This is a genomic window from Duganella sp., from assembly GCF_039595735.1.
Lineage (GTDB): Bacteria > Pseudomonadota > Gammaproteobacteria > Burkholderiales > Burkholderiaceae_D > Rugamonas.
In genome coordinates, this window is sequence record NZ_JBCNLB010000001.1 from 560364 (window position 1) to 788796 (window position 228433).

The window sequence follows — 228433 nt, forward strand, 5'->3', positions numbered from 1 at the left end:
GACCTGCGTCCATCCCTGCATAAGCCGCCGGGCGCGCAAACGTCGCCCCAGTTCCACGCAGATCTCCGGCGTGGTTGCCATCATAAAGTCAAACATATTACCTCCAAACGAAGGTACTGAAGCTTAATAGCTAATATCTTATCCCTAATTTCAGCTGCATCCAAGCCGTAGCGGGAGCGTGGAAGACTAAGGCAGAGCTACTAATATAAGCAGCCAGCGTGGGACTGTGCTCGTCGTGCGTGAGGGTGGCGAGGTCGCCGTCGGGCGCAGCAGGGTGATGTCGCCGGCCGCGAAACCGTGGGCGCTGCGCAGATGGCCTGCATGGTCGCGCAGTTCGGCGTGCGCGCCGATGTCGATGATGGGCAGGCCGCAGCGCGGCACGATCGCTGGCGGGTTCATAGCGCAGCATAATCCCATCCTCCGATTCCAATAGCGAAAACAAACGACGCGGCTGACCGCTTGCGCGTTAGCCGGCGCGCAGCGAGCGTCGTCCTCGTCTTCACAGGTATCGAGCCGTGCGTCAGCGGCGAGGAATACGCGGCCCCTCGATAGCGCTCTGCTAGCCGCGCGTTCATCGCATAGTCGGAGCGCCAGTGCACCGCGTGCACCTGTATGTCATCGCGTCCGGTGTGCGCGGCGACGGCGGCGGCGATCCGCATAAGCTAATTTGCTCACCGCCTTTGCCCCAGCGATGCCATACCTCGCGCGTCAGTCCGCGCAGCGTCAGATCCGCACCACCGACCGCGCATGCAGCGACTCATCCTGCATGCCGCCGAACGGCTCACGCGTTTCCTCTGCTACGGGCGACAAGCGTGTGCGCGAAGCGGAGGTGACGGAGTTGGGGCGCGAGATGGCGGATGCCATCGACCGCATGCGCGAAGAGCTGGTTGGCGAATTGATGGCCGATTGGACCAACGCCGAGCGCATGGCCGCCGACATGAACGAGTGGGTGGTCCGCCGCAAACTGGAAGACGCCGAGTAAGACCATCCCCATTTCAAACGCCGCCTGTCGCGGCATGCCTTAACGTCGATTTACACCATCGCTCAGGCTCGCGATCGCGTTCGATCACGCGCGCCAAAGCGCAGGCACGATGCGGTGCACCGCTGTATTCCGCTTGCTATTCGTCTTACTCTGTCTCATAATCGCGACGAATTAAAAACAGCGAGTAGCGGCGGTGCGAAGTGCAGGCGCAAGCGCTCTCGGATTCGGAAGCGGGTCACGCGATTGTCGAGCGGATTTTGGCGGCGTCGAAGAAACCCAGGTGGCATAAGGCTTACTTTGAAGTGCGATTTTTGCGGCGCGATGCGCGTGGCACTTCCCGAACCCGATTGAGCGCGCGTGAAGAGCGCGCGACCACGCAAGCGAGCAGGCCGAATCGGTATGCCTACGTTAGTTAGCGCGCGTTGAACGTAAAAAAAGCGCGCGAATATCTATCGTGCTGGTTGCGCACCGACAAGGTTTTCGTGTACTTTACGAACTTGAAAATGCGTGATTTAAAAAGTGCGAAAAATTTGAAGGCGCACCGCGCAGAGATGACCGAGATACGGGATACTGATTCACACGATATGCACAAGACCACGTCGTTTTTGTTCAACCGTCTTGCCTGATCAGATTCAGGCCGGGCGGTTTTTTGTTTGAAAACGAAAACCGCGACGTGGCTGCGACGCAGGTTCCAGGAGCTGAGGACACGCCCGGACCACCGCAAAACGTCGCCACAAGATTTGTATCTGCACGCCGCTCCGGCCTCGGACGGCGGGTGGATCGATGGCTGAAGCGCTGCACTTGTGAGGAGATGCAGCAGTTCAGCTAGTGCCGAATTCATTAGCGCAAACGGATGAAGGTTTGCGCCGATGAATAATTCGCCTGGCCCAATCCCGGGTTGGACGGGTTTAAATCTTGTAAACGAATTTTTCCCATCCCCGATGAAGGAGAACTAAACATGGCAACCGCCGCAAAGAAACCAGCAGCCAAAAAAGCTGCCGCTCCAGCAAAAAAACCAGCAGCCGCTAAAGCCGCCGCTAAACCAGCAGCGAAAGCTGCCGCCAAACCAGCTGTGAAAAAAGCCGCTGCCAAGCCAGCCGCTAAACCAGCAGTGAAGAAAGCCGCTGCCAAGCCAGCAGCGAAACCAGCAGCGAAGAAAGCCGCCGCTAAACCAGCAGCTAAGCCGGCAGTGAAAAAAGCAGCCGCCAAACCAGCAGCGAAGAAGACCGTCGCCAAAGCAGCAGCTAAACCAGCAGTGAAAAAAGCCGCCGCTAAACCAGCAGCCAAGAAAACCACCGCGAAAGCAGCAGCCAAACCAGCAGCGAAAAAAGTAGCCGCCAAGCCAGCAGCGAAGAAAGCCGCTCCTAAAGCAGCCGCTAAACCAGCAGCGAAAAAAGCCGCCGCCAAGCCAGCAGCGAAAAAAGTAGCTGCTAAACCAGCAGCGAAAAAAGCCGCTCCTAAAGCAGCCGCCAAACCAGCTGCCAAGAAAACCGCCGCCAAGCCAGCAGCCAAGAAAGCTGCAGCCAAGCCAGCCGCCAAGAAAGCAGCTGCCAAGAAACCAGCAGCGAAAACGGCAGCCAAACCGGCTGCAAAGGTAGCGGCTAAGCCAGCAGCAAAAAAGCCGGTTAAAGCAGCTGCGCCAAAGGCAGCTGCTAAACCAGCCGCAAAAAAGCCAGCAGCAAAAAAAGCCGCTAAGCCAGCCGCCAAGCCAGCGGCCGCTCCAGCAGCAGCACCGGTAGCCGCCGCCGCGCCAGCAGCCGCGCCAGCCGCCAAGCCAGCCGCCAAGCCAGCAGCGAAAAAAGCCGCTCCTAAAAAAGCAGCTCCGAAGAAGGAAGCCGCTAAGCCAGCAGCTCCAGCCGCCGCCGCTCCTGCAGCGCCGGCCGCGCCAGCCGCCGCGCCAGCAGCAAAAACCGTACTGGCGCCGGCTGCCGCATGGCCGTTCCCAACCAGCACCCGTCCTTCCTAAGCCTTAAACGCTTAAAAGCCTGCTGAGGCAATGGCCGCTGTGTGAGACAATCACACAGCGGCTTTTTTATTGGAGGGAATTCGTGCTCAGTATTCTTAAGTTGATAGTCGACGCCATCGCCGTCTTGTTGGGCAGCGCCTTGCTGCTGCGTTTCTGGATGCAGGCGATCCGCGTGCGGCCGCCGTCGTCGGTGGCGCAGTTCACTTTCCAATTGTCGGACTGGCTGGTGCGGCCCTTGCGCCGGATCGTGCCGGGCGTGGGCGGTTATGACTGGGCCAGTTTGATCGGCGCCTTCCTGATCGTGCTGGCAGCCACCTCGATCCTGTTCTTTGCCGGCTGGCCGTGGCCGGCGGTGGCGCTGATGGCGTTCCAGCGCTTCCTGGAGTGGATCCTGTACGGCTTCATGGCCTTGCTGGTGATCGAGGCGATCTTCAGCTGGGTGAATCCGCATGCGCCGCTGGCGCCCTTCGTGCGGGCGCTGAACGAGCCGCTGCTGCGGCCGATCCGCCGCGTGGTGCCGCTGGTGGGGAATCTGGATCTGTCGCTGCTGGTGGCGCTGATCCTGCTGCAGATAGCGCAGCTGTTGTTAGGCATGGCCTTCGCCGGCCGATAAAAAAGCCCCGCAAGGGGCTTTTTCATTTTCAGAAGCGGTAGCCGAAGGCTGCTTCAAACTGGTCCGCAATGCCGGCGGCGGTGAAGTGGTGGTTCTGCGCACCCTTGTGGGCAATCTTGATCGCGCCCAGCAGACTGGCCAGGCGGCCGGTGGTTTCCCAGTTCCAGCCGTTGGTGATACCGAACAGCAGGCCGGCGCGATAGGCGTCGCCGCAGCCGGTCGGGTCCAGCGCCGCCGCCACCGGCACCGCCGGGATGTCGATGCGCTGACCCTTGGTGTAAATCTCCGAACCCTGCTCGCCACGGGTGACGATCAGCGCTTCCACGCGGCCGGCAATCGCCTCCAGCGACAGGCCGGTACGCTCGATCAGCAGTTCGATTTCGTAATCGTTGGTGGTGACGTAGGTGGCTTGGTCGATGAACTCGATCAGTTCCTCGCCGTTGAACATCGGCAGTTGCTGGCCCGGGTCGAAGATGAACGGGATCTGCAGGCTGGCCAGGTCGGCGGCGTGCTTCTTCATGCCCAGGTGGCCGTCCGGCGAGATGATGGCGATGCGCGCGGGACCGGCCTTGGCGATCTCGTTCTCGTGCGCGTACGACATGGCGCCCGGGTGGAAGGCGTTGATCTGATTGTTGTCCTGGTCGGCGGTGACGAAGCACTGGGCGTTGTAGGCGTCTTCCTTGATCAGGATGTTGTCGGTGGCCAGGCCCAGTTTGCGGAAGCGCGCCATGTAGGCGGCGTTATCCTGGCCCATCACGCCGACGATGCGCGGCGAACCGCCCAGCAGCAGCAGGTTGTAGGCGATATTCGGCGCGCAGCCGCCGAATTCCGTGCGCATGGTCGGCGCCAGGAAGGACACGTTCACCTTGTGCAGCTGGTCGGGCAGCAGGATGCTGTCGAAACGGTTGGGGAATTGCAGGATGGTGTCGATCGCGATCGAACCGCAAATCAGGGAGGTCTGGGTCATGATAGTTCTTTATGGGTAGAAGACTGCGATGTGATAGCCGGATGCTTTCAGATCGTGAAGCTCGAAGTACAGTTTAACGGCTTGTTCGGTGTGCGGGGCAAATCCTTTGTCGATCGCGACGTCGGCGCCGAGATAGTCGCGCGGGGTGAACACGCGGCGCAGGATGCGCTTGTCGTTGGCGTCGTCCAGCACCAGCTCGATCGATGGCCAGGCCTGCGCGGTGGCGCTCTGGTTGCGCAGCAGGGTGGTGAAGGAGAAGGTGGTGTCGCTCAGGGTTTGCAGTTCGCCCTGTTCGATGGTGAGGTCGTCGATCTGCGTCGGCAGTTCGATTTTGCAGCCCAGCGACTGGCAGGCGGCGCTCAGGGCCGGCTTCAGCGCCGGCACGGTGGCGGCGATGCTGTTGCGGAAGGTGGTCACCGCTTGCGCCAGCAGGGCGGCCACCAGCAGCACCGAGCCGAGGCTCATGGCGATGGTGGCGGCCTGGCCGAATTTCTGGCGCTGGCGGTCGCGTTTGACGAAGCCCGGTTCTTCCGGCGCGGCTTGTTCTTCGTTGGCCGGCGCCAGGTCGTCCATGCTGTGCGCGTGCAGGTAGGCGTGGCCGCGCGCGGCCTGCGCTTCGGCCAGGCCGTTGCTGGAGAGCTGGACCAGGGCTTCTTCGTCGACTTCATCGAGTTCGTCGTCGCGCAGCGGGCGCGCTGGTGCCGGAGCGGGGCGCTGGCTGTCGTCATCGGCGGCGCCGGTTGCCGCGGCGTCTTCCGCCTCGGCGGCGAAGACGGCATCGGCGGCGGCGGCCAGGGCGGTGTTCAGGCCCGGGCCGGCGCCGGCTTGCGGTTCGTCGTCCAGCGACGGCTCGCCCCAGGTGGGTTCGACCCGGCCGCCGGCCATGTCGGCGTAGGCGTCTTCAGCGATGGGCTGGCCGTCGGCGTCGTGCTGGACGTCGGCCAGGGTTTGTTCCATCGCTTGCAGCTCGGCTTCCAGGGCGGCTTCCAGCTCGTCTTCGCTCATGCTTTCGACGTTCAGGACTTCGTCCAGCGGCGCGGCGCTGACGTCGGGCTCGCTGCTGGCTTCCAGGTCGGGCTCGGATTCGATGTCCAGATCGAGGTCGAACAGGGCCTCGGTGCTGGCGGGCAGAATGGCCGGTTCGGCCGGCAGCGGGATCGGCGCCGGCGGGGCGGCGGCAATCGGCTCGTCGTCCATGTCCAGCTCCGGCGCGGCGTCGTTGGCGAGGTCCAGCAGCAGCGCGGGTTCCGGCTCGGCGGCCACGGAGGTGCCGTCAAGGTCGGCCGCTGGCGATGGCTCGGCGGCCGGTGGGAGGTCATCGAAGGCCAGCGCCGGCGAGGGCGCGGCCGCTGGCGGCACCGCGTCTGCGTCTGCGGCGTCGGAGGGGGCGTCAGCGGCGGCGGCCTGATCGTCGAGATCGAGTTCCAGCGTGGGCGGCGCTGCTTCGGCGCCCAGCACTTCGGCTGCGCGCGTATCGAGCGCGGCCATTTTCTGATCGAGGGGAATGCTTGCAGGGAGGGCGGCAGGCGGCTCCAGCAGGGCCGCGTTGCCGTCAAAGACTTCATTACAGGAGCCACAGCGCACTATGCCCCCACGTAATTTCAACTGGTCATGAGCGACCCGAAATACCGTGTTGCAGTGGGGGCATTTGGTGGCGAGCGCCATTGCCGGGCTTAACGCGCAGCCGGAATGGTGTCGCTACCGAGGCGGCCATGCAGCGCCACCCAACCGTCTTGCTCAGCCCAGACGCCCAGCTTGATGAACGGCGCGTAAGCGGCCGCCACTTCCTCGGCCTGGCGCGCCAGCACGCCCGACAGGATCAAAGAACCGCCATCGGCCACACGGCCCGACAGCATCGGCGCCATCAGCTTCAGCGGGCTGGACAGAATATTGGCGACCACGATGTCAAAGCGCTGCGCGGCATGCCTGGACTCGGCAAAGGTATCCGGCAGGAAGTAGGCAATCTCGCAGTTGTTGCGGGTGGCATTGTCGGCCGCCGACTCGATCGCCTGCGGGTCGATGTCCACGCCCACCACTTCGCCGGCGCCAAGCTTCTTGGCCACCATGGCCAGGATGCCGGAACCGCAGCCGTAGTCCAGCACGGTCTTGCCCGGCGCCGGATGGGCTTCCAGCCACTCCATGCACAGGCGGGTGGTCGGATGGCTGCCGGTGCCGAAGGCCAGGCCCGGGTCCAGTTCCAGAATCAGTGCGTCCGGATTTGGCGCCTCGTGCCACGACGGCACCACCCAGATGTTCTTGCCGATCTGAATCGGCGCGAACTGCGACTGCGTCAGGCGCACCCAGTCCTGCTCCTCCACCTTGCGGGTGGTGAACTTCGGCAGGGTGGTCAGGCCGATCTGGCCGGCGGCGGCGGCCACGATCACGGCCTGATCGTCATCTTCATCGGTCAGGGCCACCACGCGGCTGTGATCCCAGGCCGCTTCGGTCGGCTCCATGCCCGGCTCGCCAAACAGCGGTTTTTCCGCGTCCGTGCCTTCATCCGCGTCTTCCACGGACACCGACAGGGCGCCCACATCCATCAGCGCCTCGGAGAGGGCCTCGGCGTGGTCACGCGCGATTTCGATGACGATTTCAGTCCAGCTCATGTCTTACCCTTTGTTGCTCAAGCTCAGTTTGTGCAGGTCCGGCATATCGGCCAGCTTCTGCTCAAGATAGTGAATATTGGTGCCGCCTTCGATGAAGCGGGCGTCCACCATCAGCTCGCGGTGCAGCGGGATGTTGGTCTGGATGCCTTCGACCACCATTTCCGACAGCGCGATCTGCATGCGGCGGATCGCCTGCTCGCGGGTGGCGCCGTAGGAAATGACCTTGCCGATCATCGAATCATAGTGCGGTGGCACATAATAACCCGCATACGAGTGCGAGTCGACGCGCACGCCCGGACCGCCCGGCACGTGCCAGGAGGTGATGCGGCCTGGCGACGGCGTGAACTTGAACGGATCTTCCGCATTGATGCGGCACTCGATGGCGTGGCCGGACAGCATGACGTCGCGCTGGCGGAAGCGCAGCTTCTCGCCGGCGGCGATGCGGATCTGCTCCTGCACGATGTCGATGCCGGTGATCATTTCGGTGACCGGGTGTTCCACCTGCACGCGGGTGTTCATTTCAATGAAGTAGAACTCGCCGTTCTCATACAGGAATTCAAAGGTGCCGGCGCCACGGTAGCCGATCTTGCGGCAAGCCTCGGCGCAGCGCTCGCCGACCTTTTCGATCAGCTTGCGCGGAATGCCGGGCGCCGGCGCTTCCTCGATCACCTTCTGGTGGCGGCGCTGCATCGAGCAGTCGCGTTCGCCCAGCCAGACGGCGTTCTTGTGCTCGTCGGCCAGCACCTGGATTTCCACGTGGCGCGGGTTTTCCAGGAACTTCTCCATATACACTTCCGGATTGCCGAACGCGGCGCCGGCTTCCGACTTGGTCATCTGCACCGCGTTGATCAGTGCTGCCTCGGTATGCACCACGCGCATGCCGCGACCGCCGCCGCCGCCGGCGGCTTTAATGATGACCGGGTAGCCGACCTTGCGGGCGATCTGCACGATGGCTTTCGGATCGTCTGGCAACGCGCCTTCCGAGCCCGGCACGCACGGCACGCCGGCCTTGATCATGGCTTGCTTGGCGGTGACCTTGTCGCCCATCAGGCGGATCGATTCCGAGCGCGGGCCGATGAAGACGAAGCCGGACTTTTCCACGCGCTCGGCAAAGTCGGCGTTTTCCGACAGGAAGCCGTAGCCTGGGTGGATCGCTTCCGCGTCGGTGACTTCGGCCGCGCTGATGATGGCTGGCATGTTCAGGTAGCTCAGCGACGACGGCGCCGGGCCGATGCACACCGATTCATCTGCCAACTTCACGTATTTGGCGTCTTTGTCTGCTTCCGAGTGGACTACGACCGTCTTGATGCCCAGTTCGCGGCAGGCGCGCTGAATACGGAGGGCGATTTCGCCACGGTTGGCAATAAGGATTTTTTCAAACATGATAGGTTCGCTATGTCTGTGAGCGCCGATTGGCTGCGTCAGGTGAGGAGGGATTGCGGACCAGGACGGCGCGCCCGTGCCGCCGGGGCAGGGCGCTGGCCGTTCTTAGCCGATCACAAACAGCGGTTGTCCGTACTCGACCGGCTGGCCGTTCTCGACCAGGATCTGGGTGATGGTGCCGGCCTTGTCGGCGTCGATTTCGTTCAGCAGCTTCATCGCTTCGATGATGCACAGGGTGTCGCCTTCTTTCACGGTCTGGCCGACTTCCACAAATGCTGCCGCGCCTGGCGCCGACGAGCGGTAGAAGGTGCCAACCATTGGCGACTTGACCACGTGGCCGGTAGGCTCGGCGGCCGCGGCCGCAGGTGCAGCGGCGGCGGCCGCTGGCGCGGCGGCTGGTGCAGCGGCGGTCGGAGCGGCGTGGTATTGCGGGATGGCCTGCGGCTGCATCATCACCATCTGGTTTTGCGCGATGGCGGACGACTTGACGATGCGAACTTTGCTCTCGCCTTCGGTCACTTCGAGCTCGGCGATGTCCGATTCTGCGACCAAATCAATCAAGGTCTTCAGCTTGCGTAGATCCATGTAACCCCCAGGAATGTCTTATGTGTATAAAAATGCGCGCAGATCGCGTAGGTTATCGCTTTTTAAGGGCGAAGTCGATGGCAAACCGATATCCTTCGATACCCAGTCCGCAGATGGTTCCTATTGCAATCGCGCTAAGGAATGAGTGGTGGCGAAACGACTCGCGCTGGTAAATATTCGAAATATGCACTTCCACAAACGGGATGGCCACCCCTGCCAGGGCGTCGCGCAAGGCCACGCTGGTGTGGGTCAGGCCGCCCGGATTGATGACGATGGCGTCCACGCCTTCCGCTTTGGCGGCATGGATGCGGTCGATCAGCGCACCTTCGTGATTGCTCTGGAAGCAAGACAAGCTCGCACCCGCTGCCTGGGCCTGTGCCTGGGCAGCGTGTTCGATGTCGGCCAAAGTGCTTGCGCCGTAGACCTCAGGCTCGCGCGTACCCAGCAAATTGAGGTTGGGTCCGTTGAGCAGTAGGAGGTTTTTTGCCATGATTCTTGAGCCTTCTCCGCGAAAGATCCGCATTTTGACGCCAACTGCAGACATTTGGCAAGAGAAAAAAACTTATGAATTTCTTTAGAGAGTAGCCAAATCTTTGCGCAACTCGTCGAATTTCAGCCGGCCAAGGTAGGTCTTCTTGACCTGGCCATCGGCGCCGATCAGGACTGTGAAGGGCAGGCCGCCCTGGGCGTTGCCGAACTGGCGCGACAGCTCGGTGCCGCTCATGCCGGCCACCAGCACCGGGTAGGTAATCTTGTATTTGTCGTTAAATTCCGCGATATTTGTCGGCGAATCAATACCAATGCCGATAACTTGCAGCTTCTTGCCTTCTTCTCCGCTGGCCAGGGCCGACAGTTCCGGCATCTCCTGCACGCAGGGGCCGCACCAGGGCGCCCAGAAATTCACCAGCATGGCCTTGCCCTTGTATTGGGCCAGCGGGGTGGCGACGCCTTTGGCGTCCGGCAGCGTCTGTTTATATAGCGCGGCCACCGGCTCGGTGACGCCCGGCGGCGGCACGGCGGTCAGCGGCGGCGCCGGATTGTTCTTGTTCATGCCGACATAGGCGCCGGAAGCGGCAAAGAGCACAGCGACAATGGCGTAGGCCGCCAGGTGTTTTTTATTCATGGTGTAGGTGGATGAGTACTGTTAACTAATAGGGCGCGCACGGCGGCAATATCGGCCCGGGCCAATTTGCCGTCGCCGCGGGTTTTCACGGCGCCGCGCAAATCGTCCAGCTCATATAAAGCGGCGTGCACGCCTTCCTTGTGCCACATGAAGCTGACCGTCTCGACCATGCCATAGCGCGGCCCCTTGAAATGCGGCGTTTCCGAGATGTCGATTTGCAAATTCCGGTTGAGCAGGAAGATTTCCACTTCCTTGGCGCTGTCGGCAAACAGTTGCAGGTGGATATCGTCGTGCGGGCCGGCCGTGCCATTTAATACGGCGCCGGTTAAATAAGGCTGAAAGCGCTCCAGGCCTTCCATGATGTCCACCGCCAGCGTGCGCAGGCGAAACAGGCGGGCGGGCTGGGTGTCGGCGTGGAATAGCGACTGGTAGATGCGGACTTCCGCCTCGATCTGCGCATTGTCGGGCAGCAGGTTGAGCGGCGGCTGGGTATCCCCGAGGATTTGCCGGGCTGCCTTGCGTTTGGCCGTGTTGTAGTCGGCGCCATCCTCTGCGATCAGGCGCGCGGCGGCCGCCGCGATCTCGGCACGCAGGAGTTGGAGTTCTTCGTTCACATTGGCAGTCATGGACGAGATAATACTCTGAACCGCGAAAAGCGCGGCGGCGTCGGGTAAAATCCCGTATTCACACGTCGTCTTGATTACTATGCACATTCACATCCTCGGTATTTGCGGCACCTTCATGGGCGGCCTGGCCGTGCTGGCCAAAGAAGCGGGCCACCGCGTCACCGGCTGCGACGCCAACGTCTATCCACCGATGAGCACCCAGCTGGAAGCCCAGGGCATCGAACTGATCACCGGCTTCGGCCCGGAGCAGACCGCGCTCAATCCGGATCTGTACGTGATCGGCAACGTGGTCACGCGTGGCAATCCGCTGATCGAGGAAATCATGAACCGCGGCCTGCCGTATGTGTCCGGCCCGCAGTGGATCGGCGACCATATATTAAGAGACAAGTGGGTGCTGGCCGTGGCCGGCACGCACGGCAAGACCACCACCTCGGCCATGCTGACCTGGATCCTGGAAGACGCCGGCTACGCGCCCGGCTTCCTGATCGGCGGCGTGCCGATGAACTTCGGCGTTTCGGCGCGGATGCAGGGCGATAAGGACTCGATCTTCTTCGTGATCGAAGCGGACGAGTACGACACCGCCTTCTTCGACAAGCGCAGCAAGTTCGTGCACTACCATGCCAAGACCGCCATCCTGAACAATCTGGAATACGATCACGCCGACATCTTCCCCGATCTGGGCGCGATCGAAACTCAGTTTCACCACCTGGTACGCACCGTGCCGGGCATTGGCCGGGTCATCTATAACGGCGATGAGGCATCCCTGCAGCGCGTGCTCAAGCGCGGCTGCTGGAGCGAGAAAGAAAGCTTTGGCCGCAACGACGGCACGGATTGGGCGCTGAACGAGCACGATGACGGCACGTTCGACGTCACTTTCAACGGCGAAGTGGCTGGCCGCGTCGACTGGCAACTGACCGGCAAGCACAACCGCGCCAACGCGCTGGCCGCGATTGCCGCCGCCCGCCATGTCGGCGTGCCGGTCGCGCAGGCGGCCAGGTCGCTGGCCACGTTTGAAAGCGTGAAGCGCCGCATGGAAGTGCGCGGCGTGGTCAACAACATCACGGTGTACGACGACTTTGCCCACCATCCAACCGCCATTGAAACCACTGTTGGCGGCCTGCGCCAGAAGGTCGGCAAAGACACCCGCATCCTGGCCGTGCTGGAGCCGCGCTCCAACACCATGAAGCTGGGCGCGATGAAAGATGCGCTGCCGGGCAGCCTGCACGATGCCGACCTGGTATTCGGCTACGGCGTGGAAAAATCGCTGGGCTGGAGCGTGGGCGCGGCGCTGTCGCCGCTGGGCGATCTCGCCAGCGCCTACGAAGACATCGACGCCCTGGTGGCCGCCATCGCCAAGGCCGCGCAGCCGGGCGACCATATTATTGTGATGAGCAACGGCGGCTTTGGCGGCATCCACGACAAGATCCTGAAGGCGCTGGCGTCATGATTTTGTACCTGCACGGCTTCCGCTCCTCGCCGCAATCCATGAAAGCCCGCCTGGTCGGCGCGCGCATGGCGGCGCTGGGCCTGGCCGACCAAGTGATCTCGCCGCAGCTGCCGGCGTCGCCCAGGCTGGCGATGGAACTGGCGCAGTCCCTGATAGCAGGCATCCCGGCCGAAGAACTGAGCGTCATCGGCTCCTCGCTGGGCGGCTATTACGCCACCTGGCTGGCCGAGCGTATCGGCTGCCGCGCGGTGTTGCTGAACCCGGCCGTGGTGCCGAGCCTGGATCTGGACAAGCACGTTGGCGTGACCACGCAATACCATTCCGACCAGCCGTTTGAATTCAAGCGCGAATATATCGACGAACTGCGCGCGCTGGCAGTGCCAAAGATTAGCAAGCCGGAACGTTATTTCCTGATCGCCGCCACCGGCGACGAAGTGCTGGATTACCGCGACATGGTGGCCCACTACCAGGGCGCGCGCCAGCACATCATCGACGGCAGCGATCATGCGATCTCGGAATTCCCGCAGTATCTGGATGAGGTGCTGGGCTTTTGCGGCGTCGGGGCACGGGCTTGAGCGCGCCGCCGCGCGGCGCCTCGCTGCGGCAGGCGCAATGGCAGCCGCACGTGCTGGCGCTGAACGCGCCGGCGGGCTACGTGCCGTGGCTGACGGCAGGCGGTTCGCTGACCGCGCGCCTGAAGGCGCACAGCGACAGCTTCCGCGTGCAATGCCTGCACCAGCGCGTGGAGCGCTGCCTGAGCGACGAGGCGGTGGCCATCGGCATGCACCGGCCCGGCCGCGTGTGGGAAAGGGAAGTGCTGCTGAGGTGTGATAATACGCCTGCGGTGTTCGCGCACACGGTGGTGCCGATGTCGGCCACGGCGGCCGACTGGCCGCTGTTCAGCGCGCTGGGCGAACGCTCGCTGGGCACCACGCTGTTTGGCGATCCGCTGGTGCGGCGTGGCGTGTTGGAATTTGCAAGATTGCGGGAAGGGCATCCTCTGGCGCAGCGTGCGCGCGCCGCACTGGCGCCGGCTGCCCTCGATGCGCACATATTATATGCACGGCGCTGCCTGTATCAGCGCCGCCAAGGTACCCTGCTGGTGACGGAAGTGTTTCTGCCTTCTGTCCTGGAACTGATTAAAACGAGTAAAAACAAACGATGAATGTATTTTTTGAAGAGTCCGGCGATTTCAAGGTCGGCACCGTGATGACGCAAGCCGGCGAGGCCTATCAAGTCGAGATGGCCAGCGGCAAGCGCACCAAGGTCAAGGCCAAGGACGTGCTGCTGCAGTTCGAGAAGCCGTCGCCGGCCGAGCTGATGGAGCAGGCCAAGGCCATCTGCGCCGAGATCGACCTGGAATTCCTGTGGGAAGTCGCCGGCGAGGAGGAGTTCGGCTTTGCCGAGCTGGGTGCCGAGTATTTCGGCCACGCGCCGCAACCCGCGGAAGCGGCCGGCCTGATCCTCAGCCTGCATTCGTCGCCAATCTACTTCTATAAAAAAGGCCGTGGCCGCTACAAGGCCGCGCCGGAGCAGTCGCTGCGCGCGGCGCTGGCCGGCATCGAGAAAAAGAAACAGCAGGCGCTGGTGCAAGCCGCCTATGTGGAAGAGCTGAAGGCCAACAAGCTGCCGGCCGCCATGCAGAACATCGTCATGCAGCTGCTGTTCAAGCCGGACAAGAACGGCATCGAATACAAGGCGCTGGAAGCGGCCTGCAACGAACTGCACACCAACCCGCAGCGCCTGATGCTGGCGGTGGGCGGCGTGCCGTCGGCCAAGGCGCTGCACATGGCCAAGTTCCTGTTTGAGAACTTCCCGAAAGGTGCGGGCTTCCCGGAGGTGCCGGTGCCGGCCACGCCGTCGGGCCTGCCGCTGGCCGACGTCAAGGCGTTCTCCATCGACGACGTCACCACCACCGAGATCGACGATGCCTTCTCGGTCACCCAACTGGCGGACGGCAACGTCAGGATCGGCATTCACATTGCCGCACCGGGCCTGGGCATCAAGCCGGACGACGCGGTCGACAAGATGGCGCGCACTCGCATGTCCACCGTCTACATGCCAGGCGATAAGATCACCATGCTGCCGGACGCCATTGTTGACGCCTTCACCCTGGCCGAGGGCAAGACCTGCCCGGCGCTGTCGCTGTACGCCACCCTGAACCCGACCGACTGGTCGGTGCTGTCCACCGAAACCCGGGCCGAGATGGTGCCGATCGCGCACAATCTGCGTCACAACGATCTGGACGATCTGGTCAACGAGGAAACCCTGGCCAGCGGCGCCGGCGACTATCCGCACAAGGACGACCTGTGCCTGATCTGGAAATGGGCGCAGGTGCTGGAGGCGGCGCGCATGGTCAAGCGCGAGGGCTTTGGCCTCAAGCCGGAGCAGAACAACCGCGTCGACTACAACTTCTACGTGGAAGACGATGTGGTCACCGTCACCCGCCGCAAGCGCGGCGCGCCGCTGGACAAGATCGTGGCCGAGCTGATGATCTTCGCCAACAGCACCTGGGGCAAGCTGATGCATGACAGCGGCGTGCCCGGCATCTACCGCAGCCAGGGCCGCGGCGTCGGCGGCTGGAACGCCAAGATGCAAGTGCGCATGCTGACCCACGCCGCGCCGCACGAAGGCCTGGGCGTGGACCAGTACGCCTGGAGCACCTCGCCGCTGCGCCGCTATACCGACCTGGTCAACCAGTGGCAGATTCTGGCCTGCGCCAACAAGGGCGTGATGGCGCCGCTGGTCGCGCACTTCAAGCACAAGGATGCCGAGCTGTTCGCGATTGTGTCGCAGTTTGACGCCGCCTATGGCGCTTATGCCGATCACCAGGCCAATATGGAACGCTACTGGTGCCTGCGCTGGCTGGGCCAGGAAAACGCGCGCCAGGTGGAAGCCGTGGTGCTCAAGGACGAGGTGCTGCGCCTGACCGATATTCCGCTGATCATCCGCCTGCCGGGCATGCCGTCGGTGGCGCGCGGCGCGCAGGTCAAGCTGGACATCCTGCGCTGGGATGAAGTCGATCTGACGGTGGAAGCGCGCATCCTGGAAATCCCGACCGACGTGGTTGCCACCGATGTCGACTTCGAGGACGACGTCGACGATGCGCCGGAAGAAGCGGTCGATGCACCGGAAGTGGTGGTGGAGGCCGCCGCCGAGCAACCAGCGGCGGAATGACGTGTAGAATCTGACTCATGTCTTTCAGAGAAAATCGCTTGCTCTACACCGCCCTCGCCATCTCGCTGATGGCGCATGGTGCTTTGCTGGCGATGCGCTTTGTGGCGCCCACGCCGGCGCCGGTGCAGGCCACCGATCCGGGGCTGGAAGTCATTCTCGTCAACGCCAAGCACAACAAGGCGCCGCTGAAGGCCGACGCCGTGGCCCAGGCCAATCTCGACGGCGGCGGCACGGTGGACCAGGGGCGCTCCAGGTCGCCGATGCCGGACATGCGCAAGACCGAGATGGGCGACAGCGTCAAAGCCAACAAGCGCCGCATCGCGGAACTGGAAGAGCGCCAGAAAAACCTACTGACGCAGGTGCATTCGTCGTCCGACGTGGCGGCGCCGCCGATCACGGAAAAGGCCAAACCCGATCCGACGCCGACCGGTGCCGACCTGCTGGAATCGAGCAAGGCCATCGCCCGACGGGTGGCGGAAATCAGCGAAACCATCGAGGACCAGAACAAGCGTCCGAAGAAAACCATGATCACGCCCAGCACGCGCGAGGCGGGTTATGCGACCTACTACAAAACCATGCAGAAGCGCATCGAGGATTTCGGCACGCTGAACTTCCCGAACGTGAACGGGCGCAAGCTGTATGGCCAGCTGATGCTGTCCATCCCGGTGTTCCAGGACGGCACCATCTACGAAAAAGAAGGCGGCATCAAGGTCGAACGCAGCTCCGGCAACCCGGCGCTGGACGAGGCGGCGATGCGCATCGTGCGGCGCTCGGCGCCGTTCGGCAAATTCCCGCCGAACATGCTGTCGAGCGACAAGGATGATTTGTGGGTGATCATCACCACCTTCAAATTCACGCGAGAAGACAAACTGCAAGCCGATATGAGCGGCGGAGGAAGATAACCAGATGGACCGCTACTGCGTGTTCGGCAACCCGATTGCCCATAGCAAATCCCCTGAAATCCACGCCGCCTTTGCGGCGCAAACGGGGCAAGACCTGCAATACGAGCGCCGGCTGGCACCGCTGGACGGGTTTGCCGATGCCGTGCGCGCCTTCATGGCCGAGGGCGGCAAGGGCGCCAACGTCACGGTGCCGTTCAAGCTGGAGGCGGTCAAGCTGGCGCAGGCGCTGACCATCCGCGCGCGCGCGGCCGGCGCGGTCAACACGCTGGTGTTCAGCGACGAGGGCATCATAGGCGACAACACCGACGGCGCGGGTTTGGTGGCAGACATCGTCAACAATGCCGGCGTGCCGATTACCGGCAAGCGCGTGTTGCTGCTGGGCGCCGGCGGCGCGGTGCGCGGCGTGGTACTGCCGATCCTGGAACATCGTCCGGCCAGGCTGGTGATTGCCAACCGCACCGTTGCCAAGGCGGAGGAACTGGTTGATCAGTTTGCCGCGCTGGGCGGCGCGGGCGTGGTGTCGGCGTGCGGCTTTGCCGATATCGCAGGCGCCTACGACATCATCATCAACGGCACGGCGGCCAGCCTGAGCGCGGAAGTGCCGCCGGTGCCGCCATCGATCTTCGCGCCGGGATGTTTGGCGTTGGACATGATGTACGGAGCCTCCCCCACGGTATTCTTGCAGTTCGCCGCCCGGCACGGCGCACAGTTGCGCGACGGCCTGGGCATGCTGGTCGAACAGGCGGCGGAAGCCTTCCAGCTGTGGCGCGGCGTGCAGCCGGCCACCGGCGACGTGCTGCACACCCTGCGCGCCAAGCTATGAGCAAATCCGCTGGAAAATGGCGCTGGGTGAAGTGGATCTTCATCGTCCCGGTCCTGCTGTTCCTGGCGGTGCAGCTGTACTTTTTCCTGCAGATCTGGTGGTGGGTGGACCACAACCCCTCCATGACCAGCTTCATGCGCCAGCAGCAATCGGCGCTGCGCGAGAAAAATCCCAAGGCCAATATCCAGCAAATGTGGGTGCCGTACAACCGCATCTCGAATAACCTGAAGCGCGCCATCATCGCCTCCGAGGACGCCAACTTCTCCGAGCACGAGGGCGTGGACTGGGACGCCCTGCAAAAAGCCTACGAGAAGAACAACAAGAAGAAAAAAGTGGTGTCGGGCGGTTCGACCATCACCCAGCAGCTGGCCAAGAATTTGTTCCTGTCCGGCTCGCGCAGCTATCTGCGCAAGGGGCAGGAGCTGATCATCACCTACATGCTGGAAACCCTGATGGACAAGGAGCGCATCTTTGAAATCTACCTGAACGTGGTGGAATTCGGCACCGGCACCTTTGGGGCGGAGGCGGCGGCGCGCCATTATTACGGCGTCAGCGCGGCCAGCCTGAGCGCGCTGCAGGCGGCGAAATTGGCGGTGATGCTGCCGAATCCCCGTTATTTCGACAAACATCGCGACTCCAACTACCTGGCTCGCCGCACCGGCGTGATTTTGCGCCGCATGGGCTCCGCCGAGCTACCGTAACTCCGGGGTCAGGTCCGCCATTTCTACACGACCTCAGCTGTAGCGGGACGCTACAGCTGAGGTCGTGTAGAAATGGCGGACCTGACCCCGGACTGGCCTCAACTGGGCTTTGCGGGTACACTTGCGCTGTTTCCAGAAGGCGCGTGACTCCATGATTAATGTTTTCGTTCTCCAGAATGGCCGGCTCAACCAGGTTCCTATCGACACGCGCGAAGATCTGGAGAAGGTGGAGCCGGTCTGGGTCGACCTGACCGACCCGACGGATGCGGAACGCGCCTGGGTACGCACCATCTACGGCGTGATCCTGCCCGGCGAGGACGAAGTCAAGGACATCGAAGCCTCGGCCCGTTACTACGAGGCGGAAAACGGCGACCTGCACCTGCGCACCGACTTCCTGCTGGAAGAAGAGGACGGCCCGTCGCGCATCGTCACCGTGGCCTTCATCCTGGCGCGCAAGATCCTGTTCTCGGTCCACACCGACGACCTGCCGGTATTCCGCCTGGTGCGCATGCGCGCCCGTTCGCGCCCCGGCTCGATTGCCGACTACATGGACGTGCTGCTGGACCTGTACGCCACCGACGCCGAATACTCGGCCGACGCGCTGGAAGGCATCTACCAGAATCTGGAAGAAGTCAGCGGCCGCGTGCTGCAGAAAGAATTCACCGACCAGGACGCCGCCGCCGCCCTGAACGCCATCGCCCACGAGGAAGACTTGAACGGCCGCATCCGCCGCAACATGATGGATACCCGCCGCGCAGTCAGCTTCCTGATGCGCGGCCGCTTATTGAATTCGGAACAGTTCGAGGAAGCGCGCCAGATCCTGCGCGACATCGAATCGCTGGACGGCCACACGTCCTTCCTGTTCGATAAGATCAACTTCCTGATGGACGCCACGGTCGGTTTCATCAACATTAACCAGAACAAGATCATCAAGATCTTCTCCGTGGCCAGCGTGGCCTTCCTGCCGCCGACGCTGATCGCGTCCATCTACGGCATGAACTTCAAATGGCTGCCGGAACTGGAGTGGGACATGGGCTATCCCTTCGCCATCGGCCTGATGCTGGCCAGCGCGATCGCGCCGTTCCTGTACTTCCGCCACCGCGGCTGGCTCAAATAACCGGGCTGAAGTCCAGCGACAGCGTGCTGTAGTAAGGCGCGCTGCTCCATTGCTGATTCAGGGCCAGGGCGCGGTCGTACAGCGCGGTCTTGAGATCGAGCGCCAGCGCGGCGAAATCGAAAGGCGGCTTGTTGCGGGCGCTGCAGGCCGCAGCGGCGCCGGCCAGGAAGGCTTCCTGGTCAAAGGCGCCGGACCAGAGCTGCGCCTGCAAGCCCTCGACGATGGCTTCCGCCTGCACCGCTTCCGTCTCGACGTTGGGATTGCTCTTGTCGTGCACTTCTTCCATCACGAACTGCGCATCGGCGCCGCGCGCCAGCAGGCTGAGGAAGCCGTGCCGCAAGGGCAGGGCCGATTCCACCACGTAGTGCACCAGGTCGTGCGGCAGGATGCCCTGGCGCGGCATCAGCGCATCGGTGCAGCTGCCGTTGTTGCGCACAAAGCGCAGCACATCGTACTTGTCGGTCTTCGACCGTTTTTCCGCAATCAGTTTCATAACTGGCAATTATATATTAAGTAACTTTCACGACCGTAATAAAATCGGGGGAGTGAATCTATTAGAATGGCGGCCAGCGGTAACGCTCCCTCCCTTCGCTCCCCGCGGCCATCTCCTTGCCGCGCCAGAGAAAGTAATAAGATGAACAAGAAACGGCAATTTTTCCCCCGCCAGGTGGTGGAGGCCGGCGGCAATCGCTGGGACTGGGCCCTGCTGCCCATCGTGCTGGCGGTTTTCGTGTTGATGGCCTATGGCAGCCAGCAGATGGCGCGTCCGTATGAACTCGGCCAGACCTTGCCGATGACGCTGGACCCGACCTATCTGCCCTACTATCTGCTGCGCACCACGCTGCGCATGTTCATTGCCATGGGCGCCTCGGTCATCTTCAGCTGCGTGTTTGCGGCGCTGACCACCAAGTACCGCATCGCCGAAAAAGTGATGGTGCCGATGCTCGACATCCTGCAGTCGATCCCTATCCTCGGTTTCCTGTCGATTACCGTGACGGCGTTTATCGCGCTCTTCCCCGGCAACCTGCTGGGCGTGGAATGCGCGGCCATCTTCGCGATCTTTACCTCGCAGGCGTGGAATATGGCGTTCTCGGCCTACCAGGGCTTCCGCTCGGTGCCGGCGGAATTGTCGGAGGCGGCGCAGGTGTTCCAGCTGTCGGGCTGGCAGCGCTTCTGGCGGCTGGAGCTGCCGTTCGCCATGCCCGGACTGCTGTGGAATATGATGATGTCCATGTCCGGCGGCTGGTTCTTCGTGGTGGCGTCGGAGGCCATCATGGTGTCCAACCAGACCATCAAGCTGCCCGGCATGGGTTCCTATATCGCGCTGGCGATCGAGCAGAGTAATCTGCAAGCCATCGGCTGGGCCATCTTTGCCATGTTGATCGCGGTGCTGCTGTATGACCAGCTGTTCTTCCGCCCCTTGCTGGCCTGGGCCGACAAATTCCGCTTCGAGGAAACCGGCGGCGATAGCGCGCAGTCCTCCTGGCTGCTGACCTGGCTGCGCCGCACCGAACGCACGCAGCAGATCGTGGCCTGGTTCGCGCAGCAGCTGGAGCGCTCGATCGCCGTGTTCCGCCTGTCGCACGACGGCACCTCGATCCGTGCCCGCAAGGACCGGCCGTCACTGGTGCCGCAGCGCGTGTGGGATGCGGTGGTTGCCGCCGTGGTGTTTTACGCGCTCTGGAGCCTGGTGCACTTCATCCGCACCGAAGTCGGTTGGAGCGAGGTAGGGCATGTGGTGCTGCTGGGCGTCTACACCATGCTGCGCGTGGTGGTGCTGCTGGCGCTGGCGGCCTTGATCTGGGTGCCGGTCGGGATCTGGATCGGCATGAATCCGCGCTGGGCTTCGCGCACGCAGGCGGTGGCGCAGTTCTTGGCGGCCTTCCCGGCCAACCTGGTGTTCCCGGTGGCGGTGATCATCATCGTACGCTACCACCTGAATCCGGACATCTGGCTGTCGCCGCTGATGATCCTGGGGACGCAGTGGTACTTGCTGTTTAACGTGATCGCCGGCGCCTCGACCATCCCGACCGAGTTGCGTCACGCGGCCAGGAACTTCGGCCTGACCGGCTGGCTGAAATGGCGGCGCTACCTGCTGCCGGCCATCTTCCCCAGCTTCGTGACGGGCGCGATCACCGCCTCGGGCGGCTCGTGGAATGCCGCCATCGTGGCGGAATTCGTCAGTTGGGGGCCGACCACGCTGAAGGCGCACGGCATCGGCAGCTATATCCAGGAGATGACCGTGGCCGGCGACTTCCCGCGCATCGCGCTGGGCATCGGCATCATGTGCATTTTCGTGATGGGCTTTAACCACTTCGTCTGGCGCCGTTTGTACACCATGGCCGAAAGCCGGCTGCATTTCTAGGAACAGAATCATGAGCACTCCTATCGTTGAACTGAAAGCCGTCGGCAAACACTTCCGCGCAGCCGATGGCTCCGCGCGCGCGGTGCTGGAAGGCGTGGACTTCACCCTGCGCGAAGGCGAGATCGTGGCGTTGCTGGGCCAATCCGGCTCCGGCAAATCGACCATGCTGCGCATCATGGCAGGCCTGATCCAGGCCGATGAAGGGCAGGTGCTGTATCGCGGCATGCCGTTGTACGGCACGGCGCGCGGCATCCGCATGGTGTTTCAGTCGTTCGCGTTGTTCCCGTGGCTGACGGTGCAGAAGAATGTTGAACTGGGGCTGGAAGCGCAGGGCATGGCGCCGGAAGAACGCGCGCGCCGCGCGGAGAAGGTGATCGACCTGATCGGCCTGTCCGGTTTTGAAGGCGCGCTGCCGCGCGAGCTGTCGGGCGGCATGCGCCAGCGCGTCGGCATCGCCCGCGCGCTGGTGATGGAGCCGGAAGTGCTGCTGATGGACGAAGCCTTTTCCGCGCTGGACGTGCTGACCGGCGAGCGCCTGCGCGAAGAGATCCTGGAGCTGTGGCAGTCCGGCCAGATCCCGACCAAGGCGATCCTGGTGGTGTCGCACAACATCGAGGAAGCGGTGATGATGGCCGACCGGGTGCTGATCTTCGCCAGCGATCCGGGCCGCGTGCGCGCCGAGCTGCCGATATCGCTGCAGCAGCCGCGCAAGGCGGAAAGCGCCGAAGTGCGCCAACTGATCGACAAGGTATATGAATTGATGACCGCCAGCTCCGGGCGCCGTGGCGCTGGCGGCGGCTTGATCAGCGAGCGCGAAGTCAAGCTGCAGCTGGGCGATCGTCTGCCGCAGGCCGACATCGCGCACATGGAGGGTATTCTGGAGCTGCTGGCCGAGGAGCCGTTCCACGGCCGCGCCGACCTGCCGAAGATCGCGGAAGAGACGGAACTGACCGACGCCGAGCTGCTGGAGGTGCTGAACGCCCTGATCCTGCTGGGCTTTGCCTACCTGACCAACGGCGACATCCTGCTGACGGAACTGGGCGGGCGCTATGTGAAGGCGGACAACGCCGAGCGGCAGGTCATGTTCGGCAAGCAGCTGCTGGAGCATGTGCCGCTGATCGCCTACATCTGTCACGGTCTGGAACAGGACAAGTCCGGCGACCTGCCGGAAGACCTGTTCCTCAAACTGCTGCGCTTCACGCTCAGCGCAGAAGAAGCCGAGCGCGCACTGCGCGTGGCCATCGAGTGGGGCCGCTACGGCGACCTGTTCGAATACAACTTCAACACCGGCGTGATCCAGCGCTCCGAGGAGGACGAACAGGAGCCCGACTAGCCGTCATTCCGGCGCAAGCCGGAATCCATGCTGAGCATGTGTTCCAAGAGCTCCGGCCTTCGCCGGTCAGAGTCTGGCGAACACGCGGCGGGCGGCCGCGATGGTGTCGTCGATGACGTCGTCGCTGTGCCGGGCCGAGACGAAGCCCGCCTCGAACGCCGCCGGCGCAAAGTACACGCCTTCGTCCAGCATGTGGTGGAAGAACACGTTGAAGCGCTCGCGGTTCCCGGCCATCATTTCAGCGTAGTTGTTCGGCGGCGTCTCACTGAAGTACAGACCGAACATGCCGCCCACCGAATCGGCGCAGAACGGAATGCCGGCGTCTTTCGCCGCCGCAGTCAGGCCATCGGCCAGGCGCTTGGCCGATGCGGCCAGCTTGTCATAGAAGCCCGGCTGCTGGATCAGCTTCAACGTGGTCATGCCCGCCGCCACCGCCACCGGATTGCCCGACAGCGTACCGGCCTGGTACACCGCGCCCACCGGCGACATCTTGCTCATCAACTCAGTGCTGCCGCCGAACGCCGCCACCGGCAGGCCGCCGCCTATCACCTTGCCCAGCGCGGTCAGGTCCGGCTTGATGCCGTACAGTTCCTGTGCGCCGCCCATCGCCACGCGGAAGCCGCACATCACTTCGTCGAAGATCAGCAATGCGCCGTGCCGGGTGCACAGGTCGCGCAGCGCTTGCAGGAATGCGCGCGTGCCCTTGATCAGGTTCATATTGCCGGCCACCGGCTCCACGATCACGCAGGCGATCTCGCTGCCGAAGTTGGCAAAGGCCTCTTCGATCTGCGCCACATTGTTATAGTCCAGCACCAGCGTGTGCTTGACGAAGTCCTCCGGCACGCCGGCCGACGTCGGATTGCCGAAGGTGAGCAGGCCGCTGCCCGCTTTTACCAGCAGCGAATCGGCGTGGCCGTGGTAGCAGCCTTCGAACTTGACGATCTTGTCGCGGCCCGTGGCGCCGCGCGCCAGGCGCAGGGCGCTCATGGTCGCTTCCGTGCCCGACGACACCAGGCGCACCTGCTCCAGCGACGGCACCAGCTTGACGATTTCTTCCGCCATCTCGATTTCCGCTTCGGTCGGCGCGCCGAACGACAGGCCGCGCGTGGCCGCGTCCTGCACCGCTTTCACCACTTCCGGATGCGCGTGGCCGACGATCGCCGGCCCCCAGGAGCCGATGTAATCGATGTAACGCTTGCCGTCCGCATCCCAGAAGTACGGGCCTTCGGCGCGGGTGATGAAACGCGGCGTGCCGCCCACCGAACGGAAGGCGCGCACCGGAGAATTGACGCCGCCCGGCGTGGTTTTCTGGGCGCGTGCAAACAGCTGGTCGTTCTTGGAAGTAGTCATGATGGCATCTTCAATATTTTTATTGCATGTCCTGCGCGGACTGCAGATGGAAAAATCGGTTCGGCACGAACTTGCCCATGCCGTAGCGCTGCGCATGGGCCAGCGCGCCGACAGTGTACTCCTGCGCCGCCGCCACCGCTTCCGGCACGTCGGCGCCGCGCGCCATGAAGGCCGTCAGCGCCGCCGACAGGGTGTTGCCGGCGCCGATGAACGGCCCGGCCAGATGCTGCCAGGCGTCGTGGCTGATGACGCCATCGCCGCCGTACAGGGTGTTGGCCAGCGCGCCGCCGGAGGAGGCGGTGCCGGTCACCAGCACGAACTCGCAGCCCAGGGCCAGCAGGTGCTCGACATCCGATTGCAGCATGTCCTCGCCCTCGCTGCCATCGCCGCTTTCGCGCCAGGTCTCGGCCATGCGACCCAGCTCCACCTGCGATAACATCAGCAGCGTGGCCTGCGGCACCAGCAGCTGGCGGATCGCGGTCATCAGTTCTTCGGCGTCGTCATCCGACAGCGCGGGCAGGCGGGAACTGAAGGGATCGAGGATCAGCGGCGCATCCGGGTAGTCGGACAGGATTTCGGCCACCGCCGCCACCTGCTCAAGATTGGTGATGGCGCCGACCTTGAAGGCTGACATGGTCATGTCTTCGAGGATCACGCGGGCCTGGTCGGCCACCCAGTCCGGGTCGATGTCCTGCAGGTCTTCCACGCGGGCGCTGTCGCTGATCAGCAACGCGGTGGTGACGGCCAGCCCGGTACAGGACAGGGCCGAAAAAGCCGCCAGGTCGGCCTGGACGCCGGTGGCGCCAGCCGGATCGGCAGCGCCGAAGCTCAATATAAGAGGAGAAGTTTGGTTTTGCACGGCGGGTAGATTAAGATACCTAATTCGGCATTTTACTAGATTGAGGGTGGCAAAACGTGAGTAGCAACGAAACAACGCAGGAGTTCCAGACCTGGATGTGCCTGATCTGCGGCTGGATTTACGATGAAGAAGCCGGTCTGCCGGACGAAGGCATCGCTCCGGGCACGCGCTGGGCCGACGTCCCGATGAACTGGAGCTGCCCGGAATGCGGCGCCCGCAAGGACGATTTCGAGATGGTAGCGATTTAAATCAGGCGCCAAACCGGCCAGCGACTATGACGACAACTGCTCTGAAAATCATGGTGATCGACGACAGCAGCACCATACGTCGCTCGGCCGAGATCTTTTTGTCCCAGGCCGGCTACCAGGTGGTGCTGGCCGAAGACGGCTTCGACGCGCTCGCCAAGATCAACGATCATCATCCGGCCCTGATCTTCTGCGACATCCTGATGCCGCGCCTCGATGGCTACCAGACCTGCGCACTGATTAAAAAAAGCGCAAAATTCCATGCCACGCCGGTGTTGATGCTGTCCTCCAAGGACGGCCTGTTCGACCGCGCGCGCGGCAGCATGGTGGGCGCCGTTGCCTATCTGACCAAACCTTTTACCAAAGACAGCCTGTTGGCCGCGGTTCGCGAGCACACCGGCGGCGCTGTCGCTACACCAGAATAAGAGAGCCGCAGGGGGAAATATGGCCATACAGAGAATTCTCATCGTCGACGATTCGGCCACGGAGCGCTACTTTTTGAGCGACATCCTGACCCGCAGCGGCTATAGCGTGTCGGTGGCCGTCAACGGCGAGGAAGCGCTGCTCAAGCTCAAGGAAGAAAAGCCGGAACTGATCCTGATGGATGTGGTGATGCCCGGCGCGAACGGCTTCCAGGTGACGCGCTCGATCGCCCGCGATCCGGAACTGAAGGACGTCCCGGTCATCATCTGCTCCAGCAAAAGCCAGGAAACGGACCGCATCTGGGCGCTGCGCCAGGGCGCGAAAGACTATCTGGTCAAGCCGGTTGATCCGGCCGAACTGCTGGCCAAGATTGCGGCCCTCGGCTGATGAGCGGCCCGGCGCCCACCGAACGCCGCAGCCGCCTGCGCCAGTATCAGGTGCAGCTGCTGGAGCGCATGCAGGCCGCCAAGAGCGGCGCCACTGAAGGCGGACGTGAACTGGGCGTGTCGATCGGCGGGCGTCTGTGCCTGCTGGACCTGACCCAGATCAGCGAGATTGTGCCGCTGCAGCCGGTGACGCCGGTGCCGCTCACCCATGACTGGTATCTGGGCCTGGCCAATATCCGCGGCCAACTGACCGGTATTGTCGATCTGGCGCGCTATCGGCAGCAGGCGGCCGGCGACGCCGCGCCGTCCGAGCGCCGGCTGATCACTTTTGCGCCGGGACTGGGCTTTAACTGCGCGCTGCAGGTGGAGCGCGTGCTGGGGCTGCGCAAGCTGGCCGACATGCAGCTTGTGGCGGGCGACGAATTCCGCGACGACGAAGGACAATCATGGCTGCGCATCGACCTGGCGCAGCTGGTGCAGGAAACACGTTTTGTGCAGGTAGGGCTGGTATAGCAAACACTTAATCCGGAGAGGGTGTATGGCTTTTAAGATTTTCTCGCGCGGCAGCCGGAATGCCGCACAAGAGGCAGCAGCCAATTCAGAATTTGGCGACTCGCAGTTTCTACATACCACCGCCGGCGGCACGCCAGCCGCTGCGCCATCGCCGTCGCCGTCGCCCGCCATTGATGATGCCGATGCCGCCCCGCTGCGCCTGCGCGATGCGCTCGGCCGCCGCCGCAGCGCCACCGAGGCTTCCGCCGATACCGGCCCCGGTTTCAAACTGCCCCTGATCGGCCACCTGCCGGCCCAGCGTCAACTGAGCGTGTTGTCGACCGCGCTGGCGGTCAGCATCGGCATGAGCGTGGTGTTTGTGGCGCTGAATAACATCCACAGCGCCAATCGCTCGGCGCAGACCCAGGTAGCCAGCGATGCGCTGATGCACTCGCAGCGCATCGGCAAGGCCGCGCCCAACGCGGTGCAGGGCAGCGCGGAAGGCTTCCGCCAGCTGGAGGAAAGCCGCAAGGAACTCAATCACGACATCAAGCTGATGACCAGCGGCGGCCAGTATCAGGGCCGCGCGATAGGCGAGCCGCGTTCGGACATCGCCACCGTGGTGGCGGCGGCGCGCAAGCAGTGGACCGCGACCGACCTCGCGGCCGGCACCATCCTGCAGCTGAAGGCGGACCTGAGCGGCATGGACAAGACGCTGCAAAAACTGAATGAGATGTCGCCCGACCTGCTGGTCCGCACCGAGGACATCATCGGCCTGAAGGTGCAGCGCGGCGCCTCGGCGCGCGAGATCGCGGCGCTGGGCAAGCTGACCATGCTGACCCAGCGCATGAACCGCAGCGCCGGCGAATTCCTCACCGCCGGCGGCATCAGCGCGGAAACCGCGTTCCAGCTGGGACGTGATACCACGGTCTTCCGCAATACCATCGAGGGCTTCCTCAACGGCAGTCCGCAGCAAGGCATTGCCGCGGTGCGCGAGCCGGACCTGCGCGCCAAGTTCACCGAGCTGCAGGCGGCTTTCGAGGCGTATCAGAAGCTGGTGTCGGTGGTGCTGGAAAAGCTGGACAAGTTCAATGCCGCCAAGGCGGCGGAACAGCTGATCTTCAACGACAACGAGGCGCTGCGCCAGCGCCTGTCGGTGCTGCAGCAGGCCTACCGCGAGAATCAGGATTCGCTCGATATCACTTTCTGGCTGATGGTGGTGGGCGGCATGCTGACGCTGATGACGGCGGCCGCCATCGGCCGCGTGCTGCTGATGGATTCGCACAACCGCACGCGCGGCGCGGAACGCCGCCGCCAGGAGGCGGACGCCATGCGTCAGCAGGCGCAGCAGAAGGAAGAGGAAGCCAAGTCGATGAATGACCAGAATCAGGCGGCGATTCTGCGCCTGATGAACGAGCTGCAGGAAGTGGCGGATGGCGACCTGACGGTGCAGGCCACCGTGTCCGAGGACATCACCGGCGCGATTGCCGATTCGGTCAACTACACGGTGGAGGAGCTGCGCGGCCTGGTGGGGCGGGTGACGGCGACGGCGGAGCAGGTGACCAAGGCGTCCACCCATGCGCAGAGTATTTCTACCGATCTGCTGCAGGCGTCGCAGCAGCAGTCGCGCGAGATTCAGGATGCCTCGGCCACGGTGGTGAAGATGGCCAACGAGATTACCGATGTGTCGCGCTCCGCCAGCGAGTCGGCTGATGTGGCGCGGCAGTCGGTGGCGGCCGCGCAGCAAGGTTCGACGGCGGTGGAAAACGCCATCAAGGGCATGCACGAGATCCGCGAGCAGATTCAGGATACCTCCAAGCGCATCAAGCGGCTGGGCGAGTCGTCGCAGGAGATTGGCGAGATCACCGAGCTGATTTCGGACATTACGGAGCAGACCAATGTGCTGGCGCTGAATGCGGCGATCCAGGCCGCATCGGCCGGCGAGGCGGGGCGCGGCTTCTCGGTGGTGGCGGAAGAGGTGCAGCGGCTGGCGGAGCGTTCGGCGGAAGCGGCCAAGCAGATCGGCGCGCTGGTGCGCACGATTCAGACCGATACCCACGATGCGGTGGCGGCGATGGAGAAATCGACCCAGGGCGTGGTGGAAGGTGCGCGCCTGTCCGATGCGGCAGGCGCGGCGCTGCATGATATTTCACAGGTGTCCAACCGCCTGGCGGAGCTGATCTCCGGTATCGCGCAGGCGACCGGACAGCAGGCCACGTCCGCGTCCGGCGTGGCGCAGAACATTCAGCATATTCTGGCGGTGACCGAGCAGACGCAGGACGGTACGCAGCAAACCGCGCAATCGATTCACAAGTTATCGGTGCTGGCGCAGGAGTTGAAGAACTCCGTGGCGCGCTTCCGCATAACTTAATGAAAGGCCCAGACAAGCATGAGCAAGACTGATTTTTCGATTCCACGGCAACCGCAATTGGACACCGGCCCGCTGTCGTGGGTGATGGTGGAAATCCGCGAGTCGCTGGCACGTTCGCGCACCGCCTTGTTTGAGGCGGGCGGACGGGAGCCGGAAGATCAGGCCACTCAGCTGCAGCACGCCAAGTCGCATTTGCATCAGGCGCATGGGGCGTTGCAGATGGTGGATGTGGATGGCGTCAGTCTGATGACCGAGGTGGCCGAGGCGGCGCTGGACCGCTTCAAGGCTGGCACGCTGAAGTGCAGCACCGACCATGCGCAAGCGGTGGCGCAGTTGTATCAGGCCTTGGTGGAGTATCTGGAGGAACTGCTGGAAGGCGCGCCCTCGCAGCCTGCCAGGCTGTTCCCGTACTATCGCGCGGTGCAGGAGATGATGGGCGCGGAGCGCGTCCATCCGGCCGATTTGTTCTATCCTGATTTGTCGCAGCCGGCAAGCCTGCCGCTTGCCGCCGGCGCCGCTGAGGGCGAGGGTGTGCCGGACTACGCAGCGTTCCGCCAGCGCTTCGAGCGCGCGCTGCTGCCTTACATGAAGGGCACCGGCGATGCCGGCGCGCTGCTGGAGGCCATCAAGCTGGTGGCTGACGCCCAGCAGGACGGCCAGGCGCGCACCTTCTGGCTGGCCATGCAGGCCTTCGCTGAACTGGTGGCCGATGGCGCGCTCCCCGGCGGTTTGTACGTCAAGCAGCTGTTTGGCCTGATCAATCTGCAAATCCGCCGTCTGAGCCAGGGCACGGCCGCGCAGCCGGAGGCCATGCTGCGCGACGCCCTGTTCTTCATTGCTAGCGCCGGCGCGGAATCCGCCTCGCCCACCGTGCAGCAGCTGCGCGCCGCGTATGCGCTGGACGGCCTGGCGCCGGCCGACTATGAAAGCCGCCGCTACGGTCAGATCGACACGCAGGCACTGGAACGCGCCAAGGCCGGCATGGTGCAGGCCAAGGCCAACTGGGACCGCCTGGCCAACGCCGAAATCGATCCCGATCTGGACGCCGCATTTGACGCAGCCCTACAAGATGTTGCCGCTGAATGCGAGAAACTCAACCTGCCGGCGCTGAGTGCTTTGCTGCGCCAATTGGCCGACGTCGCGCGCAAGGCCGTTTCCGCCGGCCGCAGCGAAGAGCTGGCGCTGGAGATGGCGACCGCTTTGCTGTTTGCCGAACATGGCCTGCAGCACATCCGCCATCTGCCGGACGATTTCGCCGCACATGCAGACACCATCGGCGCGCGCCTGCTGGCGCTGGTCTCCGGCGAGATTCCGCCAGAACCGGCGCAATGGCAGAGCGGCCTGGCACACCAGATGCAGCAGGACGACACCGTGGCCGCGCTGGCGGTGGAGATGAAGACCGGCTTGCGCCAGGTCGAGAAAGTGCTGGACGATTACTATGCCGATCCCTCCAAACGTTCATCGCTGCTGGAGCTGGACCCGGTGCTGCATCAGCTGCAGGGGGCTTTGGCGGTGCTGGATCAGGATGATGCAATGCACGCCGCGCAGCATGTGAAATCGGCGGTGCAGGCGCTGGCGCGCGGTGAGGGCGATCCAGCGCACGAGCCGAAGGCGCTGGACGACATTGCGCAGAATGTCGGTGCACTGGGCTTCTTCGTCGACATGCTGGCGCAGAATGCGGCCGGGGCGCGCGAGCGTTTTGCGTTTGATGCGGTGCAGGGCAGTTTCCGGTCCGTGCCGTTCAAGAAGATGGCGGCGTCGGAGTCGATACCGGTGCTGGATGAGCAGGTGCCGGCGCCGGCGCCGGTGGCGATGCCGGTCGAAGCGCCACCGCCTGCCGCCAGCGATGCGGCGGTGGAGGCGGAGCTGCTGGATATCTTCATCTCCGAGGCACAGGAAGTGCTGGCGTTTGTTGGCGAAACCTTGCCGCTGCCTCGCACGGAAGAGAATCTCACCATGCTGCGGCGGTCGTTCCACACCTTGAAGGGCAGTGGGCGCATGGTCGGCTTGAACCAGTTTGCCGATGCGGCGTATGCCATCGAGAAGGTGATGAACGTATGGCTGGCAGAAGCGCGTCCGGCCACGGATGCACTGTATGATTTGTTGAGCAGCGCTGCGCAAGAAATGAGCGCGTGGGTAGCAGAACTGATTGCCAACGGCGTCTCCGCCCGCAACGCCGACGCCCTGATCGCCGCCGCCACGCGCGTCCAGGAAGGCGGCCAGCCAGACTTCGCCTCTCCGCCACCCGCCGCGCCCGCGCCGGCCGACGACCTCAGCGCGCCCCCTCCGGCCGGCGATACCGCCAGGCCGGCAGTGCCCGCGTCAGCCGCCGATCTCTCCGAGTTTGACACGTCGGCTCCGGCCGGCGATATCGCCACGCCGGCGGTGGACGATGATCTCGCAGCTGACAGCGATGCCGCCGACACGCTTACACCGGAAGCTACAGCTGACGACGAGCCGCCCGCGCCCGAACCGGCGCTGCCGCCGCTAGTCACCCACGGCAACGTCATCGAGTTCCCCACCATCGCGCCGCCCACCCCGCCGCGCGACGACAACGTCAAGCACATCGGCGGCATGGAAATCCCTCTGCCGCTGTACAACATCTACCTGCACGAATCCGATGACCTGGTCCGCAAGCTGGAGCAGGACTTCGGTGAATGGCGTCACGAACCGCGCCGCCCGGTGAACCCGGACGCGCTGGCCGCCGCACACACGCTGGCCGGCACCTCGGGCACCGTCGGCTTCAAAGCCCTGCGCGAACTGGCGCTGGCGCTGGAAAGCACGCTGCAAGTGCTGCTGCCGCCGGCCCCGCATCTCGACCAGGCGCAGCACGACCTGCTGGACTTCACCATGCAGCGCATCCGCCAGATGCTGCAAAGCTTTGCCGCCGGCGAGCTGCCGCCAGCGCAGCCGGAGCTGATCAGCGCACTGCAAGGCCTGCGCGATGAACTGGCCAGCACGCCGCCAGCAGCCAGCAACGAAATCGAATCGCGGCTGGATGACCTGGTGGCGGAGACCATGGATGGCCTGAACGCACCGCCGGTCACGCAGGAGTCGCCGCTGGACCAGCTGTTCCGCGAGACTTACAACGCCATCAGCGGCACCGTGCCGGAGTCGGACGCGCCGATCGCGCCGCCGCTGAAGAAAAAGCCGGAAGTGCACGTTGATGATGGCATTGACGATTTGTTCAACGCAGCGTTTGACGATGCCTTCGCGGAGCCGCCGTTAAAGATCGCCGCCCCGCTGCCTCCCGAGCCGCCGCCAGCCGCCATCGAAGCCCCACCGCCGGCTGACGCGCCCGAAGCCAACGTTGACGACGCACCGCCGTCCACCGCCGAGCCGCTGCCGCGCACCGCCCCGGACGCCGACACGGAAGCGCAGCAGCCGTCCGCTAGCGCCACCGCCGAGCCGCTGCAGCCGTCCGCTGGCGCCACCGGCGAGTCGCAACAGCCGCCCGCTGCCGTCGTCGACGCGGCTACCGACGCCGAGCCGCCGCAGCCGTCCGCCGTAGCCGAGCCGGACGCCGAAGTCATCGCCCTGGCCCCGGCCGAGCCGGAAATCCTGCCCGCCGCTCCCGCCATCTTCCACGATGAACTGGACGCCGACCTGCTGCCGGTCTTCCTCGAAGAAGGCGCCGACCTGCTGCCGCAAGTCGGTGAAGCGCTGCGCGCCTGGCAGCACACCCCAACCGATACCGCGCATGCCCAAAGCCTGCTGCGCCTCCTGCACACCGTGAAGGGCAGCGCGCGCATGGCCGGCGCCATGCGCCTCGGCCAGCACTGCCACGAGATCGAAACCCACATCGAAAACATGGTGCACGCCGGCTCCGCCACGCCGCAGGCGTTCGAGGAACTGCTGGCCCACTACGACCATGCACTGCTGCTGTTCGAACAACTGCAAAACCCTGACGCCCTGCAACCAGCCGCCGTCGCCGGTCTGGCCGACAACATCGTCACCCTGATCGACGACGTCCCGGCCGCACCAGCACCACAAACCGCGCCAAGCGCCGCCGAAGACACCCAGGCCGGCGTCAAATCACCGCTGGTGCGCGTGCGCGCCGACATCCTCGACCGCCTGGTCAACCAGGCCGGCGAAGTCTCCATCTCGCGCTCCAAGCTGGAAAACGAAGTCGAAACCCTGCGCTCCTCGCTGGCCGACTTCTCCGACAACCTGGCCCGCCTGCGCCGCCAGCTGCGCGAAGTCGAAATGCAAGCCGAATCGCAAATCGCCTCGCGCATGGCCATCTCCAGCGAGCGCGAATTCGACCCGCTTGAATTCGACCGCTTCACGCGGCTGCAGGAACTCACCCGGATGATGGCCGAAAGCGTCAACGACGTCGCCAGCTTCCACGAAAGCCTGACCCGCAGCGTCGACAACGCCCACACCGACCTGACGCAGCAAGCCCGCCTTACGCGCGACCTGCAACGCGACCTGATGCGCGTGCGCATGGTGCCCTTCGCCAGCATCTCCGAGCGCCTGTTCCGCGTCGCCCGCCAAAGCGCCAAGGACATCGACAAGCGCGTCAACCTCGACATCCGAGGCAGCAACGTGGAACTGGACCGCAGCGTCCTCGAACGCATGTCGGCGCCATTTGAACACCTGCTGCGCAACGCCATCGCCCACGGCGTCGAATCTCGCGACGGCCGCGCCGCCGCCGGCAAGAACGAGACCGGCGAATTGCTGGTGCAGGTGGCGCAAGAGGGCAACGAAGTCGTGATTGACTTCAGCGACGACGGCGGCGGCCTCGATCTGGAACGCATCAAGGCAAAAGCCATCAGCGTCGGCCTGCTGGATGCAAACGAAGCAAGCACCGATGCCCAGATTGCCGACCTGATTTTCGAACCCGGCTTCTCCACCGCCGAAGCGCTGACCGAACTGTCTGGCCGCGGCGTCGGCATGGACGTGGTGCAGTCGGAAGCCCAGGCGCTGGGCGGCCGCGTCGACCTGTACTCGGTGCCAGGCAAGGGCACGCGCTTCACTATCCGCCTGCCGTTGACGCTGGCCGTCACCCAGGTGGTGCTGCTGGCCGCCGGCGGCAAAACCTACGCGCTGCCGGCCATTCTGGTCGAGCAGGTGCTGCAAATGAAAGAAGCGGCGCTGACGGAGGCCCGCACCAACGGCATGCAATACCTGCCTGCGCTGCTGGGCGACGCGGCGCAACCGCCGGCCCAACGCTCATCGCCGGTGATGATGCTCAAGAACGGCAACGAGCGCCTCGCCCTGCAAGTGGATCAAGTGCTGGGCAACCGCGAGGTGGTGATCAAGAACATCGGCCCGCAGCTGTCGCGCATGGTCGGCATTGCCGGCGCCACGGTGCTGGGCACCGGCGACATTGTGCTGATCCTGAACCCGGTGGCGCTGGCGCAGCACCTGGCCCACCATCCGGAAGTAAAAATCCAGTACGCGCAAGCGGCGGCCGACAGCCCGGCCGCGCGCACCGCATTGGGCCGCACCATCATGGTGGTGGATGATTCGCTGACCGTGCGCCGCGTCACCCAGCGCCTGCTGGAGCGTGAAGGCTATCGCGTGCTGCTGGCCAAGGACGGCGTGGACGCGCTGGAGCAGCTGCAGGAAACGCCGCCCGACCTGATGCTGGTCGATATCGAGATGCCGCGCATGGATGGCTTCGACCTGACGCGCAATGTGCGCGGCGACGAACGCACGCGCGGCATCCCCATCATCATGATCACCTCGCGCAGCGCGGACAAACACCGCAACGTCGCGCTGGAGCTGGGCGTGAACGCCTACTTCGGCAAGCCGTTCCAGGAAGACGTGCTGCTGAAAGCGATCAGCGGCTTGATCAGGCAGGCTTCTTGACCACCTCGTAGCGCTCAAGCGTACGCTTGCGCGCTTCGTCGTGCATCACCACCGGCGGCCAATAGTCCGGCGCCAGCATGCGCGGCGCCAGCCATGGCGCGTGGATTTCCTTGTTGTTCAATGCCTTGAGCTGCGGCAGATAGCGGCGGATGAATTTCCCTTCGCCGTCAAACTTCTCCGATTGCGTAATCGGGTTGAAGATGCGGAAGTAGGGCTGCGCATCGCATCCCGAGGACGAGGCCCACTGCCAGCCGCCGTTGTTGGACGCCAGATCGAAGTCGTTCAGATGCAGCGCAAAGTACTCCTCGCCGCGCCGCCAGTCGATGCCCAGGTCCTTGATCAGGAAGCAGGCCGTCACCATGCGCAGGCGGTTGTGCATATAGCCGGTCTGGTTCAGCTGCAGCATGGCCGCATCCACCAGCGGATAGCCGGTGCGGCCTTCGCACCATGCGGCAAACAGTTGGTCGGCCTCCGGCCCGGTTTCCCATGCAATCGCATCGTAGGCCGGCTTGAACGCGCCGCCCACCACATGCGGATTGTGGTACAGGATCATGGCGTAGAACTCGCGCCAGATCAGTTCCGACAGCCACACCGCCGCGCCTTCGCCGGCGGCGCCGCGCTCCTGCAGATCCAGCACCGTGCGCACCAGGTGCCGCACCGACAGCGTGCCGAAACGGAAATGCACCGACAGATACGACGGCCCCTTCACGGAAGGGAAATCGCGCGCCACGTTGTAATCGCTGATGCGCGACAGGAAATCGTCAAACAGCTGCGCCGCGCCCGACATGCCGGTCGGAATTTTCAGCTCGGCCAGATTGCTCGGCTCAAAGCCCAGCTCGGCCAGCGTCGGCAGCGCCGGCGCGGGCGAGGGCGGCGGCGCCAGCCGGGCTGCATGCGGTTCGATGTTGTACGGCGCCAGCACCGACGGGTCAGCCGCCAGTTTCTTCAGCCAGGCGTTTTTATACGGCGTAAACACCGAGAACATGCCGCCAGTCTGCGACAGCACCTCGCTTTTTTCAAAGATCACCTGATCCTTGTAACTATGGAACTGGCGGCCGGCCGCCTGCAGCGCGCGTTCCACCGTGGCGTCACGGGCCATGGCTTGCGGTTCATAATCGTGGTTGCAGAACACCGCGTCCACGCCCAGCTGCGCTGCCAGCGCCGGAATCTCATGCTCCGGGTCGCCGTGACGGACGATCAGGTGGCCGCCCAGCTGCTGCAACTCGGCCGCCACTTCGGCAATGCTGGCGTGGATGAAATCGACCCGGCGGTCGGGTCGCGGCAAGCTGCCCAGAATCGTGGTGTCATAGACAAAAACACAATACACCTTCTCACTGGACAGCAAGGCCTGGTGCAGGGCTACATGGTCGAACACGCGCAGGTCGCGGCGCAGCCATACGAGGGAAGAAGTCAGTTTCATTCGGTCTGTGTCAATCTTGTGAGGGACGCAATCGTGGCTGTGCCCCCAATTCAGTGTAAACTACGGTTTAAACAGAGTTGCTAGCCGCGCGATACTACAGTAATTGTCAGCAGCACAGAGAGAACACGCACCCAGCAGAGAGAGCAACTTGTATGAAGAAGAGCAAAATAGGCAAAACTCTACCTGTTCCCGGCCTGATGCCAGAAGCCGGCGACCCCCTGGAACCTGTCGGCGCGCCCATCAGCACGCTGAATCTGGCAAATCATTTCCTTATTGCAATGCCATCCATGCAAGATCCGGTCTTCGGCGGCACGGTGGTGTATGTTTGCGAACACAATGAAAACGGCGTGCTGGGCGTGGTGATCAACAAGCCCACCGACATGACCATGCACACCCTGTTTGAGCGCATCGACCTCAAGGTCGATCACGGCCTGGAAGGCCATGACGATGAACCGATCATGTTTGGCGGCCCGGTGCAGGACGACCGCGGCTTCGTGCTGCACACGCCCGGCCACCGCTATTCGTCCTCGCTGACGGTGACCAAGGATGTCGCCTTCACCACTTCGATTGACGTGCTGGAAGCGGTGGCGGCCGGCGAAGGCCCGCCGCGCATGCTGGTGTCGATCGGCTACTCGGGCTGGAGCCCGGGCCAGCTGGAAGAGGAAATCAGCCGCAACGGCTGGCTGACGGTGGGCGCCGATCCGGAAATCCTGTTCAACATGCCGATCGAAGACCGCTACACCGCCGCCATGCGCCTGCTGGGCATCGACCCGCTGATGCTCACGTCCGAGGCGGGCCACGCTTAAATGAGCAGTATCGACACCATTTTTGCGTTCGACTTCGGTGTGAAAAGAATCGGCGTGGCTATGGGCAACACCATGCTGCGCCAGGCGGAGCCCCTGAAAGTGATCAACGCGGTCGACAATGCGACCCGCTTTGCCGACATCCAGAAGCTGCTGGATGAGTGGAAGCCGACCCGGCTGGTGGTCGGCCTGCCCATGCACCCGGACGGCAATGAACATGAAATGACGGCGCGGGCGCGCCGTTTTGCCAATCAACTGAACGGCCGCTTCAACCTGCCGGTGGAACTGGTCGACGAGCGCTATTCCTCGGCCGTGATTTCGGCCAAGCGCGGCGAGGTGATCGATGACCGCGCCGCCGCCATCATCTTGCAACAATACTTCGATTCCCTATGACTCTCAATCCCAACCAACTCGATGCCGAAGCGCTGTACGCGACGCTGCTGGCCGATGTGAAAGCCGGCCTGGCCGGCGTGCCGGATGTTGCCATCGTCGGCATCCACTCCGGCGGCGCCTGGATCGCCGAACGTCTTGCGGCCGACCTCGGCCTGTCGGCCCGCTGCGGCGTGCTGGATGTGTCGTTCTACCGCGACGACTACGCCAGGAAGGGCCTGCCGGCGGAAGTCAAGCCGACCAACATCACCTTTGATGTGGCGGCCGCCAACATCCTGCTGGTCGATGACGTGCTGTACACCGGCCGCACCACGCGCGCCGCCATCAACGAGTTGTTCGATTACGGCCGTCCGGCACGCATCATGCTGGCCGCGCTGGTCGACCGCGGCGAACGCCAGCTGCCGGTGGCAGCGGACTTCGTGGCCGCTCACGTCGCCGTGCCGAAGGGGCAGGCGCTGGTGCTGCAACGCGCCGACGATGGAAAATTTACGCTAACCATAGAATAAGACCATGCTTAATCCGCAACTGAACAAACACGGCGAGCTGCAGCACTTGCTGTCGATCGAGGGCCTGCCGAAAGGCATCCTCAATCACATTCTGGATACCGCCTCGTCGTTCGTCGGCATCTCCGACCGCGACGTGAAGAAAGTGCCGCTGATGCGCGGCAAGTCGGTGTTCAATCTGTTCTTCGAGAACTCGACCCGCACCCGCACCACCTTTGAAATTGCCGCCAAGCGTTTGTCGGCCGACGTCATCAACCTGAACATCCAGGCCTCCTCGACCAGCAAGGGCGAATCGCTGCTGGACACCATCGACAACCTGGCCGCCATGCACGCCGACATGTTCGTGGTGCGCCACGCGCAATCGGGCGCGCCCTACCTGATCGCCAAGCACCTGATGGAGACCCGGCAGAACCACGTGCACGTGGTGAACGCCGGCGATGGCCGCCACGCGCACCCGACCCAGGGCCTGCTGGACATGTACACCATCCGCCACTACAAGAAGGACTTCACCAATCTGCGCGTGGCCATCGTTGGCGACATCCTGCACAGCCGTGTGGCCCGTTCCGACATCCACGCGCTGACCACCCTGGGCGTGCCGGAAGTGCGCGCCATCGGCCCGCACACCCTGCTGCCGGGCGGCCTGGAGCAGATGGGCGTGCGCACCTTCACCAACATGGATGAAGGCCTGAAGGACGTCGATGTGATCATCATGCTGCGCCTGCAAAACGAGCGCATGAGCGGCGCGCTGCTGCCGTCGGCCGGTGAATACTTCAAGAGCTACGGCCTGACGCCGGAGCGCCTGGCGCTGGCCAAGCCGGACGCCATCGTGATGCACCCGGGACCGATGAACCGCGGCGTGGAAATCGATTCCGCGGTGGCGGACGGCGCGCAGGCCGTGATCCTGCCGCAGGTGACGTTTGGTATCGCTGTACGCATGGCGGTGATGAGTATCGTGGCAGGAACGCAAGCATGAAGAAGAATATCCACATCAAGAACGGCCATGTGATCGATCCGGCCAACGGCATCGACGGCCTTAACGACGTATATCTGGCGGACGGCAAGGTGCTGGCCGTGGGCGCGGCGCCGGCCGGCTTCAGCGCCGATGACACCATCGACGCCATCGGCCTCATTGTGGCGCCCGGCTTTGTCGACCTGTCGGCGCGCCTGCGCGAACCGGGCTTTGAATACAAGGCCACGCTGGAATCGGAAATGCAGGCCGCCGTGCAAGGCGGCGTCACCTCGCTGGTATGCCCGCCGGACACCGATCCGGTGCTGGATGAGCCGGGCCTGGTGGAAATGCTGAAACACCGCGCGCAAAAGCTGAACCAGGCGCACGTGCACCCGCTGGGCGCGCTGACCACCGGCCTGAAAGGCCTGGCGCTGACCGAAATGGCGGCGCTGACCGCATCGGGCTGCATCGGCTTCTCGCATGCGGAACAGCCGATTGCCGACACCAACGTGCTGCTGCGCGCGCTGCAGTACGCCAAGACCTTCGGCTACACCGTGTGGCTGCGTCCGCAGGATGCGCACATCGGCCGTGGCGGTGTGGCCGCGTCCGGCCCGCTGGCGTCGCGCCTCGGCCTGTCCGGCGTGCCGGTGATGTCGGAAACCATCGCCCTGCACACGATTTTTGAACTGATGCGCGCGACCGGCGCGCGCGTGCACCTGTGCCGCATTTCGTCGGCGGCGGGCCTGGAGCTGATCCGCAAGGCCAAGGAAGAGGGCTTGCCGGTCACCTGCGACGTTGGCGCCCACCACGTGCACATGACCGACGCCGATATCGGCTTCTTCGATTCGAATGCGCGCATGGACCCGCCATTCCGCAGCCAGCGCGACCGCGATGCCATCCGCCTGGGCCTGCTGGACGGCACCATCGATGCGCTGTGCTCGGACCACACGCCGGTCGATGACGATGAAAAACTGCTGCCGTTCGGCGAAGCCTCGCCGGGCGCCACCGGCCTGGAACTGCTGCTGTCGCTGACTCTGAAGTGGGCCGAGGATTACGCCGGCTCGCAGGCCACCGGCGCCCAGCGTCCGCTGTCGCGCGCGCTGGCCCGCATCACTTCGGAAGCGGCGCGCGTGGCGGGGCTGGATGCCGGCACGCTGTCGGTGGGCGCGGTGGCGGACGTGGTCCTGTTCGACGCTGGTGCGCACTGGACGGTGGAAGCGTCGGCGCTGGCCAGCCAGGGCAAGCACACGCCGTTCCTCGGCTACAACCTGGCGGGACAGGTGAAAACCACCATCGTGGCCGGCCACGTTGCCTACCAACGCTGATACGCCCTGCATGAAACTGTCGACGATATTCCGCCTCGCGCGGGTGATGCTGCACGTATTCAAGGGCATGGCGATTTGCGCCACGGTGTTTCCGTGGATCGGTCAGGAGCAGCGTAACGGTCATATCCGCCGCTGGTCGACCCGGCTGCTGGCCATGTGCAATGTGACGGTGGAGCAGGCGCCCGGCAGCGTGCCGGCGCTGGCGCATTGCGTGGTGGTGGCCAATCACGTGTCGTGGCTGGACATCTTCGTGGTGCACAGCCTGTATCCGAGCCATTTTGTCGCCAAGGCCGAGATCCGCTCATGGCCGCTGGCCGGGTGGCTGGCGGAGAAGGCCGGCACCGTGTTCATCGCGCGCGGCAACCGGCGCGACCTGCGCCACATCTTCAAGGGGTTGGTGCACAGCCTGGAGAGGGGCGAGCGCGTGGCGTTCTTCCCGGAGGGCACCACGGCGGCGCAGGGGCAGTTGTTGCCGTTCCACGCCAACCTGTTCGAGGCGGCCATCGATGCCAAGGTGCCGGTGCAGCCGTTCGCGCTGACCTACAGGGATGCCAGCGGCGCTTCGCACCCGTCGGTGGACTTCATCGGCGAGACCAGTTTCGCGGAAAGCATTATGCTGATCCTGAACGGCCCGCCGGTGAAAGCGCGGCTGGCGATTTTGCCGGCGCTGGACAGCGTCGGCGCCCATCGCCGCGAACTGGCGGAAGCCTCGCACCAGGCGGTTGCCGCCGCACTGGGCGTGACGGTTTAAGCCTTGACGCCGGGTGTCTGGAATTCCGGGCACTGCACCTGCAGCAGGCTGCGGTCTTCCAGGCACACGGCGGACAGCTGCCCGCCCCAGACGCAGCCGCTATCGAGGCCGATCAGGTTCGGCTCCAGCTTCAGGCCCAGCGCCGACCAGTGGCCGAACACCACCGTCTCCTGCGCGCTGCGCCGTCCCGGCACCGCAAACCATGGCATCAGCCCGGTCGATGGATCGGCGGTGCCGCTTTCCTTCATCTTGAAATCCATCACGCCATCGGCGCTGCAGAAGCGCAGCCGCGTCATGGCGTTGATGATGCAGCGCAGCCGGTCGGCACCCTGTAAATCATCCGACCACTGGTCCGGCTGGTTGCCGTACATCTCCGCCAGGAATTCGGCTATGCCGTCGCTGCGCAGCATGGCCTGCACCTCGCCGGCCAGCGCCATCGCTTGCGCGCCGGTCCATTGCGGCAGCAGGCCGGCGTGCACCAACACATGCCCCTGCGCCTGGATGGCCAGCGGCCGCTGGCGCACCCAGTCGATCAAGTCCTCGCGGTCCGGCGCATGCAGGATTTCGGCCAGCGTGTCCGACTTGTGCTCGGGGCGGATGCCATAGGCCACCGCCAGCAAATGCAGGTCGTGATTGCCCAGCACGCTATCGATCAGGCCGCCGCTGGCCATGGCCAGCTTGCGCACGTGGCGCAAGGTGGCCAGCGAATCCGGGCCTCGGTTGATCAGGTCGCCTGCAAACAGGATGGCGGGCTCGGCCACGCCGGCCTCTGCCGCGTGTGCGCGTATGCGGTCGAGGAGGGCCAGCGCCTGCTCATGGCAGCCCTGCAAATCCCCGATTACATAGGTTTTCATATGGATACTCACTCGTTCGTTGCTTTGGGGGCTGAATTACCCTGATTTTTTGCCCTGATACGGGGCACATCACATAAAATCATGCTTACGACTAATTTAATGCTTGCTGCGGGATACTAAATGATTTTTGTAACAGGTGGTGCTGGTTTTATCGGCTCGAATTTTGTTCTCGACTGGCTGGCACAGTCGGATGAGCCTGTCCTCAACTACGACAAGCTGACTTACGCCGGCAATCTGAACAACCTGGCCTCGCTGAAGCAGGATGCGCGGCACATGTTCGTGCGCGGCGACATCTGTGACCAGGCCCAGGTGCTGGCGCTGTTCCAGCAGCATAAGCCGCGCGCGGTGGTGCACTTCGCGGCGGAGAGCCACGTCGACCGTTCGATTCTTGGTCCTGGCGAATTCATCAACACCAACATCAACGGCACCTTCAGCCTGCTGGAAGCCGCGCGCGCCTACTGGTCCGGCCTGCCGGACGACGAGAAAGCCGCCTTCCGCTTTCTGCACGTCTCCACCGACGAGGTGTACGGCACGCTGGGTCCCAACGATCCGCCGTTCAGCGAGACCACCGCGTTTGCGCCAAACAGCCCGTATTCGGCCTCAAAGGCGGCGTCGGACCACCTGGTACGTTCGTACTTCCATACCTACGGCTTGCCGGTGCTGACCACCAACTGCTCCAATAACTACGGTCCCTACCACTTCCCGGAAAAGCTGATCCCGCTGATCATCGCCAACGCGCAGGCCGGCAAGCCGCTGCCGATCTACGGCGACGGCCAGCAGGTGCGCGACTGGCTGTACGTCAGCGACCACTGCGCCGCCATCCGCCGCGTGCTGGAAGCCGGCCGCCTGGGTGAGACCTACAATGTCGGCGGCTGGAACGAGATGGCCAACCTGGACGTGGTGCATACCCTGTGCGACATGCTGGACCAGCTCAAGCCGAAAGCGGCCGGCAGCTACCGCGACCAGATCACCTTCGTGAAAGACCGTCCGGGCCACGACCGCCGCTACGCCATCGACGCGCGCAAGCTGGAACGCGAGCTCGGCTGGAAGCCGGCCGAAACCTTCCAGACCGGCATCGCCAAGACCGTGCAGTGGTATCTGGATAACCAGGACTGGGTCAAGGATGTGCAGTCCGGCAGCTACGCCAAGTGGGTGGAAACCAATTACTTCAATCGCGAGGGGCAGTAATGACCAGCAAACGCAAAGGCATTATCCTGGCCGGCGGTTCCGGCACGCGCCTGTATCCGGTGACCATGAGCGTCTCCAAGCAACTGCTGCCGATCTACGACAAGCCGATGATCTACCACCCGCTGACGGTGCTGATGTTGGCCGGCATGACCGATATCCTGCTGATCTCGACGCCGCAGGACACGCCGCGCTTCCAGGATCTGCTGGGTGATGGCAGCCAGTGGGGCATCAACATCAGCTATGCCGTGCAGCCCTCGCCGGACGGTCTGGCGCAAGCCTTCATCATCGGCAAGGACTTCGTGGGCGATTCGCCATCGGCGCTGATTTTGGGCGACAACATCTACTACGGTAACGACCTGGACGCGCTGCTGCGCCACGCCACCGAGCAGAGCGACGGCGCCACCGTATTCGCCTACCACGTGCAGGACCCCGAGCGTTATGGTGTGGTCGAGTTTGACGGCAAGCGTACCGCCGTGTCAATCGAGGAAAAGCCGAAGCAGCCGAAATCGAATTATGCCGTCACCGGCCTCTACTTCTACGACAACCAGGTGTGCGACATTGCCGCCAGCATCAAGCCATCCGCGCGCGGCGAGCTGGAAATCACCGACGTCAACAAGGTCTACTTGGACAAGGGACAACTGAACGTCGAAGTCATGGGGCGCGGCATGGCCTGGCTGGATACCGGCACCCACGAGTCGCTGCTGGAGGCGGGCCAGTTCATCGCCACCATCGAGAAACGCCAGGGCCTGAAAGTGGCCTGCCCGGAAGAGATCGCCTACCGCAAGGGTTACATCAACGCCGAACAGCTGCGCAAGCTGGCCGAGCCGCTGAAGAAAAACCAGTACGGACAGTATCTGCTGCAAATCCTGGAAGACAAGGTAGTCCCACGATGAACGTCATTACTACGCCGCTGGAAGGCTTGCTGGTGCTGGAGCCGCGCGTGTTTGGCGACGACCGCGGGTTTTTCTTCGAAAGCTATAACGCGCAGCGCTTTGCCGAGTTGACCGGCGTGAAAACCGAGTTCGTGCAGGATAATCATTCCCGCTCGTCCAAGGGCGTACTGCGCGGCTTGCACTATCAGATCCAGCAGGCACAAGGCAAGCTGGTGCGCGCCACCAGTGGTTCTGTGTTTGATGTGGCCGTGGATATTCGCAAGAGCTCGTCAACGTTCGGCCAGTGGTATGGCTGCGAGCTGTCGGCCGAGAACAAGCGCCAGATGTGGATACCGCCAGGCTTTGCGCACGGCTTCGTGGTCACTTCCGACACCGCCGACTTCCTGTACAAGACCACCGATTACTGGGCGCCGGCGCATGAGCGCGCCATCCTGTGGAATGACCCGGCGATCGGCATCCAGTGGCCGGCGCTGGACACGGCGCCGCTGCTGTCGGGCAAAGATCAGGCGGCGGTGCTGCTGGCCGATGCAGAGGTGTTCGCATGAAAGTGCTGCTGACTGGCAGCAGCGGCCAGGTGGGTTACGAACTTGCGCGCAGCCTGCAAGGTGTGGGCGAGGTGGTGGCGGTGGACCGCAACGTGATGGACCTGTCCGATCTGGATCAGGTCCGCGAGGTGATCCGCCGCGTCCAGCCGAAGCTGATCGTCAACCCGGCGGCCTATACCGCCGTCGACAAAGCCGAAAGCGAGCCGGAGCTGGCACACCGCATCAATGCCGAAGCACCGGGGGTGATGGCCGAGGAAGCCAGGCGGCTGGGCGCGGGCCTGGTGCATTACTCCACCGACTATGTATTTGACGGATCGCAGCCGGCGCCGCGGGTGGAAGACGACCCGGTCGGCCCGCTCAACGTCTACGGCGCCAGCAAGCTGGCCGGCGAGCAGGCGATCGCGGCGGCCGGCATCCCGCACCTGATCTTCCGCACCAGCTGGGTGTACGGCATGCGCGGCAAGAACTTCCTGCTGACCATGCTGCGCCTGGCAAAAGAGCGCGACGAACTGCGGGTGGTGGCCGACCAGCACGGCGCGCCGACCTGGAGCCGCACCATTGCCGACATCACGGCGCAGGTGCTGTCGCAGGCGCACGCCGGCGGGCGCGAATGGTGGGTGCAGAACAGCGGCGTCTATCACCTGAGCGCGCAGGGCCAGACCACCTGGCACGCGTTCACCGAGGCCATCATTGAAGAAGCCGGCTTGTCGTGCAAGGTGGTGCCGATCACCAGCGCCGACTACCCGACCCCGGCGCGCCGGCCGCAATACTCGGTGATGTCGTCCGAACGCCTGATGGCGCGCTTCTGCCACTTGCCAGATTGGAAAGAAGCACTCCACCTCTGCATGCGCTAACTCCGGGGTCAGGTCCGCCATTTCTACACGAGCCCTGCCGTAGCCTTGGCTACGGCAGGGCTCGTGTAGAAATGGCGGACCTGACCCCGGAGTTGTATCGATTGGTAAGCAGGCTCACTTGAGCAAGTCGCTACTGGTATCATGCCGGGGGCCTGATTTTCCGGGCCGCCGTGTTTAATCGGGTACAATCGGCAGTTGGCATGCTGATAATGATAATATGTTTTCCTTCTTACTGAGCTTTATCGCTTCCGCGCTGCTTACCCTGTTGGTGATTAAAGAAGCGAGATTGCACGGTCCGGCACTCGATTCCGATTTCAACGGCGTGCAAAAAGTGCACGCTCACAATGTGGCCCGCATCGGCGGTCTGTCCATTTTCCTGTCGGTCGCCCTCAGCTCGGCAATCTCCATCTGGCGCGTTCCGGTGATGAGTGAGTGGTTGCTCTCGCTGCTGGCCTGTTCGGCGGTGGCGTTTATCGGCGGCATCGTTGAAGACTATACCGGCCGCGTCAGCCCGCTGCGCCGCCTGCTGCTGACCATGGCCGCCGCCACGCTCGGCTATTTCCTGCTGGACGCCCGCATCGACCGCCTCGACTGGGCATTCTCGGCCTGGACCCTGCCGTATATGTGGGTGACGCTGCCGCTCACCGTGCTGGCGGTGGCCGGGATTGCCAATGCCGTCAATATCATTGACGGCTTTAACGGCCTGGCCAGCGTGGTGTGCATCTGCATGCTGCTGTCGCTCGGCTACGTGGCCTTGCAGGTCAACGATATGTTCGTGCTGATCGCCGCCCTGATGGTGGCCGGCGCCACGGCCGGCTTCCTGATCTGGAATTATCCGGTCGGCCTGATCTTCCTCGGCGATGGCGGCGCTTATTTCATCGGTTTCATGCTGGGCGAGTTGGCCCTGTTGCTGGTGATGCGCAATCCGCAGGTGTCGACCTGGTATGCCGCGCTGCTGCTGATTTATCCGGCATTTGAAACCCTGTTTTCTGTGTATCGTCGCATGTTCGTGCGCGGCAAGTCGCCGGCCATGCCGGATGGCATCCACCTGCACAGCCTGATCTTCCGCCGCGTGGTGCAGTGGGCGGTCGGCCGCAAGGAGGCGCGCGCGCTGATCCGCCGAAATTCGCTGACCTCGCCGTATCTGTGGCTGTTCTCGCTGATGGCGGTGATCCCGGCCACCGTGTTCTGGCGCCATACCTGGGTGCTGATGCTGTCCTGTATCATGTTTATCGGCAGCTACATCTGGATTTACGTGCGCATCGTGCGCTTCAAGGCGCCGCGCTGGATGATCAGGCACAAGAAACACTGATATACATTAACCCCACCGCTCTTACTCACTATGGTTACTTTATCCAAGACGATTTTCAAAGCTTACGACATCCGCGGCATCATCGATAAAACCCTGGACGCCGGCGTGGCGTACCAGATCGGCGCCGCGTTTGGCCGTGCCGCGCTGGCCAAGGGCGAGCGAAAGGTGGTGATCGGCCGTGACGGCCGCCTGTCCGGTCCAGCGCTGATCAAGGCGCTGGCGGAAGGCCTGCAATCGTCTGGCGTGGACGTGATCGACCTCGGCGTGGTGGCCACGCCGATGGTGTACTTCGGCACCAATGTGCTGGGCGCGGCGTCGGGCATCATGGTCACCGGCAGCCACAATCCACCGGACTACAACGGCTTCAAGATGGTGCTGGCCGGCGAGGCGATTCACGGCGAGGCAATTAGCGGCCTGTATGACAGCATCCTGGCGCACGACGGCTCCTCGGCGGCTACGCCCGGCGCCTACAGCACCCACGATATCCGCGCGCAGTACCTGCAACGCATCATCGGCGACGTCAAGATCGCGCGCCCGATCAAGATCGCCGTCGACTGCGGCAACGGTGTGGCCGGCGCATTTGCCGGCGACCTGTATCGCGGCATGGGCTGCGAAGTGATCGAACTGTTCTGCGAAGTGGATGGCAATTTCCCGAACCATCACCCGGACCCTGCGCATCCGGAAAACCTGCAGGACCTGATCCGCTGCCTGCAGGAGACCGACGCCGAGATTGGCCTGGCTTTCGACGGCGACGGCGATCGCCTCGGCCTGGTGACCAAGGATGGCCAGATCATTTATCCTGACCGCCAGATGATGCTGTTTGCCGGCGACGTGCTGTCGCGCAATCCGGGCGCGGAAATCCTGTACGACGTGAAGTGCACCCGCCACCTCGCGCCCTACATCGAAAAAGCCGGCGGCAAGCCACTGATGTACAAGACCGGCCACTCGCTGGTGAAGGCCAAGCTGAAGGAAACCGGTTCGCCGCTGGGCGGCGAGATGAGCGGCCATATCTTCTTCAAGGACCGCTGGTACGGCTTCGACGACGGCCTGTATGCCGGCGCCCGCATGCTGGAAATTCTGACCAAAGAAAAAAATCCGTCCGCGCTGCTGAACGCGCTGCCGCAGTCGGACAGCACGCCCGAGCTGCACCTGCACCTGAAGGAAGGCGAGAACTTCGCGCTGATGGACAAGCTGCGCGCCGACGCCACGTTCCCCGGCAATGAGCGCATCATCACCATCGACGGCCTGCGCGTGGAATACGCCGACGGTTTCGGCCTGGCGCGTTCGTCCAACACCACGCCGGTGATTGTGATGCGTTTTGAAGCTGAGACGCCGGCTGCGCTGGAGCGCATCCAAGGTCAGTTCCGCGACGTGATCCTGGCTGCCAAGCCGGACGCGGAACTGCCGTTCTAAGGTCATGACGCGGCCCCTGAACATCCTGCTGGTGCGCGTCTCCTCGCTGGGAGACGTGCTGCATAACATGCCCATGGTGGCCGACATCGCCCGCCACTTCCCGGACGCGAACATCGACTGGGTGGTGGAGGAGGGCTTTGTCAGCCTGGTGCGCCTGAACGCGCGCGTGCGCAATGTGATTCCGTTCGCGCTGCGGCGCTGGCGCAAGAGTCTCGGCAAGGCGGAAACGCGGGCCGAGATCAAGGCCTTCTTCCGCACCCTGCGCCAGCAGGAGTACGACTACGTGTTCGATACCCAGGGTCTGCTCAAGACCGGCATCATCATGGGCGCCGCGCGCGTGGTGAAGGGCGGCCGCAAGGTGGGGCTGGCGAATGGCAGCGAAGGTTCCGGTTACGAGGGCATCTCGCGCATCTTCCATAACCTGAGCATTCCAACCGATCCGCGCACGCACGCGGTGGCGCGCGGCCGCATCGTGGCCGGCGCGGCGCTGGGCTATGCGGCGGATACGCCGGCCGATTTCGGCCTGCCGGCGCTGCCGGAAGATACGCCGTGTCCGGAGTGGATGCCGGCATCCTATGTGGTGTTCTTCCACGGCACGGCGCGCGACGCCAAGAAGTGGTCGATTGAAAACTGGATCGCGCTGGGGCGCGAACTGGCGCCGCTGCCGGTGCTGCTGCCTTGGGGCTCGCCCAAGGAGAGGGCGGAAGCGGAACAGATCGCCGCCGGCCTGCAGAATGCGCGCGTGCTGCCGAAGCTGTCGATGGCCGACGCCATCATGGTGGCGCGCCGCGCGTCGCTGGTGATTGGCGTCGACACGGGGTTGGTGCACATCGCGGCGGCCTTCGTGCGGCCGACGGTGGAGATTTATGCCGATTCGCCGCGCTGGAAGACCGAGGGCAACTGGTCGCCGCGCATTATCAACCTGGGCGATCAGGGCACGCCGCCACCGGTGGCGGAAGTGCTGACGGCAGCCCGCAGTCTGCTGGGCTGATTTCATGCGCGTGCTTTATTCCCTGATGTGGTGGCTGGCCTTGCCGCTGGTGCTGACCCGCCTGTGGCTGCGCGGCCGGCAGGAGCCTGGCTACCGTCAGCATTGGGGCGAACGTCTCGGCTTCTACGGCCGCGCCACGCCCGCTGCCGGTCCGGTGTTGTGGGTGCACGCGGTGTCGGTGGGTGAAACGCGCGCCGCCGAACCGCTGATCGACGCGCTGCTGGCCGAGTATCCGCAAAGCCGCATCATCCTCACCCACATGACGCCGACCGGCCGCGCCACCGGCAAAGCTTTGTTTGCCAAACATGGCGAGCGCCTGCAGCAATCCTATCTGCCTTACGACACCGGCAGCATGGTCTCGCGCTTCATCCGCCATTTTCAGCCGCAGGTGTGCATCCTGATGGAGACTGAAGTCTGGCCCAACCTGATCGCCGTCTGCAATGCCCGGAGCGTGCCGGTGGTGCTGGCCAATGCCCGCTTGTCTGAACGCTCGCTGCGCAAAGCCAGCCGTCTTGGCGCGCTGCTGCTGAACGCCGCGCGCGGCATCTCGCTGGTGGCCGCGCAAACCGATGCCGATGCCCGGCGTATCCGCTCGCTCGGCGTCGAGCGGGTGGAAATCACCGGCAGCATCAAATTCGACGTGGTGGTGCCGGAAGCCGCCCTGGCCATCGGCGCCGCACTGCGCAGCGCCATCGGCCAACGCCCGGTGCTGCTGTGCGCCTCTACCCGCGAAGGGGAAGAAGAACTGATCCTGTCCGCGTTCACAGCCGCCCGCGCTGCGCTGCCTGCGGACATCCTGCTGCTGATCGTCCCGCGTCATCCGCAGCGCTTCGATGAAGTGGAAAAAATGATCGCCGCGCATGGCCTGCAGGTCCAGCGCCGCAGCCAGCTGGCGCTGGAGGGCGGCCAGCTGCAAGCCGACGTCCTGCTGGGCGACTCCATGGGCGAAATGTTCGCCTACTACGCGGCGTGCGATGTGGCTTTCGTGGGCGGCAGCCTGCAGCCGCTGGGCGGCCAGAACCTGATTGAACCGGCGGCATTGGGCAAGCCGGTCCTGATCGGGCAGCACACCTTTAATTTTGAGCTGGTGAGCGAAGATGCGCTGGCCGCCGGCGGTGCCCAACGCATCACCGACGCCGCCGATCTGATGAGCGCCGCCGCCCATCTGCTGAACGACAGCAGCGCCCGCGCCGCGATGGGCCAAAACGCCCTCAGCTTCGCCAACCAGCACCGCGGCGCCACCCGCCGCACGCTGGCGCTGCTGAAGGACCTGGTCTAAGCGGGGCGTCAGCCGCCGCCGATCCCCTCGGTAATCACGCCAGTGCCGCCGCAGTTGGGGCAAGGCGCGCCATCACCGTCGTCCTCATCAAGCAGACGTCCCGTCCCTTGGCAGACGGGACACACATCTTCCCCGGTACCCGGCGTGCCGGGTGGAGCGTCATCACCAGGATTCATGGCAACCTCACAAGACAAAAGTGAGCCACCATTCTGACACGCGTCCGCCGCCGCGGCGCGCGCGTTACGGCGAGGAATCAACTCTTACGGGAATAGAACCGGCAGTTCCTGCGAGCGCTTGCGCAAGAGGTTTTTGGCTTCCTCGTATTCAGGGTAGATCAGGCCGACGGTGTCCCAGAATTGCTGGCTGTGGTTCATTTCCAGGATGTGCGACAGTTCGTGCGCCACCACGTAATCGATCAGCGGCAGCGAGAAGTAGATCAGTTTCCAGTTGAGCCGGATTTTGCGGTCAACCGTGCACGAGCCCCAGCGGGTGCCGGCCGACGACAGGCCGAACGAGTGGTACTGCACGCCCAGCCGCCCGGCGTACAAATTCAGCCGCTCTTCGAACAGCGTTTTGGCCTGCTGCTGATACCACGTCTGCACGCGGTTTTTCAGCAGGTCTTCGCTGGCGCCCGGCACCAGGGTGATCCACAACTCGCGCGTGTTCGGGTTGTAGATGCTGCGATTGCGTCCGCCCACCAGCAGGCGCAGGGTGATGTCGGCGCCCAGATAGGGAATCTGCGCACCGTCGATCCATTCCACCGGCGGCTTTTCCAGCCGCGCTGCGCGGCATTCGCGCCGCTCTTTCAGTTTGCTCAGGATCCAGTGCTGTTTGGTGCGGATGGCGTCGTCGATTTCCGCGATGCTGACGCGCTTGGGCGCCGTCACGCGCAGGCCGTCGTCGTCGATCATGAAGCCTATCGAGCGGCGCGTCGAGCGCCGCAATTCGTATTCGATAATGAACTCGCCCACCATCAGCTGGCGGCGCGGCGGCTGCTCGGTGGGCGGCGCCACCAGGGGGCGGCGCTTGACCGGGACTGCCGTTTCAGGAGGGGAGACGTAAGGCGAGACAGGAGGTGGAGTTTGCGCTGCGGGTGGCACCGACCACACCGGTGTGGTGTACACCGGCCTGGGCGCCTGCGGCTCCGGCGACGCTGGTTTGACCGTGGTCGCCAGGTCGTCTAGCCAGCGTTGTAGGCGTGGGGCGAAATGACGCGCATTTCTGATTCGATCCAATTTTCCACCTGTTGCATCAAGCCGTCCGGCGTTTGGCCTTCTGGCGAAATTGGCTTACCTATCGATACTGTAACAAGACCGGGGCGTTTGATGAAAGAGTTTTTTGGCCAGCATTCGCCAGAATTGTGCGCGATTGGTACCACCACCGAGCCGGTCTCGATTGCCAGGCGTGTGCCGCCGCTTTTATACTTGCCGGTTTTGCCGACCGGGATGCGGGTCCCTTCCGGGAACATGATAATCCACAGGCCCTGCGCCAGCCGGCGCTTGCCGTGGCGGACCACTTCCTGGAAGGCGTTCTTGCCCTGCTTGCGGTCGATCGGAATCATGCGCAGCAGCGCCATCGCCCAGCCGAAGAAGGGAATGTACAGGATCTCTTTCTTAAACACGAACACCAATGGACGCGGCATGTTTGGCAGCAGGAAGATGGTCTCCCATGCCGACTGGTGCTTGGACAGCAGGATGGCCTGCGCGTCCGGCAGGTTTTCGCGGCCGCGCACTTCGTAGCGGATGCCGCAGATCACGCGCAGGCACCAGATGATGAACACATTCCAGCGCGAGGTGATGTAGAAGCGCTGGCGGTAAGGCAGCGGCGAGGCCGCGAAGCACACCAGCGACCAGAGAACGGTCGACACCACCATCACGATGGTGAAAATCAGGGAACGCAAGAACAAGATGGGATGACCCAAGAGCAGACTCCAAAAAACTGTTTAGCTGACGACGTGCAGCGCCGGCGGGGTGCTGGTTTTCAGCAGGTGGGTGACCATCGCCGCCAGATCCGGGAACACCATGGTGCCCGGCGGCAGACCGCCGGTGGCCTGGGTTTTTTCACCTTTGCCGGTCAGGACCAGATAGGGCACGCAGCCGCTCACATAGCCGGCCTGCAGGTCGCGCAGCGAATCGCCGACCACAGGCACGCCTTTCAGGCTGATTTTATAGCGTTGCGAGATTTCTGTGAACATGCCTGGTTTCGGCTTGCGGCAGTCGCAGTTGTCGGCCGCCGCGTGCGGGCAGAAGAACACCGCGTCGATGTCCGCGCCCACTTGCTGCGCCAGATTGTGCATCTTCTGGTGGATGGCGTTAAGGATGGTCATGTCGAAGAACTCGCGGGCGATGCCCGACTGGTTCGACGCCACCACCACCCGGTAGCCCGCCTGATTCAGGCGGGCGATGGCCTCCATCGAGCCAGGGATGGGGATCCACTCCGCCGGCGATTTGATGAAGTCCGGCGAATCGTGGTTGATCACGCCGTCCCGATCCAGGATGACCAGCTTCATGGACGGCGCGCCCATTTATACCGCCAGCTTGGAGATGTCGGCCACGCGGTTCATCATCCCGTGCAGGGAGGACAGCAGCGCCAGACGGTTGTTGCGCAGGGCGACATCTTCGGCCATGACCATGACGTCGTTGAAGAAGGCGTCGACTTCGTTCTTCAGCTGGGCCAGCGTTTTCAGCGTGCCGGCGAAGTCGCCCTGGTTGAAGGCGGCGTCGATTTCCGGCAGCACGCGCACCACGGCGGCGTTCAGGTTCACTTCCGCCGCATCCTTCAGCAGTGCCACGTTGACGCCATGCTCGCCTACGGCGGCCAGGGCTTCCTCGTTCTTCTTCAGGATGTTGGTGATGCGCTTGTTGGCAGCGGCCAGCGAAGCCGATTCCGGCAGCGCGGCAAAGGCTTGCACGGCTTCCAGGCGCTGGACGATGTCGTCCAGGCGATCCGGGTTCTGCGCCACCACGGCTTCGATCTCGTTGACCGAGAAGCCGCGCTCGCGCAGGATGCCGCGCAGGCGGTCAACCATAAAGGCTGCCACGTCGGCGCTCGGGTCCTTGAATCCGGCGACGGCGGTGAACTGTTTCGCGGCGTCGGCCAGCAAGCCGGAGATCGACAGCGACAGGCGCTTCTCGATCAGCATGCGCAGCACGCCCAGCGCGTGGCGGCGCAGCGCGAATGGGTCTTTGTCGCCGGTCGGCTGCAGGCCGATGGCCCAGATGCCGACCAGGGTTTCCAGCTTGTCGGCCAGCGCCACCGCGGTGCCGGTCACGGTCGACGGCAGGGCATCGCCGGCGAAGCGCGGCTGGTAGTGTTCCGAGGCGGCCAGCGCGACGTCTTCTTTCTCGCCGTCGTTGCGGGCGTAGTAGGTGCCCATGATGCCTTGCAGCTCAGGGAATTCGCCCACCATGTCGGTCAGCAAATCGGCTTTCGACAGCTTAGCTGCGCGTTCGGTCAGCGCAACATCAGCTTGTAACCCAGCGGCGCCCAGCTTGGCGGCGATGGCGCCGGCCAGCGCGGTCACGCGCTCGCTGCGTTCAGCCTGGGTGCCCAGCTTGTTGTGGTACACGACGTTCTTCAGCAGCGGCAGGCGCGATTCCAGCGTTTTCTTCTTGTCTTGCTCGAAGAAGAACTTGGCGTCGGACAGGCGCGGACGCACCACACGCTCGTTGCCGTCGATGATGGCGGCCGGGGTGTCGGTGGCGATGTTGGAGACGATCAGGAAGCGCGAACGCAGCTTGCCGTTGGTGTCGGTCAGCGCGAAGTATTTCTGGTTGGTCTGCATGGTCAGGATCAGGCATTCCTGCGGCACGGCCAGGAATTCTTCCTCGAACTTGCATTCGTAGACCACCGGCCATTCGACCAGCGCGGCCACTTCGTCCAGCAGGGCTTCCGGCATCAGCACCTGGTCGGCGCCGGCTTTGGCCAGCAGTTCGGCGCGGATTTGTTCTTTACGGTCTTCAACCGATGCCAGTACCTTGCCTTGCTCTTTCAGCGTGGCGGCGTAGGCGTCGGCGTTGGCGATGGTGACGGCGCGCTGGCCCGGCGCGGTCAGGAAGCGGTGGCCTTCGGTGACGTTGGTGCCGGTCAGGCCCAGCAGGGTCAGTGGCAGCACGGCGTCGCCATGCAGGGCGATCAGCGCGTGGGCCGGGCGCACGAACTGCACGGTGGCGCCGTCCGGACGCTGGTAGCTCATCACTTTCGGAATCGGCAGCTTGGCCACCGAGTCTTCCAGCGCGGCTTGCAGGCCGGCTTGCAGGGCGCTGCCGGCGGCGGTGTAGGTGTAGAAGAAGCTTTCGGCCTTGCCGTCCTGCGCGCGTTCCAGATCGGCCACGGTCAGGTTGGGGAAGCCCAGTGCGGCCAGCTTTTTGGCCAGCGGCGGCGTGCCGTTGCCGCTGGCGTCCAGCGCCACCGAGACCGGCAGCACTTTTTCGCGGATCGATTTGTCCGGCGAGGTGGCGCGTACCTTGGTGATGGACACGGCCAGGCGGCGCGGCGTGGCGTAGGCGGTGGCGACGCTGTCGGCTTCCAGGAAGTCGCGCGATTTCAGGCCGTTGACGATGCCGTCCGCGAAAGCCTTGCCCAGTTTGGCGAGCGCCTTCGGCGGCAGTTCTTCGGTCAGCAGTTCGATGAGCAGAGTTTGAGTCATATTATTTATATCGTTTATTCAGCGGCGACGGCGGCGGCAGGCAGCATCGGGAAACCGAGGCGCTCGCGCGAATCGTAGTAGGCTTGCGCCACCAGGCGCGACAGCGCGCGCACACGGCCGATGTAGGCGGCGCGCTCGGTCACGGAGATGGCGCCGCGCGCATCCAGCAGGTTGAAGCTGTGCGAGGCCTTCATGATCTGCTCATAGGCCGGCAGCGTCAGCTGCGCTTCGATCAGGCGCTTGGCTTCCGATTCGTGGTTGTTAAACTGCGAGAACAGCAGTTCGGTGTTGGAATGCTCGAAGTTGTAGGCCGACTGCTCCACCTCGTTCTGATGGAATACGTCACCGTACTTCAGCACTTTCTTCTCACCGTTTTCTTCCCACTCCGTCCACACCAGGTCGTACATATTCTCGACGCCCTGCAGGTACATGGCCAGACGCTCGACGCCGTAGGTGATCTCGCCCAGCACCGGCTTGCAATCCAGGCCGCCGACTTGCTGGAAGTAGGTGAACTGGGTCACCTCCATGCCGTTCAGCCAGACTTCCCAACCCAGGCCCCAGGCGCCCAGCGTTGGCGATTCCCAGTCGTCTTCCACGAAGCGGACGTCGTTTTGCTTCAGGTCCAGGCCCAGCGCCTCCAGCGACCCCAGATACAGGTCGAGGATGTTTTCCGGCGCCGGCTTCATCACCACCTGGTATTGGTAGTAGTGCTGGCCGCGGTTCGGGTTTTCGCCATAGCGGCCGTCTTTCGGGCGGCGCGACGGCTGGACGTAGGCGGCGCGCCACGGCTCAGGGCCGATCGCGCGCAGGAAAGTACCAGTGTGGAAGGTGCCGGCGCCGACTTCCATGTCGTAGGGCTGGAGCAGGGCGCAGCCTTGCTTGTCCCAGTAGGTTTGCAAGGTCAGGATAATTTGTTGAAATGTCAGCATCTTTTGTCAGTCGGTGGCACGCCCGGGCAGAGGCCGGCGGGCGCGCGGTTGCAGTTTCGCTAAAGCGATGATTTTAGCGGGTTAAGCGGCTTTTGGCTGGTTTTTTGAGCGCCGCGCCCAAAACCATGCACCCGCCAGCGATAGGGCGGTCAGGACCAGGAACAGCTTGTTGCCCCAGATGATGTAGGGCGTGCTGCCGGCCATGCCCTGCACCGTGGCGGCCAGGGTGCCGAAGGTGTTCACCGGCAGCTGCTGCACCACCTTGCCCTCGCCGTTGATGACGGCGGTGGCCCCGGTATTGGTCGCCCGCAGCATGGGGCGGCCGGTTTCCAGGCTGCGCATCTGCGAGATCTGCAAATGCTGCGGGATGGCGATGGTGTCGCCAAACCAGGCCAGGTTGGAGGTATTCAGCAGCATGGTGGCCGGCTTCTGGTCCATGGCCGGGTGGTTCAGCTGGGCGGCGATTTCCTCGCCAAACAAGTCTTCGTAGCAGATATTCGGCAGCACGCGCTGGTCCTTGATGGGGAACGCCGGCTGGATCTCGCGGCCGCTGGTCATGTCGCCCAGCGGGATCGACATCAGGTTGACGAACCAGCGGAAGCCGTAGGGGATGAATTCGCCGTACGGCACCAGGTGGTGCTTGTCATACCGGTAGTAGCCCGAGCCCAGCTTGGCCGGGATGCCGATCACACTGTTGAAGTAGGCGGTCTGGCTGTCGGCGGTGAAGATGCCGAGGATCAGGTTGCTGTTGGTTTTGTTCAGGAACTGCGCGATGCCGGGCAGGTAGTCCGGCGGCAGTTGCTGCGGCAGCGTGATGATGGCGGTTTCCGGAGTGGCAATCAGGTCGGCCGGGGCGGCGGTGATGGCATCCTGGTACAGCTTCATGGTGGTCAGCACCTTGGCGCCGTCGAACTTTTCGTTCTGCGGGACATTGCCCTGCAGCAGGCGCACCGAGATCGGCTTGCCTTCCGGGTAGGTCCATTGCAGGAAGCTGAGGCCGGCGCCGGCCAGGCCGATGGCCACCGCCAGCACGGCCGCGCGCACGCGCGAGCGGTGCAGCAGCAACAGCAGGGCGCCGGCAATCACCGCCGCCAGCCAGCCCAGCCCGTACACGCCGATCACCGGGGCAAAGCCGGCCAGCGGGCTGTGATTGTGGGCATAGCCGGACGACAGCCACGGGAAGCCGGTGAACAGCCAGCCGCGCACCCATTCAAACAGTGCCCACACGGCCGGGAGCACCAGCAGATTGGCGGCCGGCAGCGGCAGCGTCCAGCGCTGGCGCAGCCACCAGGCGCTGCCCATGGCCAGCGCGCCATAGACGCCCATGGCGGCGCCCAGCAGCAGCACGGCGGCAGCGGCCAGCGGCGCCGGCATGCCGCCGTAGGTGTGCATCGAAACGTACAGCCAGTGCACGCCGGCCGAGGTCCAGCCGGCCACGAAGGCCCAGCCGATCAGCGCGGCGGCTTTGACGCTGGTGCTGCGCAGGACCTGGTAGAACAGCGTGGCAAGACCGAGAATCTCCAGCGGCCACCAGCCGAACGGCGCGAAGGCGAACACGCACAGCGCACCGGCCAGGCCGGTGATGAGCATGCGTCCTCGGGTCGAGCGTTGCGGCTTGGGTGGATCGTTCGGGTTGGCGCGGCGAAAACGCATTATGCGTCGTCGCCGTGGTCGGGAGCGGGCGGCAGTTTTTCCACCGTCAGCACGTGGATCTGGCGGGCGTCGGCGCGCAACACCTCAAAGCGCAGGCCTTCGTAGTCGAACACGTCGCCCTTGTGGGCCATGCGGCCCAGGTGCTTGGCGACCAGGCCGCCGATGGTGTCGGCCTCGTCTTCCGGCAGGGCGGTGTCCAGCTCTTCGTTGAATTGCTCGATCTCGGTCAGCGCCTTGATGCGCCAGCGCGGGCCGTGCTGGCCTTCGCGGATGGACAGGATGTTGTCTTCTTCCTCGTCGAAATCGTACTCGTCCTCGATGTCGCCGACGATTTGTTCCAGCACGTCTTCGATGGTGATCAGGCCGGCCACGCCGGAATATTCATCCACGACGATGGCCATGTGGTTGTGGTTGGCGCGGAAATCGCGCAGCAGCACGTTCAGGCGCTTGGATTCCGGGATGAAGATGGCCGGGCGCAGCATGTCGCGCACGTCGAACGATTCCTCGGCGTAGTAGCGCAGCAGGTCCTTGGCCAGCAGGATGCCGATCACCTTGTCGCGTTCGCCCTCGATGGCGGGAAAGCGCGAGTGGGCGGTGGCCAGCACCAGCGGCAGCCAGTCCTCGATCGGCTTGGAAATGTCGATCACGTCCATCTGCGAGCGCGGGATCATGATGTCGCGGGCGGACAGATCGGATACCTGGAACACGCCCTCGATCATCGACAGGGCGTCGGCATCGATCAGATTGCGTTCGTGGGCGTCGTGCAGAACTTCGAGCAGCTCCGAGCGGTTCTCGGGCTCTGGGGAAATCAGGGCGGTCAGTCGTTCAAACAATGACCTGTGGGGTTTAGCGTCAGTCTTGACGCTACTAGAGTGCTCTTGCATAGCAGGCGTAAAGCCGTTGTTTCGAAGGGGTATAGCATACACCAAATGGGAAGGCGGGGCCGTTTTTGTCAAAAAAACACCGAGTTTGCGCCTGATCAGTGCCTGCGGTCATGCTGCCTGGTGGTGAATCATGGGTAGACCGGGTGGCAAGCATGCCATCCCGTCAGCAGGCTGAACCGCGACAAGATTGCTAGGCATAGGGATCGGCGTAGCCGAGTTCGCCCAGGATTTCAGTTTCGATGCCTTCCATTTCGGCCGCTTCCTCGTCGTCCTCGTGGTCGTAGCCCTGGGCGTGCAGCACGCCGTGGACGATCAGGTGGGCGGTGTGTTCTTCCACCGTTTTCTTTTGCTCGGCGGCTTCTTTCTCCAGCACGTCGGTGCAGAGGATGATGTCGGCCTGGGTCGGCGCGTCTGCCGGCAGTTCCTCCGCGCCGTCGTTGTAGGCGAAGGTGAGGACGTTGGTGGCGTAGTCCTTGCCGCGGTATTCGCGGTTCAGGGTCTGGCCTTCCGCGGCGTCGACAAAGCGGATGGTCAGCTCGGCCGGCGCGAACAGGGCGGCTTGCACCCACTTGCGGATTTTGGGCCGGGTAATCGTTTCTTGCAGGCGTGGATCGGCGTACTGCACCGACAGCGTCAATTTATTTTTTGCGGACATTTTTGAGAGCCGTGGCTTTGAGGAGGGGAGCGATTTCCGCTTCGTGGTTGTGGGCGGTTTCGTAGGCGTCGACAATGCGCGCCACCAGCGGATGGCGCACCACGTCTTCGCTGGTGAAGTGGCTAAAGGCGATGCCGCGCACGTCTTTCAGCACCTGGATGGCGTCCAGCAGGCCGCTTTTCTGGCTCTTGTGCAGGTCGACCTGGGTGACGTCGCCGGTGACCACGGCCTTGCTGCCGAAGCCGATGCGGGTCAGGAACATTTTCATCTGTTCGACCGTGGTGTTTTGCGCCTCGTCCAGGATCACGAAGGCGTGGTTCAGCGTGCGGCCGCGCATATAGGCCAGCGGGGCGATTTCAATCACTTGCTTCTCGAACATTTTCTGCGTGCGGTCAAAGCCCAGCAGGTCGTACAGGGCGTCGTACAGCGGGCGCAGATAGGGATCGACCTTTTGCGACAGATCGCCGGGCAGGAAGCCGAGGCGCTCGCCGGCTTCCACCGCCGGACGGGTCAGGATGATGCGCTTGACGGCGTCGCGCTCCAGCGCGTCGACCGCGCAGGCCACCGCCAGGTAGGTCTTGCCGGTGCCGGCCGGACCGACGCCAAAGCTGATGTCATGCTCCAGAATGTTGCGCAGGTAGCGGATCTGGTGCGGCGTGCGGCCGCGCAGGTCGGCGCGGCGGGTCTTCAGCACCGGGCTGTTGATGTCGATCTCGACCGCCGGCGCGGTTTCCACCTTGCGCGGCCTGGCCGCGCGCGCGGCCGGCGCGCCATCGTCAGCGCCGGCCGGCGCCGGCGTCAGCGCGGCGATGTTGCCGGCATGCATGCTGGCGCGCTGCTCGACCAGCGCCAGTTGCACCTCTTCGATCGGCACGATCTTGTTGGCGATGGCGTAGAAGTGGTCGAGGATCTCGACCGCGCGTTCGGCGTTGTGGCCGCTGACGATGAACTTCTCGCCGCGGCGGAAAATGGTGACGTCCAGCGCGGCGGAAATCTGGCGCAGGTTTTCGTCGAGCGGGCCGCACAAATGGGCCAGGCGCGCGTTATCGAGCGGCTCGGGGACGAAGTAGTGCGGCTGGACTGGCGTTTTGGTTTTCAATGGAATGCTTTTAGGAGAGAGGGCCGGCGACCGGCACAGGCGATAGTTTATCGTAATTTGCCCTGCCTGGCCCCTTTGCTCTACAGTAGAGGTATGGCGATCAATGTGACCAACGCACCGCGGCCCGACCCGGTGCAACTCAATCTGCGCGAAACCCGCGCCAACCGTGCCGAGCAGCGTAGCGAGCAGGCGGCGGAGAGCCGTCGCGCCCAGCAGGACAACCGCACCGGGAAGGATGAAGCCGCCACCCGGCGGCGCGTCGAGCAAAACAACGAAGCCACCCGCAGCCAGGCGCGCGCCAACGACGAGGCGGCCGCCGCCGACCGCCGTGCCGCCCAGCAGGCCGACAAAAAAGCCGATACCCAGCGCCGCGACAGCCAGAAAACGCTGGGCCGCAACATCGACACCACCGCCTGACATCTCCCATTTGCTGGCAATAGTTTCTTGCGTGCGACACCCTCCGGTCCCATGTGATGAAATAGCATTGTTGCTAAGGTTTCTAGCTTCTGCTTGATGCCGAACAATCTTAGCGCGGTGCGCGCTGGTATCTTGCACGAACAGCAAGGCTTCCATCTAAGTTTTGCTTAAGTTCAGACCAGCACTATCTGTTCACCCAACCAACGAGGAAAATCATGGCACATCATGCTCTCGCATCTCAGGAAAGCTACAACCCCAACCATCTGCTGGACATCTTGCTGGGCAAGATGCAGCTGAAGAACGATGCCGCGCTGTCGCGTCTGCTGGAAGTCGCGCCGCCGGTCATCAGCAAGATCCGCCACCACCGTCTGCCGGTCGGCGCCTCGCTGCTGATCCGCATGCATGAAGTGACCGGCATGAGCATCCGCGACCTGCGCGACCTGATGGGCGACCGCCGCACCAAGTACCGCCTGTCGGACGCGCAAGGCCGCCCAAAGCCGGAAGATCGCCCAACCACCGACAAGGCCCAGGCCGGAAACGCGGCGCATCATTGATGCGCGCGCAGCGCGAGCGCCTGCCGTGCCGGGCATGACCCCGGACCGGCAGGCCGCCACTTCAGGTTAGCAGCACCATCGAGATTTCTTCATATTGCAGTTCCGTCTCGCGGAACAGCTGCAGATACACTTGCTCATCGAGGCCGAGCGCAGTCCAGGCCACGGTCGAGACCGGTGGGACCAGATCGTCCTTCACCTGCGCCAGATCGAGCGCATGCACGATGGCGTCGGCCACATGAATGATGGCCGCCAAAAAGCCCGCCCCCGGCGCTTCCGGGTCGTGGTGGCCGCCGATGGCCAGCCGCATGGTGTCTGAAAAATTCCAGTGTTCCGCCAACGCCAGGCCGGCTTCGACGTGATCGACGCCCAGCACCGCCCGTTCCGCTTCCAGCAGGTAGCAGTCGCGTTCCGCGCGGTAGGCGATGGTGTGCGCGTACTGTTCCGGGAAGCACGACACCAGCACCAGGCGGCCGATATCATGCAGCAGCCCGGCCGTGAAGGCGTAATCCTGATTGAAGCGCATCTGCCGCGCCAGCACCTTGGCGCAGGCGGCAGTGGCGATCGAGTGGCGCCAGAAAGCCTTGTGGTCAAAGCCGGGGCAGTGGCCCTCGGCAAAGCAGCCGGTCACGGCCGCCGCCGTGATCAGGTTGCGGGTGGTCTGGAAACCAAGGAAGGTGATGGCCTGCTGGATGGTGGTGACCTTGACCTGCAGGCCGTACAGCGAGGAGTTGGCCAGACGCAGGGTCTTGGCGGTCAGCGCCTGGTCGTGCGAGACCTTTTTGGCCAGCACCGAGATATCGACGTCGTCCTGGTCAATGCTGTTGAGCAGCTCCATCACCACCGCCGGCAGCGACGGCAGATCGTCCAGCGTGCGCACCACGTCGTCGTAGCTGAGGGTATTACTCATGTTCCGGCATCTCCTCTACACCCAGGCGGAAGTCGGTCACAAAACGGCGCAGGGTGGCGGTGGCCCAGTCGCTGCCGCTGTCCGGGTCGTTCTTGCGGAACAGCTGGGCCAGGCGCGCCTCGTGATGGTGCAGCGTGGCCGCCACCACTTCCGGCGTCACTTCTTCCTTCACGATGGGCAGCATGGCAATGCCGTGGCGCGGCATCAGCGCCAGCATGGCGTCGGTCAGCACCGTGCCCTGCGGCAGCAGCACATTGCCCTGCACGTCCAGCAGCACGTCGGACAGGACCATGCCCGGCCGCACCTCCGCCAGTGCCAGATGATGATAATTGCCCGTCATACCGCCTCCTGCTTGCTTCCTGATCTATATTTCCTGATATTACCATTGTCTTGCCAAGATGCAGCCCATACCGTACATTGGGGCGTTGCCGTCAAATCCATGTTGTCGGGAGATTGCTGAATGTTTGGGATTCAAGGCCGCTTGACGCTGCTGTTCGTGGTCATCGTGACGCTGGTGCTGGGGATTTCCGGCACCTACGCGCAGTACAGTCTCGGCCATGAACTGGAGGTCAGCAGCCAACGCCTGCGCCAGGGTGTGCTGACGCGCCTGCAAACCAGCCTGCCGTCGGCGCTGTGGGATCTCGACAAGGCCAAGGTGGACAACATCGTGGCGGCCGAGATGATGCCGCCCGAGCTGGTCTCGATCCGCGTCTACGACACCTCGGTCGGCCTGTTCTCCGGCAAGCTGCGCAACGAGAACGGCACCATTACCTCGATTGAAAACGACGCTGCCGTGGGCGGCACGCCGGTGGTGGCCGACCTGGCCTACCGCGATTCCGGCGCGGCTGGCGCCTCGCTCAAGCCGGTGATTGTCGGCCGCGTGGTGGTCAACTTCAGCCGCGCGCAAATCGACGCCACCCTGGCCGCCGAAGTGCGGCGCAAGGTGACCGAGGTGCTGTTGCTGGACCTGATCCTGGTGGCGGCGCTGGCGCTGTCGCTGCGGATTGTGTTTGATCCGCTCAAGCGCCTGCGCGACGGCCTGTTCGACCTGGCCACACGCGGCAGTGACGAAGTGGAAGAGTTGCCGGACAATCGCCACGACGAGCTGGGCGAGGTGATCCGCGGCTTCAACGCCATCCAGCGCAAGATCAAGTCGAATATCCAGCGCATCCGCGAGGCCGAGGACGAGGCGCGCAAATCGGCCCAGGCCACCGCCAAGGCCATGGATGATTTGCGCCGCACCCAGGAATCGCTGCTGCAGGCCGAGCGCCTGGCCTCGCTGGGCGGGCTGGTGGCCGGCGTCGCGCACGAGATCAACACCCCGGTCGGCATCGCCCTGACCAGCGCCTCGGTGCTGATGGAGGCCACCGAGAAGGTGCAGGCCTCGGTCGAGGGCGGCAACATCAAGAAATCCGACATCACGCGCTATCTGGAGACGGCGTCCGAAAGCACGCGCCTGATCATGAACAATGCCTACCGCGCGGCGCACCTGATCCACAGCTTCAAGCAAATCGCGGTCGACCAGGTCAGCGAGGCGCGCCGCCGCTTCGAATTGCGCGATTATATTAACGAGGTGGTGTCCAGCCTGCAGCCCAAGCTGAAGAAGACGCGCATCACGGTCAGCATCGCCTGCCCGCCGGATATCATGCTCGACAGCTACCCCGGCGCGCTGGCGCAGGTGATCACCAACCTGACCCTGAATTGCGTCGAGCACGCGTTTGACCCGGACGACGAGGGCCGCATCATCATCGGCGTGGCGCAGCAGGGCGACTGGATAGAAATGCAGGTGACCGACAACGGCAAGGGCATCCCGCCGGACATGCTGGACAAGGTGTTCGACCCGTTCGTCACCACCCGGCGCGGCCAGGGCGGCACCGGGCTGGGGCTGAATATTGTGTTCAACCTGATTGCCAAGCAGTTTGGCGGCAGCATCACCGTGTCCAGCGTGCTGGGGCAGGGCGCCAGTTTCGTGCTGCGCATGCCATGCGTGACGCCGACCGACGACAACAGCCTGCACGCCGACAGCCGCCTGCACGCTTAAACCACATCAGAGGAGGGGAGCATGCCCACCATTAGCGGAGAATTCACTGTTGCCATGCAGCCGGAGGCCATGTCCGCCGTGGCGGCCGATAGCGGCATCGGCCGCATGTCGCTGGACAAGCATTACCAGGGCGCCCTGCAGGCCGAGGGCAGGGGCGAGATGCTGGCGTATAGGGATACGGCGCTCGGCTCCGGCGCCTACGTGGCGATGGAGCGGGTGACCGGTCAGGTGGACGGGCGCGGCGGCAGCTTCCTGCTGCATCACAACGGCGTCATGACGCGCGGCGTCCCCAGCCTGCAGGTGGCGGTGGTGCCGGATTCCGGCACCGATCAGTTGGCCGGCCTCAGCGGCAAACTGAACATCCGTATCGAGGGCGGCAAGCACTACTACGATTTCGATTACACGCTGCCCGCAGGGAATGAATAAAGAGACCATCAAGGGCGCGCTGATCTTGCTGGGCGTGGCGCTGGCGGTGGCCTTGTTTTGCGTGGTTGCCACCGACAATGGCTGGCAAAAGCTGTGGTGCGTGCTGCGCGCGCTGGCGCATGGTGTGGCGCTCAGCAATATCCGCGCCGTGTGCCTGTAAAAAAAAATCCAGCACGAGGCTGGATTTTTTATGGGCCGGGTTTGCTGCTCAGTCCGAGAATTTTTCTGAACCCTGGCGGCGGCGCGAGGCAAAGCCGAGTACGACCAGGCCCAGCATCAGCATGACAAAGGTTTGTGGTTCCGGCACCGGCGTGGCCGGTTCGGTTTGCGGCTGTTGTTTCGGGTCTGCCGGCGGCAAGGTGTTTGGTTCGGCTTCGTTCGGCTTGGCGGCAGGCGCAGAGATGCCACACGGCGCAGGGTCGTTGGCTTCGCAATGTGCGAGTACAATTGTTGCAGGTGCAACATTGTCTTGGGTTGCTGGTGCTGCAGGCTGGGCCTGTACGGCGCCGGCAAGGCTGAGAGCGAGTAATGCTGTCGAGATCAAGGACAAAACTTTCACGATTACACTCCTGGCGTTGTTTTGAACAGAAGTTAAGGTCGGTTTAATGCACTAACTGTAAAATCGCGGCGCACGTATCTTAACACTTGCTACCGTTCTGATATTAAACCATATCCCATAACATATTGCCATCTCTTTTTCTCCCGGAACAACGGATTTTTGCGTCGCAACAACACCTGCCGGCGGCTTGCCAGTGGCGCAGACGATGTATAACTTTTCAACAAATAAATTCTATGCACACGCGCGCTTATCAGATGATTTCCACATATACAGTGAAAATTCGATTGACTTTGGGCTTGTGCGCAGTCGTGCTGGCGGCTGGTTGCGCCAGCGCGGGCAAGCCGGCCGCCAGCTTGTCTCCCGGACTGCTGAACGCGGACAACCCGCAAGTCCTGCTGCTGGGCGAGGTGCACGACAACGCCCAGGGCCACAAGCTGCGCTACGAATTGCTGCAGCAGCGCGTGGCGGCCGGCTGGCGCCCGTCGCTGGTGCTGGAGCAGTTTGACCGCGAAAACCAGGACTTGCTCAACAAGGCGCAAAAAGGCTGCCTGGACGCCCAGTGCGTGATCCGGGTGGCCGGCGGTGCGCGCTGGGATTGGCAACTGTATTATCCTGTGATCCAGCTGGCCCTGACTTACCAGTTGCCGTTGGTGGCTGGCAATCTGTCGCGCGCCGATGCCTCGCGCGTGGTGCGCGACGGCGTGGCCTCCAGCTTTGATCCGCAAAGCGTCAAGGATTACCGGCTGGACCAGCCGCTGCCGGCGGCCGTGGCCAGCGCGCAGCAACAGGAAATCATCGCCGGGCATTGCAATATGCTGCCGGAGATGATGGTGGGCGGCATGGTCCATGCCCAGGTGGCGCGTGACATCTGGATGGCCAAGATCATCCGCGACCAGCTGCCGCGCGACGTCGTGCTCATCGCCGGCAACGGCCATGTGCGCAAGGACATCGGCGTCGGCTACTGGCTGCATGAGGCGGCGCCAGCGCTCAAGGTGCGCAGCGTCGGCTTTATCGAAAGCGGCGACAACGGCGGCCGTTATGACAGTATCCAGACCGTGGCGCCGCAGACGCGCGACGATCCGTGCAAACAGGTTAAGAAATGAAGACACGTTACATTCCCGAGGCGCCGCAGCGCGCCGAGATCGACGCCCTGCCGGGCGCGGTGCTGCTGGAGTTCGGCGCCAACTGGTGCGGCCACTGCATGGCCGCGCAGGCGCCGCTGGCGCAGGCCTTCCACGGCCATGAGCAGGTCGCCCACTACAAGGTGGAGGACGGCCCCGGCCGGCCGCTGGGGCGCTCCTTCCGCGTCAAACTGTGGCCGACGCTGATCTTCCTGCGCGACGGCCAGGAAGTGGCGCGCGTGGTGCGGCCGTTGAAAGCAGACGACATCTCTGCGGCGTTTGCGCAAATCGACGCTTAGACAAGCTTGGCAATCCTGCAATGTGGTGTGTATGATGGCCCGCACACCACCATCAGCAGGAGCGTTTAGCATGCGTCAGCCCAAGACCAATTCGGCGGCCACGGTATTGTTTGCCAGCCTGATCGGCACCACCATCGAGTTCTTCGACTTCTACATCTACGCCACCGCTGCCGTGCTGGTGTTCCCCAAGCTATTCTTCCCCGCCAGCGATCCCGCTGCCGCCACCCTGCAATCGCTGGCCACCTTCGCCATCGCCTTCTTTGCGCGCCCGGTCGGTTCGGCCGTATTCGGCCACTTTGGCGACCGCATCGGCCGCAAGGCCACACTGGTGGCGGCGCTGCTGACCATGGGCATTTCCACCGTGGTGATCGGCCTGCTGCCGACCTATGCCTCGATCGGCACGCTGGCGCCGGCGCTGCTGGCGCTGTGCCGCTTCGGCCAGGGCCTGGGGCTGGGCGGCGAGTGGGGCGGGGCGGTGCTGCTGGCCACCGAGAACGCGCCGCCGGGCAAGCGCGCCTGGTACGGCATGTTCCCGCAGCTGGGCGCGCCGATTGGCTTCTTCCTGTCGGGCGGCATCTTCCTGCTGCTGAGCCAGGTGCTGAGCGATGCCGAGTTCTTCAGCTACGGCTGGCGCATTCCCTTCCTGGCCAGCTCGCTGCTGGTGATTGTCGGCCTGTACATCCGCCTGAAAATCCATGAAACGCCGGACTTCCAGAAGGTGCTGGACAAGAACGAGCGCGTCAAGGTGCCGGTGCTGACGGTGTGGCACGAGCACGGCCGCGCGCTGCTGCTTGGCACGCTGATCGCGTTGGCCACCTTTGTGCTGTTCTACCTGATGACGGTGTTTGCGCTGAGCTGGGGCACCAGCGCGCTGAAATTCTCGCGCCAGAACTTCCTGATCCTGCAGCTGTTCGCAGTGCTGTTCTTTGCGCTGACAATTCCGTTCTCGGCCATCTGGGCCGACCGCAAGGGCCGCCGCAGCACCCTGATCTGGGTCTCGGCCGCGATTGCCGTGTTCGGCCTGGCGATGGCGCCGATGTTCGGTTCCGGCGACGCCACCCAGGTGACCATCTTCCTGTCGGTCGGCCTCGGCCTGATGGGCCTGACCTATGGCCCGCTGGGCACCATCCTGTCCGAGCTGTTCCCGGCCGAGGTGCGGTATACCGGCGCCTCGCTGACCTTCAACCTGGCCGGCATTCTGGGCGCGTCGCTGGCGCCGTACGCCGCCACCTGGCTGGCGACCAACCTCGGTTTGCAGTATGTGGGCTACTATCTGTCGGGCGCCGCGCTGATCAGCCTGATTGCGTTGCTTCTGGTAAAAATAAAGTAAGGCTTAACCCAGTCATCATACAACAGTCGCTTGCAAGCACATGATTATGCTTGCCTCGGTGGTTTTATGGTTGTACGATGACATACGACTAGAGCATGATCTCGTGGAGACCGAGAGATCATCACCATAAACACACAATAAGTGATGCCATGAACCTGAGCGAGCCTGTAAATGCGCAAGCGGTGGGACTTTCCGTCGGTAAATACCGCTGGACCATCTGCGCCCTGTTGTTTTTTGCCACCACCGTCAACTATCTGGACCGTCAGGTCCTGAGTCTGCTGGCGCCGGCGCTGTCGGTCGAATTTGGCTGGAGTAATACCGACTATGCCAATATTGCCGCCGCCTTCCAGTTTGTCTACGCCATTTCCATGCTGTTTGCCGGCCGCGTGGTCGACAAGATCGGCACCAAGGCCGCCTACGTGGTGGCGATCACCGTCTGGTCGCTGGGCGCGCTGCTGCACGCGGCCTCGGTGCCGGTGGGCCAGGTGACGGTTGCCCTGTTTGGCCTGGCGGTGGCGCCGTCCATCGTCGGCTTCATGATTTCGCGCGCGGTGCTGGCGGTGGGCGAGGCCGGCAACTTCCCGGCCGCCATCAAGGCCACCGCTGAATACTTCCCGAAAAAAGAACGCTCTTTCGCCACCGGCATCTTCAACTCCGGCGCCAACGTCGGCGCCATCCTGGCGCCGATCACGGTGCCGGTGCTGGCCGCGATCTGGGGCTGGCAGGCGGCCTTCATCATGATCGGCATGCTGGGCTTCATCTGGATGGCCGTGTGGCTGTGGCTGTACGACAAGCCGGAACAGCAGACCCGCCTGTCGGCCGCCGAACTGGCCTACATCCGCAGCGATGCGCCGGTGCAGGCGGTGTCTGCTGACGCGCCGGCAAAGAAGGTGTCCTGGTTCCAGCTGCTGAAATACCGCCAGACCTGGGCCTTCGCCTTCGGCAAATTCATGACCGATGGCGTGTGGTGGTTCTTCCTGTTCTGGCTGCCAACCTATCTGTCGGCGCAGTACGGCATGAAGGGCGAAGCCATCGTGATTCCGCTGGCCGTGTTGTACAGCATGACCATGATCGGCTCCATCGGCGGCGGCTGGTTCCCGAGCTACTTCATGTCGCGCGGCTATGCGCCGTACGACGGCCGCATGAAAGCCATGCTGATGATCGCCTTCTTCCCGCTGGTGGTGCTGCTGGCGCAGCCGCTGGGCGCGATCAGCTACTGGATTCCGGTGCTGCTGATCGGCGTCGGCGCCTCGGCGCACCAGGCCTGGTCGGCCAACATCTTCACCACCGTGTCGGACATGTTCCCGCAAAAGTCGGTGGCGTCGGTGATCGGCATAGGCGGCATGGCCGGCGGCATTGGCGGCGTGCTGCTGACCAAGCTGGGCGGCTGGGTGTTTGACTACTACAAATCGGTCAACGACATCCACACCGGCTACATGATCATGTTCGGCATCTGCGCCCTGGCTTACCTGGCCGCCTGGCTGGTGATGAAAGCGCTGGTGCCGCGCCACAAGGAAATCACCGACCTGTGAAGCGCCTGACCCTGACCGCCGCGCTGCTCGCGGCCTGCGTTCCCGCCTTCGCCGGCATCCGGGTGGAGGCCTATGGCGTCACGCAAGGCGGGCAGCCGGTGCAGAAGGTGACGCTGGAAAATGCGCGCGGCATGCGGCTGGCCTACATCGACTATGGCGCCACGCTGATCCAGGCCGAGGTGGCCGACCGCCAGGGCAAACGCCGCAATGTGATTCTGAGCCTGCCGGACCTGGCCGCGTTCGAGCGCACGCGCGGCCGCTACGGCGCCATCATAGGCCGCTATGCCGGCCGCATCGCCAACGCCCGCTACACGCTGGAGGGCAAGACGGTGCAGCTGGTGCCCAACAACCGCGGCATGGCCATCCACGGCGACCCGGCCCCGTACGACAAGCGCGTGTGGCTGCGCGAGGATTTCAACGAGGCCGAGTCGCTCGGCTCGGTCTACCGCCTGCACAGCCCGGACGGCGACCAGAACTTCCCCGGCGCGATGGACATCAGCGTCACTTACCGCCTGCTGCGCAACCGCGACGAATTCCGCATCGAGTACGAGGTGCGCACCACGGCGCCGACGGTGCACAATCTGACCAACCACCTGTACCTGAATCTGGCCGGCGCCGCCGCCAACACGCTGGAAGACCACAGCTTCCAGATCGCCGCCGACCGCTATCTGGATACCGATGCCATGCGCATTCCCTCGGGCGTGATGCTGGACGTGGCCGGCACGCCGTTCGATTTTCGCCAGGCCGCCAGCGTGCATGCGCGCCTGCCGTCGGTCCGCGGCGGTTATGACCACAGCTTGATCTTCTCCAAACCGGCCGGCGCCTATGCCCAGGTGGCAACCGTGCGCGGCGGCGGCATCCGCATGGAGGTCAGCACCAGCGAGCCGTCGGTGCAGCTGTACACCGTCAACGGCTTTGACGGCAAGGAGGTCGGCAGCGAGGGCGTGGGCTACCAGCGCTACGGCGCCTTCGCCTTTGAAACCCAGCATTTGCCGGACAGTCCGAACCACGCCAATTTCCCCAGCACGGCGTTGTATCCGGGACAGGTGTACCGTTCACGCACCAGTTTCAGCTTTGCCGCCGACTAGCTTGCTCATGCCGTCATGATAAGATTGTCGCTTTGGCGCAGCTGCCGCCACGCATTCCGACCGTCTCAACATGAAAAAAAACGTAGCAACCATTCGTGACGTGGCCGCCGCCGCCGGGGTTTCGACTGCCACCGTGTCCAAGTTCGTCAACGGCGCGCAGCGGTTCTCGCCGGCGGTGGAAGCGACCATCACGGAAGTGATTGCAAAGCTGGGCTACCGTTCCAACCCGCTGGCCGCCTCCATGATCACCGGCCGCACCAAGAGCATCGGGCTGTCGGTGCTGGACGTGAGCAATCCGCACTTCACCAGCATCGTCAAGGGCGCCAACCGGGTCGCGCTGGCGCATGGCTACACGCTGCTGCTGGTCGATACGGAAGAGAACCCGGGACGCGAACGCCCGCTGCTGGAGGCGCTGAGCCGCCGGGTGGACGGCATGATCGTGTTCTCGCGCATGCTGGAAGCGGAAATGGACTGGATGACGGAGCTGGGCAAGCCGCTGGTGTTCTTCGGCCGCCTGAACCGGCTGGAGATTCCATGGGTGATCAGCGACGACCACCGCGGCGCCTACATGCTGACGCGCCACCTGGTGTCGCTGGGCCACAAGCGCATCGCCTACCTGAGCTTCCCGCGCTCGCGCCGCGACGAGGAACGGCTGGGCGGCATCCGCGAATGCCTGGCGGCGCACGGGCTGGAGCTGACCATCCATGAGGGCGAGGCGCCGACGTCGGCCGAGGGCGAGCGTGTCTGTTCGTCGATCATGCTGGGCGCCGAGCATCCGGATGCGCTGATCTGCTACAACGACCTGATCGCGCTGGGCTTCATGAAGGCGGCGCAGACGCTGGGCTTCAAGCTGCCGGAAGACATGTCGGTGGCCGGCTTTGATAATATTCAATACGGTTTATACACTTCGCCGCCCTTGACCACGGTCGATCTGCAGAGTGAGCGCATGGGCGCCGCCGCGATGGAAAAGCTGATCGCCACCATCGACGGCAAGGCGCCGTCCACCACCACCATGATCGAGCCGCAGCTGATCCTGCGCGGCTCCACCCTCAAACGCAATTAATCAATGATGCTGGAAATGCGCGTCGGCGAAATCGGCAGGCGTACCGCGTCCGGACGCCAGCCGTAAAGAATTTCGGTGGCGCCGCCGCAGATGCGGCCCTGGCATGGCCCCATGCCGCAGCGCGTCTGCAGCTTGGCGCTGCGCCAGCCGGTATGCGTGCGCAGGTCGGCGTGGCAGACATCCTCGCAGCGGCAGACGATGGTGTCGTCGCCGGCCAGGGTGCGCAGTTCTTCCCGCAGCACAAAGGCGCGTGCCAGACGGGCGGCAAACTTCTGCCAGCGCGCGCGACTGGCCAGGCTTTCCCGCACCAGGTCTTGCTGGCCGCAGGCGGCCAGGCCGGCGATGCGGCCCTCGGCCAGCGACAGGTCGACGCCGCCGATGCCCGTGCCTTCGCCGGCGCAGTAGACATCGGCCAGCGAGGTGCGCTGCCATTGGTCGACCTTGACCGCGATCTGGCCGTTGACGGTGGCGGTGGTGCAGCCCAGCGCCTGCGCCAGCTCGACATTGGGCAGCAGCCCGTAGCCGCAGGCCAGGAAGTCGCATTGCAGGGTTTCCTGATCGCGCTCATGGCCGCGCTGGATCTGCACCGACTGCAGCGTGCCGTCGCCGTGCGCGGAATGCACGTAGCTGTTGCGCAGGTAAGGCACGCCGCTCAGTTGCGAGGCCAGTTGCATGGCCTGGGTGAGCTTGGACGGCGTCGCCAGCAGGCCGAGGCCGAAGCGCAGCAGCGCCGGGGTGCCGGCTTGTTCGACGATGGCGACGATGTGCGCGCCCTTGCTTTTCAGTGTGGCGGCGGCAGCCAGCAGCAGCGGGCCTGTGCCTGCCACCACCACGCGCTTGTCCTGCAGGGGATAGCCGCCCTTGGACAGCGCCTGCAGGCCGCCGGCGCCGGTCACGCCGGGCAGCGTCCAGCCGGGGAAGGGCAGCAGGCGCTCGCGCGCGCCGGTGGCCAGCACCAGTTTCTTGTAATACAGCGTGAGCGCCGCATCGGCGGTTTGCACCAGCAGGTGGTTGGGCTGCGGCGCATACATCACGCGCGTGCGCGGCATGAACTCGACGTTCCCGGCGTCGCGCAGGCTGCGCCACAGATAGGACGCGCGCGGATCGGCCTGCAGGTCCGGGCCGCCGCGCCAGATCTGGCCGCCGGCCAGCGGATTGTCGTCGATGACGCCCACTTGCGCGCCTTGCGCCGCCGCCGCATGCGCGGCCGCCAAACCGGCGGGGCCGGCGCCAACGATCAGGACATCGTAGTGTTTCATGCCAGGCCCTCGCTGGCGGTGACCACGTGCATGCCGTCGGCGCACAGGGTCTGGCACGAGAGCTGGTGCGCGCGGCCGTCGATGGTGACGCGGCATTCCTGGCAGATGCCCATGCCGCACAAGGGCGCGCGCGCGGCGCCGCTGACCGAGCGGCGGGTGACAGTGCTGCCGGCCATGGCAATCGCGGCGGCCACGGTGACGCCGGCCTCCACGCTGATGCTGCGGGCGTCGATGCTGAGTGTGATCAGGGCGTCAGTCATGGAAGCGTCCCGGTAAATAAGGCGCAAACGGAATGCGCGTGTTTTCGCGCTGGATCTGGCCCGCCAGCAGCTGCGCCGTCGCCAGCGAGGTGGTGATGCCCAGCCCCTCGTGGCCGGTGGCCAGCCACAGGCCGCGCCGCGCGCCGCAGGGGCCGATCAGCGGCAGGCCGTCCGGCGTGGCGGCGCGGAAGCCGGTCCAGGTGCGGATGATGTTCAGCTCCGCCAGCTGGGGTGTGAAGCTGGCTGCATGGCGCAGCATACGCTGCAGCATGGCCGGCTCCACCGCCGGATCGATTGTGTCGAACTGGCGGGAGGAGCCGATCAATATTTGCCCGGTAGGGCGGGGCTGCAAATTGAAGGCCACCGAGTCGCCGCTGGCGGCGTGCGCGCTTTTGATGTAGCCCAGCTCCACCAGCTGGTGCTTGACGAAGCCGGGGTAGCGGTCGGTGATGGCCAGGTGTCCTTTTTTCGGCTGGATCGGCAGTTCGGGCAGCAGCGCGCTGGAACGCGCGCCGGCCGCCAGCACGATGTGCTGCGCCTGATGGCGGCTGCCGTCGCTCAGCACCACCGCATGATCTTCAATGGCGGTGACGGTGGCGCGCTTGGTGAGGGCGCCGCGGCGCATGGCGCGGTCCAGCAGGATGCGGGTGGTCTTGGGCGGATACACCAGGCCGTCGCCGCGCACCAGCAGGCCGCCCGCCAGGCCGGCGCGCAGTTGCGGCTCGCGCGCGTACAGCGCGGCCGGCGTCAGCACTTCGCACAGCAGGCCGTGGCCGGACAGGGTTTGCGCCTTTGCCAGCGCTGCCTGCATTTCTTCTTCATCGGCGGCGACCCAGATGGTGCCGCAGCCGCTGTATTCGTGCCGTTGCGGGCGGTCGCCCACCAGATCCTTCCACAACGACAGCGAGTAGGCCGACAGCGCCAGTTCGGCCGCATTGTCGTCCATCACCACCAGGTGGCCCATGCCGGCCGCGGTGGCGCCGCCGCCGGCGATATCGCGCTCGATGACCGCCACGCGCAGCCCGCGCTCGCTGAGCGCGTCCGCACACGCGGCGCCGACGATGCCGGCGCCAATGACGATCACGTCGGCATTGATCAACGTATGCCCCAGACGAATGGATCGGTCGGATCGAGGATCAGTTGCGCCTGCGCGTTGACCCAGGCCTTGCCGCGGATGCTGGGCAGCAGCTGGCCGTCGCGCACGCGGTACGAACCTTCGAACACGCTGCCGATCACGCTTTCCTGCTTCCACAGTTGGCCCTCGGCCAGCTTGCCGTCGGCGGCCAGGCAGGCCAGTTTGGCGCTGGTGCCGGTGCCGCATGGCGAACGGTCGTAGGCCTTGCCGGGGCACAGCACGAAGCTCTGGCTGTCGGCGCCGGTGCGCGAATCGGCAAACAGTTCGATGTGGTCGATCACCGCGCCGTGGTCGCCGGTGATGCCCTGATCGGCCAGCGCCTGCGCCACCGCCACCGTGTAGCTGGTCAGCGCTTCGATGTTATGCACGCCCAGCGCCAGGCCATGGCCGGCCACCAGGAAGAACCAGTTGCCGCCGTAAGCGATGTCGCCGGTGACCGGGCCGTATCCCGGCACCTCGACGGTGACGCCGGCGCGGCTGCGCCAGGAGGCCACGTTATCAACGGTGACGCTGCCATCCGCGTGCAGTTCCGCCTCCACCACGCCCACCGGGGTGTCGATGCGGTGACGGCCGGCCGCAATGCGGCCCATGAAGGCCAGCGAAGCCACCAGGCCGATGGTGCCGTGGCCGCACATGCCCAGATAGCCGACGTTGTTAAAGAAGATCACCCCGGCCACGCAATCGGGCGCGTGCGGTTCGCACAGCAGGGCGCCCACCAGCACATCCGAGCCGCGTGGTTCGCACACCACGGCGGAACGGAAGGTGTCGTGCGCGGCGCGCAGCACGGCCACGCGCTCGCTGAGCGGGCCGTTGCCCAGTTCCGGGCCGCCGTCTATCACCAGGCGGGTCGGTTCGCCGCCGGTGTGGGAGTCGATGATGGAGATGGTTTTCATGCCATGAATCTTAGGCTGGCGGCGCCGCCGTGTCTTGCACCGGCTGCGCACGATGGGTGACGAAATCTGCATAATGGTGCACAATGGCCCGCATGCATAAAGACACTGACAGCATGCGCCATGCGCTCGGCGCACAAATCGCCAACCCCTTCTTTGCCGAGGGACTGTTCGACGCCTTGCCGGACGTGGTGTTTTTCGTCAAGGACCTCGAAGGGCGCTATGTGGTGGTCAACCAGACCCTGGTGCAGCGGTGCGGCCAGCGGCACAAATCAGCGCTGATCGGCCGCACGCCGGCGGAAGTGTTTGCCCATCCTTTCGGCCAGACCTACCAGGCGCAGGACATGGCGGTGCTGGCCGGCGATGCCGATATTGAAGACCAGCTGGAACTGCATCTGTATCCCAACCGCGATCCCGGCTGGTGCCTGACGCGCAAGACCGCGCTGCGCGATGCGCAAGGCCGCATCATCGGCCTGACCGGCATCTCGCGCGACCTGGCGATGGCGGATAAAAAGAATCCCGCCTACCGCAAGGTGGCGGCAGCGGTGCATGTGATTCACGAACAGTACGGCCAGCCCTTGCAGCTGCCGGAACTGGCGCGCATCGCGAATATGTCGGTGGCGCAGATCGAGCGCTACTTCCTGCGCATTTTCCACCTGACGCCGCGCCAGATGATCATCCAGACGCGGGTAGACGCCGCCTCGCGCCTGCTGAACGGCGGCGCCAGCGTGGCTGAAATCGCCCAGGCCTGCGGCTACGGCGACCACTCCGCCTTCACCCGCCAGTTCAAGGCCACCACCGGCCTCACGCCCAGCCAGTACCGTCAGATGCTACCGAATCGAAAATAACGATAGCTATGCTAACTGCTCCAGTTTTTCGATCCACTTGTTAAAGCGCGGGCACTTGGCCCGGATGGCTGCGAGCCCTGCCAGTTCGACGATTTCAGGGCCATGAAGCTTTTTATCGTAGTCGGAAAACAGAACTTTAATGCGGTGGGATGGACTCGTTTCTAAGCGGTCATTAACGCGTTCCGCCGACCCTGCCCGCTGCACCGCTTCCTGCATCGCCTTCAACGCGGTCTGTTCTGCTTGCATCCATTCTACAGTTTGCTCTGGTACCGCAAACAATAAGGTCTCGAACTCATACAGCTGAATGTAAGGGATCAATCGTCTTTGCTGATCCGGGCTGATTAAGCCGCTGATAGCGGCTTCAAGCTGCTCTGCCGTGCGCTGCTCCCTTCCTTTAAAGCCGTAAAAATCGTAGAGGGTACTAACGCGATCGCAGCTTCCGAGGAGTGCAGGCAGCACGCCACGAATCTTGTCCAGGCTCACATTGCCGCGCATGTCGATTGCGGTGGCGGTCACATTGTATTGGATCAGGTGCGGACGAAGCACTCTATTAATGAACTCTCGCTCGGTGGCGCCTTCGGCACTGATTCCGAGCCGTATCATTCTGGTGTCCCTCCAAGCGCATTCATTTCCCATACCTCGCCCAGTTTGTATTCATTGAGCCAATGCACAATCTCAGCTTCTTCAAGGCGACGGAAGTGTGAGGCATTATCGACCTGATCAACGACCACGATATCTTGCCAACCGAACTGATTGGCTAAGGTAACGGACTGTGTTGAAGCAATGATTTGTGTGTGTTGGCTGACTGAGCGCATCATCGCTGCCAGTAGTTGCATGGCAAATGGGTGCAAGCCTAATTCTGGCTCGTCCAGAAGAATCATGGTTGGCAGGTTAGGCTGCAATAGCAAAGTGGTCATGCAGATGAAGCGTAAGGTGCCATCCGACAGCATGTTGGCGTCAAAATAATCCTCGCTGCCTTTGTGTTTCCAGCGTAGGCGTATCAGATCATTTGCCTCAGGCTGAAACACGAAGTCACTAAAGAATGGCGCAACACGCTGTATGGTCTGGACGATGCGTTGATAGTTATCGGTTTCCCGGATATCGTACAGGAAGGCTGCCAGGTTTTCCCCCTGAGGTAGCAGCCTCCGGTTCTCATGGATGCTATAAGCAGACTTGACTTTGGCCGTATCGCTGGTGTCATGAAAATGATAGACCTTCCAGTCTTGCAGATACGTCGCGACATATTGGGATGGAGAAGCCCGTCCAGGTTTCGGTAGACCCGATTCCAGTGCGCCTGGCGTGCTGAGAGAGCGAACTTTAGTGCCGCCGAGGTAGTTGTACTGATCACCGTGAAATTGAGCTTCCTCGCTGGCGAATACCAAGCTGTCCTCATTGGTAGGAACGAGCGTGGCGCAATAGCTGTTCGGTCTGAAGTGCAGCTCAATTTTTAAGTGGCTGGTGGTTTTACGGCCGAAATACAGTGTTCGGTTGGCACCGTTTAATTTAGTGCGCACATGAAGTTGCAATTCCTTTTCCAGGAGCTTGTTCATGAATTTGAAGAAGCTGATGAAATTGGATTTGCCAGCGCCATTGGCGCCAATCAAAACATTCAACGGCGCAAGGTCCAACGTCAACTCTCTAATTGAGCGAAAGCCGGTGAGCTTTATTTGCTGTAAATGTCCTAGCTTAGCCATCCTGTGCGATCTATAAAATACTGTTTTCCTATCTTAGCGCATTCATATCGCATCGTCAGGAAAACAGTATTTGGCTCGCTTAACTGCCTTTCACCAGCTTCTCGCCAACGTAGGCGCGGTAGTGCCGGATGCGGCCGGTGACGCCTTCCGGTCCCTGGCGCGGCGTGTAGCGCATGCCGGCCACCACGTCTTCGCGGCCGAGGTCGATGATGATGCGGTGCGGATGCTTGCTGCCCGGCGCGGTGGCGGCCTTGCCGCTGTAGGCGGTGTGCCAGTGGTCGGTGGCCTGGCCATTGATGGCGTTGAGAGCGCCGCCGTCTTCCTTGGTGGCTTCCTCGCTGCTGACGTAGGCGATGGTCCAATTGGACTGGTTGAGCGGCTTGCCGTCAGTGCCCAGCAGCGCCAGTTCGGCCACGGCGGCGTACTGCTTGCCGTCGAAGGCGTCCAGCGCTTCAAGGCAGAACTGGCGGCCTTTCACCGGCTGCGCAAACATCACGTCCTGCACCGCGGCGCCGCGCGCGAACTCGCCTTCGTGCGCCGGCTTGACGCCGTCCAGCGCCGGCTTCACTTTGCTCGGTGGACGCGCCAGATCCAGCTCCGGACGCAGCTTGTCGAGGACAGGCGCTTTCAGCCCCTCGATGCGGGCGGTGCGCGGGCCGGTCAGGTCCAGCACCACCACTTCGTTGCGGCCCTGCTTGATCCAGGGACCGGGCAGGTACATGGTTTGCGTCGGGCCGATGCTCCAGTAGCGTCCCAGGCAGCGGCCATTGATCCAGACCACGCCCTGGCCCCAGCCGGACATGTCGAGGAAGGTGTCGCCGCTTTGCGTCACGTCGAAAGCGCCGCGCCAGAAGGCGGCGCCCTGGGTGCGGCCGGTTTTCCAGGTCAGCGGCGGCAGCACGCCATCGGCGTCGAAATCGATGGCGCGGATTTCCCAGTTCTCCAGCGGCTGGCCATTGAAGCGCACCGGCCCGTGCAGGCCTTTGCGGTCGTGGATCTCGACCCCAAAGTTCACGCGGGCGATGGTGTACAGCAGGATCTCCAGCGTCACCGGTTTGCTGCGCGCCGGGAGGTCGACATTGAAGCGGCGGTAGCGCGTGTCCATGGTGCCGATCTGCTTGCCGTCGATGCTGACCCAGGCCAGGTCACGCACCTTGCCCGCTTCCAGCGTGCCGGCCGGTCCGGCGGGCAGGGTGACGCGGTACGAGACCACGCCGCGGCTGATGTCGTATTGTTCGATCGGTTGCGGCGATACCGCGCGGATGGCCTGCGCCGGCAAGGCGGCGCTCACGGCGCACGACTCCTTCAATGCGAACGGCGCGATGGCGATGACCGGATTCGGCGCCGGCGCCGGCGGCAGCGTTTCGCCGGCCAGCAGGTAGGGCTTGATGCCGTCGCGGTAAGCGGCGAATTTTTCTCCGGTCCATCCGGCTTCGCTGATCGGCGCATCGTAGTCGTAGCTGCTGGTGTCCGGGCGGAAGGGACGGTCGCAGCCGCCCCACAGGCCAAAGCTGGTGCCGCCGTGCGCCATGTACAGGCTGAACGAGCCGTTGGCCTTCAACATGGCCTGGATGTCCGCCACCGCGCCTGCTGCGGAGCCGCGGCGGTGCGGCGCGCCCCAGGTGTCAAACCAGCCGGAGTAGTATTCGCCGCACATGCGCGGGCCTTTCTGCACCTGGTCCAGCACCTTGAAGCCGGCCATCGGATCGCTGCCGAAGTTGGCCACGTTGAACAAGCCGTCGATATGCGACTTCACCACCGCGTTGGTCGGGTTGCACTGGAATAGCGGCACATCAAAGCCGGCATCCAGCAGCATGCGCTTCATGTCGCGCATGTAGTCCAGGTCCTCGCCGAAGAAGCCATATTCATTTTCAACCTGCACCATCAGGATAGGGCCGCCGTGGGTGATCTGCAGTGGTCCCAGCACGCGGCCGACTTCCTTCATGTAGCGGCTGGCCGGCCTGACGAAGTTGGGATCGCGCGTGCGCAGGAAGGCGTCGCCGGGCTGCTTCAGCAGCCACCATGGCAGGCCGCCCATTTCCCACTCGGCGCAGGCATACGGACCCGGACGCAGGATGACCCACAGGCCTTCCTGCTGCGCGAGCTTGCAGAATTCCGCCGCGTCGCGCTGGCCCTGCCAGTCGAAGCGGCCTTCGCGCCACTCGTGGTAGTTCCAGAACAGGTAGGCGCACACCGTGTTCAGGCCCATGGCCTTGATGGCTTTCAGGCGGTGCTGCCAGTATTCGCGCGGCACGCGGGCGAAGTGCATTTCGCCGCAGCGGATTTGCAGGCGCTGGCCGTCCAGCAGGAAGTCGGTATCGCTGATGGTAAAGCGCGCGGCCGCCTGGGCCGACAGCGGCAGCATCAGGCTGCCGACGCTTGCCGCGGCTGCGGCGCCGGCGCCGCGCAGGATGCGGCGGCGTGATGGGGAAGTCATCGTCATTAGTAGTTCACCGGGTAGTCTTTAGGGAAGCGGGCGCCGGCAAAGGCTTTCTTCTGGGTCCAGTCCTGTGCCGCTGCGGTCCAGTAGCTGTCGCTGGCCGGCAGGCCAAGCGGCAGCAGGCTGGCGGAGGCGATGTACATGCTGCCATTGTTGGAGTACCAGTCGCCCAGCTCCGGCTGATGGCCGACGAAGCCGATGGTCAGGTAGCCGTCCCTGGTAAAGTTGGATGGCGCATCCCACACGGCCTTATGCACAGCGTGCATGGCGGCGCGGATCTGGCCTTCGGGCAGGCTTTGCGGCAGCTGCTTGCGCAGTGCCAGCAAGGCCAGCGGCTGGAAGGCGGCGGTGCGGTAGGTGAGCGAACGGCCGATCGGCGGGAAGCTGCCGTCGGTGGCGATGAAACGCTCCAGGTGCTCGCTGTAGCGCTGCATGCGCTTGATGGCTTGCGCGCGCAGTTCTTCCGGCTTGCCGTTCCAGAACGCGCCTTTTTTTGCATCCAGCACGTCGAGGATCTCCACCATCATCGGATGCATGACGAAGGCGTTGTAGTAGTCGAAGTGGAAGGATTCGCCATCCTTGATCCAGCCGTCGCCCACGTACCATTCGTTGATTTTGCGGATGGCGACGTTCATGCGCAGCGGGTCGAATTCCTCACCGATGGACATCAGCCACGCTTCGTTCATGGCGGCGAACAGCATCCAGTTGATGTAAGGCGGTTCGATGCGGCGCAGGGATTTGATCTCAGCGATGATGCGCTGCTTGGTTTTGGCGTCCAGCGGTTCCCACAGCGCCTGCGGCGCGCGTATCAGCGCGTTGGTGAAGTAGGCGGAATCGACCAGGGTCTGGCCATGCACTTTCCAGGACAGATAGTCGGGATTGGCCGGGTCCACCGAGTTGGTGTAGCTTTGCAGCGCCAGTTGGTGCAGGCGCTTGCGGGTGCGGCCTTCGGGCGTGCCATCGTCGGGCAGGGCCAGCCAGGGCGCGATGCCGGCGATCAGGCGGCCGAAGCATTCCAGGTAGGCCACGCCTTTGTCGCGGCCATCCCAGGTCGGGCTGACTTCCAGCGCGAAGTTTTTTTTCAGCGTGCCGGCGGCCATATTGGTCAACACCGGGTCGGACATTTTTTGCGCCAGCGCGGCCAGCTGGGCGCGGGCTTCGGCGCCGCTGACGCCAGCCGATGCAGCGGCGGTTGCGGCAGCAGCGCCTGGCGCCGCCGCGATACCGCCGGCTGCGGCGCCGGTGGCAAGTGCCTGGATAAAGTGTCGTCGTTCCATTCAGTCTCCGTTGTTATTGACGCAGCAGGCGTACCAGCTCGGAGGACGCCAGCAAATAGGCGCCCACGCCGAACGCCGTGGTCGAATTCTGATCCACCACCTGTCCCGGTATGGCGCGGTCGCCAATCGGCTGCACGTAGCCGATCTTGCCGTCCGGCTGCAGCGCGGTCTGGCTCAGGTAGCGCCAGCCTTTGCGCACCACCGGCAGGTATTCAGTGCGGTCCAGCAAGCCATGATTGATGCCCCACAGGTAGCCGTAGACGAAGAAGGCGGTGCCGCTGGTCTCCGGTCCCGGCGCGTGCTGCGGGTCGAGCAGGCTGCGGGTCCAGTAGCCTTCTTCGGTTTGCGCCTTCTTCAGGGCTTGCGCCATCTGCTGGTACTTGACCAGGAAATCGGTACGGTGGGGATCATCCAGCGGCAGGTCTTGCAGCACCTTGGCCAGGCCGGCAAACACCCAGCCGTCGCCGCGCGACCAGAAGTCCTTCTTGCCGTTCACGCTCTGGTGCTTGGGATAGACGTAGCGCGCATCGCGGTAGTACAGCTGCGCATCCTTGTCCCACATGATGCTGTTTGAATAGTCGAAGTATTCGTACAGCTTGGCGAGGTATTGCTTGTTGCCGGTGATCTTGTACATCTTGGTCATCACCGGCATCACCATGTACAAGCCATCCGACCACCACCAGTAATCCTTGTTCGGAGTGCTCATCTGGTACTCCATCACCTCGCGCGCGCGGGCGATTTTTTTCGGATCCTTATCGAGCTGATACAAGTCGGCGTAGGTCTGGAAGCAGATCTGCCAGTCGCCGAACAGCACATGTTCGTCGGTCTCGCCGTATTGGTACTTCCATTTGGTCTTGTCGGTCGATTTGGCGCCTTGCCAGTCGTTGTGGGCGGCCCAGTCCTGCGAGTATTTCAGCCAGGTCTGGTTGCCGGTGATGCGGTAGGCTTCGATGTTGCCGGTGTGGTAGGCGGCGATGTCCCAGAACGCCCACTTCTGTGCCGGCTCGCGCTGCTGCCAGTAGTTATTGACCTTGTTGATAATGCCGACCACCTCCTGTTCGGAGGTGTCGACTGCCGGCGGCGCCGAAGCGCAGCCGGCCAGGCTAGCCACCACCAAGGTGGCGGCGTAGAGTCGTTTCATCATGGTTTACAGTTTTCCCCGGATGCCGATTTTGATCGTGCGGCCATCATACTTCGCATAGTCCATGCGGGTCTTCTTGCCGCTGCCGTATTTGCCGCTGGCGTCTTCGAAGTAATCATACGCCAGCGTGTTGCTCAGGTTAAGCGCATCCAGACGCAGCTCCAGCTTGTCGCTGATCTTGTAGCTGATGTTGGCGTCCAGGTAGCCGCGCCCTGCGCGCCAGCGGATCAAATCATCCCCGAGGTTGCGCGGGCTGTCCGGATGCAGCGACTTGTCCTTGTAGTTGTAGGACATGCGCGCCGCCCAAGGGCCCTGCTCGAAGTAGATGGTGGTGCTGTAGGCGTACTTCGGCACCGAATTCACATCGATCACCTTGCCGGCATTGGTTACCCAAGGCACGCTGTTGAATGGATTGATGTGGGTGTAGCTGGCCAGTGCGCCGAGGCCATTCCATGGCGCCGGCAGGAAGCTGAAGGCCTGCTGGTAAGCCAGCTCGTAGCCTTTCAGCGTTTGCTCGCCGGCGTTGGTGTAGCTGCGCAGCGTCATGGCCAGATTCGGATCGACGCGGCCGTTGGCATCCTGGAACAGCGGGCCCAGGGCGGTGTCCGGCAGACCGAGCGAACCGAAGGTCACCACCCGGGTATTGGCCACGGTGGCGTCGGTCAGCTTTTTCTGGAACACGGCGGCCGACAGCATGCTGCCCGGCTGGAAGTACCATTCCAGGCTGGTGTCCAGGTTCTTCGACTGCTGCGGACGCAGGTTGGGATTGCCCGACGTCGCGGTGGTGTCGAACTGGTTCGGAATCACGGTCTGCGCGGCGATGATGGAAAGCGAAGCGCGGGTGATGGTCTTGCCCCACGACGCGCGCCACATCAGGTTATCCGTGACGTCAAAGGCGCTGCTGATGGCCGGCAGCACATTGCTGTAGGAACCTTGCTCGTGATTGGGCGAGTAGACCAGGCTGGTGCCCTTCTGCTTGAAGTTGTCGATCTTGGTCTCGGTCCTGGAGAAGCGCACGCCGGCGTTGATGCGCAATTCATGGCCGGCGATCTCGCCCTTGAAGTCGGACTGGGCAAACGCCGTCTTCACATCCTCTTCCGCCGCAAAGCTTTGCGAAGGCGTGAAGGTCGAATCCGGGTTGTACACGTTCGGATCGAACTGCGAGTAGAAGTAGCTGCTGTTCCAGGTGGCCCAGCTGTGCGGCCAGCCGGCGCCGAAGTCCAGGTTATCGATCGGCAGTTGCGAGGTCATGGCGCTGCGCAGGCCGGCCGCGCCGATGCTGTTCAACTTGGCCGTGGCCAGCGCGGTGCCGTTACGCTTGTCCACGCCCTTGATGGTGGCCACATAGGACAGGCCGGTCTTCAGGTGGCCGGTCCAGCCGCCAGGCAGGTCGTAGTCGTAATCGGCGGCGACGCGCGCCTGCTTGCCCTTGTCGGTTTCCTTGGTGCGGCCGCTGCTGATGGTGAAGCCGCTCCAGCTGTTTGGATCGGTATAGCTGGTCGGCGAGGAGATCGACGGGTAGACGTGGTCGTCGCCGTAGTCGATGGTCGAGGTGGCGCCATAGATGTAGCCGGACAGCTGGCCGGTGGCGCTGGTGGCGGTGCTCTGGTTCAGGCTGGCCTGGCCGCTCAGCGTCAGTTTCGGGCTGGCTTTCCAGCTGGCGTTCAGGGCGCCGTAGCCGAACTGGGTTTCGTCCTTGGTGTAGCCGGCGCCGGCGTTGTAGGTGGTGTTGCCGAAGGTGCCGGTCAGCAGATTGGTGGCCGGGTCGATCTTCACGTTCAGCGGGATCAGACCGTTGTTGCCGGACGCGCCCACCGGGGCGTTGCGGTTGGTGGTGGCGGTGCTGCGGATCAGGATGCCGAACAGCTGCTCCTTGCGGGTGTTCTCCAGCTTGGAGTACATGGTGTCGAAGCTGACGTTCAGGGTCGCGGTTTTCCACTGCACCGACGACACCAGGCCATCACGCGTACGCTCGTTTTCCGAACCGTAGAAGCGGTAGATACGCGGCAGGAAGGCATTGGCCACCTGGGCGCGGGTATAGCCGCCGAGGTTGGCCAGCGGGCTGTCGAAGTCCAGCGCCAGGGCGAAGTTGCCCTTGACCGGGCTGGCGCTGCCGTTGGCGGAGCTGTTGTAGCCGCCGGTCGCCTCAAAGCCGGACCGGGTGTTGACGTTGCCCGAGTGCGAAGCGCCGATCAGGAAGCCCAGGTTGTCCCAGGTGTTCGAGTACAGCACAAAGCCGTTCGGGTCGTTGTGCTTGGAAGCGGTGTTGTAGGTATCGGTCAGGCCGTAGCGGATGGTGCGCTTCGGATTGTCGAACGGGCGCGGGGTTTGCAGGTCGACCACGCCGCCCAGGCCGCCTTCGGTCAGCTCAGCCAATGGCGACTTGTAGAAGTCCACGCGGCCGAACAGTTCGGAGGCAAACACGTCGTAGTTGAAACCGCGCGCGGCCGAGCCGATGGTGGCGGTGGAGGTGGTGTTGACCGGGGCGCCGTTCAGGGTGGTGACCGAGTATTCGGTCGGCAGGCCGCGGATCGAGATGCGCTGGCCTTCGCCGGACGATTCGTCGCGGTTCAGGATCACGCCCGGCACGCGCTGCAGCGATTCGGCCACGTTGGCCTCGGGGAATTTACCGATGTCTTCCGCCACGATGGAATCGCGCACGCCGATGGCCTGCTGCTTGAGGTTCAGGGCCTTCTGCAGGCTGGAGCGGAAGCCGGTCACCACCACGGTGGTGGTGGCGGCATCGTCGGCGGCGGCAGGGGCGGGGGGCTGTTCCTTGGTGGTGTCCTGCGCCAGCGTCGCAGGTGCGTACATGGCCGCCAGTGCGAGCGGTACCAAAGTCTCCAGTATCTTCTTTTTCATGTCTTCCTCAGTGATTAGTTCTGGGATGGTGCAGGTTGTCTGATGACCTGTCAGAAGCAAGACTAAACACTTCGCGTATCGTGAGCAATACGGTTGGAAAACGTTTTATGGCCATGGCGCGACGGCGCCAGATCTGCGGCAAGGCCCGGTTTATCTATGAGGGAGGGTTTTTTGTCTATGTGGTGCAAGTGCAAACGCTCAACATCCTGATTATTTAAGCGCTCTGGTATGCCGACATCGTATAGACCAACACAAAATTTCTATACGAATTGTGGAAAAAAACCTACGTGGGCAGCGGACGGTTGAGCCAAAACGAAAAAGCCGTAAATCATTGGGCATGATTTACGGCTTTCGTAAGCTTGGTGGTGATAGGTGGACTTGAACCACCGACCCTAGCATTATGAATGCTATGCTCTAACCAACTGAGCTATATCACCGAAACTGGCGCTGAAACAAAATGGCCTGCGCCGTTGCCGGTCAGGCCATTTGTTGTGGAATTCTGTGGTGGTGATAGGTGGACTTGAACCACCGACCCTAGCATTATGAATGCTATGCTCTAACCAACTGAGCTATATCACCTGCAACGCCCAGCATTATCGGGGTTGAGGCCCGCACTGTCAAGGAACCCGCCCCACTTTTTTCAAAAAAGTGACCCCTATCGTGCCGCTGTCGTCAAAACCTTGGCATATTGGTATTCTGCCGTGTGAGCAGAATTTTAACGGGGGCGTCATGGCAACGAATATCTTTGTGAACCTGCCGGTGCGCGACTTGCAGAAGTCGGTCAAGTTCTTCACGCATCTGGGCTACAGCTTCAACCAGCATTACACGGATGAGACGGCTACGTGCATGATCGTGTCCGAGAATATTTACGTGATGCTGCTGACCGAAACCCGCTTCAAGGAGTTTACGCCGAAACCGGTGAGCGACGCGCGCGCTTCGACCGAGGTGCTGGTGTGCCTGCAGCTGGAATCGCGCCAGGCGGTGATGGAGATGGTGGCCAAGGCGGTGGAAGCCGGCGGCCGCGCTTACAAGGACCCGCAAGACCACGGCTTCATGTACGGCCACGGCTACGAAGACCCGGACGGCCACTTGTGGGAACTGGTGCACATGAGCGGCGAGCCGCCCAGGCATTGACGCTGCAGCAGACTAAGCGATGCGCCCGGCAATCTGCGCCAGCATGGCGCCGGCCGGGTTGGCGCCGAGGCAGTCCAGCATCACGCGCCCGGGCATGGAGCGCAGCCAGGTCAGCTGCCGCTTGGCCAACTGGCGGGTGGCGATGATGCCGGTCTCGCGCATGGTTGGATAGTCGATGCTGCCGTCCAGGTATTCCCACGCCTGCCGATAGCCCACGCAGCGGATCGACGGCAGGCCGAGGTGCAGATCGCCGCGCCTGCGCAAGGCTTCCACTTCGGTGATCAGGTTGCCCTGCGGGCTATCTTTCAGCATGAGGTCGAAACGGCGTGCGATACGCTCGTGCAGCACGGCGCGGTCGGACGGCTCCAGCGCGAACGACAGCAGCTCGAACGGCAGTTCGGTTTGCTCGCGCTGGGCCAGCAGTTCGGACATCGGTTTGCCGCTCAGCGTATAGATTTCCAGCGCGCGCTGGATGCGTTGTGCATCGGCCGGCGCCAGGCGCGCGGCGGTTTCCGGATCGACGGCGGCCAGACGCGCGTGCATGGCGGGCCAGCCGAGACGGGCCGCTTCCTCATCCAGCGCGGCACGCACCTCGGGATCGGCGCCGGGCAAATCATCCAGCCCATCAGCCAGCCCTTTGAAGTACAGCATGGTGCCGCCGACCAGCAGCGGCAGCTTGCCGCGCGCCTTGATCTCATCGACCAGGCGCAGCGTGTCCTTGCGAAACTGCGCGACCGAGTAGGAATCCAGCGGGTCGAGGATGTCGATCAGGTGGTGCGGCACGGCGGCCAGTTCCTCGCTGGTCGGCTTGGCGGTGCCGATGTCCATGCCGCGATACACCAGCGCGGAATCGACCGAGATGATTTCAGATGGGATGCGTTCCGCGATCGCCAGGGCGGAGGCGGTTTTGCCCGATGCCGTCGGACCCATGATGGCGACGGCCAGTGGTTTGGTGCTCATGATTATTGGCCGCGCAGGAAAAGCTTGTCGAGGGCGTTGATTTCCACCTGCACCCAGGTCGGGCGGCCGTGGTTGCACTGGTCGGCGCGCTCGGTGGTTTCCATCTGGCGCAGCAGGGCGTTCATTTCCTGCAGCGACAGGATGCGGTTGGCGCGCACGGCGGTGTGGCAGGCCAGGGTGCCGAGCAGTTCGTTCTGGCGTTCGATCAGCACGCGCGAGCCGCCGAATTCGCGCACATCGCGCAGGACGTCGCGCGCCAGCGTCTGGGCATCGGCGTTTTTCAGCAGGACCGGGACCGAACGCACCGCCAGTGTGGTCGGCGACAGCACGGCAATGTCGAAGCCCAGTGCCTGCAGGGTGTCCTGATGTTCTTCGGCGGTGCCGACTTCCACCGCGTCGGCATAGAAGGTGACCGGGATCAGCAGCGGCTGGACTTGCATTTCCTCGCCGGCCACGCGGCTGTTCAGGGCATTTTTCAGTTGTTCGTACAGGATGCGCTCGTGGGCGGCGTGCATGTCGACCAGCACCAGGCCCTTGGCGTTCTGCGCCAGGATGTAGATGCCGTGCAGCTGCGCCAGCGCGAAGCCGAGCGGGAATTCTTCCTGCGCCATGGCGGCGGCCGAAACGCTGAAGCTGCTGGCTTGCGGCAGGGCCATGTCGGCCGCCGCACGCTCGCTGCCGGTGCGCTCGGCGTCGCGGAACATGGCGCCGTATTTTTCGGTACTTTGTGCGACGCCACCTTCAGCGGTGAAGCGCGGGCCGGCGTAGCTGCTGCCCGCGCCGCCGAATCCTGCGCCGTTGCCGAAGCCGCCGGCAGCGCCCGCGCCGCCGCGGCTGGCGCCGTCAAAGCCGTCCGCCGCATCACGCGCGGCGAATGGCGATGGCGAGAAGGTCGGGGCGTAGTCCGGCGCCAGCAGGGAGCCAAACGAGGTTTGCTCGCCGCGCCATGCCGGCGTGGCGTTCAGGCTGTCGGCGGCGGGCAGCGGGGAGGGCACGCTGCCGTGCGCGGTGGCCGAGGTCTGCGCCAGCGCGCGCTGCACGGCGTGGAATACGCACTGGTGCACCGCGCGTCCATCGCGGAAGCGCACTTCAATTTTCGACGGGTGGACATTGACGTCCACCAGCGCCGGGTCCATATCCAGCGACAGCACGTACGACGGGAAGCGGTCTCCATGCAGCACGTCCTGGTAAGCCGCCTTCACGGCGTGCACCAGCACCTTGTCGCGCACAAAGCGCCCGTTCACGTAGAAGAACTGTCCGTCCGCACGCGCCTTGGAGGCGGTCGGCAAGCCGATGTAGCCGTGCAGGCGCAGTGGCCCGATCGTCTCGTCCACCGGCAGACGCGCCTCGGCAAAGCCATCGCCCAGAATCTGCGCGCTGCGCCTGGCGATTTCGCTGGTATTCCAGTGATCGACCGTGCGGCCGTTGTGGGTCAGCGAGAAGGAAACGTCCGGGCGCGCCAATGCGATGCGGCGCACCACCTCCGCGCAGTGGCCATATTCGGTCTGCTCGGACTTCAGGAATTTGCGGCGCGCCGGCGTGTTGTAGTACAGATCCTTGACATCGATGGTGGTGCCCAGCGCGCCCGAGGAGGGCGTCGGCGTCGCGTTATGCGAACCTTCGATTTCCCACGCGTGGGCGGCATCGGCGGTGCGCGAGGTGATGGTCACCTGCGCCACGGAGGCGATGGACGCCAGCGCCTCGCCGCGGAAGCCCAGCGTGCCGACATTTTCCAGATCATGCAGCGAAGCGATCTTGGACGTGGCGTGGCGCGCCAGGGCAAGCGGCATCTGCTCATGCGGGATGCCGCGGCCGTTGTCGGTGATGCAAATGCGTTTGACGCCGCCTTCCTCCAGCCGCACCGTGATCTGGGTGGCGCCGGCGTCCAGCGCGTTCTCCAGCAACTCCTTCACCACGGCGGACGGCCGCTCCACCACCTCGCCGGCGGCGATCTGGGAAATCAGCTGGTCAGGCAGGGCCTGGATAGGGCGTGGGGCGTGGGCGGAGGTGTCTGGCGCGTTCATCCCGGGATTATAACTTGCCCGCTTCCCGCACCGGGATGGCGGTATTGCACAGCTCAACGTAGTTGGCCGCATACTTATTCCACGGACCGCCGCGATTGCGCTGCGCCTCGATCACTTTCTGATAGATCGGCGCCTCGCTGCGCATCACCTCCAGCTGGCTGCGCTCCGCCTCCGGCACATCGGCCGCCAGCCGCACCGAGATGATCGGCGTACGCGCCTCCTTCGGGCCGTAGAAGCCCATGGTCTCGCCGCCGCGCGGCAGGGTGGCCAGCAGCGGCATGCCCGATACCACCCGGCCCACCACCGTGATGTTGCGGTCCAGGTGGCGCGGCGCATGGCCGTTCACCGCATACAGCTCGGCGCCGGTGCCGCTGTCGGTCTGGTTGTCGCGGCCGACGCCCACCATGCCGTAGCAATGCGCCAGCCAGGTGGTGCCGGCTTTCGGATCGCGCCCGACCGGGAACCCGTTGGAATGGCCGATCTGCGGCGCATAGCCGTCAACATCCTTCTGCCGCACGAAGCGCTTGTCATTCGACATCGGCACCGTGAACTCGGCCGGCACCTTGGTCTTTGCCGAACCGAGGGACTTGGGTTTGGTTTCCGCATTCGGATCGCCCCACTGCGCCACGTAGTTATCCTGCGAGCGGTTTACCGCCAGGCCGTCGAAATAGCGCTCCTTGACCAGCGTCTTGATATTGGCGATGGTCTGCGGCGCGAAATCCGGCGCCAGCTCGATCACCACGCGTCCACCCGGCAGCTCCATGTACAGCGTGTTCTGCGGGTCCAGCGGGCGCCAGTCCGACGGCCGCGAACTCTTGACGATCTCGCCGGCGCTCGGACGCACAGGCAGGTCGGCGGCGGTGGCGGTCAGGCTCAGGGCCAGCGCCGGCAGGGATAAAACACGTAAGCGACGAGATAAATTCATCCAAACTCTCCTAGGTGGGGCCAACCATTGTAAACTACCTCCACCGGAACACAGGTGGTGTATGATTCCGGCGCTCACTTTATGGGAAGAATATGGATTTTATGCAATTTTTTGACATGATTCTTCATGTCGACAAAACACTGGAAGTGCTGATCCAGCAATACGGAACGCTGATCTACGTCGTACTGTTTGCCATCATCTTTGCCGAGACCGGCTTGGTCGTTCTGTTCTTCTTCCCGGGCGACACGCTGCTGTTCATCGCCGGCGCCCTGTGCGCGGTGGGCGAGATGAACCTGCCGTTGCTGATGTTCCTGCTGACCACGGCCGCCATCACCGGCAACACCGTCAATTACTGGATTGGCGAAAAGGTCGGGCAGAAGGTGTTTACCCACGACTACCGCTGGATCAACCGGGACGCCCTCAAGAAAACCCACGATTTCTTTGAAAAACACGGCGGCAAGACCATCGTGCTGGCGCGTTTCGTGCCGGTGGTGCGTACCTTTGCGCCGTTCGTGGCCGGCGTGTCGGACATGACGTTTGCCCGCTTCCAGCTGTATAACTTCACCGGCGCTATCCTGTGGGTAGTGCTGCTGACCACGGCCGGCTACTTCTTCGGCAACATTCCTATCGTGCGCGAGCACCTGACCGAGATCGTGCTGGTCGGCGTCGGCGTGGCGGTAGTGCCGATGGCCATCGGTGGCGTGTACAAGCTGTCGCGCCGCCTGCAAAGCCGCTGAAACCCGCATCAAGTCACGCTGCGCCGGCGCCGCAGCGTGACGTTTTGCTACTTTCCCCGCGCCTCACCCTCAAGTTTTTCCCTAAAGCATCCGTATACCAGACTGTAATTGTCATCTCTGGATACCCATGCGCTCTCTCGCCCTCACCCTGATTGCCTGCTGCTGCGTTGTCACCGCGGCCCGCGGCGCAAACGACCCGCTCATTTCGCCATCGACGAAATCGGCATTGGGCGGTGTGGCCGGCGCGCTGTCGTCGTCGGCCTCCGGCGCATCCTCCTCCTCTTCCTCTTCCTCCTCGTCCGCCCCGGCCCGCAAGCTGACCGAGCGCGAAAAGGAAGCCCAGGCCGAAGCCGACCTGTCGGCCCGCATTCAGGAGCGCCTGGCCATCATGCGCGCCAACCAGGCCGCCCGCGTGGCGGCCGCCAACAAGGCCAGGAAGGATGCCGCGGCCAAGGCGGCGGTGGCGGCGGCCAAGCCCAAGGTGTACAGCAACGAATGGTCGTACGAAGGCGAGAGCGGCCCTGCCAACTGGGGCAAGATCAATCCGGCGTGGGCCAAGTGCGGCAGCGGCAACCGCCAGTCGCCGATCGACATCCGCGACGGCATGAAGGTGGAGCTGGAGCAGATTGCGTTCGACTACCATCCATCCTCGTTCAATGTGACCGATAACGGCAAGACGGTGCAGGTGATGGTCGGCGGCGGCAACTTCATCACCGTCGGCAACCGCATGTATGAGCTGATCCAGTTCCATTTCCACCGTCCGTCGGAAGAGCGCATCAACGGCAAGGGGTACGAGATGGTGGTGCACCTGGTGCACAAGGACGGCGAGGGCCGCATCGCCATGCTGGCGCTGCTGCTGGAGCGCGGCAAGTCGCAGCCGGTGATCCAGACCGTGTGGAATAACCTGCCGCTGGAAAAATATGACACGGCCGCGCCGTCGACCGTGCTCGATCCGATGGAGTTGCTGCCGGGGCGCCGCGACTACTACACCTTCATGGGCTCCATGACCACGCCGCCATGCCAGGAAGGCGTGCTGTGGATCGTGATGAAAGAGCCGGTACAGGCGTCGCCGCAGCAGATGGCGCTGTTCAGCCGTCTCTATCCGCTGAATGCGCGGCCAGTGCAGCCGAGTTCCGGCCGCATCATCAAAGAGTCGAATTAAACGCTGATTTTGTGCTTGCCGGTCCAGCTGGCGCCGGCGTCCAGCGGCTGCTGGTCGATGCGTGCCGGCTCGATGCAGACAAAGCGCAGATACTCTTCATCCGCCAGGTCCACCAGGGCTTTGGCATCATCCTGCCCCGGATTCCACACCACCCACTCGCTGAAGCCCTGCTGCTCAAGGCGCAGGGTGGCGTCGGCCGTATTTAAAGTGACCGACGGCGTCGACTTGTACAGGCGGTCGTGCTTCTCGGTGAAGTGCAGCGCCGGGTATTCCTGCGTGCGCGTGTTGAGGTGATGGTCGGTGTACTGCTGGTGCTGCAGACCACTGATGCTGGTGGCGTCCAGATGGCCGACATCGTAGTAGGTGTGCAGCGCCACGCCAAACGGGAAGGCCTGCTGGCCGCTGTTATGCACCTTATAGTCGAATTCCAGCGCGTCGCCGTGCAGCGTGAAGCGCAAGCTCAGATCGAAAGCATGCGGCCATGCCTGCGCATGTTCCGGCGTCAGGTCGTGCTGATTCAGGCTGAATTCGAGGAAGGAACTGCCGCCATCGCCGCCGCTGTCGCGCAGGCGCCAGGTGCTGACGCGCGCGAAGCCGTGGCGCAGGCCGGGACCGCGCACGTTAAATTGCGGGAAGATCACCGGCACGCCGCCGCGGATCGCCTTGCTGCCGTCCAGCGGCGTTTGTGAACTGACGAATAAACGCTCCTTGCCGTCGGCGGTCTTCCACGACAGCAGGTGGGCGCCAAACAGCGATACGGTGATGTGCGCGCCATCGGCGGCGGTGAGTTGTACTGCCGGCAGGGCGCCGTATTCGGTCATCGTAACTACAGCCATATTGCTCTCTCAAGTCAGCCGGTTCTTTGCCAGCGGGGGATTCTTTGCGAAGTAACGGCGGATGCCGGTGACGATGGCATCGGCCAGCTTGTTCTGGTAGCCGTCGTCGAGCAGCTTGGCTTCTTCTTCCGGGTTGGAGATGAAGGCCGTTTCGATCAGGATGGAGGGAATGTCCGGCGCTTTGAGCACCGCAAAGCCGGCCTGCTCGACCGAGCCTTTGTGCAGGCGGTTGACGCCGCCGATTTCCCCCAGCACCGAGCGGCCCAGCTTCATGCTGTCGTTGATCTGCGCGGTGGTGGACAGATCAAACAGCACGCTGGCCAGTTGCTTGTCGTGGTTTTTGACGTTGACGCCGCCGATGGTGTCGGCCAGGTTTTCCTTGTCCGCCAGCCAGCGCGCCGCCGACGAGCTGGCGCCTTTTTCCGACAGCACGAACACCGACGAGCCGCGCGCGGTCGGCTGCACGAAGGCGTCGGCGTGGATCGAGACGAAGAGGTCAGCCTGCACCTTGCGGGCTTTTTCCACCCGTGTGCCGAGTGGCACGAAGTAGTCGCCGTCGCGCGTGAGCATCACGCGCATATTCGGCAGGTCTTCCAGCTTGGCCTTGAGTCGCTTGGCGATGGCCAGCACGATGTCTTTCTCGCGGCTGCCGTTCTTGCCGGAAGCGCCGGGGTCTTCGCCGCCGTGGCCCGGATCGAGCGCGATGGTAATCATGCGCACCATCTTGCCGGGCTTGTCGGCCGCCTTGGTTTGCGCCTCGGCGGTTTTCAGCTCGTTCTTGAGTTCCTCGCGCGGCTCGGCCTTGAGGTCGGGCTTGAGCTCCGCCAGCTGCTCTTTCGGCGTCGGCGCTGGCGCCGTGGCGGGCGCCGGATCGGACCAGTCGCCCTTTTCGATCATGGCCGCAATCGGGTCGGCCTGCCGGACCGGGTACAGGTCGAAGATCAAACGGTGCTTGTAGTTGCCGGCCGGCGGCAGGGTGAACACCTGCGGCGTGACTTCCTCTTTCAGGTCGAACACCAGCCGCACCACGTTGGGACGGTTCTGCCCCACCCGCACCTGCTTGATGTACGGGTCGTTCGACTGGATCTTGGCCACCAGCGACTTCAGCGTCGGATTCAGCTCCAGGCCTTCAATGTCGACCACCATGCGCTCGGGGTCCTTGACGATGAAGTGGGTGGCTTTGAGGTCGGTGTCGTTTTCCAGGGTGACGCGGGTGTAGTCCTCGGCCGGCCACACGCGCACGGCCAGGATTTGCGCGGCGTTGGCGCGCAGCGGCGCGGTCACGGACAGCAGCAGGGTGGCGCCGGCCTTCAGGACCGTGCGGCGGCTCACATGTTGGGCGCGAATTTGAGGCGTTGAAGGCATGAGTTACCCAAGGCGGTGGACGCCTGCAATTCTACATCACGACCGTGTCCGGCCACAGTCAAAAACACGTTCAGGTCAGGCGGCGGCAGCACGCCGTCGGCCTTTTCCGGCCATTCGACGATGCAGATGTTGTCGCCGTTGAAGTCCTCGCGGAAGCCGGCGTCGAGGAATTCCTCGGCGCTGGCCATGCGGTACAGGTCGAAGTGGATCACGCTGACGGCGCGGCCGTCGAGCTGGATGCGGTACGGTTCGGACAGGGTGTAGGTCGGGCTTTTCACCGTGCCGGTGTGGCCGGCCGCGTGCAGCAGGGCGCGGGTGAGGGCGGTTTTGCCGGCGCCAAGGTCGCCGTGCAGGTGGAGCGCCAGGCCGGGCGTGAGGGCGCGCGCCAGCGCCGCGCCCAGGGCGGCTGTACCTTCTTCGTCGTGGAGATGGGCTGTAAAGTGCTGCATCAATTAAAATGTCGTATGGTTGGAACGCCAGCCATTGTACCTTTTAGCCTGCGCCGATGTCCCTCAATCAAACCAATTTAGCCGAACTTGCCCTCAGCATCAAGCGCTGGGGCCAGGAGTTGGGCTTTGCCGAAATCCGCATCACCGACGTCGACCTCAGTCACGCCGAAGCCGGCCTGCAGGCCTGGCTGGACGCCGGCATGCACGGCGAAATGGAATACATGGCGGCCCACGGCATGAAGCGCGCGCGTCCCGCCGAGCTGGTGCCGGGCACCGTCCGGGTGGTCAGCGCCCGCATGAACTACCTGCCGAGGGACACGGAAAACGATTGGCGCGCGCGCGAACAGGCGCGTCTGGCCGATCCCGGCGCGGCCGTCATCTCGATCTACGCGCGCGGCCGCGACTATCACAAGGTGCTGCGCGCGCGCCTGCAGCAGCTGGCCGACAAGGTGAAGGCCGAAATCGGCGACTTCGGCTACCGCGTGTTCACCGATTCGGCGCCGGTGATGGAGCTGCCGCTGGCCGAAAAGGCCGGCCTCGGATGGCGCGGCAAGCACACCTTGCTGCTGTCGCGTACTGCCGGATCGATGTTCTTCATGGGCGAATTCCTGGTCGACCTGCCGCTGCCGGTGGACCAGCCGACCGGCGCCCACTGCGGCCAGTGCTCGTCCTGCATCACGGCTTGCCCGACCCAGGCCATCCTCGGGCCGGGGCGGCTGGATGCGCGCCGTTGCATCTCCTACCTCACCATCGAGCTGAAACACGCCATTCCAGTGGCGCTGCGGCCGCTGATCGGCAACCGCGTCTACGGCTGCGACGATTGCCAGACCGTCTGCCCATGGAACAAATTCGCCCAGCGCGCCGTGCTGCCGGACTTCGACCAGCGCCATGGCCTGGGCCATGCCTCGATGGTGGAGCTGTTCGCCTGGACTGAAGATGAGTTCAATCGCAAGATGGAAGGCAGTCCGATACGCCGCATCGGCCACCAGCGCTGGCTGCGCAATCTGGCGGTGGGGCTGGGCAATGCGGCAGCGGCGGGCGCCCGCGGCGACGCGGCCATCGTGGCGGCGCTGTTGGCGCGGCGCGACGACCCTTCGCCACTGGTGCGTGAACATGTGGAGTGGGCACTGGGCTGTCATTTCGTCCAGGACAATGGCGCTATATAATTGGCAAGACATCAAGGGGAAGATCTTGTCCAAGCCTGACGCGGAAGTGCAGCCATACCGGGAGTTATCGCCCTTGCGCTTGTGGCGCTGCGGCACCCGCCGCCAGCAAGCCTGCCTGTTCGGCGGCTGGCTGGCGTTGCTCGTCCTGTGCGTGGGGCTGGGCGTGGGCATGGTGATCTGGCGCTGGTCCGGCATCCCCTTCGAATTCGGCGGCGTGGCCGTCTACCTGACGATCTATCCCCCGCTATGGATTTGCCTGCTGCTGACGCTGACGCTGGGCTGGTGGTGGGGGTCGATTCCGGCCTACTGCGCCACGGTGTCGCTGGCGCTGTATGCCGGCATGCCGTGGTCGTGGGCGCTGCTGTTCGGATTGGCCAATCCGCTCGGCTTTGCGGTAATGGTGATCGGCTACGAGGCCATCGCCATGCGGCGCGACCTGCGCGGCCTGAACGCCTTGCTGTTCTATGTGCAGCAGTCCTTCGTGGCCAGCGTGTTCAGCTCCAGCGGGGCGCTGATCTGGAGCTACACCAACGACTATGACCGCACCGCGCTGCTGCCGGTGTGGCAGGGCTGGTGGCTGGGCGCCTTCCTGCAAAGCGTGTTTATCGTCGGTCCGCTGATGGCGATGCTGTGGCCGCGCACTGAACGCTGGCTGGCCGACCATGCGCATCTGATGCGCGATACGCAGACGCGTTCACGGGTGTCGCTGCTTGGCCTTCTGGGTTCCATCACGCTGGGCGTGGTGGTGTATGGCTACGCCACTTTCAGCCTGGCCGAGGCGCAGTTGAATCCGGAGGCGCTGCGCCAGACCATGTGGATCTTCTACTGGGTGTTCGTGGCGATCGTGCTGTTCATGGCGTTCTTTGGCTACCAGCTGTTCATGCACTGGCAGAAGTCGCAAAATATCCTGCTGGACGCGTTGCAAAAGCTGGCCACCACCGATGCCCTGACCGGTCTGCTCAACCGGCGCGAGGCCGACCGCCGTCTGGCTGCCGAATGGGAGCGCACGCGCCGCTCGGGACACAGCACGGCCATGGTGCTGCTCGATATCGACCACTTCAAGCAGATCAACGACCGCTATGGCCATCTGGCGGGCGACGCAGCTTTGCGCCATCTGGCCGGCGTGATGAAGTCGGTGATGCGCAAGGTGGACTTGGGCGCGCGTTACGGCGGCGAGGAGTTTCTGATCGTGCTGCCGGAAACCGGCGTGCGCGGCGCGCATGCGTTTGCCGAGCGTTTGCGGCAGGAGGTGGCGGAGGCCAAGGTGGTGCACGAGCAGCTCAGCTTCCAGATGCAGGTCAGCCTCGGCGTGGCCATCGTGCGTCCGGAAGAAGTCAGTTACGAACGCTGGTTCTCGCGCGCCGACCAGGCGCTGTACCGCGCCAAGGAGGGCGGGCGCAATCGCACCGAGCTTGATCAGACCGCGGTTGAGAAGCTGGCCTGAGTGGGCTACACTCGTTGGGTTCTTTCCTTACAAAGGCCCAAGTCAATGCAAACTTCAATTAGATTCATATCGCTGCTGGCCGGCGCGTCGATCACCCTCGCTGCGCATGCCGTTTCCTTCGACGATTGGGCCGACAAGGTCGCCAACGCCAAGGTGCGCAACGATCCGGAGCAGGCGACCCAGAAGCAGTACTTCGACGCCAAAGAGCAGGATGCGCTGGACCGCAAGCTGACGCCGAACACGGTGGTGTTCCGCGCCGCCGAAGTGGCCACCGCCAGGAAGTCGCTGGCGGAACTGGCGAAGATCGACCAGTCCAGACTGACGCCGCAGCAGCGTGCCAGCGCCGCCACCATCGCCTGGAGTTTGCAGGGCACGGTCGATGCCTATCCCTACCGCGACTATAACTTCGTGTTCAATCAGTTCACCGGCCTGCATGTGCAGATCGTGAACTTTCTGTCGCAGCAGCACCCGATCCGCAATCGCCGCGATATTGAAAACTACCTGGTGCGCCTGAAAGCGGTGGCCGGCAAGATGGATACCGGCATGGTGCAGGCGCGCGGCGCGGCGGCCAATGGCATCCTGATGCCGAGCTTTATCACCCAGGCTTCCATCGGCCAGCTCGATCGCTTCCTCGATGGCGCGCCGGAGAACAATGTGTTCGTGGCTTCGCTGGTGCAGCGCATGGCGAACGTGAAGGATGTGCCGGCGGAAGACCAGGCCAGGTTCGCGGCCGATGCGACCGCCATCGTCAAGCAGTCGATCATTCCGGTGTTCCAGCGTACCCGCACGCTGCTGCAGGAGCAACTGCCGCACACCAACAACGACGCCGGCTTGTGGCGTCTGCCGAATGGCGACAAGGCGTATGCCGTGGTGCTGCGCCAGATGACCTCCACCGATTACACGCCGCAGCAGATCCACGAGATCGGCCTGCAGGAAGTGGCGCGCATCGAGAAGGAAATGAATGGCCTGCTGGTGTCGATCGGCTACAGCGAGGGCAGCATCAAGGAGCGCATGGCCAAGCTGGAAAAGGATCAGCAGCCGAAGGAAGCCGACCCGCGTCCGCAACTGCTGGCGCGTTATGACGCCATCATGCGCGACGCCGAGGCGCGCGCGAAAACCTTGTTTGACGTCGTGCCGAAAGCGCCGGTGGAAGTGAAGCGCGAGCCGCTGTTCACCGAGAAGACCGCGGCGGCACATTACACTGGGCCGGCCAGGGATGGAACGCGTCCTGGCATCTTCTGGGCGCCGCTGCCGGGGCCTGATTTCCGCATTGTTGGCATGCGCACGCTGGTGTACCACGAGGCGGTGCCGGGCCACCACTTCCAGGTCGCGCTGCAGCAGGAGAATACCGGTCTGCCGCGTTATCGCCGTGATCGCGTGTTTGGTGTCGGTTCGGCGTATGGTGAAGGCTGGGCGTTGTATGCCGAGCAGCTGGCGGCGGAAAATGGCTGGTATGGCGATGACGTCGTCGGCCGTCTGGGCCAGCTGGACGCGGAGCTGTTCCGCGCACGCCGTCTGGTGGTGGACACCGGCCTGCATGCGATGAAGTGGACGCGCCAGCAAGGCATCGACTACGGCATTCCGCCGGCGGAAGTGGACCGTTATGTGGTGATGCCAGGGCAGGCCTGCGCCTACAAGATCGGCATGATCCGCATCCTCGACCTGCGCGCCAAGGCGCAGAAAGCGCTGGGCGACAAGTTCAACATCAAAGGCTTCCACAACACCGTCCTTGAAACCGGCAACGTGCCGCTGTCGGTGCTGGAAAAAGTGGTGGATGAGTGGATCGCCAAACAAAAAGGCTGAAGTGCCGCTGCGCTTTGAGCAGCTGTTGACTTCACACCGCGATGCGCTGGCGACGGTCTTGCCTGATCCGGCGTGATGCCGACGGGACGATGCTTGGATGTCTGGAGGCCACGGTCCATCATCAGGTGGCCGAGGTGGGTAACCGAGTCTGGGCTACCGCCACGCCAGCCAATCATCGCTCCCGGCGACCTGATTTTCACTCGTTGGTCGCTTTTCGAACGCCTTGTTGAAAGCGGTGTTCGCCCGGCATCACGCGTTTTGCTTTTGACCAGAAGGCCGTGACTTCTTCTTCATTGTTGGGATCGTAAGAATCGTCTGGGGCATACACATAGGTCGGTGCAGCTGCAACGACCGCTTCAATTTCCTCAGGGCTAAAAGGTGGCCCTTTGGGCGTAAATTCTCGCTTCATATCTGGTTGCCTCTCTACAGGAAATGATGCGTGTGAAATGCTCTTGTTCGATCCATATCATTACTACGGGACGGCCTTTAAGCCAGCACAAACTTTTCAGTCGGCAATCGTTGCCGAGGTCTGGTTCGGTATCCGTGAAGTGATCGAATACCTCTTCAAGTTCGGCAAAGTCAATGCCATGAGCTTTCAGATTCGTCGTGCGCTTGTTTTCGTCCCAGGTGAGCATGGGACGATGCTGTCACTTCATGGTAGGTCGTCGTTTGAGGGGAATCAAGCGGGCACAGGTTCGGTTGTCCAGCAGCCTTATTTCAGCAGCCCGGCCAGTTCCACCGCCGTCTTGACCTGCATTTTGTCGAAGATGTGGGCGCGGTGGACTTCCACCGTGCGCATGCTGATGCCCAGCTGGTCGGCCACCACCTTGTTCATTTTGCCGGCCAGGATCAGGTCCAGCACTTCACGCTCGCGCGTCGACAGCGTGGCCAGGCGGGCGTGCACCGCGGCCGTTGCGCCGGCGCGGCGCGAGGTGGCCAGCGCTTCCTGCACGCGGTCCATCAGCTGGTTGTCATTGAACGGTTTTTCACAGAAGTCGAAGGCGCCGCGCTTGAGGGTGTCCACCGCCATCGGCACGTCGCCGTGGCCGGTCAGGAAAATCACCGGCATGCGCTGCACCAGGCCGCGCGCCAGCAATTGGTCAAACACCGCCACGCCGTTCATGTCCGGCATGCGCACATCGAGCAGCACGCAGTCGCCGTCGGCGTCGAACACGCCGCTGCCGATCTGCGCCAGAAAGTGCACGCCCGATTCATAGGCGCGCGCTGGGATCGCCCGCGAGGTGGCCAGCCAGGTCAGTGCGTCGCGCACGACCGCTTCGTCGTCGACGATATGCAGCATTGCTAGGTCTCCTGTGCCGTTGCCGGCGGCCGGGCCGCTGGCACGTAACGTTAATATCGGTCCCGCCAAAGCGGGCCGGCGCGGAAGCACTCCGCGCCAGAGCGCATTTTAGCGCAGTCCGGCACAGGCCGAGATGGCGGGCCGCTTAGTCGCTGACTTCGAAGGCGGCCGGGTCAAGCTCGCTCAGGGTGACCGGCGCGCTGTCGCGGGCCGGCTGCAGGGCCTGCTGGCTGAGGCGTGCGCGTAGCTGGGCCAAGTAGTCGGCGCGGCAACGGCGCAACACATAGTCGCGGAAGTTGTCCTGTTCCAGGTCGCGCCAGGCCCGCTCGCGGCCGGCGTCCGAGCGCGCCACGGCCGCCTTGCGCTGCTCGGGCGAGAGGTCGGCGTCACCGCTGGCCAGGCGGGTGTAGCCATAGCGGTCCATGTAGTCGCCGCTCAGCGTTTCGATCACATTGATTTCATCGGCCGACAGCTGCTGGCGGAACTTGTCGATATTGGCCACGATCGGCGGGTAGCAGTTGGACGACCACAGCGCCGACAGCTGCGCAATCTGGCGCGCTTCCTGCGAGGCGCCGATGTCCAGCATCTGCGGCAGGAAGTCGATGTTCAGGAAGCTGCACAGCGCCTCCAGCGTGGCGCGCTGCTGCGACAGGAAGTCTTCGTAGCGGATGGTCAGCACCCGTTGCGGATAGCGCTGCATCACGTGGTCGGCGGCGCGCTGCGCGGCCAGCCAGGTTTCCGCGTTCAGACGGGTGTCGAAGTCGTGAATGATGGCGCGGTTCATCGAAGCCACCTGGGCGCGCGGGTCGCGCACCACATTGACGAACAACATGTCGGGCAACAGCTGCATCAGCTCGTCCGCGTAGTGGACATTGTCGAGCGACTTGTCCATCACCACGCGCGCGCCCTGGTGTTCGGCGGCGCGCAGCAGCAGCTCCCAGTGGATGCGGTGGATGCTGCGCGGCTGGTGGCGCAGGGCTTCAAAGATTTCCACCGGGTCGAACACCATGCCCGGCCACTTGACCATGCTGACTGCCTGCAGCCCGCACAGATCGGTCACCAGGCGGAAGTAGTGGCGGTCGTCGCGCAGGTCGCCATACAGCGGCAGCAGCGGCATGAAGTCGACGATGTGCAGTGGATACGGCGAATAGAATTGCGGCGCCATGTTCAGCCGCAGGCGCAGCGCGTGGCTGCCGCAGCGGCGCAGCGGAATCATCATCACGGGACGCGGGCGGGCGCCGGCGGCAGGGGTGGTCGGGGTCATGCTTGGTCTCCTTAGAAAAACAGCCAGCCGCCCAGCGCGGCGGCCAGCACAATGAGGGCGGCGTCCAGCCGCAGGCGTAACAGGGCAAACAGGGCCGCGGCGCACCACAGCACGGCCAGCGGTTCCAGCGGATGGGCGCCGCCGATGGTGAAGGCGGCCGCAAACACCATGCCGGCCAGGGCGGCGCGCATGCCGCTCAGCGCGGCCTGCACCGACACGCTGGCGCGCAGCCGCTGCATGGCGCCGCTGGCGGCAATCATCAGCACCGCGCTGGGCACGAACATGCCGATGCTGGCCGCCGCCGCGCCCGCCAGGCCGGCCACCTTGAGGCCGACCAGCGCCGAGCTGATCATGGCCGGGCCGGGACTGAGCTGGGTGATGGCCAGGGCATCGACAAATTCGCGCGGCGTCAGCCAGTGGTAGGCATCGACCACGGTGTGCTGCAACAGCGGGATGAATACATAGCCGCCGCCGAAGGCCAGCAGACTCATGCTGGAAAACACCCCCAGCAGCTGCAACAGGATGGGGGAGGCGCTGAGCACCGCCAGGGCGCCCAGCGGCAGCACCAGCAGGGCTGCCAGCCGCTGCGGCCAGCGCCGGCGCACGGCCGGCGGCACGGGAGCGGCCGCGGTAGCGGCGGCCGGCGCGCCGGCCGCGGCGACGCCGTAGCAGTGGTAGCCCACCGCGGCGGCGCTGGCCATCACCGCCAGCGTGGTGGCCAGTCCGGGCAACGCCGCCAGCACCACGGCGGCGGCCACGCCCAGCGCGGCCTGACGGCGGTCGCGCACGGCGCTTTGCCACAGGCGCCAGCCGGCCGCCAGCACGATGGCCACGATGGCCGGCGCAATGCCATGAAACACCGGCCGCAGCGTCTCCATGCTGCCGTAGCGCAGGTAAAGCGTGCCCAGCGCCACCATGCACAGGAAGGCGGGCAGCACAGCGCAGAAGATGGCGATGGCGGCGCCGGGGATGCCGCGCAGGCGGTAGCCGGCGTAGGCCGCCACGTTCACCGCCACCGGGCCGGGCAGCACCGATGCCAGCGCCAGGCCGTCCAGCAGCTCGGCCGGGGCCAGCAGGCGGCGCCGCTCGCACAGCACCTGCTGGGTGACCGAGACCATGGCCATGAAGCCGCCGACGCTGGTGCAGCCGATGCGCAGGAACAGCAGGGCCAGCACGGCAAGGCTGACCGGCGCGGCCGCCGCCTGAACGGACGGCGGCGCCTGCAGGGTAACGGGATCAGGCGGCATGATGGCGGGCCGCATCCGGCGCGAAATAGGCACTGAAGCGGTCGAGGAAGCGCGGCAGCTCGGCGGCCGGCAGGCGGTTGATGCCGGCCGCCGCCTTGCGGCCGCCGCCGCTGGGGAATTGCTGGCACAAGCTGCAGGCGCTGCGCGCCAGCGGCTGGCCGGAGCGCACGCTGATCAGGTAGTCGCCGTCGCTGCGGGTCAGCACCACGGCAAACGCGGCCTGCGGCGCGGCCGCCGCCAGGCGGTTGGCCAGCACGCCGCTGCCGCGCCGCGCCCAGGGCGCCGCCGGCAGCAGGTACACGGCGTTGCCGTGCTGCTGCCAATGCGGCTGCAGAGCCTGCAGGCGGGCGCAGTCGGCGCGGTAGGCCGCATGCAGGTCGCGGTACAGCGCAGTCTGCATGAAGTCGAACGGATCGGCATAGGCGTGCAGCGCCTGGTACAGCGCGGCCGGGGCGATGTGCAGGTCGGCTTCGGATTCGCCGTAGGCGTTGTAGTTGAGCGTCTGGCCCAGCTCGGCCAGCGCGCCGGTGCGGTCGGCATCCAGGTCCAGGCTGTCCGCCAGCGCCTGCGCCGCCGCGCCCAGGTTGTCGCCAAAGGCGGCCGCCACCGCCCACGGCCGGTAGCGGCCGTTCAGCTGGCGGTCCACCAGGATGCTGGTGCAGACGTCGGGCGCGCCGTCGCAATGCAGCCGCAGTTGCGGGTGCTGCGGGGCGCAGTCGGCGGCGTGGTGGTCGAACCAGGTGACGCGGGCGCCGCCGTCCAGCAGGCGCTGCAACCCGGCGGCGTTGGCGTCCAGCGAAATGTCCAGCACCAGCAGGTCGCTGCCGGGTGCGGCCGGCACATGGCGCAGCAGTTCGATGTCGCGCTTGACGCCGGTGATCAGCGTGCGCTGCGCCGGCGTGTGCAGGCGCAGCATGTGCAGCGCGCACAAGCCGTCGGCGTCGCCGTTGAAGATGTCGTAGTCCATGGGATCAGCGCAGGCGCGGCGCCAGGTGTTGCCGCAGCTGGGTGCAGGCCTGTTCGATGCTCAGTTGTTCCGTGTCCAGCGCCAGCGCCGGTTCCAGCGGTACTTCATAGGGCGCGGAAATGCCGGTGAATTCCGGTATCAGGCCGGCCCGCGCCTTCTGGTACAGGCCCTTGGGATCGCGCTCTTCGCAGACATTGCAGGCGGTGCTGACATAGGTTTCGATGAAGTTGTCGGCGCCGATGATGGTGCGCGCCAGTGCGCGGTCGCTGCGCAGCGGCGAGATGAAGGCGCAGATGACGATCAAACCGGCGTCGTTCAGCAGCCGCGCCACCTCGGCGCTGCGGCGGATGTTTTCGCGGCGGTCGCGGCTGGTGAAGCCGAGGTCGCTGTTCAGGTGGTGGCGCAGGTTGTCGCCGTCCAGCACGTAGGCCAGCCGGCCTTCGCTGCACAGGCGCCGTTCCAGCGCGTAGGCCAGGGTGGACTTGCCCGCGCCGCTGAGGCCGGTCAGCCAGACCGTGGCGGCCTGCTGGCCCAGTTGTTGCAGGCGCTCGTGGGCCGTGACGGCGCCGGTGTGCCAGAAGACTTGTGGTGCGGTCTGCAGTTGTTCGATGCTGCCCATGTGTGCTCCCGGAAAATCTCAGGCGTGTGAGAGGGCGTCGCGGCCTGGCGCGGCCGCGCGGTGCGTCAGGCGCGGCGGCTGGCGCCGGCCCAGCGGCGTGACCGTGGCCGCTGGCGCATGTTGCGTGACGCCGGCCAGGCGGAAGATGCTGACCACCTCGTTCAGGCTGTTGGCCTGCTCCTGCATGGCTTGCGCTGCCGCCGCCGCTTCCTCGACCAGCGCCGCGTTCTGCTGGGTGACGTCGTCCATCTGGGTTACGGCGTCGTTGATCTGCTCGATGCCGGCCGATTGTTCCTGGCTGGCCATCATGATTTCCGACATGATGTCGGTCACCCGTTTGACGCTGGACACCACCTCGTTCATGGTGGCGCCGGCCTGCTCGACCAGGCGGTTGCCGGTTTGGACCTTGTCCACCGAATCGCCGATCAGCTCCTTGATTTCCTTGGCGGCGGCGGCGCTGCGCTGGGCCAGCGTGCGCACTTCGCTGGCCACCACCGCGAAGCCGCGGCCCTGTTCGCCGGCGCGGGCCGCTTCCACGGCCGCGTTCAGCGCCAGGATGTTGGTCTGGAAAGCGATGCTGTCGATCACGGCAATGATGTCGACAATCTTGTGGGCCGAGCTGTCGATGGCGGCCATGGTGTCCACCACCTGGGCCACCACCGCGCCACCCTTGGCCGCCACGTCGGAGGCCGAGGCGGCCAGACCGTTGGCCTGGCGGGCGCGGTCGGTATTCAGGCGCACGGTGCTGGTCAGCTCTTCCATCGAGGACGCGGTTTCCTCCAGCGTGCTGGCCTGCTGCTCGGTGCGCGAGGACAGGTCGAGGTTGCCGTTGGCGATCTGGCCGGCGGCGCTGGCAATGGTGTCGCTGCTGGTGTAGACCTGGCCGACGATGCGGGTCAGGCCGTCGCGCATGGCTTGCATCGCGTGCAGCAGGCTGTGCTCGTCGCCGCGGCGCGGATGAATCGGCACGGTCAGGTTGCCGGCGGCGATTTCCGCTGCAATCGCGGCCGCCTGTTCCGGCTCGCAGCCCAGCTGGCGCACCACGCTGCGGGTGATCAGCCAGGCCGCCGCGATGCTGCACAGCAGGGCCAGGCCGCCGACCAGCAGCATCTGGTTGCGCGCCCTGTCATAGGCCGTTTCCGCCTGCGCCACCGCCTCGGTATTCTGTTTTTCTTCCAGCGCGATCAGCTCGCGGATCAGCTCCCACCATTTTTTCTGCACCGGACGGAACTTGTAGCGCAGCAGTTGATACGCCTGATCCTGCTGCTGGCCCAGCGCCAGTTCCTGCGCCTGCTGGTAGAACGGCGCCGCCAGCACGGCTTGCTGGCGGATTTGCTCCAGCAGGGTTTTTTCCTCGGCAGTGGTGACGCTGCCATCGCCAAACATGCGCGTCATGGTGCTCATGGCGTCGGCAAATTTCTTTTCCTGGTCGCCGATGCGCTTGATTTCAATCTGGATTTCCTTCTCTTCCTTGAGCAGGATCAGGTTGCGCAGCGCCAGCGCGCGCTCGGTGACGGTCAGGTCCATGGTCTGCGCCAACCGGGTTTCGACGTCGTTCACCTTGGTGATTTCGATCATGCGGGCCTGGATTTGCCGCATGCTGGTCAGCCCCAGCAAAATCACCACCGCCAGCAGGACCGACACCAGGCCGAAGCCCACACCCAGCCGTTTGGCCACCGTCATATTTCGCAACTTCATGTTTTTCCCCTAAATTCAAATGCTGCCGGCGCATACCGATATGCGCGATTCGCATAAGTCATGTTAGGGAACGTTTTCTACCGAATTATCTCCATTAATCACTTTCGGCATGGGCGCAACATGCAGAAAAAACTTGACGTTGCTGAAAGGAAATAGTCAATTGGGATTTGCGGGGCATGACAGGCCGGGGCGCGCCACGGTCACTTTCATTATTGAAGTATCGAAAAAAACCACAGCGGTGAGCGAGCCCAAACCCAATTGCCGCTAACCCCCACTCTGTCCAGAACAACTGTCCGGCGCGGCCGGCAGCTGGAAGCTGAAGATGGTGCCGCCTTGCGGATTGGGGCGGAAGGTCAGGGCGCCGCCGTGGAATTCGATGGCGGTGCGGCAGATGTTGAGCCCCATGCCCATGCCCTCGGCCTTGGTGGAGAAGAACGGCGAAAACAGGCGCTGCGCCACCTCGTCCGGAATGCCATGGCCCTGGTCGATGACCGCCACGCTGACCTGCGCGGTATCCGCGTCGTAGGACGCCACCACGTTGAGGATGCGCCGCTGCGGCGGCACATGCTGCATGGCCTCGATGCCGTTGCGTGTGAGGTTGAGCAGCACTTGTTCGATCATCACGCGGTCGGCCCGCACCGGCGGCAGATCGGGCGGGATCTCCGTTCGGTAGGATACATAACTCTGGCGCGCCTGCAGTTCGATCAGCGTGCGGATGCTGTCCAGCAGGGATGGAATCGCCACCTCCTGCCGCAGCGGTTCGCGCTTTTTCACGAACTGGTGCACGCTGCGGATGATCTGGCCGGCGCGCTGCGCTTGCGCGCTGGCCTGTTCCAGTGCCGGTTTCAGGATGGTGCAATCGACCGGGCCGGGGCCATCGCGCTCGATCACATTCAGCGCGCCGGTGGTGTAGCTGGAAATGGCGGCCAGCGGCTGGTTCAGCTCATGCGCCAGCATGGAGGCGATTTCGCCCATGGTGGCCAGGCGCGCCGAGGCTTGCAGCTTTTCCTGCTGCTGGCGGTTCAGCTCCTCGATGCGCTTGCGGTCGGAGATGTCGAGGATGGAGCCCATCCAGCCGGTCTGCCTGCCGTCGTTGTCGACCAGCGGCGCCTCAAAAATCAGCACCGGCACGCGCTCGCCGTCCGGGCGCTGGAAGAAGGTTTCGAACTGCGGCGTCACCTTGCCGGCCAGCACCGAGGCAAAGCGGGTCTGGTATTCCGCCATCGCTTCCGGCGCCCAATAGGGCATGGGCGGCAGCTTGCCGACGATGTCCTCGGCCGGATAGCCGACGATCTGGCAGAAGGCCGGATTCACGTAGGTGATGCGGCCTTCCAGGTCGCGCGCGCGCAAGCCGGTCACCAGCGAGTTTTCCATCGCCGTGCGGAACGACATCTGCTGGCGCAGCGCGCCTTCGGCCGCCAGCCGTTTCGAAATGTGACCCCACAGGGCCAGCAAGCTCCACAGCAATCCAAGCGACAGCACGATCACCGAGCCGACCAGCAGATTCGGCAGCAGCTGCGGTTCGCTCTTGACGCTGTCCGTCACCAGCGTGACCGAGGCGCCGGGCAGGTCCAGCGCGCGCTTGTGGGTGTAGACGCCGTGGCCCGGACCGGCCGCCGCGCGCCGCGCCAGCACCTTGTCGTCGCGGTCCACCAGCGACACCTGATTATCCTGCGCGAACCACCACGGCACCATCTCTTCCAGCATCACGCTGGTCTGGTAGGTGGCTACCAGGTCGCCAATGTATGCATCGCCGCGGAACAGCGGCACGTGGTAGTCCATCAGCACCGCCGAGGGCGCGGCGGTGGAGAGCTGGGTCTGCGCCTCCGGCTGGGTATACATCGGGCGGCGCGTCTTGCGCGTGATCTCGGCGGTGGCCTTGGAGGCGGCCGACAGTTCCACCGGCGTGGCTTGCGGATCGCTGCTGCCGCCCACCTGGCCGTCCGGCTTGATCCACACCACGCGCAGCAGCTCGTGGCCATTTTTCAGCAGGCGCGCCATGTGCTCGTGCAGCTGTTTCGGGCCGAGATGGCCGGCGCTGATCTCGCCGGCCAGGGTGCGCAGGCTTTCCTCGTCGCGCCCCAGCTGGAAGCGGATGGTTTGCTCCACCCACAGGGTGTCGGCAATCAGCTGTTCCTGGCGCTCGTTGCTCTCCATCTGGCGCGCCTGCCAGGGCAGCCAGATCAGGATGGCGAGAAAAAACAACACCAGCACGATGGGCAGCAGCCAGCGCAGCGGGGTGCTGGCATGCGGGCGGCGGCGCGCCACAGGCGGGTTGGCGGGGGGAGGGCTCATGGAGGCTGAGGTTAGCTTGCCTGAAAACTGCGGCCATTGTGGTTATCCACAGTTGTCAGAGTTGCTGTCATTTATAAGAATCGTTCAAAATAGAATAAGTTTAACTCGTTCCACTTCATCAGGAGACTTCATGAAACTGAAACACGCCCTGCTCGTCCTGAGCGCGGCGCTGAGCTTCAACGCCTATGCTCAAGCGCCGATCGTCATCAAATTCAGCCACGTGGTTGCTACCGATACGCCGAAAGGCCAGGCTGCAGAGCGCTTCAAACAGCTGGCGGAAAAAGCCACCAACGGCCGCGTGAAGGTCGAGGTGTATCCGAACAGCCAGCTGTACAAGGACAAGGAAGAGCTGGAAGCGCTGCAGCTGGGCGCGGTGCAGATGCTGGCGCCGTCGCTGGCCAAATTCGGCCCGCTGGGCGTGAAGGAGTTCGAAGCGTTCGACCTGCCGTACATCTTCCCGTCCAAGACCGCGCTGTACAACGTGACCGAAGGCGAGATCGGCAAATCGCTGCTGAAAAAGCTGGAGCCGAAGGGCATCACCGGCCTGGCGTTCTGGGATAACGGCTTCAAGATCATGTCGGCCAACAAGCCGTTGCGCGCGCCGGCCGACTTCAAAGGCCTGAAGATGCGCATCCAGTCGTCCAAGGTGCTGGACGCGCAGATGCGCGCGCTGGGCGCCAACCCGCAGGTGCTGGCCTTCTCCGAGGTGTACCAGGCGCTGCAGACCGGCGTGGTGGACGGCACCGAGAATCCGCCATCGAATATGTACACCCAGAAGATGCACGAGGTGCAGAAGTATGTGACCGTGTCCAACCACGGCTACCTGGGCTACGCGGTGATCGTCAACAAGAAATTCTGGGACGGCCTGCCAGCCGATATCCGCACCGCGCTGGATAAGGCCATGAAGGACGCCACCACCTTCGAGAAAGCGATTGCGCAGCGCGACAACGACATGGCGCTGGACGCCATCAAGAAGGCCGGCAAGACCGAGATCTACACGCTCAGCGTGAAAGAGCAGGCCGAGTGGCGCAAGGCCCTGCTGCCGGTGCAGCAGCAAATGGAAGGCCGGATCGGCAAGGATCTGATTTCCGCCATCAATAAAGAAGCGGCCAAGTAAGCATACCGCCGGCGGGACGGCCGCGCGCCGTTCCGCTCCCATCGTCCAGCTGGAGATACTCCATGAAATTCCTCGATAAACTCGAAGAATGGCTCATTGCGTCCCTCATGGGCGCAGCGACGCTGCTGATCTTCGCCGCGGTGCTGCACCGCTACCTGTCCGGATTACCGATACCCGGCCTGCAGGATTACCTGATCCAGCTGAATACCAGCTGGGCGCAGGAAGCCTGTATCTATATGTTCGTCTGGATGGCCAAGTTCGGCGCCGCTTACGGCGTGCGCACCGGCATCCACGTCGGCGTCGACGTGCTGATCAATCGCATGAGCACGCCGTGGCGCAATAAATTTATCATCTTTGGCCTGCTGGCCGGCGCCCTGTTCACCGGCATCGTCGGTACGCTGGGAGCCAGCTTTGTGTGGGAAATCGGCCACACCGATCAGACCTCGGCCGACCTGGAACTGCCGATGTGGATTGTGTACCTGGCGGTGCCCGCCGGTTCCTATCTGATGTGCTTCCGCTTCCTGCAGGTGATGGTGGCGTTCATCCGCACCGGCGCGCTGCCCAAGCATGACCATTCCCATGTCGATGGCCTCGACGATGAACTGTCGGCCCAGCAAAAAGGAGCGCATCCATGAACTCCCTGATTATTTTCGTCCTGCTGCTGGCGCTGATGCTGACCGGCATGCCGATTTCCATTTCGCTCGGCCTGACGGTGCTGACCTTCCTGTTCACCATGACGCAGGTGCCGATCGAGTCGGTGGCGCTGAAGCTGTTCACCGGCATCGAAAAGTTCGAGATCATGGCGATCCCGTTCTTCATCCTGGCCGGCAATTTCCTTACCCATGGCGGGGTGGCGCGGCGCATGATCAACTTCGCCAGCTCAATGGTCGGGCATTGGCATGGCGGCCTGGCGCTGGCCGGGGTGCTGGCCTGTGCGCTGTTTGCCGCGGTATCGGGCTCGTCGCCGGCCACGGTGGTGGCGATTGGTTCCATCATCCTGCCGGCCATGGTGCGCCAGGGCTATCCGAAGAGCTTTGGCGCCGGCGTGATTACCACGTCGGGCGCGCTGGGCATCCTGATTCCGCCATCGATCGTGATGGTGATGTACTCGGTCACCACCAACACCTCGGTCGGCAAGCTGTTCATGGCCGGCGTGGTGCCGGGCATCCTGCTGGCCTTCTTCCTGGGCCTGACCACCTGGTGGCTGGCGCGCAAGCATAACTATCCGCGCATGGCCAAGGCCAGCTGGGGCGAGCGCTGGCGCGCCTTCCGCAAGAGCGCCTGGGGCCTGGCCCTGATTCTGGTGGTGATGGGCGGTATTTACAGCGGCACCTTCACCCCGACCGAGGCGGCGGCGATGGCGGCGGTGTATGCCTTTGTGATCGCCGTATTCGTCTACAAGGACCTGAAGCTGAGCCAGGTGGGCAAGGTGCTGCTCGATTCCGCGGCGATGTCGGCCATGCTGCTGTACATCATCACCAATGCCGTGCTGTTCTCGTTCCTGATGACCAGTGAAAACATCCCGCAGGCGATGGCGGAATGGATCACCGGCCAGGGCCTGGGCGTGGTCACCTTCCTGCTGGTGGTGAACATCCTGCTGCTGTTGGCGGGCAACATCATGGAACCGTCGTCGATCGTGCTGATCATGGCGCCGATCCTGTTCCCGGTGGCGATGAAGCTGGGGATCGACCCGATCCACTTCGGCATCCTGATCGTGGTGAACATGGAAGTCGGCATGTGCCATCCACCGGTGGGCCTGAACCTGTACGTGGCGTCCGGCATCACCAAAATGGGCATCACCGAACTGACTGTGGCAGTGTGGCCATGGCTGCTGACCATGCTGTTGTTCCTGGTGGCGGTCACCTACATACCACAAATTTCCTTGTGGTTGCCAAATTTGATTTACTCTTAAAGTAATTAGTTTCGGGCTACAAAAAAATTTGCGAAAAAGCGTAATGGATACGTTATGATGGCGTCGCTCTCAGGGAAACGTGCATAACGATATGCAGCACGGTAGCAAGGAGCCCAGAATTGTAAGTGGGGAGTGTGTATAGAAACGGTAATCAAATACCGGCACTAGATCGAGGAGACACACGTTTTACAGAATGTCGCTGTTATAGGGTCTGCAGGCCGCCACAAGCGCGCTACGGAACCAGGCAAGCGACCGGGAACGTGAAGCAGGATTTGAAAACGCACCGCATGGTGCGTTTTTTTTTGCCCGCGCCAATTACAATAGCCACCGGTGTGGCTTTTCTGCTGTAGCAGGGATGCAACATAATGGTGCATACGAACAACTTTTTGGTGCAAGCAACTGTGATCAAAATACAACAAGGCAGCGCGCTGTTTTCCGCTGTGGCGGAACTCCCGTTTGGCAAGCTGGGGGTGCGCACGGCCAACGGCGTGATCGTCGAAATGAGTTACCTGCCGCCCCATTTTGAGGCGCAGGCGCCGCAGGACGCGGCGGCGGAACTGGCGCTCCACCAGCTGGAAAAATACTGCGCCGACGCCGACTACCGATTCACCCTGCCGCTCCAGCGCGCCGGCACGGCATTCCAGCAAAAAGTGTGGGACGCGCTGTGCTCGATCCCGCGCGGCAGCACCCGCACCTACGGCGAACTGGCCAAGTACCTGGGCTCGGCGCCGCGCGCGGTGGGGCAGGCCTGCGGCGCCAACTGGTTCCCGGTCGTGGTGCCCTGCCACCGCGTGACCGCCGCCAGCGGCCTGGGCGGTTTTTCCAACAGCGACGATCCCAACGGCTACCTGCTGGGCGTCAAGCGCTGGCTGCTGGCGCATGAAGGTTCCAGCGAATACGCATGGCAGCAGACAACCTTGCTCTGATCGACGAGTTCTGCGACAGCCTGTGGCTGGAGGACGGGCTGTCCAAGAACACGCTGGAAGCCTACCGGCGCGACATGCGGCTGTTTGTGCAGTGGCTGGAGAGCAAACGCGCGCAAGTGGACGGCCTGCTGGCGGTGCAGGGCCACGATATCGCAAGCTATATCGCCGCCCGCCACGGCCAAGGCAAGCCGACCTCGTCCAATCGGCGGCTGTCGGTCATCAAGCGTTTTTACCAGATGATGCTGCGGCAGCGCCGCATCACGGAAGATCCCAGCCTGAAGCTGGCCTCGGCCAAACAGCCGCAGCGCGCGGTCCACACCCTGAGCGAGGCGCAGGTGGAAGCCCTGCTGGCCGCGCCGGATGTCAATACGCCGCTCGGCCTGCGCGAACGCACTATGCTGGAGCTGATGTATGCCAGCGGCTTGCGGGTATCCGAGCTGGTGGGACTGAAGCTGCTGGAGCTGAGCCTGAACGATGGCGTGCTGCGCATCACCGGCAAGGGCGCCAAGACGCGGCTGGTGCCGTTCGGCCAGCAGGCGCGCAGCTGGCTGGAGCGCTACCTGAAGCAGGCGCGTGGCGTCATCCTCAATGGCCAGCAGGACGATGCCCTGTTCGTCACCGGGCGCGGCGCCGGCATGACGCGCCAGATGTTCTGGGTCTTGATTAAAAAACATGCGCTGAAGGCCGGCATCACCGCGCCGCTGTCGCCGCACACCCTGCGCCACGCGTTTGCCACCCACTTGCTCAACCACGGCGCCGACCTGCGTGTTGTGCAATTGTTATTAGGTCATTCCGATATCTCAACCACGCAGATTTACACCCATGTGGCAAGGGAACGTTTGAAGCATTTGCATGCGCAACATCATCCTCGTGGCTGATGAACTTGGTTCATAATGAAGGCTGCGCAACGCAACCCTTTAATCAAGAGGTAGCACATGGCCAAGACGAACTTCGCGTATGAGAAGCGGCAGCGGGAATTGGAAAAGAAGCGTAAGCAGGAAGAGAAAGCCCGGCGCAAGGCCGAGCTGAAGAACAATCCCGGCCTGGCCCAGGAAAGCGAGGCCGACATCGCGGAAGGCGAAGCCTCCGGCCTCGCCCCCGACGACGAAGACTGATTACGCCACTTCGCGCAGCGCGTGCTCCTCGTCGGCGTGCCGGCCCTTGAACCAGCGCGCGCAACGTTTGCCGAAGTTGTCCAGGTAGGTGTAGGCCACCGGCACCACCACCAGCGTCAGCAGGGTCGAGGTCAGCACGCCGCCGATCACCGCGCGCCCCATCGGCGCCTGCGTTTCGCCGCCTTCGCCCATGCCGATCGCCATCGGCAGCATGCCGAACACCATGGCCAGCGTGGTCATCAGGATGGGGCGCAGGCGCACCTGGCCGGCCGTCATCAGCGCCTCGTACTGGCTCTGGCCTTCCTTCTGCGCGTGGTTGGTGAAGTCCACCAGCAGGATGGCGTTCTTGGTCACCAGACCCATCAGCATGATGAAGCCGATCACCGAGAAGATGTTGAGCGTGGTGTGGGTCACCAGCAGCGCCACCAGCACGCCGATCAGCGACAGCGGCAGCGACATCATGATGGCAATCGGCTGCAGGAAGCTGCCGAACTGCGATGCCAGCACCAGGTAGATGAAGATCACCGCGATGCCCAGCGCGATCATGGCCGAGGTCATCGACTGTTCCATCTCCTGCGCATTGCCGCCGACGTCGAAGCGCACGCCGGACGGCAGCTCGATTTCCTTCATGGCCTTCTTGACGTCGCTGTCGACGTCGCCGCCAGGACGGCCCTCGGTGCTGGCATACACCGCCACGCGGCGCTGCAGCGCCTGGCGCTTCAGCACCTGCGGGCTGAAGGCCGGCACGAAGTCCACCACCTGGCGCAGCGGCACCATCACCGGACGGCCGTCCGGGCCCTGTTTGCTCGACGCCAGCGACAGGTCGGCCAGGTCGGTCACTTTCTGGCGGCCCGATTTCGGCAGCTGCACATTGACCTCGTAGTTCTGGCCATCGGCGGCCAGGAAGTGCGAGGTGGTGTCGCCGGCCACGAAGGGACGCAGCGCGCTGCCGATCTGCTGGGTGGTCAGGCCGAGGTCACTGGCCAGTTCGTTGTTGATCTTGATGTTGGTCGACGGGTTGGCGCCTTCCTGGCTGTATTCCAGATCGACCAGACCCTTGATCTTGCGCATCTTGTCCATCAGGCGGTGGGCGACGTCATCCAGCTTGGCTTCGTCGGTGCCGAGGATGGCGATGAAGATCGGCTTCATGCCGGCGGTCAGCGTGATGCCGGCAATCTGGTTCAGGCGCGCGCGGATCGCCGCCTCCATCTGCTGCTGCGAGCGGCGGTGGTGGAACTTGCGGTCCTTCAGCTTGATGTCGATCTGTGCCGTGTTGCGGCCATCCCAGGTGCCGACCACGGCGATCACGCTCTCGATCTCAGGGAAGGCCTTGAGCGCCGCTTCCACCTGGTGCACCTTGTTGTCGGTGTAGTCCAGGCTGGAGCCGACCGGGGTCTTGACCAGGAAATTGACCCAGCCGTTATCCTGCTCCGGCATCATCTCGCCGCCGATCTTCGGCACCAGCAGGATGCTGCCGGCGAACAGCGCGAAGGCCAGCAGCAGCGTCGACTTCTTCCAGCGCAGCGCCAGCGCCAGCACCTTGCCGTACACCTGGTGCAGCCATTCCACGCCGCCTTCCAGCCAGTGCATGAAGCGGCCCAGCCACGGCAGGTATTTGAAGCGGTCCTGCACCGGGTCCGGCCACACCGACGACAGCATCGGGTCCAGCGTGAACGAAACGAACAGGGACACCAGCACCGCCACCGCCACCGTGATGCCGAACTGCAGGAAGAAGCGGCCGATGATGCCGTCCATGAAGGCCACCGGAATGAACACCGCCACGATGGCAAAGGTGGTGGCCATCACCGCCAGGCCGATTTCGTTGGTGCCGTCTTCGGCCGCCTTGCGGTGGTTCTTGCCCATGCCGAGGTGGCGCACGATGTTTTCGCGCACCACGATGGCGTCATCGATCAGCAGGCCGATGCACAGCGACAGCGCCATCAGCGTCAGGAAGTTGAGCGTGAAGCCGAACGCCTTCATGGCGATAAAGCTGGCCAGCACCGAAATCGGCAGCGTCAGGCCGGTGATGATGGTGGAGCGCCACGAGTGCAGGAACAAGAACACGATCACCATGGTCAGCACCGCGCCTTCGATGATGGTCTTCTTGACGTTGTCCAGCTGCGCCTGCACCTTCAGCGATTCATCGTTCAGCACCGCCACCTTGATGTCGGCCGGCAGGGATTTCTGCAGGTCGGCGGCGACCTGCTGGATGCGGCGGCCCACTTCCACCACGTTGGCGTCCTGCACCTTGGTGATGTCAAGCGTGACGGCGCGCTGGCCGTCGATGCGCGAGATCGACAGTTCTTCCTGCGCGCCATCTTCCACCGTGGCCACCTGCTCCAGATAGACCGGGCCGTTGGCGCGGCGCGCAACAATGATCTTGTTGAAGTCGCGCGGGTCCTTCATCTTGCCTTCCACCCGCACCAGCCGTTCGCTGGCGCCATAGCTGATGAAACCGGCCGGCAGGTTGGTGTTGGTGTTCTGGATGGCGTTCAGCACCTCGTCCACGCCGACCGCCTGCGCGGTCAGGTCGTTGGGACGCAGCTGGATCAGGATCTGGCGCGCGGTCATGCCGTTGACGCGCACCTGGCCGACCCCGGCCACGCCCTGGAAGCGCTTGGCGATGATCTGGTCGGCCATGGTGGACAGCTCGCGCAGCGTATGGTCGCTGGCGGTCAGGCCGATCTGCGCAATCGGGCGCGCGTTCTCGCCCTCGAAGCGGACGATGAACGGGTCCTTGGCTTCACGCGGGAAGCGCGGACGCACTTGCGCCACCTTGTCGCGCAGGTCCTGCATGGCGCGGTCCATGTCGGTCGACAGTTCAAAGTCGACGTAGACGCCGGCCCGGCCTTCCCACGAGTTCGAGCGCAGCGTCTTGATGCCGCTGACGGTGTTGACCGCTTCCTCGATCGGGCGGGTGATGTCGTTTTCCACCGCTTCCGGCGAGGCGCCCGGATACTGCACCTCGATGGCGGCGCCGGGGATGTCGACATTGGGCATGGCCTCCAGCCCGAGGCCGCGGTAGGAGAACAGGCCCAGCACCATCAAGCCCACCATCACCATGGTGGCAAACACCGGATTCTGAATGCTGACTTTGGTAATCCACATGATCAGCCCTTCGACGCTTCAGCGCCCTTGGCTTGCGCCGCCGGCGGCAGCTTGACCGCGGCGCCGGGCTTCAGGCTGTCCAGGCGCGAGACGATCACGTGCGCGCCCTGCGCCAGCCCTTCGTGCACTTCGGCGTAGCCTTCTTCCTCGTTGCGCAGGCCGATCTTGACCGGCTGCGCCAGCAGCTTGCCCTGTTCCACCTTGTAGACGATCTGCTGGCCGTCCTTGTCGCTGCGGATGGCGGCCAGCGGCACCACCGGCGCCACCGGCGAACGGTCGGTGACGATGCTGCCTTTGGCGAACATGCCGGCGCGCAGCGCGCTATCCTCGTTCCTGACCGAGATGTAGACCAGCATCGCGCGCGAGCCGGCCTCGGTTGATGGATTGATGCGCGCCACCTTGCCGTGGAAGTCGCGCTGGGCAAAACCATCGACGCGGAACGTCACATCCTGCCCGACTTTCACGCGCGGGATTTCGGAGGCCGGCACCTGCGCTTCCAGCGTCAGCTCGGACAGGTTGACAATGCTGTACACCGGCATGTCCGGCGCCAGCTTTTCGCCGGCCTGGACGTGGCGTTTGCTGATCACGCCGTCGATCGGCGCCTTGATCACGCCATCGTTGAGGGCGATGCGGGCGATGTCCACCATGGCCGCCGCCGACTTCACGGCCGCGCGCGCCAGGTCGACCGTGTTCTGGGTCGAGTCATACGCGTTTTGCGAAATGTATTTCTGCTTGAGCAGGGCCTGGCTGTTGGCTTCGTTCTTGGTAGCCATGGCCAGCCTGGCCTGCGCCTCGTCCAGCATGGCTTGCTGCTGTTGCAGACGCGCGCGCAGATCGGCCTGGTCGATGCGGGCCAGCACCTGGCCGGCGTGCACCGCCATGCCTTCCTGCAGCGTGGTGGCTTCCACCACGCCCGAGACCTTGGACTTGATGGTGGCCGAACTCAGGGGCGCCAGCGAGCCCGACAGGGGCAAGCTGACCGCCAATGAACGGGCGTCAACGGCGGCGATGTCGCCGCTCGACAATTCGAACACGTCTTTCTTGTCCTTGGCCGCCGCTGCGGGGGCTGCGGCGGGCGCTGCCTCCTGCTTGCCGCGCAGGACGGTCCAGCCGCCGCCGGCCAGCGCAATCACGACGAGGGCAATGGCCGGTTTGCGCCAGCGCTGGTTGCGCACGGCAGGCTGGGTGTATGGGGGGAGGGTTTCAAGTTTCATATCGTTTTTCTAATCGGGATTGCGCATGGTGCCACTGTAGGCCGTTGCAAGAGTGACAGCCAGTGAAATGCGATAGGCGGCGAAAAACCGCGCCTGAAATGCAGAAAAACGAGATTGGCGGTGTTTTTAGTGCAAGCGCAGACGGACCAGCACCTGGCCATGGTCGGAAGCGCCCGGCTGCTGAGGCTGCAGGTGCTGGTTCAGGTAGCTGACCTGCAGCACCTCGCCCAGCGCATGGCGCGAGGCCGGGTGGAATTCCTCCGACACCAGCACATGGTCGATGGTGGCGTGGCGTCCGTCGTGGGTGATGGTGTAGCCGCCGTCGCCGCGCTGTTCCTGGCCGGACTGCAGGTGGCGGCAATCGAACAGCTGGCCGTGCAACTCCTCGCCCGGCGCGCAGGCCGCGCCGGCGCCCATGACGATGGTGGTGGTGACCGCGTCGACTGTATCGTTGAAGTCGCCCAGCACCACGCGCGGGCGGCGCTGCACCTTGTCCATCGCGCTCAGCAGGGCGCGCAGCGCCACCGCCTCGGTGCCGCGCCGGATCAGCGAACGCAGATTGGCCTGCGCGTGCAGCATCGGGTCGTCGCCGAGATCGCCGTTGCGGTAGTCGGGCCGTTTGGATTTCAGGTGGATGACGATCACATCGACAATCTGCTGATTGGGCAGCACCACTTGCGCGTGCAGCGGCGCGCGCGCGAAGCGGTCGGCATCGCGGCTGCCTTCGGGCAGGGCCACGCCGTCGGGGAACATGATGTAGGCCTGGGCCGGGGCGGCCAGCGGCAGGCGGCTGATCAGCGCCACTTCCGGCGTCAGGCGCGGCGCGCCGGTGAGCGGATCGGGCGGCGGCTCGAAGCCGGCCAGGGTGGCGTCGCGGTAGCGCTGGCTGCGGGCCAGCACGTCGCGCAGGGCGGCCAGCGAGAAAATTTCCTGCAGGCCGATCACATCGGCGTCCAGCGCATCCAGCTGCTGCGCGGTCCAGGCGACTTTCGCTTCATACTCGGCCTCGGTCAGGGGCGCCAGATTGTCGTACAATTTCGCCCCAGGCTGGGAAAGATTGCATACATTGAAAGTGGCAAAGCGAATTTCCTGCTGCATAATGGACAACTCCCCCAGATCACATCATGGCTAAAAAAGAGCATATCTCCGAAACCCCAGCCACCCAGATGCTGCGCAAGCACAAGGTGGCGTTCACCGAGCACCCGTATGACTACGAGGAGCACGGCGGCACCGGCGTGTCCTCGCGCGAGCTGGGCGTCGACGAGCACCACGTGGTCAAGACGCTGGTGATGCAGGACGAAGCCGCTAAACCTTTAATTGTGCTGATGCATGGCGATTGCAAGGTCTCGACCAAGAATCTCGCCCGCAACATCGGCTGCAAGTCCGTTGAACCGTGCAAGCCGGAGGTGGCCTCGCGCCACAGCGGCTATATGATCGGCGGGACCTCGCCATTCGGCACCCGGAAAAGCATGCCGGTGTATGTGGAGGATAGCATCCTTGCGCTGGAAACGATTTATATCAATGGCGGCAGGCGCGGTTATCTGGTCGGCATCAAGCCGCAGGTGCTGACCGAGCTGCTCCATGCGAAGGCGGTGCACTGCGCGCTGGCCGAGTAGGGCGCGGCAGTGTATATTCTTCGGCTGCCCGTGTGGCCATAACAAGAATTTGAGGAAAAGATGAATACAGTTTGGATGACCGTGGCCGCTTACCTGATCGGCTCGATCTCGTTTGCCGTTGTCAGCAGCAAGTTGTTCGGCCTGGCCGATCCCCGCACCTATGGCTCGAAAAATCCCGGTGCCACCAATGTGTTGCGAGGCGGCAACAAGGGCGCGGCCATCGCCACCCTGATTGGCGATGCGTTCAAGGGCTGGATCGCGGTGTGGCTGGCGATCCGTTTCCAGCAGCAACTGCAGATTGGCGACGCCACCATCGCACTGGTGGCGATTGCGGTCTTCCTCGGCCACCTGTGGCCGGTGTTCTTCCGTTTCGTCGGCGGCAAGGGCGTGGCGACCGCGGCCGGCGTGCTGCTGGGCTTGAATCCGTGGCTGGGCGTCGCCACCTTGGTGACCTGGCTGGCGGTGGCATTCGCCTTCCGCTACTCGTCGCTGGCGGCGTTGGTGGCGGCGGTGTTTGCCCCGTTCTATTATGGATTATTGTTTGGCGTGGAGCCGCAGCTGGCGGCCGTGGCGGCCATGAGCGCGCTGCTGGTGTTCCGCCATTCGAAAAATATCTCCAACCTGATCGCGGGCAAGGAGAGCCGCATCGGCAGCAAAGCGAAAGGCAAGTGAAAAAATGGCAACTCCCCTGAAAATTGATTTCGTCTCGGACGTCTCCTGCCCGTGGTGCGCCATCGGCCTGAGTTCGCTGGACAAGGCGCTGGCCGCCATCGGTGACGAAGCCGAAGTGAGCATCCACTTCCAGCCCTTCGAGCTGAACGCCAGCATGCCGCCGGAAGGCCAGGACATTACCGAGCACCTGACCGAGAAATACGGCTCGACCGCCGAGCAGCAGCAACAGGCGCGCGAGATGATCCGCGCGCGCGGCGCCGAAGTCGGCTTCGATTTCGCCATGGACAAGCGCGGCCGCATCTACAACACCTTTGACGCCCACCGCCTGCTGCACTGGGCCGGCCTGCAGGGCAAGCAGAAGGAACTGAAACAGGCGCTGTTCAAGGCATACTTCACGCAAGGCCTGGACCCGAGCGCGCATGAGGTGCTGATCTACCTGGCCGGTGAAGTCGGGCTGGACAAGGAGGCGGCGCGCCAGGTGCTGCATTCCGGCGAATACGGTCCGGAAGTGCGCGAGGCCGAGCAATTCTTCCAGCGCCACGGCATCAACTCGGTGCCGGCGGTGATCATCAACGAGCGCCACCTGATTTCCGGCGGTCAGCCGGCGGCGGTGTTCGAGCGCGCGCTGCGCGAGATTATGGCCAAGGCATAAAAAGTGCGGGGGCGCATGCTCCCGCCGCTCTTGTTTTGCTATAAACTCCTTGGGAAAAAAGATAAGACTGTTGTCACGCTACTCAGGGAGGCCCATGCTGGCCGTAGAAAAAGTTCACACGCTGCATATTGCTCGTCCCCAGGCGGACCAATTCCGGCTCGCCGCGCTGCACCGTTATCACATCCTCGATACCCCCGCCTGCGAAGATTTCAGCTTCCTGACCGAGCTGGCCGCCAAAGTGTGCGAAGTGCCTTACGCCTTCATCTCGCTGGTCGACGCCGACCGCGTGTGGATCAAATCCTGTTCCGGCATGCAGATCGGCGCACTGCCGCGCGGCGAGAGCTACTGCTCGCTGGCCGTGCTGGGCGAGGCCGCCACCGAAATCCCCGACCTGAGCGCCGACCCGCGCACCGCCCACATGGCCCTGACCGTGGGCGCGCCGCACATGCGCATGTACAGCAGCGTGGCGCTGACCTCGTCGGACGGCCACGCCATCGGCACCTTGTGCGTGATGGACAGCCGGCCGGGCCGCCTGAGCGACGACCAGCGCGCCACCCTGGTCAAGCTGGCGCGCCAGGTCATGGCGCTGATCGAACTGCGCGCCAATGAGCGCAGCCTGGAAGCGGCGGTGCGCGAGCTGGAGCTGCTGGCCACCACCGACGAGCTGACCGGCCTGCACAACCGCCGCGCGCTGCTGCACCGCCTGAAATTTGAAGTGGCGCGGTCGCGCCGTTTCCGTGCGCCGCTGTCGGCGCTGATGATCGACATCGATCACTTCAAGAAAATCAACGATGAACATGGCCACGTGGTCGGCGACCAGGTGCTGGCCAATGTCGGGCGCCTGCTGCGCGAGAGCGTGCGCGTGATCGATATGCCTTGCCGCTACGGCGGCGAGGAGTTATGCGTGGTGCTGCCGAATACCCCGGTGGATGGCGCCTGCAAGCTGGCCGAGACCCTGCGCGCGAAGATCGCGGCGCAGCTGCACACGGCCGGCGAGCGCCAGTTCCAGATCACGGCCAGCGTTGGCGTGGGCTCGTTCAATCATATGGAAATCGACGATGCGGAAGGCTTGCTGAAACAGGCCGATGATGCGCTGTACCGCGCCAAGCGCAATGGCCGCAATCGCGTGGAGTGCGGATCCGATTAAGAGGAGAGCGGTTATGCCTACTGCCAGCTGGAACGGTGTCGTCATCGCGCAGGCGGATGATGACGAAGTCGAAATCGTCGAGAACAACGTCTACTTTCCGCCATCGAGCGTGAAGCGGGAATATCTGCAGCCCAGCAGCCACACCTCGCGCTGCCCGTGGAAAGGCCTGGCCAGCTACTACTCGCTGAACGTGAACGGCAAGATCAACGAGAACGCCGCGTGGTACTACCCGGAGCCTTCTGAAAAAGCCGCGCAGATCAAAGACCATGTCGCCTTCTGGCGCGGCGTCGAGGTGCAGCGCTAGTTGGACAACCTCACCCACAGCATCATCGGCTTTGGCGTTGGCGAAGTGGTGCACCGCAGCCTGCCTGCGGAAGCCGACACGCTGGCGCAGCGGGTGCGGCATCGGCTGTTGCTGGTGTCGTGCGCGCTGGCCAGTAATTTCCCCGACCTCGACCTGTTCCTGACCAGGCTGTTGCCTGATCCCCTCGGCTATCTGCTCAACCACCGTGGCCACACGCATACGGCGTTGTGGGCCGTGCCGCAGGCCTTGCTGCTGGCGGCTGTGCTATGGCTATGCTGGCCCTCTGCGCGCGCCCTGCTGCGCGCCAGCCGGGCGGCGCGGCGAGGGCTGGCGCTTAGCGTCGGTGTGGGCTTCGCGCTGCATCTGGGAATGGACTACACCAATTCGTACGGCGTGCATCCGTGGTATCCGTTCGACGGGCGCTGGTTCTATGGCGACATGGTGTTTATCATTGAACCCCTGTTCTGGGTGGCGATCGGCGTGCCGATGGCGCTCATCATGCGCTGGCGGTCCTTGCGCGTGGCGGGCTTGCTGGCCTTGTTCGCGGCGCTGGTGGCGTTTGCGGCGCGCGGCTATCTCGGCTGGACCTCGTTCGCGGTGTTGCTGCTGATCGCTGCTGTTTGCGGTGCGGCGCAGTGGCGCGCGGGCGGGCAGGGGCGCGGCGGCCTGCTGCTGGCGCTGGGCGTCAGCGCCGGCTTCATCGCGGTGCAGGGCATGGCCTCGCACGCGGGCAGGGCGCAGATTACGGCGGACTTGCGGCGCAGCGATCCATCGTCGCGCGTACTGGATGTGGCGATGACGGCGTTCCCCTCGCAGCCGCTGTGCTGGGCCTATGTCAGCATCGAAAGCAATGGCACGCAATACCGCTTGCGGCGTGGCGTCGCGCGGCTGGCCGATGTGGCGTGCCCCGCGGGCCTGAGCGAGCAAACACAGACAGTGAGCGGCAGCGTGGCTGAACTGCGCGCACTGAAGTCCGCCAATTGCCAGGTCGACGCCTGGCTGCGCTTTGGCCGCATGCCGATACTGACAAACGGCACATTGTCCGACTACCGCTTCGCGAGCACACCGCGCGGCAACTTCACCACCTTACGCATCGCCCCCGCCGTCGCTTGCCCGCAAGACATCCCCAACTGGGGCTATCCCCGCGCCGATTTATTCGGGGTCAGCTCTGACATTCGGACATTGGGGAACTAATCAAACTCATTTTAGTTCCCCAATGTCCGAATGTCAGAGCTGACCCCGAAGTTTAGGCGGCTTGTTTCAGCACGTCGTCGTGGTCGGTGGAGAGGGCGACGTCCAGCCAGGCGGCCATCTCTTTTTCAACGAACTGGTTTTTGGCGCGCACGCGCTGGACGGTGTCGGAACCGAGTTGCAGGCGCACCGGCGGGGTGGCGCTGTCGGCCAGCTGCAGCAGGGCGCTGGCCAGTTTGACCGGGTCGCCGGGCTGGGCGTGGTTGACGTCTGCCGCGAAGTCACGCATCGCGCCGACGGTGGCGGCGTAGGAGGCAATGCGGTCGCGCGTTGCCACCAGCGACGTCGCGTCAAGGAAGTCGGTGCGGAAGAAGCCCGGTTCCACCACGGTCACTTTGATGCCCAGCGGTTCCAGCTCGCTCGCCATCGCTTCGCTCAGGCCTTCCACCGCAAACTTGGTCGAGCCGTACACGCCCCAGCCGGCATACGAGGAGTAGCCGCCCACCGACGAGATGTTGATCACGTGGCCGCTGCCTTGCCTGCGCATCACCGGCAGCACCGCACGGCTGACGTTCAGCAAGCCGAATACGTTGGTTTCGTACAGCGCCCGCACTTCTTCGGCGTTGGCTTCTTCCACCGCGCCCAGCAAGCCGTAGCCGGCGTTGTTGACCAGGATGTCGATGCGGCCGAAGCGCGCCACCGCCTGCTGCGCGGCGACCACGGCTTGCGCTTCCAGTTTCACGTCCAGGCGCAGCGCCAGCAGGTTGGGATGTTCGCCCAGCGCCGCGATCACGGCCTGCGGGTCGCGTGCGGTGGCGACGACGAAGTCGCCGCGTTTCAGCGCCTGTTGCGCCGTCAGTACGCCAAAGCCACGCGAGGCACCGGTGATGAACCATACTTTTTTCATGATGACTTTCCTTTCGAGGTGAGTTGATGGAGCCCAGTTTAGGTACTTGTAACCTGCTACACTAGCCATAGGAAAGCTGTTTGATTTTCATCTATTGGTTGATAATATGGATAAAGCCCGGGTCATCAGTCTGTTCATCGGCGTGGTACGCGCCCGAAGTTTCAGCCAGGCGGCGGTGGATGCCGGCCTGACGCCGCAAGCGGTCAGCAAGGCGGTGCGCCAGCTGGAGGAGCATTTGGGCGTGCGGCTGTTCCACCGCACCACGCGCAGTCTCAGCCTGACTGACGACGGCGCCCGGCTGTTTGAACTGGCCAACCCGGGCCTGCGTCTGCTGGACGAGGCGCTGGATCAGATCCAGAGCAGCCGGCTGGAGGTGGACGGCCTGATCCGCGTGGCCGCGCCCATGTCGATCGGCACCGCCATCATTGTGCCGCTGCTGCAGGAGTTTCAGCAGCGCTATCCCGGCGCGCATTTCGATATGCAGCTGGACGATCATTTCATCGATCTGGTGGAAAACAAGATCGATGTCGGCTTCCGCGCCGGCAGCCCGCCGGAGCGCAATCTCATCTCGCGCAAGCTGGGAGAGCTCACGCTGCTGACCTGCGCCGCGCCGTCCTATCTCGAACGCCACGGCACGCCAAAACGGGTGGCCGATCTGACCGGGCACCGCTGCACCGGTTTCCGCCAACCCAATACCGGCCGTCTGCTGCCGTGGGAATTCCATGTCGACGGCGCCACGGTGTATCAGGATGTGCCGGTGGTGGCCAGCTTCAATACGGTGGAAGGGGAGCTGACGGCGGTGCTGCACGGCGTGGGCATCGGCCAGATGCCGGTCTTTATGATCGAGCGCGAGCTGGCCAGCGGCGCGCTGGTGCCGCTGCTGACGCCGACCATTACCGCCAATAACGGGGTTTTCATGTATTACCAGCAACGAACCCAGATGCCGCTGCGGGTGCGGCATTTCATCGATTTCGCCTCCGAGCGGGCGCCTGTCCGGTTACAGGCGCAGCGCAAGGCTGTCAATGCCGCCAAGGGAAGATAAGCCAGTTTAAGGTGCGTGTGTGCACGGTTTCGGCGCCTCATGCGTTGTATCGTGTGGCTACTTCGCCACAAAAGCGCCTAGAATCAAGCTGTATAGGCTGCTTTCTGCCTATTTGGTTGGCACAACAATTGCATTGCCCTCCAGAAAGGACGATGATCGATTTACATGGAGGCTGTTATGAATACCGTAACTGATAAAGATAACAAAACCGCAGTACATCACGAATCGCCGGCCGATGAGCATCGCCTGCGCAGCGAACGCATTGCCGCCCGCGGCGTCAGCCTGGGCAGCGGCAAGGCCAAATACCTGATCCCGCTGGTCGGTCTGGCCGTGCTGGCCGGTATGGCGTTCGCGTCGAATTAAACGACCTTGAGCTCGTCCAGCGGCCAGCGCGGCCGCACGTTGAACGAGTAATCCTTTTTCGCCGCGTCCGGGTTGATCATCAAACGCATCGCCCCGGCGAAGGCGATCATGGCGCCGTTATCGGTGCAAAACTCCAGTTCCGGGTAATAGACCTTGAACTTTTTCCTGGCTGCCGCCGCGTTCAGCGAGGCGCGCAGCTGCGCGTTGGCGCCCACGCCGCCGGCGATCACCAGCCGTTTCAGACCGGTGTGCCTGATCGCGGAGACGCATTTCGCGGTCAGCACGTCGACGATGGCGTCAACGAAGCCGCGCGCGATGTTGGCCTTGTCCTGCTCGCAGATATTGGCGACGACTTTTTCCTCGTGGTTCTTCACCACCGTCAGTACCGCCGTTTTCAGGCCGGAGAAGCTGAAGTTGAAATCCTTGGTGTGCTTCATCGGGCGCGGCAACTGGTAGGCATCCGGATCGCCAAATTCAGCCAGGCGCGAGATGGCCGGGCCGCCCGGGTAGCCCAGGCCCAGCAGCTTGGCCGACTTGTCGAAGGCTTCGCCGGCGGCGTCGTCCAGCGTTTCGCCCAGCAGGGTGTACTGGCCGACGCCATCCACCCGCATCAGCTGGGTGTGGCCGCCCGAGACCAGCAGGGCGATGAAGGGGAATTCCGGCGGCTGCGAGGCCAGCAGCGGCGACAGCAGATGGCCTTCCAGGTGGTGCACGCCCAGCACCGGCTTGTCCAGCGCCAGGCCGAGGCTGCATGCCACCGACGAACCGACCAGCAGCGCGCCGGCCAGGCCCGGTCCCTGGGTGTAGGCGATGGCGTCGATGTCCTGCGGTGTTTTGCCGGCTTTTTCCAGCGTCTGCGTCAGCAGCGGGATGGCGCGGCGGATGTGGTCGCGCGAAGCCAGTTCCGGCACCACGCCGCCGTATTCCTCGTGCATGGCCACCTGCGAGTGCAGGGCATGGGACAGCAGGCCGTGTTGCGTGTCGTACAACGCCAGGCCGGTTTCGTCGCAGGAGGATTCAACGCCAAGAACGATCATGGAAGCAGCAGATTTCAAAAGGGGAATCCGCCATTGTAATGGAAAGTGCGTGCAAGCATGCACCAGCGCAGTTCCGGCCTGCACCCGCAGGGTGCGGATTTTTGCCAAATGGTCAGGATTTCGATGGCATCGCTTTTGCTAGAACAGGGCCGGGAGGGTGGGCCATGGACAGGCAATGGAAGCTGGTATGCAAATTGAAGGATGTGCCGCTGGGCGGCGGTGTGCGCCTGGTGCCGCGCGGGCTGGCGTGGCAGGAACTGCCGGGGGTGGCGCTGTTCCGCACCGGCGAGGAAAGCGTGCACGCGGTGCTCGACTGCGATAGCGCGCGGCGGTATTCGGTCAAGGTGGAGGGCATGAAGGTCTATCTCGACCTGGAGGAACTGAGTGCGCCCGCCAGCCCGGCCGAAGCGGCGCTGGCGGGGCGGTCTGGCGTGGCCACCAGCATGGTGGCCTACAGCTATTAATCCAAGGCGCGCGTGCCGGTGTGCGGCTCAGGGACGGTTCTGCAGCTGCTGGTGGGCGTCGCGCAGCATCTTTTCGGTGGTGTCCCAGTCGATGCAGCCGTCGGTGACCGAGCAGCCATACACCAGCTGGCTCAGGTCGGCCGGGATCTTCTGGTTGCCGCCCACGATGTTGGATTCGATCATCACGCCCACCAGCGACTTGTTGCCCTGCACGATCTGGTGGATGACGTCGGCCATCACCAGCGGTTGCAGCTCTGGCTTCTTGTAGCTGTTGGCGTGCGAGCAGTCCACCACCAGATTGGCCGGCAGCTTGGCCTTGGCCAGCGACTGCTCGGCAATCGCGATCGACACCGAGTCGTAGTTCGGACGACCGTCGCCGCCGCGCAGCACCACGTGGCCATAGGCGTTGCCGCGGGTGCGCACGATCGACACATTGCCTTGCGCGTTGATGCCGAGGAAGGAGTGCGGATGCGCCGACGACAAAATCGCGTTGATGGCGATGCCGATATCGCCATCGGTGCCGTTCTTGAAGCCGACCGGGGTCGACAGGCCGGACGACATTTCGCGGTGGGTCTGCGATTCCGTGGTGCGGGCGCCGATGGCGGTCCAGGCGATCAGGTCGCCCAGATATTGCGGCGAGATCGGGTCCAGCGCCTCGGTCGCGGTCGGCAGGCCCAGTTCGCACACGTCCAGCAGGAACTGGCGCGCCTTTTCCATGCCGACGTTGACGCGGAACGAGTCATCCATGTCCGGATCGTTGATATAGCCCTTCCAGCCGGTGGTGGTGCGCGGCTTTTCGAAATACACGCGCATCACCAGCAGCATGGTGTCGGCCACTTCGGCCTGCAGCGCCTTCAGCCGGCGTGCATAGTCCAGGCCGGCTACCGGATCGTGAATCGAGCAGGGGCCGACCACCACGAACAGGCGCTGGTCCTTGCGGTCGATGATGTTGCGCAGGGCTTCGCGGCCCTTCATCACGGTCTCGGAGGCGGCGTCGGTCAGCGGCAGCTTGCTGTGCAAGGCTTCCGGCGACGGCATCGGCGCAAACGAGGTGACGTTGACGTTTTCAATGTCTGGGGAAATCATGATCTTTACACTGGTTTCATTTTCGGGAGCCAGATAGTGTAGCCGAAATGCGCCGTAGTGGTTTAAGCTGCTGCCATGACTACAACATTCGACCCATTCCCGGCCGCGCGTTTCATCAAAGAAATCGGGCGCGGCAAGAACGGCGCCCGCAGCATGACGCGCGATGACGCCCACGATCTTTATGAAGCCATGCTGAATGGCCGCGTCTCCGATCTGGAGCTGGGCGGCATCCTGCTGTCGATGCGCATCAAGGGCGAGTCGGTGGAGGAGATTGCCGGTTTCCTCGACGCGGCCGAGGCCAGCTTCGAACCGTTCAATGCGCCGCCCGGCCAGTTCGCGCCGGTGGTGATCCCGACCTATAACGGTGCCCGCAAGATGGCCAATCTGACGCCGTTGCTGGCCATGCTGCTGGCGCGCGAAGGCGTGCCGGTGCTGGTGCACGGCGTGGCGACCGATCTGGGCCGGGTGGCCACGGCGGAGGTGTTTGCCGAGCTGGGCGTGGTGGCGGCGCGCCATCGTTCGGAAGCGGAGGAGGCCATGTCGCAGGGCAAGCCGGCCTTCATCACCATCGAGACCATGGCGCCCAAGCTGGCGCATATGCTGTCGTTGCGGCGCATTCTTGGCGTGCGCAATTCGACCCACACGCTGGTCAAGATCATGCAGCCGTTTGCTGGTCCGGCCTTGCGGCTGGTGTCGTACACGCACCCGGAGTATCTGGAGATGCTGGGCGAGTATTTCACCACCGCCGCCCTGCACGAGCGCGGCGATGCGTTCCTGATGCGCGGCACGGAAGGCGAGACGGTGGCCAACGCCAACAAGGCGCAGCAGATCGACTGGTTCCATGGCGGGCTGCGGACCACGCTGGTGCCCAAGCAGACGCTGGTGGGCGAGCTGCCGCTGCTGCCGGAGGATAAGAGCGCGGCGGCCACCGCGGGATGGATACAGTCGGTGCTGAACGGTGAGGTGGCGGTGCCGCCGCCGATCGCGGAACAGGTGGCGCAATGCCTGCTGGTTTCGCGCACCGTGGCCTCGCGCCAGCATGTCAGCGAGCCGATAGCGTAAAATCTCGCCCCTTTGGCGTCACACGTCATTCCGGCGAAGGCCGGAATCCATAGAATGCCTGCTCAGCATGGATTCCGGCTTACGCCGGAATGACGGAGCAGCGGTGGCGAATTGAATCTGACGGGAACAACATGGCAAAGTTTGATGTAGCGGTAATCGGCGCGGGCGCGGCCGGGATGATGTGCGCGGCCACGGCCGCCCAGCGCGGCCTGCGCGTGGTGCTGATCGACCACGCCGCCAAGCTGGCCGAGAAAATCCGCATCTCGGGCGGCGGCCGCTGCAACTTCACCAACATCAACGCCGGCCCGGCCAACTTCCTGTCGGAAAACCCGCACTTCTGCAAAAGCGCCTTGTCGCGCTACACCCCGCAGGACTTCCTCGCGCTGGTGAAGAAACACCGCATCGGCTATCACGAAAAGCACAAAGGCCAGCTGTTCTGCGATGACTCCGCCGAACAGATCATTGACATGTTGAAAGACGAATGTGCCGCCGGCGATGTCCACTGGCGCATGCCGTGCAAGGTCGAATCGCTGGCGCAGACCGCCGAAGGCTTCGTGCTGGAAACCGACAGCGGCACCATCGAAGCGCCCAGCGTGGTGATCGCCACCGGCGGCCTGTCGATCCCGAAAATCGGCGCCACCGATTTCGGCTACCGCATCGCCAGACAATTCAACCTGCGCATGGTCGAGCCGCGCCCGGCGCTGGTGCCGCTGACCTTCGACCCGCAACAGTGGGCGCCGTTCGTGGAAATGGCCGGCATCGCGCTGGAAGTCGACGTGGAAACCGGCGCGCTGAAAGGCCGCAATCCGGGCGGCGCGCGCTTCCGCGAAGATTTGCTGTTCACTCACCGCGGCCTGTCCGGCCCGGCGATCCTGCAGATTTCCTCCTACTGGCAGCCGGGCACGCCGATCGTGATCAACCTGCTGCCGGAACTGGATCTGGCCGCTACGCTGATCGAAGGCAAGAACACCATCAAGAAACAGCTGGGCAACGTGCTGTCGCAGTGGCTGCCGGCGCGCCTGGCGGAAGGCTTGCTGCTGGCCCATGGTTTCGCCCTGGACGCCCGCCTGGCCGACATGCCCGACGCCCAGCTGCGCAAGCTGGGCGCCGCCATCAACCAGTGGAGCCTGACGCCCAATGGTTCCGAAGGCTACAAGAAGGCCGAAGTCACGCGAGGCGGCGTCGATACCCGCGAACTGTCGCAGCAAACCATGATGGCGACCAGGGTGCCTGGCTTGTATTTCATCGGTGAAACAGTGGATGTGACGGGGTGGCTGGGAGGCTACAACTTCCAGTGGGCATGGGCTTCCGGTGTGGCGGCTGGGCAAGCGGTTTGATATACTGGCAGTCTGCACGTTGTTGTTTTTCCTATGAAAGCCGCATGGCAGGCTGTGTTCAACGGCCTCGGGCTTCCATTTTCCGGAAAAAGATGCTATAGTCTCTGTCTCCCTATAACCTCCAACGGTTTGAATTTTTACATGACCACTATTCGCCTTAAAGAAAACGAGCCGTTCGAAGTCGCAATGCGTCGCTTCAAACGCACCATCGAAAAAACCGGTCTGCTGACCGAACTGCGCGCACGCGAGTTCTACGAGAAGCCAACCGCAGAGCGCAAGCGCAAGCTGGCTGCTGCTGTTAAGCGTCACTACAAGCGTATCCGCAGCCAACAGCTGCCGAAAAAACTCTTCTAAGATCGCTTACGCAGTACAACCTGGCCTTGCCGGTTGTGGCTAGCGGCATCTAAGAGAATACCCGCTCCGGCTTTCGAGCCTGCGCGGGTTTTCGCATTTTTACTCCACTATTTTCTGAAAGAAACGCCATGGGCTTGAAAGCACAGATTACCGAAGACATGAAAACCGCCATGCGCGCCAAGGAAGCCGGCCGCTTGGCAACCATCCGCCTGATCCTGGCGGAAATCAAGCGCAAGGAAGTGGATGAGCAGATCGAAGTCGACGATGCCCAGACCGTGGCCATCGTGGAAAAAATGATCAAGCAGCGCAAGGATTCCATCACCCAGTTCGAAGCCGGCGGCCGTGCCGACCTGGCCGACATCGAAAAAGCCGAACTGGCCGTGCTGAGCGCCTACATGCCTGCCGGCCTGTCGGACGAGGAAATCGCCGCTGAAGTGGCTGCCGCCGTGGCCGCCTCGGGCGCCAGCGGTCCGCAGGACATGGGCAAGGTCATGGGCATCGTCAAGCCGAAGCTGGCCGGCCGCGCCGACATGACCGTGGTGTCCGCGCTGGTGAAGAAAGCGCTGTCCCCGGCAGCCTAAGCAAGTCCGCCGCCGCAGTTTGATGTGCGTCAAAGCACATCGGCTGCGGCGGTATAGTCTGATCTACAACAAGACCGTTCAGCCCCCTGTGATCCCACAAACTTTTATCGCCGATTTGTTGAACCGCGTCGATATCGTCGACGTTGTCGGACGTTATGTGCAGCTGAAAAAAGGCGGCGCGAATTACATGGGCTTGTGCCCGTTTCACAATGAAAAGTCGCCCAGCTTCACGGTCAGCCCGACCAAGCAGTTTTATCACTGTTTCGGCTGCGGCGCGCATGGCACCTCGATTGGTTTCATGATCGAATACTCCGGCATGGGCTTTGTCGATGCCGTGAAAGAGCTGGCGCAAAGCGTCGGCATGGTTGTGCCCGAGCAGGACGACAAGATTCCGCCGGCGCAGCGCGCGCAAATGCAGGCCCAGACCATGGCGCTGACCGACGCCATGACCCGCGCCAGCGACTTTTTCAAGTTGCAGCTGCGCAGCGCGCCAAACGCCATCGCCTATCTGAAAAACCGCGGCCTGACCGGCGAAATCGCCGCCCGCTTCGGCCTCGGCTATGCGCCGCCGGGCTGGGACAACCTGCGCTCGGTGTTCCCCGACTACGATGCGGTGGTGCTGGCCGAGTCCGGCCTGGTGATTGACCGCGTGGACGAGGACGGCGGCAACAAGAAGCGCTATGACCGCTTCCGCGAGCGTGTCATGTTCCCCATCAAAAACACCAAGGGCCAGGTGATTGCTTTCGGTGGCCGGGTGCTGGATCAGGGCGAACCCAAGTACTTGAATTCCCCGGAAACGCCTTTATTTTCAAAGGGCTTCGAGCTGTATGGCTTGTTCGAGGCGCGCCAGGCGATCCGCGATGCGGGGTATGTGCTGGTGACGGAAGGCTATATGGACGTGGTGGCGCTGGCGCAGATGGGTTTCCCGCAGGCCGTGGCCACCCTCGGCACCGCCTGCACCACCCACCATGTGCAGAAGCTGTTGCGTCAGACCGACACGGTGATCTTCAGTTTCGACGGCGACAAGGCCGGCCGCCGCGCCGCGCGCCGCGCGCTGGAAGCCTGTCTGCCGCACGTGACGGACAACAAGACCATCAAGTTCCTGTTCCTTCCCACCGAGCACGATCCGGACAGCTACGTGCGCGCCTACGGCAAGGAAGCGTTTGAACAGGAAATTCAGGAAGCCATGCCGCTGTCGCAATTCCTGATCAAGGAAGCGGTGGGCGAGCATGACATGGGCAGTCCGGAAGGCCGGGCCCGCGCCCAGTTTGACGCCAAGCCGATGCTGCAGGCGATGACGCCCACCGCCTTGCGCCTGCAGATCGTGCATGCGCTGGCGCAGGTGACCATGACCTCGACCTACGAGATTGAATCGCTGTTCGAGTTGTCCAGGCCGGTGGCGCCAGCCAAGATTGCGCCGCCGAAAAGCGGGCGGCCGCAGCCGAAGGGGCTGGAATTGCAGATCGTGCGTCTGCTGGTGGCGCACCCGTCGCTGGCGCTGGATGTCGATGCGGCGGCGCTGACGGCCTTCCAGTTCTTTGGCGCGGAGCCCGCCGAACGGCTGGGACAGCTGGTGGCGTCGGCGCAGATGCTGGGAGAAAGCGGCAATTTCGCGGCGTTTGCGCAGCATTTGAAGTCGCAGGGCGACGAGTACGACAGCATCATCGCGGAAATCGTCAAGGAGCCGGAGTCAGAGCGTGATACCGAGCGGCAAGTGCTGCGGGCGGCGATCCGCCAGGTCAAGCACGATGCGCTCAAGCAGGAGCTGAGCCAGCTGTTTGCGTCCGGGCTGACGTCCGATGAGATCGGCGTGCGCTACCGCGAGCTGACCGCCCAGCAAGATCAGCTGCTGCGCGAGGCCCAGGCGGAATTGCCGAACAGGTAAGTGTTGTTGTGCGGTTTGTGACGTAATGTTTCTGTCATCATTCCAGCGGGGGACGTGCCGGTCTTCCCTCTGGAAATTGAAAAGTGACGTGCTATAATAAAACGCTAAGTGTTGTAATTTTTGGCATCGTTTTTCTGTTCAGAGTGTGTTTGTTTTCAGTGAGTTAGGCTCTTGATCGACGCGCAAGGACGGGTGTCGGCGGCCAGGGCCAGCTATGGTTTAGCAACGAGTCTGTTTGCTACCTAACCGAGTCATGGTTTCTTGCCCCCACGCACGTGTCCGATGCAGTAGAATTCCTTGGAATTCTCTATAGACTCGGTCGGCCTGACCCAGGTGTAAGTAAGTCGTAGTATTGTCGGACTTGTGTAGTCGGCAAGTTCGAAGACGTAGTGATCCCCGGGGATCGAAACTTTATCCGTAATCGAAAGCGCCTGTGCCAATCAAGAAACCTGAATCCAAAGCGGCTGAAAAGCCGGTTAAAGTGAGCGCCAAATCCGCCAAGACGGCGGACAAGCCGGAGACGCGCGTTGCCAGCAAACCGCCAGCGGTCAGCCAGACCACGGACGCGGCTGCCCTGGCGGCGATCGATACTTCGGGTTACGTGCTGCCCACGGTCAAAGTGCCGGGCCGGCGCGGGCGCAAACCGAAAGAATTCCAGCCTGAGAACGACGAAGTCGCCGCGCTGAACGCGGTGGAACGCGCCGAGCTCAAGGCCGTCGACAAGGCCAAAGCCAAGGACCGCAAGGCCAAGGAAAAGGCCTTGCTCAAGGACGCCTTCTCGTCCGACACCGAGGCCACCGAGGAAGAACTCGAACGCCGCCGCCAGAAACTCAAGACCCTGATCAAGTTCGGCAAGGAACGCGGCTTCCTCACGTACGCCGAGATCAACGACCACCTGCCCGACAACATCGTCGATCCGGAAGCGATCGAAGGCATCATCGGCACCTTCAACGACATGGGCATTGCCGTGTACGAACACGCGCCCGACGCCGAGACGCTGCTGCTGTCCGACAATGTTGCCACCGTCACCAGCGATGACGAAGCCGAGGCCGCTGCCGAGGCGGCGCTGTCCACCGTTGATTCCGATTTCGGCCGCACCACCGACCCGGTCCGCATGTACATGCGCGAGATGGGCTCGGTCGAGCTGCTGACCCGCGAGGGCGAGATTGAAATCGCCAAGCGCATCGAGGACGGCCTGAAAGACATGATCCAGGCGATTTCCGCCTGCCCGGTGACGATTGCCGAAATCATCGCCGCCTCCGACCGCATCCGCGCCGACGAAATCAAGATCGACGAAATCGTCGACGGCCTGGTCGACGAAAACGAAGATGCCGCCGCGCCGGCGCCGAGCGCCGCCTCGGACGACGAAGAGGAAGAAGAGGACGAGGAAGAAGAGGAAGAAGAGGAAGAGGAAGAAGCCAGCCCATCGGGCGCCGCGGCCGGCTACTCGGCCGAGCAGCTGGAAGCCATGAAAGCGGCGTCGCTGGAAAAATTCGACGTCATCTCCCTGCAGTTCGACAAGATGCGCCGCGCCTTCGAGAAGGAAGGCTACAACTCCAAGGCCTACGTCAAGGCGCAGGAAGCGATCTCGGCCGAGCTGCTCGGCATCCGCTTCACCGCCAAGGTGGTCGAGAAGCTGTGCGACACCCTGCGCGGCCAGGTGGACGAAGTGCGCCACATCGAGAAGCAGATTCTGGACGTGGCCGTGAACAAGTGCGGCATGCCGCGCGCCCACTTCATCAAGGTGTTCCCGGGCAATGAAACCAATCTGGAATGGGTGGACGGCGAAGTGGCTGCCGGCCACGCCTACAGCGCCATCCTGGGCCGTAACATCCCGACCATCAAGGAGCTGCAACAGCGCCTGATCGACCTGCAGGCGCGCGTGGTGCTGCCGCTGCCGGACCTGCGCAACATCAACCGCCAGATGGCGGCCGGTGAAATGAAGGCGCGCAAGGCCAAGCGCGAAATGACCGAGGCCAACCTGCGTCTGGTGATTTCGATCGCCAAGAAATACACCAACCGCGGCCTGCAATTCCTTGACCTGATCCAGGAAGGCAACATCGGCCTGATGAAGGCGGTGGACAAGTTTGAATACCGGCGCGGCTACAAGTTCTCGACCTATGCCACGTGGTGGATCCGTCAGGCCATCACGCGCTCGATTGCCGACCAGGCGCGCACCATCCGGATTCCGGTGCACATGATCGAGACCATCAACAAGATGAACCGCATCTCGCGCCAGATTCTGCAAGAGACCGGTGCCGAGCCGGACCCGGCAACGCTGGCCATCAAGATGGAAATGCCAGAGGACAAGATCCGCAAGATCATGAAGATCGCCAAGGAGCCGATTTCGATGGAGACGCCGATTGGCGACGACGACGATTCGCATCTGGGCGACTTCATCGAGGACAACAACACCCTGGCGCCATCGGACGCGGCGCTGCACGCCTCGATGCGCGGCGTGGTCAAGGACGTGCTCGACTCGCTGACGCCGCGCGAAGCCAAGGTGCTGCGCATGCGCTTCGGCATCGAGATGTCGACCGACCACACGCTGGAAGAGGTGGGCAAGCAGTTTGACGTGACGCGCGAGCGCATCCGTCAGATCGAAGCCAAAGCCTTGCGCAAGCTGCGCCATCCGAGCCGTTCGGACAAGCTGAAGAGTTTCCTGGAAGGTAACTAAGGCTTGACTGAGGCTAGGGGAGCCTATATGCTCCCGTGTTCTTCGGGCCCTTAGCTCATGCTTGGTTAGAGCAGAGGACTCATAATCCTTTGGTGCGCGGTTCGACTCCGCGAGGGCCTACCAATTCTTCTTAATAGCTGCTCTTGGGCAGCTATTATTTTGCCATTTTTGTTGCGATGGTGATAAAAATATTTGCATCTAAGCATGCATTGTGTGCTATCATACACTTAGTTAAAAAATAATTTGTGTGGCGATTAGATAACTTCTAAGGGACGACACATTCCCAGCCCACCCAATCCTCATAAGGACCAGGCATGAAAATTATCTCCAAAGTCGTTTCGAGCCTCATCGCCACACTGGCACTGAGCAGCACCGCTTACGCTGCACAGCCAGGCCCAGCCGCCTGCGGCACCGGCACCCCGTTGAGCACCGGTTACGTTGACTGCACCGGCGCTTTCAGCGGCAATCTGGGCAGCTCGCTGACCAGCACCCAGATCGGCCAGATCAACTCGGCCTTCAGCGACAATGGCTTTACCTTCGACACCGATATGTCTTATTTCAAGTCTGACGTGGCGAACAATGGCCTGTTCACCGACAACGGCAAGGATATGTCGCTGAATTTCACTGCTGCGCAAAAAGGTCTGTTCGTGATCGGCCTGAAGCAAGCGAACTTCTACAGCTTCTACCTGGTTGACGGCGGCACCACCGGCATTTCCACCATCGATATCAGCTCGTCGGGCGTCTTCACCGGCGGCAACGGCCTGTCGCACGCTGTCTACCTGGGCAACCTGACCTCCGCCGTGCCGGAAGCCGATGCCTACGCCATGATGCTGGCTGGCCTGGGCGTGGTGGGCTTCATCGCCCGTCGCCGCAAAGCCGCTTAAGCAGTCGGAATAGTCTTCCCAGCAAGCCCAGTCCATTGGACTGGGCTTTGTTTTTGGGCGTGTGGGGACCCGCATGCCGGGTGGTGTAAGGGGGCTGTTGGGTACACCGACAGCCCCTATCCCGATTGCCTGCAAAACGCCGGCGCAACGTGCACTCTGTTATGATCGATGCCATTTGTGTCTATGAGGACAGTTAATGGTTCCGCCAGCATTGAATGTTTCGAAGCCAGCGACGGCGGGACTGCTCAGCGGAGTCGACTGGCTTGATTCGCCGCTGGGGCCGGTTGAGGCCTGGTCGCCAGCCTTGCGCGCCGCGGCCGATCTGATGACCCATTCGGAATCCGCGATGTTTCTGGTCTGGGGCGACGATCGCATCTTCCTGTATAACCGCGCGTACTTACCGGTGCTTGGCAGCAAGCATCCGCGCGCGCTGGGCCGTCCCATGATCGAAAGCTGGGCCGAGGTGTGGCCCGAGGTGTCGCTGCTGCTGCAACGCAGCTTTGCCGGCGAATCGCTGCGCTTTGAAAATCATCCGTTTGTGATACGCCGGAATGGTCTGGAGGAGCGGGCCTGGTTCGATTTTTCCTACACGCCGATCTTCGCGCCGGCAGGCGGCGTCGAGGGGGTGCTGTGCATTCTGTCCGAGAAGACTGGCCAGGTGCTGGCGGAGCGCGCCCTGCAGCAACAGGCCGACATGCTGCAGCAGCTGTTTGCGGAAGCGCCCGGCTTCATGGCGTTGCTGCGCGGGCCGCAGCATGTGTTTGAACTGGCCAACGCCAGCTACCGGGAACTGATCGGCGGACGCAATCCGGTCAATCAGCCGCTGCGCGAGGCCCTGCCCGAAGTGGTGGAGCAGGGTTTCCTGGCCCTGCTGGACGAGGTCTACCGCACCGGCGAACGCTATATCGGACGCCGCGTGCCAGTGACGCTGCGGCGGGACGACGCGCTGGCGCAGTTCTGGGTCGATTTCGTGTATCAGCCGGTGTATGGCACTGACGGCAAGGTCAACGGTATATTTGTGCAGGGGACCGACGTCACGCACCACGTGCACACCGAATTGGCGCTGCAGGAAGCCGTTGACAGCGTGGCCGCAGAGCGCGATCGCCTCAACGAGAGCGAAGCCAAGTTTCGCGTGATCGCCAATGCGATTCCCCACCTGGTGTGGTCTCAGCTGCCGGATGGCACGCGTGAATTCTGCAACGACCAGTGGTATGAGTTCACCGGCCTGGCTCCCACCGCCACGCACCAGGACTGGGAGGCGCTCGTGCACGCCGGGGATCGCGCTCACGCCGCGCGGCGTTGGGCAGAAGCGCAGGTGCGCGGCCAGGCTTACGACATCGAGTTTCGCTTGCTGCATCAGCCGTCGGCCACCCATCGTTGGTGCCTGGGCCGGGTACTGCCGGTGCATGATGCCGCTGGCCGCCTGGTCCGTTGGCTGGGCACCTGTACCGATATCCACGAACAGCGCAGCCAGACCGAAGAGCTGCGCGCGGCAGCCAACCGCAAGGATGAGTTCCTCGCCATGCTGGCGCACGAACTGCGGAATCCGCTGGCGCCGATCCGGGCCGCGGCGGAATTGCTGAAGATAGAGGGGGCGGACGCGGCACGCCAGGCCAGGGCGGTCGCGATCATTGACCGCCAGGTGCGCCACATGACGGAGTTGGTCGACGACCTGCTGGACGTGTCCCGTGTCACGCGCGGGCTGGTGGAGCTGGAACTGCTGCCCACCGACCTGAAAGCGGTGGTTTCCGCTGCCGTCGAGCAGGCGCGGCCACTGATTGCCAGCCGTGGCCACACGCTGCACCTGCACGTGGCGGCCGATGCTGCCGTGGTGTTGGGCGACGCCACCCGGCTGATCCAGGTGGTCGTCAACCTGCTGTCCAACGCAGCCAAGTACACGCCGCGCGGCGGCAGAATTGACGTCAGCGTCGCGGTGCCAGACACGCAGGTCAGGATCGTGGTCAGCGACAACGGCAGCGGCATCGGCCCGGAATTGCTGCCGCATGTGTTCGAAATGTTCACCCAGGCGGTTCGCACGCCGGACCGCTCCGAAGGCGGTCTGGGCATCGGTCTGACGCTGGTAAGAAGTCTGGTGGAGGCGCACGGCGGCAGCGTCAGCGCTGACAGTGATGGCGTCGGAAAAGGCAGCCGGTTCACCTTGTGCTTGCCGGCGCATCACCAGCAGCCGCCCGCGCCGCGCGTGGCTGCGGGCGAGCTGACACGGAGCGCCAGTGGGCGCCGTGTGCTGCTCGTTGACGATAACGTGGACGCCGCGGAGACGCTGGGCGAGTTGCTGGCCGTGCTGGGGCATGAGGTGCGCCTCAGCTTTGACGGCCAGCGCGCCATCGAAATTGCTGCTGGCTTCGATCCCGACATCTTCATCCTCGACGTCGGTCTGCCGGACATCAACGGCTATGAGCTGGCGCACCGCCTGCGCATGCGGCCCTCGGCCGGGCGCGCGTTGTTCATCGCACTCACCGGCTATGGGCAGGAGCATGACCGGGTCCTGTCGCGCACTGCCGGATTCCATCATCATTTCGTAAAACCGCTGGACGTCGGCCGGTTGAGTGAAATTCTGGAGCATGCTCCATCTTGATTCTCCATCCACGCCCAGCCCATCGGGCCGGGCGGTGATGGATCGATTCACTTCGACTCAGCGCTGCTGTCGGTGGACGTGCTCCGGGTTGCGCTGGTGGCGGAACCGTGGCCGGATGCCGATCCGCTGGCGTTGAACGATGGCTGCACCGCGGTCGTGGCGTCCGCAGTGCCACGCGCGCCGCTGGCGGCGGCTTGCTTGCTGCCTTTGGTGGTGTCCGAGGCGGTTGCCATGCTCGACTGGGCGTAGCTGCGGGTGTTCTCGGCCTGGGTTTTAGCGCCGTCGCGCACCGGGGCGGCGGTGCTGCGCGCACCTTGCAGGGCGCTGCCGGCCGCTTGGCCGATGCCGTCGCTGTCGGCGTTGGCGGAAGCTTGTGCGTTGCCGCTGCCACTGCCGCTGCCGGTGACGCCGCTCAGCAAACCGCCTTGTTTGGCCGCTGGTGCTGCCGGTGTTGCCGATGCCGCCGGGGTGGGCGTGACGGATTGCGCGTTGGCGCTGTTGGCCTTGTCGGCGTTGCGGTTGGCACGCAGCTCGTCGGTGTTGATCGCGCTGGTGGCCGAGCGGCTGCGGTCCAGCAGAGCGCTGTTGCCGCCGAGGTTGCCCATGCCGCTGAGCTGTCCGCCGAAATTGCCGGTGCCGCCGATCATGCCGCCGACCGCGCCGCCGCGCCCCAGCAATTGTGCGTGGGCCGAGCAGGCCACACCGATGGACAGGACGAGCAGCAGTTGTTTGGCGATGGTGATGTTTTTCATGATGTTCTCCTTGGATCCGCCGCAGACCATCTGCAGCGCTTGCAAGGAAAACGTCCGGGCTCAACGGTTTAATCCATGGCCCTGAAAATTTTTTTGAATTAGCGGAATGCCGACGGATCGGCGCGGAATTTCGCACCCAGCACGCCATAGCCAAGCTCGGGATTTTGCACGCCGGAGGGATTGCCCGAGGCGGCTTTCGCCGCGTCCGCAATGGCCTGTCTGGCACCCTCCAGCGAAGGCTGGCGCAAGGCATCTGCCAGCAGCGCGGCCACCAACGGCGACGCGAACGAGGTGCCGCGCACCGTGCGGTAAGGCGGATTGCCGATGGCGGCGCTGACCATCTGATTGCCCGGCGCGGCAAACATCACTTGCGGACCGCGTGCGGCTTCCGGCAGCGGCTGGCCGCGCTTGTCGACGCCGCTGACGCCGACCACGCCCGGATAACTGGCCGGATACAACGGCGGCGCCGCCGGCCCGTCGTTGCCGACTGCCGCCACCAGCAAATGGCCGCGCTTGATCATGCCGGCCACCACCCGTTCCAGGATCTGGTTGGGCGGCCCAACCAGACTCAGGTTGATGACCGCCACCTGTTCGCGCGCCAGCCAGTCCAGCGCTGCCGCGATGCGCGCGGCGGAACCGCCGGCCGGGCTGTCGCAATAAATATCCGCCGCGTACAAGGCTGCCTGCGGCGCGACGCCGCGAAAACGAGCGGAACGTCCCACCATCAATGCCGCCACCGCAGTGCCATGCGCGCTGGGATGGTCCCGGCCGTCGCAGCCCCATGGCTGGATGCGGGCCTGCTCGAAGACTTCATGGTCACGCGCGATGCCGCTGTCAACCAGCCCGACCTTGAGCGCGTGGGCCGCGCGTGGCAAAGCCTGTGGCGCGTCCGACCCGGCGCCGGATGGCTGCGCGGCGCTGCTGGTGTAGACGTGGTTGAAGTCATACACGCCGTCCGGATCGAGCTGACGCAGGCGTTCCAGCATGGCGGCGGTATCCACCTGGCCAGGCACGCGCAACACCACCGTGGACGCGCCCGGCTCCGCGTCGACCACGATCAGCCCGGCGGCGCGGGCGGCGGCCAGGCCGGCCTCGCTGGGCGACCACGCCAGGATTTCATGCCGCACCACGGGATCGCCGCGCGGATCGGGTTCCAGCACGTCGCGGTGCTGGCGCAGCAGGTTGGCGACCTGGTCCAGCCGCGCCGTGGCCAGGTTGGCGAGGTCGGTGCGGTCCAGCAGACGGCCGGTATCGCGCAGCAAGGGGCTGTTCAATGGCAGTTGCGGCAACTGCACGCTGGGCAGGCGCAACTGCGCGCTGGCATCGGCGGCGCCCAGCAGGCAGATAGCGGCAACAAGTAGCGATCGGATCGGCATGATGAACGGATGATAGTATAAGCAAGAGACTGTATGACGAATAAACGTTTGGCGCAGGGATTAAAATCCCTCCCGCCAGCGTTAACCGGATAACCATGAGCGCAACCGATAAGCCGATCCAACAAGAGATTGCCGCCCTGCTGCCGCGCCTGCGCCGCTTCGCCCGCACCATCACTTATAACCGTGAGGACGCGGACGACCTGGTGCAGATTGCGCTGGAGCGGGGCCTGGGCCGCAGTGAACAATGGGAGCCAGGCACGCGCCTGGACAGCTGGCTGTTCCGCATCATGAAGAATGCGTGGATCGATGAGGTACGTTCACGCATGCGTCGTGACGCGGTGTTCGCGCCCGAGGAAGCCGGCGAGCATGTGGGCGACGATTACGCCGAAGCGCACCAGCAGCGCATGGCAATCCAGCAGGCAGTCAGCCGCCTGTCGGACGAACACCGCATGGTGGTGGCGCTGGTGCTGGTCGATGGCTTGCCGTACAAGGAAGCGGCCGAGGTGCTGGAAATCCCCATCGGCACCCTGACCAGCCGGCTGGTGCGGGCCCGCGCGGCGTTGCAGGAACTGTTATCCGATCAAGCAAGGAATGTGTAATGAAATTTTCCGATGAAACCCTGATGGCTTATGCGGATGGCGAACTGGATGACGCCGGGCGCGCCGAGATCGAACGCGCGCTGGACACCGATCCAACGCTGGCCGAACGGGTGGCGCAGCATCAGGCGCTGCGCGCCGACGTGTTTGCGGCGTTCGCGCCCATCCTCGATGAGCCGGTGCCGCCGGCGCTGACCGCCGCCGCCTTGCCGGACAAAGTCGCTGACCTGGGCGCGGCACGTGCTGCGCGCGTGGAGCGGACTGCGCCGCGCCGCTGGTCGTGGCCGGAGTGGGGCGCCATCGCCGCCACGCTGGCGGTGGGCGTGCTGACCGGCAGCATGATGGCCGGCGGCGGCGCTGTAGCGGTCGCGCAGGGCGCTGACGGCAAACTGGTGGCGCAGGGACAACTGGCAACGGCGTTGTCGCAGCAACTGGCCGCCAGCGACGGCCCGGTGCGCATCGGCGTCAGCTTTGCCGCCAGGGATGGCGCGCTGTGCCGCAGTTTCATCACCCACGGCACGGCGGGACTGGCCTGCCGCAATGGCAAGGAATGGCAGGTGCCGGTCATGGCGGAGGCGGCCAGCGCGGCGACCGGCGATTACCGCCAGGCCGGCAGCGCCATGCCAACGGCAGTGCTGGACGCGATCGACGCCCGCATCGCCGGCCAGGCGCTGGACGCCAGCGGCGAGCAGGAGGCCGTGCGGCGTGGCTGGCAGGCCAAACCTGCACATTGATTCTTGCGGATACATTAAAATTGCCAGGATTAGTACCACAACCAAGGAGACAGGGATGATAGACACGAATCGACGGAGTTTGGCCATTGCTGCTGGTAGCGCTATCACGATGGCGGCCGCAGGCTTGCCGGTGATGGCGGCAACGCCCGGGCGCAAGCTGGGTTATGCGATAGTCGGGCTGGGCGGCTACGGGCTGGGCGTGATTATTCCGCAGTTCAAGAACTGCCAGCACAGCAAGCTGGTGGCGCTGGTCAGCGGCGATCCTGCCAAGGCCAGGCGCGTCGCCGCCGAGTACGGCGTACCGGAGCGCAGCATCTACAATTACCAGAATTTCGACAGCATCAAGGACAATCCGGACATCGATATCGTCTACGTCTGCCTGCCTGTCTCCATGCACGCCGAGTACACCATCCGCGCCGCTGCCGCCGGCAAGCACGTGATGTGCGAAAAGCCGATGGCGGTGTCGTCGGCCGAGTGCGAGGCCATGATCGCCGCCTGCAAGAAAGCCGGCAAAAAGCTGATGATCGGCTACCGCTGCCACTTTGAACCGTACAACCTGGAAGCCATCCGCCGCGCCCGCGCCGGCGAGATCGGCAAGCTGCGTTATTTCCGCTCCGAGCACGGCTTCACCATGAATAACCCCAACGCCTGGCGCCTGAAGAAAGCGCTGTCCGGCGGTGGTTCGCTGATGGATATCGGCATTTACGCGCTGAACGCGGCACGTTACATGACCGGCGAGGAGCCGATCGCGGTCTACGCCAAGGAGACCACCGACCGCAACGATCCGCGCTTCCGCGAGGTGGAGGACATGATCGAGTTCCAGCTGGAATTCCCGTCAGGCGTGATCGGTTCCTGCATGTCGATGTACAGCGCCAACCAGAACCACATCCTGCTGATGGGCGACAAGGGCCGCATCGACATGGAGCCGGGCACGCGTTACGACGGCAACAAACTGTGGGTCGGCCAGGATCGCAGCACGCCGATCACGCCACAGCCGGGGCCGGGCGCCACCCAGTGGGCTGGCCAACTGGATCACCTGTCGCTGTGCGTGATCAACAACCGTGAGCCGATTGTGGCGGGTGAGGAAGGTTTGCGCGACATCCGCATCATCGAGGCCATCTATCGCTCGGCGCGCGAGCAGAAGCGCATCGCGCTCGGGTAAAACAGACGGCGCCGCTCAGGCGGCGCCGTCTTCGGCCGCGCGCACATCCACCATGGCGGCCACCAGGTCGTCGCCGGTCAGGAACTCTTTCAGCGGGAAGCCATCTTCCAGCGCCACCACCGCGCCGTCGGCAATGGCGGTGTCGCCTTCGGTCTTGTTGGCGGTGTAGGGCATGTAGGCAAACTGCGGGAAGCGGGCCTGGCCACGCTTGGCGATGTCGGCCACGGTGCGCGGCGCCGCGCGTAGCAGGCCGTTGCGCACGCGCCGCTGGCGTTCGTCGCGGCGCTGTTTGAGCTGTTCGGTCAGGCGCGGGATTTCTTCGCTCAGCCGGTCGGCTTCCGCCTGCTGGCTTTGCAGCTCTTCATCGCTCAGCGCTTCTTCCCATTGCGTCAGCTTCAGCAGGCCGCGCTTGTGCATGGTTTGACGTTGCAGGTCGATTTCCAGCGTGGACAACCGCGTCTTGTGCTGCTCCAGCATTTGCAGCACACCGGCGTCGCCGTTGGCGCGGTGCCATTTGTCGTTGAAATCGAACACCAGGCCGTCAAAGTAAAAATACATGGGCAGCGCGCGCGGCGATTCCAGCACTTGCTGCGGAGTCATGTTCCAGCGCTCGGCCAGTTCGGCCAGCGTGAGAGTCAATGGTTCGATGGTAGGCATGGCGGTATTTTCGCACCTGAGACAGTAAAATGTCATCCTTGCTGCAAGGAGTGATTGAAGATGATGTTTCTTAAAGTGCCGTTCGCGGAAAAAGATGAAGCCAAGGCGCTGGGCGCGCGCTGGAACAACGAACGCAAGTCGTGGTACGTGCCGGACGGTAAGCCGGTCGAGGCCTTTGAACGCTGGCTGCCGCCGGGCGGCGCCGATTTCGTGCCTGCCGTGGCCAAGCCATCGCTTAAATCGCGCCCGGTGATGACCGACTCGTATGCCGGCAAGCCGGTGATAGGCCGCTATTACGTCGAGTTGCAGCACGACTGCGATCCGTTCGAGGTTTGCCCGGTGTGCGCACCCAAGCTGGCCAACTCCGGCTGGCAGGGCCACTACGATGATGTTGCAAAGATGCTAAAGTCATTGCGGCCGGCATAGGCTTCCTTTATTCTCGTGCCATGGATAGCACGAGCCTGCAGCCGACCTTTCGCACCCAAAACCGCCCCACCGCGCCGGTGCAGCGTTTCCGGCATCCGGCCGATATTTTCGAGGCGCTGTTCCAGAGCGTGCAGGGCGGCGAGTCGCATGCGCGCCCCACGCTGGATCTGCAGGCGGACTCGCCATTCCTGCCGTTTCTGGAAATCGGCTATGCCCTGCGCGCCTGCCTGGAAAAACCAGCGCGCCACGATTATCTGCTGCAGCGCCTGCGTCCTCACCTGAGTGTGATGATCGGCACGCTGCCGGCCAGCATCCTGCCGATGGGCATGCTGCCCAAGCTGGCGCCGCTGCCCGGCTTCCGCAAGCTGGAGGACATCGCCGACGACGAAATCCACGCCTGGCTGATCCAGGAAGGTGGCTTGATCTACGGCGAAATGCAGCGCTTTGAGCTGGAAAACTACTTTGACGCCGTCAAACCGCTGTTGCCGCCGGGGGGCGTGATGGTCGATCTGGGCAGCGGCCTCGGCAAGGTGGTCATGACCGCCGCGCTGACCTTGCCCTTCACCCGTTGCATAGGCGTGGAATTGCTGAATTACCGCCACAGGCTGGCGCAAGAGCGATTAGTGCGCCTGCTGACGCTGGCGCGCCAAGGGCTGCAAGCATTGCCCGAGCCGCTGACGCTGGAAACCCCGCTGCCACTGCCGTCGGGAGGGATGGCGACCGGCCGCCACCTGCTGGACCTCGGTTCCCGCATCCTGTTCCTGGAAAACGATATGTTCAAGGTGGACGTGCGCGGCGCCAGCCTGGTGTTCCTGTACAGCACCTGCTTCGGCCCGCTGATGGACGCCATCAGCGACAAGCTGGCGCGCGAATTGTCGCAAGGCGCACTGGTCAGCACCACCACCTATCCGATCAAGCATCCGGCGTTCCGCCTGTTGCAATCGCACGCGCCCGGCACCCTGTCATGGACCAGCGTGATGATTTACCAGCGCGTCGGGCCAGAGATGGCCGCACCGGCCTCGGAAGCCCGTTACCTGCATCAGCCGGATGCCGACGCGTGGGAAGCGCGGGCGCGCGAAGATCTGGCCGCGATGATGGGCTAAAGCAGCCATTTGCGTGCAGTAGCGATCAAATTGTCCGACAAAGCCCGGGTGAACGGGGTCTGGATATCCCACACATGCCACAGCAGCGGCACGTCCAGCCACTTGCCGGGCGCCAGGTCGATCAGCGTGCCTTGCCTGAGTTGCCGCTCGCACTGCTGGAGCGGCAGCATGCCGTAGCCCAGCCCGGCCTCGATAAAGCGCACATAGCCGTCCGAGCTGGACAGGGCATGGTGCGGATAGCGGCCGGTGTAACCGGTGTGCTGGGCGATAAAACGGGTTTGCAGCATGTCCTTGCGGTCGAAATTCATCACCGGCGCGTGCTGGACCGCCAGCGCGTTCATGCCGTCCGGGAACCAGCGGGCGGCGAACTCGGGAGATGCCACACAGAGATAGCGCATGGCGCCCAGCGCGGTGACGGTGGTGCCGGCCACCTGGGCGGTTTCGCTGGTCACGCAGCCAAATACCCGGCCTTCGCGCAGCATGGTCAGGGTGTGGTCCTGGTCGTCCAGGCGGATTTGCAGCATGCACTCGCCGCTGCGCATCAGCGGGGTGACGGCTTCCTGCAGCCAGGTCGCGGCGCTGTCGGCATTGACCGCGATGGCAATTTCCGGCCGGGCGTCGGCATCGCCGGGGCGTTTGTCGAGCGCCGCTTCCAGCAGCCGCACCTGGCGGTAATGGGCAATCAGACGCTGTCCGGCTTCGGTCGGAGAGGGCGGCTGGCTGCGCACGATGAGCAATTCGCCGGCGCTGTTTTCCAGCATCCGGATGCGTTGCGACACCGCCGATTGGGTGATCGCCAGCGCGGCCGCGGCCTTGTCAAAACTGCCATAATCGATCACGGCGTCCAGCGCCGCCAATCCACGGTAGTCTACCCGGCTCATTAGCTATCCTAATATTTGGAAAATAATATTAATTATACTTATCTGCGCCCAAGCCGTAATCTGGCGCTTTTTTTGCACCGGAGAAGGCCATGGAAGCCACTGCTTTTTTGAAAGGCATCGGTTTGGGCGGCAGCCTGATCGTTGCCATTGGTTCACAAAACGCTTATTTGCTGAGGCAGGCGTTAAAACGCGAATTTGTGCTGACGTGCATTGCGATATGTATTTTATGCGATGTGGTTTTGATTGCCGCCGGCGTGGCAGGCATGGGGCGCTTGATCAGCGAGGCACCGACGCTATTATTCTGGATTAAAATCGCTGGCGCCGCATTCTTATTCTGGTACGGACTACGTACGGCACGCTCCGCATTCAATCCGTCTGCCATGGTAAATGATCACAATAATGCGGCGCCCAATCGCCGCTCGGTGATTTCCGCGATGCTGACATTCAGTTTATTAAATCCCCATGTTTATCTCGATACCGTGGTGTTATTAGGCTCGATAGGCGGCCAGCAGGAAGGGAATGGACGGCTATATTTTGCGCTTGGCGCAATGCTGGCTTCGGTGATCTGGTTTAGCAGCCTGGGCTTGGGCGCACGGTATTTGACGCCGCTATTCTCCTGCCCCAACGCCTGGCGCATCCTCGACATCATTATCACCTTGATCATGTGGACGCTGGCGATTTCCCTGTTTGTGTAGCGCTCAAGCTGAAAACTGGCTAGTACGTGCCAATTTTTAGCATGAATTGCCGGGTTCGGCTTACAATGACACCAGTCAACGTGCAACAGCGCCCGCCGGCGCCGGACCTCAATGAGCGTAGATCCCGGTTATCTCACAGCGATGGTGGTGGAGTTTTCCGCCGACGCCATTCTGAGCGCAATATTAATTTTCCTTTGGCTTATGCAGCGCAAGGAAAAACATGCGCTATTCTGGGGCGCCGGCCAGTTGGCCATTATGTGCGGCAGCATATTATGGGTAACGGGAGATTATTTTTTGCCGCTATCCTGGCGCCTGTACCTTTATGGTTTAAGCCTGACCATCGGTATGCTTGGCTATTGGGCTGGCACCCAGTTTTTTATCGGTAAATTAAATGCAGTGCCGATGCGCTGGCTGCTGCCATCTGTATTGCTTGTCAGTGGGGTATTCTGCCTGCTCTGGCATTGGAATGATGACTGGGTAGCGCCGGGCAGCGCCATTGCACTCGGCCTGATTATGTTATGGACCGGGTCGCGACTGATCCATGTTGAAAATCGTTACCGCTTGCTGGGCCTGACGCTGATGCTGCGCGGTGGTTTTAATGTACTGTCCGCAGCGATGCTTCATCCCGATATGTACGTGGTGTGGTTTGTGGGCACCAGCATATTGAAGGTGCTGTCCATGCTCGGGCTGGTGTATGCGGTCCAGGACGAAATCCAGCAGCGTTATGCCCGCACCATCGACAGCCTCAGCCACGGCTTCCTGATCCGCGACCGGCGTGGTTATGTCCACGTCGCCAATGAACGCTGTGCAAAATTGCTCGGGTTTAACAACGCACAGGAGTTGATTGGCTTGCATGTTTGCGACCTGCTGCCCAACCTCACGCGCGACATGGCGGACCAATATTTCCGCCGTTTCGAAGCCAAGGATGTGCAATACCCGATCTCCGACACCGCCGTCATGCGTTTGCGAAATGGCAATAGTCTGCCGGTAGAATTGCTGGGCTCGCCGTACATCGAGCGCGGCCGGTTGTTCTGTCTGGTTCAGCTGCTGGACATCAGCGAGCGTAAAAAGAAGGACGATTTGCTATACCAAGCCGCCCGGATCGATCCGGTCACCGGCTTCTACAACCGCCACGCGCTGTCGCTGCGGCTGGCGCAGGAGGTGGCGCATGCAGTGACGGCCGGGCGCGAATGTGCCGTGCTGTTCATCGACCTCGACAAGTTCAAGCGCGTCAATGATTCCTTCGGCCATGCCGCCGGCGACGAGCTGCTGCGCACCGCCGCCAACCGCCTGCATGGCCTGCTGCGCCCGTGCGACGTGCTGGCGCGCTTTGGCGGCGACGAATTCATCGTCATCATCCCCGATCTTGCTCCCAACAGCGCGGAACAGATGGCCATCGACTGCGCCGACGTCATCATCGCCGCGATGGGCAAAGGGTTCGAGCTGTCTTATCACGCCATCAGCGTCACGGCCAGCATTGGCATCGCCTGCTATCCAGATCACGGCGATGATAGCGATACCCTGATCCGCTGCGCCGACATTGCCATGTACGAGGCCAAGAAAGCCGGCCGTGGCGAGCAGCGCGTATTCAACGACGCCATGAACGCCGCCGCCAAGGACGGTCTGGTGATCGACGGCGCCCTGCGCGGCGCCATCGAAGCCAACGAGTTCTATCTGGTGTACCAGGCCATCACCAATGCCCATACCGGCAGGCTGACCAAGGTGGAGGCCTTGTTACGCTGGCATAGCTCGCTGCTGGGGCCGGTGTCGCCGGACCGCTTCATCCCGGTGGCCGAGGACAGCGGCATGATTATCCCGCTTGGCACCTGGGTGCTGGAGCAGGCCTGCCGGCAGATGGGACAGTGGAAGCAGAGCGCCTTGGACGATGTCACCATCAGCATCAATGTCTCGGCCTGGCAACTGGCCGATCCTGATTTCCTCCAGCTGGTGTCGCAGGCGCTGATCAGCAACGGCCTGTCGCCGCACCAGCTGGAACTGGAACTGACCGAGCGCGTGCTGATTGAAGACGCCGCCAACGTGCAAGCCGTGCTGGCCCAGCTGCGGGCGCTCGGCGTCGGCATTTCGCTGGATGACTTTGGCACCGGCTATTCCTCGCTCAGCTACCTGACCCAGTTCCACCTGAATACCCTGAAGATCGACCGCGCCTTCGTGATGGACATCGAGCACAGCGAGCGCAGCAACAGCCTGGTGCACGCCATCATTGCCATGGGCCACAGCCTCGGCCTGCAACTGGTGGCGGAGGGCGTGGAGACGGCCGGGCAGGCCGCCATCCTGGAAAAAATGGGCTGCCACTATCTGCAGGGCTACCACATCTCGCGGCCGCTCCCGCCGGACGAATTGCTGCGCTTTGCCGACGAGCGCCGCAGCCAGGCGCCGGCGGTGCACGGCGACTACGCTATTTAGCCGCCTCGGCCGCGGTCGGCACTTTTTGCGCCGCTTCCTCGGCGCTGAGGATCCAGATGCGGTCGATATAGCCCATGCCATCGACCGTGTAATTCACCACCAGATCCTTGCCGCGCACGGCGGCCGGCATTTCAATGCGGTTGTCTTCGTTGAAGATGCGGGCCGATGGCGCCAGTTGGCGCGCTTTGCCGTCCAGCGTGATGTCAGGGAAATAGCCTGGCGTGAACTTGCCGCGCAGGATGTTGGCGGGGAAGGGGCGGTCGATCGGCAGCGCCGGCAGGGCGGTCAGGGCAGTCAGCAGCAGTGCTAGTAAGGTTCGCATCACACCTCCCGCGGAAAACCCCAGCTTACCCCAGCGTGGCAAACATCGCCACTACCGCCAGTCCCATCAGCGCCGTGCACAGCCAGCCCAGCAGGCGCAAGCGCGGAGAAATCACCAGCGTGCCCATGACCGAACGGCGCATGGCCAGCAACATCACCACCACCATCACCGGCACCGCGATGACGCCGTTCAGCACGGCGCTCCAGAACAGGGCGCGCATCGGGTCGACGCCGGTCAAGCACAGCGCGGTGCCGGCCAGGGTGGCGCCGATGATGATGGCGTAGAATTTTTTGGCCCCGGTCAGCTGCAGTTCCAGGCTGTTCCTCCAGCGCATGGCGCCGGCGATGGCATAGGCCGCCGAGCCGGCCAGCACCGGCACCGCCAGCAAGCCGGTGCCGATGATGCCCATGCTGAACAGCGCGAACGCAAAATCGCCGGCGATCGGCCGCAGCGCTTCGGCGGCCTGGGCCGAGGAGTGGATCTGGGTGATGCCATGCGCGCCCAGCGTGGCGGCGGTGGTCAGCATGATGAACATCGCCACCAGGTTGGAGAAGCCCATGCCGGTCAGGGTGTCGATCTTGATGCGCCTGAGCTGCGCGCCGGCCTGCTGGCGCGCGTGCTTGAGCGGTTGCGCGGCCGGGTCGGCGCGCAGCTCTTCCACTTCCTGCGAGGCTTGCCAGAAGAACAGATAAGGGCTGATGGTGGTGCCAAAGATGGCCACCACGGTGGTGATGTAATCCGGCTGCCATGAGATCCTGGGCAGCAGCGCGGCATGCAGGATCTGCCCCCAGGGCAGCCTGAGCGTCAGCGCCGTGGCCACATAGGCCAGCAGGGCCAGCGTCAGCCACTTCAACACCCGCACGTAGCGCTGGTAGGGCAGGGCCACCTGCAGCAGCACCGACAGGACGCCGGCCGCGGCCGCGTACCAGTGCGCGCGGCCGCCCGCCACCAGGCTGGCGGCCTGGCCCATGGCGGCAATGTCGGCGGCGATATTGATGACGTTGGCCACCAGCAGCAGCGCGACTATGGTGTACAGCAGCCAGCGCGGAAAATGGCGGCGGATATTGGTGGCCAGGCCATGGCCGCTGACCCGGCCGATGCGGGCGCTGACCGCCTGGATGCCCACCATCAGCGGGTAGGTCAGCAGCAGCGTCCACAACATGCCATAGCCGAATTGCGCGCCGGCCTGCGAGTAGGTGGCGATGCCGCTGGGATCGTCGTCGGCGGCGCCGGTGATCAGGCCGGGGCCGAGCTTGCTGAGCCAGCCTTTGTCCATGATGTCTCCTGTTTTTACCGCCATGGTAGAGCTGGCTCCGAGCGGCTTCTGTACGCAGGCGAACCTTGTCATCAAGATGTCACGCCGGCGTCATCGCATGGTCACATCGGCTTCCTACAATCTTGCCAGTTTATTTTCCAATAACTTAGCAAGAAAGAAAACAATCATGCCACAGCGCTTCCCTCTGAAACCTTTGTGCCTGGTCGTCCTGCAAGCGCTGGCCTGCCAGGCTTACGCCGCCGAACCGGCCGATGCCGCAGCGGATGACAGCGCCGCCGCCGGCGCGCTGGCCGGTCCGATCCAGTCGATCGAAATCACCGGCCGCGGCCAGTCGCGCCAGGTGCAAAACATCAACAAGGCCGACCTGGCCGAAGCGCTGCCGGGCACCAGCCCGCTGAAGGTGCTGGAAAAACTGCCGGGCGTGAACTTCCAGTCGGCCGACCCGTTTGGCGCTTACGAGTGGTCGACCCGTTTCAGCATCCGCGGCTTCAACCAGAACCAGCTGGGCTTCACGCTGGACGGCATTCCGCTTGGTGATATGACCTACGGTAACAACAACGGCCTGCACATCAGCCGCGCCATCTCGTCGGAAAACATCGGCAGCGTGTCGGTGTCGCAGGGCGCCGGCGCGCTGGGCACCGCCTCCACCAGCAACCTGGGCGGCACGGTGCAATTCTTCACCCTGGCGCCGACCGATGAGCGCGGTCTGACCTTCGCCCAAACCTTCGGCAGCGATTCCACCTCGCGCACCTTCGCCCGCGTCGACACCGGCCTGATCAACGGCGTGTTCAAGGCCTACATCAGCGGCACCCGCCAGCGCACCGAGAAAACCAAGGGCGCCGGCGACCAGGATCAGGATCAGCTGAATTCGCGCTTCGTGTTCAACTTTGGCGACAACAGCCTGACCGGCTTCGTCAACTACTCCGACCGCCGCGAAGTCGATTACCAGGACATGTCGCTGGAGATGATCAAGCGCCTCGGCTACGACTGGGACAACTACCAGCCGGACTGGAATCGCGCGGTCAACGCTGCCAAGGGCATCTTCACCGGCGGCGTCACCAGCCTCGACGATGCCTACTACTCGGCCGGCGGCCTGCGCAAGGACACCATCGGCGGCCTGACGCTGGATCTGCATCTGAGCAGCAACGTCGATCTGAAAACCACCATCTACCACCACGACAACGAGGGCCAGGGCCACTGGTACACCCCGTACGTGCCAACCAACGCCAGCAACCCGATTTCGCTGCGCACCACCGAGTACACCATCGGCCGCGACGGCGTGATCAGCGACCTGACCTGGGAAATCGGCGGCCACACCATCAACGCCGGCCTGTGGGGCGAGCGTAACAACCACACGGCCAGCCGCAACTACTATGCCGTGACCGGTCCGGCGGACACCATGTATTTCCTGTCCAAGCCGTTTGCCACCGACTGGAAGCAGAACTTCATCACCACCACCTCGCAGTACTATGTCCAGGACACGCTGGCGCTGATGGACGGCAAGCTGAAACTGAACGCCGGCTTCAAGGCCATGGACGTCAATATCAAGGCCACCAATCTGGTCGGCACGCGTGCCGCCGGCGAGCTGACCGCCGACAAGAAATTCCTGCCGCAGGCCGGCTTCAACTACGCCGTCACCAGCGACGATGAAGTGTTTGGCTCGGCCTCGAAAAACATGCGCGCCCACCAGCCGGGTGTGACCGGTCCGTTCTCGCAGACCCAGGCCGCCTACAACGCCGGCGTCGGCAACCTCAAGCCGGAGACCTCGACCAATATCGACCTCGGCTACCGCTTCAAGCGCGCCAACCTGCAGGGCTCGCTGGCCGTGTACAACGCCCGCTTTGACGACCGTCAGCTGAGTGTGGCCACCTGCGCCGGCATCCTGGGTTGCCCGTCGACCCTGGTCAACGTCGGCAAGGTCGACACCAAGGGCGTGGAAGCGATCGCCGTGTGGAAGTTCAACCGCGAATTCAGCTGGTTCAACTCCTACACTTTCAACGATTCCAAGTACCAGTCCAACTACATGGACGGCACCACTCTGGTGCCGGTCAACGGCAAGACTGTGGTGGACGCGCCGCGCCAGCTGTTCAACACCGAAGTGTCGTACGAGAGCGGCACCTGGTTCGCGCGCGCCGGCGGCAAGTACACCGGCAAGCGTTACTACACCTACCTGAATGACAACGGCGTGCCGTCGTTCTGGCTGGCCAACCTGTCGGCCGGCTACAAGATGAAGTCCCTGGGCTGGGTGAAGGATTTGTCGCTGCAAGTCAACGTCACCAACCTGTTCGACAAGCAGTACATCAGTTCGATCGGCACCAACGGCTTCCAGGCCAGCGACCCGAACGGCACGGCTCAGACCCTGCTGACCGGCGCGCCGCGCCAGGTGTTTATCACGCTGAACGGCAAGTTGTAAGCACGCCGTCGCACGCTGTTGCTGGGAATACACAGCAGCAGCGCGGCGCTGGCATGGCGCTCCTGATAGTTGCATACTGGACGGCCAGCCGCAGCGATCAGGAGACGAGCCATGAAATGGTTTTATGATCTGAAAATTGCCACCAAACTGATGGTTGCTTTCGGTGCCGTGTTGTTGTTGACGCTGGTGCTCGGCGTCAGCAATATCGCATCGATGAACCGCGTCAACCAGGCCTCCAGCGACCTGGCGGAAGACTGGATGCCCAGTGTGCGCGCGGTGATGGAGTTGCGCACCGATCTGGGCGAGGTGCGGCGCTGGGAACTGTCCCATATGCTGAATGACAAGCCGGAGTCGGTCGGCATGTATGAGCAACGCCTGAGCGACGCCCTGGCCGGACTCAAAAAGCACCGCGAAGCCTACGAAAAACTCATCTCCAGCCCCGAGGAAAAAGCCACGGCAACCGAGTTCGACAAGAACCTGGCGGCCTTCCTGGTGGACCACGAAAAAATGATCGCGCTCTCGCGCGAGGGCAAGAAGGTGGAGGCGCGCGAACTGGCGGCCGGCACCTCGGCCAAGTCGCTGGGGCTGATGACCGACAACGTCAACCAGTTGGTCAAGATCAATGTCGACGGCGGCGACCAGGCCAGCAATGACGCCACCGCCACCTTTCAGAACGCGCGCATGACCTCGATTATTTTGCTGGTGCTGAATATCGGCATCGGCATGGCGCTGGCCATGTGGGTGGCGCGCATAGTGGCGGCGCCCCTGCAGGAAGCGGTGTCGCTGGCGCGCGATGTGGCCGATGGCGACCTGACCCGTTCGATCGATGTGAAAAGCGCCTGCGAAACCGGGCAGCTGATGCAAGCCCTGAAGGACATGACCGGCAACCTGCAGAGCCTGGTCAGCCAGGTGCGCCATGGCACGGATACCATCGCCACCGCCTCGTCCGAAATTGCCAGCGGCAACCAGGATTTATCTGCGCGCACCGAGCAGCAGGCCAGCTCGCTGGAAGAGACGGCGTCCTCGATGGAGGAGTTGACCAGCACCGTCAAGCAAAACGCCGACAATGCGCGCCAGGCCAACCAGCTGGCGCAGTCGGCCTCCGGCATCGCGCTCAAGGGCGGCGATGTGGTGGGGCAGGTGATGGGCACCATGGCCTCGATCAATGAATCGTCGCGCAAGATCGTCGACATCATTGCGGTGATTGACGGCATCGCCTTCCAGACCAATATCCTGGCGCTGAACGCGGCAGTGGAGGCCGCGCGCGCCGGCGAGCAGGGCCGCGGCTTTGCGGTGGTGGCCGGCGAGGTGCGCAACCTGGCGCACCGGTCGGCGGCGGCGGCCAAGGACATCAAGCTGCTGATCAGCGATTCGGTGGAGAAGGTGGAGACCGGCTCGGCGCTGGTCAATCAGGCCGGCGAGACCATGAACGAAATCGTCACCAGCATCACCCGCGTGACCGACATCATGAGCGAGATCACCTCGGCCAGCGTGGAGCAGAGCGCCGGCATCGAGCAGGTCAACACCGCCATCGTGCAGATGGACCAGGTGACGCAGCAGAACGCGGCGCTGGTGGAGCAAGCGGCGGCAGCGGCGGAATCGATGCAGGAGCAGGCGGCGCGCCTGAGCGAGGTGGTGAGCGTGTTCAAGCTGCTGGCCACGGCCCAGGCCGCGCCGCGGGCGCCAGCGCCGCGCCAGCCCGCCGTGCCGCCGGCGGTGGTGGCCAGCGCCAGGGCACCGGTGGTGGCGCGGCCGGCGCTGAAGAAACCGGTCAAGGAGGCGGTTGGCGGCGACGAGTGGGAGGCGTTCTAGCCCAGGGCGGCAGGCCTGCGCCGGGGCTGACCCCGGCAGGGCTGGCGACGGCGCATACTCAGCATGGATTCCGGCTTTCGCCGGAATGACTTTGGCGGGCTTGCCAGGCGGCCAGCTCGGCGCGGTACTTGTCCAGCGCTTCCTGGTACAGGTCTTCCACACAGTAGGTGCAGCCGCTATGGCAGCAGTCGCCAGGCGCGGGCGGCTCCGGCGGCTGCGGTTTTGGATCATCATCGTTCATTGCATACTCACATCGGCGGCATGGCCAGCAGCGCCATGTTGCGTCCTTTTTCCTTGGCGCGGTACAGGGCGCGGTCGGCGGCCCGCACCAGGTCTTGCGGCGAGCTGTCCTCGGTCGGCACCATCACCGCCACGCCGATACTGATGGTCATGATACCAAACGGCGACTGCGCATGCGGCAGCCGGCGCCGCGCCAGCTCGGCGCAGATGTCCTCCGCCACGCCAAACGCGTCGGCCGGATCGGTGGCGGCCGCCAGCAGCGCGAACTCCTCGCCGCCATAGCGCGCCACCAGGTCGCTGGTGCGGCGGCCGTGGGTGGTGATCAATTCCGCCACCGTGCGCAACGCCGCGTCGCCGGCCAGGTGGCCGTAGTGGTCGTTGTACTTCTTGAAGTAATCCACGTCCAGCATCGACAGCGCCAGCGTCTGGCCGGTGCGTGCCGCGCGCCGCCATTCGGCTTCCAGCGCCAGGTCGAAACCGCGCCGGTTGCTGACGCCGGTCAGGCCGTCGGTGGTGCTGAGCGCGGCCAGCTTGCGGTTGGATTCCTCCAGCTCGGCGGTGCGCGCGGCCACCGTGTTTTCCAGCTCGGTCTGGTGGCGCGTCAGGCGGTTGATGCGGGTCTTGTAGGCCAGCACCAGCGAACCCACCACCAGCGCCGCCAGGCCGGAACGGAACCACCAGCGCTGCCAGAACGGCGGCGTGATGGTGATGTGCAGCGTGGCCGGCTGCTCGTTCCACACGCCCAGGTGGTTGGCCGCCTTGACCCGGAACACATACTTGCCGGGATTGAGATTGGTGTAGCTGGCGGTGCGGTGGCTGGCATCGGTCTCCACCCAGTCGCGGTCAAAGCCCTGCAACTGATACGAATAACGGTTGCCGGACGGCTCGGTGTAGTGCAGGGCGGCGAACTCCAGCGCAAACACCGAGGCTTGCGACGACAGCGTCAGCGCGGTGGGCGCGGTGACCGGCCCCTCGGCCTTGACGTTCTCGGCCGGCTGGCCATTCTGCAGCGAGTGGTTGAACACGGTGATGTCGGTGATCGCCACCTGCGGCGGCACCGAACTGGTCTTGACCTTGGCCGGCACCACCGCGGTCATGCCGTGCACGCCGCCAAAGAACAGCGTGCCGTCGGCGCCATAGGCCGAGGAGTTGACGGTGAAGCCTTCGGTCAGGCCGTCCGAGGCGGTAAACAGGGTGATCTTGCCGTTGTCCGGGTCCAGCCGGTACAGGCCGGCGATGGTGCTGCACCAGATCTTGCCCTCGCTGTCGTGCTGGATGGACAGGATCTTGGCCGCGCGCATGCCGGCCGCGTAGGACTTGAAGCTGATCGCGCCGTCCGGCTTGAATTCCACCAGGTTCAGGCCCTTGCCGGTGCCGACCCAGACGCGCCCTTGCGCATCCTCGTGCAGGCTGGCGATGTTGTCGTCGCTCAGGCCGCCGACGTTCTTGCTGGAATAGCGGAAGTGGCGGAACTTGCCGGTGGCCGGGTCCAGCAGGTCGAGTCCGCCGCCATTCCACTCGGAGCCGGCCCACACCCGGCCCTGGCGGTCTTCCAGCACCGCCGAGGTGCCGTTGACGCTGCGCGTGGTCGGGTCTTGCGGGTCGTTGTAGTAAATCTTGCGGGCGTCGGTCCGGGTGTCGTAGCGGATCAGGCTGTTGCCGGTGGCCAGCCACAGCACGCCGCCGGCGCCAGGCGCGATGGCGTTGATGTAATCGCTGGCGGTGTTGCCGAAGTGGATCACCTGGAACGGGCTGTCCGGCGTGTCCAGGCGGTTCAGGCCGTTCGAGGTGCCCAGCCACAGCGGCCCCTTGCCCTCGTCATCCTGGTACATGCTGTAGATGATGGAGTGCGACAGCTTGCCGGGCGTCTTGTCGTCGGCGCGGTAGCTGCGGACCACGGTGCTGGTGGCCGGATCGTACAAGCTCATGCCGACGTTACCGCCCAGCCAGATCTTGCCGCCCGGTGCGCGCGCCAGGCTGAGCAGGGCGTTGCTGGCCGGCGCCGAGCGGCTGTCGATGCGGAACGGCACGTGGCGGGTGAAGCCTTCGCTGGACAGATTGGCCAGCGCGATGCCGTCGGTGAACGAGGCAATCCACAGCATGCCGCCGCGGTCCTGCATCACCGCGCGCAGATTGTCGCCGGGCAGGCTGTAGGGGTCGTCGGCGGCATGGACAAACTGGTCGAACTCGCCGTTGGCCTCGTTCCAGCGCAGCAGGCCGGCCGACAGCGTGGTGCCCCACAGCACGCCCTTGTTGTCGAGGCCGAAGTTGGTGATGCGGCTGTACGGCGAGCGGATCGCCACCCGGGTGTCCCAGTCGCTCTTGCCGTCCCAGCGGATGACGCCCGATTCGGTGCCGATCCACAGCGCGCCGGAGCGATCGAACTGCAGCGCGCGCACGATGTTGACGCGCGCGTCCGGCCTCGGCGCCGGGTCGACCTGGTGGTGCTTGAACACCTTGGCGCCCGGCGCCAGGTAATCCATGCCGCCCGGCCAGGTGCCGATCCACAGGCCGCCCTTGGCGTCCAGCGCCAGGGCGTTCAGGTCGTTGCTGGCCAGGCTGTCGGGATCGCGCTCGTCGTGGGCGTAGATGGCGTCAAACTTGCCGCGGTTCGGATCGAAGTGCTGCAGGCCGCCCCAGGTGCCAATCCACAGCCCGTCCTTGCCATCCGAAATGATGTTCTTGACGATGCGGTGGTTCTTGGGCGCCTGGTCGGTGGTGAAGGTGGTGAAGTTGTTGGTCTCCGGGTTGAAGCGCGCCAGGCCGTTCTGGGTGGCGGCCCAGATGCGGCCCTGGTTGTCCTCGAAAATCGCCGACACCCGGTCGTGCGGCAGGCTGGTCGGATCGGACGGGTTGTTGATGTACTGGACTGCCTGGTAGCCGTTGTAGCGGTACAGGCCGTTGGTGTGGGTGCCGACCCAGATAAAGCCCTTGCGGTCCTGCATCAACGACAGCATGGACGGCTCGTCGCCGCCCAAGGGGCCGAGTTTCTTGAAGCGCAGCGAGGGGGCCGGGGCGGCGCTGGCAAGGCTGACAGCCAGCAAAATGCACAGCAATAGGACGCGGCGCAGGGCCGTTAGCGGGACTTGCATGGGGGAGCGGGTCAACTGGTTTCTGATCAGAAAGGCTATTATACATGCCATTGATGCAATGGTTTCGTGATAAAAGCTGCCGTTTTTTAGCGCAGTTGCCAGAAATTAGGGTATAGTTTACGGCGCTTCACCATCCGTCCAGATTATGTCCGATACCGAGATCACCACCCCGTCCCTTCCCGAGCCGGCCGCCGCCGCTCCCGCCCCCGTTCGTTTTGCCGATTTCGGCCTGTCGCCGGACATCCTGCGCGCCTTGAACGATCAGGGCTACGAGCACCCGACGCCGATCCAGGCCCAGGCCATTCCGGTGCTGCTGCAGGGCCGTGACGTGATGGGCGCGGCCCAGACCGGGACCGGCAAGACCGCCAGCTTCTCGCTGCCGATCATCCAGATGCTGCTGGCCCACGCCAGCAGCAGCACCTCGCCGGCGCGCCACCCGGTGCGCGCGCTGATCCTGACCCCGACCCGCGAGCTGGCGGTGCAGGTGGCCGACAACGTCAAGGCCTATGCCAAGCACACGCCGCTGCGCTCGACCGTGGTGTTCGGCGGCATGGACATGAAGCCGCAGACCGTGATCCTGAAGGCGGGCGTGGAAATCGTCATCGCCACCCCGGGCCGTCTGCTGGACCACGTGGAGCAAAAGAATATCAGCCTGAACCAGGTGCAGATGTTGGTCATGGACGAGGCCGACCGCATGCTGGACATGGGTTTCCTGCCGGACCTGCAGCGCATCATCAACCTGCTGCCGAAGCAGCGCCAGAACCTGATGTTCTCGGCCACCTTCTCGCCGGAAATCAAGAAGCTGGCCAACACCTTCCTGAACAACCCGGTCACGATTGAAGTGGCGCGCGCCAACAAGACCGCCGACACCGTCACCCAGGTGGTGTACAAGATCGCGGAAAACCAGAAGCACGCGCTGACCGCGCACCTGCTGCGCCAGCGTGCGCTGAAGCAGGTGATCATCTTCTCCAACACCAAGCTTGGCGCCTCGCGCCTGGCGCGCGAACTGGAGCGCGAAGGCATGAAGGCGGTGGCGATTCACGGCGACCGCAGCCAGCAGGAGCGCATGGCCGCGCTGGACGCCTTCAAGAAAAACGAGATCGACATCCTGGTGGCCACCGACGTCGCCGCGCGCGGGCTCGACATTTCCGACCTGCCGTGCGTGATCAACTACGACCTGCCGTACAACGCCGAAGACTATGTGCACCGCATCGGCCGCACCGGCCGCGCCGGCGCCTCCGGCGACGCCATCTCGATCTACTCGGACAAGGACGAGCGCCTGCTGGCCGACATTGAAAAACTGATCAAGCAGACCATCAAGCGCGCCGAGCCGGTCGGCTTCACGCCGGGCGAATTTGCCGACGAGCGCAGCGAGCGCCGGCCGCGCCGCAGCGAAGACCTCGGCCGCAGCCCGGCCGGCCGCGCGGCCGACCGCGGCCCGCGCAGCATGGGCCCCGGCGCCGCGCCGCGGCGCGAGAAGGTCGATCCGTGGTTCCTCAAGCCCTACGAGCCCAGCCAGAGCGCCGCGCCGGCCCCGGCGGCGCCGGCCGCTGCCAGTTCCATCACCAAGGCCAAGCCGAAACTGGCTTTCCTGCTGGGCGGCGCGCCCAAGAGCGGGGCGCTGTAACCAGCTGTAAGCTGAGTTTGTATGGGGCGGTTTCAGCGGTATAATGCGCCGCCTTGCCAACTATGCAAGTAGCGGCGCGGCGTCATGCCCAGCCTTTCCTGAAGCAGTTTTAAGCGACTATACCAACGTGAGCATACTCAGCAACCAGCGGATCGCGGTCATCGTGCCGTGCTATAACGAAGCCCTGACCATCGGCAATATCGTGCGCGATTTCAATGCCTGCCTGCCGCAGGCGGCGGTCTATGTGTTCGATAACAATTCCAGCGACGACACCATTGCCGTGGCCCGCCAGGCCGGCGCCATCGTGCGCAGCGTGCCACTGCAGGGCAAGGGCAATGTGATCCGCCGCATGTTTGCCGACGTCGACGCCGACATCTACATCATGGTCGACGGCGACGATACCTACGACGCCAGCGTGGCGCCGCAGCTGGCGGAAAAACTGCTGGCCGAGGGCCTGGACATGGTAGTCGGCACCCGCGTCACCGACGAGCAGGAGGCCTACCGCTTCGGCCACCGCTTCGGCAACAAGATGCTGACCGGCTTTGTCGCCACCGTGTTCGGCAACACCTTCACCGATATGCTGTCCGGCTACCGCGTGTTTTCGCGGCGCTACGCCAAGTCCTTCGCCGCCCACGCGGCCGGCTTTGAAACCGAAACCGAGCTGACCGTGCACGCACTGGAACTGCGCATGCCGGTGGCGGAGGTGGCCACCCGCTATGGCGCCCGCCCGGAAGGCTCGGTCAGCAAGCTCAACACGTATCGCGACGGCTTCCGCATCCTGTGGATGATTCTCAAGCTGTTCAAGAATGAAAAGCCGCTGGCGTTCTTTTCGATCGGCGCGCTGGCCAGTCTGCTGTTGTCGCTGGGGCTGGCGCTGCCGCTGCTGGACACCTATCTGCAGACCGGCCTGGTGCCGCGCCTGCCGACCGCCGTGCTGTGCGTGGGACTGGGCTTGCTGGCGGCCATGCTGCTGGGCTGCGGCCTGATCCTGGACACCGTCACCCGTGGCCGCATCGAGCAAAAGCGCTTTGCTTACCTGCAAATCCCGGCCCCGCACTACGAGGTGCGGCGCGACATCCGCAGCGTCGCATGAGCCGGACACGGAGCGAACTGCTGCGCTTTGCCGTGGCCGGCGTGGCCGGTCTGGTGGTGGATGTCTGCGTGCTGTACCTGGCGCTGGGCATTGGTCTGGGCTATTACGCCGGCCGCGTGCTGTCGTTCCTGGCGGCGGTGTATGCCACCTGGCGCATCAACCGCCGCTACACCTTTGCGGCGTCCGCGGGGGAATCGGCCTGGCGTGAATGGTGGCGCTACCTGTTTGCCATGCTGGGCGGCGGGCTGGTTAACTATGGCGCGTACAGCGCTGTGGTGGCGCTGTTGCCGCCCCATCCGCTGCTGCCGCTGGCTGCGGTGGCCGCCGGCTCGCTGGCCGGCATGAGCGTCAATTTCGTCGGCGCCAAGTATTTCGTGTTCCGGCGCTCGACCCGGCCATGAAGTTCTGGCAACGGCAGGGGGCGGCGCTGGCGGACTTGCTGGCCCGGTGCTGGCGGCGGCTCGACAGCAACGCCATGCTGGTCGGCACGGCCTTGCTGCTGCCCATCCTGTCCGGCCTGGTATCGCTGAGTTACGGCCAGGACGATAACTGGGATTTGCTGAATTATCACTACTACACCCCCTACGCGCTGCTGAACGCCAGGATCGGTTACGACCTCGCACCGAGCCAGTGGCAAAGCTATTTCAACCCGACGCTGGATCTGCTTTACTACGGGCTGCAGCAAGTGTGCCGGCCACAGATGGTGGGCTTCCTGATGGGCTGGCTGCATGGCCTGAATGCCGTGCTGGTGCTGGCCATTGCGCGTCTGGCGCTGCCGACGGCGTCGCACCGGCTGGCGGCGGTGCTGCTGGCGCTTGCCGGCTGCCTGCAGCCGGGCTTCCTCTCCGGGGTGGGGAATTCGATGGGCGACAACCTGACCGCGCTGTTTGTGCTGGGCGCACTGCTGCTGCTGTTGCGGGGCTGGGCGCGCTTGCAGCAGGGTGGCCAGCCGGGCCTGCGCGTGGCGTTGCTGGCCGGTCTGGTGATCGGGATCGGGACCGGGCTGAAGCTGACCAACGCCATCCACGCGCTGGCCATGTGCCTGGCCATGGTGGCGGTGCTGCCGCTGCCGTTCTGGCGCCGCCTGCAGCAGCCGTTTGTGTTCGGCCTGGGGGTGCTGGGCGGGATTGCTCTCAGCGCCGGCCACTGGTACTGGCGCATGTGGCAGGTGTTCGGCAATCCCTTGTTCCCCCAGTTTAACAACTACTTCCAGGCGCCGCTGGCCTCTCCCCTGGGGATCGGCGACACCGGCTGGCTGCCGCAAGGCTGGGCCGAGAAAGTGTTCTGGCCGTTCTTCTTTTACCTGATGCCCAACAGCATCTCGGAAATCAAGTTCAGTCTGGTTATCTGGCCGGTGCTGTACGTGCTGGCGTTCGCGCTGGCGTGGGTGAAGGCGCGTCCTGCGGTCCTGCGCCTGCCGGCCACCACGCCGCTGCGCGGCGAGGTGCGCTTCCTGTTTGCCTTTGCCGTGCTGGTCTACTTGCTGTGGCTCCATCTGTTCAGTATTTATCGTTACCTGATTCCGCTGGAGTTGCTGGCGCCTTTGCTGTTATGGCTGCTGCTGGAAGGGCTGGCCCCGCGCCTGGCGTCGTCGGGCGGGGCGGTGGCGGCGGTGGTGCTGCTGACGTTGGCCGCTGTGCCGCCGGGCGACTGGGGGCACGCGGGCTGGGACCAGCAGGCATTCCGGGCCGAGGTGCCGGCGCTGGCGGCGCCGCGCGACAATCTGGTGTTTACGGTGCACGGCGATCCACCCATGAGCTGGCTCATTCCTTCTTTCCCCAGGGAGCTGGCGTTTGTTTCACTGGGATCGGGCTTCCCGGAATCGGCTGCCTACCGGGAGCGGGTGGCGGCCATGCTGGCCGCGCGTCGCGGTCCCTACTATGTCATGTTGCACACGAGCTATAAGGAAGCGCCGCGCAGTTTGCTGCCACGCCTGGTGCTGGGCCGTTATGGCCTGCGGATGGCGCCGGAGCAGTGCGTGGAGTATGCCGCTGCCGTGGGTAAGAACCGGCATGATTACATGCTGTGCCCGGTTTATCTGCGGCAGCGCAACTGAGCGGCAACTTTAGCGCAGTTCCACCGCTTTCAAGCCGACTGCCAGCTGCCTTGCATCGTCATTCAGCGACAGCTCGCGCGGGGAGATGGCGTCCGGCAGCGCAAACTCGATCACCCCGTCCTGTGGCATGCCGGCTGGCAGCGCGATGTCGACCACGCGCCGCGCGCTGCCGACAAATACCAGCTGGTGCGCGGCGCCATGGTTGACGGTGACGCGCACTGTTTGCAGATGGCGTCCTTTGACCAGCGCGGCGGCAAAGGTGATGCGCGCCATCCTGGCCTGCGGCAGCGCGGCCGGCAAATGGTAGCGGATGCTGGCCCGATTGCCCTTGCTCCACCTGCCAAACGGTTCCGGCAGGTCAAAGCCATCCACCGTGACCCCGTCCACACCGGTCGGTCTGGCGAAATCCCAGTAGGCCAGCGTCATCGTCGAACGCGGCGTGTTCAGATCGGTTGCCCACTGCTTGCTGTTGAGGTCCAGCCGGCACAGGCCGGCGATATGGTGGGCCTGCGCATACTGGAGCACGCGGGCCTGGTAGTCGGCGCGGGTCGGCGCGTCGAAGTTCCAGTCGCGCGGCGTAAAGCTGGCGTGGCCATTGATGGTGGGCAGATTCACCAGTTCGGCAATCACCATCGCGTCCACATTGTGGGTCAGCGATGCCGGCACGAAGGCCGCGCCTTCGCTGTTGTCGGAGTCGGGCGATTCGGTAGTGAAGAAGGCGCGGCATCCCGGCGGCGGCGCCGGGATGGCCACCGAGCGGTCCAACTGCTGGTAGCGGTCCTGGCCGACAGTGGGGCTGAGGTTGATTTCCTCGGCGATCAGCAGCGCACACACAGCGCCCACGGCGACCCGCCCCCGGCGGGCGGCCCTGGTCGACAGATACCAAACGGCAAGGGCAATCATCGGCACCGACAGCACGATGAATATGCGCGCCACCACCCGCAGGCCGCTGCCGCCCGGCCAGAACTTGTGGACCAGGAACCAGCCCGTGTAGGGGCCGACGCGGACGGTCAGCAGCCAGGTCACCGCGCAGGCCAGCGCCATGCCCAGCAGTAAGCCGGGCTGGTCGGTGCCGCCGCGCAGCCTGCGCGCGATCACGCTCACGATGGCCACCATGGCCAGCAGCAGCAGGATGGGGCCGATACCGCTTTCGCGTTCGCCGTTGCCGATGTCGCACGCTGCACAGTGGCTGCTCAGGAAGTTGAATACATCGCCAAACAGCAAATTGTTGGTGCCGACATTGATGCTGTCCAGAATACTCGGGCTGTGCACCAGGACTTCTTCCCAGGCGCGCCGGCCGTGATGCCCGAAGACGTAGGCCTGGGCAAAGGGCAGCAGGCCCAGCACGCCGATCAGGCCGATCAGCAGCACGGTGCTGCGGTGCTGCGTGAGCGCGCTGCGCAGCCGGGCAGCTGCGGCGCCGCGCAGGCAGGCGATTTGCAAGCCAAACATGATCGACAAGAACAGCGCAAAGAACCAGGCGGTGTAGGCGCTGGTCATCAGCAAGGCGGCAAACAGCAGGGCGGCCAGCGCCCCATGGCGCAGCAAGCGCCCGCGCTGCGAGTGCAGCAGCGCCTGATAAGCTTCATGCAGGAACAGCGCAATCAGCGGCACAAAGGCCACCGCCAGCATCTGCGCGTGCACGATCTGCAAATAGGTTTGGTTGCTGATGGTGAAGAGGACGGCGCCCAGCAGCGCCCACTCGTAGCGCAGCCCGAGCATGCGGCGCGCCGCCAGCAGGAAGCTGGCAAAGCCGATGACTTTCAGGGTCACATTCACCAGTTCCGTCGCCAGCATCGGATCGATCGCGAGGGCGCGGAACACCGAATAAATGCAGCCGTACAGGAAATAGCCGTCGTTGTATGACAGCGTCTTATCGTAGGGGAAGAAATAGTTGGGCGAGGCCCAGTGCGCCAGCCCCTTGAAGACATTGAACCAGTGTTCCAGCAGCGCGACCACAATCACGCCGTCATGGCGGTCGCCGGACAAAAAGCTGAACTGGTTCCAGATCTGCTGGCGGAAGAACACCGCCACCACCACCATGCACACGCCGGCCGTGAGCCACTTTTCCCAGGCGCCGTGGCGTGTGCCATTGGCGATCTCGGCACTTTTATCCATGCTGTTTTTTTCCTTCATGATGGGGGAACGTCAGGCCTGTCCGGCGTCTGGCCCGGCCAGCACCTTGAGCAATTGCTGCACCTGCGCCTGCCAGGTCAGCCAGGGCAGGCCGTCCGAGCGCGGCGCCTGGCCCCGCGCGTGCAAGGTCAGCCAGCTGCGGATCGCCTCGCTCAGGTCGGCGCCAGCCATGCCGTCAAAGTAGTGGGCGTGGGCGCCGGCAACCTCGCGGAACACCGGCAGGCCGCGCGCCAGCAGCGGCAGGCCGTAGTGGGCCGCCTCGATCAGCGGCAGGCCGAAGCCTTCGCCCTCGCTTGGCTGCAGCAGGCAGCTGCTGGCGCGGTACACCTGTTGCAGCGCGTCGTCATCCAGGCCTTGCAGCCAGTGCAGCTGCTTGCCCTGTTGCGGATGCTGGCGCAGCCGCGCGACGATGGCCGGGATGGTGCGGCGCTCGCTGTCGGCCAGGCCCTTCCAGCCCTCGTTGCCGACGATCACCAGATGGACGGCGACGCCGTCGCGCCACAGTTGCTCAAACGCGTCCAGCGCCTGCAGATGGCCTTTGCGCGGTTCGATGGTGCCAACCATCAGGAAGATCGGCGTCCCGGCCAGCTGGCGCAGCAGCGGCAGTTCGGCCTGCGGCGCGCTGGCGCCGGCCGCATGCGCGCCGGCCGCCAGGTCAGCGCCGTGGTGCTGCACCGCCAGCGGCGGGATGCGTGCGGCGTGTTCCGCCGTCAGCCAGTCGCGCAACTCGTCGGCCACCGCGGCCGAGATGCAGATCATGCGGTCGGCCATGCCGGCCACGCAGTGCAGCCAGGCCCCGTGCACGGCGTCGGCGCCGACCGGGAAGAATTCCGGCCGCAGCACCGGCAGCAGGTCATGCACCAGGAAATTCAGGCGCACGCCGCGCGCGCGCAGCTCGGCGTACACGCCTTCGCGGGCGGCGGCCATCACCGCGTGCGGTGCATAGTCGGCGTTGTAGTAGACGTCGCCGGCCTGCACGTCCAGCAGCGGATCGGGACCGTGCAGCGTGGCGGCGATGCCCAGCAGGCCGGCCACGTAGTTGCGCGCGTAGCGGTAGCGATAGCGGCCGTCCTCGTTGCTCAGGCAGACCGGTTCCACGCGCCAGCCGCTGGCCTGCAGTTGCAGCAGTTCCAGCAGCTGGTTGCGCACCACGCGCTCGATGCCGGTTTTCAGGTCATGGCGGGCGATCGAGGTGACATCCACCAGCAACTGGCGCGGCGCCAGCGCGTCCGGGGCGTTGCCGAGGCAGCGCGCCAGCTGTTGCAGCATCAGCTCGTTTTCAGCCGGCTGCGCGCTGTCGGCCAGGCCCGGCGTGGCCAGCAGGGCGTGCGCCAGGGCGCCGCGGCTGTGCGCACGGCGCTGGGCGTCGCGTTGCAGGGCCTCGTAATACATGCGGCCGACGCGCTCGGAGCTGTTGCGCGTGCGCATCAGGTCCTGGCCGGCGCGGCCCAGTTCGGCACGGCGCGCGCCGTCGTGGCGCAGGGTTTCCAATGCGGCGATCAGTTCGCTTTCCTCAAACTGGTCGGGCAGCCGCCACACCGCGTGCGGCGGGAATTCGGCCATGGCGCCATTGGCGTTGATGATGGTCGGCAGCTGGTAGACCAGGCAGTCCAGCACGGTGGCGGAAGTTTCGCCGCGCGAGGTGGTGCGCAGCTGCACGCCGACGTCGGCCGCCTGCAGGTAATGCAGGTAGTCCTGCTCGGAAATCCAGCCCGAGATGCGCACCTGCTGCTGGGCCTTGGCGGCGGCAATGGTGTCGGTGATGCGCAGGCCATAGTCGCCGCCGTGGTTGGCGCCGACAAAGATCAGCTGGCATTGGCGGTCCTGGTGCAGGCTGGAGCGCAGCCACGCCTGCAGCAGTTCCAGGCACTGCTTGCTGGGGCCGATGAAGCCGAAGTTGCAGACCACAAAAGCGTCGGGGGCGATGCCCAGCGCGGCGCGGGCGGCTGCGCGGTCGTGCACTGCCGGCACCGCGCGCGGCAGGTGCGCCAGGCTCCAGTCGCGTCCCGCCTCGGGGCCGTACCACTCGGCCGCCAGCTGGCGCGCATAGTCGGAGTGGACGATCACGTGGCTGGCCTGCTGCAGGATCTGCAGGTTGCACGGCCAGCGGTCGCGCGCCGCCTGCATGCCGTCCGGCTGCAGGCTGTCGCGCAGGGCGGCATAGCCGTGCGCATGCAGCGCGGCGGCGCTCCACACGCCTGGCATGGCGCCGTTGACCTGTTCATAGGACAGCATGCTGCTCAGGAAGAAGTCGTGCAGCGCCACCACGCCCGGATGGTCCTGCAGCAGCGGCAGCATGTAGCTGTGGAAGGGACTGTTGCCGATCTGGTAGACGATGTGCTGGTAGTCGTCCGCATGGGCGCGCAACCAGGCGGCGTCATACCACTTGACGTGCGCGGTTTCCGGCGGCAGCGTGACCTGGGGCTGGTTGACGATCAGGTCGACGTCGTAATAGGGCAGCAACGCGCTCAGCAAGCGGCTGGCGTGGTCGGCCACGCCGGTTTGTTCCGGCGGCATCGGCGACACCAGCGCGACGCGCGGCCGGGCGGCGCCCGGCTGGACGGCCGCGGCCACGGCCGCCTCGGCGGCTGCGACGCGCCGCGCATGTTCGGCTTCCAGCGCGCGCAGGGCACGCCGGGCGCTGTGGTCCCAGCTGAATTTGGCCGCCTGCACGCGGCCGTGCGCGCGCAGGCGCGCGCGCAGCGCGTCGTCGCTCACCACGGCGGCGATCTTGGCGGCGATGGCGGCCGGGTCCAGCGCGTCGAACAGCGCTTCCTCGCAGCCGATCACTTCCGGAATGCTGGTGTTGTTGGCGCCGATCACCAGCGCGCCGCACGCCATCGCTTCCAGCGCCGGCAGACCGAAGCCTTCGTGCTTGGACGGGAAGATGAACAGCGCGGCCGCGCGGTACAGGGCGATCAGGGTATCGTTGTCGACATAGCCGGTGATGATCAGTTCGTCCGCTGCCAGGCCGCATTGCCGGGCGTGGTTTTCCAGCTGCTGGCGCTCGTGCTGGTCGCACTTGCTGGCGATCAGCAACTGGTGGCGCGCACGCACGTCCGCCGGCAGCAGGCTGAAGGCGCTGACCAGGCCGTCGATATTTTTGCGGGCGTCAAAGCCGCCCGGCGCGTACATCAGCATCTCGCGCGTGACGCCGAAGCGCGCGCGCAGCGCCGCTTCGGCGGTAGCATCCGGCGGCGCCGGCTGGAACATGTCGTCCACCGCGGTGGAAATCGACACCACCTGCTCGGGCGCCAGCGCCAGCGCCTCGATGGCTTCCTGGCGCGAGTAGTCGGAAATGGCCAGCAGCAAGCCGGCCTGGCGCAGCGAGGCGATCTTGCGCTCGTAGTAGGCGCGCTGCGACGGCTGCGCCAGATAGGCGGCCGGATTCAGGAACGGGATCAGGTCGTACTGCACCACGGCGGTAAAACTGGCGTGGTCGAAGCGGCCGACCGACACCAGCGCGTCGTCGACATAGCCTTCAAACAGGCTGGTGACCAGCACCGCGTCCGGCTGCAGCTGGGCCAGCGCGTACTCGCGCAGCAGTTCGCCGGCGCGCGCGCGCGGGCCATGGGCCGGGGTTTGTTCGGCGCTGGGCGCCGGCGCGTCGAACAGGCGGATGCGTTCCGGCGGCACCAGGCCGGCGAAGGCGGCGCGCAGATCGGGGATGGAGGCGCTCAGGCCGGCGTTCAGCAGCAGCCAGACTTCATGCGTGCCGGCGTTGCGGGCCACGCCCAGGGCCAGCGCCAGCGAGTAGCGGCCGATGCCGCGGAAACGGCTTTCCGATTGGGCGCCTTGCAAATCGATGACTATACGCACAGCTTATTCCTTGCTGGCGGCTTGCTGCGCCGCCCTGGTCAGTTCTTGGTAGGCGCGCGCGGCGCGCGGCGACAGCATGCCGGCCTCTTCCTGGCGCAGCGGCACCGGAGTGGCGGCGCTGGCCTGCAGCATGCTGCGCATCAGGCGCGCCTGCAGGCGCGGGGCCAGGCGCGTCAGCAGGGCCCGCAGCACGCGCTTGATGCGCGGATGGCGCAGCACCCAGCGGCCGCCGGCCAGCACGGCGCTGCGCGCCTGGCGCTTGGCCCAGCCGCGCGCGCGCTGGCCAAACGTGACAGCGGCGCGCAGCGGCGCGGTGATGCGCCACGAGGTGCTGGCCAGCAGCTCGGTGGCCAGCTTGCCCATGGCGTCGGCTTTCTGGGTGGTTTCCTGCAACAGCACCGAGGCGTGGTGCAGGTGCTGCTGGGTTTCGTGCAGGTGTTCGGCGGTCTGCTGCAGGCGCTGCGCCAGCTGCTGGTGCAACTGCGCCAGCTGCTGCTGCTGTTGCTCCAGCTGCCGCACGCGCTGCGCGTTGTCGGCCTGGTCGGCCTGGTGGCGCGCATGCGCGGCGTCAAGGCGTTCGGCCTGGCGGCCCAGCGCGTGGTGCAGTTCGGCGTTGTCGTGCGCCAGCTGCTGGTCGTAGCGCTGCGCCAGCGGCGCCAGCGCGATGCCGTATTCGGTGGCGAAGGCGGCGTCCAGCACGGCCATCTGCGCTGCCGGCGCGGCCTTCTGCGCCACCACGCTGTAGTCCGGGCTGGGGCCTTCCAGCACGCTGATCATGCCGATGCGGGCCGCGGTGTGCAATTGCGCGGCTTCCTGCAGGCGCACGATCTGGTGGCGCGCAAAGCCGGCGTGTTCGGCGGCGAAGGCCAGCAGCGGCGGCGGGATCGGCCGCAGGTGCGAGGGGTCCATGTAAAAGCTGGACGCGCCCACCACCAGGTTTTCCGGGTTGGGCGTTTCCAGGATCAGCAGGCCGCCCGGGCGCAGCGCGCGCAGCGCTTCGGCAATCAGCGCGCGCACCATGTCAAACGGGATGTGCTCGACCAGGTGGAACGCCGACACCAGCGCCAGGCTGTCAGCGGGCGCGGCGCGCAGGGCGGCCAGGGCGTCCCGGGTCTCGACCTGCAGGCCGCGCTCGCGGCAGGCGGCCAGCATGCCGTCGTCGAGATCGACGCCGCGCGCGCGCAGGCCGTATTCGCCCAGCAGCTCCAGCCATTCGCCGCGGCCGCAGCCGAGGTCGAGCGCGTCGGCGCCGCCCGCCTCAGCCAGCGGCGCCACAAACGGCTGATAGGCACGCAGGCGCTGAGTGATGGTGGCGCGGCTGCCGCGGTAACGGTCTTCGAAGGCCCGGTAAAAACTCATCGCACGATCTCCAGTTCGGGTTCCAGCCAGCTGCTGCCGACAAACTCGCGCCGGTTCATATTCATGACGATAAACAGGTGCGCCAGGTCGCGCCATTCGTAGTTGTCGGCCAGGTGGGTTTCGTTGCTGGTCAGGGCGGTGGTGATCGAATAGCTGCCGGCGCCCAGGTTGAGCGGGAAGCGGAAGCGGTATTCGATGGTCTCGCCGGCCTGGACCTGCTCCAGCGCCTGCTGCATGTGGTGGGTGTTGGTGCCGTACATCGGCTGGCCCAGGCGGTCCTTGATCATATAGCCCAGCACCAGGCGTGGCAGCGGCGCGTGCACCCGGACCTGCACTTTCAGGGTCACCGGCGTGCCGACATTGACCACCTCCAGCGGCGCGCCGTCCTGGTTTTCCAGCGTGATGGCGGTGACGCTGGCCTGGCCGGTGCCGGAGGTGGTTTGCACCCGGCCCTCGGCGGTGCGCACCTGCGCCACGGTGGCGCCTTCGCGCTCGGCAATCAGGGCGTTGTAGTAGTCCATCACTTCCTCGGGCGTGCCCTGCAGCGCCAGGCGGCCGCGGTCGAGCAGGATGGCGCGGTCGCAGATCGATTGCATGGCGGCGCGGTCATGGCTGACGATCAGCAGGGTGGTGCCCTGCTGGCGGTAGGCGCGGATGCGCTCAAAGCTCTTGTGCTGGAAATAGGCGTCGCCCACCGACAGCGCCTCGTCGACGATCAGCACGTCGGGCCGGCGCGCGGTGGCCACGCTGAAGGCCAGGCGCATCTGCATGCCGGACGAGTAGACCCGCACCGGCTGGTCGATGTAGTCGCCGATTTCGGCAAACGCCTCGATTTCCGGCATCAGCGCGTGCAGCTCGTCCACGGACAGGCCCAGCAGCTGGCCCGCCATGTAGACGTTCTGGCGGCCGCTGAAGTCCGGATGGAAGCCCATGCCCAGTTCCAGCAGCGCGGCCACGCGGCCGCTGATGCTGACGCGGCCGCTGGTCGGCTGGGTGGTGCCGGTGATCAGCTTGAGCAGGGTGCTCTTGCCGGCGCCATTGATGCCGATGATGCCGACCGCCTCGCCCGGCGCCAGGGTGAAGCTGATGTCCTGCAGCACCCACTTGAGCTGGTGGCGCGGGCCGCGCCATGGCAGCAGCCATTCGCCCAGCCGGCTCCAGCGGTGCGCATATTGTTTGTAGGCCTTGCCCAGGCCGTGTACGAGGATGCTGCCCATTACAGTTCGTCCACCATTTCGCCGGCGCGCTTGCGGAACAGGTGCAGGCCCAGCGCGCAGCACAGCAGGGCCAGCACGGTCACCGGCAGCAGGCTGCCCCACTGCGGCAACTGGCCGTTGACCAGGATGGTCTGGCAGGCGCCGACCACCGCCACCATCGGGTTCCAGCCCAGCAGGGCGCGGATTTCGGGCGGCAGGGCGCTGGCCGGGTAGACGATCGGCGTGAACCAGAACCAGAACTGCAGCAGGATGGTGTAGAACTGGCCGACGTCGCGGAAGAAGACGTTGAAGACGCCCAGGATCATGCCAATGCCGATGGCGAACAGCACCATCACCAGCAGCACCGGCGCCAGCGCCAGGTAGGGCCAGCCGGGGAAGTTGCCCGACACCACCAGGAAGGCGGTGAACAGGCCAAAGATGATGGCGAAGTTGACGCCGGCGTTCAGCACCACGATGATCGGCAGGCAGATGCGGGGAAACTGCAGTTTCTTGATCAGGTTGGCGTTTTCAATGAACACGCCCTGGCTGCGCGAGGTGATCTCGGCAAACAGGCCCCAGGTCAGGGCGCCGGCGCACAGGTAGACGCTGTAGGCGAACGGCGTGTCCACCCCCTGCAGGCGGCTGTGCATGACCTGGGAAAAGATGACGGTGTAGACCACGATCATGGCCAGCGGGTTGAGCACGGTCCAGGCCGCGCCGAGCAGGGAATTGCGGTAGCGGCCCTGGAATTCGCGGCGCACGCTGCCGGCGATGAAGCCGCGGTAGCGCCACACGCCGCCCAGCATGGCGGCCATCATGGGCGGCTCCCGTCGCTGTGGGCGGCCGCTGGTTGGATTGCAGTGTTGATCATGTGGGGCAAGATCCGGCGGCGCGGCCAGCGACCGTGCGCGGCACCGCTGCAGGCGCTCGCCGGAGAGTAAAAAAGGCGCCGATTATAACATGGTGAGAAAGGCAATCCCGGCCGTGTTACAAGTGGTTGCACAGTGCCACGCGCTCACGGCTGGGCCAGTTTTTGCAGCGCTTCCGGGTCGACGATGATCAGGCGGTGCGTGCCTTTTTTGATGATGCCCTGCTGGGTCAGGGTGAGCAGCGCCCGGGTCACGGTCTCGCGGCTGGTGTTGATCATGTTGGCGATATCCTGGTGGGTCGGCAGGTTTTCCACCACGTGCAGGTCGCCTTCCTTCTTTTCCTTGAGCAGGTCGATGAAGGTGTAGATGCGGCGCGAGGTGTTGTGGATGCTGAGCAGGGCGCGGAATTCCGAATCGCGCTGCACCTTGGCGGCCAGGAAGCGCAGCATGTGGTTGGCCACCGACGGCGAGTGGGCAAACAGGTGCAGCGCGGTCTGGCGCGGCAGCAGCGCCACCAGCACCGGGGTCAGCGCCACCACCGAGGCCGAGCGCATGGAGCCGTTGATGACGGCAATCTCGCCAAAGAAGTCGCCCGGCGCCAGCATGCGCAGGCCGATCGCGCGGCCGTCCTCGGTGATGTCCACCACCTGCAGCGAACCGCTCAGCAGGAACAGCAGGCTGTCGCCGGAGGCGCCCTTTTGCAGCACCACCTCGCGCTTGGCGTACTGGCGGATGCGCATGTCGGCCTTGACGCGCTGCATTTCCTCCTCGCTCAGCTCGGCCAGCAGGGGGATCTTGCGCAAGTGCACCTGCAGGTTGACCTGGCCCGGCTCCAGGGCCGCGTCGGCGCCCGCCGGACCGGGCGGGGCGGTCGTCACCAGTTCGTCGGCAATGGCGTCAGCTTGTTTTTTCTTGGTCGTGGTCATGGTTGAGCGGTCGCGCGCGGCGGCGGGGCGTTCAGAAATTATCCCAGCGCAAGCTCAGTTGCAGCGCGCGACTATTATATTCGAACAGCGAGATATTCTCGCGGTTGCGCACCAGCCGCCCTTCCAGGTGCAGGCTGAGATTCTGGCGGAAATACCATTGCAGCGCGGCGCGCGCGCTGGTGGTGTGCTGGCGCCGCACGATGTCCACCAGGTCGGGCGAGTACACGCTGCTGCCGCGCCAGAACTGCTGGCTCAGCGCCGCCTCGCCATACAGGTCGCGCCCCAGCACGGTGTACCACTGGGCGCTGGCGTACCAGCCGTCGCGGTTGCCGCCGGGCCGTGCGCTGCTGCCATTGTCGTGCAGCTTGCTGAGGATGAACTGGCCCTGGTCGGCCTTGCCGCGGTAGCTCAGCACCCCGCCCAGCTCGAGCGTGTTGCCGTCGTAGGCCGGGCGCGAGGGATAGCTGACGTGGCTGACGTTGAGCATGGCCGCGAAATCGAGCTTGTCCGGCAGCGTGACGGGCGGCGAGGCGCGCAGCTGCACCTGTTCCTGGCGCTGGTACAGCTTGCCGTCGAGGGTGATGGCGCTGTAGGCGCCGGTGGCGCGCGCGCGCCAGCGGCCCAGCGTCCACGCGTGTTCCACCCCGGCCAGCACCGAGGCGCTGTCCTGGCTGTGCTCGTGGTCGTTGCGGCGGTCGTACAGCTGGACGATGGCCATGCTGCCGACGGCGTTGAGCGGGCGCACGTAGGAGGCGCTGAGCGCCTGGTAGCTGTCCGCGTGCGGCAGGAATTCGGGCGTCAGCTCGCCCGGCGTACCGCCGATGGTGAAGCTGGAGTTATAGGTGCCCTGGTTGACGTTGCTGTCGTGACCGCGGCCGACCGCCAGCTGCCACGAGGCCGGGCGCACGCTGTCCAGGCGCTGGCAGCCGCGCGCGCGGTGGGTGGCGATCACCTCCAGGATGCCGGGTGGCGGATTGAAGCGCTGCTCGATCTGGCGGAACAGGCGTTCCGCCTCGTCGGCGTTGCCGAGATCGCACTGGGTGATGGCCAGTTCCAGCCAGGCGCCGGCGTGGCGCGGCTGCTGCTCGATCAGGCGCGACAGCATGTCGGTGGCGTCGTTGGGGCGGCCCTCGGCCAGCGCGCGCAAGGCCGCCTGGTACAGCTCTTCCTGCGGCCCCGGGGCCTCGCCGGCGGCGTCGTTGTCCGCGGCCGTGGCCATGCCTGCCGCCAGGGCAAGCAGCAGGGCTGGCAGCAGCAGGCGCCAGCGCGCGCTCATGCGGCCGCCTCCGGCGCCAGCGTGTACAGCTGCAGCGGTTTTTCCTTGCCGCGCAGGTGGTGTTCGCCCAGCGCGATGAACTGGTGGCGGCGCGCTTGCGCCACCGTGCCGGCGCCGATGATGACGTCGTGCGGGAAGTCGCGCGCGGCCTGTTCCAGGCGGGCTGCCGTGTTGACGCTGTCGCCCACCGCCGTATAAATGCTGCGCGCGCTGGTGCCATAGTCGCCGGCCATGGCGGCCCCGCTTTCAATGCCGATGCGCACCCGCAGCGGCGCCAGGCCGCGCTGCGCGCGGCGGGCGCTGAAGCGCGCCACTTCCTGCAGGATCTGGCGGGCGGCGTCCAGCGCCAGGTCGGCGTGCTCGGGGTTGGGCAGCGGCGCGCCCCAGAACGCCACCAGGCCGTCGCCGGTGTATTTGTCGAGCGTGCCGTGCATGGCCAGCACCGGGCGCGTCAGGCAGTCGAGGAAGTCGGTGGTCAGGCGGGCGGCCTCGTCCAGCGAGAGCGACTCGACCTGGCTGGTGTAGCCCTGCATGTCGGCAATCAGGGTGGTCACCTGCAGCAGGCGCGGCGCCAGCGGATCTTGCAGGTCGCTGCGCAACAGTTCGTCCACCACATCGCGCGCCACATACTGGCGCAGGGTGCCCAGCAGCTGGCGCGAGCGCTGCTGCGCCTGCTGCCAGTGGAAGGGCACGGCCAGCGTCAGCAATACCAGAATGGACAGCAGCGGCGCGGCCGGCGCCAGCAGCGGGTCGTGCGGGGTGATCAGGTAAGCCAGCCCCAGCCAGAGCAGCGCGCTGCCCATCAGCAGCGCGGTGTTGGCCGCCGCCGACAGGCGCGGCAGGGCGTAGCTGACGCCCAGCACCACGCCCAGCGTGTACAGCACGGCCAGCAGGCGCCCGGGCCACGGGGCGGGTGCCAGCCCGGCCTGGGCGTCCAGCTGAGCGCTCAGCATGGCTGCGTGCACCGCCAGGCCGGGCATGGATTCATCCAGCGGCGTGGCCACGCGGTCGCCGATGCTCAGCGAGGAGGAGCCGATCAGCACCAGGCGGCCGGCCACGTCGGCCGGCGCCAGCGCGCCGTTCAACACCTCGCGCGCGCTGGCCACGTCGTAGGCGGCCAAGCTGCGGCGGTAGGGCACGCGCATCGCTCCCTGCGGTGGCGGCAGGGCCGGGCCGCCGGCGCAGCAGTCGAGCAGGGCGCGCGACAGGGTGGGGTAGCTGCGCCCCTGGAACCAGGTGCTCATCGGCACCCGCCGCAGCATGCCGTCCGGGTCCGGCACAAAGCCGATGTTGCCGATGTGCCGGGCGGCCGCCAGGCCGGCATGGTTGGCCAGGTAGCCGCTGGCCACCAGCGCCGCGCCCGGCGTGGGCGCGGGCTGGCCGCCGCCCAGCTGGCCGGCCGCCAGCGGTTGACGGCGCGGCACGTAGTCGAACATTTGCGCCAGCACCAGCGGGCCGTGCTGGGCCAGCATGGCCAGCCGCGCATCGCCGCCGGGGTCGCCCGGTTTTTCCTGCAGGATGTCGAGCGCCACGCCCTTGGCGCCGGCGCCCAGCAACAGTTCGATCAGGTCGGCCAGCCGGCTGCGCGGCCACGGCCACGGTTGTTCGGCCAGGCTGGCTTCATCGATGTCGACCACCAGGATGCGGTTGTCCGGCTGGGTGCTGGCCTGCAGGCGCAGGAAGCGGTCGCGCAGCCATTCGTCGCCGGCGTGCAACCAGGCTGGCGCCGCAGGCAGCTGCGGCAGCAGGCACAGCGCGATGGCTGCGCCTGCGATCAGGCTGCGCAATAGCTGGGTGGTGAGGCGGGCGCTGTGGTGTACCGGTCTGGTCATGGATAAGGGGAAAAACCGGCACGCCGGAGGGGTGCTGCTATAAATACAACATGCCTAAAAGCACTAGTATAACCGTATCAGCGTGGTGGGAGTAGCCCGTGTCCCCACCTTTGTAACAGACTGTAATAGTTGTAAGATGTGACGCCGATCACGGAATTATGCCGGATTCAGCGGACAATACGGCATAAGGAGAAATTTATGTTACGCAACTATACCATCGGCGCCATCCTGCTGTTGTCCGCCAGCCTGGCCTTTGCGGCCGAGGCCGGACGGGTGGTGTTCGTCACCGGACAAACCCAGGTTGGCGGCCGCGCGGCTGTGCTGGACGCTGCCGTGCAGGAAGGCGACGACCTGACTACCGGTGCGGATGGTTATATCTATGTCAAAACGGTCGACAGCGGCTTCCTGATCTTGCGTCCCAACAGCAAGGCGCGGGTGGTGGCGTATCAGATCGATCAGCAAAATCCCGGCAATACCCGCGTCAAGCTGGAACTGTCGCAGGGGGTGGCGCGCGCCATTTCCGGCCACGGCGTCAAGCAGGCGCGCCAGAATTTCCGCTTCAACACGCCGGTGGCCGCGATCGGCGTGCGCGGCACCGACTTTGTGGTCTACACCGACAGCCAGACCTCGCGCGTGCAGGTGATGTCCGGCGGTGTGGTGATGAGCCCGTTCTCGGACAGCTGCGTGGCGTCCGGCGTCGGCCCGTGCGAGGGCCGCGCCAGCCGCGAGCTGTTTGCCGGCCAGGCCGGGTTGCTGTTGCAGGTGCAGCGCGGGCAGCAGACGCCGCAGTTGCTGAACAATCCGGCGCTGGCGCCCGACCAGAGCGAGAAGCCGCGGGCGGATGAGCCGGTCGGCAAGGTCACCCAGGCGGCCGTGCTGACTCCGGCCCAGGTCAACCTCGATCCACGCCGTTCCGACTTGTCGCTCGATGCGCTGCGGCCGGCCGGCCAGTCCACCGGTAACAACGGTGTCGACAGCGCGCTGCCGCCGCCGGTGGTGGTGACGCCGCCGCCGGTGGAGCCGCCAGTGGTGGTGGTGCCGCCGGTGGTGGAGCCGCCGGCGCCGCTGCCGCCCAAGGCCCAGGAAGTGTTCTGGGGCCGCTGGACCAGTGTGGCCGGCGCCGCCGTGATGCCGGCGGCCATCAAGAACAACAATGTGGAAACCCCAATCTTTGTGGGGGACTATGCCATCGCCCGCACCAATGGCGCGACGCTGGTGATGCCGACCGAAGGCACAGTGGCGTTTAACCTGGCCAATAGCGAAGCCTATGTGCAAAAGCCGGGCGCCGCGCAAATGCGCGCGGTGGTCGATACGGGCAAGCTGAGTATTAATTTCGTCGACCGCTCATTTACCACCGATCTAGGAATATCGTCCGGCGTGGACAAATACGATATTTCCGGCCGCGGCCTGGTCGATTACAAAGGCGTGATGAGCAATACCTCTAACTCGGCCACGCAGATCCGCGGCTACCTGTCCGGTCCTAATGTGGAAGAGGCGGCGTACATATTCAAAAACACCAGTTACCCGAATACCACGGTGATTGGCGCGACCTCCTGGAAAAGATAATAAGCATAGACGCGAATTAAATATGACATTAAAAAACGCAGGCAGTTTGCCTGCGTTTTGTTTTTAAAACCGCGCGATTTTCGCCCGGTGAATTCTCACCAAAAATTGCGTTTACCGTGCTTTTGCCCATTCTTTGAGCAACCCACTTGCAACATTGTGTAAAAAACCGTGGTTTCCGGCACAAAAAACCGCGTTTTGTGACGCCCGTCACAACATCGTATCCCTAGTATGGCAATATACTTCGCACTTCTGCAAAAAAGGTGCCCACGTTGCAGACAGCGCTGTTTGTGGCATGGGCGGCAGAATTTTCGGTTTAAACCATACTTAAAGGATTACAAATCATGGCAGCACAAGACTACGCAGCAGTGGTACAACAGCTGTACGTTGCATACTTCGGCCGTCCAGCCGATTATTTCGGTCTGCAAAACTTCGAAGCCCAACTGGATGCAATGGGCGCACCGAAGACCATCACCGAACTGAATGCCGCTGTGCAATCGGGTAGCAATCCTGCTCTGAACGCGCTGATCAACAGCTTCTCGTCGTCGGCCGAATCGACCGCCCTGTACGGTACCGACAACAGCCCAATCGGCATTTCGAAATTCCTGGTAGCGGTATTCCAGAACGTAATCGGCCGCACCCCAGATCTGGGCCCAGGCTGGGACTTCTGGTACAACGCCCTGGCAACCGGCGCCCTGAGCCGCGCCAACGCCGCGCTGGCCATCGCTGAAGGCGCCCTGAGCAACACTTCGGCCCAAGGCCTGCTAGATGCACAAGCCGTGCAGAACAAGCAAAAAGTGGCAACCGCCTTCACCGCCGCTCTGGACACCCCAGAAAAAATCAACGCTTACTCGACCGCTGCTGCCGTTGCCACCGCAACCGGCCTGCTGAAGGACGTCACCGCTTCGACCGACGTGGCTGCTTACCAGACCACCGTGCTGGCCGCAGTCAGCACCGTGCTGACCGGCTCGATCGGCGGCACCACCGCCAACCTGACCGCCGCAGTTGAAACCGTCGCCGGCACCAACGGCAACGACACCTTCAACGGCACCTACACCCAGGGCGGCGCCACCGGCGACACCCTGAACGCACTGGATTCGATCGACGGCGGCGCAGGCACCGACACCCTGAACATCCTGGCGCTGGACGCGCTGACCTCGCTGCCAGGCGGCCTGGTTGTCAAGAATGTTGAGAATCTGTCGTTCCGCGGCGCAGCTGGCATCAGCTTCGACCAGACCGCTGCTACCGGCATCACCGGCCTGACCAACATCGCTGTGACCCAGGCGACCACCGCCACCATCACCGCTGCTGCCACCACCGCTGTGTCGGTCACCGGCGCAACCGGCGACGTCGCTATCGACGGCGGCTCGACCCAATCGGTCACCACCGCTGGCGGTACCGGCGTGGACATCACCCTGGGCGCCACCACCGGTGCCAAGGGCGCGATCTCGGTGAACGACGCCAAGCAATCGACCGGCAACATCGCTGTTGACGGCGGCACCACCGTGTCGGTTACCGCTTCGGGCGCTGCCACCGGTACCATCGACATCGGCCAGATCACCAAAGCCACCGGCGCAGTGAACGTGACCTCGATCGGCGCTGCTGCTGCTGGCGCTGACGCGACCCTGGGCGCGATCACCATCGATGGCGGCTCGACCGTCACCGTGATCCAGACCGCAACCTCGGACGCGACCGCTGCTGCGACCGACACCACCGGCCACACCATCACCCAGAGCGCTGTAGACATCGGCGGCGGTAAAGCAACTGCCGTGACCGTGGTGCAAACCGCTGCTGCGACCGCTGTTGGCGCCGTGGACGCCGTGGCTGCTGTCAAGCAGACCACCGAAGTGACCTTCGCTGCCATGACCGCCGGCCAGACCGTGATCATCGACGGCCTGACCTTCACCGCCTCGAAAGCCCTGACCGCAGCGCAAGTAGCTGCTGCCTTCGCTAGCATCGCTGCTGGCGCTGGCCAAGGTTCGGCTGCTGCCGGCAATGGTATCTACACCGGCACACTGGCAAACTTCTCGTCGGGCGCAGTTGTCACCAGCGGCACCACCTCGAAAGTGGTGTTCACTGAGAAAACCGCTGGCACCAACGCCGTCATCGACGTTGACAACGGTACCGCCACCGCGCCTACCGTGGGCACCACCGTGGCTGGCACCGCTGCAGTTGACGCTGTTGCAGGCGTGCTGGGCGTGGTTGGTGGCGTAGTGACCATCAATGACGACGCTGGCGGCAAGCTGACCACCGTTACCCTGGATGGCACCGGCGCGGCTACCATCGTCTCGGACAAGCTGACCACCCTGAACGTGGCCAACACCGACGCCAACGTGACTGTGACCAACACCGCAGCCACCACCCTGGCGCTGACCGTTGACAACCTGGGCGTGGATGCTGCTGGCACCATCGCTGTGGGCGGCGCCTACACCACCGTGAACCTGGCGGTGACTTCGGATTCGGCCTTCATCGCTACCGGCGCTGCCGTTGCTACTCTGGCCGTATCGGGTGCTGGCGTGGCCGATCTGACCGGTACCGCCTTGGGCGCGCTGAAAACCGTGACTGTGTCCGGCTCGGCTGGCCTGATCATGGATGACGCGACCACCGCAACCAGCGTCAACACCTCGGCGACCACTGGCAACACCACCATCAAGATCAATGGTACCGTCGGCACCTTCACCGGCGGCGCTGGCCAAGACACCGTGACCGTGTCGAGCACCACCGTGACCAAAGCCATCACCCTGGGCGCCGGCGACGACACCCTGGACCTGACCGCGTTCACCGCTCTTACCCTGGGCGCGAACGTGTCGGGCGGCGACGGCACCGACACCCTGGTGCTGGATTCGGGCGTTGCTGCAACCAACTCGACCAACAACACCTTCGCTACCAAGTTCGACGGCTTCGAGAAGCTGAGCCTGAACCAAGCTGCTGCTAGCCTGACCGTTGATCTGGCTAACCTGGACAACATCAGCTACGTCATCTCGGCTGGTGCAGCTGCTGGCTTCACCGAAACCCTGAAGAACCTGGCTGCTGCCGGTACCGTTGAACTGACCACCGCTGCTGGCGACGCAACCAGCGCCGTGGACGTGCAACTGGCCGACGCCACCGGTACCGCTGACGTGCTGAACGTGGTACTGAAAAACGGTGCTGACACCGACTTCGGTATCCTGAAAGCTGCGGACGTTGAAACCATCAACATTACCGCAACTGACAGCACCGCTTCGACCATCAACACCCACACCCTGAGCCTGGATGCTGATTCGGTCAAGTCGGTTGTTGTGACCGGTAACGCCAACGTCACCCTGACCGGCGAAGCCGCAGACGTCGCGCTGACCTCCCTGGACGCGTCGACCCTGACCGGCAAGCTGGTGGCTTCGACCAACGGTACCGTTGCTGAAACCATCAAAGGTGGTACCGCTGCTGACACCCTGACCGCAGCTGGCACCGGCGACACCCTGAACGGTGGCGCAGGCGCTGACACCCTGATCGTGGCTGGCAACCTGGCTACCCTGACCGGCGGTGCTGGCAACGACACGTTCAACGTGGCCGCTGCTACCACCAACGTCAACAGCTACGCGACCATCACCGACCTGACCGCCGGCGACATCATCAAGTTTGCTGCTTCGGCAGTTGACTTCAATGCGTCGAAAGTCTCGCTGGCTGATACCGCAGTGTTCCAGGATTACGCCAACGCCGCTATCGCTGCAACCGACACCGGCGACGTATCGTGGTTCCAGATCGGTGGCAACACCTACGTGATCGACAACGTGAGCAACGGCACCACCTTCGACAACGGTACCGACGTCATCGTGAAAATCACCGGCCTGGTCGACCTGAGCAAGTCGTCGTTCAGCGCAACCAACCACACCCTGGTCGTCATTTCGTAATTGACCCTGGTGCCATCTTGTCCGGCCTTGGCCGGGCAGGGTGGATGGTAAAAACCCCTTGCACTCCGGTGCCAGGGGTTTTTTACTTTTAAGCTGGAAAAGTGTGGCGTCACTAAAAATTTGTGACGTAGATCACATTTCTTGCGCGAATTGAGGGATAATGTCTCGTCTTTCTGAAAAGAAGCTCTTTGTGCGGCCCTTGCCGCCCCTTCATTTGCCCAAGCTATGAAAACACTCGTGAATGCCAAGAACGAGATCCAGACGATCTTGTCCAGTTTTAAGCGGACCTTCTATACCATCGGCGTGTTCAGCGCCATCATCAACTTGCTGGCGCTGGTGCCGTCCATCTACATGTTGCAGGTCTACGACCGCGTCCTGAACAGCCGCAACGAAATCACCCTGCTGATGCTGACTATCCTGATGATGTGCGGCTACGCCTTCATGGCAGTGCTGGAGCTGGTGCGGTCCTTCGTGCTGGTGCGGGTCGGCGCCAAGTTCGACATGGAAATGAACAAGCGCGTCTATACCGCCGCCTTTGAGCAAAACCTCAAGGCAGCCGGCGGCAACGCCGGCCAGTCGCTGGCGGACCTGACCAATCTGCGTCAATTCCTGACCGGCAATGCCCTGTTTGCCTTCTTTGACGCCCCGTGGTTCCCGATCTACCTGGCGGTGATCTTCGTATTCGAGCCGAGCCTGGGCGTGTTCTCGGTGTGCGGCACGCTGATCCTGATCGTGCTGGCCTACGTCAACGAACGCGCCACCAAGGAGCCACTGGCGGAAGCCAACACCATGGCCATCACGGCCGGCAATCTAGCCACCAACAACCTGCGCAATGCCGAAGTGATCGAGTCGATGGGCATGCTGCCCAACCTGATGAACCGCTGGTTCAAGCTGCATTCGCGCTTCCTCAACCTGCAGGCCAAGGCCAGCGAGAAGGCCGGCATCATCAATGCCGTCACCAAGTTTGTGCAATCGTCGCAACAGTCGCTGGTGCTGGGATTTGGTGCCCTGCTGGTGCTGGAAGGCAAGCTAACCCCGGGCATGATGATCGCCGCCTCGATCTTGGTGGGCAAGGCGCTGGCGCCAGTGCAGCAGGTGATCGCCACCTGGAAAAGCTGGTCCTCGACCCGCAGCGCTTATGAGCGCTTGAGTACCCTGCTGGAAAAAAATCCGGCCCGTCCGGCCGGCATGGAACTGCCGGCGCCGAAGGGCAATCTGTCGGTGGAAAATGTCAGCGCTTCGCCGCCGGGCGTCACCGTGCCGGTGCTGCGCGGTGTGCATTTTGCCATCCAGGCCGGCGACGTGCTGGGCGTGATTGGCCCCAGCGGTTCCGGCAAGTCGACCCTGGCGCGCCTGATGGTGGGCGTGTGGCCGGCGGTGATGGGCAAGGTGCGCCTGGATGGCGCCGACATCTATCAGTGGAACAAGGGGGAATTGGGGCCAAACCTCGGTTACCTGCCGCAGGATATCGAACTATTCGCCGGCACGGTGTCAGACAACATTGCCCGTTTTGGCGAGGTCGATGCCGAGAAAGTGGTGGAGGCCGCCAAGCGCGCCGGGGTGCACGACATGATCCTGCACCTGCCAAAAGGCTACGACACCTTGCTGGCCGATGGCGGCGGCGGCCTGTCTGGCGGCCAGAAACAGCGCCTCGGCCTGGCCCGCGCCATGTACGGCGACCCGGCGCTGCTGGTGCTGGACGAACCGAATTCCAACCTGGACGACGCCGGCGAAGCGGCGCTGGTGGCGGCCGTGCAAGGCATGCGCCAGCGCGGCAAGACGGTGGTGCTGATCACCCACCGCACCAGCATCATCGGCGCCACCACCAAGCTGTTGTTCCTGCGCGACGGCGCGGTGGCCGCCTTCGGTCCGACCCAGGAAGTGTTGCAGGGCTTGCAGGCCCAGCAGCAGAAACAAGTGGCTGCCCAGCAGGCCGCGCAACAGCAAGCCGCCCAGCAGGCGGCTCAGGCTGCGCAAGCCGCGCAGCAGGCCGCACAGACTGGCGCTCCGGGCGCCGCGACGAATCAGGAGTAAAACATGGCAGGCAATCTCATTAAAAAGCCGGAGCAGCCGGCAACCGATGTCATTTCGCATGACGTCACGCCACTGGAAGTGAATACCGATGCGGGCGCCTACGCCAAGGTCGGCTGGATCGTGGTGCTGGGCGGCGTGCTGGGCTTTCTGTTGTGGGCCAGCTTTGCGCCGCTGGACAAGGGCGTGCCCCTGTCCGGCTTCGTATCCAAGGAAACCAACCGCAAGACGGTGCAGTACCTGAGCGCCGGCACGGTGCAGGACATCCTGGTGCGCGACGGCGACGTGGTCAAGGCTGGCCAGGTGCTGGTGCGCATGAACGATGTGCAGGCCAGCTCGGCCATGAACACCACGCTGGCCCAGTACATCGTCAGTCGCGCCGCCGAAGCGCGCCTGACCACCGAGCTGAAAGGCGGCAAGACGGTGCCGTTCCCGCCGGAACTGGAACCGTTCAAGAATGATCCGCGCGTGCAGGAAAACATGGAACTGCAACGCCAGCTGCTGGCCTCGCGCCAGCTGGCGCTGGAAAGCGAACTGGCCGCCATGAGCGAAAACGCCGCCGGCCTGAGCGCGCAAATCCAGGGCCTGGATGAATCGCGTGAAAGCAAGAAGGCGCAGCTGAGCTTCCTGAAGGAAGAACTGGACAACAGCCGCGACCTGGCCAAGGAAGGCTACATCCCGCGCTCGCGCCTGCTGGAACTGGAGCGTACCTACGCCCAGGTCAGCGGCGCCATCTCGGAAGATGTCGGCAATCTGGCGCGCGCCCGCCGCCAGGTGGCGGAAAGCAATCTGCGCCGCACCCAGCGCCTGCAGGAGTATCAAAAGGAAGTGCGCAGCCAGCTGTCGGACGTGCACAAGGAAGCCGAATCGCTGGCCGGCCGTTTGCAGGGCCAGCAGTATGAGGTGGCCGCGGTGGACGTGAAGTCGCCGGTCGATGGCGTGGTGGTGGGCAGCAATGTGTTCACCAAGGGCGGCGTGGTCGCGCCGGGCGCCAAGATGATGGAAATCGTGCCGACCGGGGACGCGCTGGTGGTGGAAGGTCAACTGGCGGTCAACCTGGTGGACCGCGTGCATGTGGGCTTGCCGGCCGAACTGATCTTCTCGGCCTTCAACACCAACAAGACGCCGCACATTCCGGGCGAGATCATCCAGGTGGCCGCCGACCGCACCGTGGACGAGCGCAACGGCCAGCCCTACTACAAGGTGCGTGCGCGCGTGACGCCGGAAGGCGCCAGGCTGATTGCCGAGCACAAGCTGAACATCGTGCCCGGCATGCCGGTGGAATTGTTCGTGAAGACCGGCGAACGCACCATGATGAGCTATCTGCTGAAGCCGGTCTTCGACCGCGCCAAAACGTCGATGTCGGAGGACTAAGTGTTCAAGCCATCCCAACTGTTGCCGCTGGCGGCAGGCTGCATGCTGTTGTGCGCCAACGCCTCGGCCATGAGCCTGATGCAAGCGTATGAAGCAGCGTTGAAAAACGATCCGGTCTACCGCTCCGCCTACTATCAGGCGGAAGGCGGCAAGGAAAACCGCATCCTCGGCCGTTCGTCGCTGTTGCCGAGCGTGTCGATCAACTACAGCGGCAGTCAGAACCGCAATACCATCGAGTATTTCGGCAAGACCCAGGCGCAGGATTACAACTCGCGCAACGCCACGGTGCAGGTGCGCCAGCCGCTGTTCAGCGTAGATGCCTGGTCGCGCTACAAGCAGGGCAAGGCGCAAAGCGAACAGGCCGAAGCGCAGTTCGCCTCGCAGAACCAGGAAGTCATCATGCGCGTCGTGAGTTCCTACCTGGAGGCACTGCTCAAGGAAGACCAGCTGGCGCTGGCCCGCACTGAGCGCGACATGTACGCCGAGCAGATGAAAGTCAACGCCCTGCTGTACAAAAAAGGCGAGGGCACCCGCACCGACGAACTGGAAACGCGCTCGCGTCTGGACCTGGCCGAAGCCTCGGTGCTGGAAGCGGAAGATGCACTGAAGACGGCGCTGGATACGCTGTCTGGCGTGGTGGGCGAGGACGTAAAGGGCCTGGACCATTTGCGCCCCGGCTACCAGGTGTCCAACGCCGACCTGCAGCCTTACGAGGAGTGGAAAAAAACCGCGCTGGCGCAGAACCCCGACATTCAGGCCCTGACCAAGGGCGTGGAGGTGGCCAGCCAGGAAATCAACAAGCAGCGCGCCGGCCACTTCCCCCGCCTGGACCTGACCGCCACCTACGGCAAGCTTGATTCCGACACCACCAGCACGATTGATGAAAAAACCAAGGTGCGCAGCGTCGGCTTCCAGTTGACCGTTCCGCTGTACCAGGGCGGTGCGGTGAGCGCGGCCACGCGTCAGGCCGCCGCCAACCGCGGCAAGGCCCAGGCCGACCTCGATGCCGAAATCGACAAGAGCCTGGTGGAATTGCGCCGCAATTACAACCAGGTGACCAGCAGCGTAGCGCGCGTCAACGCCTTGCTGCGCGCGGTGGAGTCGGCCAAGCTGCTGGTCACCGCCACCGAGCAAAGCATCAAGGGCGGGGTGCGCATCAACCTCGACCTGCTGACCGCGCAACGCCAGCTGGTCACGGCCCAGCGCGACCTGGCGCAAGCCCGCTATACCTACATGCTGGCCGCGCTGCGCCTGCGTTCCGAGGCCGGGGTGTTGTCGGCGGAAGACGTGCGCCTGCTGGCGGCGCATTTCGAATAAGGCCGCGATGCAGCCGGCGCGCCAGAGCAAACTGCTGGGACTGGAAATCCTGCGTTTCATTTCCGCGATTGCGGTGTTGTTCTGGCATTACCAGCATTTCGCCTTCGTGGCGGACAAGCCGGTGGATTTCGTCACCGAGGCACAGCCGTTGTACCGGCTGTTCCTGGTGTTCTACCGCTACGGCTTTTACGGCGTGCAGGTGTTCTGGTGCATCAGCGGCTTTATCTTCTTCTGGAAATACCGCACGGCGATTGCCGACGGTGCGATCGGCGCGGGCAGATTCTTTGTGCTGCGCTTTTCGCGCCTGTATCCGCTGCATTTCGCCACCATGCTGCTGGTCGGGCTACTGCAATTGGTCTACTTCGCCCAGCGCGGCTATTACTTCGTCTACCAGCACAACGACTTCAAGCACCTGGTCCTGAATCTTTTCCTGGCCAGTCACTGGGGCTGGCAGGATGGCTACAGCTTCAACGCGCCAATCTGGTCGATTTCGGTGGAAGTGCTGGTGTACCTGCTGTTCTTTGTGGTGCTTCGGCTGCTGGGGCGTTCGGTTTGGGTCAGTGCGGCTGTGCTGCTGGCGTGCACGCTGGCCAAGTGGCACTGGGGCAGCCAGGTATTTCCCGCAGTGGACGCGGTGGCCTACTTCTTTGCCGGCGGCATGGCGGCGGTGGCTTATGGCCGCTGGGCGTCGTCGCGCGCACTGAACTATGCCTTGCTGGGGGCGGCGCTGGCCGCTCCAGTGGGACTGTGGCTGGCCAACAGGCCGCACGACCAGGTGGCACCGATGTTCCTGCTGGCGTATCTGCCGGCGCTGTTGTTCCTGCTGGCACGCGATCTGCGCGTGCCGCCGCATTGGCAGCAACTGATCGAAGCGGCCGGCAATATGACGTATTCCAGTTACCTGATCCACTTTCCCATCCAGCTGGCGCTGGCGCTGGTGTGCAATGCACGCGGTGTGGCGATCCCTTATCACAGCGTCGGGTTTTTCGCGCTGTTCATGAGTGCCAGCCTGCTGGCGGCTTACTTCCTGTATCGCTGGTTTGAACTGCCGGCGCAGGCGCGCCTGCGCCGGCAACTGCTTTAGTTCGTTTTGCCGTAGCAATGCGGGCACGACTCGCCCACCACATACTCCGGCGACAGCTGCTGGCGCGGGGTGACCACGGCGCGGCAGTTGAAGCACTGGGCGGTTTCGGTTGGTTCCAGTTTCGGATTCAGCGCAGTGCGGTAGTCGAACACGAAGCAGTCGCCGGTGTAGTGGTCGCCGCCGACTTCCTCGAAATATTTGAGGATGCCGCCTTCCAGCTGGTAGACGTTGTCATAGCCGATGTTCTGCATGTGGATTGCGGCCTTTTCGCAGCGGATGCCGCCGGTGCAGAAGGTCACCACGGTCTTGCCTTCAAAGTCGTCCTTGTGGGCGGCAATCACTTCCGGGAATTCGGTGAACTTCTTGATGCGGTAGTCGACCGTGTTGTCGAAGGTGCCGACGTCCACTTCGAAATCATTGCGGGTGTCGACCATGACCACCGGCTTGCCGTGGTCGTCGACGCCGTTGTCGAGCCAGCGCTTGAGGGTCTTGGCTTCGACGAACGGCGCGCGGCCTTCTTCCGGCTTGATCAGCGGCATGCGCATGGTGATGATTTCTTTTTTGATCTTGACCAGCATGCGTTTGTGCGATTGCTCGGCCGAGAAACTTTCCTTCACTTCCAGGTCGGCAAAGCGGGCGTCGCTGCGCACCCAGGCCAGGAATTCGTCGATATGGCCGCGCGGACCGGACAGGAACATATTGATGCCTTCCGGGGTCAGCAGGATGGTGCCTTTCAGGCCCAGGCGGTGGCAGATTTCCTGGTATTGCGGGCGCATCGCTTCGGTGTTGTCGAAGGTGACGAATTTGTAGGCGGCGATGTTGACGTGCGGAGCAACGCCAGCATGCGCTTCAGCTTGTAAAGCAGTATTAGCTTGCATGATGGTGTGAGGAACAAAAAAGGGAAAGGCGACATTATACGCTGATCCGCCGCTCCGGTCCTGGCCGCTGCGCGGTAAAATAGGGGGTTATTGATCCAGTATTGAACCCGCCTATGAACATGGTAGCAAACCAACAAGAAATGACCAGCACTGCAGTGGTACCGGCGGGACCGTCTTTCGTCCATTTGCGGGTGCACTCGGAATATTCCATCGTCGACGGTCTGGTGCGCATTGATGACCTGGTCAAACAGGCCGCCAAGGACCAGCAGGGCGCGCTGGCGGTGACTGACCTGGCCAATATGTTCGGCATGGTGAAGTTCTACAAGGCGGCGCGCGGCAAGGGCATCAAGCCGGTGGTGGGTGTGGATTGCTGGATTACCAATGACGAGAACCGCGACAAGCCGTCGCGTCTGATGTTGTTCGCCAAGAACCGCATGGGTTACCTGCAGCTGTGCGAGCTGCTGTCGCAAGCCTGGCTGACCAACCAGTACAAAGGCCGCGCTGAAATCCGCACCGAGTGGCTGCAGGAACTGACCGCCAAGACCTATCCGCTGTTGCCGGACGATTCGCCGGCCAACGGCCTGATCGCCCTGTCCGGCGCCCACTTCGGCGACATCGGCATGGCCATCGACAATGGCAATCCGGCCCTGGCCGAGCAGAACGCGCGCAAGTGGGCGCAGCTGTTCCCCGGCCACTTCTACATCGAGATCCAGCGCGCCGGCCAGCCCAACCAGGAAATGCAGGTGCGTCATTCGGTGGCGCTGGCGTCCAAGCTGGGCCTGCCGGTGGTGGCGACCCATCCGGTGCAGTTCATTTCGCACGATGAGTTCATCGCCCACGAGGCGCGCGTGTGTATCGCGGAAGGCGAGATGCTGGCCAACGCCAAGCGCGTCAAGCGCTTCAACGAGCAGATGCGTTTCCTGACCCAGGCCGAGATGGGCGAGCTGTTCCATGACCTGCCGGCCGCGCTGCAAAACTCGGTGGAAATCGCCAAGCGTTGCAATCTGACCCTGACGCTGGGCAAGCCGCAATTGCCGAACTTCCCGACCCCGGGCATGACCATCGATGAATTCCTGGTGGCCGAAACCAAGAAGGGCCTGGAAGAGCGCCTGATCCAGCTGTTCCCCGATCCCGAGCGGCGCGAAAAGGAACGCCCGCGCTATGAGGCGCGCCTGGAGTTCGAGAACAACACCATCATCAAGATGAAGTTCCCGGGCTACTTCCTGATCGTGGCGGAGTTTATCCAGTGGGGCAAAAACAATGGCGTGCCGATCGGCCCGGGCCGTGGTTCGGGTGCGGGCTCGCTGGTGGCCTACGCGCTGAAGATTACCGACCTCGATCCGCTGAAATACAACCTGCTGTTCGAACGCTTCCTGAACCCGGAACGGGTCTCGATGCCCGACTTCGATATTGACTTCTGCCAGGAAAAGCGAGAGCTGGTGATCCAGCACGTGAAGGATCTGTACGGCCGCGACGCGGTGTCGCAGATCGCCACCTTCGGTACCATGGCGGCCAAGGGCGCGATCCGCGACGTCGGCCGCGTGATGGACTTCGGCTACAACTTCTGCGACGGCGTTTCCAAGCTGATTCCGTTCAAGCCGGGCAAGCCGGTCTCGATTGCCGAGGCGATCGAGGAAGAACCGATGCTGAAGGAGCGTCAGCAGAACGAGGAAGAAGTGGCGCAGCTGCTGGATCTGGCGCAGCAGGTGGAAGGCATCACCCGTAACATCGGCATGCACGCCGGCGGCGTGCTGATCGCGCCGGGCAAGCTGACTGACTTCTGCCCGCTGTACACCCAGTCCGGCGATTCCGGCGTGGTGTCGCAGTACGACAAGGACGACGTCGAAGCCGTCGGCCTGGTGAAGTTCGACTTTCTGGGCCTGACCACCCTGACCATTCTCGACCGCGCGGTGCGCTACATCAAGGCGCTCGATCCGGCCGAGGCCGATTTCGATCTGGCCAAGCTGCCGCTGACCGACCGCCCGTCCTACGAGCTGCTGACCAAGGCCAAGACGGTCGCCGTATTCCAGCTTGAATCACGCGGCATGCAGGGCATGCTGAAGGATGCGCGTCCCGACCGCTTCGAGGACATTATCGCGCTGGTGGCGCTGTACCGTCCGGGCCCGATGGACCTGATTCCGGACTTCTGCAAGCGCAAGCACGGCGAGAAGTTTGACTACCCCGATCCGCGCACCGAGTCGATTCTGTCCGAAACCTACGGCATCATGGTGTATCAGGAGCAGGTGATGCAGATGGCGCAGATCGTCGGCGGCTACTCGCTGGGCGGCGCCGACATGCTGCGCCGTGCCATGGGTAAGAAAAAGGCCGAGGAGATGGCCGAGCACCGCGCCATCTTCCGCGCCGGCGCCGCCAAGGATGGCCTGTCGACCGAGAAGGCCGACGAGATTTTCGACTTGATGGAAAAGTTCGCCGGCTACGGCTTCAACAAGTCGCACGCCGCCGCCTACGCGCTGCTGTCCTACCACACGGCTTACCTGAAGGCGCACCACCCGGCCGCGTTCATGGCAGCCAATATGTCGCTGGCCATGGAAGACACTGAGAAGGTGAAGATCCTGGTCGAGGATGCGATCGATATCTGCGGTCTGACCATCCTGCCGCCGGACATCAACAAGTCCGACTTCCGCTTTGTGCCGGATGGCCCGCCGCCTTCGGTCACCGGCAAGAAAGTCACGCAGATCCGCTACGGCCTGGGCGCGGTGAAGGGGGCCGGCCAGAACGCGATCGAGGCCATCATTGCCGCGCGCACCGCCGGCGGTCCGTTCACCAGCCTGTTCGACTTTTGCAAGCGGGTGGACAAGAAGCAGATCAACCGCCGCACCATTGAATCGCTGATCCGTTCGGGCGCCTTCGATTGCCTGGGCGTGGACCGCGCCGTGCTGCTGGCCTCGGTCGGCTTTGCGATGGAGTACGCCGACCAGCAGGCCAAGTCGGCCAACCAGGTCAGCCTGTTTGGCGGCGACGACAGCGATCTGGAACCGCCGCCGGATTATGTGAAGGCCGCGCCGTTCACCGACCGCCAGAAGCTGGCCGAAGAGAAGATCGCGCTGGGCTTTTACCTGTCCGGCCACATGTTCGATTCCTTCGCGCCGGAAGCGCGCCGCTTCGCCCGCACCAAGCTGGCCGACCTGGAGCCGTCGCGCGATCCGCGCATGCTGTGCGGCGTGATCACCGGCATCCGGCCGCAGATGACCCAGCGCGGCAAGCTGCTGATCGTCACGCTGGACGACAAGAGCGCGGTGGTGGAGGTGACCGTCTACGCCGAGGTGTTTGAAGAACACAAGCACATGTTCAAGGAAGATGAATTCCTGGCGGTGATCGGCAAGGTGTCGGAAGACCGCTTCTCCGGCGGCCTGCGGATTTCCGCGGAAAAGGTGTTTGACATCATCAGCTCGCGCGTCAAGCACGGCAAGCAGCTCGGCATGGCGCTGCCGACCACGGTCGATGCGAAAAAGGTGGCCGAAGTACTGGCGCCGTACCGCCAGGCTGATGGCTTGCCGATTTCCGCGCGCATCCAGCCGCAGGGCGTCAGCTGCGTGCTGCAGTTGGGCGAGGCCTGGCGGGTGGCGCCGTCGGACGAGTTGCAGCTGGCGCTGCAGCAAGTGCTGGGCGCAAGGGAAGTGGCCGTCGAATACTAGCGTCGTCCCGGCGCAAGCCGGGACCCATGCTGAGTCGGCGTTCTATCGCTCAGGCTTGCGCCGAGCGCCGCCAGGCCGGGGCGCCTCAGAACTGCGCGCTGACGCCGGTAATGGCGTAGCCCTTGGCGCCGATCTGCGCCAGTGGATGTTCGATGTGGTATTTGGGGAGTTCGTCGCGCTCGTCGTCGATTTCCACGTGCTGGGCCTCGGCGTGCCAGTCGGTGTTGGTGGCTTCTTCCGGTATCGGCTTGCCTTCCGGTACCGCCAGGTAACTGTGTTTGCCCTGTGCTTCATCTCGGCAATAAATATCCACGCGCATGGTATTTCTCCTCGGACGAAAAGCTCATGTTACCGGATTTCTTTACGCTAGTGCGTACTGCTCCTCTTCCTCCGCCATCGGCACCGGCGGCAGCGCCGCCAAGGCGGGCACGGCTGCCATGCGCGGCGCGTGCAGGCTGACCGCCACCGCCTGCGCCAGTTCGCACAGCGTCTCATGGCGCTTGCGCGCTTCCGAACGCTTTTTGGACGCGATTGCCGCCAGGTCCGGTTCGCAGATCGGCTCGCTGGCCAGCTGGTAGTCGCCGTCGGCGCGCTGCAGCGCGCCCAGTTCCTGCCACAGCCCGTCGTAGTCCGCATGCACCTTGCCCTGGCGGGTGGCGCCGCACACCACGCGGTTGCGGTTGCTGACCAGGCGCAATGCCACGCAGCCATGGTCGTGGGCGATCTGGCTCAGCAGCTTGACCATCAGGTTCTTGGGCCGCAGGCCGTGCAGTTCGCGGGTGGCGTCCTTGATCAGTTGCAGGCCGTGCGCGCCGCGCGGGCCTTGCATGCAGCCGATGCCCAGCAGCATGCCTTGTTCGCTGTGGACGAAGGAAAACGCGCAGCTGTACACCAGCTCGCTGCCCTGCAGCAGTTGCAGCACCAGTTCGCCCTCGCGCTCCATCGGTTCGATCGCACGCAATTGCAGGCGATAGGGCAGGCCGCTCTTGCCTTCGATGCTGGCCAGCGGCACCGCCGCGCGGGCGGCGCGCACCGTCAGCGGACCGAGGCCGAAGCGCAACACGTGGCGGTAATGCTCGCGCAGCACGTCCACGCGCTGGGCGCAGGGCATGGTGTTGCTCAGGTAGGGACGGTAAATCTTGTAAATCAGGCGCGGGCGGGCTTGCACCAGCTCGGCAAACATGGGATGGGAATTCAGCAGTTGCAGCCAGCCATAGGTGGCGCGGTGGTGCAGGGCGGCACGCAACGACAGTTTAAGTCTCTCGCGCAGGTGTTTGAGGCCGGTAAAGCCTGCCGCGCCGGCGCGGATGGTGATGGACTGCGACATTGGAACTCTTCCAAAAGGGAGCCTTGTGAGCGAGTCGCGAGTGTAGTGTCCATGTAACGCAATGTAAATTGGGGTAAAGATCTACGGATTTCCCGTAATAATTGCTGCTTCGATAATTGAACTGTTGTATAGAGGATAGGCGCTTGTGCTAAGGGTTACTCGTACTGCGAAAAGCAATGCAAGATGAGCTGGGGCAACGCATAATGATACATTGCGATACAAACCGGCCCGTATGACAGCCTCTCCTCTGCCCCGTTACCTGGTCTTTCCGGCGTTCGTCGCCCTGTACCTGTTGTTTGACTGGGCCACCTACATCGATCCGCTGTATGGCCTGAACATCACGCCGTGGAATCCGGACCCGGCGCTGGGTCTGGTGTGCTGGCTGCTGTACGGCTGGCGCGCGGCGCTGCCGTGGTGGATTGCGCTGGTGCTGGCCGAGATGGTGGTGCGCGGCATGCCGGCCGGGCTGCCGCTGACCTTGCTGTTGTCATTGTGGCTGACAGTCGGCTATGGCCTGATCGGCGAGGTCTTGCGGCGCACCTTCGGCAGCAGCGGCGTGTTTGACAGCCGCAACCGCCTGTTCCTGTGGGTGTTGATCCTGACGGTGGGCGCATTGCTGAACGACGTGGTGTACATGTCGCTGCTGTCGCTGGCCGGGCTGATTCCGCCGGGCGAGTGGGCGGCGGTGGTGCTGCGTTTTGGCATTGGCGACATGGTGGGCATGCTGGTGTCGATGCCGCTGGTGTGGATGCTGTCCAGCGCGCAGGGGCGGCAGCGCTTGCGCGCCACGGTGTGGCGCTATGAAACGCTGGGTTACCTGACGCTGGCCATCCTGGTGCTGATCAAGGTGTTTGGCACCATCGCCACCTCGGAATTCAAGCATTTCTATTTCCTGTTCCTGCCGGTGATCTGGGCGGCGTCGCGGCAGGGGGTGTATGGCACGGCGCTGATGGTGTTTGTGCTGCAGGCGGCCATCGGTGCCCTGGTCAAGTGGAATAACGCGATCAACATCGAGGTGCCGGAATTGCAGATGCTGGACGCCATGCTGGCGCTGGTGGGGTTTTCGATCGGCATTGTGGTCGATGAGCTGCGCCGGGTGTCGAACGAATTGAAGCAGTCGCTGCGGCTGGCGGCGGCCGGCGAGATGGCCGCCGCGCTGGCGCATGAATTGAACCAGCCGCTGACCGCGCTGGCCGCGTACGGCAAGGCGTGCGAGTTTCTGGTGGAGCGCGGGGAAGGCGGCGACATGCTGAAAACCACCATCCAGCGCATGATCGCGGAATCGGGACGGGCGGCGGACGTGGTGCGGCGCCTGCGCGATTTCTTCCGCACCGGCGCCATGAAGCTGGAGCCGGTCGACGCGGGGCAGCTGGTATCCAGCGTCAGCCAGCAGTTTTACGTGCCGTTGCGTGAGCATGGCGTGACGCTGCAGGTGGACGACATGCCGCAGCTGGCGATGCTGGCCGACCGCCTGCAGATCGAACTGGTGCTGCGCAACCTGCTGGCCAACGCGCTGGACGCGGTGCAGGAACAGCCCGAGGGCGCACGCCGCATCACGGTGTCGGCGCAGCAGCTTGACAGCAAGCGCTGGGGCAAGGGCAGTTGCCTGCAGCTGACGGTGGAAGACAGCGGCAAGGGCGTGTCGGAGGAATTGGCGGCGCGCCTGTTTGAGCCGTTTGTCTCGTCCAAGGCCAGCGGCATGGGACTGGGTCTGGTGCTGAGCCGGGCCATCATGGAAGCGCATGGCGGCTCGCTCTGGGCCGAGGTGGGCGATCACGGCATATTCAAGATGGCGCTGCCGTTGGCGCGCCGCGTAGTGGAAGGGCAGGAAAACTATGTTGCAGCATGATTTAACCGTATTCATTGTCGATGACGACCCGGCCGTGCGCGATGCGCTGGGGCTGCTGCTGGGTGTGCGCGGCTACCGCACCGCCGTGTTTGCCAGCGCCGAGGCCTTCCTGCAGGGCTGGCAGGCCGGCTGGAGCGGTTGCCTGCTGGTGGACATCCGCATGTCGGGCATGGATGGCCTGAGTCTGCAGCGCGAGCTGCGCACGCGCGGCTGCCGCCTGCCGGTGGTGGTGATGAGCGGCCACGGCGACGTCAGCACCGCGCGCGCCGCCTTCAAGGCCGATGCCGTGGATTTCCTGGAAAAGCCGTTTGACGACATCAAGCTGATTGCCGCCATCGACGAAGCGCTGGCGCGCGCCCGCGCCAACCAGAGCGAGCAGCAGCGCCGCAAGCACAGCGCCAGCCTGCTCAACGAACTGACCCCGCGCGAGCGCGAGGTGATGCAACTGGTGGTGCTGGGGCGCCACAACCGCGACATCGGCCCGGCGCTGGGCATCAGCGTGCGCACGGTGGAAGTGCACAAAGCCCGCCTGATGAGCAAGCTGGGCGTGGACAACGTGGCCGACCTGGTACGCATCAGCATGCTGGACCAGTAATCCGGGGTCAGGTCCGCCATTTCTACACGAGCCCAACCGTAGGCCTGCCTACGGTTGGGCTCGTGTAGAAATGGCGGACCTGACCCCGGAGTTTGCGGTTAGCGGCGCAGCAGCGCGCGGGTGCGCTCCAGCCGCTGCCACAGCTTGAGCTTGCGCACCGCGCTTTGCTGGAAGTGGAACCAGCGGTTGCCGTCCAGCGCGCGCTGCACCTGGCGCGCGGTGCGGGCGTCGCGGCGGCCGGCGCCGGCCATCCCGGCCAGCACTTGCTGCGGCGGCGCAAACAGGCTGTCGAGGAAAATGCCGCGCACCTTGCCGCGCACGGCCTTGCCTTTGGCGGCCGGCAGCTGGTAGGAGTTTTTCACCATGCCGATGTAGAAGTGGCATACCGCCACGTCAAACTGCGCCCGCACCGCCGCGCTCACGCCGGCGCGCTCGAAGTGCGGCTTGACCGCCGCCAGCGCCGAGGCAAAATCCACACACCACTGCTCGCTGATCACGCGCGTGATGCTGACCGGATGCTGGCGGTAGGCCAGCAGCACATGCGGCAGATACACCAGGCTGCGGCAGCGCTGCAGCAGGCGCGGTACCACCGCCACGTCCTCGAACAAGCGGCGCGAGGGGAACAGCGGCATGGCTTCCTGGGCGTAGATCTCGCGCCGGAATACCTTGCACCACACGTACATGTGGCGGTCGTTGAAGAAGGAGGTGAGGATGGCGTCCTGGCAGGTGATGGTCTGCTCCGGCGCATAGCTCATGAAAACGTCGCGGTCCTTGTCCGGCGCATCCGGATGCCAGAAGCGCAGCGCGGTGGCAATCACGTCCGGACGCTTGTCATGGATGACGCGTTCCAGCGCTTCCAGCGAGCGCGGCAGCAGGCGGTCGTCGCTGTCGACAAACAGGATGTATTCGCCGTGGGCTTCCAGCAGGGCGCGGTTGCGGGCGTCGGCAATGCCCTGGTTGGCCTGCTCCACCAGCCGGATCCGCAGGCGCGGGTGCGCCGCCTGCACCGCCCGCACGCGCGCCACGGTGTGGTCGGTGGAGCCATCGTCCACCACGATCAGCTCGTGGTGCTGCTGCATCTGGGCGGTGATGTGTTCCAGGCAGTCGGTGATGAAGCGTTCGACGTTATAACCCGGCACCAGGATGCTCAGCAGCGGAGCGTCCGGCAGCTGCGGCTTCATGCGCGCAATCCTTTCACCGCCAGCACGGTGCGGTCGGCCGCGCGCTGCAGCACGGTGGCGCGGTTGCTGGTTTCCTGGTCGCGCGCGTTTTCGCGGTGCCACAGGTGGATCACTTCGGTGGCGTAGGCGCCGTCCTTGCGCATGACGCCGGCGTTGAACAGGCGTACCACCAGGTCGGAATCCTCGTGGCCCCAGCCGAGGAAGCTTTCGTCGAAGCCGTTCACCAGTTCCAGGTCCGAACGCCACACGGCCAGGTTGCAGCTCTTGATGCGGCGCCAGGTGAAGCGGCGGCTGGTGCGGCCCACGTCCGGCAGGGTGAACAGCAGCGGCAGCACCTTGTTGAGGGCGCCGCTGCGGCGCCAGGCCAGCTTGTCGGCGGTGCCCAGCGCCTGCAGGTCGAGGTGCTGGCTCAGCACGCGCGCCGTGGCTTGTTCATTGAGCAAGATGCGGCTGCCCTGCACCAGGTGGCCGCGTTGCGCCAGCTTGCGGTGCTGGCTGATAAAATTCCGCTGCGGCACGCAGTCGCCGTCCAGGAAGATGATGTACTCGCCCCTGGCGTCCAGCGTGCCGAGGTTGCGTGCGCGGGCGGCGCGGAAGCCCAGGTCTTCCTGCCACACATGGCGCAGCGGCACCGGCGCGCGCGCCTGCAGCGCGGCCACCGCCTGCTGCGTGTTGTGGCCGGAGCCGTCATCGGCGATAATGATTTCGAACCCGAGGTCGTCCTGCGCGAAGCAGGCCTCCACGACGGCAGTCAGCGCATCCGGCCGGTTGTAGGTGGTAATGACGACGGAAATAAGAACGGATGACATAGCGAGCGGTAGCGGATTGCTTTTTTGCAATAAACGATAATATGAATGAATAATACCTCACCCCAGTCCACTGCCAGCACTGTCTTTATCCACAGCCTGATCTTTGCCTTTCCCTTCCTGCTGCTGATTACCCGCTTCGGGGTCGGCCTGTGCAGTTTCGCGTTCCTGATCACGGCGCTGGTGTATCGCCGCCAGGGCTGGCCGGTCCTGTTGCGCCATCTTACTGAGATTCGCGGCGTATTGGTAGCGTTCGCCTCGGTGCTGGTGCTGGCCTTGTTGCTGGGCCTGCTCAGCGGCGACGGCCGCCTGCGCGACCTGGAAAAGCCGATCCGCATGCTGGCCGCCAGCACCGTCATGCTGACCGTGCTGGCCTGCCGCCCCAGCCGCAAGGCCTTGTGGTGGGGACTGATTGCCGGCGCCATGGCCGGCGCCGTGTTCATTGCCTACCAGCGCTGGGTCATGGGGGTTGACCGCCCTGGCGGGCTGATCAACTCGATCACTTTTGGCGACATCATGCTGTGCATGGGCCTGATGTGCCTGGCCGCGACGCTGGACTTCAGCGGCCGCAGCACCTTGTGGCCGGCGCTGGGCGCGCTGGCCGGCTTCACCGGTTCGATCGCCAGCGGCACCCGTGGCGGCTGGGTCGCCATCGCTTTTTCCATGGTGCTGCTGGTGCGCTACGGCCATGTGCTGCGCGGGCGCTTCCGCAAGGGGCTGGCGGTGCTGGCGCTGGGGCTGGTGGTGAGCACTTATTTCATCCCGCAGACCGGCGCCCGCGAGCGCGTCGACGAGGGCATCAGCGACGTCCAGCAATACTTCAGCGGCGGCCAGACCTACACCAGTGTCGGCATCCGGCTGGAGCTGTGGCGCAGCGCGCTGCAGCTGATCGAGCGTCATCCGCTGCTGGGCGCCAGCATCCCCACCGTCAAGGCCGAGATGCAGGAACTGGTCGACAGCGGCCGCGCGCATCCGTATGTGCTGCAGTTCGAGCACTTCCATAACGACATCCTGCAGGCGCTGGTGTTTGGCGGCGTGGCCGGCCTGCTGGCGTGGGGCGCCACGCTGGTGGTGCCATTCCAGTTCTTCCGCCGTCAGATGCACAACGGCGGCGACCATCTGAATGCGCCGGCGCTGGCCGGCATGCTGCTGGTGTTGAGTTACTTTAGCTTCGGCCTGACGGAAGTGATCTTCTGGTCGGTGCGCAGCAATATGTTTTACGCGATGATGCTGTTCCTGCTGGCGGGACTGTGCCTGAACGCGAAGGAGAAAGCACAGTGAGTGAATTGCGTACCCTGATCATTTCCCCCAACTGGATCGGCGACGCCGTGATGGCGCAGCCGCTGTTGCAGCTGCTGCGCGCGGCCCATCCGGAACGGCCGATCGACGTGCTGGCGCCGCCGGCCGTGTCGGCGGTGTGGAAGCAGGTGGCGGAAGTGGACGAGGTGCTGGAAACGCCGTTCCGCCACGGCGCGCTGCAGCTGAAGCAGCGCTGGAAGTTTGCGCGCCTGCTGCGCAAGCGCGGCTACGCCGATGCCTATGTCCTGCCCAACACCATCAAGTACGCCCTGATCCCGTGGCTGGCGGGGATCAAGCAGCGGGTCGGCTACAAGGGCGAAAGCCGCTACGGCATGATCAACGTGATGCACCATGATGAAGTGCCGCCACGGCCGATGGTGGCGTTCTACGCGGCGCTGGCGAAGCCGCCGGTGACGGTGCAGGGCCCGGGCCTGCGCGCGGCGCTGCCGCGTCCAAAGCTGGTGGCCGGCGAGCAGCAGATCGCGGCAGTGTTTGCGCGCCATGCCATCGATCCGGCGCGGCCGGTGGTGGCGATGGCGCCCGGTGCGGAATTCGGCGGCGCCAAGCGCTGGCCGGCGCGCCATTTTGCCGGCCTGGCGCGTGAGGTGCTGGCGCGCGATCCGTCCACCCAGATCGCGCTGCTCGGCTCTCCGAAGGATCAGGAAGCCTGCGCCGAAGTGGCGGCAGCTTTGCCGGCCGATGCGGCGGTGTTCAACCTGGCCGGCGCCACCAGCCTGCCGGAGGCGATCGCCCTGATCGCGCGCGCGGCCGCCGTGGTGGCCAACGATTCCGGCTTGCTGCACATTGCCTCGGCGCTCAACCGCCCGGTGCTGGCGCTGTACGGCCCCACCGATCCCGATCACGCGCCGCCGTTTTCCGACATGGCGGCATCGTTGTCATTGCGTCTTGATTGCGCGCCATGCAAGCAGCGCGAATGCCCGCTGGGCCACCAGGATTGCATGGTCAAGCTGACGCCGGACCTGGCGTGGCAAAAGCTGCAACCGATGCTGTCGTTGCGCTGATCGTTACAGCCGGGCAGTTTTGCGGTATAAAGCAGGGAGTGCCACGCCCTGCATAGAGCCATGTACAAGCGCTTTTCCATCACCTTCTGGGCCACGGTGTTCGTCAGCGTGGTTTGCCTGTCGCTGGTCGTGATCGACGTCTGGCGCAGCCTGAATGCGCGCAGCGTCCAGTTGCAGGAGATGGAGCGGCTGGGCGCCAACGTGGCGCGCGCCATGGCGCAGCAGGCTGACGACACCATCAAGGCCGCCGACACCGCGCTGGCCGACATCGTGGAACGCATCGAAACCGACGGCCAGGATGCCCAGACGCTGGCCCGGCTGCAAAAGCAGATGGTGGCGCAGGTGGCGAATCTGCCACAGTTGATCGGCCTGTTCGTCTACGACGAGCAGGGACGCTGGATCGTCAATTCACGCGGCCTGCTCAGCCAGGCCTACAACAACGCCGACCGCGAATACTTCATCCACCACCGCACCCACCCGGACCGCCATCCGCACGTGGGCGACCCGGTGATCAGCCGCTCCACCGGCAAGTGGATCATGCCGGTGTCGCGCCGCCTGAACAAGCCCGATGGCAGTTTCGGCGGCGTGGTGCTGGCCACGCTGGACATCGAATACTTCCGCCGTTTCTACCAGAGCTTTGATGTCGGCGCGCGCGGTGCGCTGGCGCTGGTCGGCAACAACGGTGTGCTGATGCTGCGCAAGCCGTTCGACAGCGAGCGTGTCGGCAGCAGCATGCGCGACAGCGAACTATATCGCCACTACGCGCGGATGTCCGGCGGCGTGCGCGCCGGCAGCGCGTTCTTCCAGTCCTTCCACGACGGCGAGATCAGGATGCATAATTTCCGCTCGCTGGAACACTATCCGCTGTTTGTCACGGCCGGCATTTCGCGCGAGGAGATGCTGGAGCGCTGGCGGCGCGACACCTTCACTCGCTCGATCGGGGTGGTGGTGCTGGCGGCGCTGATCGGCTTTTTCGGCAAGCGGCTGGTGGGGCAGATCAAGTTGCGCGAGCAGGCCGAGGCCGAGCTGCGCAAGGCGCGCGATGCGCTGGAAAGCGCCAACCGCACGCTGGAGCGCCAGGCCATGCAGGACGGCCTGACTGGGCTGGCCAACCGGCGCCAGTTCGACGTCACGCTGGGGAATGAATTCAGCCGCGCCACGCGCCACGAGGATACGCTGGCCTTCATCATGATCGATGTCGACTACTTCAAGCAGTACAACGACGTGTATGGCCACAGCGCCGGCGACGAGGTGCTGCGCGCGGTCAGCAAATTGATCCGCGCGCTCACGCCCAAGCGGCCTGGCGATCTGAGTGCGCGCTACGGCGGCGAGGAGATCGGCATTTTGCTGCCGAATACCGACATCAACGGCGCGCAGGCGGTGGCGGAGCGCATCCGCGATGCGGTGGAGAATCTGCAGCTGCCGCATGGCGGCAGCCCGTTTAGCCAGGTGACCCTGAGCGCCGGCGTTGCCACCATCTCGCCCAAGCGCGGCGTGCATCTGGCCAGCATGCTGGTGGAGGCGGCCGACAAGGCGCTGTACGTGGCCAAGTCGGAAGGCCGCAACCGCGTGTGTTTAGCCACCTCCTGAACCTTGTCATTCCGGCGAAAGCCGGAATCCATGCTGAGCTGGCAGGCACGCGGCCTATGGATACCGGCCTTCGACGGAATGACGTTCGTCCTCCAGCCGGTGCAGCGCGGCGCGCGCAATCGGCGGCGAGACGATGTGCGCGCCGTCGAATTCTTCATATGCCACGTCATACCCCTCCTGCGCCAGACGTTCCGCGATGGCGTGCGCGCGCTGCACCGGCAGCACCTTGTCGTCCTTGCCGTGGGCGACAAACACGCGCGGCAGCCCCTCGCGCCGCAACGGCGCCATGAAGCCGGGCGAGAAGGCCAGGATGTCGTTGAAGATATGCCCGTTCATCAATCCCACCGACAGCGCATACGACGCACCATCGGAAAAGCCGGCAATCGCCATCGCCTGTTCATCCACCTCATAGCGCTGCATGGTCCACAACAGCGCGCGGTCGATGAAGGCCAGATCAGGACCGAAGCCGCCGCGCAAAAAGTCCCAACTGCTGCCCTGCGCGTCAGGAATCAGCAACAGCGCGCCGTGGCGGATCGCATGCGCCAGCGCGATATGATCGCCGCCGCCATGCTGGCCGCCGGCGCCGTGCAGCAACAGCACCAGATGCAGCAGCCGTCCCTGCGCGTTGGCGTCCGGCGGCACATGCAGCACGGCCTTGCGGCCATCGCCAAACGACAGCTGGTGGGTGCCTGCCTCCAGCGGCTGCTGGCGCTGGTGCGCCACCTGCCGCAGCACATCCGGCCGCGCATGCAGCCGGCCGTCGGCATAGGGGGGGGGGCGCCGCGTCCATGACCGTTAATCCGTCACCGGGAAGCTGACGCGCGACACGGTGCCGCCAGGCGTGGTGATGGTGACCGTCAGCGCGCCGCTGGCAATGGTGTTGGTGCAGTTGAGCGCCGCGTCCTGCGCCGCATCGCTCACCATGGAAACGGTGTAGACCCAGGCGCTGGAGTCGGCGCTGCTGGTGTTCTGTACCGTGTACGTGGTGCCGCCCAGGATGCTGCCGTTGGAGGTGCTGAACTGGATGGTGGTGCCGGCCGGTAGCGGATTGCCCGGACGGTCGGCCAGCCACAGTGGATCGCCGGCGTGGGCCGCGGCGCGGTTGGGGGCAAACACGGTCGGGTTGCTGTCGCGGATGGCGAAGCTGAAGTTGCGCGTGTCGTTGGCGAAGGCGCTGCCGGCGGTGCAATGCGCCAGCGCCAGCGTGCCGCTGCCGGTCGGGCTGCTCAACAGGCTGACCGCCGGCGTGCTGTTCGACAGCACCATCACCAGCGACTGCCGCACGTGCACCGTGCCGAGGCTCGGCGTGGCTTGCAGCACGCCGTTATAAGCGCCGTTGCCGCCCTGGTCCCAGCTGGCGTTGCCGTTGGAGTCGATGTACTGCTCGCCGGCGAAGCGCACGGCGTTGCTGATGGTGTAGAGGTCATCGATGCCGTTGGCATTGGCATCGCTGACCGCGCGGTCGTTGCGGAACGGGTCGCCCAGATCGGTGAAGGATTCGCCGGCGTCGTAGCGGTTATTGCCGTTGGTGTCGGTGAAGCTCTCTTCGCCCAGCGCGTAGGCGAGGATGGTGACGCGGCCGTCGGCCGGGCGCGGATTGCCGGCGCAGAAACGCACGCTGCATTCGCCCGGCGTGCCCTTGGTGGTGACCACGCTGCCGTCGGGCTGGGTGGTTTGCGTCAGGCCGGTCAGGCAGGAGGCGTCGATGCTGCCGCCTTCCGCCGTGAAGCTGACCGCCGTGCCGTCCGGCGCCGGATTGTGGAAGTGGTCGGCCAGGCGCGCGGTGATGGTGGTGCCGGCCGGCGCCGGGCAGCCGTTGAACTGCCCGCCCTCGATATTCCGGATGACGGCGCTGAGCGAGAAGCTGTTTTGTTCCGGCACGCCGGTTGACACCACCAGCTGGTCGGACAGGGTGGTGACGCTGCCGCCGGCCAGCGTGGCGGTCACGCGCACCGGCGTGTTGACGCTGCCCGAGGCCACCGTGGTGGTGACCAGGCCGCCGGTGCCGCTGACGGCGCTGGCCGCGCTGAGCGTGATGCCGCCCACCGTGGTGTTGAGCGCAAAATTGACCTGCTGGCCCACCACCGGATTGCCGGCGGCGTCCAGCACCTTGAAGGTGACGGTGGCGCTTTCCTGGCGGCCGGCGCCGCCGGTGCCCTTGAGCGCTATCGTCTGCGGCAGCGCCGAGACAAAGGTCAGCTGGCTGCCGGTGGCGCCGGGAGCGGCGCCGACGCTGTAATTGGCGCTGGCCGACAGCGCGGTGCTGCTGACGGTGGCGCTGGCGGTGATCACGTAATTGCCGGCGCTGCTGGCGGCGCCGGGGCTGAGCTGCACCACGGCCTTGCCGCTGCCGTCGGACACCACGCTGCCGCCGGCGGCCGAAAACACGGCGTTCTTGTCGGTGCTGCTGAAGGTGACCACGGCGTTGGGCACCGGCGCGTTGCTGGCGTCCTTCAGCACCGCGGTGAGGGTGGCGTTGGCGCCCGGCGCCAGCGTGCCGACGGCGGCGCCGGCGGCATCCGTCATGGTCAGGGTGATGGCGGGCTTGGTGACCGGGGTGGTGGCGCCGCCGCAGCCCGGCAGGTTCGGATCGCGGTTGGGATCGATGGTGGTGCAGCCGCCGCCGCTGCCACCGCCGCCGCAGGCGGCAAGCAGCACGGCGCATAACAGGGCAAGCAGAGTGCCGGTCAGACGGTCGATCCAGCGCAAGGTCATGGTGTCTCCTGATGGGTCAATTGGTGCCGGCCATGGCGGGCAGCAGGTTGCGGTACAGGTTGAGCATCGCGGGGCCGAGCAGCACCACCAGCAAGCTGGGGAAAATGAAGAAGATCAGCGGGAACAGCAGCTTGAGCGAAATCTTGGCCGCGTGTTCCTCCGCGCGCTGGCGGCGCTTGGTGCGCAGCTGTTCCGACTGCACGCGCAGCGAATCGGCAATGCTGGTGCCGAAACGGTCGGCCTGGATCAGCATCGTCACCAGCGCGTCCACGTCTTCCACGCCGGTGCGCAGCGCCAGGTTGCGCAAGGCCTTGTCCTTGGCGCTGCCGGCGCGCAGTTCCAGCGTCACCAGTTGCATCTCCTCGGCCAGCACCACGCTTTTCAGGCCAATCTCGTTGGCCACGCGCGCCAGCGCCGCGTCCATCGCCAGGCCGGCTTCCACGCATACCGTCATCAGGTCCAGCGCATCCGGGAACGATTCAAAGATGTCGCGCTGGCGCGTCTTGACCACGTGGTTGAGCACCACGTTGGGCAGGTAGTAGCCGATGCCGCCGGCCACCACCATCCAGAACATCTTGACGTTGCCGTCGGTGGCCACCGCCTTGCTGCTCAGGTAGAGGAACACGATCAGCGGCAGCAGCACCGCCAGCCCGGTTTTCCCGGCAAAGAACAGCGCCGGCGTGGACGGCGTGCGCCAGCCGGCGTTGATGAAGCGCATGCGCACCGGCGAGTTTTCCCAGCCCTCGGTCGGCAGCGACAGCTTGGCCAGCGGCGCCGCCAGGTTGACGATGGCCTCGATCCAGACGGCGCTCTTGCGCGTGACCTGGCTGCGGTCGTGCAGCGCTTCCAGCCGGTCCTTGACCGGGTTGACGGTGAGCAGCCGGATCGCCAGCACCACGCCGCCAAACACGGCGATGAATACCACCAGCAGGAACATGATTTGAATGATGGTCATGGCCGCGCCCTCAGATCCGGATGGTGGTGATACGGCGTATCATCAGCATGCCGATCACCATCAGCACCGCCGCCACCGTCAGCATCTTGCGCCCACCGGGATCGGTGAACAGCACCTCCAGCGAGCCGGGATTCACCACCGACACCAGCGCCCCCACCGCGAACGGCATCAGTCCCAGCACCCAGGCCGACATGCGGCCCTCGGCCGACATGACCTTGACTTGCCCCAGCAGCTTGAGGCGGTCGCGGATAATGGCGCTGATCGATGCCAGCAGGTCGGTCAGGTTGCCGCCGGTCTCGCGCTGGATCAGCACCGCGATCACGAAGTAGCGCAGGTCGGTGCTGGGCACGCGCATGGCGAGATTCATCAGCGCGTCCGGCATGGAGACGCCGAAGTTGACTTCATCGAACACGATGCGGAACTCCGCGCCCAGCGGATCGGGAATCTCTTCGCCCACCATCTTCAGCGCGGTGGGAAAGGCGTGGCCGGCGCGCATGGCGCGGCCCATCATGTCCAGCGCATCCGGCAGCAGCGATTCGATGCGCAGGATGCGCTTGCGCTTGGCGCGCATGGCTTCCAGCACCGGCAGCGCGGCGGCGGCCGCGCCCATCATCAGGCGGCCGAACCACGGCAGCCGCAGCGAGCTGGCGAGAATGAAGCCGATCATGAAACAGCCGGCCATCAGCGCCACCAGTTGCGCCGCATTCATGGCGCGCCCGGTTTGCAGCAGCAGGCGGTCGAGTTTCTGGATGCCCGGCAGCTTCAGCAGGAATTGCTGCATGCCGGGATCGTGCGCCAGCGTGCGTTCCTTGGTGATCGACACCGCCAGTTCGCTGCCGCTGTCGCCAATCGCGTTGCGCAGGCGGCGCGCAATGCGCTCGGCCTCGGGACCGCGCGCGTTGTTCCAGCCGGTGTAAGCGCCCCACACCGCCAGCGCCACGGCGGCAAAGATGAGAATGATGAACAGCAGCAGCCGCAAGTCCATGATCAGTGCCCCGATGGGTCGAACACGGTGGTGCCGATGTTGACGCCGAAGTTGCGCAAGCGCTCGATGAAGCGCGGGCGGATGCCGGTGGCCGTGTGGTGGCCCAGCACGCGGCCATCGTCGGCCAGGCCGGTCTGCTTGAAGGCGAAGATTTCCTGCATGGTGATGATCTCGCCCTCCATGCCGGTGACTTCCTGGATCGACATCACCTTGCGCTTGCCGTCGGTCAGGCGCGAAACCTGGATCACCACCCCGACCGCGCTGCTGATCTGCTGGCGCATGGCCTTGGTGGGCAGGTTGGCGGCCGCCATTGACACCATGTTCTCCAGCCGCGTCAATCCGTCGCGCGGGGTGTTGGCGTGGATGGTGGCCATCGAGCCTTCGTGGCCGGTGTTCATGGCGCCCAGCATGTCGAGCGCCTCGGCGCCGCGCACCTCGCCCAGGATGATGCGGTCGGGCCGCATGCGCAGCGCGTTGCGCACCAGCGCGCGCTGCGTGACTTCGCCCTTGCCCTCGATATTCGGCGGCCGCGTTTCCAGCCGCACCACGTGCGGCTGCTGCAGCTGCAGCTCGGCCGCGTCCTCGATCGTGACGATGCGCTCCGTCGGGCTGATGAAGCCGGAGATCACGTTCAGCATGGTGGTCTTGCCGGAGCCGGTGCCGCCCGAGATGACGATGTTGACCTTGGCCTTGCCCAGGCCTTGCAGCACTTCGGCCATGTCGGCGGTCATCGAGCCGTAGGCCACCAGGTCGGCCAGGCGCAGCGGATCGGCCGAAAAGCGCCGGATCGACATGATGGGACCATCGATGGCCAGCGGCGGGATGATGGCGTTGACGCGCGAGCCATCCGGCAGGCGCGCGTCGACCATCGGGCTGGATTCGTCGATGCGGCGCCCCACGCGCGAGACGATCTTGTCGATGATCTTCATCAGGTGGGCGTCGTCGCTGAAGGTGACGTCGGTCAGTTCCAGCTTGCCGCGCCGCTCGACGTAGATCTGGCGGTAGGTGTTGACCAGGATGTCGGACACGGTGGGGTCTTCCAGCAGCGGCTCCAGCGGGCCGAAGCCCAGCATCTCGTTCTGGATGTCGCGCGTCAGGGTCTTGCGCTCGGCATCGTTGATGACCACCGCGTCTTCGTCCAGCAGCTTCTCGACCAGATTGCGCAGTTCCACGCGGATCTGGTCCGGCGTCAGGCGCTGCATGCTCTCCAGGTCGACCCGGTCCAGCAGCGCCGCGTGCAGGCGCTGCTTGAGCTTCTGATAGGCGCGGTTGTCGATGCCGCCTTGTGCGCGCTGACCGGAGCCGCGCGCGTCGGTGCTTTCCAGTCGTTCGCGCAGGGAGATGGCAGGGGTGTTCATGATGCGTTCCTTGGTTATTTACGCAGGCCCAGCTTGCCGAGCCAGCCGCCGCCCTGCTGCACCGGCGCCGCCTCGCCGGTCAGCTTGCGCGCCAGCTCGGCCAGCGACTGGCTGATCGGCGCATTCGGCGCCAGCTGCAGCACCGGCACGCCCTGGTTGACCGAGGCGGCGGCGGCATCGTAGTTGTTCGGGATGGTGAAGGCGATTTCGGCATCGAAGGCGCTTTCCAGGTCCTTCAGGCGGATCTCGCTGTGCTTGTCGTGGCGGTTGACGATCAGCTGGATTTTCTCCTTGCCGTATTCCAGCGAGCGGAACACGTTGAGCAGGCGCTTGCTGTCGCGGATGTAGGGCAGCGTGGTTTGCAGAATCGGGAAAATCAGGTCCGAGTGATCGAGCGCGCGGATGCTGACCGCGTCCAGGCTGCGGCCCACGTCCAGCACCACGTAGTCGTACTGGCGGCGCGCCAGCCTGAGGATGGCGTCGATGTGATCCGGCTTGACGTCGTTGGCGTGCGCCGGGTCGGACGGCGCGGCCAGCACGCCATAGTTGGGCGTGATGCTCAGCATGGAGGACGCCAGGAAGGACGGGTCCAGGCGATGGATCTGCTGCGCCACATCGCTCAAGGTGGCCAGCGGCTTGTGGTCGGAGACGAACAGCGAGGCGTCGCCAAACTGCAGGTTGATGTCGATCAGCGCGACCTTCTGCTTGCCGCTGGCGGCCAGGGCATAGGCCAGATTGGTGGCCAGGAAGGTGGCGCCGCTGCCGCCCTTGCAGGAGATGAAGGCCAGCACCTTGCCGCTGGTCTGGCCGCGCCGCTCCAGTTTTTCCGCGATGCGCTCCATGGCCGGATACAGCGCGCTGCTGGTGACCGGCGAGGGCAGCACCTCGCGCACGCCGGCGCGCATGGCTTGCAGCAGGAATTGCGGGTCCTGGTCGATGCACAGCGCCACGCAGGCGATATTCGGATGCTGGGCCGAGAAGCGTTCCAGCTGTTCCAGGTCGTCGTCCGCGCTTTGCGGACGGTCGATGATCAGCACGTCCGGCAGGTTTTCATCGGTCAGCGCCGAGGTGCGCGCCACGCTGCCGACCAGATGGTCGATTTCATCGGAGGGCGAGCGCGCGCGCAGCAGGCGCATCAGGTCGGCCAGCTGGCGTTCGTCGCGGGATATGACGGTGATCTTCAAGTGGGCTGCTCCTGTCCTAGCGCTTGCTGCCGACGCCGATGGTAAAGCCGTTGTTCTGGTCATCCTTGCTGATGAAGGATTGCTGGTAGTTCTGGTAGGCCGCGCCGGCCGCCTGCGCATCAAGGCCGTTGACCGGGCGCTGCACGCGGCCGGCCTCCGGATTCAGCGTCTGCTGGGCGCGCGCCAGGCGCAGGCTGTTGCCGAATTCGCGGTCCAGGCGCGGGCTGTTGGCGCAGGCGCTGAGCAGGACGGCAAGCATCATGATGAATATGCGCATGGCGCCTCCTAATTGTTGCCGCCGGACGGCGGGGCGGCCGGCGGCGCGGGCGGGGCCGCGCCTTCCAGCTTGCCGTTCAGGAAGAAGTCGACCCGGCTCGGCTGCACGTAGTCGTCGGTCGGCAGCTTGTGATCGGCCGGCAGCGGCTGCGCCAGGTGCGGCGTGACAATGAAGACCAGCTCGGTGCGGTCGTTCTGGAAATCGCTGCTGCGGAACAGCGCGCCCAGAATCGGAATCTCGCCCAGGCCGGGGAAGGCCTTGATGCTGCTGGTGACGTTGTTCTTGATCAGCCCGCCGATCGCAAAGCTCTGGCCATCAAACAGCTGCACCGTGGTGCTGGCGCGGCGCGTGGTGAACGAGGGCAGGATGGCGGTGGCGGTGCTGCCGGTGGCGCTGACGCCGATGCCTTCGCGGTTCAGCTCGGAGACCTCGGGCGAGACGCGCAGGTTGATGCGGCCGTTGTCCAGCACGGTGGGCGTGAAGCGCACCGCGATGCCGTATTCCTTTTCTTCCAGCGTGATTTGCGGCGTGCCGCCGGTATTGCTTTGCGAGACCGGAATGAAGATCTTGCCGCCGGCCAGGAAGCTGGCTTCCTGACCGCTGATGGCCATCACGGTCGGCTCGGCCAGTACCTTGATCAGGCCATCGTTCTTTTGCGCGTCCAGCGTGACGAATTTGCCGCTTTTCGTGTTGAAGGCATCGATCTTGTTCGGGTTGCCGCTCAGCAGATTGGACAGCATGGTGTAAGTCCAGCTGCCGCGCGAGCCGTTCAGGCCGACGCTGGCGCCCAGCTGGTCGACCAAGGTTTTCGATACCTCGGCAATTTTCACTTCCAGCATCACCTGCTGCGGCGCCGCCACCGACAGCATGTTGACCACGCGGCCGCTGCTGTTGCCGCCTTGCGACAGGCCGGACATCGGGTCCATGGCCGCCTGGAAGGCAGCGCCGGCGGCGGCGCCGGAAGCGGCGGTCGGCGCGCCGCTGCCGGCCGCTGCCTGCGCCGCTTGCGCTGCCGCATCCGGCGCGGCGGCCGTGCCCTGGTTGCCGCCGCGCGCGTTGCGCTGCAGGTAGGCGCTGGCCACCGCCACGATCTGCGCGGCGCGCACCGAGTCGGCCACCGTGCCGTGCAGGATCAGCGAATTGCCGGAGACGGTAATGCGGATGTCGCGTTCGTTGGGGAACAGCTCGGTGAATTGCTGGCGCAAAGCGGCCGTGTCCAGCCCGACCGTGATGTCGATCACGGTGGCCTGGTTGGCGCGGTTCCAGACGATCAGATTGGTGGAACCGGTGGCCTTGCCCAGCATGTAGATCTCGCTCGGATTCAGCAGGATGACATCGGCAATTTTGGCGTCGCCCACCGCCACGCGCGCGGCCGGGGATGGCAGGCGCATCAGCGAGGACTTGCCGGCCGAGAGCGTAATCTCGCGCGCCAGTTCCACGCCGGCCGGCGCTGCCGCTGCCGTGGTCGCCGCGGCGGCCGGCGGCTTGTCGCTTTTGGCGGCTTGGGTGGCCGGCGCCGCAGCGCTCAGCAGGACCGCGGCGGCCAACAGCCGCAGCGGCACGGAATGGCATGGCGCAGAAGATACGATACTCAAGTCGCGTTCTCCAATGCTTAAAATTGTTGTGAACTACGCTCCAGGCCCTTGATGACTTCCACCTTGTCGACCGCGCGCGGCGGCGGGGCGGGACGCGGTGCCGGTGGCGCGGCGGCTACCGCCGGCGGCGATGCTTCGTTGCGCGCTGCCGGCGCGGCCGACAGTGGCACGCCGTCCAGCAGGCTGCTCTTGGTGGCGCCCTCGGTATTGGCGGATTTGGGATCGATCTGGTTGCGCAGCACCAGCGACAAGGTGCCTACGCTGCGCGCCAGGTCCAGTTTTTCCACCTGCTCCGGCGTCAGTTCCAGCGTTACAGCGTTGACGACTTTCGGTTTGGTATCGTCGCGGTTGGATTCCTGGGCGATGGCCAGCACCAGGATGCGTTCCAGCACAATCTTGGAAATCGGCTGCTCGCGCACGGTCTGATCGCCGCCGCTGTCGCTCTGGGTGTTGACCAGGATGTCGACGTAATTGCCCGGCAGCGCAAAGCCGGCCACACCCACCACGTCGTTGACGCGCACGGTCATGGCGCGCTTGCCCTCGGCCACCACCGCCGACAGGCCGCCCGAGGTGCCGGCTGGCGCCAGCTTGCCTTCGGTGATCGGTTCGCCGCGCTGGATATTGCTGCGCGTGATGCGGCCCTCCAGCGCCTTGGGATCGGTCATTGCCCCCGGCGGCACCGAGCTGGCCGGCCAGTCCACCATGTGCACCAGTTCCGGCGTGATGCGCGCGCCCATGCTGATGTCGAGCAAGGCCACGGCCACCTTGTTGCTGTTGCTGGCCGACTGGCCGGCAATCCATTGCGCCGCCACCACCACGGCTGCCAGCGCCAGGAACAGCGCCACGCCTATCATCGTCAGAGCACGCGTGTTTCTCATCCGAGTCGTCCCTCGTTATGCGGTATTGATTGTTCGCGGCGTTCGCGTTCCTTCTTCTGCTGTTCGGCGGCGACGCGTCGGGCGCCGGCGCCGGCAAAGTAGTTGTGCCAGGCCCAGTCCAGCGAGCGCTGGTTCAATGCGGGCGGCGTGCTTTCGTAGCGGGCCAGGTCGCGCACCTGACGGATCAGGTCGCGCGGGTAGCAGGCCAGCAACGGCGTCTCATCCTTGGCATGCAGGCCGCGCAACAGGTAGCCGAAAGCGGCGGCGTCAAATGCAATACCGTACTGCGCGCAGGCCTGGCGGAACAGCAGCTCATATTCCGCGGGCGATTGCGGCGGTACTTCGATCTTGTATCCCAGCCGGCGGAGGAAGGCGCCATCCGATAATCGTTCCGGCAGGAAGTTAGACGAGAATACCACGACCACATCGAAAGGCACTTGAAAAACTAGTCCGGTGTGCAACGAAAGATAATCGACGCCACGGTCCATCGGCACGATCCAGCGGTTCATCAATTCCAGCGGCGAGCAGCGCTGGCGGCCAAGGTCGTCGATGATGAAGATGCCGTTGTTGGCTTTCAAATGAGGAGGCGCCTGATACAGCCGCGTGTTGGGATCGAAGCGCAGATCCAGCATCTCCAGCGTCAGCTCGCCGCCGGTCAGCGCGGTCGGGCGCTGCAGGCCGCGCACCCAGCGCGGGTCCAGCGTGCGCAGCAGGTCGCCGCTGTCTTCGGCTGGCGTGTCGCCGGCCACCGGCCGGTGCTGCACCGGATCGTAGAACGGCACCACCTCGCCATCGATCATGATGGCGTAGGGCACGGCAATGGCGCCGTGCAGCAGCGCGCACAGGCGCTCGGCCAGGAAAGTCTTGCCGCTGCCGGCCTGGCCGTAGATGAAAATCGCGCGGCCCGAATTCATCGCCGCGCCCATCTGATCCAGCACCAGCGGATTGGCCACCACGTCATGGAAGGCGGCCTGCACGTCGGCACGGGTGACGTGCAGATGGCGCACGCTTTGCGCTTCCATCTGCGCCACGTAAGCGGCCAGCGTGACCGGCGCCGGGCCGGCGTAGGAATTGCGGTTGAGGCAGGCGATGGCGCGCTGCATGCCGGCCTCGGTCAGGTGGTAGGTGAGATCGGCATCGGTGCCGCTGTTGCCGCTGCGCGTGACTTCGCACAGCTTTTCGTTGCGCAAGTGGGTGACCAGCGGCGTGATCACGCTGATGCTGAGTTTCACATGGCTAGCCAGTTCAGGCAGACGGACTTGTCCACGCTGGAACAAGACCTTGGACAGCAGCTCGACCAGGAATAAAAACGGCAGGCCGGTTTCTTCCGTGGTGCGCGGGGCGCGCGCTTCGGCGGGGGATTCTGTCGTCTGCTGAGTGGTCATGGTGTCCTTTAAAAGAACAGGCTGCGTCCGCTGGAGGCGCCGACGATGAGGTAGGGCGCGGCGCCGGCGGCGATGGCCACCGCATACGGCAGGCGGCCGCTGGCGGCAGCCGGCGCATCCATCTTTGGCACTTCGCCGGCAAGCGAGCGCAGCATGCTGTATTTGATCATGTGCCAGGTGTTGTAGAGCATGGGCTTGAGGCGGCCGTTGAAGCCGGCCACCACCAGCGCCAGCACGCCGCCGGCCAGCAGGGTCAGTAGCGTGATGCCAGCCACCGCGCCGGGGCCGACAAAGGCGCCAATCATGGCCATCAGCTTGACGTCGCCGGCACCCAGTGCGCGCATGGCATACATGGGCAGCAGCAGGCACAGGCCGACGGCCAGGCCGGCCAGCGCTTTCAGCAGGCCGATGCCGCCAAAGACTTGTATGAAGAGACCGTCTCCCGCCGGCAACGCTGCATTCAGCAGCAAGCCCAGCAGCGCACCGCCAAACACCAGCGAGTTGGGAATGCGGCGCGTGCGCAAATCGTTCCAGACAGCCAGTGCCAGCAAGATGCACAGGATGAGCAGGGGCAGGAAGGTCATGGGTCGCCTTACGAAAAGGGAACAGACGAGCTTAGTGTATAGAAAATTTCCGGAACGGCGTGTACCGTTCCGGAAATTTTGTTGCTGCGATGTCGCTCAGGAGGATTTGATCAGACCGGAGATGTAGGTCAGCGAGGCGGTGATCTTCGGGCCAAGGATGGCCAGGCCGGCGGTGATGGCGGCGGCGATGGCAGCGGCCATCAGGGCGTACTCGATCGCGGTGATGCCGTCTTCTTCGCGGATGAAATTGTGGATTGCGTTCATGGTGAGCCTCGTTAAAGTTGGTTGAGTAAGAAGTTACTGCGTCAACTAAAACGGGGTTCGGGTTTTAGGTCCTGCGGTACAGCTGATGGAAGTCATTCTACGCGCGGTGCTGCGCCAGGGCAGCGGACAAACGTCACTTTATGGCGTGACATTTGTCATTCATGTCTTGGCGCCCAGCACCGCCAGCACGGCAATGAGGATGATGACCGAGGCCAGGGCGGCAATCAGCGCGTATTCCAGCAGCGTGGCGCCGTCGTCGTTGCCGACGAAGCGGGCGATGCGGGAAGGGGGGAATAAAGTGCGCATTTGTTGCTCCTGGATATGGGCTGTGATTCAAATGAACAGTTTAATGCGTTGGCAGGGCTTGCACATCGGACAAACGTCATGTCATATCGTGACATTTGTCCTGATTTTTATTCAGGCAAAAAAAATCCGGGACCATGGTCCCGGATAAAGACTAGCTAGGAGCTTACAACGAGGAGACTGTAAATCAGGACGACTTGATCAGGCCCGAGATGTAGGTCAGCGAGGCGGTGATCTTCGGGCCGAGGATGGCCAGACCGGCGGTGATGGCGGCGGCGATGGCGGCGGCCATCAGGGCGTATTCGATGGCGGTGATGCCGTCTTCGTTGTGGATGAAGTTTTTGACTGCGTTCATGATGGACCTCGTTTCGTTAAGGGTTGAAAGTGCGTTAGCGGCTTCAACTAAAACGGGGTCCAGGTTCTAGTGATTGCGGCACTGCTTGTGTGCTGCCGATGAAAGACATTCTACGCACACCGATGTCATCCCGCAGCGGACAAACGTCACGATGTGCAGTGACATTTGTCACCGATTCACATGCCGTGCTTGGTGGCGTAGACGTACAGTTCCAGGCGGTTGGCCACGCCCAGCTTCTGGTAGATGGTGGTGAGGTTGTTGCGCAGCGTCGGCTCGGCGATGAACAGCTTGGAAGCCAGCTCCTTGTTGGGGGCGCCGTTGCCTTCCACCACCACGGCCACGATCTTGCGCTCCTTGGGCGTGAGCGAGGCGATGCGCGCCGCTTCCGGATCGGCCTTGACCGGCGTGGACAACTGGCCCAGCAAGGCGTTCATCAGCGCCGGGTCGAGACAGGTCTCGCCGCGCTGCACGCTGCGGATGCCGTTCAGCACCACCTCGGCCGGCGCTTCCTTGCTGACCACGCCGCGCGCGCCCAGCCGCACCGCCTGCGTCAGCAGGCCCTGGTCGCGGTTGCCCGACAGGATCATCACGCGCGCGCCGCCGCTGTCCTGCAGCAGCTGCGGCAGGATTTCGATCGAGCTGCGGCCTTCCAGGTCGAGATCGAGCACGATCACGTCCGGTTTCAGCGCGGCCGCCTGCTGCAGCGCGCTGTCGTTGTTGTGGGCGGTGCCGACCAGCTGCAGGTCGCTGCCGCCGCCCTCGATCAGTTTTTCCAGGCCCCACAACATGGTCTTGTGGTCGTCGACCAGCATGATGCGGATGGGTGTGCTCATGGTCTTGCCTCGGTGCGTTAAACCGGGATGGCGATGCTGACTGTGGTCACGCCATCCGACTCGCGGTCGATGGCAATGGTGCCGCCCAGCGCAGTGGTGCGCTCAGCCAGCGATCCAGGCAGGAATGGGGCCGGTGGACCTTCCGGTGTCTCGTTTTGTATGCGTATCCGCAGCTGGCCGTCAGCGTTGCTCAGGCTGATCAATCCGCTGCGGGCACGGGTGTGTTTGCGTATATTGTGCATGCCTTCATTCACGATCTGGAACACCTCAGCAGCGAGCCGGTCGCTGATGGACAGGCCGTCTTCCGCCTGTATCGTTATCTGGATATCGTAGAACTCCCGCACTTGCTGCGCCTGCCGGCGCAAGGCCACCAGCAGCTCGGCTTCGGTCTGCGCCACCCCCTGCCGCACGCTGCGGGTGAACTGGCGCATGTCGCCGATGACCTGGGTGGTCATGTCGAGCAGTTTATCAAGTTCGGCCGCGACAGGGTGATCCGATTGCAAAGATTGCCGCACCGCGCTGATGCCGTGACGCAGGCCGATGTAGGGCTGGATGGTGGTGTCGTGCAGGTCGCGCGCAATCTTTTGCCGCTCGCGGAAGGCGGCGTCCGAGGCCAGACGGTCGAGCAGCATGATGTTCTCGATGACGGGGAATACCTGCGCCGCCAGCTGTTGCAGAAAAACCGCATCGGCGCGGCTGAAGCGCAACTTGTCCGATACCACATAGATGCGGCCCTCGCCCTTGCGCAGCGGCAGCGGCGCGCTGACAAAGGAACTGGCGTCAAGCAAGTCGATCAGTTGCTCCAGCTGCTCCGGCGGCAGCGCCTGCCAGCGCGTCTCGCCCGGCACGCGGGTGCGCGACTCCACCGAACCGGGCCAGCGCGGATGCAGCGGCGCCGCATATTGCACCAGTGCCTGCGGCGCGAACACCAGCAGCGGCGCTGCCGCGCCTTGCGGCAGGCGCGCCAGCGACGAACGGCCGCCCGGCGCGCCCGCCGAGTGCAGCTGCCACAGCTCGTCGCCGTGGTCGCGCATCAGCAGCAGACAGTTGCTGGCATGGTAGAAGTCGCGCGTCTGCTGCAGCATGGTGGCGATGGTCTGGGTGACGCCAAAGCGCGGATTGGACAGGCGGCTGACGTCGCGCAGCAGGCGCAGCCGGCGCCGCTGCGCCACGCCCATGCCGCCCCAGTAAGCGATCATGTAGCCGAGCGCCAGCACAAAGGCGGTGCGCAGCAGCAGGTGGCCGTGATTGATGTTGCTGTCGGTCAGCCAGGTGGCCAACGTCAGGGCAAAGGTGGCGCCCAGGGTGATGCGCGCGCCCTCGTCAAAGCCCCATTGGAAGGAAGCGGTCAGGATCACGAAAAAGAAGAAGGGGAAGAAGAAGCTGTTGCCGCCGCCGGTGCAGTACACCATCAGGGCAAACCAGCCGAGGTCGATCCAGTACACCGCCTTGCCGTGCCAGAACGGCGTGCGGTGGCGGCGCGCCACCAGCAGCAGGGTCAGGCTGTGCAGCAGATAGCCGCCAAAGATGAGGGAACTGAGCAGGGTGCGCGCACCGTGGCGGTTGCCCAAGTCGCCGGGTGCCACGAACAGCGTCAGGATGGCGGTCAGCGCCAGCACCAGGCGCATGACAAACACCATCGAGGCGCCGGCGGCGTCGCCACGCAGATTGGCGGTGCTGGAGTTGGGACTCTCTGCTCTCACTGCCGTGTCTCCTGACTGCATATACACAAACTAAACGAAGTAGCGATTCGATAGTTGTTGCTAACGCAATCGAGTCTACGCATACGAGGCTGCTATGTCCAGCCGGAGCGTGATACGCTGCCAGCATGGTTCACGGTTGTTTAATGCTTTTTGCGAACATTAAATTACTATGCGAAACAAAATGAATCGCGCTACAATGGCTCACCGTCACCTTGATCTTGTGGCGCCGCCACCGGCCAACTCTGCGCCGGATCTGGCTGGCTACAGTCCCGCGCCGTCTGCGCTCCCGCCTGTGCTGTCCTCACCGTACCACGGACGCAACACCATGAATTCATCTGCCATCCTGCGCCGCCAGCGCGGCTCTGCCGTCGTTGAAATGGCCATCATTGCGCCGATCGCTTTTTTGCTGCTGATCGGCGTGATCGAATACAGCATTCTGTTCTACACCACGCTGACCATGCAGTACGCGGTGCGCGAGGGCGCGCGCTATGCCATCACCGGCCGCACCGACCGCGACCCGGCCGCCAGCAACCAGCAGCGTTATCTGGCAGTGGTGCAGCAGATCCGCAACACCTCGATGGGCATGTACGACACCGTCAATCCGGTGATCTCGGTCAACAACACCACCTATGCCAGCACCAACGCCTACAACGCCAATATGTTCGGCAGCCCCGGCGACATTGTGGTGCTGCGCCTCGATTGCACCTGGAAACTGGCGACGCCGCTGCTGGCGGTGTTTTTTCCCAATGGCGAATACAAGTTCACCGTGGCCGCCACCATGCAGAACGAGGCCTTCTGATGCGGCGCCCCTTGCACCGCCGGCGCAGCCGCGGCATCGCCGCGGTCGAGTTCGCGCTGCTGCTGCCGATTTTGCTGCTGCTGTTCATCGCCCTGATCGACGTGGCGCGCGCGCTGCAGGCCAATATGATCATCATCAACCTCGGCCGCGAGGGCGCCAATCTGGCTTCGCGCGGCAAGCTGCAGTTGTCGGAAAACGCCCAGGCCATCATCGGCCAGGTGGCGGCGTCGGCGCCGCCGCTGGACATGAACAAGCTGGGCATGATTTACATCACCCGCATCATGGGCTCGACCGCCAACGGCGTCACCAGGAGCATCGTGCTGGAGCAGTACCGCTGGGACGACAGCGTCAACAACCGCGGCTACCGCGTCAGCGGCTATGCGCCGGTCAGCAAGATCTGGACCTGCGGCAGCTGGGCCAGCGCCACGGCCGGCAGTTGCGTGGTCCCGAGCGGCAACAGCGCGCCAGCGGTATCGATGATGAGCGGACAATTGCTCGATGGCGAAGTGATTTATGTGGTTGAGGTGTTCTACAAATTCAACATGCTGTTCCAGAGCTTTAAGTTTGGCAGCTGGAGTACGCCCACGCTGGGGCCGGACTTTTATTCGATGACGGTGTTCTGATCATGCGCAACCTGCATACACAACGCGGCGGCATCACGGTGATGGTGGTGATCTCGCTGACAACCTTGCTGGCGGTGGTGGGGCTGGCCTTCAGTGCCGGCCTGAGCTACATGGTCAAGGCCAAGCTCAATGCCGCCACCGACGCCGCCGGCCTGGCGGCCGCGCGTGCCATCAGCAATGGCGCCAACCAGAACGAGCAGATCGCCAACGCCAAGGCGGCCGGGCAGCGCTTTTTCTATGCCAACTTCCCGTCCAACTACCTGATGTCAACCGCCACGCTGAACGACATCAATGTGGTGTTCAACACCAGCGAGGTGACGATTACCGTCAGCGCCTCGGCCACCATGCCGACCGCGCTGTTTGGCGGCTTCACCAGTGGGCCGATGTCGCCGGGCGTGCTGACTGAAACCAAGCGCAAGGACCTGGACATGGTGCTGGTGCTGGACACGTCGGGATCGCTGTCCGGTTCGGCGGCCAATGTGCGCAGCTCGGCGCAGACTTTCCTCGGCCAGTTCAACGCCGACCGCGACCGGGTGGGCTTGCTGCATTTCTCGTATGGCGCCATCGTGGATGATCCGATTCGGCAGACCGCACGCGGCTTCGACCGCGCCAGCATGAACAGCCACATCAGGAACTACAGCTTCACCGGGTCCACCGCCTCGCCGGAAGGCATGTGGTGGGCGCGCGATCAGATCAACAGCGTGCCGACCACCAACAACAACCGTTCCAACCTGCGCGTGATCGTGTTCTTCTCGGATGGTGCGCCGAATTCCTTTGGCACTTATCTCAAGTGGAATAACAACGACTGCGGCCAGCCCGGCACTATCGCCACCGACGACGATGGTTCGGGGACGCCCACCGGCTTGTATTTCCTTAACAGGCAGTCGGACGACATCGGCGGCAACTGCACCCCGGCCGATATCACAAAAAGGGCCTCGGCCTTGCCCGACTGGTACAACGGCCACAATCCGCCCAGCACTTGGAACGATCCCGCGGCGCCGCGCGAATACCCGATTGTCACCAGCTCACCGCGCGTGGTGACCAGCGACATCACCTATAGAAACGTCAACCGCGCCGCGCGCAATCTGGTGGAGGCCATGGCGGCCAAGTCGCGCGACGAGGGGATTTATGTGTTCACGCTGGGGCTCGGCTCGGCGTTGAAGACGGGGACCGGGGCCGATGGCGAAAAGGGCGAGGACACCCTCAAGTGCATGGCCAACTCGACCGATGCGCCGGCGCGCTGCTTCAACGCGGCCAAGCCGGTGGGGGTGTACTGCCACGCGGCCACGCAGGCTGACCTGACGCCGTGTTTCTCCAAGCTGGCGTCGGCCATCCTGCGCATTTCCAAGTGATTACTGCTTGCGCACGTAGGTGGTCAGCTCCCACATGTCGCGGTTGTACAGGCGGCCCTGCCAGTCGGTGTCGCGGTAGTCGAGCTTGACGAAGTTGTTCAGCTCGGGCACGAACCAGACTGTCTCGGTCAGCTGGCCGCTGCCGTTTTTGGTGAAGGCGTCGTCGGCGTTGTAAGTGGCTTCCACCACAATCTTCAGCGCCTCAAATTCGCCGGCCGGCACCTTGACCTTTTCCCAGTCCAGCACCTTGCCCTTGATGTGGTAGCGCCAGTTCTTGCCCAGCTTGGGATTGTTGCCGGTGACATCGCTGCTCCACTCCTTGCCCGGCGCCAGCGGGAAGGCATAGCGTGCGAACGAAGGCGCGAAGTGCATGCTGCCGCGGTTGACCGGATTCATTTCGGCACTGAACAGCTGCTGTGTCACCAGGGCGCCGCTGGCGGCGCGCTTGATCGCCACGTGGATGCCGGCGTCGTCGATGGACTCCACCTCCATGCGGTTGACGTTGCCCTTGGCGCCTTTCCAGACATCGGTGTATTGATAGGTCCACGAATCTCCGACCGCCGGCGCCGGGGCCGGCACCGATTCGTGGTTGCCTGCCAGCGCCGGTAGGCAAGGCAGGATGAAACAGAGCACTGCAAACGAACGTTTGATGGTCATACTGTCTCCTTTGTTGTGATTTGTTCATTGAATATAGCACAACGTTGGGAGGCTGCTACCATCGTTACTGGGCAATATTGCGATATCATATGGCTCGCTAAATATCAGTACAAAACCATCGCAATGAGCAAAGCAAAACCGGCGCGTGAGACTGGCGCACGTCCTTACAAACTGCCAGACATCAAGCCGCAAACCCCTGTTGCCGCGCTCGATAGAAACCGCTACGCCGACATCGCCACCGAGTTCCCGCTGGCGTCGGTGGCGCTGGCGGTGGGCATGTCCACCACCTTCATCAAGAAAATCTGCGGCAACCGCAAGACGCTGGACGTGGCGGCCGTGCTGGCCCTGCTGGATCAGGACGCCTACAAGGAAACTCTGGTTCCGCGCAGCAAGGTGATCGACCATCTGCTGGCGCTGGAAGCGGCCGCCCAGATCAAGCCGAAGCTGCTGGATGTCAGGGACGCCTCGCTGTTCCACGGCCACGTGCTGGACCAGCTGAAACTCATCCCGCGCAAGAGCGTGCAATGCGTGGTGACCTCAACCCCGTATTGGGGCCTGCGCATCTACAAGGAAAGCCATCCGGTGTCGTGGGCCGACGGCGAGCAAAGTCCGTACGGCCACGAGCAGACGCCGGAAGGCTTCGTGCGCCACACCATGGAAATCCTGGCGGCGCTGTACGAGGTGCTGGCCGATGATGGCTCGATCTGGTGGAACATCATGGACTCGTTCAACACCCGCACGCAAATCCGCGGCAACGCGGCCGAGGCCTTGCGCGCCATGCAGGGCAAGGATGGGCGTTCGTGGTCCGAGCATGAGTGCCGCCGTTACAGCGCCGGACACGCTTACCTGAAGGATGGCGAGCAGTGCCTGATTCCGTCCATGATTGCCGAGCGCGCCTCGCGCATGGGCTTTTACGTCAAGAGCGTAATCACCTGGGCCAAGACCAGCACGCTGCCGGAGCCGCAAACCTCGCGCGTCAGCCGCAACCTGGAGTACGTGCTCCACCTGAGCAAGACGCGCACGCCCAAGTTCAACAAGGACATTTACCGCACCTTGCCGGCGGCCTACGGCGGCCGCAACACCGAGCATGAGAGCGACAAGCTGTCCGACGTGTGGACCCTGCCAACCTCCAGCGGCCGCGATGGCCACGGTGCGCAATTCCCGGTGGCCTTGCCGGCGCGCTGCATTGCGCTCAGCACGGACGAGAACGATCTGGTGCTGGACCCGTTTGTCGGCAACGGTAATTCCGGCGTGGCCGCACGCGCGCTCAAGCGCCGTTTCGTCGGCATCGACGTCTCTGAAGAATATCTGGCAGCCTCGAAGAAGCGCATCGCCGAGGCCAAACCCATCAAGCTGCCGAAGGAATAAAGCAAGCCATGACAAATCAGGTGTATGTAGCGCCGGCCACGGTGGTAGCAGCATTGCGCCGGCTGATGGCCATCAAGTTTTCGCGTACCGAGCGGGTATGCCTGATGGGCTTGCTCGCCCTGCATGCCAAGGCGGGCGGCAAGCACGAGGTGGAACTGGTGGCGTCCGGCGCTGGCAGTGTGGAAAGCCAGTTGCTGCAGTTGTTTGGCGTGGCGCCCGGCACCGAGCTGCCGCTGGTGAATCCGTTTGGCATGCGCGAACGCCGGCTGGAATACCTGCGCCCTGGCTATTCGCGCTCGGGCGTGTACACCCATCTTTATCCAGGCCGCTCGCTGGACAAGTTTTTCCCATCCACCAAAACGGATGAGGGCTTGCTGGTGACGCTGCCCGAGGGCGCAGCGGCCAAAATTGCCGAGGTCAAGGTGCCGCTGGAGCCGGCGCTGGCCTTTCTGCTGCGCCGCGAAGCGTTCCCCGAGGGCGCCGATGTGGCTCAGCTGGTGGAGCGCGCCAGGACCGTACTGGGCCTGGATGAGCTGGCCATGCATGAGCTGTTTGAGCCCACTCCCGACTTTGCCATCGAATTCTCGCCCACGCCCTTCGGCAACACGCTGGCCGACCTGCCGCCGGATCTGCAGCCGCCATTGCCGGTCGCTGCGGACCATGCCGCCAGTGCGCATGCGGCGCGCAGCATCGTGCCGACCGCGCCGCGCGGTGCGGTCAAGCTGGCGATTGATCCGAACATCCAGCGCCGCCTGCGTGGCGCTTTCCGCGCCGCCAAAGCTATCGCGCTGGTGGGGCCGCCCGGCACCGCCAAGTCGTGGATGCTGGAAGATGTGCTGGAGGCAGCCGCCGCCGATCCGGCCAGCCTGGGCCTGGCCGAAGCGCCGTCCTACGACCGCCACACGGCGGAAGTGGACTGGTCGGCGCGCACCGTGATTGGTGGCTATTACCCGCAAGCGGACGGCCGGCTGGTGTGGCAGGACGGCCACTTGCTGCGCGCCATCCGCGAAGGGCGCTCGCTGTGGATCGAGGAAATGAATCGCGCCGATCTGGACCGTGTGCTGGGACCGGCGCTGACCTTCCTGGCCGGCCAGCAGGTGGACCTGGGGCCGACGCACCTTGCCGCCAGCGAAGACGCTCCCAGCAAGCCGATGCTGCTGGTCTGGGGCGAGGATGCCGACAGCGGCGTGCTGGAGGACGAGCACCAGCGCGTTTATTACGCCGGCCGCGACTGGCGCCTGCTGGGCACCTACAACAACACCGATCTCGGGCGCGTGTTCCCCATGGGCGCGGCGCTGACGCGGCGCTGGGCCATTGTCCCGGTGGCGCCGCTGGCCGCCGAGCAACTGCCGGCGGTGCTGGACGATGTGGCCGGCCTGCCGGAATCGGCGGCCAGCCTGATCACCCTGGTGTACAGCCTGCATCTGGGCGAAATCCCGCTGGGGCCGGCGCCCTTCATCGACATGGCCAGGTACGTGGCGGCCAATGTGGCGGCGGATGAGAGCGACGTCAATGTCCAGCTGCAGGATGCCTATGTACTGCACCTGGCCCAGCAACTGAAACGCCTGGACGTGGACCGGCGCGAAGCCTTCATGGACCGCCTGGCCGGCATCCTCGGACGCGACTTGAGCAATGAGCTTGCCCGACTCTAAACCGGCGCACATCCCGACCGACGGCATTGCCGAGCTTTGCCATCTGTGGGCCGGCAAGGGCAATCTGCATGACTGGCTGGAACCGTCGGAACGCAGCATCTCGCGCGAGTGGTCGCCGGGCAAGGTGCAGGCGCGCTTTGCCGAGAGCGTGCTGTGGGACGCCGAGCGCACCATCGCGCCCTTGCTGCCGCGCGGCACGGCGGCCTGGATGGACCAGTTTGAAGCGCAACTGATCCGCAACACCGCCTATACCGACCTGCCCACCGCCCACACCGACTGGGCGCTGACCTTGTCGCAGTTCGGCCGCTATCCGTCGCCGCAGTACGTCGACCGGCGTCCGGTCAACACGCTGGAAAGCGCCTTGTCGCGCGTCAGCCTGTGGCTGGGCAAAGCCGTTGGCGAGGCCGAGCTGCTGGTGAAGCGCAAATTCGACCGGGTGCCGTTGTCCGCCGCCGCACGCGACAAATTGCTGGCGCCAATGAAAGTGGCGCGCATGCTGGAGCTGGCCGCGCCCGACAGACTGGATGAAGAAGACCTGGCCGTCTGCGCCAGCGCCGGCGGCAGCTGGACGCTGGTGGCGCGGCTGGCGCGCCGGCTGTCCGGCATCTGGCAGCGCGACCCCGCCAGCCAGCTGGCGCTGCTGCCATCCACCTTGCCCGAGCTGGGTTCGCAACTGTTTGAACTGGCCACGCTGGGCGCCTGCGTGGTCACGCTGCGCAAGCACTACGCCAGCGACGCCTGGACATCCCTGGCGCCAATCGGCGCCTCCGACCGCCAGGCACCCTGCATCAGCTACGAGGACGCCGGCTTTCGCTGGCAAGCCTACTACCAGGTCGTGCCAGCCGGGCGTCGCAACAGCGACGGCCCCTACGCCTCGCTGGGCGCAGCGCTGGGCGTGGCGCCGCTGCGGCCGGACGTATGGCTGACCTTTGAACTTGGCGAACGCAAGCTGGAACTGGTCATCGAATGCAAATACTCGCTCGACCCGTCTTACATTGCCTCCGGCATCACGCAAGTGCTGGGCTACAGCAAGGAGCACCCGGTGCCGGAAGGCTGGACCCGCTGGTACATGGTGGTCGGCCCGAAAGAAGCGATCCCCACCATGGCCACATGGCAGGACCAATTCTTCATCGGCAACCCCGATCACCTGAAGGCGCTGATCGACACCATCCTCACCTCGTGATGCGTCACGTTTGATGCAAGTCTATCTCATGGCCTTTCCAGAGAGTCTTTAGAGGGATAAAGCATATGATCGGGCGTAGCGTTTTCGTCGCCTGCGCCAGCGTCGCGTCATTGTGCCGCGTCAATCTTCTAAATAACCCAATCGGTTTAGGTTTTTGATACAATGCCAACTGTACTGACGATTTTTGGCTTGCGCGTGGCCATCTACCCCAACGATCACCGACCTGCTCATATTCACGTTCAAGGCAACGGTTGTGAAGCAGTGTTCAATTTGCATTGCCCAGATGGGCCGCCTGAGTTGCGGGAGAACTACGGTTTTTCGCAAAAAGAGCTGGGCAAGATTGTCGGGGCGCTCGCCAGGAATCTGGTCGAGCTATGTGCTGAATGGAGAGCGATACATGGACATTACTGATACCACATTCGAGGCCGCGAACCGTCGTGGAGCGGCAAAAAAAACTGCTTTCCCGGCTGTCGTGGCAGTACGTTATGACCGTCGCATTTCGCGCATCGTGATTTCCTTGGCGTCCGGTTTGCAAATCGCGTTTGCGCCCCGTGACGCACAAGGTCTGGAGAACGCACACCCGGCAGACCTGATCGATGCCGAGATAAGTCCTTCCGGTTTGGGCGTGCACTTTCCTAAACTCGATGCTGACCTTTACATCCCCGCGTTGCTGGAAAGCTTTCTTGGCTCCAAGCGCTGGATGGCTTCACAGATGGGCAAAGTAGGTGGCAAAGTATCCTCCGATGCCAAGACGGCCGCATCGCGTGAAAACGGGAAGCTGGGTGGCCGTCCAAAGAAAGTCAAGGAGCCGGCCGCAGCATGAGAAAATCAGAACGCGCGGGATTGTCGGTGATGGGCTTCTATCGCCTGCTCGAATGCAGCTCCGTGACGAGGACGTTCGCCTTGAAGTGATTCCTGCAAAAATACCTGATCTCACATCAGGATGACGTCGTACTGCTCCTGGTGGTAGGCATTTTCCACTTGCAGGGAGATTTTCTTGCCGATGAAGTCGCCCAGCATGGCAAGGTGCTGGGATTCTTCTTCGAGGAACATGTCCACCACTTCCTGCGAGGCCAGGATGCGGAATTCGCGCGGGTTGAATTGCTTGGCTTCGCGCAGCAGTTCGCGCAGGATTTCGTAGCAGATGGTGCGCGAGGTTTTCACTTGCCCGCGGCCGTTGCAGGCCGGGCAGGGCTCGCACAGGATGTGCGCCAGCGATTCGCGCGTGCGCTTGCGCGTCATCTCCACCAGTCCCAGCGCCGAGAAGCCGCTGACCGAAACCTTGGTGCGGTCGCGCGACAAAGCCTTCTTCAGCTCGGCCAGTACAGCGTTGCGGTGCTCGGTGTTCTCCATGTCGATGAAGTCGAGGATGATGATGCCGCCCAGGTTGCGCAGCCGCAGTTGGCGCGCAATCGCATGCGCCGCTTCCAGGTTGGTCTTGAAGATGGTGTCCGCGAAATTGCGCCCGCCGACAAAGCCGCCGGTGTTGACGTCGATGGTGGTCATGGCCTCGGTCTGGTCGACGATCAGGTAGCCGCCCGACTTGAGGTCCACGCGCCGGCCCAGCGCGCGCAGGATTTCTTCTTCCACGCCGTACAGGTCGAACAGCGGACGCTCGCCGGTGTAGTGGTGCAGCCGCGGCAGCACGCCCGGCGTGTAGGCCTTGCCGAATTCCTGCAAATTGACGTAGTTCTCGCGCGAGTCGACCTGGATGGTGGCCGTTTCGTCGTGCACGAAGTCGCGCAGCACGCGCTGGGCCAGGCTCAGGTCCTGGTGCAGCAGGGTGGTGGCCGGCCTGGTGCGGGCGCCATGGGTAATGGCGGCCCAGGTCTTGCGCAGGTATTCGATGTCGGCGGCGATGTCCGAGTCCGAGGCTTCCTCGGCCTGGGTGCGCACGATGTAGCCGCCTTTTTCTTCCGGCGGCAGCAGGCTTTGCAGCCGGGCGCGCAGGGCCTCGCGGTCGGCTTCCTTTTCAATTTTCTGCGAGATGCCGATATGCCCGTCCTGCGGCAGGTACACCAGCATGCGGCCG

203 protein-coding genes and 3 tRNA genes (2 of these 206 only partly in view) are annotated in these 228433 nt (G+C 64.2%); 108 read left to right on the forward strand and 98 right to left on the reverse strand.

Translation table 11 applies throughout. The annotated features are described in order from the left end of the window. Positions 1–96, reverse strand: the beginning of a protein-coding gene (locus ABDW57_RS02650) for a helix-turn-helix domain-containing protein (protein WP_343728655.1). 216 nt of this gene lie to the left of the window's left edge; 96 of the gene's 312 nt are visible here — the first part of the coding sequence; the start codon lies at positions 94–96; the stop codon falls past the left edge of the window. Positions 97–186: 90 nt separating this feature from the next. Further along, a complete protein-coding gene (locus ABDW57_RS02655) occupies positions 187–417 on the reverse strand; it encodes a hypothetical protein (protein ID WP_343728656.1) in 231 nt (76 codons plus the stop codon). Positions 418–691: 274 nt separating this feature from the next. Here ABDW57_RS02655 and ABDW57_RS02660 point away from each other — a divergent pair, with 274 nt between their 5' ends. The 3 genes from ABDW57_RS02660 to ABDW57_RS02670 all read left to right on the forward strand — a co-directional run bounded on the left by ABDW57_RS02660 (position 692) and on the right by ABDW57_RS02670 (position 3561). Then, complete coding sequence (locus ABDW57_RS02660; RefSeq protein ID WP_343728657.1) at positions 692–982, forward strand: hypothetical protein; 291 nt, start codon at positions 692–694, stop codon at positions 980–982. A gap of 958 nt (positions 983–1940) precedes the next feature. Then, complete coding sequence (locus ABDW57_RS02665) at positions 1941–2948, forward strand: hypothetical protein (protein ID WP_343728658.1); 1008 nt, start codon at positions 1941–1943, stop codon at positions 2946–2948. A gap of 82 nt (positions 2949–3030) precedes the next feature. Beyond that, positions 3031–3561, forward strand: coding sequence for a YggT family protein (locus ABDW57_RS02670; protein WP_343728659.1), 531 nt, complete (start codon positions 3031–3033; stop codon positions 3559–3561). Between the two features lie 28 nt (positions 3562–3589). Here ABDW57_RS02670 and ABDW57_RS02675 read toward each other — a convergent pair whose 3' ends face one another. From ABDW57_RS02675 to ABDW57_RS02710, 8 genes are all read right to left on the reverse strand, one after another. Beyond that, positions 3590–4528 (reverse strand): carbohydrate kinase family protein, encoded by a 939-nt coding sequence (locus tag ABDW57_RS02675; protein ID WP_343728660.1) that lies wholly within the window; start codon positions 4526–4528, stop codon positions 3590–3592. Between the two features lie 9 nt (positions 4529–4537). Continuing rightward, positions 4538–6193, reverse strand: coding sequence for a DUF3426 domain-containing protein (locus tag ABDW57_RS02680; protein WP_343728661.1), 1656 nt, complete (start codon positions 6191–6193; stop codon positions 4538–4540). An 8-nt stretch (positions 6194–6201) separates the two neighbouring features. Then, the gene (gene prmA, locus ABDW57_RS02685) at positions 6202–7134 is read right to left on the reverse strand and encodes a 50S ribosomal protein L11 methyltransferase (RefSeq protein ID WP_343728662.1); all 933 of its coding nucleotides are present in this window, start codon (positions 7132–7134) and stop codon (positions 6202–6204) included. Positions 7135–7137: 3 nt separating this feature from the next. After that, positions 7138–8517, reverse strand: a complete 1380-nt coding sequence (gene accC / locus ABDW57_RS02690; RefSeq protein WP_343728663.1) for an acetyl-CoA carboxylase biotin carboxylase subunit — start codon at positions 8515–8517, stop codon at positions 7138–7140. 105 nt (positions 8518–8622) lie between these two features. Further along, a complete protein-coding gene (accB, locus tag ABDW57_RS02695) occupies positions 8623–9102 on the reverse strand; it encodes an acetyl-CoA carboxylase biotin carboxyl carrier protein (protein ID WP_343728664.1) in 480 nt (159 codons plus the stop codon). A 52-nt stretch (positions 9103–9154) separates the two neighbouring features. Next, complete coding sequence (gene aroQ / locus ABDW57_RS02700) at positions 9155–9592, reverse strand: type II 3-dehydroquinate dehydratase (protein ID WP_176645016.1); 438 nt, start codon at positions 9590–9592, stop codon at positions 9155–9157. Between the two features lie 84 nt (positions 9593–9676). Then, positions 9677–10225 carry a TlpA disulfide reductase family protein gene (locus ABDW57_RS02705; RefSeq protein ID WP_343728665.1) on the reverse strand — a complete coding sequence of 183 codons (549 nt, stop codon included), beginning with the start codon at positions 10223–10225 and terminating at the stop codon, positions 9677–9679. Continuing rightward, a complete protein-coding gene (locus ABDW57_RS02710) occupies positions 10222–10851 on the reverse strand; it encodes a hypothetical protein (RefSeq protein WP_343728666.1) in 630 nt (209 codons plus the stop codon). Before ABDW57_RS02710 ends, ABDW57_RS02705 begins: the two co-directional genes overlap by 4 nt. Positions 10852–10930: 79 nt before the next feature. Between ABDW57_RS02710 and mpl the strand changes: the two genes are divergently transcribed. The 8 genes from mpl (at position 10931) to corA (ending at position 19018) form a co-directional block, all read left to right on the forward strand. After that, positions 10931–12298 carry a UDP-N-acetylmuramate:L-alanyl-gamma-D-glutamyl-meso-diaminopimelate ligase gene (mpl, locus tag ABDW57_RS02715; protein ID WP_343728667.1) on the forward strand — a complete coding sequence of 456 codons (1368 nt, stop codon included), beginning with the start codon at positions 10931–10933 and terminating at the stop codon, positions 12296–12298. Then, the gene (locus tag ABDW57_RS02720) at positions 12295–12873 is read left to right on the forward strand and encodes a YqiA/YcfP family alpha/beta fold hydrolase (RefSeq protein ID WP_343728668.1); all 579 of its coding nucleotides are present in this window, start codon (positions 12295–12297) and stop codon (positions 12871–12873) included. The genes mpl and ABDW57_RS02720 overlap by 4 nt, the downstream gene beginning before the upstream one ends. After that, a complete protein-coding gene (locus ABDW57_RS02725) occupies positions 12870–13463 on the forward strand; it encodes a chorismate lyase (RefSeq protein WP_343728669.1) in 594 nt (197 codons plus the stop codon). The genes ABDW57_RS02720 and ABDW57_RS02725 overlap by 4 nt, the downstream gene beginning before the upstream one ends. After that, positions 13460–15475: an RNB domain-containing ribonuclease gene (locus ABDW57_RS02730; protein ID WP_343728670.1), complete on the forward strand. Its 2016-nt coding sequence runs from the start codon at positions 13460–13462 to the stop codon at positions 15473–15475. Before ABDW57_RS02725 ends, ABDW57_RS02730 begins: the two co-directional genes overlap by 4 nt. Positions 15476–15492: 17 nt before the next feature. Next, positions 15493–16377, forward strand: a complete 885-nt coding sequence (locus ABDW57_RS02735) for a TonB family protein (RefSeq protein WP_343728671.1) — start codon at positions 15493–15495, stop codon at positions 16375–16377. A 4-nt stretch (positions 16378–16381) separates the two neighbouring features. Next, positions 16382–17200: a shikimate dehydrogenase gene (aroE, locus tag ABDW57_RS02740; RefSeq protein ID WP_343728672.1), complete on the forward strand. Its 819-nt coding sequence runs from the start codon at positions 16382–16384 to the stop codon at positions 17198–17200. Further along, entirely contained in the window at positions 17197–17901 is a 705-nt protein-coding gene (gene mtgA, locus ABDW57_RS02745; protein WP_343728673.1) for a monofunctional biosynthetic peptidoglycan transglycosylase, read from the forward strand. The genes aroE and mtgA overlap by 4 nt, the downstream gene beginning before the upstream one ends. 151 nt (positions 17902–18052) lie before the next feature. Further along, entirely contained in the window at positions 18053–19018 is a 966-nt protein-coding gene (corA, locus tag ABDW57_RS02750) for a magnesium/cobalt transporter CorA (RefSeq protein WP_155465910.1), read from the forward strand. Here the strand turns inward: corA and ABDW57_RS02755 are convergent. Beyond that, complete coding sequence (locus ABDW57_RS02755; RefSeq protein ID WP_343728674.1) at positions 19011–19511, reverse strand: hypothetical protein; 501 nt, start codon at positions 19509–19511, stop codon at positions 19011–19013. The genes corA and ABDW57_RS02755 overlap by 8 nt on opposite strands. A 141-nt stretch (positions 19512–19652) precedes the next feature. On the opposite strand from ABDW57_RS02755, the gene ABDW57_RS02760 reads away from it, so the two are divergent. Both ABDW57_RS02760 and ABDW57_RS02765 read left to right on the forward strand, forming a co-directional pair. Beyond that, positions 19653–21383: an ABC transporter permease subunit gene (locus tag ABDW57_RS02760; RefSeq protein WP_343728675.1), complete on the forward strand. Its 1731-nt coding sequence runs from the start codon at positions 19653–19655 to the stop codon at positions 21381–21383. A gap of 10 nt (positions 21384–21393) precedes the next feature. After that, positions 21394–22716 (forward strand): nitrate/sulfonate/bicarbonate ABC transporter ATP-binding protein, encoded by a 1323-nt coding sequence (locus ABDW57_RS02765; protein WP_343728676.1) that lies wholly within the window; start codon positions 21394–21396, stop codon positions 22714–22716. Between the two features lie 66 nt (positions 22717–22782). Here the strand turns inward: ABDW57_RS02765 and hemL are convergent, their stop codons facing one another. Next, positions 22783–24066: a glutamate-1-semialdehyde 2,1-aminomutase gene (gene hemL, locus ABDW57_RS02770; RefSeq protein ID WP_343728677.1), complete on the reverse strand. Its 1284-nt coding sequence runs from the start codon at positions 24064–24066 to the stop codon at positions 22783–22785. Positions 24067–24085: 19 nt separating this feature from the next. Next, a complete protein-coding gene (locus tag ABDW57_RS02775; RefSeq protein WP_343728678.1) occupies positions 24086–24925 on the reverse strand; it encodes a bifunctional hydroxymethylpyrimidine kinase/phosphomethylpyrimidine kinase in 840 nt (279 codons plus the stop codon). A gap of 95 nt (positions 24926–25020) precedes the next feature. Here ABDW57_RS02775 and ABDW57_RS02780 point away from each other — a divergent pair, with 95 nt between their 5' ends. From ABDW57_RS02780 to ABDW57_RS02805, 6 genes are read left to right on the forward strand one after another with little or no spacing between them, the layout of a single operon-like run. After that, entirely contained in the window at positions 25021–25173 is a 153-nt protein-coding gene (locus tag ABDW57_RS02780) for a rubredoxin (protein WP_092275808.1), read from the forward strand. 26 nt (positions 25174–25199) lie between these two features. Further along, on the forward strand, positions 25200–25595 hold the full coding sequence (locus ABDW57_RS02785) for a response regulator (protein WP_155465904.1): 396 nt from the start codon (positions 25200–25202) through the stop codon (positions 25593–25595). A gap of 19 nt (positions 25596–25614) precedes the next feature. Next, complete coding sequence (locus ABDW57_RS02790) at positions 25615–25980, forward strand: response regulator (protein ID WP_343728679.1); 366 nt, start codon at positions 25615–25617, stop codon at positions 25978–25980. Beyond that, positions 25980–26492, forward strand: a complete 513-nt coding sequence (locus tag ABDW57_RS02795) for a chemotaxis protein CheW (protein ID WP_343728680.1) — start codon at positions 25980–25982, stop codon at positions 26490–26492. Before ABDW57_RS02790 ends, ABDW57_RS02795 begins: the two co-directional genes overlap by 1 nt. A 25-nt stretch (positions 26493–26517) precedes the next feature. Next, the gene (locus ABDW57_RS02800; protein ID WP_343728681.1) at positions 26518–28842 is read left to right on the forward strand and encodes a methyl-accepting chemotaxis protein; all 2325 of its coding nucleotides are present in this window, start codon (positions 26518–26520) and stop codon (positions 28840–28842) included. 18 nt (positions 28843–28860) lie between these two features. Next, complete coding sequence (locus tag ABDW57_RS02805) at positions 28861–34659, forward strand: Hpt domain-containing protein (protein WP_343728682.1); 5799 nt, start codon at positions 28861–28863, stop codon at positions 34657–34659. Here ABDW57_RS02805 and ABDW57_RS02810 read toward each other — a convergent pair. Continuing rightward, a complete protein-coding gene (locus tag ABDW57_RS02810) occupies positions 34643–36079 on the reverse strand; it encodes a deoxyribodipyrimidine photo-lyase (protein ID WP_343728683.1) in 1437 nt (478 codons plus the stop codon). The genes ABDW57_RS02805 and ABDW57_RS02810 overlap by 17 nt on opposite strands. Positions 36080–36276: 197 nt before the next feature. Between ABDW57_RS02810 and ABDW57_RS02815 the strand changes: the two genes are divergently transcribed. From ABDW57_RS02815 to ABDW57_RS02840, 6 genes are read left to right on the forward strand one after another with little or no spacing between them, the layout of a single operon-like run. Further along, complete coding sequence (locus tag ABDW57_RS02815; protein WP_343729106.1) at positions 36277–36885, forward strand: YqgE/AlgH family protein; 609 nt, start codon at positions 36277–36279, stop codon at positions 36883–36885. Further along, entirely contained in the window at positions 36886–37275 is a 390-nt protein-coding gene (ruvX, locus tag ABDW57_RS02820) for a Holliday junction resolvase RuvX (protein WP_343728684.1), read from the forward strand. It abuts the gene before it with no gap. Then, positions 37272–37778, forward strand: a complete 507-nt coding sequence (gene pyrR / locus ABDW57_RS02825; protein WP_343728685.1) for a bifunctional pyr operon transcriptional regulator/uracil phosphoribosyltransferase PyrR — start codon at positions 37272–37274, stop codon at positions 37776–37778. The genes ruvX and pyrR overlap by 4 nt, the downstream gene beginning before the upstream one ends. A 4-nt stretch (positions 37779–37782) precedes the next feature. Further along, positions 37783–38748, forward strand: coding sequence for an aspartate carbamoyltransferase catalytic subunit (locus tag ABDW57_RS02830; protein WP_315260322.1), 966 nt, complete (start codon positions 37783–37785; stop codon positions 38746–38748). Next, positions 38745–40049: a dihydroorotase gene (locus ABDW57_RS02835; protein ID WP_343728686.1), complete on the forward strand. Its 1305-nt coding sequence runs from the start codon at positions 38745–38747 to the stop codon at positions 40047–40049. The genes ABDW57_RS02830 and ABDW57_RS02835 overlap by 4 nt, the downstream gene beginning before the upstream one ends. A gap of 10 nt (positions 40050–40059) precedes the next feature. Then, positions 40060–40800, forward strand: a complete 741-nt coding sequence (locus ABDW57_RS02840; protein ID WP_343728687.1) for a lysophospholipid acyltransferase family protein — start codon at positions 40060–40062, stop codon at positions 40798–40800. Here the strand turns inward: ABDW57_RS02840 and ABDW57_RS02845 are convergent. Beyond that, positions 40797–41654, reverse strand: coding sequence for a symmetrical bis(5'-nucleosyl)-tetraphosphatase (locus tag ABDW57_RS02845; protein ID WP_343728688.1), 858 nt, complete (start codon positions 41652–41654; stop codon positions 40797–40799). The genes ABDW57_RS02840 and ABDW57_RS02845 overlap by 4 nt on opposite strands. Before the next feature lie 120 nt (positions 41655–41774). Here ABDW57_RS02845 and rfbB point away from each other — a divergent pair, with 120 nt between their 5' ends. The 8 genes from rfbB to waaA all read left to right on the forward strand — a co-directional run bounded on the left by rfbB (position 41775) and on the right by waaA (position 50129). Further along, positions 41775–42842 (forward strand): dTDP-glucose 4,6-dehydratase, encoded by a 1068-nt coding sequence (gene rfbB / locus ABDW57_RS02850; protein WP_343728689.1) that lies wholly within the window; start codon positions 41775–41777, stop codon positions 42840–42842. Then, positions 42842–43735: a glucose-1-phosphate thymidylyltransferase RfbA gene (gene rfbA, locus ABDW57_RS02855; RefSeq protein ID WP_343728690.1), complete on the forward strand. Its 894-nt coding sequence runs from the start codon at positions 42842–42844 to the stop codon at positions 43733–43735. The genes rfbB and rfbA overlap by 1 nt, the downstream gene beginning before the upstream one ends. Continuing rightward, positions 43732–44280 (forward strand): dTDP-4-dehydrorhamnose 3,5-epimerase, encoded by a 549-nt coding sequence (gene rfbC, locus ABDW57_RS02860; RefSeq protein ID WP_343728691.1) that lies wholly within the window; start codon positions 43732–43734, stop codon positions 44278–44280. The genes rfbA and rfbC overlap by 4 nt, the downstream gene beginning before the upstream one ends. After that, the gene (gene rfbD / locus ABDW57_RS02865) at positions 44277–45134 is read left to right on the forward strand and encodes a dTDP-4-dehydrorhamnose reductase (RefSeq protein WP_343728692.1); all 858 of its coding nucleotides are present in this window, start codon (positions 44277–44279) and stop codon (positions 45132–45134) included. Before rfbC ends, rfbD begins: the two co-directional genes overlap by 4 nt. Before the next feature lie 217 nt (positions 45135–45351). Further along, positions 45352–46446, forward strand: a complete 1095-nt coding sequence (locus ABDW57_RS02870; RefSeq protein WP_343728693.1) for a glycosyltransferase — start codon at positions 45352–45354, stop codon at positions 46444–46446. 30 nt (positions 46447–46476) lie between these two features. Beyond that, complete coding sequence (locus ABDW57_RS02875; RefSeq protein WP_343728694.1) at positions 46477–47859, forward strand: phosphomannomutase/phosphoglucomutase; 1383 nt, start codon at positions 46477–46479, stop codon at positions 47857–47859. 4 nt (positions 47860–47863) lie between these two features. Next, positions 47864–48850, forward strand: coding sequence for a lipopolysaccharide heptosyltransferase I (waaC, locus tag ABDW57_RS02880; protein ID WP_343728695.1), 987 nt, complete (start codon positions 47864–47866; stop codon positions 48848–48850). Positions 48851–48854: 4 nt separating this feature from the next. Further along, positions 48855–50129, forward strand: coding sequence for a lipid IV(A) 3-deoxy-D-manno-octulosonic acid transferase (gene waaA / locus ABDW57_RS02885; protein WP_343728696.1), 1275 nt, complete (start codon positions 48855–48857; stop codon positions 50127–50129). Between the two features lie 260 nt (positions 50130–50389). Here the strand turns inward: waaA and ABDW57_RS02890 are convergent, their stop codons facing one another. The 9 genes from ABDW57_RS02890 to ABDW57_RS02930 all read right to left on the reverse strand — a co-directional run bounded on the left by ABDW57_RS02890 (position 50390) and on the right by ABDW57_RS02930 (position 59997). Then, entirely contained in the window at positions 50390–51364 is a 975-nt protein-coding gene (locus ABDW57_RS02890) for a SprT family zinc-dependent metalloprotease (protein ID WP_343728697.1), read from the reverse strand. After that, on the reverse strand, positions 51310–52050 hold the full coding sequence (locus ABDW57_RS02895; RefSeq protein ID WP_343728698.1) for a lysophospholipid acyltransferase family protein: 741 nt from the start codon (positions 52048–52050) through the stop codon (positions 51310–51312). Before ABDW57_RS02895 ends, ABDW57_RS02890 begins: the two co-directional genes overlap by 55 nt. Before the next feature lie 21 nt (positions 52051–52071). Beyond that, positions 52072–52638, reverse strand: a complete 567-nt coding sequence (gene gmhB, locus ABDW57_RS02900; protein ID WP_343728699.1) for a D-glycero-beta-D-manno-heptose 1,7-bisphosphate 7-phosphatase — start codon at positions 52636–52638, stop codon at positions 52072–52074. Positions 52639–52653: 15 nt separating this feature from the next. Next, positions 52654–54777, reverse strand: coding sequence for a glycine--tRNA ligase subunit beta (gene glyS, locus ABDW57_RS02905; protein ID WP_343728700.1), 2124 nt, complete (start codon positions 54775–54777; stop codon positions 52654–52656). Between the two features lie 14 nt (positions 54778–54791). Then, entirely contained in the window at positions 54792–55706 is a 915-nt protein-coding gene (gene glyQ, locus ABDW57_RS02910) for a glycine--tRNA ligase subunit alpha (protein ID WP_343728701.1), read from the reverse strand. A gap of 81 nt (positions 55707–55787) precedes the next feature. Next, entirely contained in the window at positions 55788–57359 is a 1572-nt protein-coding gene (gene lnt / locus ABDW57_RS02915) for an apolipoprotein N-acyltransferase (RefSeq protein WP_343728702.1), read from the reverse strand. Beyond that, the gene (locus ABDW57_RS02920; protein ID WP_343728703.1) at positions 57359–58243 is read right to left on the reverse strand and encodes a transporter associated domain-containing protein; all 885 of its coding nucleotides are present in this window, start codon (positions 58241–58243) and stop codon (positions 57359–57361) included. The genes lnt and ABDW57_RS02920 overlap by 1 nt, the downstream gene beginning before the upstream one ends. Positions 58244–58433: 190 nt before the next feature. Beyond that, complete coding sequence (gene ybeY, locus ABDW57_RS02925) at positions 58434–58898, reverse strand: rRNA maturation RNase YbeY (RefSeq protein WP_343728704.1); 465 nt, start codon at positions 58896–58898, stop codon at positions 58434–58436. Continuing rightward, the gene (locus tag ABDW57_RS02930; protein WP_343728705.1) at positions 58882–59997 is read right to left on the reverse strand and encodes a PhoH family protein; all 1116 of its coding nucleotides are present in this window, start codon (positions 59995–59997) and stop codon (positions 58882–58884) included. Before ABDW57_RS02930 ends, ybeY begins: the two co-directional genes overlap by 17 nt. A gap of 105 nt (positions 59998–60102) precedes the next feature. Here ABDW57_RS02930 and ABDW57_RS02935 point away from each other — a divergent pair, with 105 nt between their 5' ends. Beyond that, positions 60103–60414 (forward strand): hypothetical protein, encoded by a 312-nt coding sequence (locus ABDW57_RS02935; protein WP_343728706.1) that lies wholly within the window; start codon positions 60103–60105, stop codon positions 60412–60414. A gap of 215 nt (positions 60415–60629) precedes the next feature. Further along, positions 60630–60968 (forward strand): hypothetical protein, encoded by a 339-nt coding sequence (locus ABDW57_RS02940; RefSeq protein WP_343728707.1) that lies wholly within the window; start codon positions 60630–60632, stop codon positions 60966–60968. 61 nt (positions 60969–61029) lie between these two features. On the opposite strand, the gene ABDW57_RS02945 is transcribed toward ABDW57_RS02940, so the two are convergent. Then, the gene (locus ABDW57_RS02945) at positions 61030–61875 is read right to left on the reverse strand and encodes an HDOD domain-containing protein (protein ID WP_343728708.1); all 846 of its coding nucleotides are present in this window, start codon (positions 61873–61875) and stop codon (positions 61030–61032) included. After that, complete coding sequence (locus ABDW57_RS02950) at positions 61868–62215, reverse strand: hypothetical protein (protein WP_343728709.1); 348 nt, start codon at positions 62213–62215, stop codon at positions 61868–61870. Before ABDW57_RS02950 ends, ABDW57_RS02945 begins: the two co-directional genes overlap by 8 nt. Positions 62216–62335: 120 nt before the next feature. Between ABDW57_RS02950 and ABDW57_RS02955 the strand changes: the two genes are divergently transcribed. Genes ABDW57_RS02955 through ABDW57_RS02965 form a run of 3 tightly spaced genes read left to right on the forward strand, consistent with a single transcriptional unit; the run spans position 62336 to position 64502 of the window. Next, entirely contained in the window at positions 62336–63916 is a 1581-nt protein-coding gene (locus ABDW57_RS02955; RefSeq protein WP_343728710.1) for a HAMP domain-containing sensor histidine kinase, read from the forward strand. 21 nt (positions 63917–63937) lie between these two features. Then, positions 63938–64342: a DUF3224 domain-containing protein gene (locus tag ABDW57_RS02960; protein ID WP_343728711.1), complete on the forward strand. Its 405-nt coding sequence runs from the start codon at positions 63938–63940 to the stop codon at positions 64340–64342. Next, positions 64335–64502, forward strand: a complete 168-nt coding sequence (locus ABDW57_RS02965; protein ID WP_343728712.1) for a hypothetical protein — start codon at positions 64335–64337, stop codon at positions 64500–64502. Before ABDW57_RS02960 ends, ABDW57_RS02965 begins: the two co-directional genes overlap by 8 nt. Before the next feature lie 48 nt (positions 64503–64550). On the opposite strand, the gene ABDW57_RS02970 is transcribed toward ABDW57_RS02965, so the two are convergent. After that, a complete protein-coding gene (locus ABDW57_RS02970; protein ID WP_343728713.1) occupies positions 64551–64901 on the reverse strand; it encodes a PEP-CTERM sorting domain-containing protein in 351 nt (116 codons plus the stop codon). Between the two features lie 284 nt (positions 64902–65185). Here ABDW57_RS02970 and ABDW57_RS02975 point away from each other — a divergent pair, with 284 nt between their 5' ends. The 6 genes from ABDW57_RS02975 (at position 65186) to ABDW57_RS03000 (ending at position 71334) form a co-directional block, all read left to right on the forward strand. Then, on the forward strand, positions 65186–66004 hold the full coding sequence (locus ABDW57_RS02975) for a ChaN family lipoprotein (protein ID WP_343728714.1): 819 nt from the start codon (positions 65186–65188) through the stop codon (positions 66002–66004). Beyond that, the gene (locus ABDW57_RS02980; RefSeq protein WP_343728715.1) at positions 66001–66321 is read left to right on the forward strand and encodes a thioredoxin family protein; all 321 of its coding nucleotides are present in this window, start codon (positions 66001–66003) and stop codon (positions 66319–66321) included. The genes ABDW57_RS02975 and ABDW57_RS02980 overlap by 4 nt, the downstream gene beginning before the upstream one ends. A gap of 70 nt (positions 66322–66391) precedes the next feature. Beyond that, positions 66392–67651, forward strand: a complete 1260-nt coding sequence (locus ABDW57_RS02985; protein ID WP_343728716.1) for an MFS transporter — start codon at positions 66392–66394, stop codon at positions 67649–67651. A 149-nt stretch (positions 67652–67800) separates the two neighbouring features. Beyond that, positions 67801–69183: an MFS transporter gene (locus tag ABDW57_RS02990; protein WP_343728717.1), complete on the forward strand. Its 1383-nt coding sequence runs from the start codon at positions 67801–67803 to the stop codon at positions 69181–69183. Further along, positions 69180–70271: an aldose epimerase family protein gene (locus ABDW57_RS02995; RefSeq protein WP_343728718.1), complete on the forward strand. Its 1092-nt coding sequence runs from the start codon at positions 69180–69182 to the stop codon at positions 70269–70271. Before ABDW57_RS02990 ends, ABDW57_RS02995 begins: the two co-directional genes overlap by 4 nt. Positions 70272–70341: 70 nt before the next feature. Continuing rightward, positions 70342–71334, forward strand: a complete 993-nt coding sequence (locus ABDW57_RS03000) for a LacI family DNA-binding transcriptional regulator (protein WP_343728719.1) — start codon at positions 70342–70344, stop codon at positions 71332–71334. On the opposite strand, the gene ABDW57_RS03005 is transcribed toward ABDW57_RS03000, so the two are convergent. From ABDW57_RS03005 to ABDW57_RS03020, 4 genes are read right to left on the reverse strand one after another with little or no spacing between them, the layout of a single operon-like run. Continuing rightward, entirely contained in the window at positions 71331–72593 is a 1263-nt protein-coding gene (locus ABDW57_RS03005) for an FAD/NAD(P)-binding oxidoreductase (protein ID WP_343728720.1), read from the reverse strand. The two genes, ABDW57_RS03000 and ABDW57_RS03005, sit on opposite strands and share 4 nt — an antisense overlap. Then, positions 72590–72853: a (2Fe-2S)-binding protein gene (locus ABDW57_RS03010; RefSeq protein WP_343728721.1), complete on the reverse strand. Its 264-nt coding sequence runs from the start codon at positions 72851–72853 to the stop codon at positions 72590–72592. Before ABDW57_RS03010 ends, ABDW57_RS03005 begins: the two co-directional genes overlap by 4 nt. Beyond that, on the reverse strand, positions 72846–73952 hold the full coding sequence (locus ABDW57_RS03015) for an FAD-dependent oxidoreductase (RefSeq protein WP_343728722.1): 1107 nt from the start codon (positions 73950–73952) through the stop codon (positions 72846–72848). The genes ABDW57_RS03010 and ABDW57_RS03015 overlap by 8 nt, the downstream gene beginning before the upstream one ends. Next, on the reverse strand, positions 73949–74881 hold the full coding sequence (locus tag ABDW57_RS03020) for a 4-hydroxyproline epimerase (protein ID WP_343728723.1): 933 nt from the start codon (positions 74879–74881) through the stop codon (positions 73949–73951). Before ABDW57_RS03020 ends, ABDW57_RS03015 begins: the two co-directional genes overlap by 4 nt. Before the next feature lie 92 nt (positions 74882–74973). On the opposite strand from ABDW57_RS03020, the gene ABDW57_RS03025 reads away from it, so the two are divergent. Continuing rightward, complete coding sequence (locus ABDW57_RS03025; RefSeq protein ID WP_343728724.1) at positions 74974–75726, forward strand: AraC family transcriptional regulator; 753 nt, start codon at positions 74974–74976, stop codon at positions 75724–75726. 6 nt (positions 75727–75732) lie between these two features. Here the strand turns inward: ABDW57_RS03025 and ABDW57_RS03030 are convergent, their stop codons facing one another. The 8 genes from ABDW57_RS03030 to ABDW57_RS03065 all read right to left on the reverse strand — a co-directional run bounded on the left by ABDW57_RS03030 (position 75733) and on the right by ABDW57_RS03065 (position 85719). After that, positions 75733–76329, reverse strand: coding sequence for a DUF4276 family protein (locus ABDW57_RS03030; protein WP_343728725.1), 597 nt, complete (start codon positions 76327–76329; stop codon positions 75733–75735). After that, entirely contained in the window at positions 76326–77420 is a 1095-nt protein-coding gene (locus ABDW57_RS03035) for an AAA family ATPase (protein WP_343728726.1), read from the reverse strand. Before ABDW57_RS03035 ends, ABDW57_RS03030 begins: the two co-directional genes overlap by 4 nt. A 79-nt stretch (positions 77421–77499) precedes the next feature. Beyond that, positions 77500–79857 carry a beta-galactosidase gene (locus tag ABDW57_RS03040; protein WP_343728727.1) on the reverse strand — a complete coding sequence of 786 codons (2358 nt, stop codon included), beginning with the start codon at positions 79855–79857 and terminating at the stop codon, positions 77500–77502. A 5-nt stretch (positions 79858–79862) separates the two neighbouring features. Beyond that, positions 79863–81137, reverse strand: coding sequence for a DUF2264 domain-containing protein (locus ABDW57_RS03045; protein WP_343728728.1), 1275 nt, complete (start codon positions 81135–81137; stop codon positions 79863–79865). Positions 81138–81150: 13 nt separating this feature from the next. Next, complete coding sequence (locus tag ABDW57_RS03050) at positions 81151–82281, reverse strand: glycoside hydrolase family 88 protein (protein WP_343728729.1); 1131 nt, start codon at positions 82279–82281, stop codon at positions 81151–81153. Positions 82282–82284: 3 nt separating this feature from the next. Further along, a complete protein-coding gene (locus ABDW57_RS03055) occupies positions 82285–85140 on the reverse strand; it encodes a TonB-dependent receptor (protein ID WP_343728730.1) in 2856 nt (951 codons plus the stop codon). A gap of 360 nt (positions 85141–85500) precedes the next feature. Further along, positions 85501–85577: transfer RNA gene (locus tag ABDW57_RS03060), tRNA-Met, on the reverse strand. A 65-nt stretch (positions 85578–85642) separates the two neighbouring features. After that, positions 85643–85719, reverse strand: a tRNA-Met gene (locus ABDW57_RS03065). 150 nt (positions 85720–85869) lie between these two features. Here ABDW57_RS03065 and ABDW57_RS03070 point away from each other — a divergent pair. Then, entirely contained in the window at positions 85870–86274 is a 405-nt protein-coding gene (locus ABDW57_RS03070) for a VOC family protein (RefSeq protein ID WP_343728731.1), read from the forward strand. A 12-nt stretch (positions 86275–86286) separates the two neighbouring features. On the opposite strand, the gene miaA is transcribed toward ABDW57_RS03070, so the two are convergent. Genes miaA through ABDW57_RS03085 form a run of 3 tightly spaced genes read right to left on the reverse strand, consistent with a single transcriptional unit; the run spans position 86287 to position 90183 of the window. Further along, positions 86287–87234 (reverse strand): tRNA (adenosine(37)-N6)-dimethylallyltransferase MiaA, encoded by a 948-nt coding sequence (miaA, locus tag ABDW57_RS03075; protein ID WP_343728732.1) that lies wholly within the window; start codon positions 87232–87234, stop codon positions 86287–86289. A 2-nt stretch (positions 87235–87236) separates the two neighbouring features. Further along, positions 87237–89258 carry a DNA mismatch repair endonuclease MutL gene (gene mutL, locus ABDW57_RS03080; RefSeq protein WP_343728733.1) on the reverse strand — a complete coding sequence of 674 codons (2022 nt, stop codon included), beginning with the start codon at positions 89256–89258 and terminating at the stop codon, positions 87237–87239. 7 nt (positions 89259–89265) lie between these two features. Then, positions 89266–90183 carry a peptidylprolyl isomerase gene (locus ABDW57_RS03085; protein ID WP_343728734.1) on the reverse strand — a complete coding sequence of 306 codons (918 nt, stop codon included), beginning with the start codon at positions 90181–90183 and terminating at the stop codon, positions 89266–89268. A 92-nt stretch (positions 90184–90275) separates the two neighbouring features. Here ABDW57_RS03085 and ABDW57_RS03090 point away from each other — a divergent pair, with 92 nt between their 5' ends. Continuing rightward, complete coding sequence (locus ABDW57_RS03090) at positions 90276–90920, forward strand: VTT domain-containing protein (RefSeq protein WP_343728735.1); 645 nt, start codon at positions 90276–90278, stop codon at positions 90918–90920. 127 nt (positions 90921–91047) lie between these two features. Beyond that, positions 91048–92082 (forward strand): carbonic anhydrase family protein, encoded by a 1035-nt coding sequence (locus ABDW57_RS03095; RefSeq protein ID WP_343728736.1) that lies wholly within the window; start codon positions 91048–91050, stop codon positions 92080–92082. On the opposite strand, the gene ABDW57_RS03100 is transcribed toward ABDW57_RS03095, so the two are convergent. Genes ABDW57_RS03100 through tsaE form a run of 3 tightly spaced genes read right to left on the reverse strand, consistent with a single transcriptional unit; the run spans position 92079 to position 94732 of the window. Further along, complete coding sequence (locus ABDW57_RS03100; protein WP_343728737.1) at positions 92079–92918, reverse strand: D-hexose-6-phosphate mutarotase; 840 nt, start codon at positions 92916–92918, stop codon at positions 92079–92081. The two genes, ABDW57_RS03095 and ABDW57_RS03100, sit on opposite strands and share 4 nt — an antisense overlap. A gap of 9 nt (positions 92919–92927) precedes the next feature. Beyond that, positions 92928–94283: an N-acetylmuramoyl-L-alanine amidase gene (locus ABDW57_RS03105; protein ID WP_343728738.1), complete on the reverse strand. Its 1356-nt coding sequence runs from the start codon at positions 94281–94283 to the stop codon at positions 92928–92930. Next, a complete protein-coding gene (gene tsaE / locus ABDW57_RS03110; RefSeq protein WP_343728739.1) occupies positions 94247–94732 on the reverse strand; it encodes a tRNA (adenosine(37)-N6)-threonylcarbamoyltransferase complex ATPase subunit type 1 TsaE in 486 nt (161 codons plus the stop codon). Before tsaE ends, ABDW57_RS03105 begins: the two co-directional genes overlap by 37 nt. Positions 94733–94788: 56 nt before the next feature. On the opposite strand from tsaE, the gene queG reads away from it, so the two are divergent. Genes queG through ABDW57_RS03125 form a run of 3 tightly spaced genes read left to right on the forward strand, consistent with a single transcriptional unit; the run spans position 94789 to position 99145 of the window. Continuing rightward, positions 94789–95898 carry a tRNA epoxyqueuosine(34) reductase QueG gene (queG, locus tag ABDW57_RS03115; RefSeq protein WP_343728740.1) on the forward strand — a complete coding sequence of 370 codons (1110 nt, stop codon included), beginning with the start codon at positions 94789–94791 and terminating at the stop codon, positions 95896–95898. A gap of 25 nt (positions 95899–95923) precedes the next feature. Then, positions 95924–97342, forward strand: a complete 1419-nt coding sequence (locus ABDW57_RS03120) for a GGDEF domain-containing protein (RefSeq protein WP_343728741.1) — start codon at positions 95924–95926, stop codon at positions 97340–97342. A 45-nt stretch (positions 97343–97387) separates the two neighbouring features. After that, positions 97388–99145, forward strand: a complete 1758-nt coding sequence (locus ABDW57_RS03125; protein ID WP_343728742.1) for a DUF885 domain-containing protein — start codon at positions 97388–97390, stop codon at positions 99143–99145. Between the two features lie 196 nt (positions 99146–99341). On the opposite strand, the gene ABDW57_RS03130 is transcribed toward ABDW57_RS03125, so the two are convergent. The 8 genes from ABDW57_RS03130 to ABDW57_RS03165 all read right to left on the reverse strand — a co-directional run bounded on the left by ABDW57_RS03130 (position 99342) and on the right by ABDW57_RS03165 (position 108535). Next, positions 99342–99554, reverse strand: a complete 213-nt coding sequence (locus ABDW57_RS03130; protein ID WP_343728743.1) for a hypothetical protein — start codon at positions 99552–99554, stop codon at positions 99342–99344. Positions 99555–99857: 303 nt separating this feature from the next. Next, positions 99858–100445: a response regulator gene (locus tag ABDW57_RS03135; protein WP_343728744.1), complete on the reverse strand. Its 588-nt coding sequence runs from the start codon at positions 100443–100445 to the stop codon at positions 99858–99860. A 145-nt stretch (positions 100446–100590) separates the two neighbouring features. Further along, positions 100591–101709 (reverse strand): sulfotransferase, encoded by a 1119-nt coding sequence (locus ABDW57_RS03140; protein WP_343728745.1) that lies wholly within the window; start codon positions 101707–101709, stop codon positions 100591–100593. A gap of 11 nt (positions 101710–101720) precedes the next feature. Beyond that, complete coding sequence (gene chrA / locus ABDW57_RS03145; RefSeq protein WP_343728746.1) at positions 101721–102956, reverse strand: chromate efflux transporter; 1236 nt, start codon at positions 102954–102956, stop codon at positions 101721–101723. Beyond that, positions 102946–103923, reverse strand: a complete 978-nt coding sequence (locus ABDW57_RS03150; RefSeq protein WP_343728747.1) for a DHH family phosphoesterase — start codon at positions 103921–103923, stop codon at positions 102946–102948. The genes chrA and ABDW57_RS03150 overlap by 11 nt, the downstream gene beginning before the upstream one ends. A gap of 4 nt (positions 103924–103927) precedes the next feature. Further along, positions 103928–104542: an adenylyl-sulfate kinase gene (gene cysC / locus ABDW57_RS03155; protein WP_343728748.1), complete on the reverse strand. Its 615-nt coding sequence runs from the start codon at positions 104540–104542 to the stop codon at positions 103928–103930. 18 nt (positions 104543–104560) lie between these two features. After that, on the reverse strand, positions 104561–106240 hold the full coding sequence (locus tag ABDW57_RS03160; RefSeq protein ID WP_343728749.1) for a methyl-accepting chemotaxis protein: 1680 nt from the start codon (positions 106238–106240) through the stop codon (positions 104561–104563). 264 nt (positions 106241–106504) lie between these two features. Further along, positions 106505–108535, reverse strand: coding sequence for a PAS domain S-box protein (locus ABDW57_RS03165; protein WP_343728750.1), 2031 nt, complete (start codon positions 108533–108535; stop codon positions 106505–106507). Between the two features lie 130 nt (positions 108536–108665). Between ABDW57_RS03165 and ABDW57_RS03170 the strand changes: the two genes are divergently transcribed. From ABDW57_RS03170 to ABDW57_RS03195, 6 genes are all read left to right on the forward strand, one after another. Then, positions 108666–109652 (forward strand): TRAP transporter substrate-binding protein, encoded by a 987-nt coding sequence (locus ABDW57_RS03170; RefSeq protein WP_343728751.1) that lies wholly within the window; start codon positions 108666–108668, stop codon positions 109650–109652. Between the two features lie 62 nt (positions 109653–109714). After that, entirely contained in the window at positions 109715–110287 is a 573-nt protein-coding gene (locus tag ABDW57_RS03175; RefSeq protein WP_343728752.1) for a TRAP transporter small permease, read from the forward strand. Further along, entirely contained in the window at positions 110284–111564 is a 1281-nt protein-coding gene (locus ABDW57_RS03180; RefSeq protein ID WP_343728753.1) for a TRAP transporter large permease subunit, read from the forward strand. The genes ABDW57_RS03175 and ABDW57_RS03180 overlap by 4 nt, the downstream gene beginning before the upstream one ends. A gap of 404 nt (positions 111565–111968) precedes the next feature. Further along, on the forward strand, positions 111969–112490 hold the full coding sequence (locus ABDW57_RS03185) for a methylated-DNA--[protein]-cysteine S-methyltransferase (RefSeq protein WP_343729107.1): 522 nt from the start codon (positions 111969–111971) through the stop codon (positions 112488–112490). Next, positions 112466–113368, forward strand: a complete 903-nt coding sequence (gene xerD / locus ABDW57_RS03190; protein WP_343728754.1) for a site-specific tyrosine recombinase XerD — start codon at positions 112466–112468, stop codon at positions 113366–113368. The genes ABDW57_RS03185 and xerD overlap by 25 nt, the downstream gene beginning before the upstream one ends. A 57-nt stretch (positions 113369–113425) precedes the next feature. Next, positions 113426–113605 carry a hypothetical protein gene (locus tag ABDW57_RS03195; RefSeq protein ID WP_343728755.1) on the forward strand — a complete coding sequence of 60 codons (180 nt, stop codon included), beginning with the start codon at positions 113426–113428 and terminating at the stop codon, positions 113603–113605. Here ABDW57_RS03195 and ABDW57_RS03200 read toward each other — a convergent pair whose 3' ends face one another. The 3 genes from ABDW57_RS03200 to ABDW57_RS03210 form a co-directional block, all read right to left on the reverse strand. Further along, positions 113606–116713, reverse strand: coding sequence for an efflux RND transporter permease subunit (locus tag ABDW57_RS03200; RefSeq protein ID WP_343728756.1), 3108 nt, complete (start codon positions 116711–116713; stop codon positions 113606–113608). 2 nt (positions 116714–116715) lie between these two features. Beyond that, positions 116716–117927 (reverse strand): efflux RND transporter periplasmic adaptor subunit, encoded by a 1212-nt coding sequence (locus tag ABDW57_RS03205; RefSeq protein ID WP_343728757.1) that lies wholly within the window; start codon positions 117925–117927, stop codon positions 116716–116718. A gap of 126 nt (positions 117928–118053) precedes the next feature. Then, positions 118054–119025: an endonuclease/exonuclease/phosphatase family protein gene (locus tag ABDW57_RS03210; protein ID WP_343728758.1), complete on the reverse strand. Its 972-nt coding sequence runs from the start codon at positions 119023–119025 to the stop codon at positions 118054–118056. A 26-nt stretch (positions 119026–119051) separates the two neighbouring features. Between ABDW57_RS03210 and ybaK the strand changes: the two genes are divergently transcribed. The 6 genes from ybaK to ABDW57_RS03240 all read left to right on the forward strand — a co-directional run bounded on the left by ybaK (position 119052) and on the right by ABDW57_RS03240 (position 123512). After that, the gene (gene ybaK / locus ABDW57_RS03215) at positions 119052–119543 is read left to right on the forward strand and encodes a Cys-tRNA(Pro) deacylase (protein ID WP_343728759.1); all 492 of its coding nucleotides are present in this window, start codon (positions 119052–119054) and stop codon (positions 119541–119543) included. A gap of 60 nt (positions 119544–119603) precedes the next feature. Continuing rightward, the gene (gene plsY / locus ABDW57_RS03220; protein WP_343728760.1) at positions 119604–120215 is read left to right on the forward strand and encodes a glycerol-3-phosphate 1-O-acyltransferase PlsY; all 612 of its coding nucleotides are present in this window, start codon (positions 119604–119606) and stop codon (positions 120213–120215) included. A 4-nt stretch (positions 120216–120219) separates the two neighbouring features. Further along, entirely contained in the window at positions 120220–120867 is a 648-nt protein-coding gene (locus tag ABDW57_RS03225; RefSeq protein ID WP_343728761.1) for a DsbA family oxidoreductase, read from the forward strand. A gap of 94 nt (positions 120868–120961) precedes the next feature. Then, entirely contained in the window at positions 120962–122014 is a 1053-nt protein-coding gene (locus ABDW57_RS03230) for a sensor domain-containing diguanylate cyclase (protein WP_343728762.1), read from the forward strand. Positions 122015–122027: 13 nt separating this feature from the next. Then, positions 122028–122318, forward strand: a complete 291-nt coding sequence (locus tag ABDW57_RS03235; RefSeq protein WP_343728763.1) for a DUF427 domain-containing protein — start codon at positions 122028–122030, stop codon at positions 122316–122318. Continuing rightward, positions 122319–123512, forward strand: a complete 1194-nt coding sequence (locus tag ABDW57_RS03240; RefSeq protein ID WP_343728764.1) for a metal-dependent hydrolase — start codon at positions 122319–122321, stop codon at positions 123510–123512. It begins immediately after the preceding gene. A 52-nt stretch (positions 123513–123564) separates the two neighbouring features. Here the strand turns inward: ABDW57_RS03240 and ABDW57_RS03245 are convergent, their stop codons facing one another. Then, positions 123565–124416: an oxidoreductase gene (locus tag ABDW57_RS03245; RefSeq protein WP_343728765.1), complete on the reverse strand. Its 852-nt coding sequence runs from the start codon at positions 124414–124416 to the stop codon at positions 123565–123567. A 106-nt stretch (positions 124417–124522) separates the two neighbouring features. Here ABDW57_RS03245 and ABDW57_RS03250 point away from each other — a divergent pair, with 106 nt between their 5' ends. Then, complete coding sequence (locus ABDW57_RS03250; protein WP_343728766.1) at positions 124523–125458, forward strand: LysR family transcriptional regulator; 936 nt, start codon at positions 124523–124525, stop codon at positions 125456–125458. Between the two features lie 177 nt (positions 125459–125635). Then, positions 125636–125821, forward strand: a complete 186-nt coding sequence (locus ABDW57_RS03255) for a hypothetical protein (RefSeq protein WP_343728767.1) — start codon at positions 125636–125638, stop codon at positions 125819–125821. Here ABDW57_RS03255 and tsaD read toward each other — a convergent pair. Continuing rightward, complete coding sequence (gene tsaD, locus ABDW57_RS03260) at positions 125818–126858, reverse strand: tRNA (adenosine(37)-N6)-threonylcarbamoyltransferase complex transferase subunit TsaD (RefSeq protein WP_343729108.1); 1041 nt, start codon at positions 126856–126858, stop codon at positions 125818–125820. The genes ABDW57_RS03255 and tsaD overlap by 4 nt on opposite strands. 164 nt (positions 126859–127022) lie before the next feature. Between tsaD and ABDW57_RS03265 the strand changes: the two genes are divergently transcribed. After that, positions 127023–127322, forward strand: a complete 300-nt coding sequence (locus ABDW57_RS03265) for a hypothetical protein (protein WP_343728768.1) — start codon at positions 127023–127025, stop codon at positions 127320–127322. A 27-nt stretch (positions 127323–127349) separates the two neighbouring features. Here the strand turns inward: ABDW57_RS03265 and ABDW57_RS03270 are convergent, their stop codons facing one another. Continuing rightward, positions 127350–128408, reverse strand: coding sequence for a 3-deoxy-7-phosphoheptulonate synthase (locus ABDW57_RS03270; protein ID WP_343728769.1), 1059 nt, complete (start codon positions 128406–128408; stop codon positions 127350–127352). A gap of 75 nt (positions 128409–128483) precedes the next feature. Here ABDW57_RS03270 and ybiB point away from each other — a divergent pair, with 75 nt between their 5' ends. From ybiB to ABDW57_RS03315, 9 genes are all read left to right on the forward strand, one after another. After that, complete coding sequence (ybiB, locus tag ABDW57_RS03275) at positions 128484–129470, forward strand: DNA-binding protein YbiB (protein WP_343728770.1); 987 nt, start codon at positions 128484–128486, stop codon at positions 129468–129470. 131 nt (positions 129471–129601) lie between these two features. Further along, entirely contained in the window at positions 129602–130807 is a 1206-nt protein-coding gene (locus ABDW57_RS03280; RefSeq protein WP_343728771.1) for an NAD(P)/FAD-dependent oxidoreductase, read from the forward strand. Between the two features lie 141 nt (positions 130808–130948). Beyond that, entirely contained in the window at positions 130949–131161 is a 213-nt protein-coding gene (rpsU, locus tag ABDW57_RS03285; RefSeq protein WP_008451879.1) for a 30S ribosomal protein S21, read from the forward strand. Between the two features lie 128 nt (positions 131162–131289). Then, a complete protein-coding gene (locus tag ABDW57_RS03290; protein ID WP_343728772.1) occupies positions 131290–131742 on the forward strand; it encodes a GatB/YqeY domain-containing protein in 453 nt (150 codons plus the stop codon). Between the two features lie 88 nt (positions 131743–131830). Then, positions 131831–133627 (forward strand): DNA primase, encoded by a 1797-nt coding sequence (gene dnaG, locus ABDW57_RS03295; protein ID WP_343728773.1) that lies wholly within the window; start codon positions 131831–131833, stop codon positions 133625–133627. 433 nt (positions 133628–134060) lie between these two features. Further along, positions 134061–136304, forward strand: coding sequence for an RNA polymerase sigma factor RpoD (gene rpoD / locus ABDW57_RS03300; protein WP_343728774.1), 2244 nt, complete (start codon positions 134061–134063; stop codon positions 136302–136304). A 44-nt stretch (positions 136305–136348) separates the two neighbouring features. Beyond that, positions 136349–136427, forward strand: a tRNA-Ile gene (locus tag ABDW57_RS03305). A gap of 191 nt (positions 136428–136618) precedes the next feature. Further along, positions 136619–137188 (forward strand): FxDxF family PEP-CTERM protein, encoded by a 570-nt coding sequence (locus ABDW57_RS03310; RefSeq protein WP_343728775.1) that lies wholly within the window; start codon positions 136619–136621, stop codon positions 137186–137188. A 196-nt stretch (positions 137189–137384) separates the two neighbouring features. After that, a complete protein-coding gene (locus ABDW57_RS03315; RefSeq protein ID WP_343728776.1) occupies positions 137385–139784 on the forward strand; it encodes an ATP-binding protein in 2400 nt (799 codons plus the stop codon). Positions 139785–139831: 47 nt separating this feature from the next. On the opposite strand, the gene ABDW57_RS03320 is transcribed toward ABDW57_RS03315, so the two are convergent. After that, a complete protein-coding gene (locus ABDW57_RS03320; RefSeq protein ID WP_343728777.1) occupies positions 139832–140536 on the reverse strand; it encodes a hypothetical protein in 705 nt (234 codons plus the stop codon). A 98-nt stretch (positions 140537–140634) separates the two neighbouring features. Beyond that, the gene (locus ABDW57_RS03325; RefSeq protein WP_343728778.1) at positions 140635–141912 is read right to left on the reverse strand and encodes a S8 family serine peptidase; all 1278 of its coding nucleotides are present in this window, start codon (positions 141910–141912) and stop codon (positions 140635–140637) included. A 95-nt stretch (positions 141913–142007) separates the two neighbouring features. Between ABDW57_RS03325 and ABDW57_RS03330 the strand changes: the two genes are divergently transcribed. The 3 genes from ABDW57_RS03330 to ABDW57_RS03340 are packed head-to-tail and all read left to right on the forward strand — an operon-like array spanning position 142008 to position 144404. Continuing rightward, positions 142008–142511, forward strand: coding sequence for an RNA polymerase sigma factor (locus ABDW57_RS03330; protein WP_343728779.1), 504 nt, complete (start codon positions 142008–142010; stop codon positions 142509–142511). Beyond that, positions 142511–143242, forward strand: coding sequence for a hypothetical protein (locus ABDW57_RS03335; RefSeq protein ID WP_343728780.1), 732 nt, complete (start codon positions 142511–142513; stop codon positions 143240–143242). The genes ABDW57_RS03330 and ABDW57_RS03335 overlap by 1 nt, the downstream gene beginning before the upstream one ends. Before the next feature lie 55 nt (positions 143243–143297). After that, positions 143298–144404: a Gfo/Idh/MocA family oxidoreductase gene (locus ABDW57_RS03340; RefSeq protein WP_343728781.1), complete on the forward strand. Its 1107-nt coding sequence runs from the start codon at positions 143298–143300 to the stop codon at positions 144402–144404. Between the two features lie 15 nt (positions 144405–144419). Here the strand turns inward: ABDW57_RS03340 and ABDW57_RS03345 are convergent, their stop codons facing one another. Continuing rightward, positions 144420–145061 (reverse strand): hypothetical protein, encoded by a 642-nt coding sequence (locus ABDW57_RS03345; protein WP_343728782.1) that lies wholly within the window; start codon positions 145059–145061, stop codon positions 144420–144422. 60 nt (positions 145062–145121) lie between these two features. Between ABDW57_RS03345 and ABDW57_RS03350 the strand changes: the two genes are divergently transcribed. Together ABDW57_RS03350 and ABDW57_RS03355 are read left to right on the forward strand one after the other, a co-directional pair. Then, positions 145122–145487: a DUF5710 domain-containing protein gene (locus tag ABDW57_RS03350; protein WP_343728783.1), complete on the forward strand. Its 366-nt coding sequence runs from the start codon at positions 145122–145124 to the stop codon at positions 145485–145487. A 20-nt stretch (positions 145488–145507) separates the two neighbouring features. Next, positions 145508–146590 (forward strand): histone methylation protein DOT1-like protein, encoded by a 1083-nt coding sequence (locus tag ABDW57_RS03355; RefSeq protein WP_343728784.1) that lies wholly within the window; start codon positions 145508–145510, stop codon positions 146588–146590. On the opposite strand, the gene ABDW57_RS03360 is transcribed toward ABDW57_RS03355, so the two are convergent. Continuing rightward, positions 146587–147471, reverse strand: coding sequence for a LysR family transcriptional regulator ArgP (locus tag ABDW57_RS03360; RefSeq protein WP_343728785.1), 885 nt, complete (start codon positions 147469–147471; stop codon positions 146587–146589). The genes ABDW57_RS03355 and ABDW57_RS03360 overlap by 4 nt on opposite strands. 89 nt (positions 147472–147560) lie before the next feature. Here ABDW57_RS03360 and ABDW57_RS03365 point away from each other — a divergent pair, with 89 nt between their 5' ends. Then, the gene (locus tag ABDW57_RS03365) at positions 147561–148166 is read left to right on the forward strand and encodes a LysE/ArgO family amino acid transporter (RefSeq protein WP_343728786.1); all 606 of its coding nucleotides are present in this window, start codon (positions 147561–147563) and stop codon (positions 148164–148166) included. A 615-nt stretch (positions 148167–148781) separates the two neighbouring features. Further along, positions 148782–150590 (forward strand): EAL domain-containing protein, encoded by a 1809-nt coding sequence (locus tag ABDW57_RS03370; RefSeq protein ID WP_343728787.1) that lies wholly within the window; start codon positions 148782–148784, stop codon positions 150588–150590. On the opposite strand, the gene ABDW57_RS03375 is transcribed toward ABDW57_RS03370, so the two are convergent. Both ABDW57_RS03375 and ABDW57_RS03380 read right to left on the reverse strand, forming a co-directional pair. Continuing rightward, positions 150583–150912 carry a hypothetical protein gene (locus tag ABDW57_RS03375; RefSeq protein ID WP_343728788.1) on the reverse strand — a complete coding sequence of 110 codons (330 nt, stop codon included), beginning with the start codon at positions 150910–150912 and terminating at the stop codon, positions 150583–150585. The two genes, ABDW57_RS03370 and ABDW57_RS03375, sit on opposite strands and share 8 nt — an antisense overlap. Before the next feature lie 25 nt (positions 150913–150937). Beyond that, complete coding sequence (locus tag ABDW57_RS03380) at positions 150938–152188, reverse strand: divalent metal cation transporter (RefSeq protein ID WP_343728789.1); 1251 nt, start codon at positions 152186–152188, stop codon at positions 150938–150940. A gap of 166 nt (positions 152189–152354) precedes the next feature. Here ABDW57_RS03380 and ABDW57_RS03385 point away from each other — a divergent pair, with 166 nt between their 5' ends. Both ABDW57_RS03385 and ABDW57_RS03390 read left to right on the forward strand, forming a co-directional pair. Beyond that, positions 152355–154601 carry a TonB-dependent receptor gene (locus tag ABDW57_RS03385; protein WP_343728790.1) on the forward strand — a complete coding sequence of 749 codons (2247 nt, stop codon included), beginning with the start codon at positions 152355–152357 and terminating at the stop codon, positions 154599–154601. A 111-nt stretch (positions 154602–154712) separates the two neighbouring features. Next, positions 154713–156413 carry a methyl-accepting chemotaxis protein gene (locus tag ABDW57_RS03390; protein WP_343728791.1) on the forward strand — a complete coding sequence of 567 codons (1701 nt, stop codon included), beginning with the start codon at positions 154713–154715 and terminating at the stop codon, positions 156411–156413. Between the two features lie 58 nt (positions 156414–156471). Here the strand turns inward: ABDW57_RS03390 and ABDW57_RS03395 are convergent, their stop codons facing one another. Both ABDW57_RS03395 and ABDW57_RS03400 read right to left on the reverse strand, forming a co-directional pair. Then, a complete protein-coding gene (locus tag ABDW57_RS03395; protein WP_343728792.1) occupies positions 156472–156654 on the reverse strand; it encodes an oxidoreductase-like domain-containing protein in 183 nt (60 codons plus the stop codon). Positions 156655–156661: 7 nt separating this feature from the next. Continuing rightward, positions 156662–159745, reverse strand: coding sequence for a diguanylate cyclase (locus tag ABDW57_RS03400; RefSeq protein WP_343728793.1), 3084 nt, complete (start codon positions 159743–159745; stop codon positions 156662–156664). A gap of 145 nt (positions 159746–159890) precedes the next feature. On the opposite strand from ABDW57_RS03400, the gene ABDW57_RS03405 reads away from it, so the two are divergent. From ABDW57_RS03405 to ABDW57_RS03420, 4 genes are all read left to right on the forward strand, one after another. Continuing rightward, positions 159891–161372 (forward strand): DEAD/DEAH box helicase, encoded by a 1482-nt coding sequence (locus ABDW57_RS03405; RefSeq protein ID WP_343728794.1) that lies wholly within the window; start codon positions 159891–159893, stop codon positions 161370–161372. Positions 161373–161499: 127 nt separating this feature from the next. Further along, positions 161500–162465, forward strand: coding sequence for a glycosyltransferase family 2 protein (locus tag ABDW57_RS03410; RefSeq protein ID WP_343728795.1), 966 nt, complete (start codon positions 161500–161502; stop codon positions 162463–162465). Further along, complete coding sequence (locus tag ABDW57_RS03415) at positions 162462–162866, forward strand: GtrA family protein (protein ID WP_343728796.1); 405 nt, start codon at positions 162462–162464, stop codon at positions 162864–162866. Before ABDW57_RS03410 ends, ABDW57_RS03415 begins: the two co-directional genes overlap by 4 nt. Then, the gene (locus ABDW57_RS03420; protein ID WP_343728797.1) at positions 162863–164521 is read left to right on the forward strand and encodes a hypothetical protein; all 1659 of its coding nucleotides are present in this window, start codon (positions 162863–162865) and stop codon (positions 164519–164521) included. Before ABDW57_RS03415 ends, ABDW57_RS03420 begins: the two co-directional genes overlap by 4 nt. A gap of 9 nt (positions 164522–164530) precedes the next feature. Here ABDW57_RS03420 and ABDW57_RS03425 read toward each other — a convergent pair whose 3' ends face one another. The 8 genes from ABDW57_RS03425 to ABDW57_RS03460 form a co-directional block, all read right to left on the reverse strand. Continuing rightward, the gene (locus ABDW57_RS03425; RefSeq protein WP_343728798.1) at positions 164531–166639 is read right to left on the reverse strand and encodes a hypothetical protein; all 2109 of its coding nucleotides are present in this window, start codon (positions 166637–166639) and stop codon (positions 164531–164533) included. A 30-nt stretch (positions 166640–166669) separates the two neighbouring features. Then, positions 166670–170476 (reverse strand): glycosyltransferase, encoded by a 3807-nt coding sequence (locus tag ABDW57_RS03430; protein WP_343728799.1) that lies wholly within the window; start codon positions 170474–170476, stop codon positions 166670–166672. Between the two features lie 3 nt (positions 170477–170479). Then, entirely contained in the window at positions 170480–171835 is a 1356-nt protein-coding gene (locus ABDW57_RS03435; protein WP_343728800.1) for a class I SAM-dependent methyltransferase, read from the reverse strand. Further along, positions 171832–173052: an ABC transporter ATP-binding protein gene (locus ABDW57_RS03440; RefSeq protein ID WP_343728801.1), complete on the reverse strand. Its 1221-nt coding sequence runs from the start codon at positions 173050–173052 to the stop codon at positions 171832–171834. Before ABDW57_RS03440 ends, ABDW57_RS03435 begins: the two co-directional genes overlap by 4 nt. After that, positions 173052–173849: an ABC transporter permease gene (locus tag ABDW57_RS03445; protein ID WP_343728802.1), complete on the reverse strand. Its 798-nt coding sequence runs from the start codon at positions 173847–173849 to the stop codon at positions 173052–173054. The genes ABDW57_RS03440 and ABDW57_RS03445 overlap by 1 nt, the downstream gene beginning before the upstream one ends. A 197-nt stretch (positions 173850–174046) precedes the next feature. Further along, positions 174047–174826: a Crp/Fnr family transcriptional regulator gene (locus tag ABDW57_RS03450; protein WP_343728803.1), complete on the reverse strand. Its 780-nt coding sequence runs from the start codon at positions 174824–174826 to the stop codon at positions 174047–174049. A gap of 31 nt (positions 174827–174857) precedes the next feature. Continuing rightward, positions 174858–176102 carry a tetratricopeptide repeat protein gene (locus ABDW57_RS03455; RefSeq protein ID WP_343728804.1) on the reverse strand — a complete coding sequence of 415 codons (1245 nt, stop codon included), beginning with the start codon at positions 176100–176102 and terminating at the stop codon, positions 174858–174860. Then, a complete protein-coding gene (locus ABDW57_RS03460) occupies positions 176099–177934 on the reverse strand; it encodes an adenylate/guanylate cyclase domain-containing protein (protein ID WP_343728805.1) in 1836 nt (611 codons plus the stop codon). Before ABDW57_RS03460 ends, ABDW57_RS03455 begins: the two co-directional genes overlap by 4 nt. Before the next feature lie 198 nt (positions 177935–178132). Between ABDW57_RS03460 and ABDW57_RS03465 the strand changes: the two genes are divergently transcribed. The 6 genes from ABDW57_RS03465 (at position 178133) to ABDW57_RS03490 (ending at position 189190) form a co-directional block, all read left to right on the forward strand. Then, positions 178133–179500, forward strand: a complete 1368-nt coding sequence (locus ABDW57_RS03465) for a FecR family protein (RefSeq protein WP_343728806.1) — start codon at positions 178133–178135, stop codon at positions 179498–179500. A 341-nt stretch (positions 179501–179841) separates the two neighbouring features. Beyond that, entirely contained in the window at positions 179842–183384 is a 3543-nt protein-coding gene (locus ABDW57_RS03470) for a DUF4214 domain-containing protein (RefSeq protein WP_343728807.1), read from the forward strand. Positions 183385–183609: 225 nt separating this feature from the next. Next, the gene (locus ABDW57_RS03475) at positions 183610–185418 is read left to right on the forward strand and encodes a type I secretion system permease/ATPase (protein WP_343728808.1); all 1809 of its coding nucleotides are present in this window, start codon (positions 183610–183612) and stop codon (positions 185416–185418) included. A gap of 3 nt (positions 185419–185421) precedes the next feature. Further along, positions 185422–186789, forward strand: coding sequence for an HlyD family type I secretion periplasmic adaptor subunit (locus ABDW57_RS03480; RefSeq protein WP_343728809.1), 1368 nt, complete (start codon positions 185422–185424; stop codon positions 186787–186789). Continuing rightward, positions 186790–188106 carry a TolC family outer membrane protein gene (locus tag ABDW57_RS03485; RefSeq protein ID WP_343728810.1) on the forward strand — a complete coding sequence of 439 codons (1317 nt, stop codon included), beginning with the start codon at positions 186790–186792 and terminating at the stop codon, positions 188104–188106. Positions 188107–188113: 7 nt separating this feature from the next. Beyond that, positions 188114–189190, forward strand: coding sequence for an acyltransferase (locus ABDW57_RS03490; RefSeq protein ID WP_343728811.1), 1077 nt, complete (start codon positions 188114–188116; stop codon positions 189188–189190). On the opposite strand, the gene ABDW57_RS03495 is transcribed toward ABDW57_RS03490, so the two are convergent. Beyond that, positions 189187–190068 (reverse strand): sulfurtransferase, encoded by an 882-nt coding sequence (locus ABDW57_RS03495; RefSeq protein WP_343728812.1) that lies wholly within the window; start codon positions 190066–190068, stop codon positions 189187–189189. The genes ABDW57_RS03490 and ABDW57_RS03495 overlap by 4 nt on opposite strands. A gap of 140 nt (positions 190069–190208) precedes the next feature. Here ABDW57_RS03495 and dnaE point away from each other — a divergent pair, with 140 nt between their 5' ends. Further along, positions 190209–193724 carry a DNA polymerase III subunit alpha gene (gene dnaE / locus ABDW57_RS03500; protein ID WP_343728813.1) on the forward strand — a complete coding sequence of 1172 codons (3516 nt, stop codon included), beginning with the start codon at positions 190209–190211 and terminating at the stop codon, positions 193722–193724. An 85-nt stretch (positions 193725–193809) separates the two neighbouring features. On the opposite strand, the gene ABDW57_RS03505 is transcribed toward dnaE, so the two are convergent. After that, positions 193810–194043 (reverse strand): DUF6139 family protein, encoded by a 234-nt coding sequence (locus ABDW57_RS03505; RefSeq protein ID WP_343728814.1) that lies wholly within the window; start codon positions 194041–194043, stop codon positions 193810–193812. Positions 194044–194085: 42 nt separating this feature from the next. Continuing rightward, the gene (locus ABDW57_RS03510) at positions 194086–195051 is read right to left on the reverse strand and encodes a VirK/YbjX family protein (protein ID WP_343728815.1); all 966 of its coding nucleotides are present in this window, start codon (positions 195049–195051) and stop codon (positions 194086–194088) included. 232 nt (positions 195052–195283) lie between these two features. On the opposite strand from ABDW57_RS03510, the gene ABDW57_RS03515 reads away from it, so the two are divergent. Continuing rightward, entirely contained in the window at positions 195284–196900 is a 1617-nt protein-coding gene (locus tag ABDW57_RS03515) for an ATP-binding protein (RefSeq protein WP_343728816.1), read from the forward strand. After that, entirely contained in the window at positions 196887–197495 is a 609-nt protein-coding gene (locus ABDW57_RS03520) for a response regulator (protein WP_343728817.1), read from the forward strand. The genes ABDW57_RS03515 and ABDW57_RS03520 overlap by 14 nt, the downstream gene beginning before the upstream one ends. 98 nt (positions 197496–197593) lie before the next feature. Here the strand turns inward: ABDW57_RS03520 and ABDW57_RS03525 are convergent, their stop codons facing one another. Both ABDW57_RS03525 and ABDW57_RS03530 read right to left on the reverse strand, forming a co-directional pair. Further along, a complete protein-coding gene (locus ABDW57_RS03525) occupies positions 197594–198676 on the reverse strand; it encodes a glycosyltransferase family A protein (protein ID WP_343728818.1) in 1083 nt (360 codons plus the stop codon). After that, on the reverse strand, positions 198673–199485 hold the full coding sequence (locus ABDW57_RS03530; protein WP_343728819.1) for a glycosyltransferase family 2 protein: 813 nt from the start codon (positions 199483–199485) through the stop codon (positions 198673–198675). The genes ABDW57_RS03525 and ABDW57_RS03530 overlap by 4 nt, the downstream gene beginning before the upstream one ends. A 45-nt stretch (positions 199486–199530) precedes the next feature. On the opposite strand from ABDW57_RS03530, the gene ABDW57_RS03535 reads away from it, so the two are divergent. The 3 genes from ABDW57_RS03535 to ABDW57_RS03545 are packed head-to-tail and all read left to right on the forward strand — an operon-like array spanning position 199531 to position 203393. Further along, positions 199531–200763, forward strand: a complete 1233-nt coding sequence (locus tag ABDW57_RS03535) for an O-antigen ligase family protein (protein ID WP_343728820.1) — start codon at positions 199531–199533, stop codon at positions 200761–200763. Next, entirely contained in the window at positions 200760–201803 is a 1044-nt protein-coding gene (gene waaF / locus ABDW57_RS03540) for a lipopolysaccharide heptosyltransferase II (RefSeq protein ID WP_343728821.1), read from the forward strand. Before ABDW57_RS03535 ends, waaF begins: the two co-directional genes overlap by 4 nt. A gap of 60 nt (positions 201804–201863) precedes the next feature. Further along, positions 201864–203393, forward strand: a complete 1530-nt coding sequence (locus ABDW57_RS03545) for a sensor domain-containing diguanylate cyclase (protein ID WP_343728822.1) — start codon at positions 201864–201866, stop codon at positions 203391–203393. A 54-nt stretch (positions 203394–203447) separates the two neighbouring features. Here the strand turns inward: ABDW57_RS03545 and ABDW57_RS03550 are convergent, their stop codons facing one another. From ABDW57_RS03550 to ABDW57_RS03625, 16 genes are all read right to left on the reverse strand, one after another. Further along, positions 203448–204128, reverse strand: a complete 681-nt coding sequence (locus ABDW57_RS03550) for a thioesterase (protein ID WP_343728823.1) — start codon at positions 204126–204128, stop codon at positions 203448–203450. Between the two features lie 60 nt (positions 204129–204188). Beyond that, on the reverse strand, positions 204189–206108 hold the full coding sequence (locus tag ABDW57_RS03555; protein WP_343728824.1) for a hypothetical protein: 1920 nt from the start codon (positions 206106–206108) through the stop codon (positions 204189–204191). A gap of 16 nt (positions 206109–206124) precedes the next feature. After that, entirely contained in the window at positions 206125–207063 is a 939-nt protein-coding gene (locus ABDW57_RS03560; protein ID WP_343728825.1) for a type II secretion system F family protein, read from the reverse strand. 10 nt (positions 207064–207073) lie between these two features. Then, a complete protein-coding gene (locus ABDW57_RS03565) occupies positions 207074–208048 on the reverse strand; it encodes a type II secretion system F family protein (protein WP_343728826.1) in 975 nt (324 codons plus the stop codon). Between the two features lie 2 nt (positions 208049–208050). Continuing rightward, the gene (locus ABDW57_RS03570; protein ID WP_343728827.1) at positions 208051–209406 is read right to left on the reverse strand and encodes a CpaF family protein; all 1356 of its coding nucleotides are present in this window, start codon (positions 209404–209406) and stop codon (positions 208051–208053) included. 14 nt (positions 209407–209420) lie between these two features. After that, positions 209421–210590 (reverse strand): AAA family ATPase, encoded by a 1170-nt coding sequence (locus ABDW57_RS03575; RefSeq protein ID WP_343728828.1) that lies wholly within the window; start codon positions 210588–210590, stop codon positions 209421–209423. 16 nt (positions 210591–210606) lie between these two features. Continuing rightward, on the reverse strand, positions 210607–210867 hold the full coding sequence (locus tag ABDW57_RS03580) for a hypothetical protein (protein WP_343728829.1): 261 nt from the start codon (positions 210865–210867) through the stop codon (positions 210607–210609). Positions 210868–210875: 8 nt separating this feature from the next. Then, complete coding sequence (locus ABDW57_RS03585) at positions 210876–212462, reverse strand: type II and III secretion system protein family protein (RefSeq protein WP_343728830.1); 1587 nt, start codon at positions 212460–212462, stop codon at positions 210876–210878. Between the two features lie 17 nt (positions 212463–212479). Then, complete coding sequence (gene cpaB, locus ABDW57_RS03590) at positions 212480–213340, reverse strand: Flp pilus assembly protein CpaB (RefSeq protein WP_343728831.1); 861 nt, start codon at positions 213338–213340, stop codon at positions 212480–212482. Then, the gene (locus ABDW57_RS03595) at positions 213337–214725 is read right to left on the reverse strand and encodes an ATP-binding protein (protein ID WP_343728832.1); all 1389 of its coding nucleotides are present in this window, start codon (positions 214723–214725) and stop codon (positions 213337–213339) included. Before ABDW57_RS03595 ends, cpaB begins: the two co-directional genes overlap by 4 nt. An 8-nt stretch (positions 214726–214733) precedes the next feature. After that, positions 214734–215309 (reverse strand): A24 family peptidase, encoded by a 576-nt coding sequence (locus ABDW57_RS03600; protein ID WP_343728833.1) that lies wholly within the window; start codon positions 215307–215309, stop codon positions 214734–214736. Between the two features lie 96 nt (positions 215310–215405). After that, a complete protein-coding gene (locus tag ABDW57_RS03605) occupies positions 215406–215573 on the reverse strand; it encodes a Flp family type IVb pilin (protein ID WP_343728834.1) in 168 nt (55 codons plus the stop codon). A 159-nt stretch (positions 215574–215732) separates the two neighbouring features. Further along, entirely contained in the window at positions 215733–215879 is a 147-nt protein-coding gene (locus tag ABDW57_RS03610; RefSeq protein ID WP_343728835.1) for a hypothetical protein, read from the reverse strand. Between the two features lie 184 nt (positions 215880–216063). Continuing rightward, positions 216064–216231 (reverse strand): Flp family type IVb pilin, encoded by a 168-nt coding sequence (locus tag ABDW57_RS03615; RefSeq protein WP_343728836.1) that lies wholly within the window; start codon positions 216229–216231, stop codon positions 216064–216066. Between the two features lie 176 nt (positions 216232–216407). After that, entirely contained in the window at positions 216408–217064 is a 657-nt protein-coding gene (locus ABDW57_RS03620; RefSeq protein ID WP_343728837.1) for a response regulator transcription factor, read from the reverse strand. A 17-nt stretch (positions 217065–217081) separates the two neighbouring features. Beyond that, positions 217082–218767 carry a histidine kinase gene (locus ABDW57_RS03625; RefSeq protein ID WP_343728838.1) on the reverse strand — a complete coding sequence of 562 codons (1686 nt, stop codon included), beginning with the start codon at positions 218765–218767 and terminating at the stop codon, positions 217082–217084. Positions 218768–219092: 325 nt separating this feature from the next. Here ABDW57_RS03625 and ABDW57_RS03630 point away from each other — a divergent pair, with 325 nt between their 5' ends. Genes ABDW57_RS03630 through ABDW57_RS03640 form a run of 3 tightly spaced genes read left to right on the forward strand, consistent with a single transcriptional unit; the run spans position 219093 to position 221541 of the window. Next, complete coding sequence (locus ABDW57_RS03630; RefSeq protein ID WP_343728839.1) at positions 219093–219566, forward strand: TadE/TadG family type IV pilus assembly protein; 474 nt, start codon at positions 219093–219095, stop codon at positions 219564–219566. Further along, positions 219566–220189: a TadE/TadG family type IV pilus assembly protein gene (locus ABDW57_RS03635; protein WP_343728840.1), complete on the forward strand. Its 624-nt coding sequence runs from the start codon at positions 219566–219568 to the stop codon at positions 220187–220189. Before ABDW57_RS03630 ends, ABDW57_RS03635 begins: the two co-directional genes overlap by 1 nt. A 2-nt stretch (positions 220190–220191) precedes the next feature. Continuing rightward, positions 220192–221541 (forward strand): vWA domain-containing protein, encoded by a 1350-nt coding sequence (locus ABDW57_RS03640; protein ID WP_343728841.1) that lies wholly within the window; start codon positions 220192–220194, stop codon positions 221539–221541. Here ABDW57_RS03640 and ABDW57_RS03645 read toward each other — a convergent pair whose 3' ends face one another. Continuing rightward, a complete protein-coding gene (locus ABDW57_RS03645) occupies positions 221542–222198 on the reverse strand; it encodes a hypothetical protein (protein WP_343728842.1) in 657 nt (218 codons plus the stop codon). 123 nt (positions 222199–222321) lie between these two features. Here ABDW57_RS03645 and ABDW57_RS03650 point away from each other — a divergent pair, with 123 nt between their 5' ends. The 5 genes from ABDW57_RS03650 to ABDW57_RS03670 all read left to right on the forward strand — a co-directional run bounded on the left by ABDW57_RS03650 (position 222322) and on the right by ABDW57_RS03670 (position 227224). Continuing rightward, positions 222322–223566, forward strand: coding sequence for a site-specific DNA-methyltransferase (locus ABDW57_RS03650; protein ID WP_343728843.1), 1245 nt, complete (start codon positions 222322–222324; stop codon positions 223564–223566). An 8-nt stretch (positions 223567–223574) separates the two neighbouring features. Beyond that, positions 223575–225218 (forward strand): AAA family ATPase, encoded by a 1644-nt coding sequence (locus tag ABDW57_RS03655; RefSeq protein ID WP_343728844.1) that lies wholly within the window; start codon positions 223575–223577, stop codon positions 225216–225218. Next, complete coding sequence (locus ABDW57_RS03660) at positions 225205–226401, forward strand: hypothetical protein (protein WP_343728845.1); 1197 nt, start codon at positions 225205–225207, stop codon at positions 226399–226401. The genes ABDW57_RS03655 and ABDW57_RS03660 overlap by 14 nt, the downstream gene beginning before the upstream one ends. Positions 226402–226563: 162 nt before the next feature. Continuing rightward, positions 226564–226812, forward strand: a complete 249-nt coding sequence (locus tag ABDW57_RS03665) for a DUF4160 domain-containing protein (RefSeq protein WP_343728846.1) — start codon at positions 226564–226566, stop codon at positions 226810–226812. Then, on the forward strand, positions 226799–227224 hold the full coding sequence (locus tag ABDW57_RS03670; RefSeq protein ID WP_343728847.1) for a DUF2442 domain-containing protein: 426 nt from the start codon (positions 226799–226801) through the stop codon (positions 227222–227224). Before ABDW57_RS03665 ends, ABDW57_RS03670 begins: the two co-directional genes overlap by 14 nt. 110 nt (positions 227225–227334) lie before the next feature. Here the strand turns inward: ABDW57_RS03670 and rng are convergent, their stop codons facing one another. Continuing rightward, positions 227335–228433 carry the 3' portion of a ribonuclease G gene (gene rng, locus ABDW57_RS03675; protein ID WP_343728848.1) on the reverse strand. It continues 368 nt past the right edge of the window, so 1099 of the gene's 1467 nt are visible here — the last part of the coding sequence; its start codon lies off the right edge, out of view; the stop codon is at positions 227335–227337.

What these genes read in the sequence shown, in the direction of transcription:
- ABDW57_RS02675 (WP_343728660.1), bottom strand. Translation starts at nt 4,528, where the DNA reads ATGACCCAGACCTCCCTGATTTGCGGTTCGATCGCGATCGACACCATC.
- mtgA (WP_343728673.1), top strand. Translation starts at nt 17,197, where the DNA reads ATGAGCAAATCCGCTGGAAAATGGCGCTGGGTGAAGTGGATCTTCATC.
- aroE (WP_343728672.1), top strand. Translation starts at nt 16,382, where the DNA reads ATGGACCGCTACTGCGTGTTCGGCAACCCGATTGCCCATAGCAAATCC.
- ABDW57_RS03320 (WP_343728777.1), bottom strand. Translation starts at nt 140,536, where the DNA reads ATGAAAAACATCACCATCGCCAAACAACTGCTGCTCGTCCTGTCCATC.
- ABDW57_RS02800 (WP_343728681.1), top strand. Translation starts at nt 26,518, where the DNA reads ATGGCTTTTAAGATTTTCTCGCGCGGCAGCCGGAATGCCGCACAAGAG.
- ABDW57_RS03225 (WP_343728761.1), top strand. Translation starts at nt 120,220, where the DNA reads ATGGCAACTCCCCTGAAAATTGATTTCGTCTCGGACGTCTCCTGCCCG.
- ABDW57_RS03565 (WP_343728826.1), bottom strand. Translation starts at nt 208,048, where the DNA reads ATGGACTTGCGGCTGCTGCTGTTCATCATTCTCATCTTTGCCGCCGTG.
- ABDW57_RS02780 (WP_092275808.1), top strand. Translation starts at nt 25,021, where the DNA reads ATGTGCCTGATCTGCGGCTGGATTTACGATGAAGAAGCCGGTCTGCCG.
- ABDW57_RS03640 (WP_343728841.1), top strand. Translation starts at nt 220,192, where the DNA reads ATGCGCAACCTGCATACACAACGCGGCGGCATCACGGTGATGGTGGTG.
- ABDW57_RS02710 (WP_343728666.1), bottom strand. Translation starts at nt 10,851, where the DNA reads ATGACTGCCAATGTGAACGAAGAACTCCAACTCCTGCGTGCCGAGATC.
- ABDW57_RS02920 (WP_343728703.1), bottom strand. Translation starts at nt 58,243, where the DNA reads ATGCAAGAGCACTCTAGTAGCGTCAAGACTGACGCTAAACCCCACAGG.
- ABDW57_RS03135 (WP_343728744.1), bottom strand. Translation starts at nt 100,445, where the DNA reads ATGCTGCATATCGTCGACGACGAAGCGGTCGTGCGCGACGCACTGACC.
- ABDW57_RS03000 (WP_343728719.1), top strand. Translation starts at nt 70,342, where the DNA reads ATGAAAAAAAACGTAGCAACCATTCGTGACGTGGCCGCCGCCGCCGGG.
- mutL (WP_343728733.1), bottom strand. Translation starts at nt 89,258, where the DNA reads ATGAACGCGCCAGACACCTCCGCCCACGCCCCACGCCCTATCCAGGCC.
- corA (WP_155465910.1), top strand. Translation starts at nt 18,053, where the DNA reads ATGATTAATGTTTTCGTTCTCCAGAATGGCCGGCTCAACCAGGTTCCT.
- ABDW57_RS03280 (WP_343728771.1), top strand. Translation starts at nt 129,602, where the DNA reads ATGGCAAAGTTTGATGTAGCGGTAATCGGCGCGGGCGCGGCCGGGATG.
- ABDW57_RS03595 (WP_343728832.1), bottom strand. Translation starts at nt 214,725, where the DNA reads ATGACCACTCAGCAGACGACAGAATCCCCCGCCGAAGCGCGCGCCCCG.
- ABDW57_RS03095 (WP_343728736.1), top strand. Translation starts at nt 91,048, where the DNA reads ATGCGCTCTCTCGCCCTCACCCTGATTGCCTGCTGCTGCGTTGTCACC.
- ABDW57_RS02755 (WP_343728674.1), bottom strand. Translation starts at nt 19,511, where the DNA reads ATGAAACTGATTGCGGAAAAACGGTCGAAGACCGACAAGTACGATGTG.
- ABDW57_RS03355 (WP_343728784.1), top strand. Translation starts at nt 145,508, where the DNA reads ATGGATAGCACGAGCCTGCAGCCGACCTTTCGCACCCAAAACCGCCCC.
- ABDW57_RS03645 (WP_343728842.1), bottom strand. Translation starts at nt 222,198, where the DNA reads ATGACCATCAAACGTTCGTTTGCAGTGCTCTGTTTCATCCTGCCTTGC.
- ABDW57_RS03150 (WP_343728747.1), bottom strand. Translation starts at nt 103,923, where the DNA reads ATGGACTACGACATCTTCAACGGCGACGCCGACGGCTTGTGCGCGCTG.
- ABDW57_RS03210 (WP_343728758.1), bottom strand. Translation starts at nt 119,025, where the DNA reads ATGCAGCAGGAAATTCGCTTTGCCACTTTCAATGTATGCAATCTTTCC.
- ABDW57_RS03055 (WP_343728730.1), bottom strand. Translation starts at nt 85,140, where the DNA reads ATGAAAAAGAAGATACTGGAGACTTTGGTACCGCTCGCACTGGCGGCC.
- ABDW57_RS02835 (WP_343728686.1), top strand. Translation starts at nt 38,745, where the DNA reads ATGAAGAAGAATATCCACATCAAGAACGGCCATGTGATCGATCCGGCC.
- ABDW57_RS02945 (WP_343728708.1), bottom strand. Translation starts at nt 61,875, where the DNA reads ATGAGTAATACCCTCAGCTACGACGACGTGGTGCGCACGCTGGACGAT.
- ABDW57_RS03630 (WP_343728839.1), top strand. Translation starts at nt 219,093, where the DNA reads ATGAATTCATCTGCCATCCTGCGCCGCCAGCGCGGCTCTGCCGTCGTT.
- ABDW57_RS03525 (WP_343728818.1), bottom strand. Translation starts at nt 198,676, where the DNA reads ATGAAGCCGCAGCTGCCGGACGCTCCGCTGCTGAGCATCCTGGTGCCG.
- glyS (WP_343728700.1), bottom strand. Translation starts at nt 54,777, where the DNA reads ATGACTCAAACTCTGCTCATCGAACTGCTGACCGAAGAACTGCCGCCG.
- ABDW57_RS03265 (WP_343728768.1), top strand. Translation starts at nt 127,023, where the DNA reads ATGGACAGGCAATGGAAGCTGGTATGCAAATTGAAGGATGTGCCGCTG.
- ABDW57_RS03270 (WP_343728769.1), bottom strand. Translation starts at nt 128,408, where the DNA reads ATGATTTCCCCAGACATTGAAAACGTCAACGTCACCTCGTTTGCGCCG.
- ABDW57_RS03340 (WP_343728781.1), top strand. Translation starts at nt 143,298, where the DNA reads ATGATAGACACGAATCGACGGAGTTTGGCCATTGCTGCTGGTAGCGCT.
- queG (WP_343728740.1), top strand. Translation starts at nt 94,789, where the DNA reads ATGTCCCTCAATCAAACCAATTTAGCCGAACTTGCCCTCAGCATCAAG.
- ABDW57_RS03650 (WP_343728843.1), top strand. Translation starts at nt 222,322, where the DNA reads ATGAGCAAAGCAAAACCGGCGCGTGAGACTGGCGCACGTCCTTACAAA.
- ABDW57_RS03035 (WP_343728726.1), bottom strand. Translation starts at nt 77,420, where the DNA reads ATGGCTAAGCTAGGACATTTACAGCAAATAAAGCTCACCGGCTTTCGC.
- rfbC (WP_343728691.1), top strand. Translation starts at nt 43,732, where the DNA reads ATGAACGTCATTACTACGCCGCTGGAAGGCTTGCTGGTGCTGGAGCCG.
- ABDW57_RS03140 (WP_343728745.1), bottom strand. Translation starts at nt 101,709, where the DNA reads ATGACCCCGACCACCCCTGCCGCCGGCGCCCGCCCGCGTCCCGTGATG.
- lnt (WP_343728702.1), bottom strand. Translation starts at nt 57,359, where the DNA reads ATGCGTTTTCGCCGCGCCAACCCGAACGATCCACCCAAGCCGCAACGC.
- ABDW57_RS03495 (WP_343728812.1), bottom strand. Translation starts at nt 190,068, where the DNA reads ATGCAAGCTAATACTGCTTTACAAGCTGAAGCGCATGCTGGCGTTGCT.
- xerD (WP_343728754.1), top strand. Translation starts at nt 112,466, where the DNA reads ATGGCAGCAGACAACCTTGCTCTGATCGACGAGTTCTGCGACAGCCTG.
- ABDW57_RS03380 (WP_343728789.1), bottom strand. Translation starts at nt 152,188, where the DNA reads ATGGACAAAGGCTGGCTCAGCAAGCTCGGCCCCGGCCTGATCACCGGC.
- ABDW57_RS02730 (WP_343728670.1), top strand. Translation starts at nt 13,460, where the DNA reads ATGAATGTATTTTTTGAAGAGTCCGGCGATTTCAAGGTCGGCACCGTG.
- ABDW57_RS03290 (WP_343728772.1), top strand. Translation starts at nt 131,290, where the DNA reads ATGGGCTTGAAAGCACAGATTACCGAAGACATGAAAACCGCCATGCGC.
- ABDW57_RS03435 (WP_343728800.1), bottom strand. Translation starts at nt 171,835, where the DNA reads ATGAGTTTTTACCGGGCCTTCGAAGACCGTTACCGCGGCAGCCGCGCC.
- ABDW57_RS03615 (WP_343728836.1), bottom strand. Translation starts at nt 216,231, where the DNA reads ATGAACGCAGTCAAAAACTTCATCCACAACGAAGACGGCATCACCGCC.
- ABDW57_RS02985 (WP_343728716.1), top strand. Translation starts at nt 66,392, where the DNA reads ATGCGTCAGCCCAAGACCAATTCGGCGGCCACGGTATTGTTTGCCAGC.
- ABDW57_RS03235 (WP_343728763.1), top strand. Translation starts at nt 122,028, where the DNA reads ATGCCTACTGCCAGCTGGAACGGTGTCGTCATCGCGCAGGCGGATGAT.
- ABDW57_RS03520 (WP_343728817.1), top strand. Translation starts at nt 196,887, where the DNA reads ATGTTGCAGCATGATTTAACCGTATTCATTGTCGATGACGACCCGGCC.
- ABDW57_RS02660 (WP_343728657.1), top strand. Translation starts at nt 692, where the DNA reads ATGCCATACCTCGCGCGTCAGTCCGCGCAGCGTCAGATCCGCACCACC.
- ABDW57_RS02665 (WP_343728658.1), top strand. Translation starts at nt 1,941, where the DNA reads ATGGCAACCGCCGCAAAGAAACCAGCAGCCAAAAAAGCTGCCGCTCCA.
- ABDW57_RS03335 (WP_343728780.1), top strand. Translation starts at nt 142,511, where the DNA reads ATGAAATTTTCCGATGAAACCCTGATGGCTTATGCGGATGGCGAACTG.
- tsaD (WP_343729108.1), bottom strand. Translation starts at nt 126,858, where the DNA reads ATGATCGTTCTTGGCGTTGAATCCTCCTGCGACGAAACCGGCCTGGCG.
- waaC (WP_343728695.1), top strand. Translation starts at nt 47,864, where the DNA reads ATGACGCGGCCCCTGAACATCCTGCTGGTGCGCGTCTCCTCGCTGGGA.
- ABDW57_RS03390 (WP_343728791.1), top strand. Translation starts at nt 154,713, where the DNA reads ATGAAATGGTTTTATGATCTGAAAATTGCCACCAAACTGATGGTTGCT.
- ABDW57_RS03020 (WP_343728723.1), bottom strand. Translation starts at nt 74,881, where the DNA reads ATGAAAACCATCTCCATCATCGACTCCCACACCGGCGGCGAACCGACC.
- ABDW57_RS03620 (WP_343728837.1), bottom strand. Translation starts at nt 217,064, where the DNA reads ATGAGCACACCCATCCGCATCATGCTGGTCGACGACCACAAGACCATG.
- ABDW57_RS03560 (WP_343728825.1), bottom strand. Translation starts at nt 207,063, where the DNA reads ATGACCATCATTCAAATCATGTTCCTGCTGGTGGTATTCATCGCCGTG.
- ABDW57_RS03580 (WP_343728829.1), bottom strand. Translation starts at nt 210,867, where the DNA reads ATGCGCATATTCATCATGATGCTTGCCGTCCTGCTCAGCGCCTGCGCC.
- waaA (WP_343728696.1), top strand. Translation starts at nt 48,855, where the DNA reads ATGCGCGTGCTTTATTCCCTGATGTGGTGGCTGGCCTTGCCGCTGGTG.
- ABDW57_RS03330 (WP_343728779.1), top strand. Translation starts at nt 142,008, where the DNA reads ATGAGCGCAACCGATAAGCCGATCCAACAAGAGATTGCCGCCCTGCTG.
- ABDW57_RS03510 (WP_343728815.1), bottom strand. Translation starts at nt 195,051, where the DNA reads ATGTCGCAGTCCATCACCATCCGCGCCGGCGCGGCAGGCTTTACCGGC.
- rfbB (WP_343728689.1), top strand. Translation starts at nt 41,775, where the DNA reads ATGATTTTTGTAACAGGTGGTGCTGGTTTTATCGGCTCGAATTTTGTT.
- ABDW57_RS03490 (WP_343728811.1), top strand. Translation starts at nt 188,114, where the DNA reads ATGCAGCCGGCGCGCCAGAGCAAACTGCTGGGACTGGAAATCCTGCGT.
- ABDW57_RS02810 (WP_343728683.1), bottom strand. Translation starts at nt 36,079, where the DNA reads ATGAAACTGACTTCTTCCCTCGTATGGCTGCGCCGCGACCTGCGCGTG.
- ABDW57_RS03025 (WP_343728724.1), top strand. Translation starts at nt 74,974, where the DNA reads ATGCATAAAGACACTGACAGCATGCGCCATGCGCTCGGCGCACAAATC.
- cysC (WP_343728748.1), bottom strand. Translation starts at nt 104,542, where the DNA reads ATGGGCAGCATCGAACAACTGCAGACCGCACCACAAGTCTTCTGGCAC.
- ABDW57_RS03600 (WP_343728833.1), bottom strand. Translation starts at nt 215,309, where the DNA reads ATGACCTTCCTGCCCCTGCTCATCCTGTGCATCTTGCTGGCACTGGCT.
- ABDW57_RS03405 (WP_343728794.1), top strand. Translation starts at nt 159,891, where the DNA reads ATGTCCGATACCGAGATCACCACCCCGTCCCTTCCCGAGCCGGCCGCC.
- ABDW57_RS03125 (WP_343728742.1), top strand. Translation starts at nt 97,388, where the DNA reads ATGCAAACTTCAATTAGATTCATATCGCTGCTGGCCGGCGCGTCGATC.
- aroQ (WP_176645016.1), bottom strand. Translation starts at nt 9,592, where the DNA reads ATGGCAAAAAACCTCCTACTGCTCAACGGACCCAACCTCAATTTGCTG.
- ABDW57_RS03515 (WP_343728816.1), top strand. Translation starts at nt 195,284, where the DNA reads ATGACAGCCTCTCCTCTGCCCCGTTACCTGGTCTTTCCGGCGTTCGTC.
- chrA (WP_343728746.1), bottom strand. Translation starts at nt 102,956, where the DNA reads ATGCCGCCTGATCCCGTTACCCTGCAGGCGCCGCCGTCCGTTCAGGCG.
- ABDW57_RS03100 (WP_343728737.1), bottom strand. Translation starts at nt 92,918, where the DNA reads ATGGCTGTAGTTACGATGACCGAATACGGCGCCCTGCCGGCAGTACAA.
- rfbD (WP_343728692.1), top strand. Translation starts at nt 44,277, where the DNA reads ATGAAAGTGCTGCTGACTGGCAGCAGCGGCCAGGTGGGTTACGAACTT.
- ABDW57_RS03230 (WP_343728762.1), top strand. Translation starts at nt 120,962, where the DNA reads ATGCTGGCCGTAGAAAAAGTTCACACGCTGCATATTGCTCGTCCCCAG.
- ABDW57_RS02870 (WP_343728693.1), top strand. Translation starts at nt 45,352, where the DNA reads ATGTTTTCCTTCTTACTGAGCTTTATCGCTTCCGCGCTGCTTACCCTG.
- ABDW57_RS03455 (WP_343728804.1), bottom strand. Translation starts at nt 176,102, where the DNA reads ATGAGCGCGCGCTGGCGCCTGCTGCTGCCAGCCCTGCTGCTTGCCCTG.
- ABDW57_RS03105 (WP_343728738.1), bottom strand. Translation starts at nt 94,283, where the DNA reads ATGCCTTCAACGCCTCAAATTCGCGCCCAACATGTGAGCCGCCGCACG.
- ABDW57_RS03420 (WP_343728797.1), top strand. Translation starts at nt 162,863, where the DNA reads ATGAAGTTCTGGCAACGGCAGGGGGCGGCGCTGGCGGACTTGCTGGCC.
- tsaE (WP_343728739.1), bottom strand. Translation starts at nt 94,732, where the DNA reads ATGCAGCACTTTACAGCCCATCTCCACGACGAAGAAGGTACAGCCGCC.
- ABDW57_RS03505 (WP_343728814.1), bottom strand. Translation starts at nt 194,043, where the DNA reads ATGCGCGTGGATATTTATTGCCGAGATGAAGCACAGGGCAAACACAGT.
- ABDW57_RS03445 (WP_343728802.1), bottom strand. Translation starts at nt 173,849, where the DNA reads ATGATGGCCGCCATGCTGGGCGGCGTGTGGCGCTACCGCGGCTTCATC.
- ABDW57_RS02795 (WP_343728680.1), top strand. Translation starts at nt 25,980, where the DNA reads ATGAGCGGCCCGGCGCCCACCGAACGCCGCAGCCGCCTGCGCCAGTAT.
- ABDW57_RS03475 (WP_343728808.1), top strand. Translation starts at nt 183,610, where the DNA reads ATGAAAACACTCGTGAATGCCAAGAACGAGATCCAGACGATCTTGTCC.
- ABDW57_RS03395 (WP_343728792.1), bottom strand. Translation starts at nt 156,654, where the DNA reads ATGAACGATGATGATCCAAAACCGCAGCCGCCGGAGCCGCCCGCGCCT.
- ABDW57_RS03085 (WP_343728734.1), bottom strand. Translation starts at nt 90,183, where the DNA reads ATGAATTTATCTCGTCGCTTACGTGTTTTATCCCTGCCGGCGCTGGCC.
- rpsU (WP_008451879.1), top strand. Translation starts at nt 130,949, where the DNA reads ATGACCACTATTCGCCTTAAAGAAAACGAGCCGTTCGAAGTCGCAATG.
- ABDW57_RS03250 (WP_343728766.1), top strand. Translation starts at nt 124,523, where the DNA reads ATGGATAAAGCCCGGGTCATCAGTCTGTTCATCGGCGTGGTACGCGCC.
- ABDW57_RS03325 (WP_343728778.1), bottom strand. Translation starts at nt 141,912, where the DNA reads ATGCCGATCCGATCGCTACTTGTTGCCGCTATCTGCCTGCTGGGCGCC.
- ABDW57_RS03350 (WP_343728783.1), top strand. Translation starts at nt 145,122, where the DNA reads ATGATGTTTCTTAAAGTGCCGTTCGCGGAAAAAGATGAAGCCAAGGCG.
- ABDW57_RS03050 (WP_343728729.1), bottom strand. Translation starts at nt 82,281, where the DNA reads ATGATGAAACGACTCTACGCCGCCACCTTGGTGGTGGCTAGCCTGGCC.
- cpaB (WP_343728831.1), bottom strand. Translation starts at nt 213,340, where the DNA reads ATGAGAAACACGCGTGCTCTGACGATGATAGGCGTGGCGCTGTTCCTG.
- ABDW57_RS03450 (WP_343728803.1), bottom strand. Translation starts at nt 174,826, where the DNA reads ATGACCACGACCAAGAAAAAACAAGCTGACGCCATTGCCGACGAACTG.
- ABDW57_RS03470 (WP_343728807.1), top strand. Translation starts at nt 179,842, where the DNA reads ATGGCAGCACAAGACTACGCAGCAGTGGTACAACAGCTGTACGTTGCA.
- ABDW57_RS02845 (WP_343728688.1), bottom strand. Translation starts at nt 41,654, where the DNA reads ATGAAAACCTATGTAATCGGGGATTTGCAGGGCTGCCATGAGCAGGCG.
- ABDW57_RS03030 (WP_343728725.1), bottom strand. Translation starts at nt 76,329, where the DNA reads ATGATACGGCTCGGAATCAGTGCCGAAGGCGCCACCGAGCGAGAGTTC.
- miaA (WP_343728732.1), bottom strand. Translation starts at nt 87,234, where the DNA reads ATGAGCACCAAACCACTGGCCGTCGCCATCATGGGTCCGACGGCATCG.
- ABDW57_RS02840 (WP_343728687.1), top strand. Translation starts at nt 40,060, where the DNA reads ATGAAACTGTCGACGATATTCCGCCTCGCGCGGGTGATGCTGCACGTA.
- ABDW57_RS03005 (WP_343728720.1), bottom strand. Translation starts at nt 72,593, where the DNA reads ATGAAACACTACGATGTCCTGATCGTTGGCGCCGGCCCCGCCGGTTTG.
- ABDW57_RS03360 (WP_343728785.1), bottom strand. Translation starts at nt 147,471, where the DNA reads ATGAGCCGGGTAGACTACCGTGGATTGGCGGCGCTGGACGCCGTGATC.
- mpl (WP_343728667.1), top strand. Translation starts at nt 10,931, where the DNA reads ATGCACATTCACATCCTCGGTATTTGCGGCACCTTCATGGGCGGCCTG.
- ABDW57_RS02950 (WP_343728709.1), bottom strand. Translation starts at nt 62,215, where the DNA reads ATGACGGGCAATTATCATCATCTGGCACTGGCGGAGGTGCGGCCGGGC.
- ABDW57_RS03090 (WP_343728735.1), top strand. Translation starts at nt 90,276, where the DNA reads ATGGATTTTATGCAATTTTTTGACATGATTCTTCATGTCGACAAAACA.
- ABDW57_RS03130 (WP_343728743.1), bottom strand. Translation starts at nt 99,554, where the DNA reads ATGAAGCGAGAATTTACGCCCAAAGGGCCACCTTTTAGCCCTGAGGAA.
- dnaE (WP_343728813.1), top strand. Translation starts at nt 190,209, where the DNA reads ATGACCAGCACTGCAGTGGTACCGGCGGGACCGTCTTTCGTCCATTTG.
- plsY (WP_343728760.1), top strand. Translation starts at nt 119,604, where the DNA reads ATGAATACAGTTTGGATGACCGTGGCCGCTTACCTGATCGGCTCGATC.
- ABDW57_RS02705 (WP_343728665.1), bottom strand. Translation starts at nt 10,225, where the DNA reads ATGAATAAAAAACACCTGGCGGCCTACGCCATTGTCGCTGTGCTCTTT.
- glyQ (WP_343728701.1), bottom strand. Translation starts at nt 55,706, where the DNA reads ATGCTGACATTTCAACAAATTATCCTGACCTTGCAAACCTACTGGGAC.
- accC (WP_343728663.1), bottom strand. Translation starts at nt 8,517, where the DNA reads ATGTTTGAAAAAATCCTTATTGCCAACCGTGGCGAAATCGCCCTCCGT.
- ABDW57_RS03655 (WP_343728844.1), top strand. Translation starts at nt 223,575, where the DNA reads ATGACAAATCAGGTGTATGTAGCGCCGGCCACGGTGGTAGCAGCATTG.
- ABDW57_RS02720 (WP_343728668.1), top strand. Translation starts at nt 12,295, where the DNA reads ATGATTTTGTACCTGCACGGCTTCCGCTCCTCGCCGCAATCCATGAAA.
- ABDW57_RS02785 (WP_155465904.1), top strand. Translation starts at nt 25,200, where the DNA reads ATGACGACAACTGCTCTGAAAATCATGGTGATCGACGACAGCAGCACC.
- ABDW57_RS03195 (WP_343728755.1), top strand. Translation starts at nt 113,426, where the DNA reads ATGGCCAAGACGAACTTCGCGTATGAGAAGCGGCAGCGGGAATTGGAA.
- ABDW57_RS02805 (WP_343728682.1), top strand. Translation starts at nt 28,861, where the DNA reads ATGAGCAAGACTGATTTTTCGATTCCACGGCAACCGCAATTGGACACC.
- ABDW57_RS02830 (WP_315260322.1), top strand. Translation starts at nt 37,783, where the DNA reads ATGCTTAATCCGCAACTGAACAAACACGGCGAGCTGCAGCACTTGCTG.
- ABDW57_RS03545 (WP_343728822.1), top strand. Translation starts at nt 201,864, where the DNA reads ATGTACAAGCGCTTTTCCATCACCTTCTGGGCCACGGTGTTCGTCAGC.
- ABDW57_RS03200 (WP_343728756.1), bottom strand. Translation starts at nt 116,713, where the DNA reads ATGTGGATTACCAAAGTCAGCATTCAGAATCCGGTGTTTGCCACCATG.
- ABDW57_RS02940 (WP_343728707.1), top strand. Translation starts at nt 60,630, where the DNA reads ATGGCACATCATGCTCTCGCATCTCAGGAAAGCTACAACCCCAACCAT.
- ABDW57_RS03375 (WP_343728788.1), bottom strand. Translation starts at nt 150,912, where the DNA reads ATGCGAACCTTACTAGCACTGCTGCTGACTGCCCTGACCGCCCTGCCG.
- ABDW57_RS03465 (WP_343728806.1), top strand. Translation starts at nt 178,133, where the DNA reads ATGTTACGCAACTATACCATCGGCGCCATCCTGCTGTTGTCCGCCAGC.
- ABDW57_RS03170 (WP_343728751.1), top strand. Translation starts at nt 108,666, where the DNA reads ATGAAACTGAAACACGCCCTGCTCGTCCTGAGCGCGGCGCTGAGCTTC.
- ABDW57_RS02815 (WP_343729106.1), top strand. Translation starts at nt 36,277, where the DNA reads ATGCCAGAAGCCGGCGACCCCCTGGAACCTGTCGGCGCGCCCATCAGC.
- ABDW57_RS03665 (WP_343728846.1), top strand. Translation starts at nt 226,564, where the DNA reads ATGCCAACTGTACTGACGATTTTTGGCTTGCGCGTGGCCATCTACCCC.
- ABDW57_RS03425 (WP_343728798.1), bottom strand. Translation starts at nt 166,639, where the DNA reads ATGGATAAAAGTGCCGAGATCGCCAATGGCACACGCCACGGCGCCTGG.
- ABDW57_RS03165 (WP_343728750.1), bottom strand. Translation starts at nt 108,535, where the DNA reads ATGAGCCCTCCCCCCGCCAACCCGCCTGTGGCGCGCCGCCGCCCGCAT.
- ABDW57_RS03460 (WP_343728805.1), bottom strand. Translation starts at nt 177,934, where the DNA reads ATGACCAGACCGGTACACCACAGCGCCCGCCTCACCACCCAGCTATTG.
- ABDW57_RS03180 (WP_343728753.1), top strand. Translation starts at nt 110,284, where the DNA reads ATGAACTCCCTGATTATTTTCGTCCTGCTGCTGGCGCTGATGCTGACC.
- ybaK (WP_343728759.1), top strand. Translation starts at nt 119,052, where the DNA reads ATGGCTAAAAAAGAGCATATCTCCGAAACCCCAGCCACCCAGATGCTG.
- ABDW57_RS03635 (WP_343728840.1), top strand. Translation starts at nt 219,566, where the DNA reads ATGCGGCGCCCCTTGCACCGCCGGCGCAGCCGCGGCATCGCCGCGGTC.
- ABDW57_RS02960 (WP_343728711.1), top strand. Translation starts at nt 63,938, where the DNA reads ATGCCCACCATTAGCGGAGAATTCACTGTTGCCATGCAGCCGGAGGCC.
- ABDW57_RS02680 (WP_343728661.1), bottom strand. Translation starts at nt 6,193, where the DNA reads ATGGCGCTCGCCACCAAATGCCCCCACTGCAACACGGTATTTCGGGTC.
- ABDW57_RS03245 (WP_343728765.1), bottom strand. Translation starts at nt 124,416, where the DNA reads ATGAAAAAAGTATGGTTCATCACCGGTGCCTCGCGTGGCTTTGGCGTA.
- ABDW57_RS03480 (WP_343728809.1), top strand. Translation starts at nt 185,422, where the DNA reads ATGGCAGGCAATCTCATTAAAAAGCCGGAGCAGCCGGCAACCGATGTC.
- ABDW57_RS03415 (WP_343728796.1), top strand. Translation starts at nt 162,462, where the DNA reads ATGAGCCGGACACGGAGCGAACTGCTGCGCTTTGCCGTGGCCGGCGTG.
- ABDW57_RS03530 (WP_343728819.1), bottom strand. Translation starts at nt 199,485, where the DNA reads ATGTCATCCGTTCTTATTTCCGTCGTCATTACCACCTACAACCGGCCG.
- gmhB (WP_343728699.1), bottom strand. Translation starts at nt 52,638, where the DNA reads ATGAAGCTGGTCATCCTGGATCGGGACGGCGTGATCAACCACGATTCG.
- ABDW57_RS03440 (WP_343728801.1), bottom strand. Translation starts at nt 173,052, where the DNA reads ATGGGCAGCATCCTCGTACACGGCCTGGGCAAGGCCTACAAACAATAT.
- ABDW57_RS03555 (WP_343728824.1), bottom strand. Translation starts at nt 206,108, where the DNA reads ATGACCTTGCGCTGGATCGACCGTCTGACCGGCACTCTGCTTGCCCTG.
- ABDW57_RS03670 (WP_343728847.1), top strand. Translation starts at nt 226,799, where the DNA reads ATGGACATTACTGATACCACATTCGAGGCCGCGAACCGTCGTGGAGCG.
- ABDW57_RS02735 (WP_343728671.1), top strand. Translation starts at nt 15,493, where the DNA reads ATGTCTTTCAGAGAAAATCGCTTGCTCTACACCGCCCTCGCCATCTCG.
- pyrR (WP_343728685.1), top strand. Translation starts at nt 37,272, where the DNA reads ATGACTCTCAATCCCAACCAACTCGATGCCGAAGCGCTGTACGCGACG.
- ABDW57_RS02655 (WP_343728656.1), bottom strand. Translation starts at nt 417, where the DNA reads ATGGGATTATGCTGCGCTATGAACCCGCCAGCGATCGTGCCGCGCTGC.
- ABDW57_RS03070 (WP_343728731.1), top strand. Translation starts at nt 85,870, where the DNA reads ATGGCAACGAATATCTTTGTGAACCTGCCGGTGCGCGACTTGCAGAAG.
- accB (WP_343728664.1), bottom strand. Translation starts at nt 9,102, where the DNA reads ATGGATCTACGCAAGCTGAAGACCTTGATTGATTTGGTCGCAGAATCG.
- ABDW57_RS03385 (WP_343728790.1), top strand. Translation starts at nt 152,355, where the DNA reads ATGCCACAGCGCTTCCCTCTGAAACCTTTGTGCCTGGTCGTCCTGCAA.
- ABDW57_RS03315 (WP_343728776.1), top strand. Translation starts at nt 137,385, where the DNA reads ATGGTTCCGCCAGCATTGAATGTTTCGAAGCCAGCGACGGCGGGACTG.
- ABDW57_RS03535 (WP_343728820.1), top strand. Translation starts at nt 199,531, where the DNA reads ATGAATAATACCTCACCCCAGTCCACTGCCAGCACTGTCTTTATCCAC.
- ybeY (WP_343728704.1), bottom strand. Translation starts at nt 58,898, where the DNA reads ATGTCCGCAAAAAATAAATTGACGCTGTCGGTGCAGTACGCCGATCCA.
- ABDW57_RS03345 (WP_343728782.1), bottom strand. Translation starts at nt 145,061, where the DNA reads ATGCCTACCATCGAACCATTGACTCTCACGCTGGCCGAACTGGCCGAG.
- ABDW57_RS03205 (WP_343728757.1), bottom strand. Translation starts at nt 117,927, where the DNA reads ATGAAACTTGAAACCCTCCCCCCATACACCCAGCCTGCCGTGCGCAAC.
- ABDW57_RS02875 (WP_343728694.1), top strand. Translation starts at nt 46,477, where the DNA reads ATGGTTACTTTATCCAAGACGATTTTCAAAGCTTACGACATCCGCGGC.
- ybiB (WP_343728770.1), top strand. Translation starts at nt 128,484, where the DNA reads ATGACTACAACATTCGACCCATTCCCGGCCGCGCGTTTCATCAAAGAA.
- ABDW57_RS03605 (WP_343728834.1), bottom strand. Translation starts at nt 215,573, where the DNA reads ATGAACGCAATCCACAATTTCATCCGCGAAGAAGACGGCATCACCGCG.
- ABDW57_RS02980 (WP_343728715.1), top strand. Translation starts at nt 66,001, where the DNA reads ATGAAGACACGTTACATTCCCGAGGCGCCGCAGCGCGCCGAGATCGAC.
- ABDW57_RS03175 (WP_343728752.1), top strand. Translation starts at nt 109,715, where the DNA reads ATGAAATTCCTCGATAAACTCGAAGAATGGCTCATTGCGTCCCTCATG.
- ABDW57_RS03610 (WP_343728835.1), bottom strand. Translation starts at nt 215,879, where the DNA reads ATGCGCACTTTATTCCCCCCTTCCCGCATCGCCCGCTTCGTCGGCAAC.
- ruvX (WP_343728684.1), top strand. Translation starts at nt 36,886, where the DNA reads ATGAGCAGTATCGACACCATTTTTGCGTTCGACTTCGGTGTGAAAAGA.
- ABDW57_RS02990 (WP_343728717.1), top strand. Translation starts at nt 67,801, where the DNA reads ATGAACCTGAGCGAGCCTGTAAATGCGCAAGCGGTGGGACTTTCCGTC.
- ABDW57_RS03400 (WP_343728793.1), bottom strand. Translation starts at nt 159,745, where the DNA reads ATGCAAGTCCCGCTAACGGCCCTGCGCCGCGTCCTATTGCTGTGCATT.
- ABDW57_RS02765 (WP_343728676.1), top strand. Translation starts at nt 21,394, where the DNA reads ATGAGCACTCCTATCGTTGAACTGAAAGCCGTCGGCAAACACTTCCGC.
- ABDW57_RS03045 (WP_343728728.1), bottom strand. Translation starts at nt 81,137, where the DNA reads ATGGAACGACGACACTTTATCCAGGCACTTGCCACCGGCGCCGCAGCC.
- ABDW57_RS03255 (WP_343728767.1), top strand. Translation starts at nt 125,636, where the DNA reads ATGAATACCGTAACTGATAAAGATAACAAAACCGCAGTACATCACGAA.
- hemL (WP_343728677.1), bottom strand. Translation starts at nt 24,066, where the DNA reads ATGACTACTTCCAAGAACGACCAGCTGTTTGCACGCGCCCAGAAAACC.
- ABDW57_RS03160 (WP_343728749.1), bottom strand. Translation starts at nt 106,240, where the DNA reads ATGAAGTTGCGAAATATGACGGTGGCCAAACGGCTGGGTGTGGGCTTC.
- ABDW57_RS03040 (WP_343728727.1), bottom strand. Translation starts at nt 79,857, where the DNA reads ATGACTTCCCCATCACGCCGCCGCATCCTGCGCGGCGCCGGCGCCGCA.
- ABDW57_RS03570 (WP_343728827.1), bottom strand. Translation starts at nt 209,406, where the DNA reads ATGAACACCCCTGCCATCTCCCTGCGCGAACGACTGGAAAGCACCGAC.
- ABDW57_RS02965 (WP_343728712.1), top strand. Translation starts at nt 64,335, where the DNA reads ATGAATAAAGAGACCATCAAGGGCGCGCTGATCTTGCTGGGCGTGGCG.
- ABDW57_RS03010 (WP_343728721.1), bottom strand. Translation starts at nt 72,853, where the DNA reads ATGACTGACGCCCTGATCACACTCAGCATCGACGCCCGCAGCATCAGC.
- rfbA (WP_343728690.1), top strand. Translation starts at nt 42,842, where the DNA reads ATGACCAGCAAACGCAAAGGCATTATCCTGGCCGGCGGTTCCGGCACG.
- ABDW57_RS03370 (WP_343728787.1), top strand. Translation starts at nt 148,782, where the DNA reads ATGCTTCATCCCGATATGTACGTGGTGTGGTTTGTGGGCACCAGCATA.
- ABDW57_RS02790 (WP_343728679.1), top strand. Translation starts at nt 25,615, where the DNA reads ATGGCCATACAGAGAATTCTCATCGTCGACGATTCGGCCACGGAGCGC.
- prmA (WP_343728662.1), bottom strand. Translation starts at nt 7,134, where the DNA reads ATGAGCTGGACTGAAATCGTCATCGAAATCGCGCGTGACCACGCCGAG.
- ABDW57_RS02760 (WP_343728675.1), top strand. Translation starts at nt 19,653, where the DNA reads ATGAACAAGAAACGGCAATTTTTCCCCCGCCAGGTGGTGGAGGCCGGC.
- ABDW57_RS03365 (WP_343728786.1), top strand. Translation starts at nt 147,561, where the DNA reads ATGGAAGCCACTGCTTTTTTGAAAGGCATCGGTTTGGGCGGCAGCCTG.
- ABDW57_RS02955 (WP_343728710.1), top strand. Translation starts at nt 62,336, where the DNA reads ATGTTTGGGATTCAAGGCCGCTTGACGCTGCTGTTCGTGGTCATCGTG.
- ABDW57_RS03310 (WP_343728775.1), top strand. Translation starts at nt 136,619, where the DNA reads ATGAAAATTATCTCCAAAGTCGTTTCGAGCCTCATCGCCACACTGGCA.